We start from the raw sequence: 218,376 nt of genomic DNA, 5'->3' as shown, positions 1-218,376 counted from the left end.
GCCTGCTGGTCAACGCCGAAATCGCCACGACCGCACTGGAAACCGCCCAGCCCGCCGCGGAGCAGGCCTTCTACGAGGGCAAGATCGCCGTGGCCACGTTCTTCGCCCACGAGATCCTGCCGCGCCTGTCCGCCGACCGCGCCGTGCTCGCCGACCTCGACGCCGAAATCATGCACCTCGACGAAGCCGCCTTCTGACCGACCGTGCCCTGGATGTGTCCCTCGCATCCAGGGCACCCTGAGCAGCGAAACCACCCGTTTACTTACTGTGTCCGACGGGGGACACACTCGCTATCCACAACCGTCGTGCTCAACCGTGGCCGAAGGCCCAAGAACGCCGCAGTCCCCAGCACCGTCGGGCCAGGCTCAGCTGGTGCGCTGTTGTCCATGTCAGGCAACCATGAGCGTGCGCCGCCAGATCATGGCGAGCGTTTCGACCGCGGCGGTGAGTTCGAACTCGGTCGCCGCGGCGTCCAAGTTCAGCAAGACGTGAATATTCATGGTGATCAGAGCCATCGCGGTGCGGCCCGGATCGGGCAGATCCGGCGCTGTGCGTTCGACGATTCCGGTGGCGACCGCGATCACCGGATCGACGAGTCCGGCACGCAACCTCCTCAACTCGGGATCGGTGCTGCTCGAGTACAAGATCGCCCGCAGCACCTCCCCATGCCGATGATAAGTACGCGCAGCGGCGGCCAGGGCGACGAGCCCCGCGCCCACCGGATCTTCGGCGGCGGCCCACTGCTCCAGGGTGGCATCGGCCTCGGCGCGCAGGGGCCGGACCAGAGCTTCCAGCAACTCGACCCGATCGTTGAAGTACACGTAGAACGACTTGCGGGACAGCGTCGTGTGCGCCATCAGGGTGGCGACCGTGAGTTCCGCGATCGGGATCCTGGTGAGCAGATCGCTGGCAGCAGTGAGGATTTCCTGCCGTGCCGCCTCGGGGGTGCGGCGCCGTCGCCGGTGGGTGTCGGATGTTCCGGTAGCGGTTACTGCCATGGCGGCAGTATAGTCACTCCTGTTACTGCCACAGTGGCATCAACGGGCGAGGAGCACGGAATGTACGCGAAATGGTCTGCGGCACGCTGGTTTTGCGCGCTACTCGCGGCTGTACTGGGGGTGCGCGCGGTGTCGACCTTGCTCGACGGGGCGGATTTCGCGATTCCAGGGACCGGATGGCGCTCGGTCTGGCAACTGATCATGGTGGCCATCCTGATCACCGGGGTGCTGCGCCCGCGCTGGGCCGTGGCGGCCGCGCTGACGGTGGCGTCGGTGTACGCCATGGCCACAGTGTCAGAACTCTTCGACGGCAGCACCCTCCTGGCCGCCATACCGGTGGACTCGCGTGACCGGTACCTACATCCACTGTTTGCCGTGATCGGCCTGGCCTCGGCAATGCTGCGGCAGTGTCAGGCGTTTCCACGAGGTCGCGGCGAAGTGGTCCGGCCACCGAGCTGAGGCAATCGCCTCGGCATCGAGGGCTCAGCTGCTTCCCGGCGGGACCGCCGGAGCGAAGACACAGTACATACGCAATTCGGTCTCAGCGATGATCGTGTGATGTTCGTGCTGGTCGAGAAGATACATGGTGCCCGGACCCAGCGGGTGGGTCACCTCATGGTCGTGGTCCACCAAGTGTCCCCTGCCTTCTATGAGCCAGACAGCTTCGATATAGCCGGGGTAGTGCAGCGGGGTTTCGGTGCCCGCGGTGACTGTGGTCTCGTGCAGCGAAAAACCGACATTGTCGTCGGAGAGAATTATTCGTTTCGACGTCCAGGTGTCGCTGTCGACCTGCCGTTCGGTTCCGGTGATTTCAGCGGTCGTTCTGACGATCATGCCTTGCTCCGTTCTCTGGGCTCCGCAGAAATTCCACCAGTTGATCGGTGGCTCGTCGGGCTTCAGGGATGTTCTTCATGATCCAGTTGTGGAACATTCCGGGATATTCGTTCAGCACCACTGCTACACCGGCCTTCTCGCCGAGCTCTTCGACGCGCCGCGCATCGGGCAACAGAAGATCACGGTCACCGATGAACACAGAAATCGGGGCCAAGCCGGTGAGATCGCCGAACGCGGGGCTGATATGCGGGTCGTCGAGCGCTCGCCGACCCGCGTACCACCGACCTGCCTGCTGCAATCCGGGAACCCCGAGCTCGGGATCACGGGAATCGAGCTTTCGCGACAGCGGATCGTCGGTCGCCAGGTCGATCCACGGCGAGAACAGTGCGAGACAGCGTGGCTGCGGTAGGCCTTGCTTCCGGAGTTGCCTGGCCAGCGTCAACGCTGAGGTACCGCCTGCGGAGTCGCCGAAAACGATCCGGTTCTGCGGCGCGACGTGCTGCGTCGCCTGGGTGTAGGCCTTCTCGATCATGGGCACTATGGTCCGATGATCATGTTCCGGTGCCAACGGATACATCGGGAGGGTGTAGGTGCAGCCGAGTCGCGTCACCATACGGCCCGCGAAATTCCAGTGATGCCGTTCGGGCGACTCGACGAAGCCTCCCCCGTGCAGGTGAACGATGCGCCATGGCGAGGTCGCACCCTTTTTCGGAGCGATGGTATAGACGGCGTGGTCATCGATCAACTCGTCGGTGACGCGATAGTCACGCAAAAGCTTCGCGGGGGGACGAGCTCGCCGAGGCGCCTGATGCTGCGGCAATTTCTCGCACATGACTGATGGGTCGGCGTAGAAACGCTTGTTGCGTCGCATTCGCATTCGTGTGATCTCTGTCCACGCTTGCCACGACGTCATAGCCCGCTTCCGTGATCTCGGAGCCGCGCACTCGCGCAGCCCCCGTCTACGCCGTCAGCGCTGGTGCCGCTCTCATCCAGCGCACGAGACGCGGGCTCCGACGCTGCGAAGATCGCGCGCCGATCAGCGCCGTCGGCACGGGCGATTCGTTGGCGCCACTGAGAGATGAGGTCGCGCGAGTTCATGAATCACTCCTCTGGCAGATGCCGTGACCGGACGTGACCGCGTGGCGGTCGTGTTGTGGACGTACCTCGCAGACCACGATCCAAACGCCCTCGGATCGCCGCCGGAGTCGAGACTTTGCCGGGTTGTGACAGAGATCGCTATGAAGCCGGGCGCCGCAGCCACGGCGTGTCCCCAGTGCTGGGACTCCATTGGACCGACCGTCCGATTACGCAGGTCCAGCCCATAATGGGGAAAAAGCACGGGCGCGTCGTCGCCAACCGGCGCCCGCCAAAACCGCGCCTGTAGTCAGACACACTATGTCCGCAGCCGCTGCCAGCAACAGTGACGTGGCGCTGGCGAAGCCTCCTACCGCATCGGCCCTGTACATCAACACCCCAGCCAGCAGAGGCCCAGCCAGTGCGAGCCCCGCCGCTATCAGCAAGACGGCCCCGGTAGCCAGTTCCATCGCCGTCAACGGCCTCCGGACACGGCCACGGTCCGTGCTCCTGGCGAGCGACAGCCATCCGTGTGTACTCACGATCGAGGCCACAGCCCCTCCTTCCCTTCGGCTCCGGATCAACGGCAGTGAAGTCGACCCGGTTGAGAGTCGAGTAGCCGCGTCATGCTCCGCCAAACAGCGCGCCATCAGAAGTAGCGGCGGCTTCTTTGCGCCGGGTGGAGGCGCGGTCCACCCGATGTTTCGGACCGACATATTCGGTCAGTCCCCGAACATGACGGTGAATGTTTTCGTCCCGGCACTGACCGAGCCGCAGCGCGAGGAGATCGGCACGGTCGATCTTCCCGGCGGATTGCGGCTGCACGGGATGCTCGACTACGACACGCTGGTCGGTGCCGAGGAGTTCGATCTCGCGGACCTGCTCGACCGCGCCCGCGCCGAACTGCGGGACTTCGGCGGCTGAGTGGACGCGATCATCGCGCACTGGGACTTCCCCACCAGCGTGCTCGCGCCGATCCTCGCGCAGGAGTACGGACTGCCGTCGCCGAGTCTCGACAGCGTGCTGCGGTGCGAGCACAAGCTGTGGAGCCGGATACTGCAGCGCGAATCAATACCGGAGTGTGTACCTGCTTTCTGCCCGTTCGATCCGTTCGATCCGGATGCGCTCGACACCATCGATATCGAGTTCCCGTTCTGGGTCAAACCGGTGAAGTCGCATTCGTCCCAGTTGGGTTTCGAAGTCAACGACGCCGAAGAGTTCGCCACCGCGACGAAGGCGATCCGCGCGGAGATCGGCCGGATCGCCGACCCGTTCGATCAGGCACTGTCGCGGGTGACTGTTCCCGCGCAGCTGCGCGGCCACGGTGGACGCACCTGTCTGGCCGAGCAGATCATCACCGGAACCCAGGCCGCGCCGGAAGGATCGATGTATCGCGGAGAGTTCCAGGTGCACGGCGTATTCGACATGCGTAAGGACCGGACCGGGCACAGCTTCGCCCACCTCGACTATCCCGCCAGGACCGTGCCACCGGCGGTGCGCCAGCAGATGATCGAGGTGACCGAGCGCTATCTGCGTCACGTCGGGTTCGACAACGGCTGCTTCAACTCCGAGTTCATGTGGGACGAAGAGCACGACAAGCTGTGGCTCATCGAGGTCAACACCCGGATCTCGCAGTCGCACAGCGACCTGTTCGTCAAGGTGGACGGCGTCTCCAATCACGCCGCCGCCATCGATGTGGCGTTGGGTCGACGCCCCGAAATGCCCTACCGCTCCGGACGTTTCGCGGTAGCCGCCCAGTGCATGGTCCCCAACTACCGCGACGGGGTCGTGACCCGAGTGCCGGACGCACACGACATCGCGGCGGTGCAGCAGCGCTTCCCCGACACCGTGGTACGCGTCGAGGTCTCCCCCGGCGACCGCCTCTCCGCGCTGGCCAACCAGGACCCTTACCGCTACCGGCTGGCCACCCTCTACCTCGGCGCCGCAGATCACGACACCCTCGAACAGAGCTATCGAGATTGCCTGCGCGCGTTACCTTTCGAATTCGAGGAGGTCGTCTGAGTGCGGACCGTCGAATCCTTCCCCTATGAGGTCCGGGTAACCGAAAACGTCTTCATTCCGATGCGTGACGGTGTGCGGCTGGCTGCGCGGCTGTGGCGTCCGGTGAGCGACGAGCCCTTGCCAGCGGTTCTCGAATACATTCCCTACCGCAAGCGTGACCTGACCCGCGACCGCGACGCGGTCAATCACACCTATCTGGCCGGGCACGGCTATGTGACGATTCGCGTGGATCTGCGCGGCAGCGGCGACTCCGACGGCGTCCTGCGCGACGAGTACCTGCCCACCGAACACGAGGACGCCTGCGATGTCATCGCCTGGCTCGCGGCCCAACCCTGGTGCGACGGTTCGGTCGGCATGATGGGCATCTCGTGGGGTGGGTTCAACAGCTTGCAGGTCGCCGCGCACCGACCACCCGCGCTGAAAGCCATCGTGACCGCCTCGGCCACCGAGGATCTCTACGTCGACAACATGCACTACATGGGTGGGTGCCTGCTGTCGGACAACCTCTCCGAAGCGACGGTGATGTTCGCGTTCAACAGCCTTCCGCCCGACCCTGCGATCGTCGGGGACCGCTGGCGCGAGATGTGGCACGAACGCCTGGAAGGCAGCGGCCTGTGGATCGAACAGTGGCTCGAGCACCAACACCGCGACGACTACTGGAAACGTGCCTCGGTCAACGAGGACTACGCAGCCGTGCGATGCCCGGTGCTCGCCGTCGGCGGCTGGGCCGACGGATACACCAACGCGATCTTCCGGCTGCTCGAACACCTCGATGTCCCGCGGCGCGGTCTGATCGGCCGGTGGGGACACAAGTATCCGCACCTGGGTGTACCGGGCCCAGCCATCGGGTTCCTGCAGGAGATGGTCCGGTGGTGGGATCACTGGCTCAAGGGGCGAGATTCCGGGATCATGGACGAACCGATGCTGCGGGTATGGATGCAGGACAGCATTTCACCGCACCCGTCGTATGAGCAGCGGCCCGGCCGATGGGTGAGCGAACCGTCGTGGCCCTCCCTCACATCGACGATGTCGAGTTGCGGCTCGGCCGGTACTCGCTGTCGCGCAGCGACCAACCGGCACACACCGTACGGGTGCAGTCGCCGTTGAGCGTGGGCATGTTCGCGGGAAAATGGGCCTCCTACGCGGCGACCCCGGATCTGCCGTCCGACCAGCGTGACGAGGACGGCGGCTCGCTCGTGTTCGAGACCGAAGTACTCGACGAGACCTGCGAAGTACTCGGCCTGCCGACGCTGGATCTGGCTGTGGCGGCCGACCGGCCCGCCGCCATGGTCGCCGCGCGCCTATCCGATGTCGCGCCCAACGGGGAGGCTACCCGGGTCACCTACGGCCTGCTCAACCTGACCCATCGGGACGGCAGTGCCTTGCCGAGCCCACTGGAGCCGGGCACGTTCTATCGTGTCCGGTTGCCGCTCAACGGGATCGCGCACTCCTTTCCGCCCGGTCATCGCCTTCGACTGTCGATATCGTCGTCGTACTGGCCGCTGGCCTGGCCGTCACCACGCCAGGCGACACTGTCGATCCGGACCGGCGACAGCGTCCTGAACCTGCCGCAACGCCCCCTCCGCGACGACGCAGTGCGTCCGTTCGATCCGCCCGAAGCGGCTCCCGGGACACCGATCACCCAGCGGGAACCAGGCACCCACCACTGGAAGGCCGAACGCGATCTGGCCACCGGCGTTTCCACCCTCGAGATCGAAAACGACCAGGGCACCGTCGTACTCGACGACATCGGAACCGCCGTACGACGCGCCACCACCGAATGGTTCAGCTTCCAGGACAACGACGTCACCTCCGTACGAGGCGAGACACGAACGGTCCGTCGGCTCGAACGCGACCAGTGGCGGACCGAAGTCGACACCCGGACCGTCTTGCGCTGCACCGCCGAAGAGTTCGTCCTCGACGCCCAGCTCGACGCGTACGAACTCGAGGACACCGACGACCCGAGGGCACTGCGCCGCCGGGTGTACTCACAGAACTGGCACCGTCGCATCCCCCGTGACCTCGTCTGATCGGCCTGGTGACCGATACCAGGGCAAGCGCCATGTCCCGGGCCCCCGCAGGCACCGCCGCTCGCTGTTCGTTTCGATGAAGCAGGGAATGCGCTGCGGTACCAGCCCGCCCGCCTACAGCAGGTCGCAGTGCCCCCGATGCGTGGAGACTGCGCAGGAGAACAAACCATGCAGATTGTGCGCTCGCAACCTCTGACGCACCGTATCGGAAAAGACAGCGACGGCCGCTTGCCCTACGACTCGGCGGTCTACGACGACCATCTACTTTCGAAGTTGCGCGACACTCCACTGCGCGAATTGTGCACCCGCGCAGCCGGACTCTCCCCGCCCAGTCACTACTACGACTGGAAGCCATGGCCGAGACCCTGCGCCGAACCGAAGGTCTCGAACCAGCCGCATAGACCCGGCCCTGATGAGCAGAAGCACCGCCGTCGTATACACCGCCTGACGAGGACGCCGAGCCGGTGACCACTCCACCCCCGCGCGCACGACTTCGCGCTCTGACACTCGCGTTGTGCTCGGTGCAGTTCGTCGATCTCATGTGTGTGACGGTCGTCGTGACCGCGTTACCCGAGATGGTGGCCGACTTCGACGGTTCGCCATCTGACCGATTCTGATCGCCGCGGCCTACGCCACGTTCTTCGGAGGACTGCTCCTGTTCGATGCGCGGGTGAGCGAGAGCATATCGGCCATCGTCGCAACATCCTGGCCAGCATCGGTGTCTTCGCGGTCGGGGCGGTGGTTGCCGCGATGTCCGCGTCCGCGCTCGTGCTGGCGGCTGCGCGCGCAGTGCAGGGCGGCGCTGCCGCGGAGCGGGTGTCGAGACTCCCGACCATTCGGAAGGCTCCGCGAGTACGAAACGATCCCGCGAGAGCGAGCCCGTCCTCGTGGCTATCTAGCGATGGACTCAGTCGTCGGCGGCGACGAGGAGTGTTATCCGTCCAGCAGAGCGGTCGATCAGCACGAGTTCGTGAAAGTACCCGTGCACACGCCCCCAGTCGTGGATGGCCTCGTCCCCGAGCCCGCTCAGGTAATAGATGCGGTCGGCTGCGATCAAGCGGTTGAACACCTCGCGCTGCAGATCAGCCTCCAGCTCGGTAGGCGCCGTCCCGAGCAGGTCAGTCCAGCTGCGGAGGATCTCTGCGCTCGCCTCTCGGCTGATGACTTCGTAGGCGTCGGGACCGACCAGCCTCAGCCAAAACGGGCCATGCCTGGAGCCGTCTGGTAGCACTCCACCACCGGCATAATCGTCCCGGAACTGCTCGTGCCCGATAAGTGCCGCGAGCAGTTCCCTATCGCCATCGGACCCCGGACCAAGTCGTAGATGCTTGATGCTGACCCACCTGAAACCGTGCGCCCTGGGGTCATGAAACCTGTAGTCGCGAAAATTGATGAACGCGCCGGTCTCGTAGGTGAGCGTATTTCCCATGACATCTATATTCGACAGCGGAAGCACCGTTGACCAGGGAGCCTAGACGTTGGGACTCCCCCGTGTGCTCTCCAATCAGTCGTGGATCGTCGCCCACGCCACCATTTCCTCGAGCGATTCGCCGCTGGTGGCCCACTTGTCGACAAGCGGTCGGCGCGGCCGGAATCAAGAGATCCTCACCGTAAGGAGGCTTGATGTTCTCCCCCGAGACCGCCAACGAATAGGCCGTCCTGGACGAGCTGCTCGGGATCGAGACCGCCGATGACCTCGACGCGCGCACCGAGAACCTCGCCTTCTCCGGCCGTTGCTCTACCGAGGACAACCAAGACCCCGAAACCTCTCGCCGCTGGCGACTCGGCAATGCCGAGCAGTTCGTCAACGTCACCCACTCGATCATGATGAGCATGCTCGGCGGGCTCAGTGAGTCCGAACGCCAGCATGTCCAGCAACGCACCCGGGCCAGCATGGACGCCCAAGTCCTCAACGAAGGACGACACATGGGCGGACGACCGCCCTACGGGTATCTCGTCGTCGACGGTCCCCCACATCCCAACCCGAACCGGGCCGCCGACAACCTGAAACTACGGATCTTGTCCATCGACGCCGCAGCCGCCCCGATCGTGCAGCGGGTCTTCCGCGCCTACCTCGACGGCCGCGGCGACAGAGCTACCGCGACCGAACTCAACCGCGAACACATCTCCTGCCCATCCGCGCATCGCCCGGAACAGAACCGGCATCGTTCCGGCGACGGCTGGCAAGCCTCAACCGTCGCCGCAGGACACGTCATCCGGTTCAAGCGCTCACCCCGCCGACAGGATCATCCAGTCCCGACGACCCGCGCATCCGGCGATTGTCTCCGTGGAGACCTTCACCGAGGCGACGCTCCTGCGTCGCCGACGCGCCGGGACGAGCAACCGAGCGCGCAGCAAGCTCGAACGGACCCGCAGGACCCGCACAGCCACGCCCTACCTGTTCCGCAGCCGCATTCGCCGCGACCTGCGCAACCGCAAGATGCAAGGCGAATCAGTGCGTGGATCGCTCTACTACCGGTGCCGCGCCGCGACGCTCGCACCCGGCAGCCCGGCGCTGCAACACCATCCACGCACGGTGAACCTGCGTGAGGACGACCTCGTCGAACCCATCGACACCTGGCTGGCGACCCTGTTCGACCCCGAACACCTCGACACTCTCGCCGTGCAGATCGACGTGTCGCCGCAGCCATGGCGTCAGCATGATCACGTCTGGCGTCGCGGCGAGCTGGGCGGCGAGTACGCGCTCGGCCTCTATGGGGCCAACGCGATCGAGTAGCTTCGCCCATCGGATCGCGGCGGCGTGATCGGTGAAGGTCTGCGAGGTCGCCGGTTACTCTTCGCCGGGACGCGTGATGCGGTAGCGCACCTGGCTAACCGTGCTGCCGTCCTTGCGGACACGGATGCGGGGAGTTGTCTTGCGGGGTCGTGCCATTGGGCGTGGTCCTTCGACTCGGGCCAACCCCCTCAGATTCCCGATTTGTGGACCGCAATGTGGACGCAGGAGGGGCGCAACCTCACGGTTACGCCCCTGACCTGGTGTTTACTGTGTCCGGAGGGGGACTTGAACCCCCACGCCCTAATACGGGCACTAGCACCTCAAGCTAGCGCGTCTGCCATTCCGCCACCCGGACTTGCTGGTGTGCCAAAAGATTATCCGACGCGGTGCAGGAATCCAAATCGCCTAGGTGACCTGCTGTTTTGCCCACTGTGCCCACTCCTGGTTCATACGGTGGAAACGTTCGCCCCACTCGATGGCGAGGCGGCCGTTGACGGCCAGGGGGGCGTCTGTCCAGTCGGTGGCGGACTTCACGGTCTCGAGGGCTTCGAGGGCGGCGGTGGAGCGGGCTTCGACGGTGGTGAGGTAGGTGGCGGCTTCGGTGGGGGTGAGGGCGTCCAGGAAGAAGACACGCAGGAGGGTTTCGTTGCGGGCGGGGGTCGGTGGGGTGGGGTCGGTGAGCCAGGTGTGGAGGTCGGCGCGGCCCTGGGGGGTGATCGTGTACTCCTTGCGGCCGCGGGGGCCTTCGTCGGAGACGCTGATGCGGTCGGTGGCGGCCAGCTTGGTGAGTTCGGTGTAGATCTGGCTCTGGGTGGCGGGCCAGACGTTGGCGAGGGACTCTTTGAAGAGGCGGAGGAGGTCGTAGCCGCTGGCGGGGTGGTCGGCGAGGAGGCCGAGGAGGGCGTGACGCAAACTCATGCCCGCCACCTTACATTCCAGTATTGACATGTTGTAGACGGAGTATCTACATTCGACATGTCAATATAAGAATGTCACCGTTCGGAGTGAGACCCAATGTCCTACCTGCGTACTTTCGCGCCGTGGATCGTGTTCGCGGCGGTACCCGGCGCCTACTGGCAGTGGGCGGCACTGGCCGCCGCGGTGATGGCGTCGGCTGATGTGGTGGTGCGGCGGCGTCGAGGTGTCGGGTTCGACGCGCTCGTCATCGAGCTCGGGACGGTCGCGTTCTTCGTGGCGCTGACCGTCCTGGCGATCGTGGCGCCGGACACCGCGCTGCACGCGTACGCGCCCGCGCTGTCGAACGCGGCGCTGGCGGTCATCGCCGGTGGGTCGTTGGTCGCGCGGGTGCCGTTCACGCTGGGGATCGCGAAACAGACGACGCCGCAGGAGGTCTGGAAGCAGCCGCTGTTCGTGCGGACGGCGTATGTGCTCACGGGGGTGTGGACGGCGGCCTTCGCGATCGGCGCCGTCGTCCTCGCGGTGTTCGCGCACGCGGACTCGGTGGTGCGGGTGGTGGCGCAGGTGCTCGTCTTCGCGGTGCCGATGGTGTTCACGGTGCGATACGTCGCGTGTGTGCGAGCCAAAGCGTCGGCGCTCAGGGCGGGGTAAGTCGCAACGTGTGAATACCTCCGCCGGACCGACTACGTCACCGTTCGCGCACAACACTCCTGATCGCCGACTGCTGTGGAGAAGCCCTCGCACTCGAGAAGGACGAGTTGACCAGTTGTGCTCGTCGTCGGCCTGCGCTTAATATCGGTGTCGCGATCTCACATCGCCGTAAGCGTTCACGTCAATCAACGCTCCGGTCCGCCGCCCGGCGGAACCGTTGCCTGACAGACGTTTACGGAGTATCGATGTCTTCTTTCAAACTTCCCGCCCGCGCCGCCGGTGTGGTTCTGCCGCTGCTGCTGTCACTGCTGATGACCTGCCTGGTCTCCCTGATCAGCACACTCATGAGCGACGGCACGAACGTCGGGCTCTGGCTGCGCTCCTGGGCGGTGTCCTGGCCGATCGCGTTCCCCATCCTGCTGCTCGTCCTGCCGATCGTCCGCCGACTCACCACGCTTCTGGTCCACTCCGCGCATCCATGACAGCGTCCACAGCGCGTCGATCGCCGCACCACTGGGCTCGCGAGCATCGGGAACATGGGCGCCTCGTGCTGGTCGGACAACGATCGCCGAAGCGCTCCCCACCTACTGCGCGGCATCGACGTGCTATCCGACCGACGGAACGGCTTCGAGTTGCCCAACCGCAACACACATGCCGCCGGTACGGCGCAGCGACGTGCTGTGGGACCGTAGGCCCATGCCGCTGCCCCGGTTCGGTGCCGATGACCTGTTGATGTGGAGGTTCGCCCGCGCCGCCACCGAACGCGACATCGTCGACCGCCCCGGTGGAGGGATCGACCCGCCAGCGGCGTGGGTCGACGCGATCACCGCGGTGGCAACCGACCTCAGAGTGCTGCGCTACGGCCGCGATATCGACCCGGACCGGCTGGTGTGGGAGCTCGCGGTCACCGGCGCCGACACGGTGATGATCGGTTGGCGACCAGCAGCGCACGGTGTCGGCGGATTCCGTGTAGGCGAGGGCACACCGGTCGCAGCCGCGTTCGCGGTGGCTGCGGTCGCGGTCGCCGACATCGCTCAGACCGAGCTGGGCGGCTACGAATTCGTGCAATGGCCCTCCCGCGGTGGGCGCGTGCTGCGGGCCTGCGAAGTCGCTGGGACGCCGCTCTGGCTCGACCCGCGCACCCAACGTGTGATCGCACCGATCGGTGCGCTACGCGCCGATGCCATCTGGTAGTCAAGCCAGGTAGGTGCGAATCGGCTCAACTCCGACCAGGTTCAAGAGGTGTGCCTCCTCGATGGTCCACTCATTCGGAAGCGGGTCGCGGCATCACCGCTCGAGCCACCCCGGGTGCGAGCGGTTCGCCGCGCGGGGAGCAGAGATCACCACGTCAGGTCGCAGTCCGCCGAGGGCTCATCCGCCGCCGTTCGACAAAACCGTCGTCCGCGAGCCTGCGAGTGAGGGCAGACGGAATGGCAACGGACCGATGGGAACTCGATGGCGAGCGCCAACCGGCTCGCCGGTGCGCCGTCACGATCGAGGAACTCCAGAGTCGCATAGCCATCAGGCGCGCGACCGAGGACAAACGGTTGCGTCCGGGGTCGATCAGCGGATATTGTTCTGAACATGTTCAATGAACATGTTCAGTCACGGTCGGAGCAACAAGCGGCGACGCGACAGAAGGTCTTGGCGGCGGCCGATCGGCTCTTTCGCGCGCAAGGCTTCAAAGCCACGACGATTCGGCAGATCGCCGCCGAAGCGCACGTGAGCACCGGGACCGTCATGGCAGCCGGAGACAAGGACGCGCTGCTGGTCTCGCTCTTCGACAACTGGATCACCGCGGTGCACAACAGCAGGCGCACCGAGCCCGAACCCTCGACGACGACCGCGACCACCGAGGATGTGCTGAGGCTCTTCGCGCCCTTCGTCGGATACTTCGCGCTCGACTCCGAGCTCTCCCGCGAATACTTGGCGATCCTCGTCCGCGGAAACCATGAGTCGGTGATCTTTCGAGACCTCGCGCTGACCCTGCAGAGCGAGATCGAAGCCGTGCTCGGCCGCTCAGCGCTGCCCCGCGGCCAGGTCCGTCGCGGTACTCGAACCATCTATCTCGCCTATCTCGGCTTGCTGATGACCGCCTCCAGCGGCGCCATCGCGATGCCCGAGGCGGCCGACCAACTACGACAAACCATCGAATTCGTCATCACGCCTCGGGAGGGGAACCCATGATCCACGCACCGCAACTCTGGTAGCTACCAGCGCTACTCGCACTCTCCCTGTTCTCGGACGCGCTCATGTCCGTGCGTCCGCCGATGTTCATTCAGCGATGCCTCGACGGCGTCGGATTTCCCCGCGACTGGTGGTGGACACTGATCGCCATCAAGCTGACGGCCACCGCCGGTCTCCTCGCCGGATTGAAATATCCCGGCATCGGATTCGCCACAGCGGTCGGTGTGGTCGCCTATTTCGGGTGTGCCGCGTACGCCCACTACCGCGCCCGGTTTCTCGGATCCGAGTTCTGGATCAACTGCCTCGGCATGCTGACCTTGTCGCTGGCCGCGGCGCTCGTCTACGTGGTGTGAGTGACCGATCTACCCGCTATTCGGCTCGCACGCGTCTGGTGTCGTAGGCCCACATCGCGATCTCGACGCGGTTGCGGGCACCGAGCTTGGTCATCAACGAGGCGACGTGGGTTTTGACGGTGCTCAGGCCGACGAAGAGTTCGCGGGCGATCTCGGCGTTGGTCCGGCCGCGTGCCACCAGTGCGAGCACCTCTTCCTCGCGCCCGGTGAGCGGGTCGATGGGCTGGACCGGTACCACCGGCGCCTGGTCGGCGAAGGTCGCCAGCAGTCGGCGGGTGATGTTGGGGGCGATCAACGCGTCTCCGGCGGCCGCCGCGTGGATGGCCTGCACGAGGAGTTCCGGCCCGGCGTCTTTGAGCAGGAAGCCCCGGGCACCGGCGCGGAGGGCGCCGAGGACGTACTCGTCGAGGTCGAAGGTGGTGATCACGACGACCGCCGTCTGGCCCGTGGCGCCTGGCCCGGCGAGGCGCCGCGTCACCTCGATGCCGTCGAGGCCTGGCATGCGGATGTCGACAAGCAGGACATCGGGCCGCAGCCGGGTCGTCAGGTCGAGCGCCGCGTGCCCGTCCGCGGCCTCCCCCACGACCTCGAGGTCGGGTTGCGCGCCGACGATCATCGCCAGCCCGGTCCGGACCAAGTCCTGGTCGTCGGCGACGACCACACGGATGCTCACGTCAGCGCCTCCCCCGGCAGCACGGCCTCGACCACCCAGCCACCCTCGGGTCCGGGCCCCGCGGCGAGCGATCCACCGAGGAGCTGAGCGCGTTCGGCCATGCCCAGCAGGCCGAATCCGGGTTCCGGGACCGGTCCCGGCTCGATCTTTCCATCGTCGCTGACGCGCAGTCTGACGGCGTCACCGTCGCGGCGTACCTCGATGTCGACGCGGGTCGCGCTCCGGGCGTGCCGTACGGCGTTGGTCAGCGACTCCTGCGCGATCCGGTAGAGCGCGGCGTCCACGGGTCGTGGCAGCCGGGTCGACGAATCGTCCAGCGAGACTTCGACGGTGGGTGTCGCGGTGGTGCGCGCCAAAGCGGACAGGTCCGCGACACCCGGCTGCGGTGAGTAGGCGACAGCCCCCTCTTCACGCAGCACTCGCACCATGGATCTCATCTCCGCCAGGGTTCGCGACGCTTCGGATTCGATCGCGGCCAGGACCTCGGCGGCCTTCTCGGGCTGGATACCGGCGACCACCCGTCCGGCTTGCGCCTGCACCGCGATGGCGGAGACGTGGTGGGCCACGGTGTCGTGCAGCTCGCGCGCCAACGCCACCCGCTCCTGATTGCGGATCTCACGCCGTTGACGCTGCCAGAGGTCCGCGCGGTAGCGGAACACCGCCGCGAGGGCGACGACCAACAGCAGCAGGACGCTCCCACCGAAAACGTCGGCCCAGCCCGCGGCGGAGGCGTACATCCCCAGCGCCACGACGCCCGTCACGAACGCCGTCCCCACGACCATCTCCCGTCCCGAGCCCCACCGCACCAGGGAGTAGAGCAGGATCAGGACGACCAGCAGGGAGTAGAGGTCGAGGCCCTCGTCGTGGGTAGTCAGCTGGAGGACCGAGAGCAGCCCGGCGACACCCCACCCGACCAGGGCGGCGATCAGGGGGTGGCCGCGACGGCAGAGCAGGGCGGGTACCAGTGCCAGGACGAGCACGACCATCAATGGTCGCCAGGCCGAGGTGGGCCGAACGATGCCCTCGACCAGGGCGGCGGCCGCGAACAGACCCACCAGCAGCCAGTCGAGACGACCGATGGGTGGGGCGTCAGCGGGCCGCGGCTCGTGCCGGATGGAGCGTCGGACAGTGACCACCGCTCGAGTCTAGGGATCCGCGCGCTTGGGCGTGCCCGCCGAAAGTACGAGAGCGGGGTCGTGCCATCGGCCAGGCGAACTCCGGCCTCCGGGCCGATGATCCGACCGCCGTGCTCAGCGATCGTGGTCTTACCGATCCGCACCACAACGGAGCCCATGATGACAACACCTCGACCCACCACACTCGAAGACCAGCCGATCCCGGTGCGAGTCAGACTCGCCGCGGCGTGGACAAGTGTCATGTTCCTGTACGCCTACGTGGACATTCTCAACTTCTTCACGCCCGGCGTCATCCAGGAAATCCTCGACGGCAAGGTCTTCGAATTCGACCTCTCCCAGACCTTTTCGACCACCGCGCTGACCCTCATGGCCGTCCCGATCTTCATGGTCGTGCTGTCGATGACGCTGCCCGCCAGGGTGACCCGCGTCGCGAACCTCGTCGTGGCTTCGCTCTACGTCCCGGTGACGGTATTCAACGCGATGGGCGAGTCCTGGCTGTACTTCTACGGTCTCGGCATCGTCCTGGAAGTGATCCTCCTCGTCTTCATCCTGCGGTCCGCCTGGACGTGGCCGCGCACGGCGTCGTCCCCGAGCGCGGGCACATCGCCGAAGACCGACGTGCTCAGCTCGTGAGGGCCTCGATCAGCGCGGATTCCAACGCTCCGTGCCGACCGATGAATCCACTCCGCTCGGCCCGTCTGAACGCACAGGATCACCCGATGAGGAGACAACGATGAAGACCGACAAGATGCTCCCGCCACCTACTCACCATCACCGATCGGAGACCACGACATGACCGCACCGGCCAAGGGCCCTGCCAGCTACTTCCCCGCCATCGAGAAGAAATACGGTCGCCCGATCGCGGAGTGGATCGACCTCATCCGGATGTCGCCGCTGATCAAGCACATGGAACTCGTCACCTGGTTGAAGTCCGAGTATGGCTTGGGCCACGGCCACGCCAACGCCCTGGTCGCGCACACGCGGGCAGAAAGCCGGTAACAGTCCTGACCTGCACGGGAGCGTGAAACAATCTCGCCGCCAAGACAACTCGGGTAGTTTCACGCCCGACGCGAGCATGGTCCCCTCCGTTGCAGTCGAAAGGAACATCTCTCATGACATCGGCAGCAGGCGTCACCGTGCACGACCAGGTGGTCGAGCAGTTCAACGACTTCAAGCTCAAGCGGCCACCGTTCGACTTCCGGTACTTCATCTACAAGATCGACAACGACTCGCAGATCGTCATCGAGTCCACGGGCCCCCTCGATGAGCCCTACGACGCGTTCTACAACACCTTGTCCGTGATCAAGGACCAGTGCCGTTACGCACTCGTCGACCTCGAAGTCACGACCAGCGACGGGCGGCCGACCTCGAAGGTCGTCTTCATCAGCTGGTCACCCGACACCGCGACGATCAAGAGCAAGATGATGTACGCCAGCAGCAAGGAGGCCATCCGGCGCGTTCTGGTCGGCGTGGGCATCCACCTCAACGTCACCGATGTCTCCGAGCTCGAATACGACTACGTGCTCGACAGCGTCAAGAAGTACCTCTGACACTCCCTTGGGCCGGTTTTCGCTGGTAGAGCCCTCATCGACGGAATAGTCGATTCCGACCTCGGACACGTCCCTGTCCGAGGTCGGTCCGTCGACGCCCTGTTCGGATCCGGTGGCTGCGGGACAGCTCACTTCCGCCAGAACAAATGATGGACGATGCCACTCGCGCTCGGCACCCGCTCCAGATGGAACCGGTCGGTCAGCTCATCCGGGGTCTGCCAGAGACGCTCGCCCCGCTCGAGCACCACGTCCGGGACCATCGCGCAGTGCAGCGAGTCGATGAGGTCGGCCGCGAGGAACTCCCGCACCGTGGCCACGCCGCCGCCGATTCGCACATCCTTGCCGTCGGCAGCCACGAACGCTTCCTTCAGCGCGTCCTGCGGTGACGCGTCGAGGAAGTGAAAAGTAGTGTCGCCCAAGGTGAACGAGGGTCGCGGGTGATGGGTGAGGACGAACACCGGAGTGTGGAACGGCGGCTCGTCACCCCACCAACCCTGCCAGTCGAAGTTCTCCCACGGTCCACGCTGCGGCCCGAACTTGTTGCGGCCCATGATCTCCGCGCCGATATTGTTGTGGAAGTCGCGCGTGAAGTAGTCGTCGAGCCCTTCACTGCCACCCGGCTCCGAACGATTCGGCCAGTGCGCTGTCGCCCCCGCCCAGGACGCCAGCTTCGACGGATCGGCGTGCCCGAACGGCCGCTCCCGACTCTGCCCTTCGCCCGCCCCGAACCCATCGGCCGACAACATGAAATTCTGCACCCGCACTCGCTGAACCATTCCGAACCCTTCCGATCGCACCGGTCAAGTAGTTGCGAACCTACTCCCGTGGTGTGACATATCAGTGCCGGTATCTACCGTTCCGACGGCCGCACAGTTCGACGGTGGCTGTAGAGCGCCTCGGGTACGGCACGGGCCAGCTTGCGCTGTAGACGACGAAGGATCTTGATCGTCTCCTCATCGGTCAGCCCGGTGGTGATCGACCACTCGACTCCCGACCCGAAGACATCGCTGGCGAAGACGAACTCGGTCGCGACCAACGCACGTCGCCAGTTTCTGCCGCTCAGCGGTTCGCTCGCTTCCAGTGCCGAACGAATCCGCCGCTCCTGCTCAAGCAGATCGGCCACGCTCAGGAAATCCATCGCCACCGCCAGCTCCTCGGTGCACCCAGCCGGGCCGAACCATTCTCCCAATCCTCGCCGCAAGAGCAGTCGCTCGGCCATCGTCAGTTGGATCTCCACCAGGGAATCCGGATCCATTCACCCAGGATGGACCAACTCGCGCTGATGGCCCGAATCGGCATTCGGGCCTGTTTGCCCCCTGGGGGCACCGGGTAGTCGGCCTCCGATCAGAATGAGATGTGGGATGGCCGAGAGTGTTGTCGAGCGCGAGTCACCGCCGCGGAGCTGGTCGGAGGGCCCCTCGGCGCTGCGGGGGCGGTCGTGGTGGGGTGTACTGCGCCGCACCACGACCGAGTTCAGGGACGACAATGTGACCGATTGGGCGGCCGCGCTCACCTACTACAGTGTGATGTCGCTGTTTCCCGGGATCATCGTGCTCACCGCGATCCTCGGGCTGCTCCAGCCCTCGGCGACCGACTCGCTCATTCAGACCATCGAGCAGCTGGGCCCCGATCCGGGGACCGATCTGCTCGTCGACGCCATCAGGGAACTCCAGGGCTCGCGTTCTCTGGCGGGTCCGCTGGCGATCATCGGCGTGGTGACCGCGCTGTGGACAGCGTCGGGTTACATCGGCACTTTCATTCGAGCCGCAAACACCGTCTATGACACCGACGAGGGCCGTCCCCTCTGGAAGACGCTGCCCTTGCGTGTCGGGCTGACCGCGGTGATGGTGCTGCTGATCGCGCTGTGCGTGGTCGGTGTGCTGTTCACCGGCAGGTTCGCCGAAGCCGCAGGTGAACAGCTGGGGGTCGGTTCGGTCGGGGTGTTGATCTGGGACATCGTCAAGTGGCCGGTTCTCGCCGTTCTGGTCAGTCTTGCGATCGCCCTGCTGTACTGGGCCGCGCCCAACGCACAGCAGCCGGGGTTCCGGTGGTTGTCCCCGGCAGCGTGCTCGCGGTGCTGCTGTGGATCATCGCCTCGGCCGGTTTCACCGTCTACGTGGCCAATTTCGGTTCCTACAACAAGGTCTACGGCTCGCTGGCCGGTGCTGTCGCGTTCCTCGTGTGGTTGTGGATCGGCAATGTGGCGGTGCTGCTCGGTGCGGAATTCAACGCCGAACTGGCGCGTGGCAAACGCATCGAACAGGGCCAGCCACCCGAGCAGGAACCTGTCCTACCCCCGCGGGAAGAACCCGAATAGGACGCGGACTGTCTACCTCCGGGGGGCTCCACGCGACCGCAGGTATGAGCCACCAGCACCAGGGGCTATCGCGTCACATCACGTCGTGTACCCGGCGTGGAGGGGCGGTTGCGTCGCCAGATATCGGTGGACAGCACCGTCGCGAACAGGCACCACACCGCATACGGCACGAGCGCACCCCCTGCCCGCCGGTCCACCCGCAGAGTCCGTCGTGTCAGATCCGCCGAACTCGCGGCGAGCACGCCTGCGGTGAGCGCGGCGGCGCCGGTGCGGTGGGCTCGGAAAAAGATCCAGCTCCATGCGGAGTTGACCGCCAGGTTCGCGGCCAGAACACGCAGGTATGCGGTCCGATCTCGCTGCGTGGTGTGGTCGGCCGCGTACGCCGAGGACACTGCGATATCGGCGTAGAGCGCGGTCCACACGAGCGGAAACACCGGCGCGGGCGGCTGATATCCAGGCTTGCGCAGGGCGCGGTACCAGGCCGATCGCGCCCCCTGCCCGGCGAGCGAGCCGACTCCCGCGGCGGACGCGGCGAGGAGCGCCGTGACAGCCAGTGTGCGAGGCCGGGCGAAGTCGCCGCGTGCTGGAAATTCGCTCATATCCGCGGCCTTACCCCGGCGGACCACGGGGAAACAGCGAGTGCGTCGTCGCGTCGCGGAACGCCGCCCAGAACGCGCCGGGCGGACACGCGTGGGGATTCGGCGACGCGTCGTCGTCAGGTACTGGGCCGATACCGCTGGTTATCGACGCGCGTCAGTAGTAGACCGGTCCCGGGACGCCGCCGCCTGCCGCGACGGCGTCGCCGGTGATGGCGACGCTGCGGGGTGAGGCCAGGAATGTCACCACGTCGGCGACCTCGCTCGCGTCGATGATTCGGCGGATCGAGTTCTTGACCAGCTGTGCTTCCAGCTCGCTCACCTCGCCGCCGTCTTGTTCGGCCTGGTGGGTGAGGCGTTCGGTGAGTCGCTCGGTGCGGGTGAGTCCTGGATGGACGACTGTCACGTTGACGCCGTGGGGGCCCAATTCGTCGGCGAGGTTCTTGGTCAGCGCGGATACGCTCACGTTGCGGATGGTCTGGCCGATCGAATTGGCCTGGCGCGCACCGAGTCCGCTGATATTGATGATCCGGCCCCAGCCCTGCTCCACCAGCTGGGGTGCGACGGCGCGGGCCGTTCGCAGGTAGCCGAGCACCTTGATCTCGACTTCCCGACGGACCACGTCGTCGGTCGTGGCTTGCAGATCGCCGCCCGCGCCCGCGCTCCAGGGGGCGGCCGCGGAGTTCACCAGGATGTCCACGCCGCCCAGTTCGGCGACGGCGCGCGCCACCAGGTCCCGGACCTGGTCGTCGTCACCGGTGTCGGTCGGTACCGCGACCACCCGCCGCCCGGACTGCCGGGCGATGTCCTGTGCCGCGGCGATCAGCGGTTGCGCCGACCGTGCCGCCAGGACCAGATCCACTCCCTCGGCCGCGAGCCCCCGCGCGACAGCGAGCCCGATTCCCTTGCTCGCGCCGGTGACGATCGCCCGTTTTCCATCCAGTCCCAGATCCACGCTCCGACGTTAACAACCCGGCCCGCCTCGTCACCTGATCCCGCTCGAGCTGATCGATATCCAACCCATCGCGAACAATGCTCTAGCCTGGCTGCCGAACCGACGAACCAGCTAGCTATTTTCCGTCACCCCCCGTTCGGGATTACGACCCCTCCTGACGAGCACCTCGTCCGGCTCCATGCCCAGCCTCGCGGCGATCTCCACGGCCGACAGTTCGGTGCTCTTCACCGAGAAATACGAGTACTGGTTGACCTTCACGGTGTGGATCCCACCACGGCGACGGCGAATCCACGAGGGGTTTTCGGTGCCCTCCGGTCAGTCGAGGCAGAATTCGTTGCCCTCGATGTCTTGCATGACCAGGCACGACTCTTCGATGCCGTCGGCGAGCAGGAGGCGTACGCGGGTGGCGCCGAGTGCTTGCAGGCGGGTGCATTCGGCTTCGAGGGCGGCTACTCGCTCGTCGCCGACGAGGCCGGTGCCGACGCGGACGTCGATGTGCACGCGGTTCTTCACGACTTTGCCCTCGGGGACGCGCTGGAAGAACAGGCGTGGGCCCACTCCCGCAGGGTCGACGCACGCTGATCCTCGGTGCTCGTACCCCAGGACTTCGGACCAGAAGTGGGCTACGCGTTCGGGTTCGGCGCAGTCGAAGGTGACTTGGATCTGTTTGGTCGACACCATGGGGCGACGATATCGGCGGAGGCTTGCGCGAAGCGAGGGGATTTCGCGTCGTGGCGTGCCACGGCGGGGCCGGGCGAATTTGCTTCGGCTGCGCTGAATTCGCTGCGTGCGGAGACGCTGGGTCCGGCCGCGCCGGGCGCCGCTGACCGGCCGGGTGGTCAGTAGGGTATGCGCAAACTCGACCAGTTCAGGGAGGCGCATCATGGCGGTTCGCACTGCCGTATTCGACGTGAATGCGGCCGACGGTGCCGCCGATGTCTTTCTCGCCCATCCCGACGACGGCGCGCCGCACCCCGCGGTGCTGGTGTTCGCCGACGCGTTCGGGCCGCGGCCCTCGGTCCACCGTGACGCCGAACGCCTCGCCGCCCTCGGCTTCACGGTGCTCGTGCCGAATGTGCTGTACCGCCATGGTTCCGCGCCGGTGGTCGATCTCCCGGACTTCATCGGCGCCGATCAGCGCGGCGAGATCTTCGGCCAGCTGCGTCCGCTCTTGACCGCGTTGACACCCGACCTCGTCGTCGCCGACGCCGGGGCGTATCTGCGGTGGCTGGCGGACTCCCCGCTGACCACCGGCAACCCGGTCGGTCTCGCCGGGTACTGTATGGGCGTCCGCAACGCGCTGCACACCGCCGCCGCCCATCCCGACCGGGTAGCGGCGGTGGCCGGTTTCCACGGTGGTCGGCTGGCCACGGACGAGCCCACCAGCCCGCACACCGTCGTGGACAGGATCGCCGCCGAGGTCTACCTCGCCCACGCCGACGCAGATCCCGGACTACCAGCCGACCAGATCGAGCGTCTCGACGCGGCACTCACCGCAGCGGGTATCACCTTTCGCACCGAGGTCTACCCCGGCGCCTCCCACGGCTTCACCCAATCCGATACCGACATCTACAACGCCGAGGCCGATGCCCGGCATTGGGCCGAGCTGACCACGTTGTTCACGCGCGTGCTGCGCTGAGCCGACGTCACCTCCGCCCGGCTCTGCGGAGCGCCGGGTCGGCCAGCGCGTCGGGGATCTTGCCGGTGTCACGCTCGGCGAACACTGTTCCCGGCGGGACGATCTCGTCGATGCGGTCCAGGATGTCGTGGGTCAGGGTGATGTCGGCCGCGGCGAGGTAGGTGTCGAGGTGGGTGCCGGTGCGGGGGCCGATAATCGTGGCGGTGACGTCGGGGTGGGCCAGGACGAACCCGATCGCGAGCTGGATGAGGGTCAGGCCCGATTCCTCGGCGAGGGCGGCCAGGGCGTCGGCGGCGGCGAGCTTGTCGGCATTGGCGGGCGCCTCGATGTCGAATCTGCCGGGGATCAGGTCGGCCCGGTGTGAGGACGGTTGGCGCGCGCCGAGGCGGTAGCCACCCGACAGCCAACCGGCGGCGAGCGGGCCGTAGGTGAGCACGCCCAGGCCGTAGGCGCGGGCGATCGGCAAGGTCTCGCGTTCGATGCCGCGGATCAGCGGCGAGTACGGAACCTGTTCGGTGGCCGGGCGATTCGCCTTCGTCCGGTCGGCGATCCACTGGGCTTCGATCAGTTCCCCGGGGGAGAACACCGAGGTGCCGTAGTAGCGGATCTTGCCCGCCCGGACCAGGTCGTCGAGGGTGGCGACGGTCTCCTCGAGCGCGGTCACCGATTCGGGGCGATGCACCTGGTAGAGGTCGAGGTGGTCGGTGCCGAGGCGACGTAACGAGTCCTCCACGGCGCGGATGATCCAGCGCCGGGAGTTGCCGCGGTGGGTGGGGTCGTCGTCGACGGCATTGTGGAACTTGCTGGCCAGCACGACCTCGTCGCGGCGCTCGCGCAGCGCCTTGCCGACGATGATCTCCGACTCGCCCCGGGAGTAGGTGTCGGCGGTGTCGACCACGGTGACCCCGGCGTCGAGCGCGCGGTGGATGAGCGCGACGGACTCCTCGTGGGTGGTGCCGCCGCGGCTCCCGAAGTTCATGGTGCCCAGGACGAACGGGCTCACCCGGACGCCGGTGCGGCCGAGTACGCGCAGGTCGGACAGGCTCATCGGGTGGCTCCGATCGTGGGGCGGCGACGGGTGGCCGCGTCGGTGAGCGACGGCGGCAGATAGCCTTCGTCGGCGGGGCTGAGGGTGGTTCCCGGGGCGACGATCTCGTCGATCCGGTCGAGGATGTCCTCGCTCAGGCGCACGTCGACGGCGCCGAGCTGGGACTCCAATTGCGCGAGAGTCCGGGGACCGATGATGACCGTGCTCACCGCCGGGTGCTGCAGCACGAATGCCAGCGAGAGGTGCACGAGCGAGAGCCCGACGTCGTCGGCGAGCTTGCCCAGCTCCTCGGCGGCGGCCCGTTTGCGCTTGTTGGCGGCCAACTCGGGATCGTGCCGGTGGGGTTGGCGTGCCAGCCGACTCGACACCGGAGCCTGTTCGCCCGCCCGGTAGCGGCCCGAGAGCCAACCACCGGCCAGGGGGCTCCAGGTGAGCACGCCGAGGCCGTAGCGTTCGGCGATGGGCAGGGTGGCGCGTTCGGCGCCGCGGGCCAGGATCGAATACGGCGGCTGCTCGGTGCTCGGGCGCCGCAGGTTGCGGTCGCGCGCCACCCATTGGGCCTCGACCAGTTGGTGCGGCTCGAAGGTGGTGGTGCCGTAGTAGCGGATCTTGCCCGCGCGCACCAGATCGTCGAGGGCGCGCAGTGTCTCCTCGATCGGGACATCCGGGTCGGGGCGGTGCACCTGGTAGAGGTCGAGGTGGTCGGTGCCGAGGCGACGCAGCGAGTCCTCCACGGCGCGGATGATCCAGCGCCGGGAGTTGCCGCGATGGGTGGGGTCGGTGCCGATCCGGCCGTGGAACTTGCTCGCGAGCACCACGTCGTCGCGGCGACCGCGCAGGGCCTTGCCGACGATCTCCTCGTTCTCTCCCTGGGAGTAGACGTCGGCGGTGTCGACGACGGTGATGCCCGCGTCGAGCGCGCGATGGATGATCGTCGCCGCGTCGTCGTGGTTGGGGTTTGCCCAGGCGCCGAAGTTCATGGCGCCCAGGGTGAGTGGGCTCACCAGTACGCCGGTGTGGCCGAGGTAGCGAGAGGTCATGGGGTGGTTGTCACTTTCCGGTGGCGGAGACGGTGGCGAAGGAGTTCGCCGGAACGGGGACCTCGAGGTGGCCGCGCAGGGTGCTGTGCTCGTAGCCGTGGCGGAACAGGCCGCGTGCGCGGAGTTCGGGGACGACCTGGTCGACGAAATCGGTCAGGTAGTCGGGCAGGACCGCCGGGATGATGGTGAACCCGTCGACGCCGCCGTGGCGGAACCACCGCTCGATGTGGTCGGCGACCGTGCGCGGGGTGCCGATGACCACCCGGTGCCCGCCGAGGAACTCGGTGAGCAGTTGCCGCACGGTGTGACCGGTTTCGAGCGCGTAGCCGGTGATGGTGGCGAAGAAGCCCTGGGGACCGATCCGGCCTTCGGGCAGGGTGGTGAGTCGGTGTGGGAGCGGGGCGTCGAGGTCGAGGTCCTCGTCCGGATAGCCGAGCCAGCGGGCGAGCTGACGCACCGGCGCGCTGTCGGGATGCAGGCGGGCCTGCAACGCGTCGAAGCGCGCGCGGGCCTCGGCCTCGGTCGCGCCGAGAACCGGGACCAGACCGGGCAGGATCCGGATCGAGGCGCCGTCGCGGCCGGAAGCGGTGGCGGCCGAACGGATCTCGTCGGAGAACGTCCGCGAGGCCGACAGGCTCAGCTGCGTCGTGTAGATCGCCTCGGCGTGGGCCGCCGCGAACGCGCGACCCTGCGGGGACGCTCCGGCCTGGACCAGGACGGGACGGCCCTGCGGTGAGCGCAGCACAGTGAGCGGTCCGGCGACGGAGTAGAACTCGCCGCGATGGTCCACCGCGTGCACCCGATCGGGGTCGGCGAACACACCGGCGTCCTGGTCACCGATCACCGCGTCGGATTCCCAGCTGTCCCAGAGCTTCTGGGTGAGGCCGACGTATTCGCTCGCGCGGCGGTAGCGTTCGTCGCGCTCGGGCAAATCATGGATGCCGAAGTTGCGGGCCGCGTTCGGTTCGAAGGTGGTGACCACGTTCCAGCCAGCCCGGCCGCCGCTCACATGATCGAGCGACAGGATCCGCCGCGCGAGGTTGTACGGCAGGTTGAGCGAGGTGGTGGCGGTGGGGATCAGCCCGATCCGCTCGGTCGACACGGCCAGCGCCGAGGTGAGCAGGATCGGATCGAGGGTGGCCGCGGGCGCGCGGGCGATGCCCGGCTGCTGCACTGGGATGTCGGGGAACAGCAGACCGTCCAGGGCGCCGCGTTCGGCGTCGGCGGCCACCCGCTGGTAGTGCGACAGCTGGATGAACGCGTCGGCGGGCAGGCCGGGTTCTAGCCAGGCGGCCGGGTGATAGCCCGCGCTGCCGACATTGACGAGAAAATGCAGTCCGCGTGCCATCAGGCAGCTCCTTCCGCGATGGTGCCCCGGTAGGCCGGGACGGGCAGGCCGAGGTGACCGCGCAGGGTGGTCGCCTCGTAGTCGGTGCGGAACACGCCGCGTGCGCGCAGGATCGGCACGACACCGTCGACGAAGTCGTCGAAACCGCCGGGCAGCACATCGGGCATCAGGTTGAAGCCGTCGGCGATACCCTTGTCGACCCAGTCGACGATGGCGTCGGCGATCTGTTCCGGTGTGCCGGTGACGATCCGGTGTCCCGCGCCGCCGCCCAGTCTGCGCAGCAACTGGCGCACGGTGAGGTTCTCGCGGTGGGCCAGCCCGAGCGCGATCTTGTAGAAGGTCTGCGACCCGCCCGCCTCGTCGGGATCGGCGAGCAGATGCCACGGCAGCGGACCGTCGAGGACGAGATCGTCGCGCTCCACGCCGAGTTGGGTCGCCAGCCGGTCCAGCGCGTATTCCGGGGGCACCAGTTCGGCCAGCAATTCACGACGGCGGGTGGCCTCGGCCTCAGTGGACCCGATCACGGTCGAGAGCCCGGGCAGCACCAGGACGTCCTGGGCGCGGCGACCATAGCCCACCGCCCGGGCTTTGACGTCGCGGTAGTACTCCCCCGCCTCGTCCTCGGTCTGGGCGGCGGTGAAGATCACCTCGCCGAACCGGGCCGCCAGGGCGCGTCCGTCCTTCGACGCGCCCGCCTGCACCACCACCGGTTCGCCCTGCGGCGAGCGGGGCACGTTCAGCGCTCCGGCCACGTCGAAGTGCTGGCCGCGGTGCTCGGCGGCGTGGATGCGGGCGGGGTCGGCGAAACGGTGGGTGGCCTTGTCCCCGACCAGCGCGTCGGGCTCCCAGCTGTTCCAGAGAGTGCGCACCACCTCGACGAATTCGGCGGCGCGCTCGTAGCGGGCGGCGTGGGCCGGTTCAGCATCGAAACCGAAGTTGCGGGCGGCGTCGGCGCCCGCGGTGGTGACCACGTTCCAGCCGGTCCGGCCGCCGCTGAGCAGGTCGAGCGAGGCGAAGCGGCGGGCGACGTCGTAGGGGTCGTTGTAGCTCGACGAGAGGGTGGCGATCAGGCCGATCCGCTCGGTCGCCGCGGCGACGGCGGCCAGGATCACGGTCGGTTCGAGGCTGTTGAACGGCCGGTAGCGGATGTCGTCGCGGAGGGCGGGACCGTCGGCGAGGAAGATCGCGTCGAAGGCGGCCTCCTCGGCACGCCGGGCGATCCGCACGTAGTGGTCGAGGGTGAAACTCGCGGCCGGATCGGTGCCGGGGAAGCGCCACGATCCGCCGAACACGCCCGCGTTGAGGATGTTGACGTTGAGGTGCACGGAAGTCATGCGGGTGTCACTCTCCTGGTCAGGTCCGGACCCCCCGAAGGCGGTCGAACGCATATCTGTGCGGTCCACCGGAATTCGCCGGACAATGGCGTCCGGGGGTGCGGAACGAATAGTTGCGAGTCAGTATCGGAACGGTCCGTGCCGCCGAACAAGACAGCCGGTCTACAGGATTCGTTCAGTTTTTCTCGAAGGTCTACGACGCCATTTGTTCGGGGACATCGATACCGCGCAACGCGCGGATGGCCGCCCCGATGGCGGGCCGTTCCAGTGACGCCTGCCGATAGGTCACGCCGACCTGACGTGACCCGTCGGCGATGGTGCAGGCGATCAGCGACCGGTACTGCGGCGGCACCGACATCTGCGGCACCACCGCGACTCCCAGCCCGTGCGCGACGATCTCGGCCATCCCGGCGAAGCTGCCGCTGCGGTGCTCGATCCGCGGCGCGAAGCCCGCCTCGCGGCACGCGTACATCACCGACACGATCGAGGGCGCGCCGTCGCGGGCGGTGATCCAGTCCGCGTCGCGCACCGCCGCCAGGCCCGACTGGCGGGCTCGTTCCCGCAGGCCGGGTGGGGCGAGCAGCACCAGCGGGTCACCGAAGAGGAACTCCGAGGACAACCCGAGCGGCAGATCACGCGACCGGAAGGAGTACGAGTAGGTGATCGCGATGTCGACCTCCTGCTGACGCACCGCGGGTACCGAGTCCACCGGCATCATGTCCACCACCCGCACCCGCAACCCGGGGTGCTCGGTCATCAGCTTCGCGGCGGCGGGCAGCGCGAGCCGGGTCTGCGCGGTGCGGAAGGTGGCCAGGGTGAGCACCCCGGTGATCGCTTCCGCGGTCGCGGCCACCGCGCTCTCGGCCTCCTCGAGGGCGGCGATGACGCGCGAGGTGTAGTCGACGAGTACCCGGCCCGCGTGCGTCAGGCGCAGCACCCGACCTTCGCGGCGGGTGAGCACGGCACCCACCTCCTCCTCCAGGATGCGCAATTGCTGCGACACCGCGGAGGTGGTGATTCCGTGCAGTTCCGAGACCGCGGTCATGGTGGTTCGTTCCGCGAGATCACGCAACAGGACAAGGCGGCGGATGTCGTACATTGCGTTCCTCGCTTCGACCGGTTGTCATCCGGATGTCTCATGATCCGCATCGGTGACATTCCAGGAAATCCTTACGATCAGAGCGATTCTGTGCAGTCGCGCTACGCCGTTCGGGCGACCGACGCCGTCCGCGGCACACGTCGGATCGTGAAGGTGGACTACGAAATCGGTGCAGTCATTCTTGCCGATCCGAAATCGCGGAATGCGTGGTCGCCGGGCTTAATCTCCGGAGTGCACGCAGCACCATCCTCTCCGACGAAAGATCGACCACCGCAATGAGGAATATCCGATTTCGCAGACTCCTGGCCTCCGGCACCGCGGCCATCGCACTCGCGTCGGCGCTGGCCGCCTGCGGTGGCGGCTCGTCGGCGCCGGGCGAGGCCGCGGGCGACCCCGTGTTCGGCGGCACGCTCACCTTCTACGACCCGATCGAGTACACGGCCTGGTTGCCGACCAACTCGATCTGGTCCAACAGCCAGGTCGCCAACAATCTGGCCGAGCGCCTCACCTGGCAGGATCCCGCCTCCGGCGAGATCAAGCCCTGGCTGGCTGAGTCCTGGGAGATCAGTCCCGACAAGCTGACGTACACCTTCCGGCTGCGTCCCGGCGTCACCTTCAGCAACGGTGACCCGGTCGACGCCGCGATCGTGAAGGCCAACTACGACCAGCACGCCCTGGGCGACAAGGCCCTCGGCATCCCACCCGACCGGTTCTTCTCCGACTATCGGTCGGCCACGGTGATCGACCCGCTGACCGTCGAGGTCGCCTTCACCAAGCCCAACGCGGGCTTCCTGCAGGTCGCCTCGTTCTACCGCGCCGGTTCGATTCTGGCCAGGCCGTTCCTGGAAAAGGATCTCAACGGCCAAGGGCAGGCGAAGAACTGGATCGGTTCCGGCCCGTTCGTGGTCGCCTCGGTCGAGGGCAATTCCGGCATCACCCTCACCCGGCGCGAGGACTACAACTGGGCGCCCACGGGTTCGGGACACCAGGGCAAGGCCTATCTCGAGCGGGTCGTGTTCAAGACGGTGCCCGAGGCGGGGACCCGTGTCGGCGCGCTGCAGTCCGGTGAGGCGCACATCGCCCGCAACATCACCCCCTACGACGAGGAGACGGTGACCGCCAGCGGCGGCCGCATCCTCGCCTTCCCGGTGCAGGGACAGACGAACAAGCTGTCGGCGCAACTGGATTCGGACTCGCCGATCCGCGAACGCGAGGTCCGCCTGGCACTGCAGGCCGCCACCGACCGCGCCGAGATCAATCAGACGGTCCTGTCCCCCAGCTATCCGATTCCGACCTCCATCCTGGTCGCGGGCACACCCCATCGCGGGGACGCGAGTGGATACCTGAACTACGACCTGGCCAAGGCGAATTCGCTGCTGGAGAACGCGGGCTGGCGGAAGGGCGGCGACGGCATCCGGGCCAAGGACGGCAAGCGCCTGCAGTTCGAGGTGTGGGTGGCCCCGTTCTATCAGGTGTCGCAGCCGGTGCTCGAACTGCTGCAGTCGCAGTGGAAGAAGGCCGGTGTCGAGCTGGTGATCCGCAGCGTGTCGCAGACCGAGTACGAGTCGATCCGCAATTCCCGCCCGGACACCTGGTCGCTGGTGCAGGGCCAGACCTCGCGCGCCGAGGCCGACGTGCTGCGCACCGCGTTCGACAGCACCGCCCAGAACGAGTTCTTCGCACCGGTGCCCGATCAGGTCCTCGACGGACTGGTCCGCGCGCAGGCGTTCGAGTTCGATCCCGCCGCCCGCGCCAAGGCGGTGCAGGCCATCGAGGACCGGGTCTTCGGTGAGGCGTACGCGATCCCGCTCTACGACGAGACCCAGGTGTTCGGCCTCGCGCCGAACGTGCACGGATTCAGTACCGAGTCCACGGCGCGGACGTGGCTCTACGACACCTGGATCGGGTAGGAGGACGGATGCGCACCTACGTCGTGCGACGGCTGGTGCAGGCGGTGCTGGTGCTGTGGGCCGCCTACACCCTGTCGTTCCTGTTGCTCAGCGCGCTGCCGGGCGATGCGGTGTCCAATCGGATCCAGGACCCGGAAGCGCAGATCACCCCCGAGGCCGGGCGGCAGATGCTCGAGTTCTACGGACTCGACCGGCCGATCTGGGAGCAGTACCTGCGCGCGCTGTGGAGTCTGCTGCACGGTGACCTCGGTTTCTCGCTCAGCACCGGCAAGCCCGTGACCCAGGCCGTGGTCGAGGTGCTGCCGTCCACCGCGGCGCTGACCGGACTGGGCCTGGTCTTCGGACTGGGGTTCGCGGTCCTGGTCGCGGTGGCCGCCAACTACGCGCCGTGGGCCTGGCTGCGTGGTGTCTTCGACTCCGCGCCCGCGTTGTTCGCCTCGGTGCCGACCTTCGTGGTGGGCGTGCTGGCGCTGCAGTATCTGTCGTTCCGCTGGCACCTCATCCCGTCGGTCGACAACGGCACGCCGCTGGCCCTGCTCGCACCGGCGGCGACGCTGGGGCTGATCGTGGCGGCGCCGATGGCCCAGGTGTTCGCCACCTCGGTGCGCACGACCCGACGACAGCCGTTCGTGCACGTCGTGGCGGCCAGGGGCGCGGGCGAGGGCTATCTGTTCCGCCAGTCCGTGCTGCGCAATTCCTCGCTGCCGGTGCTCACGCTGCTCGGGCTCGCGTTCGGGGAACTCATCGCCGGTGCGGTGGTCACCGAGTCGGTGTACGCGCGCCAGGGCATCGGCCAGCTGACCGTGGGCGCGGTCGACACCCAGGACCTGCCCGTCGTCCAAGGGGTCGTGCTGTTGTCGACGCTGGCCTATGTCCTGGTGAATCTCGCGGTGGATCTGGCCTATCCGTTCCTGGATCCGCGGGTGCTGGTGGACGGGCGCACCCGTCGGGTCACCAGCGCCCGCGGCACCGAGCGCGGTGAGAACGCCGTGCCGGTCTCGGTCGGCGCGGCGGTGTCACCGCGTCTCCCAGCCGAGGTGGTGATGCCATGACCGCCGTCGAGAACTCCGAATCCGTCGCGGTGCGGCCCGATCCGCGAGGGCGCGCCCGGTCGGTGGCACGCTGGACCGGCGAGCACTGGACGGTCGTGCTGGCCGCGGTGGTCGTCGGCACGGTATTGCTGTGGGCGGTCGTCCCGCAGTTGTTCACGAGTATCGATCCGCTGGCGGTGAATCCGGCCCAGAAGCTGAAACCGCCGTCGGGCGAGCACTGGTTCGGCACCGATCAGCTCGGCCGCGATCTCTACGCCCGCATCGTCTACGGGGCGCGGGCCTCGCTGCTCGGCTCGGCCATCGCCGTGCTGGTCGGCGTGCTCGTGGGATCGTTGCTCGGCGCGGTGGCGGGCTGGTTCGCCGGGTTCCCGGACAGCTTCGTCATGCGCCTGATCGATGTGGTGCTGTCGATCCCCGGCTTCCTGCTGGCGATCACCATCGTCGTGCTGCTCGGATTCGGGGTGTGGCAGGCGGGCATCGCCGTCGGGTTGACCACGTCCGCGACCTTCGCCCGGCTCATCCGGTCCGAGGTGGTCAAGGCACGCACCAGTACCTATGTCGAGGCCGCCACCACCAGCGGCGCGTCGACGGCGGCGATCCTGGGGCGGCACGTGATCCCCAATTCGATCGGGCCGACGATCGCGCTGGTCACCGTGCAGTTCGGGATCGCGATCATCTGGATCGCCTCGCTGAGCTTCCTCGGTCTCGGCGCGCAGCCCCCGGACCCGGAGTGGGGCCGGTTGGTCTCCGACGGCCGCCACTACATCGCCACCCGTGGCTGGCTCACGCTGTGGCCCGGTCTCACCATCGTCGCGGTGGTGCTGGCGGCCAATCACCTGTCCCGTCATCTGACCAGGAGGACCTCCGCATGAGTGTCGAATCCGCTGCGACGCCGGTCCTGACCGTCGCCGATCTCGATGTCGGTTATCGGGTCCGGGACCGGCTCGTTCCGGCCGTGCACGGCGTCTCCTTCGAGGTGCCCGCCGGACAGGTGCTGGCGCTGGTCGGTGAGTCCGGGTCGGGCAAGACCACCACCGCGCACGCGGTGCTCGGCCTGCTGCCGGGCAACGGCGCGGTGACCGGCGGCAGCATCACCTTTCGCGGCCAGGTGCTCACCGAGCTCGGCGCGAAGGGCTGGCGGGCGATCCGGGGCCGGGCGATCAGCCTGATCCCCCAGGACCCGACGGTCTCGCTCGATCCCGTGCGCCGGGTCGGGCACCAGGTGGAAGACGTCCTGCGCCTGCACACCGACCTCGACGCCGCCGCCCGCCGCGCGCGGGTCCACGAGCTGTTCGACCTGGTGGGCTTCACCGACGTCGAGCGGCGCTACCGGCAGTATCCGCACGAGTTGTCGGGCGGGATGCGACAGCGTGTGCTCATCGCCGCCGCCGTCGCCGCGGAGCCCGACCTGATCATCGCCGACGAGCCGACCTCCGCACTGGACGCGACGGTGCAGAAACAGGTGCTCGACCTGCTCGACGCGGTACGCCGACGCACCGGCACCAGTGTGGTGCTGGTGACCCACGACCTGGGCGTGGCCGCCGATCGCGCCGACCTGATCGGGGTGATGAGCCAGGGCAGGTTGGTCGAATTCGGGCCCACCGCACAGTTGGTCGCCGATCCGCGGCACCCCTACACCCGGCGTCTGCTCGACAGCGTGCCGTCGCGGCGGCCGTGGACGCGGGCCCGTCCCGCTCCGGCGGACGACGCCGAGACCGTCGTCGAGGTGCGGGATCTGCGCAAGGACTACGCGGGAGTTCCTGCGGTGGACGGTGTCTCGTTCCGGGTCCGGCGGGGCGAGACGTTCTCGATCGTCGGCGAATCCGGCAGCGGCAAGTCGACCACCGCCCGGGTGCTCACCGGTCTCACCCGGGCCGACTCGGGTGTGGTGTCGCTGTTCGGCACCGATGTCACCGGGTTCGGCCGCCGCGAGTTCCGGCCGCTGCGCCGCGACGTGCAGATCGTCTACCAGAATCCGTTCTCCTCCTTCGATCCGCGGTTCGACGTCTACGACGTGGTCGCCGAACCGCTGCGCTCGTTCGCGCCGCGGCGCGGACCACGCCGGGGCAGACCCCACCGCGACCGGGTCGTCGCCGCGCTCGAAGCCGCCGCTCTGCCCGCCGATTTCGTCGACCGGCATCCCCGGGAGCTGTCGGGCGGGCAGCGGCAGCGGGTGGCCATCGCCCGCGCGCTGGTGCTCGAGCCGAAGGTGATCGTGCTGGACGAACCCATCTCGGCGCTGGACGTGTCGGTCGCCGCGCAGATCCTCGATCTGCTGCGCGGTCTGCAGCGGGACCGTGGGCTCACCTATCTGTTCATCTCCCACGATCTGGCCGTGGTGCGGGCGATCTCCGATCGCGTGGCGGTGATGCGGCAGGGCCGCATCGTCGAGCAGGGCACCGCCGACCAGGTCTTCACCTCCCCCACCGACGACTACACCGTTCGACTACTCGACGCCATCGCTGGCCGCGACCTCATCGGAGGACTGTCATGACCACTACTATCACCGCACCCGCGACGCTGGCCGAAGCACTTCCCCGCATCCGCGCGGTGCTGGCCGAGTTCGTGCCGGGCACCGGCGCGCGCGACCTGGCCTTCGAGCATCCCGACGAACTCATCCGGTCGCTGGCCGACGCGGGCTTCGGCCGCCTGCGGGTGCCGGTGGAGTTCGGCGGTTTCGACGTCGACCTGCCGACGCTGTTCGCGCTGCTCGCCGAGGCCGGGCAGGCCGATTCCAATATTCCGCAGATCTGGCGCGGGCACTTCACCACCACCGAGATCCTGCGCGCCGAAACCGATCCCGTGGTCCGCGAGCACTGGTTGCGCCGGGTCGGCGCGGGCGCGGTGTTCGGCAACGCGCAGTCCGAGCCCTCCGCGCTGGTCGCCGAGGCGGCGCTCGCCGAAGGCGAATCGACCGGCTGGGGTGTCACCACCACGAAGGCGCGCCTCGACGCCGACGGAGTGCGGGTGGTGTCGGGCACCAAGTTCTATTCCACCGGCGCGCGCTTCGCCGACTTCATCCGCGCGGCCGTCGTCGACGACGAGGGCACCCGGGGGTTCGTGGTGATCCCCGCGCGGCATCCCGGGGTCACCCACGCCGACGACTGGGACGGGATCGGTCAGCGTCAGACCGGCAGCGGCACCACCTATTTCGTGGATGTCCCGGTCGAGGAGCACGGTGACATCGGCCGCTACAAGGAGTCGCTGCGCGGCCTGGACTCCTTCGTCCAGATCGTGCACCTGGCCAATCTGACCGGCATCGCGCGCGGCATCGTCGCCGAGACCGCCGACATCGTGCGCGCCCGCACCCGCACGAGTCTGCACGCGCTCACCCAGCACGCCACCGAGGACCCCGACATCCTGTCCGTCGTGGGAACACTCGAGACGCGGCGGCTCACCGCGGAGACCCTGCTGCGCCATGCCGCCGAGCAGCTCGAGGCGGCACACGCGGCGGGCGACGAGGCCGCCTACGCCCGCGCCTACCTCGACACCTCCGCCGCGCAGATCGCCGTCATCGAGGCCGTCCTCGACGCCGCGACGCGGGCGTTCGACGCGGGCGGGTCGTCCACGGTCCGCAACAGCGTCCACCTGGACCGGCACTGGCGCAACGCCAGGACCCTGGCCTCGCACAATCCCGTGATCTACAAGCCGAGGGTGCTCGGGAACTTCGTGGTCAACGGGGTCGCGCCGGTGCCCGGCTACTACCGGCAGCGTCCGTCGGCGGCCGACCCGGTGGAGTCGGTGGACGACGCGGCGGCAGCCGACCTGGACGGTGCGCGGTGACCACCGCACCCGTCGATCCGTCCTCGGTGGTGCCCGAGGCCGCTGTCCCCCAGCCGGTTCCGGGGCTGTCCGTCACCGGGATCCGCGCCGCGGTGGCGCCGGTTCTGCGTCGCTTGGCCGCGACCGCGCGACAGCGTGAGGACGCCCGCGACTACGCCTTCGACGAGGTGCGCGCGCTCGCCGAGGCGGGGATCACGCTGACCGGGATCGCGGTGGCCGACGGTGGGGCGGGCGGGTCGCTGCGTGAGGTCACCGAGCTGGTGATCGAGATCGCCAGGGCCGATTCCAGTGTGGCGCAGGCGCTGCGGAGCAGTTTCCTGATCGCGTATCAGGTGGCGGCCCGGCCGGACCTGCCGCACCGGGCAGTGATCCTGGAGCGCCTGCGGCACCGGGACCTGTTCGCGGGCACCGTCAACGAACGCAGCGGGGGCGCCAGCGGGCGGGTCAACGCCACCGCGCGGCGCGACGGCGCGGACTGGGTGGTCGACGGCGAGAAGTACTACTCGACCGGCGGCCTCTACGCACAGTGGTTCGGCACCCAGGCCCGCACCGAGGACGACGAGATCCTGCGATTCACCGTGCCGGTGGATCGGGCCGGAGTGCGGCGTCTCGACGACTTCGACGCCGTCGGACAACGTCTCACCGCCAGCGGGACCACCCGGTTCACCGGGGTGCGGGTCCTCGCCGAGGAGGTCACCCCGGCGCCGGAGTCCGCACCGGACAACCCCTGGCAGGGTTCCTACGCGCAGCTGTATCTGGCGGCGGTCCAGGCGGGCATCGCGGCGCGCGCCCGCGACGACGCCGTCGCCTACGTGCGCGAACGGGCCCGTCCGATCAAGCACAGCAGCGCGACCGACAGCGTCGACGACCCGTATGTGCGCCAGACCGTCGGCGAGATCGCCGCCCGCGCGCTCGCCGCCAGAGCCGTGGTGCTGCTGGCCGCCGAGACCCTCGAGGGTGTGCGCGCCCACACCGGCGACGCGGCCAGGGCGGCGGGGGCGGCGGCCGCTGTCGAGGTGGCCCAGGCCGGGGTGATCGCGATCGAATCCGCCTTGGCCGCCGCCGAACTCGTCTTCGATGTGGGCGGCGGCTCGATCACCGATCGCGAGCTCGGTTTCGACCGGCACTGGCGCAATGCCCGCACCGCCGCCAATCACAATCCCCGTCAATGGAAGCAAGCCGTCGCTGGCGCGTTTCATCTGACGGGCGAAGATCCACCCACCACCGGACTGTTCTGAACCGACGAGAGAGAGAAACACCTGATGAGCTACGGCCCCTTCGAACAGACCTACGCCGCGGCCGAAGACCGCTACGAGAAAGCCGCCTTCCGTCGCACCGGAACCTCCGGCCTGGACCTGCCCGCCTTCTCCTTCGGCCTGTGGCAGAAGTTCGGCAGCGACTACGCCTTCGCCACCCAGCGCGAGATCATCCTGCACGCCTTCGATCTGGGCATCACCCACTTCGACAACGCCGACCGCTACGGTCCGCCGCACCGCGCGGCCCAGCAGAACTTCGGTCGGGTGCTGGGCAAGGACCTCGCGCCATATCGCGACGAGATCATCCTGTCCACCAAGGCGGGCAACCCGATCGGCCCCAGCCCCTACCTGCGCGGCGGTTCCCGCAAATCCCTGCTGGCCTCGCTCGACCACAGCCTGCGCGACCTCGGCACCGACTACGTCGACATCTTCTATCACCACAGCCCCGACCTGGAGACGCCGCTGGAGGAAACCGTCGGCGCGCTGGTGAGCGCGGTGCAGCAGGGCAAGGCGCTCTACGTCGGCATCTCCAACTACCAGCCCGACCGCACCCACGAGATCGCCGAGCAGTTGCGCGCGGCCGGGGTGCCGCTGCTGATCCACCAGGCCAGGTACTCGATCTACGACCGTCGTCCGGAACGTGACGGCCTGCTCGACACCGCCACGCGGGACGGCTTCGGCGTCATCGTCTACTCCCCCTTGGCGCAGGGTCTGCTCACCGACAAATATCTCGAGTCCATTCCCGAGGGCGCCCGCGCGCAGAACAGCACCTTCCTGTCCCCGGACGTGATCGACGAGACCTACCGGCAGCGCACCGCCGAGCTGAACAAGATCGCCGCGGCTCGCGGTCAGTCGCTGGCCCAGCTGGCGCTGCAGTGGGTGCTGCGCAGGCCGGAGGTGACCTCGGCGCTGATCGGCGCCAGCTCGGTCGCCCAGCTCGACCACAACACCGCGGCCCTGGACTTCCCCGACTTCACCGCCGAGGAACTGGCGCTGATCGAGGAGCACGGTGTGCACGGCACCGGGCTGAAGCTGTAGCGATGACCGGATTCCATCTCACGCTGTCGCTGATGACACCGGGCCATTTCCGACATGCCTGGCGGCTCGAGCACGCCGATCCGCTCGCCTATCTCGACATCGACCATTTCCAGCGGTTGGCGCGGATCGCCGAGGACGCCAAGATCGACGCGGTGTTCCTCGGGGACGGTCCCGCGCTGCGCGGGGAGATCGAGGAGGCGCCCGGCACCGGCATCGACCCGCTGGTGCTGCTCGGGAATCTGGCCGCGGTGACCGAGCACCTCGGCGTGGTGATCACCTCCTCGACGACCTACAACTCCCCCTACAACCTGGCCCGCCGGTTCCAGGCGCTCGACCACGTGACGAAGGGGCGGGCGGCGGTCAATATCGTCACCACCGGAACACCGGCCGCCGCGGCCAATTTCGGGCTCACCGACCATCCGGACAAGCAGACCCGCTACCAGCGGGCCTGGGAGTTCCTCGATGTCGTCACCCGCCTGTGGGACAGCTGGGAGGACGGCTGGCTCGTCGCGGACAAGACGACGGGCCGCTACGCCGACACCGACAAGATCCACCGGGTCGACCACGACGGCGAGTTCTTCTCCGTCGCCGGGCCGCTGCCGGTGGCGCCCGGACCGCAGGGCAGGCCGGTGGTGGTCCAGGCGGGCGGCTCGGAGGGCGGGTTGACGCTCGCCGGTGACTTCGCCGATGTGGTCTTCACCGTCGCGCAGACCCAGGCCAAGGCGATCGCGTTCCGCGACGACATCCGGCGGCGGGCCGCGGCGGCGGGCCGTCATCCCGACGACGTGAAGATCTCGCTCGGGGTGGTGGTGCTGGTCGCGGCCACCGAGGAGCAGGCGCGGCGACGCGAGCGCGAGCTCTACGCGCAGCTCCCGATCCAGCGGCTCACCACCGCGCTGCTGGGCAATCTCGGCCTGCCCGCCGACGCGTTCGGTCCCGACGATCCGATCGGCGTCGACGACCTGCCGGAGACCGTCCCGGCCGGTGCGTTCTCGACCGGCTTCAGTGTCTCCACGCGCGCGCTCATCGCGGAGGGGCCGCGGACCCCGCGCGAGCTGATCCAGCGGGGCGCGGGCGGTTCCGGTCATCGGCTGGTGGTCGGCTCGGCCGAACAGGTCGCCGACGACCTGGCCGACTGGTACGCGGCGGGCACCGCCGACGGTTTCACCGTCATGCCCGCCGAGACCGCCGTGGATCTGGAGAACTTCGCCACCCTGGTCGTGCCGATCCTGCAGGAGCGCGGGCTCTTCCAGCGCGACTACACGGCACCGACCTTGCGCGAACGCTTCGGATTGCCCTTCCCGAGTCGGCACCGGGCGGCCACGCGCCTGCCCGCGTAACTGGAGGAACACCACGGGCCGCCCTCTCTTCCGAGACGGCGGCCCGTGCCGTTCCGGCTAGACACAGTCCTGGACGACGACCGGATGTTCCTCGGATCCATTGCGTGACAAGGGGATCAGGGCCACGGCCGCGAGCAGCGCGGCCACCCCGACCGCGACCAGGAAGCGCCAGTCACCCAGCCAGGTGGCGGCCAGCGGCGCGCCCGCCCGGGACAGCGCGATCGGCACCGTCATCACGGCGAGGATGCCCGCGAACTGTGGCACGCCGAAGTTGTCGGCGACGATCGACGGCCGCGCGATCACGCTCGTGCCGTAGCCGGTGCTGAAGGCCACGATGCAGGCCAGGGTCAGCGGCAGCGAGGTCCCGGCCAGCGGCAGCGCCAGCAGCCCGAGGCCCTGCACGGCGAACGAGGCACCGGTCACAGCCGTCATCCCGAACCGGCGAGCCAGCGGTCCCAGCGCCAGCCGGGCACCGATCTGGGTCACGCCGACCGCGATCGGCAGGGCCGCCGCGGTGACCGGCGAATGTCCGATGTCGCGGAAGTAGGTGACCATCATCAGCAGGAAGGCCGAGGTCGCGCCGCTCTGTGCCACGAACGACAGCACCAGCAGCCAGAACTTGCGGTCGCGCAACGCGTCCCCGAGCGGCATACCCGCGCGCTGCTCGACCCGGCTGACGTGCGCGGCCCGCCCCGGCACGGCCCACAGATGCGCCGGGACCACGATCACCGCCGACCCCGCCGCGAGCACCAGCAGCGTTGCCCGCCAGCCGATCTCCGTCTCGAGCCATCCGGCGAAGAAGTAGTACAGGCTGGTCGCCAGTCCGACGATCGTGGTCACCGCGATGATGGCGGCATCGCGCTGTCGCGGTTCGGTGGCCACCACCAGCACCGCGAAGGCCGCCTCGTAGGTGGAGGTGGCCAGTGCCAGCCCGATCAGGATGAACGCCAGATACAGCTGCGCCAGGCTCTGCACCTGCGACCACAGCACGATCGCGCCGACCCCGACGGCGGAGCCGGTCGTCATCATGGCCCGCCCGCCGTACCGGTCGAGCAGATTGCCCACCGGAACGGCCGCGGCCGCCCCGACCAGCGTGGAAATCGTGGCCGCGGCGGCGATCTCGGTGCGCGAGACCGCCAGCGCCTGCGACATCGGCAGCAGCAGGACGGTGAACGCCTGGATCATCGCGCCGTAGCCGACCGTCTGCGTCACCGCGAACACCACGATCAGCCGCAGTCTGTGACCTGTGTCCGGCGCGGTGATCAGAACCGGGACAGCGCTGTCGGTGCTCACTCTCCGAGCAGGGGCAGCGGTCGGCCGCCCTGGCGTGCGGTAGGGGACAGGGCATCGAGGCCGGAGGCGGCCTGATTCGGGAGGTACCCAGGGGGTTCGAGACTCATGCGGGTGGTTCCGTTCGGTGATCAGCGGGCGAGATGGGTGAGTTGCGCGCGCCGCACATCGGCGGTCTGGCCCTGGATCAGGACGAACAGGGCCGAGCGCGCGTGCAGTTGCGCGGTGTCGTCACCGCTGAATCCGCGCCCCGACCTCGCGACCAGCAGCGCGCGGGTGATGGTCGAGAGCGCGTCACCGCTCGCGACTTTCGTGGCCAGCCGCTCGTCGAGCCGATGCGGTCCACCGCCCGCGGCCGTGGCCTCGTCCGCGAGGGCGTACGCGGTCGCGCGGATCTCGGCGACGCGGGGCCGCCAGCGCGCCGCGACCTCGACGGCGAGCGGGTCCGCGGTCTGCTCGAGCTCGGTGAGCACCGCCTCCGCCAGACCGAAGTGGTGTGCCCTGGCATCACTGGCGGTACCGATGTCGGCGTGACGCGCCGCCTCGAGACTCTGTGTGGCGAGGACGTTCTCGTCGGGCACGAAGACCGCGTCGAGCCGAACCCGCGCGGTCCGACTCCCCGCCACGGCGCCGAGCGCGAGCGGACCGGCGCTGTGCGTGCGATCGCTCACCGGCACCAGCGCGGTCACCACGGTCTCGCTCCCCGGTTCCACCGCCGCGACCGTGAGCGCCGCGTTCAGGCCCCACCCGCTGACCCACGACACCGTGCCGTCGAACACCCACCCGCCCGCGACCACACGCGCCTCGACATAGTGCTCGGGATACCGCCGCACATCGCTGACCCCCGCCCCGAGCAGCAACTCCCCGCGCAGAATCCGTTCGGCGAACGCCGATACCGGCGCCCCGGCCGCTCGGGCGGCGGCGATCCGCCCCGCCAGCGGCGCGTGCTGCGCCCACACGAGCCAGGTGTTGAAGCAGGCCCCCGCGATGATCTCGTGCACCCGCCGATCGGTGTCCCGGTCGATCGCCAGCCCCCCGTATTCCGGCGGTGCCAGGTGATTCAGCAACCCCAACTCTCGAAGCTCATCGATCCGCTCCGCCGCCACGCCGTCCCGATCCGCGACCAGCGCCGCGGGCCGCAACACCCGCTCGGCGTACTCCCCCACCCGGCCGAGGAACACGTCGACATCCGAGCTGTCAGGCGCCGCCATCACATCCCTTCCACCAGTCCACACCGAGACCGGAACCGCCGACCCCGCCGACCGATTCCAACCCGAGAATTGTCGACCCTGGTTGCGCGGGGAGACCGCCGCGCGCCTCGGTCACGCCCGCCCTTTCCTGGCGTTGACCTGCTGTTACGCGACATAAAATCCTCTCGATGAGGAATGCCGGAGCCCGACAGTTGCGTCGTCCAGATACGTGAGACAATATGTCCAAGGAACTACGCGCCTGGAGCGCTGACGAAGGGGAACAGGGTGGCCAGCTGGGACGCGGCGGTGCGCAATATCGGGGCATTGCTCGGTGAGGGAATCGAGCCGTACGAACCGACACCCTCCGAGGTCGTCTACGCGGGCCCGCACCGCACACTGCGCCGGTATCGACGCTCGAGCCCCGGCACCGGGAACCCGATCCTGCTGGTGCCGCCGCTGGCGGTGACGATCTCCTGCTATGACCTGCGACCGGGCCAGAGCCTCGTCGAATTCCTGCTCGATGCGGGCCGGGACGTCTATGTCATCGACTACGGCGAGATCACCTACGCCGACCGGCACCTGGGTTTCGAGGAATGGGTCGACGACATCGTGCCCACGGCGATCCTCGCGGTCGGTGCCGCCCACGACGACGCGGCCGTCGACGTGATCGGTTGGTCCTTCGGTGGCACGATCAGCCTGCTGACCGCGGCGGCCGACGCGGCGCTGCCGATCGCCTCGGTGACCGCGGTGGGCACACCGTTCGATCAGCGGCGCAATGGTCCGCTGGCGTGGGCCCACGCGGTCGCGCGTCGGACACCGAGCAGGTTGGTCACGGCGCCGATCCATCTCGTCGGCGGTGTGCCGAAACACGCGGTCCGGCTGGGCTTTCGCGCGCAGGCGCTGACTCGGGAACTGGGCAAACCGTGGTATATCGCCCGGCACGCCACCGACACCGAGGCGCTGTCGCGGATGCAGGCGGTCGACCGGTTCATGGACGAGATGCCCGGCTATCCGGGCCGGTTCTATCGCCAGGTCTATCTACAGCTGATCACGCGCAACGAGATGTGGACCGGGACCGTGCATCTGGGTCCGAACCGGGCGATCGAACTCGCGAAGGTCACCGTGCCGGTGCTGCTGATCGGCGGCCGCCACGACAGTTTCGCCTCGGCACCGTCCGTCGCGGCCGGAACCGAGGTCCTCACAGGGACTTCCGCGCGCTTCGTCGGTGTCGACGGCAGCCACCTCGGCATCATCGCCGGGCCGGGTGCCCGGACCGCCGGGTGGGCGGCCATCCAGGACTTCCTCGCCGAACAGCCCGCGACCTGCCCGTCCTCCTAGCTGTCGGTAGCTCCGGAGTCCGGTAGCCCCGTGTAGTCGGGCAGGTCGACCCCGTTGATCGCGCGCTCGACCAGCTCGCCGAACCACTCGCCGGTGAAATCGGGCAGCGGCTCGGCCTCGGGCCCGGGGACGTCGCGGGTGCGGGCGTTCAGTTGAGCGATCTCCTGATTCGCCTCGACGAACGAGCGCATGCGCGCCTCGTAGCGGGCGAAACCGATTTCCGGATTCCACTCGGCGGCGGCCAGCTCACCGGCCAGCACGTACGCGCCGACCAGAGCCAGCCCGGTGCCCTGGCCCGACATCGGGGACGAGCTGAACGCCGCGTCGCCGAGCAGCCCCACCCGTCCTCGCGACCAGCGATCCATGACGACCTGGGCGACCTGATCGAGATAGAAGTCCGGGGTGTCGTCCAGGTGCGCGAGGATGCGCGGGGTCAGCCAGCCCAGGCCGTCGATCCGTGCGCGCAGCAGTCGCTTCTGGGCGTCGACATCGCGGTAGTCGACATCGACACCGTCCGCCGGGAAGGAGAACATGGCCATCGCCCGGGTGGCGTCCCGGATCGGCCGCAGCCCGGCCGAGCGCCCGGACTCCTGGTACTCGATCAGCCATTCGTCGAGCCCGAACTCGTTGGGCACACTGAAGAAGGCCAGCACGTGCCCGAGGTGGCGGACGAACTGCTCGTGCGGCCCGAAAACCATCGAGCGCAACCCCGAATGCAGGCCGTCGGCTCCGATCACCAGCTCGAACCGGCGCCGTTCGCCGCTGTCGAAGACCACGTCGACCCCGTCCGCGTCCTGGGACAGCTCGGCGATCCGGTCGCCGAAGAGATACGCGGCATCGCCGCGGGTGTCGTCGTAGAGCACCTGGGACAGGTCACCGCGCAGGATCTCGATCTCCGCGATGAACCCGTCCCCGCCGTCGTCGTCCACGCGGAAGGTCTCGAGCACGTTCCCGTCGGCGTCCACGGTGTGCGCGCCGATGGTCTGCGTGCAGGCCGCGCGCACCGCCGTATCCAGCCCCATGCGCCGGATGACCTCCTTGGTGATCCCCCGCGCGTCCACGGCCTGACCACCGGGACGCAGTGCGGCAGCCCGCTCCACCACGGTCACCACGGCTCCCCGCCGACGCAACCAGTGGGCCAGCGCGGGCCCCGCGATGCTCGCTCCCGCCACCAGTACCCGTACTCCGCTCACTGCGCCTCCACTCACTCCCACCGGACCGCTGCCCAGCACCACTGTCGATGCATCCAGAGGTATCGACGGCGGCCACGCCGGGAATTCATCGGTGTGGCGACATCAGGCCGCCGCCTCGGTCAGACCCGCGGGATCTGCTGTTCGGAGTCGGTGAGCATGAGGCGGATGCGGTCGAGGACCGGGCCGGAGGGTTCACCGTGGGTGTAGGCCAGGTGGGGGGCGGACAGGATGTCGAGGGCGGTGCGGACTTCGTGCAGGCTCGGGGCCGAGGCCATCTCGGCCACCAGTCGCTGATACAGACCTTCCGGGGTGACCGCCGTCTCGGGGTCGATGTGGTCGATCACCGCGATCATGATCGCGGCCAGCTCGGGCCGGATCGGATCGGCCTCACCGTCGTCCATCAGCGCTCCTCCCACCACCCGTTGCTCGGGCGATGCTAATCGCCCACAGAATGATCCACATCGAACCGCGCTAAACATGCACGGCCACAGCCCGTTACGGCCGGGTTCCAGGGCGGCTCATCCACTTCGACGGCGAGTCGCCTCGGCCGGTGTCATCCCCTGGCAGCGTGAGCGAACGCCCGGCCGTAGATGTCGTCGATGATCTCGTTCTTGGCCAAGTTGTAATCGGCTGGCGTGTCGGCGGTTTTCGCGACGAGTTCGCGTTTTGCCGATGCGTAGAGGTCGCGGTCGTCGGGGTGGCGGCGCAGCCAGTCCCGAAAGACCAGATGCCGGATGTGTTCAGGCGCGTTCGGGCTGAACACGTGCAGGTTCACCGCCGGGTCGGCGTGAGTGAGCATGCGGTGCTGGTGCCAAGCGGGCTCCCGCAGAACGAGACGGAAACCCGCTCGTTCCAGGTGGGGAACGTAAGTGGCCTCGTCGGCGGAGTCAGCCACGATGAGGTCGATATCGATGATCGGTTTCGCGGCCAGGCCGGGGATCGCGGTGCTACCGACGTGCTCGACCGCGAGCGCTCGATCGGCCAGGGCACGTCGGATCCGCTCGGCTTGCTCATCGAAAACTCGTGGCCAGGACGGATCGTATGCGGCGAGAACGATGGATTCGATCTTCGGCGGACCTCCGTCGACCCACGCGGCGGCCATCTGTTCGGGGGTACTGCGCAATCGCTGGGTGATTTCGGGTGGAAACGGCATCGTGGATGGTCCTCCTGGCGCCGGAAAGCGAGTTCACGAACGTACCTCAGCTACTGCCACAGTGCGATTCGCCGCGTGAGCCGGGCCGATCAGCGCGGCGATCGGGTGCGGAGTCCGTCGCTGACGGTCGCGACGAAGGTCGCGACCAAGGTGTCCATGTCCGTGTCGTCGACGCGGAGGCTGTCGGTGCGCCAGGTCAGGGCGAGCAGGCCGTTGAGGCTCGCCCACAGGGCGGTCGCGACGCGGTCGGGGTCCAGGTCGGGGCGGCCGGTGCCGACAGCTATGCCGTCGCGCAGGATGTTCGCGAGTTTGCCGTTCTGTTCGCGGGTGAGGGCGACGATGCGTTCGAGGGCCTGTGGTTCGTCGGGTGGGTTGGCCAGGATGCGGAATTCGTGCGGCCGCTCCCGGGCGAACCGGACGTATTCGGCCGCGGCGCGCAGCAGACGTTCTTCGACGCTGCCCTCGGCCGAGTAGGCGGCGTCCATGTAGACGCGGTTCTCCTCCATCGCCCGTTCCGCCACCGCCGTGAGCAGGGCCGAGCGGCCGCCGACCCGGTTGTAGATGGTTTGGACCGCGACGTCCGCCCGTTCGGCGACAGCTTCCAGGGTCAGCGCCTCCAGCCCGTCGGCGGCGATGATCTCGCGCGCGGCGTCGATCACGATCCTGCGATTGGCCGCGGCGCGACGCTGGGTCCTGGTCTCGACGAAGGCGCCCGCGGGACTCGTGGAACCGGAAGTCGTCATGCCAGGAGTGTAACAAGAAACAATATTGGAAGCCCTTCTACTTTTAGAACTGATTACATATAGTGGCGATATGACTCGCACCGATGTGACCTTCCCGTCCGACGACGGCACCTGCGCCGCATGGCTGTATCGCCCGGCCGGTTCGGCCGAGGGGCCCGCGCGGCCGATCATCGTGCTGGCCCACGGCCTGGGTGGCGTGAAGGAGATGCGCCTGGACGCCTTCGCCGAGCGATTCGCCGCGGCGGGTTATCTCTGCCTGGTGTTCGACTACCGCCACTTCGGGGCCAGTAGCGGCGAACCGCGTCAGCTGCTCGACATCGATCGTCAGCTCGCGGATTGGCGGGCCGCCGTCGCCTACGCGCGCACCGTGGAGGGCGCGGATCCGGACCGTGTCGTCGTCTGGGGTACTTCGTTCGGCGGCGGGCACGTCATCATCACCGCGGCCCGGGATCAGCGGATCGCGGCCGCCATCGCGCAGTGCCCGTTCACCGACGGCCTCGCCTCGTCGACGACGATGCCGCCGACCACCTCGGCCAAGGTGACGGCACTCGCGCTCCGGGATCGAGTCGGCGCGCTGCTCGGACGAGCGCCGGTCATGGTTCCCACCTACGGTCCACCGGGATCGGCCGCGCTGATGACCTCGCCGGATTCCGAATCCGGCGTACTGGCACTGATCCCCGAGGGGACGGACGTGCGCGCCGATGTCGCCGCCCGCTTCGCCTTGCGGATCATCCGGCATTTCCCGGGCAGGTCGGCGCGAGAAGTGTCCTGCCCCATCCATTTCGCGATCTGCGAGACCGACGCCGTCGCTCCGGCCGGAGCGACCCAGAAGTACGCGGCCCAGGCGCCCCGTGGCGAGGTCGCGCTCTACGACGCGGGCCATTTCGACATCTACGTCGGGGCGGACTTCGAACGCAATGTCACCGACCAGCTCGCCTTCCTCACCCGGCATGTCCCGGCTGTCTGAGCGTCCCCGAGGAGAAACCATGACTCGATATCGACTTGCTGGCCGCACCGTCGTCCTGACGGGATCCACCGGCGGTCTCGGCTCCGCGGTCGCCCACGCGCTGCGCGACCGGGGCGCCAACCTCGCACTGCTCGACCTCGACGCGGATCGCGTCACCGCGCAAGCCGCGTCGCTCGGCGCCGAGACCGTCGCCAAAGGATGGGTGGCCGACGTGCGGGATCTGGACAGCCTGCGCACCGCCGTCGATGCCGCGGCCGAGCATTTCGGTCGGGTCGACATCGTCGTCGCCAATGCGGGAATCGCGGTGATGGCACCGCTGGCCACGCTCGATCCCGCGGAGTACGAACGCATCATCGACATCAACCTCAACGGTGTCTGGCGCACCTTCCGGGCCGCGCTGCCGCACGTCGAGAAGCAGCAGGGCTATCTGCTCGCCATCTCCTCGATGGCGGCGTTCGTACACTCCCCGCTGCAGGGGCCCTATACCGCCAGCAAGGCCGGGGTCTGGGCGCTGGCCGATTCGACCCGACTCGAGTTGCGGCACCTCGGGGTCGGCGTCGGCAGCGCCCATCCGACGTTCTTCGACACCCCGATGATGGAGCAGGCGACCGAAGACCCCGCGGGCAACACCCTCTGGGGCGGGAACACCAGCGGGCTGTGGAAGATGGTCCCACTCGACACGGTGGTCGCCGAGATCGTCGCGGGTATCGAACGCCGTGCCGACCTGATCGTCATACCGAAGACCAACTCGCTGTTCGCCCGGGTTCCCGGCCTCATCAGACCGATCGTCGACCGAATCGGATTCCGCGGCACCACGATTCCCGACGCCATCGCGACGGCGTCGCCGTCGGGCTGGAACTCATCCGCTCGCTGACGCGGCAACACACACGGAGCGGCCGTCCGTTCATCGCGGCGTGAACGGATCCCGGGTGGTCAGGTGGACGAGTTTGTGGGGGTTGCGGACGTAGTACAGGTCGGTGATCCGGCCGTTCTCGACCTCGAGCGCCAGCACGCCGTCGAGTTCGCCGTCGATCCGCAGGGTCAGCGCGGGGCCGCCGTTCACGATGGTGTGCTCGACCGCGACGGTGGCCGCGTGCCGGGCGAGTCCACCGAGCATGAAGCGCGCGACCTTCTCCGCGCCGACGATCGGACGTGGCGAGGCCTGCTTGATCCCGCCGCCATCGCTGATGGCGACCACATCGGGGGCCAGTACGTCGAGCAGCCCGCGCAGATCGGCGGACTCGAGCGCGCGGCGGAAGGCCGTGACGGCGGCCTCGGCCTCCCCGGCGGTGACCGTGCGACGCGGCCGCCGAGCCGCCACGTGACCGCGCGCGCGATGGGCGATCTGATGCACGGCCGCCGGGGTCCGGTCCACGGCGGCCGCGATCTCCCCGTACCCGAATCCGAAGGCCTCGTGCAGCACGAACACCGCCCGCTCGACCGGCGTGAGCGTCTCCAGCACGAGCAGCAGCGCCATCGACACGCTCTCGGCCAGTTCCGCGTCCGCGGCCACATCCGGGGTGGTGACCAGCGGTTCGGGCAGCCATGAACCCACATACGACTCGCGACGACGCCGGACCGACCGCAACCGGTTGAGCACCTGGCGGGTGGTGATCCGCACCAGGTAGGCGCGGGGTTCGGTGACCGCGGCGGTGTCGACCGCGCTCCAGCGCAACCAGGTCTCCTGCAGCACGTCGTCGGCGTCGGCCACCGAGCCGAGCATCTCGTAGGCCACGGCGAACAGCAGCTTGCGATGTGCCAGAAAGGTTTCCGTCGCCTCGACCGTCGCGGCGCCGTCTGTCGTGTCCATGCGTGCGACCTCCGTTCGCGTGATCCGGGTTCAGCCGACCGGCAGGTCCGATTCTTCCCTGCGAGCCGCCAACAGCGCGGGGCGGTGGGTTCCGTCGCCGAGCCAATGGTGCGTGCCGGGCTGGCGTGCCTCCTTCACCAGGTGCGCGACACTGGCCTCGCACGCGAATTCCTTGAGTTTGCGGCCCGCGAGGCCGGGGAAGTACAGCGGCAGCGCGGTGTCGTTCTTGCGGCCCAGTTGGAAGATCCCGTACCGGCGGCCGAAGCTGAGGCACATGGCCGGGAAGGCGAGATCGATCGGCGTCACCGCCTCACCGGCCACGCGGTGCAGCACGGTGTCGGCGGCGTGGGCGCCCAGGCAGGCGGCGGCGTAGGCGCTCATCCGGAACGGCAGGTCCGAGGGTGCCGAGGCGTCACCGGCGGCGACGACGCGGTCGTCGTCGAGCGAGGTGAGGGTCTCGTCGGTGAGCAGGCGTCCGGCGGCGTCGGTGCGCAGCCCGCTGCGGGCGGCCAGATCCGGCACGCCGAAGCCGATCGTCCACACGGTCACTGCGCTCGGCATGGTGCGTCCGTCGGCGAGCCGCACGTCCGCGCGGCTGACGGCGGTGACCCGGCTGGCGGGGCCGTCGAGCACGGTGACGCCCAGGCGTGTCAGGTAGCGGTGGGCGGTGCGTCGCGCCCGTCGGTGCAGATACGGTCCGAGCACGCCGCCGGTGACCAGGGTGACCGCGCGTCCGCCCTCGGCGAGTTCCGCGGCGGTCTCGATACCGGTGGGTCCGCCGCCGACCACGGTCACCGCCGCCGGGAGCGGGGTGTCGTCGAGCACCTCCCGCAACCGGCACGCGGCTTCGAAAGTGGCGACCGGGTAGGCGAATTCGGCGGCGCCGGGCACCGCCGCGCCCGCACTGCCACTGCCGACCGCGTAGACGAGGTAGTCGTAGCCGAGGGCGTCTCCCCCGGCCAGGACCACAGACTGCTCGGCCGTGTCGATCCGGACGACGCTGTCGGTGACCAGCCGCACCCCTTCGGCGAGGACCTCACCGAACGGCACGACGGCCTCGTGCGTGCCCCCGACCAACTGGTGCAGGCGCAGTCGCGGCACGAAGACAGTGCGCGGATTGACCACCGTCACCGCGATCCCCGCCCGCGCGGACAGCCGATTCGCGGCCATGACCCCGGCGTACCCGCCGCCGACGACGACCACCTCGATGGTGTTGTTCATGGTGTCTCCTCACTTCGGATGGTTCGAGGACAAGACACCGCGGGTCCCCGCGGACCTGACATGATGTGATGCAGATCACAAATGGCGGGTCGGAGGCGGTGACCGCCGATCGAGGACACGCGATCGTCATACGGTCACGGTTTGATCACCACGCCATCGGTCAACCCCCGGACCATGACCAACTCACGTAATCGCACAACGAGTACGCCGAGCATGGATCCGACCAGCACCACCCTCATGTTGGCCACCTGTGTGTTCTTCCTCTTCGGCTTGACCGCCCTGGCATCGTCACTGCCCCTGGCCATTTCGGCGACCGTCGGCCTGGCCCTGGCCATGCTGATCACGACGCGAGCGCTGCGACCCGCCTAGATCGGCGACCGATCTGCGCGACGGACCAGGACGGTCATGTCGCATTCCCGCCGGTATCCGGATTCGCGCATCCATACCGTCGGTCGAATGCACACTCACACCAGCGCCGAGGCTCCCGTCGCGGCTCCGCTGCGCGCGCCGATCATCCTGTTCATGGCGGTCGCGGCGGCCGTCGGGACGTCGACCATCTACCCGATGCAACCCGCGATCGCGGATGTCGCGGAATCCTTGGGCACGCAGATCACCGCCGTCGGAATCGCTCTCGCGTGTGGGCCCGTCGGTTACCTGATCGGACTCGGTCTGCTGGTACCGCTGGTCGACCGTTTCGCTCCCCAGCACGTGCTCGCCGCTCAGTTCGGGGTTCTCGCGGGTGCGCTGATGATCAGCGCCGCCGTCGGCTCCGTCGGCGTGCTGGGTCCGGTGATCGGTGTGGTCGGTGCGTGCTCGGCGGTCGGGGCCGGACTGAGTTCGGTGGCGGGCCGGTTGGCGCGACCGGAGCGGCGGGCCACGGTGTTGGGGACGGTGACGGCGGGGATTTCGGTCGGCATCCTGGCCGGTCGGATGGTGGGTGGATGGCTCGCGGATGCCCTCGGCTGGCGCGGGATGCTGCTCGTGTTCGCCGCTGTCTGCGGTGTTCTCGCGGTGTGCTCGCTGCTGCTGCTCCCCTCGACACCCGGCACCGTCGAACGCGGCTATGCCGCCACCTTGCGTTCGCTGCCCGGCCTGTTCGCCCGCCACGCGACCCTGCGCCTCGCCGCGCTCCGTGGGTTCCTGTGGTTCTTCGCGTTCTGCGCGGTCTGGGCCGGTATCGCCGTGGCGCTGTCCGAACCGCCGTTCTCCTATTCGGCCGACCGGATCGGCCTGTTCGCCCTGGCGGGTCTCTCGGGTGTGCTGGCGATGCGGATCGCCGGTGCCCGCACCGACCGCGACGGTGCGCACCGTGTCGTCCTCGTCGGCCTCGCACTGGCCGGGACCGCCGCGGTCGCTCTCGGTGTCGGTCTCGCGAACACCGTCGTGACGCTGGTGTGCCTGGCGGTCTTCGACGCGGGGCTGTTCGCCGCCCAGGTCGCCAACCAGAGCACCGTCCTGGCGATCGATCCCTCCGCACCGGCGCGCTTCAACAGCGCGTACATGCTGGTCTATTTCGTGGGCGGCAGCCTCGGAACCGCTTTCGGTGCCGCGTCGGTCGAGTGGTTCGGGTGGACGGCCACAGCGCTGATCACCGCGGTCGCCATCGTCGGCGCCGCGCTGATCACGACGTTCGCGCGCAGCACGCCCGGGGGCTCGGCACCGGCCTGATTCACGCCGTCGGGTGAGCGTGGTCGTCGAGGAACAGCGGTGGCATGAAGTGCAACATGAGGGTGGACCAGGTCAGATGGGCGATGAGGGAGGCCCGGATACCGCCGGTGGCGCGGCGTTGGAGGCCGAACAGTGTGCCCATGACCGCCGCGGCGAGCACCAACGCCGGATTGCGGGTCGCGGCGGTGGTGAGAATGTAGGCGCCCGTGGAGACGGCGACGGGCTTACACGGCGCGGCGCGATAGACGGCGCCCCGGAAGAAGACCTCCTCGGCTGCCCCGTTGGCCAACGCCGTCAGCAGAACCGCCGGTGTGCGGCCCTGGTCCGCGTAGCGCATGAGGTTGGTGATCGCCTTGCGCAACACCGGAATTCGTCGGGCGATCAACGCACAACCGTAGAACACCCCGAAGGCCGCGACACCGGTAGCCGCCGGGACGACCATCCGCTCATCGCGGGGCTCCACGGACGGCGGAGTGGTGGCCAGACCGCCGAGGGTCAGGGTGGCGGCCGTGGCGAAGGTGAGGCCGTAGAAGCGTCTGCCGCCCGGCGGCGCGGCCAGCGACGCGCCCAGCAACGCCGTACCGGTCAGGCCGACGGCGACCACCTGCCGACGACGCGCACCGTCCCGCCTCGGTGACGAGCGGGTTCTCATGCGTCGTACCGCAATCCGACGCGTTCGCCCAGCGCGCGCAGGACCGCCTCGTCGTAACCGATCGTCTCGAACGGCAGGATCTCGCGAATGCTGGTGTCGTGCACGACGACCTCGTTGACCATCGAATCGACCAGTGACCGGCCGGTCCGGACATCGACATCGGTGACCAGCGCGAGCCACCGGGAGGACAGCCGAGGCGACAGCAGAGGGACGGGCACGATCGGCGTCGGCCGCCCCTGGATACGCGCCACCCGCCGCATCATGTCGATGTAGGCCAGCACGTCCGGCCCGCCGATCTCGTAGGTGTGGCCCACCGTTCGGGCATCGTCGAGTACGCCCGCCAGGTAGCGGATCACGTCGTCGACCGCGATCGGTTGCGTGCGGGTGCGTACCCACCTCGGGGTGATCATCGCGGGCAGATGCTCGACCAGCTGACGGGTGATCTCCCAGGAGATCCCGCCATGCCCGACGATGATCCCGGCCCGCAGGGTGGTGACGGGGACGCCCGCCTCGCCCAGCAGCGTCTCGACCTGCCTGCGGCTGCGCAGATGCGCCGACAGGCGGTCGCCGTCGTCGCCGAGTCCGCCGAGATAGATGATGCGTTCCACTCCGACTCGCGCGGCGGCCCGACCGAAGTTGCGTGCGGCCTCGGCGTCGCGGCGCTCGAAGTCCTCCTCGGCCAGCGAGTGCACGAGGTAGTAGGCGCCGTCGGTTCCGCGCAGCGCCGCGTCCAGCGAATCGGGGTCGGCGACATCGGCGCCGACCGGCGTACCCGCTCCGCGATAGTCGTCCGGGTGCCTGGTCATCGCCCGCACGCTGTGCCCGGACTCCTCGAGGTAGGGGCACAGCCGCCGCCCGATGAACCCTGTCGACCCGGCTACGAGTACATCCACAACGCATCCTCTCCACGCAGGTGGAAACGGCCCGAGTCTGTCGGGGATGGAGCCAAGGCCAGGCTACCGCGCCGACCTGCGCCGGGACCGCTACCGCGCGAGCATCGCTCGGGCGACCAGGTCGGCGGAGGATTCGCGCAGGGCGGTACCCATGTCGTCGAGGACGAGCAGGCGCGCGCCGGGGATCTCGGCGGCGAGAGCCTCGCCGTTGCCCACCGGGAAGAACGGGTCCGCGCGACCGTGCACCACGAGAGTGGGCACCTCGAGTGCGTCGAGTCGCTCCCGCCAGCGGGGCGCGCAGTCGAGCCGGGAGAACACCATTCCGAGTTGGTTCGCCTGGTGGATCGCGGGATCGCTGGTGGGTGTCCGGTCCCAGATCCGCGCCGCCGTCATCCGCGTCTCCGCCGGGTCGTCGCCCAGCGACTCGGCGGCCTCGGCGGCGAACGACGCGACGGCGTCCCGGTCGGCCCAGTCCGGCTGCGGGCGGGCGAACAGGTCACCCAGGACCGTGAGCTCGTGGTCGGGCAGGTCGTCGTCGATCGGGCCCGGCGCCACCGGCCTGGTGCCGACCAAGGTCAGTGCCGTGAACAGGTCGGGGTGGTCCAGCGCGGCGACCTGGGCGACCATCCCGCCGACGCCGATGCCACCGAGATGCGCTGTCGCGGCTCCGAGCGCCGCGACCAGCGCGGCCGCGTCGGCGACGAGATCCCGCAGATCATAGGCGGGATTCTCCGGGTCGAGGGTTGTCGATGCGCCGGAGTCACGCAGGTCGTAGCGGACCACGCGGCGTCCACCGGACGCGAGCCGCGCGCAGAGCGCGTCCGGCCAGGACAGCATCGTCGTGCCACCGGCCAGCAGCACCAACGGGTCGTCCGGGCGGCCGAAGCTCTCGATGCCGAGAGCCACGCCGTTCGCCCGGATCGAGGTCACCTCGCGTCGCGGCGGTTTCGTCATGGCGGGACTCTCCTGTCTGTCGGTGCCTGGAGATACAGACGACGGAATCGCCGGAAAGTCATCGGTGCGGCCGAACGGTGAGGCAACCCATAAGGCTCACTGATGAGGTCGTAGGCAGCTGACCACTACTGCGCTGGCCCGGCACGGCGCAGGATCGGGGGTGAGCCCGGTTCGTGGGGTCGTTCGGCGGAGGAGGACAGTGTGACGTTCGTGATCGGTGCCGCGTGTGTGGATGTGCTGGATCGTGCCTGTGTCGACGAGTGCCCGGTCGATTGCATCTTCGAGGGCAATCGGATGGCCTACATCCAGCCCGACGAGTGCACCCAGTGTGGTGCGTGCGAACCGGCGTGCCCGGTGGAGGCGATCTACTACATCGACGACATGCCCGCTGGCCAGGAGGAGTTCATCGCCGAGAACGCGCGGTTCTTCGCCGAAACGCTGCCGGGTCGGGACGCGCCGCTCGGTCATCCGGGCGGCGCGTCGGCGGTGGGCCCGATCGGGGTCGACACCGTGTTCGTTCAGCAATTCCAGCCATGACGTAGGTGGCCGGGCTAGAGGCGTGTCGCCGTACGGACGAGGTCGGCGACGGCGTGGGATCTGCTGTGTGGTGGCCAGGCGATGACGGTCGTGACGGGCCGGGCGTCCGGCACCGGCACGAGGGCGTGATCGTCGCGGAGCTGGGCGCGCAGCGACTCGGGCATGAGTGCGCAGGCCCGTCCGAGCGTGATCAGCTGGGTCAGCTGGGTGAGATCGCGGACTTTCGGCCCGGGGCCGTCGGGATAGCTGCCGTCCCGGCGCGGCCACCGTGGCAGGGGAAGATCCGTCAGGGCGTCGATCTCGGTCATCGACACGTGAGTTCGGTCAGCGAGGTGGTGCCCGGCGGGCAGCACCACGATCTGCTGTTCGGTGTGCAGATCCTCGGTGTCGAATCCGGCCGTCCGGTCGTAGGGCCGCTGGAGCAGGGCGACGTCAGCACGCCCGGCGCGTAGCAGTCCTTCCGGTTCGCCGGGCCCGCAGAGCAGCACCTCGACGGCGACCGCGCCGGGTTCGGCGGCATAGGCGTCCAACAGCTTCGACAGCAGTTCTCTGGACGCTCCCGCCTTGACCGCCAGCACCACACCCGGCCGTTCGGGGGCGGCGCGACGGGTGCGGTGTTCGGCCGCCTCGACCGCTTCGAGGGCGAGCCGGGCCTCCCGCAACAGCACCGACCCGGCCTCGGTCAACGTGATCGCGCGCGAGGCGCGGTGCAGCAGCACGACTCCGAGGCGCCGTTCGAGCTGCTGGATGGCCCGCGAGAGCGGCGGTTGCGCGATCGAGAGCCGTTGTGCCGCGCGCCCGAAGTGCAGTTCCTCGGCCACGGCGACGAAATACCGCATCTCCCGCGTCTCCACCGGGTCATGGTATCCGGCGGTGACCACGACCGATACCCGTGCGGTATCGCCGCCCACCCGATGGGTCTTGGACGCCGCGTCCGCGCTTCCCGCAGGATCGGCACCGTGAGTGAACAGACGATCGCGCTGGTGACGGGCGCCAACAAGGGAATCGGATACGAGATCGCCGCTGGTTTGGGCGCGCTCGGATGGCGCATCGGGGTGGGTGCGCGTGATCGGCGACGTGGCGACACCGCGGTGGAGAAGTTGCGCGCGGCCGGGACCGACGCGTTCGGTGTGCCGCTCGACGTGACCGACGACGCGAGTGTGGCCGCGGCGGCCGACCTCCTCGCCGACCGCGCCGGAGGGCTCGACGTGCTGGTCAACAATGCCGCGATCACCGGCGAGCTGCCGCAGACACCGACCACGGTCGATCCGGCGACGGTGCGAATCATCGTGGAAACCAACGTGATCGGGGTCGTCCGGGTGACCAACGCGATGCTGCCGCTGCTGCGCGCCTCGGCCGCACCGCGCATCGTCAACATGTCCAGTACCGTCGGCTCGCTCGCCGTACACACGACGCCCGGCATCGAGATGGGGCCGGTTCCCGCCGCCTACGCGGCCTCGAAGACCTTCCTCAACGCCCTCACCGTCCAGTACGGCAAGGAACTGGGTGACACCAACATCCTGATCAACGCCGGTTGTCCCGGTTTCACCGCCACCGATCTCAACGGTTTTCGCGGCGTCCGCACACCGCGGCAGGGCGCGGCCATCGCGATTCGCCTCGCGACCCTGCCCGACGACGGTCCGACCGGCGGGTTCTTCGATGACGCAGGAACGGTTCCCTGGTGACGGGCACCCGCCTGCGACACGTTCTAGGATGGCGCGTGGGCGGGGAGCAGTCGGCGCCTGCCAGATCGATGAGGAGCCGGTCGTGTCGGACACGTTTGTCGTCGCCGCTCGAATTCCCATGGAGCGCTCGGCTTTCGAGCGATGGTTGACGACCCCGGTGCCGGGACCGGAGGCCATCGAGAACCGCGATGCCATGTATGAGCACTGGTATTGGCATGGGAAGGCACCGGATTGGCGGCTGGCCGAGCAGGGGGTGACACCGCGGGAGTACTTCGCCGACTGCTTCGGGCAGGACACCGGTGGACTCACCTATGTCCTGCGATATCGGGAAAGCGCGCTCGAGGCGTATCTGATGCACTTCGGGTTCTGCGAGTCGAACGTCTACACCGCACTCGCCCTGCTCGCGGCGGCCGGGCGCCGGAGTTCCGAGGCGGCGCCGAGCACGGTGTTGTTCTGGGCCGAGACCAGCGGGTCGATGTTCGCCGCCGATTCGGACAGCTGGTTGGCGACCCTGCGGGTAGGTGTCGACGGGGCGCGGTTCACCGGCGGCACCGACCTCACGACGACGATCGCGGGGTTGCGGGCGGCGGAATCGAGCTACTTCGATCTGCTCGTCCGACTGGCCCGGGTGGAGGAATCCGTCGATGCCGACGACGCGTCGGGTTTCGCGGCGATCGCCCGCGATCCCCGGTACGTCGACCCCGCCGTCCTGGCCGCGAGCTGAGGCGGTGACATGGTGATCGATGACGAGGACGCGTGCCGGTTCTGTGGGCGATTCGTGCTGGAGGTCGACGGGTGGGCGGAGTCGTTGCCGCCCTACCACCAGATGCGCGCCTCGTGGCAGGAGAACGCGAACTACTTCTGGGGCTCCTACCATCTCGGGTGCGTCCGGAAATTCCCGGAACGTGACACATTCCGCCGTGAGGCCGCCATCTGGATCTCGACGATCGAGGACGTGGTCCCGATCCGAGGCGGCGACGGCCAGGTGCGTGACCTACCTCGGCGCGGACTCGGCTACACGAACAGGGTGGCGAGCTTGCCCAGCGGGGAGGTCTACGAGAGTCCGCGGTTCGACGAATGGGCGTATGTCGAAGCCGCCGGGCCCTTCCATTTCCTCGACAGGGAGCGCGCCCGCGCACTCGCGCGCGGCGAACGGGTGCGTGGAAGCGACGGGGGACGATCGGTGGTCTCCAGCGGCGACCCCGGGGTCGACATCGCGCGCTGGGATCTGGTGGAACTGTTGGACTTCCTCGACGTGCGGGACCTCTACCAGGAGATGCTCGACACCCTCGAGCCGAGATACCACTATGTGGGCTCCGGTCGAAACCGCTTCGGCCTGGTGCTCGACTACGCGCTGTCGTGCGTTCAGGCGTATCCGAGCGACCTCGTCGACTTCTTCGGCCGATATCTCGTCGACTACGTACCCAAACGCCTCGAAGACGCCTGAGCCGCGGTCCGTCTCATCGCTCGAATGAACCGCTCGCGGAACCGGTTCCCAGGACGCACAGCGGATTCGCCACCATGGCCGCCTGTGCCGAACCCGACGACGAACCGGTGATGCCGGAGTCGACCGGCGGGGTGTTCGGCGCGGGTGCCGCCGGGTCGCCCGAGCCGCCCGTCAGCATCGACGCACCGTCGAGGTTCGCGGGCGCGGGGACATCGAGCAGGTCCAGCACGGTCGGTGTGATGTCGGCGAGGGTGTAGCCGTTGTGCTGCGTGCCCGCCGCGAAGCCGGGGCCGCGCGCGATCACGAAACTCGCTGTCTCGTAGGCGCTCTGGCCACCGTGACCGCCGTCCGGCTTGTGGCCGTGGTCGGTGGTGACCAGGATCGTCCACCGCTCGTTCGGGTGCGCGGCCGCCCGCGCGTCCACCGCGTCGGCGATCTCGCCGACCAGACCGTCCGCGCGTCCGATGGCGTCGCGATACGCCTGCGGCCAGATTCGGCGCAGCGTGTGGCCGACGATGTCCACCTGGTCGAGGTGCGTGAACAGCAGATCGGTGCCCTGCTCGGTGATGGCCGAGACGGCCGCCGCGGTGGCGTTCGCGTCGGCGGTGGTCTCGCAGACGCCCGCGCCGGTGGGGTCGATCTGCGTGACGGTCACCCGGTCGGCCCGCGGATCACCCGTGCGCGCGATCATGCCGATCTTGTCCCAGGTGCCGATGGAGGCCGTCGACAACGCCGGGCGCTCGCGCTCCACCTGCGTGAAGACGGTCGGATATTGCACGAAAGGCGCTGCGGCGCAGGTGGCTCCGTTGTCCTGGATCCCATGTTTGGTGTCCCACACCCCGGTCAGCGCCGTCGCCCACGAGACGCACGACATCGTGGTGTGCGGGGCGATGGAGGTGCGCGCCAGGGTGCCCTGCGCGGCGAGCCGGTCGAGATGGGGCGCGTCGGCCGCCGACACCTCACTCCACAGGGTGCCGTCGATACCGATGACCACGACCTTGTTCACGACCGGAGCCGCCGGGGCGGGCGCGGCGGCGGTGAGCGGGACAGCGGCCAGCGCGGCGGCCGCGAGGATGCGGTGAGTACGAGACATGCGCGGCACCGTAGCCGCCGCGCGGCCCGGCCACACAGCGAATTAGACAATTGACCGATTTGGTCCCGATCACCGGGAGCCGAGACCGTCTCCGGTGCCATGTCACGCCTTGTGTCGCAGATCACTCACTGCTATCTTTTTTGAGACGTGAGCGTCTCAACACGTTCACCGCTCGCGCAGAAGGGGATTCCGCCATGCTCACCCACCGTCACGCCGCACTCGCGACCGCCATGTTCGCCGCGCTCTCGATCGCGAGCCCGGTGGGCGTCGTCGGGCAGGCCGCCGCCGATCCGGCACCGGCCTCGGTGTGCGCGGAGCCGGAGGCCCGGGCGGCGTTCGAGCGGCGGGACGCGGGCGCGGTGGGGATGGACGCGGGCGCGGTGCGGGACGCGGTCGAGTTCGGGCGGGTGGCGGGTGGGGTGGCGGTGCAGGTGTATCGACACGGGTGCCTGGTCGGGGATCACACGCCGACCGGCAATTCGCCGATGCCGCTGGCCAGTGCCAGCAAGGGTGTCGCGTCGGTCGCGGTCGGGCGGGCGATCACGTTGGGGCTGTTCGGGCTCGACGATCCGTTGGGTACCTTCTTCCCGCAGGCCGACGCGCAGCACGCCCGGCTGACGGTGCGTCAGGTGCTGACCCAGACCACCGGCCTGCACTTCAGCTGGCCCGCCGACATCGCCGCGCTCACCACCGACGAGGTGCTCGCCACGCTGTCGACGCCGCTGGACCACGAGCCCGGCTCGACCTTCCAGTACGCGCAGGCCGTGCTGGCGCTGCTGCCGAGGATCATCGAGATCACCTCCGGGCTGGACTTCCAGGAATTCGCGCAGCGAGAACTGTTCGGCCCCTTGGGGATCGCCCGCGAGAACTGGGTCTGGCTGCGTGATCGCAGCGGTCACACCGCCGTCAACGGCGGGCTCGCCATGCGGCCGACGGATCTGGCCCGCATCGGCACACTGCTGCTGCGCGACGGATCGTGGCGCGGGACCCAGCTCGTCTCACCCGCCTATCTGCGCGAGGCCACCTCGCCCACCGAGGCCAACGGCGGCTACGGATTCCTCGTGTGGCTCAACGCCGGTGACACCTACCGCGGCGTGGATGTGCCGACGCCGACCCTCTACCAGCATCCGGTCTTCACCGGTTCGCCTCGCGACACCTACGCCTTCTCCGGCTCGCTGGGACAGTTCGTCGTGGTGGTCCCGAGTAGGGATCTCGTGATCGTGCGTCTGGGTGTTCCGGCGCGGATCGAGCCGAACAATCTCCAAGCGCTGCTGACCGGGACCAGCAATCCCGACAACAAGGAACTGTTCCGCCGGATCTCCGCCGCGGTGACCGACGTTCCCGCCGAACCCTTCGACGATCCGTACGCCTACCCGAACCCGTCCAAACCGCTGGCCAGGGACTCCGCCGAACTGGCGCGGGTGCTCGATCCGGCGACGGTCGCCCAGATCCTGCTCGGTGTCGGACCGTACGCCTCGACCGCGTGCAATGTGCTGTGGTGCGACGGAAGACCCGTGTCGGCCGATGTCTTCGCGCTGCTCCTCGACACCGGTGGCCAGATTCTCGCCGCGGCGAACGCGATCGACAACCCACCGCGCTGACCTCGCGCCATCACCGACCGACACAACGCAAGGAGACCTCGATGTCGAGGCACACGTTCCGCACCACCGTGGCGGCGGTCGCGGTGACCGTGATGGCCGTGCTGGCGGCTCCCGCCCGGGCCGAGGAACCTACCGAGCACGAACTGCCGAGTGATGTCACAGCGCAGAGCCTGTACGCCTCCCCCGGACCACACGAGGTGCGAACGGCGGTGCGCACCGGCTCGTGCCAGGGCTCGCTCTACGGCATGATCGCCCACATCACGGTGACGATCTTCGGCAACGCCGACGAATTGCGGTGCACCGCGGCGTTTCCCGGTGGATTGGACTCCCCGATCGGCGCCAACACCTACTTCCCCGCCGATATCGCCGAACTGCCCACCGCGCCCTTGGTCGTGTTCACCGGCGGCATCCTCTCACTGCCGGGCAATTACGACGGCTACGCGCGGCTGCTCGCCAGTCAAGGATTCGTGGTCGTCGTTCCGTTCGACTTCGTCAACTCCACCGTGGATGTGCCGAGTCTCGGTGCGGCCGTGGCGATCCTGAGCGATCGTGATCCGGCCTCGCCGTTGTTCGGCAAGGTCGACCTGGGTCGCACCTTCTTCGCCGGTCACTCCGCCGGTGGCGCGGCCTCACTACAGGCCGCGACCGTGTGGCCCGCGCTGGCCGCGCTGATCGATCCGTCCCTGCGCATCGCCGGTGTCCTCGCGATCGCGCCGGGACCGCTCGCGGCCGGAGCCCTGATCACGGTGCCCTCGCTCTACCTCACCGGATACAACGACTTCGTCGTCCCCGACTTCGCCTGGGTCCGCTGGTGGCAGTACAACGCCACCACCCAGGCCCCCTCCTGGATCGCCAACGCCCGCGGCGTCACCCACTTCTCGCCCGTCGACAGCCCCGCGAACTACCGCTCCGCGGGCACCGGCGTCGCCTGGCTCCGATACCTGGCCTTCGGCGACCCCACGGCGAAACAATTCTTCGTCGGCCCGAACTGGCGGACCCCCTTGGACACCACGTATTTCAGCGCCGAACGCAACGCCCAGGCCGCCGCTCTACGCTGACCCCGATCGATGGTCCAGAGGTCTGTGGACGGTGGTCAGGAAGCGCGGTGGACTTCGAAGGTCCACGTCTTCTGATCGATGGCGTCCGCGCAGGTGGCCACTCGTCCGGTTGTCGTGGTGGTGCCCGCTGTCGGGGTCGAGCAGATCCATTCCGCGGTGGCGATCGCGTTGGTGTTGCCCGCGGTGGCCGGAGGGTGGTCGCGGTAGGCGGTGTAGATCTGTTGTGCTCGGGCGCAGGTGATCTCGCCCGTCATCGCGCGGATTTCGGTCGGGTCACCCTCGGGCAGGGCTCGGCTCGGGCAGGCTTCGGACGCGGACGGTGTCCCCGAGGGCGCTTCGTCCCAGGACGGAATCGTCTTGTCCGACGCGCCGCGGGGGACGCGGCGTTCGCTGTGTGGGCAGTCGAAGGGGACGACGGTGCCGTAGGCGGAGTCGATGATGAGTTCGGGGACCCTGTCACCGGTGACGTCGGTCGCCGCGACCAGCCCTTCGTCCTGCTTCTCGGTGAAGCTGCCTTCCGGGCCGAGCCCGTCGCCGACGTGCCGAGAACGACCACGAGGTGGCCAGAGGGTTCCGTGGTCGGCGGGGTTGCTCGGGTGCGGCGGTAGGGTGGGTTGGTCAGCTCGTCCGGCGAGGGTTCGGAGACCTGTATGGCATCCATGCGACGGCGCGTGTTCGGGGTAGCGATGTTGATCACGGGTGCCGCGACCGTAGTCGTGGTGGGGGCGGGATCGGCTTCGGCGGAGCCCGAGGGGTGTGTGTTGGATCGGTGGTGGAGTGGGGCGTCCGCGCATTGCGGAGGTGAGGGCACCTACATTCTGGAGGTGGACTGCTTCGGGGTGAGTGTGTCCGGTGGGCAGCCGTTCGGGCCGTACTACAAGTCGGTGACCGGGTACACCGACCCGGGGTTGGACCCGATTTTCACCTCGCCGCGGCGGGACTGCGTGAATCCGTTGACGCTCGGGCAGGTCGGGATCGCGACCGGGGCGCGGATCACCCAGGTGCCCACGCGACCCGCGCCGTCCAACGCCTACGAGTAGCGACTGTCGTCTACTTGGGGACCAGGATGCCGCTCAGGTCGGCTTCGCGGATCGGGGTGTCGGGGTTCGCTTGGGCGCCGCACATGAGGTCGATCGCGGCGACCGCCAGGTCGACGGAGTTCTGATCGGGGGTCGCGTCGTCGTTGCGCTTCTCCTCGAGGAACTTGGTCACCGTGGTGTTCTTCTTGTCGGCGTCCTGGGCGGTGAATTCACTGCATTTGGTGTCGCCGCCCTTGTTGACGGCTTTCTCCACTTCGCTACAGCCGGTGGAGGCACCGAGCAGGGCCAGGATCGCGCCTGCTGTCACGACTGTCTTTCGCACATACATGGTGGTTCTCGTCCCTGTGTCTCGAATGTGTGCCGCAAGGGCCCGACATACGGGACATAACCGCTCTCGGCGATCGTAATCAGACCGACACGGCGGTGAGTGTCCGGATCGATACCGCGCACGGACTCCGGTGACCGACCACACACCGGCGGCCCTGCCGATTCGCCTCGCGCATACTCACCCCATCTGACTATAGTTTTCTAAAGTCAGATAGCGATCAGGAAGGTGGAACATGACCACGATCGAAGGCGCCCGCGCGCTGGTGACCGGCGGGCAACGCGGCCTCGGCAGGGCGTTCACCGAGGAATTCCTCCGTCGAGGGGCAGCCAAGGTCTACGTGACCTCCCGCCAGCCGCGGGCAAGTGACGACAGTCGGATCGTTGCGCTCCCCCTGGAGGTGACCGACCCGAAATCCATTGCGGCACTGCCGGACCAGGCACACGATGTGAACATCGTGGTGAACAACGCGGGCATCCTGCGCCCGGCGCCGCTGCTGCGCACCGAGATGGCCGATGTCGTGGAGACGTTCGAGGCCAATGTCTTCGGGCCGCTGCGGATCGCGCGAGCGTTCGCTCCTGTGCTCGCCGCGCAGGGCGGTGGTGCGCTCGTCGACATCCACTCGGTGCTGTCCTGGAGCGCCGGAGCCGCCGCCTACGGCGCGTCCAAGGCGGCGCTCTGGTCGATCACCAATTCGCTGCGGATCGAGCTGGCGGCGCAGGGCACGCAGGTCGTCGGCGTGCATCTCGGTTTCGCCGACACCGACATGGTCGCCGCCATCGAGGCACCGAAGCTCAGCCCGGCCGCGGTCGCGGTCGCGCTCGCGGACGGCCTGGAACGGGGCGACACCGAGGTGCTCGTCGACGAGTTCACCCGGAATGTCAAAGCCGCGCTGTCCGGCCCGGTCGAGAACCTCACCCTCGCATAAGGAGAACCCATGCCCCTCTGGCACATCTACCATCGTCCGGACACCTACACCGCGGCGGACAAGCGGAATTTCGCCACCGATATCACCGCGCTGTACACCCGATTCGGGCTGCCGCCCTTCTATGCCGTGGCCCTGTTCCACGAGATACCGGCCGACTCGTTCTATGTCGGCGGTGAGACCGTTCCGGCGGTGCGGATCACGGTCGACCATCTCGCCCGGCAGCTCGACGACCCCGATCGGCGCAGGATCATGACCGAGAAGCTGCACGAACTCATCGCCCCGTACACCCACGACCGTGGGCTCCACCTCGAATTCAATGTCACCGAGGTGCCCCGCGACACCTGGATGATCGGGGGCTCGTTCCCACCACCCGCGGGAAGTGAGGTCGAGCGGAAGTGGGCCGAGGCGAACCGGCCCCTTCCGTACTGACGGGACTCAGAGGACTCGAGGAAGTGCTCCGGTCAGGGCGATCGGAGTCACCTCGAGCCGGTCGAAACGCCAGCCGTGCGGGGTGCGGCGGGCGCGGTATCGGTGGATCGCGGCCGCGATGGACTCCGTCTCGTCGTCGAGGACATAGACGGCGAGGTCGTGCGCGCGGACCGTGGCGGTATCGCCCGCGAGCTCGATGACGAGGTTGCTCTTGCTGTGCAGGGTGCGGGCATAGGCCGCGTGTCCCTTGCGGGCGAGCGCTTCGAGCGCCGCGATGCCGTGCGCCTGCCCGCGCACGGACGTCACCACGATGTCCTCGGTGAACAGGCGGTCGGTGTCGGCGCAGCCCTCGTCGACCCACAGACTGTGGCGGGCGACCAGGTCGGTCAGTTCGGCGCGGTCGGCGAGGGCGTCGAGCAGGGCATCCGTGGTGGTCATGAGCTTCTCCCACATTCGATTAGTACTACTAACGTTAGGAACATAAATCAATGTAAGTCGTTAGTTCTACTAACGCAAGTGGGTTATTCTCGAGCCATGGAGACCGGTGCGGAACTGCGCTTCGACCACGGTGCGAACACTCCGGCGCGGCTGAAGAAGCAGCTCGCACGCCTCACCTCGATGACGGCCGCGCAGATGACGCGGGTGTCGCGGACGGCGCTGCGGGCGGCGGGTGCGCGCAAGGACCACTTCGTGGTGCTGGCCGCGCTCGCGGAGTTCGGTCCGGCGAGTCAGGCGGGGCTGTCGGACCGAACCGATGTCTACCGAAGCGATCTCGTGGCCGTGCTCAACGATCTCGAGGACGGCGGGTGGGTTCGCCGCGCTCCCGATCCCGCCGACAAGCGCCGCAATGTCATCACCATCACCGAGCTCGGTGAAGGTCGTCTGGCCGAACTCGATCGCATTCTCGACGGTGTCAACGAACAGGTCATGGCACCGCTCGATGACGACGAACGCGCGCAGTTGTTCGGACTGCTCGCCCGTGTGAACACCCACCTGGCCACGGAGGAGCCCGTCCGCCGAGGGGACTCGTAGCGCCCGTCGCCTCGCGCGGTCCCCTGTTCCCGAAGTCGTACACCCGACACCCGGGAGTCAGCCTTCGGGCAGACGCCGCCGTGTGTCCGGCGATCTAGGGTGAGTTCATGCTGGACGAGCGCCTGGCGCGGTGGTGGGCGGGGCATCCCGTGCGGGCCGACGCGGTGTCGGTCGGTGTGCTGGTGGCGCTGTGTGTGGGCGCGGGTGTGCTGGTCGGCGCGGGGGCCGACTACTTCGTGTTCTCGGTGGCGCTGCTGGGCCCGCTCGCGGTGCGGCGGCGGTGGCCCGAGGCGTCAGCGGTGGTCGTCGGGGTGGCGGCCTTCGCCCAGTGGGTGTTCGTGCGCGACACGACCGGGGCGGTGCCCGCCGATGTCGCGGTGCCGCTGGCGATCTACACGCTCGCCGCGCGGGGGACGCCGCGGGCCGGGCGCGTCGGCGTGGCGGCCGGGTTGGGTGGTGCGGTGCTCGGGGGGTGGAGTTGGCCGCAGCTGCCGATGCCCGCGCTCGCGCATGTGCTGGTGGGGGTGGCGCTGGCCGGGATCGTGGTCGCGGCGTGGCTCGCCGGATCCTGGCAGCGGGCCCGACGGCACGAGATGGCGGCGCTGACCCGCAACGCGGCACTGGTCGAGGACGAGCAGCGGCAGCGGACCCGGCTGGCGGTTCTCGAGGAACGCACCCGGATCGCCCGCGACCTGCACGACATCCTCGCGCATTCGCTGTCCGTGGTGATCGCGCAGGCCGACGGCGGCCGGTACGCGGCGCGCGCGGAACCCGGGCTGGCGCTCGACGCGCTCGCCGCCATCGGCGATCAGGGACGCGCGGCACTGGCGGATACGCGGCGGGCGATCGGTGTGCTGCGGGAGGATCCGCGTGCCGACCGCGACCCGGTGCCGGGCATCGCGGACCTGTCCACCCTCACCGGTGATCTGCGGGCGGCGGGTCTGCCGGTGACGCTGAGCGTCGAACTGTCCGGTCCACCGCTCGACTCGGGTGTCGGCTTGCTCGTCTATCGCATCGTGCAGGAAGGGCTGACCAATGTGGTCAAACACGCGGGAACCGGTGCGCGCGCGGAGGTCTCGGTGCGCACCGAGGGGACGCGGCTGCGCATCGAGGTCGTCGATGACGGTCAGGCGGGCGAGGGCGATTCCCCTCCCGGTTTCGGGTTGATCGGGATGCGGGAACGGGTCGCCGCCTACGGCGGAAGTGTGGAGTCGCGCGAGCGCGCGGGTGGCGGGCACCGGCTGGCCGCGGTCATCCCGCTGGCGGAGCCCCGATGATCACCGTACTGCTGGTCGAGGACCAGGTTCTGGTGCGGGCCGGGTTCCGCATGGTCGTGGACTCCCAGCCCGACCTGCGGGTGATCGGCGAGGCGGGCGATGGCGCGAGCGCGGTGGACGCGGCCGCGCGACTCGCCCCGGACGTGGTCGTGATGGATATCCGGATGCCCGGCGTCGACGGGATCGAGGCGACCCGCCGGATCCTGACGACACCGGATCCGCCGCGCGTCCTCGTGCTCACCACCTACGATCTCGACGACTACGCGCTGGCCGCCGTGCGGGCCGGGGCGAGCGGGTTCCTGCTCAAAGACGCCCCGGCCGAACACTTCCTGGCCGCCGTGCGGGCGGTGCACGCGGGCGACGCGGTCCTGGCGCCCTCGACGACCCGCCGGTTGCTGCACCTGCTCGCCCCGGCGCTCGACCCCGCGGCCCGGCGGCTGGTGTCGACGCTGACCGAGCGTGAGACGCAGGTCTTGCGGGTCATGGCCACGGGTGCGTCCAATGCCGAGATCGCGACGGCGCTCGGCGTGGGTGCGGGAACGGTGAAAACCCATGTGCGCCATATCCTCACGAAGTTGTCCGCGCGTGATCGGGTGCGGGCGGTCATCGTGGCGCACGAGGCCGGGCTCGCGGGCCCGCGCTAACCGTCGTCGCGCGCGCAGGTGCTGTCGGTCGCGGGCAGTGTGCCGTCGAGGAGGTAGGCGGTCACCGCCGCGTCCACGCAGGTCGAGCTGTCGAACAGGAAGACGCCGTGGCGGAATGCCGAGCGCAGCGTGATCGATCGGGCGGCGGGCATGGCCGCGGCGAGGGCGCGCTGTCCCGCCGCCGGGGCGACCGGATCGCCGTCGGCACCGACGAGCAGGGCTGGTGTGTCGTTGGCGATCAGGGTCGCGGGTTCGGCGGGGTCGACGGGCCAGACCACGCACGGGCCGGGGTGCCGGGCGAGCGCGCCGAACAGTGGTTCGGTGGCGCGGTGGTTCGCGATGTCGGTGGTGTGGTCGGCGATCGAACGGGCGGGTCGGTCCGCGCATTGGTTGGCGACCGTCGCGCTGAAGCCGAATTCGGGGGTCACGTCCGGGTCGCTGTAGAGGGCGAGTTTGGCGGCCAGGGTGGGTGGCGGGTCGACCGGTCGGCCGTGGGCGGCGGCTACGAGTGCTCGGACCTGGTCGGCGAAGGCGGTGTAGGACTCGGTGGAGTCGTCGACGGTGAGCAGCAGGCCAGGGAGGAGATCGGCGGTGAGGGTGACGTCGGCGAGGGTGATCGGCGTGGCCGTCACCCGCGCGATCAGGTCGTCGATGGTGGCCAGCACGTCCTCGGTGGTGGCGCCGAGGTCCAGGTCCGCGTGGTGGTCGGCGGCCCAGCGGGCCCAGTCCGCCAGGGCGGCGGCGTCGGCGGGCGCGGTGTCGCGGGTGAGGTCGGGTCCGGGGGCACGCGGGTCGAGGGGGCTGTCGAGGACCATCCGGTCGACGTGGTCACCGAACAGTTGGGCGTAGACGGCGCCGAGGTAGGTACCCCACGACCAGCCGAGATACGACAGGGAGGATTCGCCGAGCAGGGTGCGCAGCACATCGAGGTCGCGGGCGACGGCGCGGGTGGAGGCGTGCGGGAGGAGGTGCTGCCACGGGGCGCACCGGTCGGCGAGGGCGCGGGCGGTGGCGACGACGCGTTCGACGGCGGCGCTGTCGGCCGGTGCCGACTGTGCGAGATGGAGGTATTCGCCGGTGGGCCACCCGCATTCGAGGGGTGAGCTCGCGCCGAAGAAGCGTGGGTCCATACCGACCAGGTCGTAGCGTTCGGCCAGTTCCGGGGCGGGATGTCCGCCTTCGGGCCCGTCGAGCAGGAGCGAGACGCCGTCGCGCGACGGACCGGGGCCGCCGGTTTCCACGACGAGTGTGCCGAGGCGACGGCTGGGGTCGGTGGCCGGTCGGCGGGCCACCGCCACGGTGAGGGTCGCGCCCGTCGGGTCCGAATGGTCGACGGGCACCATGAACTCACCGCATCGGGCACCGACGGCGGCCAAGCGGGCACCCACCGGGTCGTCGTGCCCCGCGTCGCAGTCGTGCCAGGTGATGTGCTGATCACGGATGCTCACGGGGAGTCCGGCCGCATCCTGTTCCACCGGCGCGCACCCGAGGATCGCCGCTGCGCACAGCGCCCCCGCCAATGCCGCCGACCCGAATTCCTGTCTGGAGAAGATCACAGGTCGACGGTATTTTCGGGCGAGCGGCAGATCGTCTACCCCGGGAACGATATCGGCGTGGGCCGCCATCGTCCGCGAGAGAGAGGGCGGCACCCGATTGCCCGGTCAGGCATCGAAATCCCCAGTACGACAACGGTTGCCGGTACGGGGCACGATGCCCGCCGAGGACATCGACTGCCCCGCCGCCGGGTGAGGACTACGGAGCCGCGCCGGACTCCGGGAAGGTGCTGGGCGGCTATCGGGGTGGAAGGTCCGCGCTGAGGACCCAGAGGTGGCCGAACGGGTCGCGGACCCGGCCCTGGCGTTTGCCGTAGGGGCGGTCCTCGACGGGGATGACGAGTTCGGCGCCGTGACGCACCATGCGCGCGGCGGTGGCGTCGGGGTCGGGCACGGTGAGTGTGAGCAGGACCGGTGAGCCGCCGATCGAGCGCGGGTCGTGCCATCCCCAGTCCGGCACGGCCTGGGCCAGGGCGAAGGTGGCGGCATCGAGGTCTAGTTCGGCGTGGTGCACGACGCCGTCGTCGTCGGCGACCCTGAGCCGGACCCGGGCGCCGAGGGCGTCGAGGTAGTAGGCGATGGCCGCGTCGGGGTCGGCGACCAGGAGTTTGGGAGACAGGTGCTCGGTCATGTCCCCATCGTCACGGGGCGGGGTGCGGTTCGCCTTGGAGATTTCGGCCCTCTTCGGTGAGCCAGGTGGTGGGGCTCGTGCCCATCAGGTCGCGGAACTCGCGGATCAGGTGGCTCTGGTCGTGGTAGCCGTGTTCGGCGGCGAGCGCGGTCCACGACTGGGCACCGGCCGCGGTGAGCGTCGTGCCCAGCCGGACGATCCGGGAGGCGAACTTCGGGCCGATCCCCAGCGAGCGCCGCATCACGACACGCAACCGTCGCGGGCTCAGGTGCGCCGCGCGCGCCAGGTCTTCCACCGTGGCCGTGCCGTGGGTGGCACCGATCAGGTCCAGCACGCGCATCGCGTCGTCCGGGTCGTCGTCGTGGTCCGCGTGCCACAGTCGGTCGAGCAGGCGGGCACGCAGCACCGCTTCCCGGTGCTCGGCCGGGTGGTCGGCGAGTTCCTCGGCCAGGGAGTCGACCCACGGGAGAATCGCCTCGGCGCTGGCTCCCCCGGCATCGAGCTCACTCAACGGCACTCGGGTCAGGCGGTGCCACGTCCAGGGTGACAGCTCGACGTAGGCGATCGGCTGAGAGGGCCGCAACGTCGTGGCCGCGGCCGCGATGCCGGGGCGCGGGAATCCCACGACCAGCGCCGTCTCGCGGCGGAGAACCGTGTCGTAGTGGATGTCCATCGGGCCGTCCAGACTGACCACCAGGCGCGGCGAGAGCACCGGCAGCGCCCGGTGCGGACGTGGCGCCCCGACGTGTTCGCTGACCGCCAACACGCCGATACCCAGCTCGGCGCAGACACGCCGCAGAGCTGGCGCGTCACGGGCGGGCTCTCGGTCGGGCCGCGGGGTCATGGTTTCGAGGTGTGGCGGGGAGGTTTGGTCGGCAGGCGGGCGCGGGTGAAGAACACGGTGACCGGGTAGCCGCCGGATTCGGGGTCGAACGCGTCGCAGGCGATCTCGATGTGGTCGGTGCTGGCCACCAGGACCTGCCAGCCGATGTCGGACTGATCGATGGGATCGGGCACAAGGCACCGGCCCTCGACACGCACCCGCATTCCGGCGGTGTCGGCGGTGAACTCGCAGCGGATCTCGGTTTCGGGCACGGCGTGCACCATCAGGTTGGTGGCGATCTCGTCCAGGGCCACCCGCAGGTCGGTGACCTCGTCCATCACGAATCCGGCGACCATGGCGGCCGCCTCGGCGACCGTGCGCAACATCAGCAACTGGCTGATCTCGGCCCGCACCGTCAGCCCGAGCGCGGTGTTGCGGATCTGCCGTGCCGCCATGGATCTGTCGGACGGATTCGCCATCGTGGTTACCCCTCGTGTTCTCGACGCCAACGCTGCCCGAATACCCGACCGAAGGGTCTCCGAACCGTCCAGCCACGGTACCGGCTCCCCGAGACGCGCTGATTGCTCACCCGCGCCCCGGGAATACGTCCAGCAGACCCGTCGTCAGTGTCGATCGGAGGAATTCCATGACACGCCACCGCCGTTCCGTCTCCACCACCACCCGTCTCGCGGCACTCGCCGCCCTCGCGGCCGTCGCCACGCTGTCCTGCGCCACCAGCACCGAACCGCTGGGCCCCGGCCAGGACCCCGGCCCCACCGAGGAACCGATGATCGGCGCCGAGGCGGCGACCCAGCTGTGCGACATGCTGCGCGCCGACGTGGGCAACTGGGACCGGCAGAACACCACAGTGGCCAAGGCGACATTCAATGGGGTGGTGCATAACTGGGCGCTGCGCAACGGCGCGGTCAACATCTCCGTGGCCCGGCACCGCCAGGTCGTCGACGCGGCCGCCTCCGAACACTGCCCCGACGTGCGTGACCAGGTCACTCAGGCGCTGGGCATCCCCGATCTGGCCTCGGGACTGGCCGGGATCTGAGACCGCCGAACCGGCGTGCCCGTCGCCGGTGACATCCGATGAGCTCGAACACATTTCGTGCCCGATGTCGCCGCGGCGGGCACTCTTCTTCGACGCCCCGCGTTTGATCGGCGCGCAGGGGGGCAACTCTGCAGTCACCTGAGGAGACCGTCGAAGGCCAGGAGCTGATCAGATGAACCCCACCGTGACCTACGACCGCCCGGAACCGCTGTTCGAACAGTGGTCGCTCACCGACCCCGGCTCGGCCGAGCACGCCGCGCTGCGGGACCGGATCATCGAGACCTGCCTGCCGCTGGCCGAGAACATCGCCCGCCGCTTCACCGGCCGTGGCGAGAGCTTCGAGGATCTGCTGCAGACCGCGCGCGTGGGTCTGGTGGTGGCGATCGATCGCTACGACGTCACGCAGGGCTCGCCGTTCCTGGGCTACGCGGTGCCGACGGTGATGGGTGAGGTGCGCAGGCACTTCCGCGACCGCACGTGGGCGCTGCACGTCCCGCGTCGCGACAAGGAGCTGCACGCGCAGATCCGGCCCACCACCGAGAAGCTCACCCGCGAACTCGACCGCTCCCCCACCGCCTACGAGCTGGCCGACGAACTGGGCGTGGACGTCACCGACATCACGCGGGCGATGGCCGCCGCCGAGGCCCACCACACCCGCAGCCTCGACGTGCGCGTGCAGGACTCCGAGAGCGGTCAGGGCATGAGCATCGCCGACACCTTCGGCGCCGAGGACCCGTCCTACGAGCTGGCCGAACGCTCGATCAGCGTCGCCCCGCTGCTGAAATCGCTGTCCGAGGACGACCGCCAGCTGCTGGTGTGGCGCTACTACGACTCGCTGACCCAGTCCGACATCGCCGAGCGCCTCGGGGTCTCGCAGATGAGCGTCTCGCGCAAGCTCACCCGGCTGCTGCGCGGGCTGCAGGCCGGGGCCGTCGATCAGCGGGTGGCCTGAGTCCCCTCACGGGGGATCAGCATGTCCACGACGGTGCCGGTGGCCGAGGGCTGCACCGCGAACTCGCTGCTCAAGGCACGCATCATGGCCAACCCCCGGCCGCGCGAGGTATCGGCGGCCGGGTCGGGTGCCACCCAGCTGCCCCGGTCGGTCACCACGACACGGATGTGCGCGCCGGTCAGCACGGCCGACAGGCTCACGGTGTCGCCGTCGCCGTGGTGTCCGTGCTCGATCGCGTTGGTACAGGCCTCCCCCGCCGCGAGCACGACGTCGTAGGCCTGGACGGGGCTGATCGGCACCTCGGCCAGCCACTGCTGCAGGGCGTGCCGAACCTGCGCCAGTCGCGCGGCGTCGGCGGGGAAATCCACCTGGAACGATTCCGGGGTGCTCTCCGGTCGAGACGTGGCCGTCGGCATCGCAGCCTCCCTTCCATCGACCTGGCCCGGGCCGCAGCCCGAACCACTCTCACGTTCCGGCGATACCCGCGTCGCCGTCGTCCACGCAGGAGGCCGGTGCTCGGTAGGCCGCTGATCCCCCTCCGGAGGCCGAGGGTACCGTGGCCGCGCGCGACCGGGATTGCGGGCCAACCGGATAAGGTAGGTTTCCTAGGCGAGAATCGCTCGCAGAGTCCGCCGAACCGGCAAAGCTGATCAGGGAGACCTTCGGTGACCGTTGAAGACAGGTTCAGTGACCTCGACGTCCAGGTACGCGCACAGGACGGGTTCGAGATCCTCACCGTGCGCGGTGAAGTGGACATGGCCTCGGCGCCCCAGCTGCAGGCCGCCCTGGAGAAGGCCCGTGAGGGCGGCAAGACGCTCGTGGTCGACATGACCCAGGTCGGTTTCCTCGGCTCGGCCGGGCTCAGCGCCCTGCTGATCGTGTCCAAGGGCGCGCCCCAGCAGCTGCGCGTGGTGGCCTCACGCGAGGTGGCCCGGCCGATCGAACTGACCGGGTTGGACAAGCTGCTGGCTGTCTACGACACCCTCGACGACGCCATCGCCGCCGAGGCGCGCAGTTCCGCGAGCTAGTTCTGGGGTCGTGGCGCCCGCATTCGGGGCAGGCGCACGACCTGGACGAAGAACTCATCGATCTGGCGGATCGCGGCGATGAACTGGTCGAGATCCACCGGCTTGGTGACGTAGGCGTTCGCGTGCAGCTTGTAGCTGCGCAAGATGTCTTCCTCGGCCGCCGAGGTGGTGAGTACCACCACCGGAATGTGGCTGAGTTCCGGGTCGGCCTTGATCTTCTCGAGCACCTGCCTGCCGTCGTATTTCGGCAGGTTCAGGTCGAGCAGGATCAGGTCCGGCCGCGGCGCGGCGGCGTGGGCGCCGGTCCGATAGAGGAATTCCAGCGCCTCCTCCCCGTCGCGCACCACGTGCAGGGTGTTGCCGATCTTGTTGTCCTCGAAGGCTTCCCTGGTCATCAATTCGTCGCCGGGATCGTCTTCGACGAGCAGGATGTCGATCGGCTGGCCGGGATCGGTCATGCGATGGCCTCTTTCTGGGCGATACGGACGGGCAGGGCGGACGCGTCGGCCCGGAGGGTGAAACACAGGCGGGTGCCGTCGTGGTGGTCGGTGTCGATCCAGATGCGACCACCGTGGAATTCGACGATCTTCTTGCAGACGGCCAGGCCGATTCCGGTGCCGCCGTAGGCGTCCCGGGAATGCAGGCGCTGGAAGATCACGAAGACCTTCTCCGCGAACTCGGGGGCGACGCCGATGCCGTTGTCCGACACCGAGAACTCCCACTCGTCCTCGGCACCGGGGGTGCAGGTGACGCTGATCACGGGCGTCAGCTCGGGGGTGCGGAACTTGATCGCGTTGCCGATGAGGTTCTGCCACAGCATGGTCAGCAGAGTCGGTTCACCGATCAACCGGGGCAGCGACTCGGGCCGGTCGATCTTGGCCCCGGATTCCTCGATGCTCGCCGACAGGGCGGTGAGGGCGTCGTCGAGGGTCTGGTCCAGTTCGACCGGTTCGGTGCCGTCGGACATGCGGCCCACCCGGGAGAAGGTGAGCAGGTCGTTGATGAGGATCTGCATGCGCTTGGCGCCGTCGACCGCGAAATCGATGTACTGCTTGCCGCGCTCGTCGAGCTGGTCACCGTAGCGTTTGTCGAGCAGCTGACAGAACGAGGCCACCTTGCGCAGCGGTTCCTGCAGGTCGTGGGAGGCGACGTAGGCGAACTGTTCCAGTTCGGCGTTGGAGCGGCGCAGCTCCTCGGCTTGCTGCTGCAACGCGCTCTCCTGGACCCGGGTGGATTCGAGCTCGCCGACGATCTGATGGCGCATGTTCTCCACCGCCGCGCACACCTGCGCGATATCGGAGGGACCGACCGAGTCGATATGGGCGTCGAATCGGCCGCTGGCCACCCGCTGGGAGGAGTCGGTGAGGTACCGCAGCGGTCGGACCACCAGCCGCCGCACCAGCACGGTGAGCAGCACACCGGCCAGCAGGAAGGCGCCGACGGTGCCCGCCAGCACGATGTTGCGGGTGGTGCGCGCCGAATCCAACTGGGCGTCGGCCCGGTCGACCGCGGCGACGAGATCGGTGTTCTGCGCCGCGAGCCGGTCGCGCAGGGTGTCGAAGAGCGTCTTGCCGCGCACCGCGACGGCGGCGTCGGTGCGGATGGCGGCATCGGCGGGGGTCGAGGTGGCGACCGGTTCGGCGTATTCGCGCCGCCACTGCTGGGCGGCGAGTTCGACGGCGGTGAGGTCGGCGAGCAGCTCGGGATTGTCGGCGAGCAACTCGCGCAGGCGAGCGGCGGCCAGGGCCTGCTCCTGCCTGCCCGTGGTGTAGGGCTCGAGGAACTGTGGGTCGCCGGTGCTGGCGTAGCCGCGGATGCCGGTCTCCTGGTTCACCAGCGCGTTCTCGAGGCGGGCCGATTCGGTGGCGGCGGGCATGGTCTGGGTGAGCAGCAGATCGGTGACCCGGCTGGTGTGCGCGATGACCTGCGCGCCCGCCGCGGCGCCCACGATCACGGCGAAGATCATCAGCGCGAACACCAGCTGGAACCAGCCCTGCGCCGTCATCCGGCCGACCAGCCGGGTCGAACGGGTGTCTCGGGTGCGCGTCACTGCTTGTCCTCCTGGCGCCATCGCATGTAGAGCACGGCCACGTCGTCGTCCAGACCGCCCGCGGCCGCGGACAATTCCGCCACCCGACCGATCACCGCGTCGACGAAGCCCTCCGGGTGTTCGGCCCGCAGCGTCCGCGCCGCGTCGAGCAGGCCCGCTTCGCCGAGCCGTTCGCTGCCGTCGCCGACGCGGCCCTCGAACAGGCCGTCGGTGAACAGCATCAGTCCGGCGTCGGCGTCCAGGCGCAGCTGGTGTGCGGGCCAGCGCGCGTGGCCGGGGACGAAGCCGAGCGCGGGTCCGCCCTCGACCTCGATCCAGCCCACCTCGCGCGCGCTGTGGCGCAGCATGCCGGGGTGGCCCGCGCGACGGACCAGCACCTGTGCGGTGGCCGGATCGAGCACCAGGCTGGTGGCGGTGGCGAAGGTCTGCTCGTCGGCGCGTTCGGCGACGAGGAGCTCCTCCAGCAGATCCAGCTGTCTGGCGCCGGTGACACCGCTGAGTACCAGGGTGCGCCACGCCAGGCGCAGCGCCACCCCGGTGGCCGCGGCATCGGGGCCGTGGCCGGAGACGTCGCCGATGATCGCGTGGACCAGCCCGCTCGGGTCCTGCACCACGTCGTAGAAGTCGCCGCCGAGCAGCGAGTGGTCGCGGCCGGGCCGATACCGCGAGACGACCTCGACCGCGCGGTCCGCGCCGAGCAGCGGCGTGGGCAGCAGGCCGCGTTCGAGGCGGGCGTTCTCCTGGGCCCGCATCTGGCTGGCCTGCAGGGCGGCGCTGGTGCGTTCGGCCTGCTTGCGCTGGATCGCGTAGCGGACCGCGCGACCGAACAGCTCGGCTTCCACCCGGCCCTTGACCAGGTAGTCCTGCGCGCCGGAGGCCAGCGCGGCCAGGCCGGTGTGCTCCTCGTCGAGACCGGTCATCACCACGACGGCGACCTGGTCGTTGTCCGCGCGGATCCGGGCCAGGGCCTCTAGCCCGCTGGCATCGGGCAGATGCAGGTCCAGCAGCACGCAGTCGGGGACCTCGTCGCGCAGCCACGCACCGGCCTCGGCCAGGGTGCGTACCCAGTCCAGCCGCAGGCGCGGGGTGAGGTCGGCGACCATCTCCTCGACCAGGACGGCGTCGCCGGGGTCGTCTTCGACCAGCAGGAGGTGCGGGCGGCGACGCGTACCGGGGGCGGTCTCGTCGGGGAAGAGATCGGCTTTCACGGCGTCACCGCGCACCACGGACACCACCGGCACGGTTCGGCGACGACGGTGCGCCGCCGCGCCGAAAAAGCTTCCTCCCACCTGATTCGGACAGCACGAATCCCACGGGGTGCACGAAGGTCTCCGATCATTAGCGCCACAGCGCGACACTGACTCTGCCGGCCGGTTGCTGGACCGAGAGGGTGTGAGCATGTTATCCGATCACACGAGGCGTCACCGCCTCCGTCCCGTCGGCCCGGTGGGCAGGCGGCAGGCGTCGGATTCCGGCCGAATCACACTCCGGGAACACGCTATTGGCCGCGTCGGTGACGGCAGGACACACCGAAGTAGCGCTCAGCCAGCGCGGACGGGTTCCTCCAACGGTGTGGGTGTGTCGGTGGTACCGGCCGGGCGGCGGCGGCCCGTCACGAGGAACAGGACGACCAGGGCGACGGCGAGCCAGACGTAGGTGTCACCGACGAGGTGCTGCCACCAGTCCCAGGCGGTCTCGCGGTGTTCGCCGTCGGGCAGCAGGCTGTGCGGGCCGACGATGAAGACGACGGCGACCACGGCCGAGGTGGCGTACCAGCCGCGCGCGCTGGCGGCGGGCAGGGTGCGGGCCTGGCAGACCATGGCCAGCAGCGCGGGGGCGATCCAGACCCAGTGGTGCGACCAGGAGATCGGCGAGAGCAGCAGGGTGAAGACCGCATTGAGCGAGAGCGCGATCGCGGGGGCGTCGGCGGCCTTGCGCATGGCCAGCACGACCAGGGCCAGCAGCAGCGCGCCGAAGAACAGCCACAGCGCGTCGAAGGGCAGACCGGTGATCTGCAGGCGGGCCAGCACGGCCTGGATGGACTGGTTGGTGTGGAAGGCCGAGCCGCTGAGGCCGGAGACATTGCCGAGGCCGCCGAACCAGTAGCGGGTGGACTCGGTGGGCAGCAGCGCGAAGGAGGCGATGGTGGCCACGGCACCGGTGGCCGCGGCGGTGGCGGCGGCCTTGTAGTCCTTGCGGACGAGGAAGTAGAGGACGAACGCGGCCGGGGTCAGCTTGATGGCGGCGGCGAGCCCGACCAGCATGCCGCGCGGGTAGCGGGTCTTGGGCAGCAGGCAGTCGGTGGCGACCAGGACCATCAGCAGCAGGTTCACCTGGCCGAAGTCGATGGTCGAGCGCACCGGTTCCAGCACCATCGCGACCGGCAGGGCGCAGGCGGTGACGAACAGCGCGGCCTGCTTGCTGTCGGGCTGATAGCGGCGCGCGACCAGGTAGAGCGTCCAGGCGACGGCGGCGATCGAGGCCAGCACGTAGAGGATCTTGGCCGTGCCCCACGGCAGCAGCGCGAACGGGGCCAGGGCGATGGCCGCGAACGGCGGATAGATGAACGGGAGGCCGATGCCCGCGGTGGTCTTGGGCAGCTGGCCGTACATGTCGGCGCCGTCGCGCATCGCCTCGATGCCGAGCCGGTAGACCTGTAGGTCGATGAACCCGCCGGAGTAGCCCTTGAACGGCCAGCCGGGGAGCTCGCTGTAGATCACCGCCGCGATCGTGAGCAGCACCGGCACCAGCCACCATGCTCGGTTGATCGGGCGTGGGGTTCGCTGCTGCGCGGGGTGGGTGGTGTCACTACTCATCCGCGGCGACTATACCGACTCTTGTGCCTGGTCGCGGAACCGACCGGGCCCGACGGTGACGCGCGCGATAGCCACGGGGATGCCGAATCCCCTCGTACCACCGCATCGGCGCGCTGCCGATCAGTCGCCGTGGTTGTAGCGGACCAGATAGGACGCGAGCGCGGCGACATCGGTGTCGGTCCAGTCGGCGAAGCGGGCGGTGAAGGCCTCGCGACGACGACGTTCGGCGGCGCGGGCGACCGTGCGTCCCGCCTCGGTCGCGCGCAGGAGGTGGTTGCGCCGGTTGCCGGGGTCGACCTCGCGTTCGAGGTAGCCCTGCTGCTCCAGGGTGCTCACCTGTCTGCTGACGGTCGACTTGTCGAGCAGGAACTGTTCGGCCAGGTCGGTGGCCTGACAGCCGCCGCGCTCGAGCACGAGGTCGAGGATGCTGTAGGCGACCAGACTCAGCTCGGGGTGCAGTTCGGCGGCGCGGCCACGGGCCCGGCGGGCGAAGGCGGTGAGCTCGCGCTGGATGGTGTCCACATCGGCGGCCCTTGTGTCTCGCGCATTCATAGTTGTATCCTACAACAATACTTAGTTGCATTTACCAACTGTTTGGAGAATCTCGTCGATGACGCGCACCCAGTTCCGGCATCTGGCCGGGCACCTGCTGACACCCCTGCTGATGTGCCTCGGGATGGCCTTCGCCTATCTCGGCGCCTTCCATCAGCCGACGCCCAACCATCTGGAACTGGCCGTCGTCGGTGACTCGCCGCAGGCGATGGTGCTGGCGCAGACGATGAAGGACAAGGGCGGGGCCGGACTCGACGTCGTCACGGTGCCCGACCGGGCCGCGGCGATCGACAAGCTCCACGACCGCGAGCTCATCGGCGCCTACCTTCCCGACCCGACCCGGCCCGAGCTGCTGGTCGCCACGGCGGGCTCGGACACCACCGCGATGGCCGCCGAGTTGGCCTTCCGACAGGTCTCCGATCATCAGGGCGTGCCGCTGGTGGTCACCGACGTGACGGCGAAGGCCGACGGGGACCCGTCGGGGCAGGGGCTGTTCTTCCTCCTGGTCGCGTTGAGCGTGGGCGCCTACGGCAGTGTCGCGGTGATCGGCGCGGCGGGCGCGACGCTGCGGATGCGGGTGCGGGCCGCGGTGGGTGTGGTGACGGCGTTGGTGGTCAGCATCATCGGGGTCGTGGTGGCGGCCGGGGTCTTCGATGTGATCGACCACGGGTACGCGGCGGTGTTCGGCTTCGCCTGGCTCTACACCAGCGGGATCATCCTGATCGGCATCGGACTGCACACCTTCCTCAAGCGCTGGACCACGCTCGCGCTCATCACCCTGTTCGTGATGCTGAACTTCACCACCTCGGGCGGGGTGTACGGGCCGCAGTTGCAGAACGGCTTCTTCGGCGCGCTGCACTCCTTCTGGAACGGCGCCGGTTTCGTCGAGGGGCTGCGCAACCTGCTCTACTTCGACGGTGGCGCGGGCTACGGCGCGCGACTGCTCGGGCTGTTCGGCTGGCTGGCCGTCGGGGTGGTGCTGGTGCTGATCGCCGGACGGCACGAGGCGCGGGTGGCGCCGAAGCCGGTCGCGCCCGCCGCGGTCGAGGAGGAGATCGGCGAAGCGGTCGCCGTCTGACCCCGGTCCCATCGGTCCGGCTATATCCTGGCGAATCCCGCTGCCTCGCTCCGTCTCCGAGATCAGGAGCAGGTCAGCGGGTCGCCGGGTCTTGACGCGAATCCGCTCCGGGGCCGCGCCGAGCCGGGTACGGTGTAGCGCGCAACCGCGGACCGGGCCGGTGCCGCGAGGGGGTCGTCGCGCGGAAAGGGTGGGCTGCACCGATGAATGATCCCGGCGCGCGACCTCCGCTCGATCCGCTGCCGCTCGAGCGGCGGTACACCGGCGCCGAACCGATCGACTGGTGCGGCGCCGCGGTCTATCCGATGTACGCCGAGGCACTGCCCGTCGGGACGACGGCGGTGCGGTTGCGGGCGCTGTCGGTGATGCCGCCCGCCGAGGTGTCCGGGCTCGGACTGGGGCTGAGCGTGCAGGACGGGCACGTGCGCCACAACGGGAAAGTCCTCGCGGGTGTGGACATCTGGGCCGACGCGCTGACGACCGGGGTGGACATCGAGGTGACCGCCGACGCCCCCGACGCGCTGTTCACCCTGACCCCGGTGTGGGTGGCGGGCGGGGGCGGACAGCAGTCCTGGACCGGCAACTACGGCATGGTCGTCGACCTGCTGCCCGACGGCGGGTCCACGCTCTGGTGCAGTACCGGGCCCGGGACACCGGATTTCAACGAACTCGTCGTGGAGCTCACCACGATCTCTTCGGTCGATCCACCCACGCTCGAGCAGCCGCCGCCGATCTCCACCGCTCCCCCACCCCCGCCGGATCATCCGGGTTTCGGGCAGGCGCTGCACGATCTGGGCACCGCGATGCACGAACGCGGCGAACACGATTCGGCCCGGCTGCTCTGGACACAGGCAGCCAGAGCGGGCCACAGCGGCGCCGCCTACGATCTCGGCGTTCTGGCGCTGCGTGCGGGCGACCGCGCCAGCGCACAACGATGGTGGCAGGCCGCGGCCCCCGACGATCCGAGGGCCGCGGCCTGTCTGTCCGAGTTGTCCGAGCTACCTCGGATCCTCTAGCGCACCTGATCCGCCAGGCCCGACGCGTACTCCCGGACCGGCGTGAAATCCCTGGCCGCGATGTGCCGAGGACGCGGCCGCTGCGCCGCGAACGGCTCCTCGAGCGTGTTCTCGACACTGTTGAACACCAGGAAGATGTTCGAGCGCGGATAGGGCGTGATGTTGTTCGACGACCCGTGCATCACATTCGAGTCGAACAGCAGCGCCGACCCGGCCTTGCCGGTGAACTGCGTGATGCCGTAGCGGGCGGCCAGGAAGGTGATGTCGTCGGTGGTCGGCACGCCGATCCGCTGCTGCTTCAACGACTCCCGGTAGTGCCCGTCGGGCGTCTCACCCAGGCACGGCACGAAGGTGCGGTGCGAACCGGGCATCACCATCAGGCTGCCGTTGAACGGGTAGTTGTCGGTCAGCGCGATCGACAGACTCACCGCCCGCGGCGCGGGCATCCCGTCCTCGGCGTGCCAGGTCTCGAAATCGGAATGCCACCCGAAACCGTTGCCCCCGAAGCCGGGCATGTAGTTCACCCGGCTCTGGTGCAGGTACACCGCCGAACCCAGGATCTCCTCGGCCAAGCCGACGACCCGGGACTCGGCCAGCAGCCCGGCGATGGGCTTGCTGAGCTGATGCACCTGGAACACCGAACGCACCTGCCCGCTGCCGGGCTCGGTGATCACCCGCTCGTCGCCGTAGAGCAGCGGATCGGCCGCGAGGTGGCCGATCTCGGCGCCGAAGGCGGCGACCTCCTCGGGGCTGAGCAGCGCGGGGATCGTCGCGAAACCGTTCGCGTCGAATCCGGCCAGCTCCGGCGAGGTGACCCGCCCCCACACCGTCGGATCGGTGCGCTCGACATGGGGGACGGGTTCGGCCAACCGGGTGGGGTAACGGTCGAGCCGGTCAGACACGGGCATCCTCCTCGACGATCAGCGGATACACCCCGTTCTCATCGTGTACCTCGCGGCCGGTGACCGGCGGATTGAACACACACAGCATCCGCAGGCGGGTGCGGGCGGTGACCTGATGACGTTCGTTGCCGTCGAGCAGATACATCGAGCCGGGCCCCAGCTGGTAGACCTGCTGATTGTCGAGATCGAGCAGACTGCCCTCGCCCTCGACCAGCCAGACGGCCTCCACGTGGTTCTGGTAGTGGAACTCGTGAACGGTGCCTTCCTCGATGGTGGTCTCGTGGAAGGAGAAACCGACCCGGTCACCGGCCAGCACGATGCGCTTGCTGCGCCAGCCGGGACCTGCCACGTCGCGTTCGGTGCCGGTGATCTCGGCAGTGGTGCGCACGATCATGCGGCACCCCCACACACGGTGTCGATCGAGGAGGTCAGCACGGTGAGCCCCTTGTCGAGTTCGTCGCTGCTCAGCGTCAGCGGGGGCAGCAGTTTCACCACCTCGTCCATCGAGCCCGAGGTCTCCACCAGCAGGCCCTGCTCGAAGGCGGTGCGGCACACCTTGGCCGCCTGCGACGGATCGTCGAAGACGATGCCGTGCACCATGCCGCGACCACGGGTGGACACACCCTCGTGCCGGTCGGCGACCGCGGCCAGGGTGCGGGCCACGTAGTCGCCGTTGGCGGCGGTCTTCTGGGCCAGCTTGTCGTCGGACCAGTACTCACGCAGCGCGGCGGTGGCGGTGACGAAGGCCGGGTTGTTGCCGCGGAAGGTGCCGTTGTGCTCACCCGGGGCCCACTGGTCGTGCTCGGGCTTGAGCAGCACCAGCGCCATCGGCAGGCCGTAGCCACCGATCGACTTGGACAGCGTCACGATGTCGGGAGTGATGCCCGCGATCTCGAAGGAGAAGAACGGACCGGTGCGGCCGCAGCCCATCTGCACGTCGTCGACGATGAGCAGGATGTCGCGCGCGGCGCACAGCCCGGCCAGGTGACGCAGCCATTCGGCGCGGGCCAGGTTGACGCCACCCTCGCCCTGCACGGTCTCCACGATCACCGCGGCGGGGCGGTCGAAGCCCGAGGAGCTGTCGTCGAGCACGCGCTGCATCCAGCCGAAGTCCTCGATGGTGTTGTCGAAGTAGCCGTCGTAGGGCATGGGGGTGGCGTGCTCGAGCGGCACCCCGGCACCGGCGCGCTTGGCGGCGTTACCGGTGACCGACAGCGCGCCCAGGGTCATGCCGTGGAAGGCGTTGGTGAAGCTGAGCACGGTCTTGCGGCCGGTGACCTTGCGAGCCAGTTTGAGCGCGGCCTCGACCGCGTTGGCGCCGGTCGGGCCGGGGAACTGGACTTTGTAGTCCAGTCCGCGCGGGGAGAGCAGGGTGTCGCGGATGGTCTCGAGCAGCTCCCGTTTGGCCACGGTGGACATGTCCAGGCCGTGGGTGATGCCGTCGCTGGCGATGTAGTCGATCAACGCGCGCTTGAGAATCGGGTTGTTGTGCCCGTAGTTCAGCGCGCCCGCACCGGCGAAGAAATCGAGGTATTCACGCCCCTGCTCGTCGCGCAGCCAGGCGCCCTGGGCGGAGGTGAAGACGGACGGCCAGTCACGGCAGTATCCGCGCACATTCGATTCCATGGCCTCGAAGATGCTGGTGTCGGTGGTCGTGATCATCGTCGTTCCTCCTGGCGCTGAACAGGTGAGATGACATACAGCTGTTCGGCCTCGTGTGAATCGGGAAAATCGTTCTCTTCGAACAGGGAGTCGACGCGTAATTGCGCGCCGCGCTCCCGGGCCACCGCGGTGAACAATGCCTGTGAGGCGGTGTTACCGGGTGAGATCGTGGTTTCCAAGGTGGTGATTCCGGCGTCGGCCACCGAATCGAGCAGGGTGTGCAGGATCTTCGCGGCGAGACCGCGACCACGGAATTCGGCGTCGACCGCGATCTGCCAGACGAACAGGGTGTCCGGGGATTCGGGCCGCACGTAGCCGATGACGAATCCGGCTGCGTGACCGTCGATTTCGGCGATCCGGGAGCTGGCCGCGAAATCGCGACACCACAGGAGATAGGCGTAGCTGGAATTGACGTCGAGCACCTGTGAATCGCGAGCGATCCGCCACAACTGTGCTCCGTCGCCCAAACGCGGCGGGCGCAATCTCGTTTCCGAACCGGGCTCCGCCGGGGTGGCCGCGGGCTCGATGGACATGGTGGACGTTGGCATATATCTAACATGTCCAACTGACTTTGCGGTCTTTGTGTCGAGCTCTTTGCGGTTGTATGACGAATCGTTTACTGCGACTGCACGTCGAGGCGATAACCCAGGCCGCGCACGGTGACGACGATGCGCGGATCGGAGGGATCGCGTTCGATTTTGGTGCGCAGACGCCGCACGTGGACGTCGACGATGCGTTCGTCGCCGAAAAAGCCTTGATCCCAGACTCTTTCGAGCAGTACGGATCGGCTGAGCACACGCCCCGGGGTCTCGGCCAATTCGCACAGCAACCGGAATTCGGTGACCGTGAGGTGGATCTCCTCCTCGCCGCGCCGCACCGCGCCCGCGTCGGTGGCGAGCACCAGCGGGGACACCGGATCGGCGTCGAGGACGACCTCGGGCGTGGCGTCGCGATCGGCGGTGATCCTGGCCCGTCGGCGCAACGCGCGCATCCGGGCGGTGATCTCCTTGATCTCGAACGGCTTGCTGACGAAGTCGTCGGCACCGGCCTCGAGGGCCGCCACCACGTCGTGGGTGTCGTAGCGGGTGCTGATCACGATGATCGGCACGTCGTGATCGCGCCGGATCTCCCGGATGCAGTCGAAGCCGTCGGTCTCGCCGCGCATCAGGTCGACGATCATCAGATCCGGCGGCCCGTCGTTGCGGAGCCGGTCGAGGGCGTCGGCCGGGATGCCCGCCTCCGCGACGGCGTATCCCTCGTCCTCCATCGCGCGGCGTAGGCTCCCGCGCATCTGGACGTCGTCGTCCACGATCATCAGGTTCGCGCTCATGCCCGTACCTCGCTGCCGCTCGGCACGACCACGGGTCGCTCAGTTCGCTCGCTCATGTGCACATCCTTTGCTGACACGCCGGGGTGTGCGCCGGATCGGTAGGGAATTCGCGTCCCCGTTCCGACACGACATCCCGCCTTCGAGCTTGTTACCAATCTGTGATTTACCCAGACCTGGCCCGGCGTAAACCCCTCGTAACAATCACCCCGCTCATCAGGCGGTTCGACACGCCGCGACACGCGGGAGGGCGGTGGCATAGTCGAGGCGTGACACCCACCTATGACGACATCACCGCGGCGGCGGCCCGGATCGACGGACTGGTTCGTCCGATCACCGTCGCACCGGCCGGTCCCGGCCCGGATCCGCTGTGGTTCGCGCTGGAGTTCCTGCAGTTCACCGGCTCGTTCAAGGCGCGCGGAGCGCAGAATTTCGTGCGCGCGCACGCGGCGGCGGGCACCCTGCCCGAGGCCGGTGTGACGATCGCCTCCGGTGGCAACGCGGGGCTGGCGTGCGCCTGGGCGGCCCGCGCGGCGGGCGTGCCCGCGACGGTGTTCCTGCCCGAGTCCGCGCCGCCGGTGAAAATCGGTCGACTGCGTGACTACGGCGCCGAGGTACGACTGATCGGTCCGGAGTACAAGCAGGCGCTGGCGGCATGCCAGGAGTTCGCCGCGAGCACCGGCGCGCTGGCCGCGCACGCCTACGACCATCCGCTCATCGCCGCCGGGGCGGGCACCCTGCTCCGGGAGATCACCGCGACGATCCCCGATCTGGACACCGTGCTGGTCGCGGTCGGCGGCGGCGGCTTGTTCACCGGAACGGCGGTGGCGGCCCGGCACGCCGGGGTGCGCACGATCGCGGTGGAACCGGCCGGATGCTCATCGCTGCACGCCGCGCTCGCCGCGGGACGGCCGGTACAGGTCAGCGTGGACTCGATCGCCGCCGACTCGCTGGGCGCGCCGAACGTCTCGGCCATGGCCCTGGCCGCCGCCCAGCAGGGCGACGTGCGCTCGGTGCTCGTCGACGACGAGACGATCCGCGCCGCGCGCAGGCGGCTGTGGGCCGAGCACCGGATCGCGGTGGAGAACGGCGCGGCCACCGCGCTGGCGGCGCTGCTGGACACCGGCGCGGGCCCGGCCTATCGACCGGAACCGGGCGAACGGGTGTGCGTGGTGCTGTGCGGCGCCAATACCGACCCGGCCGAGCTGGCCGGGTGAGCGCGGGTCAGCGCACCAGGGCGTTCTTGGTGGCGTAGTTGGTCATGACGTTGTTGAGCCCGCGCATCGCCAGGGTGTAGCCGTAGGGGAAGTAGCGCTGGCCCCAGTGGGCCAGCTGGATGTCGCGCGAGGTGTAGACGAAGTAGCGGTTGCGTTCGACGCCCTTGACCACCGCGGTGGCGGCCTGGTCGGGGGTGACGGCGTGGCGCAGGAACAGTTTCATGGCCTTGTGCAGGGCCTCGGAGTCACGGTCGACCCCGGCGATGTCGAGGCTGTCGACCATGGGCGTGGCCATCGCGCCGGGGCACACCAGGCTCACGCCGATCTTGTGGCGGCGCAGATCGAAGCGCAGCACCTCCGAGACACCGCGTAGCCCGAACTTGGTCGCGCTGTAGGGCGCGTGCCAGGGCAGGCCGAACAGCCCGGCCGCCGAGGACACGTTCACGATGTGCCCGCCGCGCCCGGCCTCGATCATCGGCGGGACGAACTCCTCGATGACGTGGATGGGCCCCATCAGGTTGATGTCGACGGTACGGCGCCACTGCTGATGGCTGAGTTTGTCGACGGTGCCCCAGGTGGCGATGCCCGCCACGTTCATCACGATGTCGACCCGGCCGACGGCCTCGAAGGTGTGCGCGGCCAAGCCGACGACGGCGGAGTGGTCGCTGACATCGGCGGCGTGTGCCAGGTGCACGGTGGCGCCCTGGGCGCGCAGCTCGTCGGCGGTCGCGGCGAGGGTGTCCTCGGTGATGTCGGTGAGCACGAGGTCAGCGCCCTTGGCGGCGGCCGCGAACGCGGTGGCGCGGCCGAGGCCGCTGGCCGCGCCGGTGATCAGGCAGGTCTTCCCGTCGAACTTCGTCATGATCTCCAGACCCTACGGTTCGGTGAACAGATACGTCTATGGTTCGGCGGTGATCGCGATGGTCGTCCAGCCGCCGACGTGGATCCGGCTGCCGTCCCCGACCGCGATCGCCACCTGCGCGACGATGGGTGTCTCGGCGCCGTCGAGGCTGGTGCCGTTGGTCGAGCCCAGGTCGGTGACGGTGAGCGCGCCGGTCTCGTCCACCCGGATCATCGCATGCGCGCGCGAGACCCCGAGGTCGGCCGGGGCGATCCCGAGGTCGATCTCCGGGACGATGCCCTGCGAGGTCGAGCGCTTGCCGATCAGGATCTGCCCGCCGCGCAACTCGATCCGGCGTTCCGGATACGACTCGGGGAAGGCGACGCGTTCGGCGTCGGGGCCCTTACGGGCCTGCACGCGCGTGTAGAACTCGCGGTCGGCGAAGACGCGGGCGAACCAGCGGCGCCCGGCGGGCGGGCGGTCGACGGGCCCGGTGGCGTCACCGAGTCGGCCCGCGGCGGGGTCGGCGGGCAGGGCCGAGTCGTGCCCGCACACCTCGCAGAACCGGCCGCTGGTGGGCGTGGCGCACGAGGGGCACAGCCGCAGCGCGGCGGCGGGATCGGGGGTCGGGCCACCGGTGAGCGCCGAGCCGCAGACATCGCAGTAGTCGATGGCCCGCGACTGGTGCCCGTCCGCGCACACCGGCATGTCAGCCTCCCTCCGGGCGGACCCGTGCCGTCTTCGTCGAGCGGATGTCGAGCGCGAGTTCGTCGGCGGCGGCGACCTGTCCGCGTAGTTTCACCGTGCCGTCGCGGTCGTCGACCTCCACGACCCCGCGCAGCAGTTTGGCGGTGGCCTCGTGCCCGGAGGCCGCGGCCAGCTCGACGGCCCTGCGCAGTTTGGCGGTGGCGGTGGACAGGTCACCGCTGCGACGCGCGGCCAAGCCCTCCTGGACCGCTTGGGCCAGCTCGACCTGACCGGTGTAGTGCGCGACCCTGGTGCTGATCCGGGTCGAGAGCGTGGTGTCGGTGGTCCACACCGCGCGCACCAGGCCCTGACCGAGCACCTCGTCACCGGCCAGCACGCTCAGCCGCGCGGCCAGCTTCTCCCGGCCCGGCGCGGCCGGTTCCAGTTCGATCCGCACGTGGTATTCGCGTTCCTCGGCCGCCCACGACGACAGCGGGTACTCCCCCACCTGCGCGCCGATGTCGGCGCGCCGGGCGGTGAGGTCCTCGAGCACCGGGGCGACCTGCTTGATCATCCGCACCCGCGCGCCCGCCGGAGTCCACACCCGCAGGGTGAGTTCGGGGATCACGCGGGCCGTCGAGGAGCGCATCATGGCGGCGAAATCGCTGGCCAGATCCTTCGGGTCGGCGACCATGTCGGCGTCGCCGGACAGTTTCGAGGAGATGGTGTGCAGATCGGCCGCGGCCCAGTCGGCGCCGACACCGCGGCAGTCGCAGACGAAAAGCCCTTCGGCGCGGTCGAGTTCGGTGGCCAGCTGCTGGGGCGTCTCGTGCTCGTTCTTGCCGTCGGTGAGCAGGATCGCGTGCGCCTGGGCGCCGGGATGGGCGGCCGCGACCTCGCGGGCCAGCGCCAGCCAGGAGCCCATGGCGGTGCCGCCGTCGGGGCGCAGGGTGGCCAGCGCCGTGCGGGCCGCGCCGCGATGGGCGCGGTCGGCGGGCGCGGACAGACGGCCGTCGGCCGGATAGATCAGCCGGGCGACCTCGGTGCCCTCGATGATCGCGAACGCCGTCCCGTCCGGGATCTCGTCGATCGCGGTGCGGGTGGCCGCGCGGGCGTGCTCGAACTTCTGCTTGTTGCCCATCGACCCCGAGCAGTCGATGATCAGGATCTCCAGCCGCGGTGGCGGGGTGGCGACGGCGGCCAGTTCGGGACCGGTGGTCACGGTCAGCACCGCGTCGACCACGCTCGCGCCCTCGGCGAGGAACTCGTTCTGATCGACGGCGATCGAGATACCCGCGGACTCTGCCGAACTCATGACACTCCTGGATCCGGGGACGCGACGACCGCCACCGGCACCGGGGCCAGCGCGACGGTGATGTTGTCACTGCCGCCGCTGTTGATGGCGAAGTCGGCCAGCGCGCGGGCCGCGGCCTGCGGCGAGGTCTCGACGGTGAACCCGGCCAGCGCGACCGCGTCGGGCAGGTAGTTCCACAGGCCGTCGCTACACAGCAGCAGGGTGCCCGGTTCGGTGACGGTCATGTGTTGCAGGCAGTTGCCCGACCAGGGCGTCTCGCTGCCGTCGGCGCCGAGCCAGCGCAGCAGGGTGTGCGCGCGCGGATCGTGCATGGCCGCCTCCTCGTCCATGGCGCCCGCGTCGACGAGGGCCTGGGCCCACGAGTCGTCGACGCTGAGTCGGCGCGAGGCGGTCGGGTCGCCCGCGGCCAGCCAGAAGGCCCGGCTGTCACCGACATTGGCGACGGTGATCTCGGTGCCCGTCGCGGTGTCGCGCACGATCGCCGAGACGTAGGTGCACGAAGGCGCGTACTCGGCGGTGCGCGACATCCCGCGCACCGCCGCGGTCGCCGTGGCCAGCCCGGCCATCACGCTGTCGGCGTCGGAGCGGCCGTCGGCCAGCGCCGCGAGGGCGGCGTCGACCCCGGTGCGGGCCGCGGTGCCGGAGGCGGCCTGCGGGTCCTGCGAGGTGGAGACACCGTCGCTGACCACGATCACCCGGATGCCGTCGCCCTCGCGCACGGCGGCCGCGACGGCGTCCTCGTTGCGGGAGTGGCTGATCCCGCGATCGGTGAGGAGGTAGACCGCGCCCAGGTCGTCCTCGAATCGGTCGGGCATCGGTGTGGGGCTGCCGCACTGCACGCACAGCCCGCTCTCGTAGCGCCGTTCCCCGCAGGTCGAGCACTGCGGTACCGCGACCGGATCGTGCACGGGGATGGCGACTTTGCGCACCCCGAGTTCCCGGCCGCAGCCCTCACAGAAGCGGTGTCCCGCCCTGGCCGACCCCCCACAGTCCGGACATCCCGGCGCGTTCACAGCGTGGTCCTCGGGCGCACCGCGTTCGCCCGGTCCACCAGGACGAACCGGGTCCACATGTCCTCGGCGTCGCGCGCCAGTGTCCGCAAGCATCGTTCCAACCCCGTCCGCACTCCCTGCTCGGTGAATTCCACGTCCAACAGCTTGCCTGGTGCCTGTGGCCGCTGCCCCGACCGGAGCCAGGTCAGCGCCGCTTCCAGCACATACATCCGCACCCGCGCGGCGCGTTTGCGCGAGTCCAGCCGCAGGTCGGTGACCCGCTGCCCGGCCTCGCGCAGCAGCGCCTCGTCCAACTCCCCCGGATCGCGGTCGGCCAGCAGCGTTTCCACGGCCGCCACCCGCGCCTCGGTGAACATCGCGGAGGATCGCTCCACCTGGTCGAGCACCGTCACCGCGCCGGGGCGGTCGCCCAGTGCGCGGCGCAGTCGGGCCGCGCCGAACGCCGCCGCGAGGTAGGTGTGGTCGGTGCGCCAGACCAGATCGTAGAGCGACAGCGCGCGGCGCAGGCCCGCTTCGTCGATCGTGTCGGGCTCGCCCGCGCGCGCGTCGAGTTCGAGGGCGGCGGCCAGCGCCAGTTTGGGGGCCGCCTCGCCGGGCAGGGCCGCGTACACGGACTCGAAATCCGCCACGGCGGCGGCGTGATCGCCGGTCAGCAGGGCGGCCTCGGCCCGGTACCAGACCGGGCGCCAGTCGAATTCCAGGTCGGGGCCCAGCGCGTCGAGGCGGGCCAGGGCGGCGGTCGCGTCGCCTGCCTCGAGTTCGGCGCGGACCAGGCGCAGCGGGATCTCGGTCGACTCGTCCGCGCCGGTGACCGCCGCGCGCGGACCGGCTGTGAGCGCCTGTTCGAGTTCGGCGGGGGTGGCGGCGTCGGTGGTGGCCAGCAGCGCGGCGCCGCTGTCGGCCGGGTCGACCAGCGGCGCGGGCAGTCCGGTGACCAGGGCGGCGGGATCGGGGGTGGCGCTGTCGATGCCGAAGACCGCGCGGGCCGGGCCGAACGAGCCGGACACCCCCGGGCGCGGGACACCGTCGCCGGTGGCGAGGACCTCGCGCAGCACACCGGTGAGCTGGTCGGCCATCTCGCTCATGGAGGCGAAACGGTGCAGCGGGTCGGGGTCGGTGGCGCGCAGCAGGAACCGGTACAGCGAATCGTGGTCGGCCAGCAGCGGTTCGGCCTCGGGGGTCGGTAGCGGGCCGAGGCGGCCGTCGACGGAGGGCACCCGCAGCATGAGCACGGCCAGCGTGCGGCCCGCGGTGTAGACCTCGGTCGCCACGGTGGGACCGGTCTCGGCGATCTCGGGGGCCTGGTAGCCGAGAGTGCCGTAGATGGGGCTGGTGGTGTCGTCCATGGCGATGACGGCACCGAGGTCGATGAGCTCGAGACGTTCCTCGGTCTGCATGACGTTGTCGGGCTTGAAATCGCAGTAGGCCCAGCCGCGCGCGTGCAGATAGCCCAGCGCGGGCAGCATCTCGAGCACGTAGGCGATGGCCTGGGCGGGCGGGAGATACCGCTGGGTGGCCGCGCGGTGGGCACGCAGGATCTGCTTGAGCGAGGTGCCGCCGACGTAGGCCATGACGATGTAGCCCACCGGGTCGCCCGCGGTGTCGATGTGCTCGGTGAAGTTGTGGATCTTGACGATATTGGGGTGGTCGACCTCGGCGAGGAACCGTCGTTCGGCCAGCGCCGCGGCCAGCGCATCCGGATCACCGGTGTCGATGAGGCCCTTGAGCACCACCCAGCGCCGGTTGACCCGGTGATCGGTGGCCAGGTAGATCCAGCCGAGCCCGCCGTGGGCGAGGGCACCGGCCACCTCGTACTGGCCGCCGACCAGATCGCCCGCCCGCAGCCGGGGCACGAACGAGTAGCGGGTGCCGCAGTGCGGGCAGAACCCGGCGGTGCGCCCGGCGACGCCGTCGTGGCCGCGCCCGACCGGCTTGTCGCACTTGCCGCAGTAGCGATCCGATTCGGGCACTTGGGGATCGGTGAGCACGGCCGAGGCGGGGTCGACGCGCGGCACCGGCGGGACCTCGACGAGTCCGGCGCCGAGCCTGCCGCGGGCGGCCGAGCGGGCCGAGCCGCTGCGGGTGCGGACCGAGCGGCTGGAGGTGCGGCCGCGTTCGCTGATGGTGGGTGCGGAGGGACTGTAGACAGCACCGGTCGGGGCGGTGCCGGTCGCGGTCGGGGCGGTGCCGCAGACCTCGCAGTAGCCGTCGGCGATCGTTCCGCCGCAGTCGGGTTCGGCGCAGGTGCCGGGCGCGCGAGGCGGCGGCGCGGGGGCACCGGCACGGGGCTGGGCGGTGGTGCGCGAGCGGACGGGAGTCGCGGCGGCCGGTGCCGCGCTCACGACGGGCGCGGTGCCGCAGACGGCGCAGTACCCGTCCTCGACGGTGCCGTCACACCCGGGTTCAGTACATGTCATGCTCTCCGCCCCGCTTTCTCCCCGATGATCGAACGATAGTCGGCGACCGCGCGGGTGACCGCGGCGAGATCGCACGGACGCCGTCCGAGCAGCCCGGCCGCGATCCGGTCGGCGGCGAGCACATCGCGATCCTCGCTCAGACCCAGCCGGTCCGCCTTGGCGCGATAGGCGGTGAGCCTACCGCGCAGTTCGGCGCGTCGGTCGAGCAGTCCGTCAGCCAATTCGGCTCGCCGCGTGGCGGTTTCGCGCGCGTCGTGGACGCGGGCGCGCAGCGCGAGCAGGTGTTCGACGGTCGGGCGGGTGGGCGCGGTGCCGAGGGTGTCGAGTTCGGCGGACAGGCGGGTCACCGGTTCGCCGCCAGCCGGGAGTTCGGCGGTGGCGATCTTGTGCTCGGCCTGCCGCGCGGCCTCGGAGGCGCGGTGCTGCAGCGCGTCGAGGGCGGACAGTTCGGCGCGCAGGGCGGCGACCGCGGCGGGGAGGTCGGCCGCGACGGCGAGATGGTCGGCGTGGCGGGCGGTTTCGGTGTCGACGAGGGCGGTGAGCGCGGCCAAGGCGGCATCGATCTCGCCCGGCGCGAAGCCGAGCGGGTCGGTGCCCGCGCGGCGCAGCAGTGCCGCGAGCGGTTCGGCGGCGGCATCGAGGGCACTGTGGGCCTGCTCGACCCGCTGTTGCAGTGGGGCCACCGCGCCGAGCACCCGCCGGTCGACCGATTCGACCTCCTCGGCGAACGGGACGACGAAGGCGAAGGCGGCGCGCATGCGGTCCAGACAGTCCGCGATCCCGACGGTGACCACGGTTTCGCTCGGGCCGGTGAGACCGCGCTGGCCCAGCGGGATCGGGACACGGTCGATCTCGTGGGGGCGCCCGCGCAGCAGCATCGTCAGCCGGGCCCTGGCACGGTCGTCGAGGCGGGCCCGGCCCGCGCGGACGGTCTCGGCTTCGGTGAGGATGGCCCGCACCCGGCCCAGGTCCTCCCACAGCGCGCCCAGCGCCTGTTCCACCGGCGCCCAGCGGCGCGCGGTCTCCCCGACGGGCGGGTAGCGGCGCACCAGCACCAGCCCGGGATGACGGTCCAGTTCCAGCAGGGTGCTGGTCACCGTCGCCAGTTCGGCGGCGCGGGCGGACAGTTCACGATCGATCTCGGCGGTGCCGAGAATCGGCGAGGTCATCCGACGTACCGCGGCGCCGGTGGCCCGGGCGACGGGCCGAGGGAGGCCAGATGCTGCTGGTAGATGCGCTGCCAGGTGCCGTCGGCGCGGGCGCGGTCGAGCACCCCGTTGACGAAGCGCACCAGATCGTCGTCGCCCTTGGGCACGCCGACCGCGTAGGCGCCGGTACCGATCGACTCCCCCACGATGGCCAGATTGTGGTCCTGGGCCACCAGTCCGGCCACGATCGGCTCGTCGCCGCTGATCGCGTCGACGGTGCCCTGCTGCAACGCGACCAGGCAGTCGGTCCAGTTGGTCACCCCGAGCACCGACGGCGGCTTCGCCAGCGCGAACAGCGGGGCGGCCGCGGTGGTGCCCTTGGCCACGCACACCCGCTTGTTCGCCAGCGCCGCCGCCGAGCCGATGCCGGAGCCGCGCGGGGCCACGATCCGCTGCGCGGCCACGTAATAGGCGCTGGAGAAGCCGACCTCGCGGCGACGCTCGCAGGTGGCCGAGAAGGTGCGCACGATCATGTCGAGCTTCTGCTCCTGCAGCAGCGGGATGCGCTCGGCGGCGGTCACGGAACGGAATTCGATCTTGTCGGGGTCGCCGAACAGGTCGCGCGCGATCTCCCTGGCCAGGTCGATGTCGAAGCCCTCGAGCCGCCCGGTGGACGGATTGCGGAAGCCGAACATGTAGGTGTTCTGGTCGACGCCGACCCGCAACCGCCCGTTGGCCACGATGGCGGCCATGGTCGAGCCCGCGGGCATCGCGCCGGGGCGGGGTTGCGCGCCCGGCGCGAGAGTGCCTTCGGCGTCGCAGATTCCGCCGCCCTGTTCCACCGGCGCGCTGGTGATCTCCTCGGCGCCGGGCAGCGGGGGCGCGACCGCGGTGGCGGCGATGGTGGACGGGGCGGGCGCGTCACCGCAGCCCGTGGCGAACACGGCGACGACGGCGAGACCCGCCGCCAGCAGGGGACGTCGGATCCTCACAGGAACTCCTTGATCCGGGGCCACAGGCCGGTGATCACCGCGCCCGCCGCCGCCAGCAGCAGGGCCAGGGTGCCGAAGGGGCTCAGCGTCAACAGGGTTCCCGCGTCGTCGACACCATCACGCAGATCGGCGCGGGCCCGGGCGAGCGCGCCGCGCAGTTCCTCGTCGAGGTGGGCGAAGCTGGTGGCCGAGCTGTCGGGGGCGGTGCCGATCGCCTGGGCGACCGCGCCCGCGTAGTCGGCCTTCTCGTAGGCGGTGCGCTGGGCGTTGTGGCCCGCGGTCCAATTCGTCAGGGCGCGCACCGCGGCCGAGTCGCCCGCGCCCGCGTCGGTGAGGCGCTGGGACAGCTCGGCGGTGTGGGTCTGGAACGACTTCTCCGGTGCGGTGATGTCGCCGCGGGTGATGAGGGCGAGGGTCTCGTCGGTGCGGGCCTGCTGGGCGAGGATGCGCGCACCGGCCAGGTGTTCCAGCCGCGCGCCCGCGCCGTCGTCACCGGTGTCGAGCACCTGCGCGGCCGCGACGGTCGCGCCCGCGGTCCACAGCAGGGCCAGCAGGGTGGCCGCCGCGGCCAGCGCGATTCCGGCGTTGACGAGGCGATTGGTGCGGCGCAGCAACAGCATCGAGCCCACCGCGCAGGCCACCAGGACCAGCAGCAACAGCAGCACGCCGGTCAAGGGCAGCGCGCCGACGCGGTCCTGGTCGGCGCGGACCGCGGCGAAGCGGGCCTCGTTGAGCTGTTCGGCCTGCGGCAACAGGGAGGTCTGCATGAGATCGGAGGCCTGACGCAGATAGGCCGAGCCGACCGGGAAGCCCTGGCGGTTGTTGGCGCGGGCGGTCTCCACCAGACCGGTGTAGGTGGGCAGGTCGGCGGCGATGCGGGCGACGATGGCCCGGCTGCGGGCGTCGGTGGCCCCGGCGGTCGCCTCGGCCAGCGCGGCGGCGGCGTCGGCCAGTGCCTGCTCGTAGGTGTCGCGGACCTGCGGGGATTCGATGCCGCCGGACAGGAACGCGGTGGCCGCGCCCGCGTCGGCGGCCGAGAGGGAGACATAGAGGCTCTGCGCGGCGAAGGCCAGCGGTTCGGTGCGGTCCAGCACCTGCTCGGTGCGCTCGATCTTGGCGTCGAGCTGGCCGCCGACGGTCGATCCGGCGAGCAGACAGGTGATCGTGGTGACCACGAGCACCCCGCCGATGACACCCGGTGTCGTCGCGGCGAAGCGCCGTATCCACTCCCAGACTCCCACACCGTCCTCCTTCATCTCCCCGGGCGGTGTCCCTCGCCCGCGATACTACGGGAGACGCTGAAAGTTCGCCCACGGGAACGCAACCCACCCCGACACCGACGACGGGGCCCGGCACACGGTGGTGTGCCGGGCCCCGTCGGGGGTGGTCCGGGTCAGGCGCGAGCGACCTTCTCGCCGGGTTCGACGGCGGTGCCGACCTTGCTGAACCGCAGGACACCGTCGTCGACGGGGGCCTTGTGCATCAGCGTGCGGTCCCGGTAGTAGTTGTTGACCAGCTTCCACGCGCCCCGCGCGCCCTGGCGCGGCATCGCGGCGTTGCCGCGCTGGATGTAGCCGGAGGTCAGCGCGCCACCCATGAGCGACTCGTCGGCGATGTCCTCGGGGTTGGCGTGCACCTCGAAGGTGGTGTAGCCGCGGTCGCGCATGATGTTGAGCACCCGGCACAGGTACGCGGCGGCGAGGTCGGCCTTGAGCGTCCAGGAGGCGTTGGTGTAGCCGATGATCATCAGGAAGTTCGGGATGTCGGAGTACAGCACGCTCTTGTAGGCGACCGTCTCGTTGAACTTCACCGGCTGCTCGTCGATGCTCATGGTGATGCCGCCGAGCATCTGCACGTTCAGGCCGGTCGCGGTGACGATGATGTCGGCCTCGAGCTCCTGACCGGACTTGGTCCGGATGCCCTTCTCGGTGAAGGTCTCGATGTGGTCGGTGACGATGTCGGCCTTGCCGCTCTTGAGCACCTTGAACAGGTCACCGTTGGGCACCACGCACAGGCGCTGGTCCCACGGGTTGTAGCTGGGGGTGAAGTGGCGCAGGTCCACGTTCTTGCCGACCTGCAGGCGCACCTGGGCCAGCATGAGCTTCTTGGCCAGCTCGGGGTTGGTGCGCGAGAGCTGGAAGCTGGCGCGCTGCAGCGCGATGTTGCGGGCGCGACCGATCTTGTAGGCGATGTGGTCGGGCACGCGCGACTTCTTCAGACCGATGGCGACCGGGTCGTCCGAGGGCAGCGCCTGGATCCAGGTGGGCGAGCGCTGCAGCATGGTGACGTGGGCGGCCTTGTCGGCCATCGACGGGATCAGCGTGATGGCGGTGGCGCCGGAGCCGATGACCACGACCTTCTTGCCGGTGTAGTCCAGGTCCTCGGGCCAGTGCTGCGGGTGCACGATCTGGCCCTGGAAGTCGTCCTGACCGGGGAAGGTGGGCTGGTAGCCCTCGTCGTAGTTGTAGTAGCCGCTGGCGCCGACGAGCACATTGGCGGTCCAGGTCTCGGTCTCGCCGGTCTCCTCGATGACGGCGGTGACGGTCCACTGGGCCGCGGCGCGGTCGAAGTCGGCGGTGACGACCTTGCGACCGAAGCTGATGTGGTCGGTGACGCCGTATTCCTCGGCAGTGTCCTCCACGTACTGGCGGATGCTGGCGCCGTCGGCGAGCACCTTGGTGCCGATCCACGGACGGAAACCGAAGCCGAAGGTCAGCATGTCCGAGTCGGAGCGGATGCCGGGGTACTTGAACAGGTCCCAGGTACCACCGATGTTCGCGCGGCGCTCCAGGATCGCGTAGCTGCGTCCGGTCTGCTCGCGGGTGAGGTGACAAGCCGTGCCGATTCCGGACAGGCCAGCGCCGATGATCAGTACGTCGACATGCCGCGTCATTGAGGAAACTCGTTTCATAGGGTCGTCGCCGCCCGGGCACCGTCGCCCGAGCCTGCTTCGAGGTTACGTGTTTCGCATAGTTACGTCTAGTTCCGTGGCCTGTTCGGGCGCTGACCGGTATTTCCGCGCAGGGTGAGCACAATCGGTGACGGGACCGATTCGGGCGGTCAGCATCGACGGCATGACCCAACAGCGACTGTCGTTCCACTGGTTCCTGCCCACCTACGGCGACTCGCGCGGGCTGATGGCGGGCGGACACGGCAGTTTCATGTCCGGTGACCGGCCCGCGACGCTGCGCTATCTCAATCAGCTCACCGGTGCCGCCGAGGACAACGGCTTCGAGGGCGTGCTCACCCCCACCGGCGCCTGGTGTGAGGACGCCTGGCTGACCACCGCGATGCTGGTCCAGACCAGCGAGACGCTGAAGTTCCTGGTCGCCTTACGCCCCGGCCTGACCAGCCCCACCCTGGCCGCCCAGATGGCCGCGACCTTCCAGCGCCACTCCGCCGGGCGACTGCTGCTCAATGTGGTCACCGGCGGTGAACAGCGCGAACAGGAGGCCTACGGCGACTTCCTGGACAAGACCCAGCGGTACGCGCGGACCGGCGAGTTCCTGCACATCGTGCGCTCGCTGTGGGAGTCCACCGAGCCGTTCAGCTTCAGCGGCGAGTACCTGCAGGTGAAGGACGCCGTGCTGGGCGCGCGTCCGGACCCGATTCCGCCGGTGTTCTTCGGTGGGTCGTCGGGCCCGGCGGGGCCGATCGCCGCGAAGTACGCCGATACGTATCTGACCTGGGGTGAGCCGGTCGACGCGGTGGCGAAGAAGCTGGACTGGATCCGCGGGCTGGCGGCGCTGGAGAGCCGCACCATCGATTTCGGGCTGCGCATCCACGTGATCAGCCGCGATACCGCCGCCGAGGCGTGGGCCGAGGCCGACAAGTTGCTGTCCGGGATCGCGCCCGGCGAGATCGAGCGGGTGCAGGCCAACCTCGCCAAGAGCGATTCGGAGGGCCAGCGCCGGATGGCGCGCCTGCACAACGGCCGCACCGACAGCCTCGAGATCTCCCCGAACCTGTGGGCCGGGGTCGGCCTGGTGCGCGGCGGCGCGGGCACGGCGCTGGTCGGCTCGCACGCCGAGGTGGCCGAGCGGCTGCTCGAGTACGCCGCCATCGGCATCGACCAGTTCGTGCTGTCGGGCTATCCGCACCTGGAGGAGGCGTACTGGTTCGGCGAGGGCGTGCTGCCGATCCTGGAGCGCAAGGGGGTGTGGCGGCATCCGTCGCGGCCGGTCGCGGTGCCGTCGGTGGCACCGTTCACGGCGGCCGCCAGTAGCTGATCGTGACCGGAACAGGGCGTCGATCTCGCGGAGATGGCGTCCTGTTCCGGTGTGCGCCGGGTGAATCGGCAGACGGTGCGGAGGTGCACTGCGCGCAAACAAGCGGACCATTCTTGCGCGCAACGGTTTTCGGCACCCACGGAAATCGCCCTGACCTGGCACGATGCGAAGTCGGCAGGCGATGCCACGCGCTTCGCCTCTCCCCCATCGGTTTTCGGCAGCGGGTGCAGCGGGGGTTCCACGTGAATCAGTGACGCGCGGGAATCGTACTCCCGCCCTGACATCATGCGGGTGTCCCGCACCGGATTCCGGCGCGTGGTCGGTCCGGCCGGAGGCGCGTGCGCCGGGGTCCGGCGCCAGGCGCGTCCCACGCGTCCGCTCCACCGTGCGCCGCGTCGGCCGCCGTCGCTAGGCTCACCGGGTGACTCTCACCGTCGGCTTCGATCTGGACATGACGCTCATCGACTCGCGTCCCGGGGTGGCCGTGGCGATCGACACCCTGGCCCGCGAGTTCGACCTGCCGATGGTCGGCGCGCACTTCGCCGAGCACCTCGGTCCGCCGCTGGCGACCCTGCTCGGCGACGCCGGAGCCCCCGACGACCTGATCCCGCACCTGGTCACCCGCTACCGTGAGCTCTACCCCGCCGTGATCGACCGCATCCCCGCCCTGCCCGGCGCGGCCGAGGCGCTCGACGCCGTGCGCGCGGGTGGCGGCCGAACGCTGGTGGTCACCGGCAAGTTCGAGCCGCACGCGCGCCTGCACGTCGAGCATCTGGGCTGGGCGGTCGACCATCTCGCCGGTGACCTGTGGTCCACCGGTAAGGCCGACGTACTCACCGCGCAGTCCGCCCACGTCTTCGTCGGTGACCACGCGGGCGACATGCGGGGCGCCAAGGCCGCCGGGGTGCTGGCCGTGGGCGTGACGACCGGCCCCTACGACGCCGACGGATTGCGCACTGCGGGCGCCGATGTCGTCCTCGACGACCTCACCGGCTTCCCCGAGTGGCTGTCCGGGCACGCGGCGAGCATCGGCTGAACCGGCCGCACACAACAGCTTTCCGAGCCGGACCGGAACCCCGTGGGCGCGTTGCCCGTTGACCGGTCATGCCGACGGACCCCTACTGGAACCACAACACCCACTACCATCCCTGGATCCTCGATCAGGTACCCGGCCACGCCCGCACGGCACTCGACATCGGCTGCGGTGACGGCCTGCTCGCGCGCAAGCTCGCCACCCGCTGCGACGCGGTCCTCGGCGTCGACCTCGACGGTCAGGCGCTCGCCGCCGCTCCGTCCGCGCCGAACGTGCACTATGAGAAGGCCGACTTCCGCGATGTGGACGACACCTTCGACGTGGTCACCGCGGTGGCGACCCTGCACCACGTCCCCCTGTCCGAGGGCATGGCCGCCCTGCGCGCGCTGGTGGCGCCCGGCGGCGTGCTCGCCGTCGTCGGACTGTGGAAGATGCGTCCCCTCACCGATATCGGCTATCTCCCCCTGCTGCCCGCGATCTGGGCCACCGATCGCCGCCACCGCGCCGAGGCGGGCGGCCCCGAGGTGACCATCCGCGACGGCGAGGACACCCTCGCCGATATCCGCGAGGCCGCCGCCACCCACCTCCCCGACGCCCAACTGCGCCGCCGCCTGCTGTGGCGCTACACCCTGCTCTGGCGAAACCCGGCGCAGTGACCCGCCGGGTGGTCGACTACGGGGTCACTGCGCGTAGGCGCTCACCAGACCGCCATCGATGACGATGTCCTGGCCAGTGATGTAGGAAGCTTCCGCGGAACCGAGAAAGGCGACGAGGTCGGCGATCTCGTCGGGACGGCCGAAACGCCCCGCGACGACCCGGCCCGCCGCCGCGGTGGCGAAGTCCGGAGTCATGGCGGCGGTGGACATGGGGGTGTCGATGTAGCCGGGGCTGATGGAGTTCACCCGGATGCCGCGCGGGCCGAGTTCGGCGGCGAGGGTGCGGGCGAGGTTGTGGACGGCGGCCTTGGTAGCGGCGTAGAGGGTGAGGGCGCCGTCGGCGCGGTGCAGGGTCCAGGAGGCGTTGAGGACGATCGCGGCACCGTCGGTGAGCAGCGGGAGGGTCGACTGGACGGTGAAGAAGACGCCCTTGAAATTGACCGCGACGGTCCGGTCGAAATCGGCCTCGGTGATCTCCGGGAACGGCGCGAAGGTCCCGATCCCGGCATTGGCGAAGACCAAGTCGAGCCTGCCGAAACGATCGGCGATCGTGGCGGTCATGGAGTCGAGGGCGGTGCGGTCGGCGGTGTCGGCGACCAGTCCGAGGGCGCGGGGGCCGAGGTCGGTGGCGGCGGCGGTGACACGGTCCTGATCGCGTCCGGTGACGACGACCGTCGCGCCCTCGGACAGCAGACGGCGGGCGGTGGCGAGTCCCATGCCGCTGGTGCCGCCGGTGACGAGGGCGATCTTGTCGGTGTAGCGGGTCATGCGTGTTCTCCGGTGAGGTGGTCGGCCAGGGCGGGGAGCCAGGCGGGGTGGTTGTTGCCGATGAGGTGGTCGCCGCCGGGTACGCGCAGGTAGCGGCCCTGGGCGGCGTGCCGGGCGAGGGGTTCGCCGTCGGTGACGCCGGGAATCCGGTCCTCGTCCCCGTCGACCACGAGCAGCGGACACGGCACCCGGGCCGTGCCGAGGTCGACGGTGCCCGCGAAAGTCCGCGCGGCCGTGGGTGATCCGGCGCGGCGGGCCAGCAGGGCACGCACCGGGTCGGGCAGGGCCGCCCAGTCCAGGTGGGTCGGACCGCTGACGGTGGCGGCCACGGTGATCCGGGGATCGCGCAGGGCGGCGGCCGCGACGTAGTAGCCGCCCAGGCTCAGCCCGACGATGCCCACCCGGTCGACGCCGAGTGCGTCGATGGCCGCGCCGATGACCGACGGATAGTCCATCGACAGCGTCGAATTCGCGATCCGCGCGCCCTGTCCTGGCCCGTCCAGGGCGAAGACCGCGGCGCCGCGGCGGACGAGCGCGTCGGCGAGCGGGTGGAACTCGTCCTTGCTCGAATCCAGCCCGGGCACCACGAGCACGGTCGTGGTGCCGCCGGGATTGCGCAGCAGGCCGGTGAACTCACGCCCGGTGATCCGCCGGGAATCCGGTTCCAGTAGCGCGAAGCCTTTCTCGGCCGCGGCATCGGCGGCCGCGGCGTGGGCATGCTGGTGGTCGTCGGGGAGCAGGGCGGCCAGGTGCGACCAGCGCGCGGCCGTCAGCAGGTTTTCACCGCGTGTCACCGTCGAGCCCGCGGGCGCCTCGCGGTACCGCGTGGCGACCGCCCCGCACAGCGGTGCCCAGTCCGCCTCCGTCCGCAGGTCGGCGAAGGCCCGTCGGTACTCGTGCGGGTCGATCCCGGCACCGAGGGCCCGGCTCGCCATGGCCTCGATCAGCGCGGCGCTCATCGGACCGCGCCCGTCGTCAGCACGGCCTTGCCGCGGACCCGCCGCTCGCGCAGGTCGACGAGCACCTGCGCCGTCTCCGTCCAGTCGGCGACCCGGCCGATCTCCGGGTGCAGCCTGCCGTCGGTGACGAGCCGGACCAGCGTGGCCAGGTCACGGTCGTAGGGTGCGCCCGCGTAGTGGAAGTGGCGGATCGTCGCGTTCTCCGGGCCGTCGAAGAAGCCGAAGAAGTCCAGCGTCGACGGTGTGCGACCGGCCTGCCCGAACCAGACGAGGGTGCCGCCGGGGCGCAGGTGCGCCAGGCAGGCCGCCAGGGCGGGACCGCCGGTGGACTCGAGCACCGTGTCGAACGGGCCGGTGGCCTGGGCGAGGTCGTGGATCACCGTCGCGCCCAGGGCCGCGAGCCGCTCCCCGCGCTCGGGCGTCGCGGTGACGACGGTGAGGTCGACACCCGCGGCCACGGCCAGTTCGGTCAGGTAGTGCCCGACCCCACCGGACGCCCCGGTCAGCAGCAGCCGCTCCCCCGGCGCGGGCCGCGCCGTCCGCAGCAGCCGCAGCGCGGTGATCCCGGCCAGTGGCAGCGCGGCCGCGCGCACCGCGTCGAGCTCGTCGGGCAGGGTCGCCAGCGAATGTGTCGGCACCGCCGCGTATTCCGCCCAGCCGCCCAGCGGCGGATGTCCCACCACGCGGGTGCCGATCGGCGGGCCCGACCCGTCGGCGGCCGCCTGGACGACCAGCCCGGCGATGTCCTTGCCCGGCAACAGGTCGGGGCGGGGGTGTTCCAGCAGGAAGGTCTCCCCGCGATTCGGGGCGAAGGCCTGCACCCGGATCAGCGCCTCGTCCGGGCGGGGATCGGGTTGGGCGGTCTCGGCGAAGGTGACCGGGCGGGCCGGATCGCCGGTCGGGATCAATCGGTGCATGCTCCGAGCACACCGCGCGGGTGCCGTGCCCGGCCAACAACCACCCGGCCGCAATGACAACCGTCGGTTGTCATCGGTGCTCAGCTAGGGTGATCGGGTGGATCTCGACCTGCCCACCGTCCGGGCCTTCGTGCTCGCGGCCGAGCAACGGCACTTCGGGCGGGCGGCCGAGGCGCTGGGCATCACCCAGCAGGCCGTGTCGAAACGGGTGGCGCGCCTCGAGGCCGACCTCGGTGTCCGGCTACTCGCCCGGGATCACCACGGCGCGCGGCTCACCGAGGACGGCGCCCGCTTCCTGCCCGCGGCGCGCGAGGCCCTCGCCGCCGCCGACCGGGCCGTGTCGATCCTGCGCGCCGAACGGCGGCCGCTGCGCCTGGACGTGTGGGGTCACCTGTACGCGCCGCTGCGCACCCTCGCCCCGCTCGCGGACGACCCGGACGCGCCCGCCCTGCGTCCCGGGCACGGCCGCGACCTGCCCGAGGTCGCCGCCGCGCTGGCCCGTGGCGACATCGACGCCGGGTTCGGCCGCGTCCACCCGCCGCTCCCCGCCGGACTGACCCACCGGCTGATCCGCCTGGAACCCGTCGACGTCCTGCTGGGCCCCGACCACCCGCTCGCCACCGCGACCGCGCTGCGGCCCGACCAGCTGCGCGACAGCGTCCTGCACACCCCCGCCACCCTCGACCGCCTGGACTTCCTGGCCCGTTTCGCCGAGCGGTTCGGCATCACCGAACACCGCACCGCGCCCAATCTCGGTGCGGCGCCGCTGCTGTCGGGTCTGGTATCCGACCCGCGCGGGGTCCTCGTGCACCCCGCCGACGCCGGATTCCCCGAGGTGCCCGGTGTGCGCGCGGTGCCGCTGATCGAGCCGACGCCGCTCTACGCGTGGTCGCTGCTGTGGCGGTCCGGGTCCGAACCACCCGCGCTGGCCGGGTTGCTCGCCGCCTTGGTCCGGCTCGCGGGCGCCCGCCGCTGGCTCGAATACGACCCCGCCCGCGACTGGCTGCCGTCCGAACACCTGCCCTGACATCCGGTATGTCCGGTTCCCCGGGACCGGGTGATAGAGTCCCGGCGGGATTTCGACGGGGAGGGTTTCTCATCAGTACAACGCCGACTGCCGTGCGGCACAGCGGGATCGGGGTGGCGCGGTGAACCGGACGCGCTGGATCGTGGCGGGGATTCTGGCGACGGTCGCGGTGATCGTCACGGCCTCGGTGGTGGTGCTGGTCACCGGGTCCGAGGACCCGCGCGAGTTCGTGGCCGAGAAGTACCAGCGGGCGCGCACACTCGACCAGGCCAACGACGGCATCGCCTTCACCACCACCGGGACACCGGCGGCCGTGGCCGCCGCCATCGCGAAGGCCACCGACCCGCGCGACCGGCGCAACACCGGTGACCACCACTATCTGCGCTTCGCGCACGACCTGATCGCGGTGACCCCGCACGCCGGTGGCTCGCTGATTCTGGTCGACAGCCTCGCCAACGGCATCCGCAGGCACCACACCCACGTCAACAGCTACAGCTGGACCAGCGGTTCGGCCGCGGGCGACTACCGCGGTGGCGGTAGCGATTCCGGCGGCAAGTAGAAGGAGAACACTCATGCTCGCCGACCTGGCGGCGGACGCGGGCGCCGCGCTCGCCTATTCCGCGGTGGGAATCGTGTTGATGGCCGTGGGTTTCGGTCTGGTCGACCTGCTCACCCCCGGTGACCTGCGCGCCCAGATCTGGCTCGAACGCAATCGCAACGCCGCGATCCTGCTGGCCTCCAACCTGTTCGGCGTCGGCATCATCGTCGCCGCCGCCATCTGGACCTCCGAGGGCCGGATCGCGCAGGCGCTGCTGGCCAGCGCCCTCTACGGCGTGATCGGCCTGGCCGCGATGGCGGTGGCGTTCGTCCTGCTCGACGCGCTCACCCCGGGTGACTTCCGGGCCGTGGTCGCCGATCCGGAACCGCATCCGGCGGTGTGGGTGACGGCCTCGGCGCACGTCGCGGTCGCGCTGGTGGTGGCCGCGGGCCTGACCTGATGCCCCGGCATCGCCTGGCCAGGGCGGCACTGCTGGCGACGGTGTTCGTCTGCGCCGCCTGCGGTCTGGTGTACGAGCTGTCGCTGGTGACGCTGGGCAGCTACCTGATCGGCGACACCGCCGCGCAGGCCTCGATCACGCTGAGCGTGATGGTGTGCGCGATGGGTGTCGGCGCGCTGGCGGCGAAACCGTTGCGCCGCTGCGCCGCCGCCGCGTTCGTCGCGGTGGAGTTGGCGTTGGCGGTGATCGGCGGGCTCTCGGTCGCCGCGCTCTACGCCAGTTTCGCCTGGCTCAATGTCTACACCGCCACCCTGATCCTGGCGGCGGCGGTGATCGGCATGCTGGTCGGCGCCGAGATCCCGCTGCTCATGGAGCTGTTGCAGCAGATCCGCAAGCAGGAGGCCAGCAGTGCCGTGGCGGATCTGTTCGCCGCGGACTACGTCGGCGCGCTGCTGGGCGGGCTGGCCTTCCCGTTCCTGCTGCTGCCGGTGTTCGGCCAGATCCGCGGCAGCCTGGTGGTCGGTGTGGTGAACGCGATCGCGGGCCTGGCGTTGGCGTTCGTGTTCTTCCGCGACCGGATGAGCCGCCCCGCGCGGCACGGTCTGGTCGCCGCCACCCTGGTGGTCGCGAGCGGCCTCACCGGCGCCTACCTCTACGCCGACCGGTTCGAGGCGACCGCGCAGCAGGCGCTGTTCGCGCATCCGATCGTCTGGCAGGCCCGCACGCCGTATCAGCAGATCGTGCTCACCGAGTCGTTCTCTCCCTTCGGCACCACCGACACCCGGCTGTTCCTCAACGGCGGCCTGCAGTTCTCCTCGGTGGACGAGTACCGCTATCACGAGGCCCTGGTGCATCCTGTGCTCGCGGGGAACCGCCGTTCGGTGCTGGTGCTCGGTGGCGGGGACGGGCTCGCCCTGCGCGAGATCCTGCGCTACCCCGAGATCGAAGCGGTGACGCTGGTCGAGCTCGACCCGGCGATGATCGACCTCGCCCGCACCGACACCCGGCTGACCTCGCTCAACGAGCGCTCCTTCGACGATCCCCGGGTACGGGTGGTCACCGCCGACGCGTTCTCCTGGTTGCGCGGCACGCCAGGGCTTTTCGACGCCGTGATCGTCGACCTGCCCGACCCGGACCAGACCTCCGTCGCCAAGCTGTACTCCCAGGAGTTCTACGCGATGGCCGCGCACGTGCTCGCGCCCGGCGGGCGGATGGTGGTGCAGTCCGGCTCACCCTTCTTCGCGCCACGCTCGTTCTGGACCATCGACGCCACCGTGCGCGCGGCGGGATTGCGCACCACCCCCTATCACATCGACGTGCCCAGCTTCGGCGACTGGGGATTCGTGCTCGCCGCCACCGACACCCCGGTACCCGACCTGCGCACCCCCGGCCCGCTGCGTTCCCTCGACGACAGCACCCTGGCCGCGGCCACCGTTTTCGCCCCCGACCGGCGCGCCGTCGACCCCGAGGTCTCGACCCTCGTGCGCCCGGTGATCCTGGATCTGCAACGCCAGGAATGGCGCTGACGCCGGTCAGCGGGCCGCCGCGGCCGTCTTTCCGGCGGCGCGTGCACCGGGAGCCGTGACGATCCCGAACGCGATCAGGCTGTCGGCGGTGTCGCGGACGGTCTGCTCGATCGGGCGCATCGTCCAGCCCAGTTCGCGGCGGGCCTTGTCGGCGCTGACGCATTCGGTGCGGCCCAGGGTGGGCAGCGTCAGCCGGACGCTCTTGTCGAACAGCGCGACCACGCGGATCAGCACATCGGGCAGCACCCTGGTCGGCACCCGGAAACCCTGCTCGGCGTAGTCGCGGGCCAGCAACTTCGCGAGGTCTCCCATCCACAGCGGCTCACCCGCGCAGATGTAGCGATTGCCCTCGGCGGCGGGCACTTCCATCGCCAGGCGCTGCGCCACCGCCAGATCGCGGACGTCGACGGGGCTCCAGCCGGTACGTACCGATCCCGGCACCGCCCGCGCCAACAACCGCTGCACCGGCACGTGCGAGGTGCTGGTCCTGGCCTCGAGCAACGGGCCCAGGATCATGCCCGGGTTGAGCACCACCAGTTGCGGTGCCCCACGGTGTGATTCGACGAAGTCCCAGGCCGCGCGTTCGGCCAGGGTCTTGCTCTTCTGATACGCGGCCGCCCGGTCCAGGACCGTCCAGTCCCGCTCGGTGCGGACGGCGTCGACCTCGTGACCGTAGGCGACGGCGGCCACCGACGAGGTGAGCACCACCCGGCGCACCCCCGCCTGGGCCGCGGCGCGCAGCACCCGCACGGTGCCCTCGACCGCCGGTTCGATCAGGTCGCGTTCGTGGGCGGGCGGTGCGGACGGGAACGGCGAGGCGACGTGGAAGACGGTGTCGCAGCCGATCACCGCCTCGACCCAGCCCGCGTCGTCGTCGAGCGAGGCGGCGGCGAAATCCAGCTCGCCGCCGGTACGCCGGGCGAGCTCGGTGAGGTGGGCGCGGCTGGCGTGCGCGGCGAGATCGCGCACGGTCCCCCGCACGGCGTAGCCGTGCTCGAGCAGTTCGGCGATGACGTGCCCGGCGACGAAACCCGTCGCGCCGGTGACGAGTACCCGTGTGGTCATGGTGTTCACCCTTCGTGGAAACCGTCGATCTGAGCGGTGCTCAAATAATCTAAGCACCGCATAGATTTCCTGTCCAGTGCCGGTTCCGTCCGGGCTCTCGCCTACGCTCGCAGCGTGAAGCGCACCAAGTACCACCACGGCGACCTGCGGGCCACGCTGATGGACGCCTGCCTGCGCCTGATCGAGACCGAGGGGCTGGCGGCGGTGAGTCTGCGCCGGGTGGCCAGGGAGGCCGGGGTCAGCAGCGGCGCGCCCTATCACCACTTCGCCGACCGTGCCGCGCTGCTCTCGGCGCTGTCGGTCGACGGTTTCCAGCAGCTGGCCGCCGACCTCGCCGCGGCCAAGGCGCGGTCCACCTCACCGCTCGACGCGCTGACGGCACTGGCCGACGGGTACGTCCGTTTCTCCCGCGAACACCCCGCCCAGTTCCGGCTGATGTTCCGGCCCGAACTCTCCCAGCCGGAGAAACACCCCGACGCGCACGCCGCCGGGGACGCGGCCTTCGAGATCCTGGCCGACACCGTCACCGAGGGCGTGGCCGCGGGCGTGCTGCCCGCCGACCGCGCCGAAACCCTCGCCATCACCTGGTGGGGGCTCGCGCACGGCTTGGCCTCGCTGTGGCTCGACGGCCACCTGGACAACCGCAGCGCCCAGCTCGGCGCCCGCACCCCCGACCTGGTCGAGGCGATCATGCGGGGGTTCACCGCCCTGGTCGCGGCACCGCCCACCCAGTCCTGACGCGCCGCCGTCATTCCCGTCATCCGGCCTGGTCGCTCCCCTAGAGTGGGTAGCACTGCTCCGCCGATGCGTTTTCGACTCGACCAGGAGGCCGGAATGACTGGCACCGCGAAACTCGACCCGGTGGTCGAGGCGTTCGTCGACGCGCTCAACACGCAGGACACCGACCGGTTCTACGGTGTGCTGACCGAGGACGCGACCATGTCCGACGACGGGGTCGAACGCAATCTGGCACAGTGGACCGAAGCCGAGATCTTCAGCGCCAACGGGCATCTCGTCGTCGAATCGGTCGACGACGACGGCCTGGCGCTGACCGCCGACTACACCAACAGCCGGTGGGGATCGATGCGTACCACCTGGCGGTTCGTCCTACGGGACGGGCTGATCAGCCGATTCGAAACCGGGCAGGCGTGACCGACGAACACCTTCTGATTCCGCGTTACGGCGAGGGCTCCCTCGCCGATCTCCTCCCCTCGGTGCTGGCCTGCCTCGGCGCGCCCGGCGAGACCGACCGGGTCGGGCTCGACCTCGATGTCGACCGGGTGTGCGTACTGCTCGTCGACGGCCTGGGCGCGAGGGCACTGGCCGCCGAAGCCGCCGCCGCGCCGTTCCTGTCGAGCCTGCCCGAAGCCACCCTGACCACCGGCTTCCCGAGCACCACCGCCACCAGCCTGACCACACTCGGCGCCGGTGTCCCACCCGGCGAGCACGGCGTGGTCGGCTACCAGGTGCGGCTGCCCGGCGAGGAACGACTGTTCAACATGCTGCGCTGGCAGCTCGTGGGCGATGGGCCGAAGGTCGACGCGATGACCGCGTTCCCGCCGGAACGAATCCAGCCGTGTCCCACCGTCTTCGAGCGCGCGAGCGCGGCGGGCATCGCCGCGGTCCAGGTGGCGCCCGGGTACCAGGAAGGCTCGGGGCTGACCAAGGCGGGCTGGCGCGGTGGCGGTTTCCGGGCCGCGTTCTCGGTGGGCGATCTGGTCGACGGGGTCGCCCAGGCCCTCACCTCCGCGCCCAAGACGCTGGTCTACACCTATCACGCGGATCTGGACAGCACCGGCCACGCCCGCGGTCCGGCCTCGCGGGCCTGGCGCTTCGAGCTGGCCAATGTCGACCGCATCGCCGCCGAGCTCGCGGCCGTGCTCCCGCCGCGCTCGGCGCTGATCGTCACCGCCGACCACGGGATGGTCGAACTCGTCGACCGCATCGACTTCGCCACCCACCCGCACCTGTCCGACGACGTCGTCGCCCTGGGCGGTGAACCCCGCGCCCGGCACGTCTACACCGAACCGGGCGCGCTGGACCGGGTGCTCGACACCTGGCGCGGCGTGCTCGGCGACCGGTTCGTCGTGCGCACCCGCGCCGAGGCGATCGACGCGGGCTGGTTCGGGCCGATCGTCAGCGCGGACGCGGCCGCCCGGATCGGCGACCTGGTCGTCCTGTCCACCGGCGACGCGGGCGTCATCCGTTCGGCCACCGAGCCGATCCAGACGCTCATGATCGGTCACCACGGCTCGCTGACCCCCGAGGAAGTACTGGTTCCGCTGCGAATCCACCGCACCTGAGACCCGCCACTTAGGCTGTAGCCGACTCGGTGCGCACGAGCGCACGGCGGACCCCTCAGGAGGAACCATGCACGCCAACACCCGAACCGGGGCCGTCGCGGTGGGCGTGGCGGTGCTGGCCGCCCTGACCGGCGGGTGCGCCGAGGTGGAGCGCGTGCTCAACCAGGGCGGCGAGACCAGTTGCCGCGACTACGTCAACCAGGACGCCGACACCAAGCGGATCACCATCACCAAGGCCATCAAGGAACGCAACGGCACCGACAACGAACCGGCGGGCACGATCGTCGACTCGATGATCGTGCAGGTCGACCTGCTGTGCGCGGGTCAGCGCAATGTCGACACCCCGATCAAGAACGCCGACATCGCCGGGCTGTTCCTCAACAAGTAGGCCGCTGTCGAGGCGCCGCGACACCGCCGCCAGCGGGTACCGGACGACCTCCCGCAAACGGCGTGCGTGGCAGTGACGCACCTGATAAACAGGAAGCGCCACACCGGTTCTCGCCGCGGGACCGGTGCGTCACCGACGAGCAGGGAGTGAACGTGGGCGCACACGACGACCCGATCGCGGGACCGTCCCGGCCCGACCGGCTCTCGGATTACCGTGGCGCCCTGGAGAAGCAGTGGAACCGGCTCGCGGCGCCCTCGCGGCCGATGCGGCTGCCCCGCGACACCGGCCCGGTGCGCACCGAGGTCGCCCAGTCCTGGCAGCGCTCCCTGCACACCGTCGACCCCGGCCAGACCGTCGCTCCCGGCTTCAACGACATCAGCGACCGCTGGTCGGAGTCGCCGCTGCGCAGGCCGGTCACCGAGCTGGCGGGCCAATTGCGCGGCATGGCCGAGGAATCCGGCTATCTCGCGGTGGTCAGCGACGAATCGGGCACCATCCTGTGGACCGCGGGTGACCGCATGCTGCGCCGCCAGGGCGAGAAGGTGAACTTCGCGCCGGGCGGGGTGTGGGACGAGAGCCACATGGGCACCAACGGCCTGTCGCTGGCGCTGCACGACGACAAGGCCGTCACCGTGTTCTCCGCCGAACACCTCGTCGCCGCCCTGCACGGCTGGGTCTGCTATTCCGCGCCCATCCACGGACCCGACGGTCGGCAGGTGGGCGTGCTGGATCTGTCGTCTACCTGGGAGCGCTCGCATCCGATGGTGATGACCTCGGTGCGCGCCCTGGTCACCGCCGTGGAGACCATGCTGCGCGCCGAGGCGCCCGCGCCCGCGCCGGGCGTGCGACTCGAATGTCTCGGTGCCGCACGGCTGTTGCGCGACGGGCGTCCGGTTCCGTTGCCGCCACGTCAGCTCGAGATCCTGGCGCTGCTGGCCCTCGAGCCCGAGGGTTACACGCCCGAACAGCTACACGCGGCGGTGTACGGCGACCGCGGGGTGTCGCTCAACACCCTCAAAGCCGATGTCTCGCATCTGCGCCGGGCCACGCGCGGCGAGATCGCCAACCGGCGCTACATGCTCACCGGCGCGATCTCTTGCGACGCGGTCGATCTGCTCGCCGCCATCGAGGGCGGCGACCTCACCTCGGCGCTGTGGCTCTATCGCGGGCCGCTGCTGCCCGGCTCGGACCTGCCCGGCGTGGAGCAGTGGCGCGCACATCTCGACGTCGGCATCCGCAACGCGGTACTCACCAGCGATCGGCCCGAGCACGCGGTGGCCTTCGGTCAGCGCTGCCCCGGCGACATCGCCATCCACGAACACGCCCTGCGCCTGCTGCCGCGCGACGACGTGCGCCGGGCCGTCGTCACCGCCCGGCTCTACACCGCGCGCCAGTCCTGACCTGCGCGGATACCGTCACCAACCTCGTACCAACCTTCGCCGACCATAGTGTGAGCCACCACGCACAGGTCGCGAGGAGCGAGGCGCATGATCTACGGCAAGCCCGGATCGGACACCGGCATAGTCAGCTATGCCGCCCGATACGACAACTTCATCGGGGGCGAGTGGCTGTCCCCCGTCGAAGGCCGGTACTTCGACAACACCTCCCCGGTGGACGGGGAGATCTTCTGCGCCGTCGCCCGCTCCTCCGCCGCCGACATCGACCGTGCGGTCCAGGCCGCGCACCGGGCCAGCACGCAGTGGGCCGCCACCTCGGTCGCCGAACGGTCCGACATCCTGCTCACGATCGCCGACCGGCTCGAGAACAGCATCGAACCGCTGGCCGTGGCCGAGACCTGGGACAACGGCAAACCCGTCCGCGAGACACTCACCGTGGACCTGCCGTTGGCCGTCGACCAGTTCCGCGCCTACGCCGGGCTGCTGCGCGCCCAGGAGGGCGGGATCTCGCCGATCGACGCCGACACCGTCGCCTATCACTTCCCCGAACCGCTCGGCGTCGTCGGGCTGATTCTGCCGTGGACCTCGCCGCTGCTGCTGGCCGCCGGGAAACTGGCGCCCGCGCTGGCGGCGGGCAACTGCGTGGTCGTCAAACCGGCCGAGCAGACCCCCGCCTCGCTGCTGCTGATCGTGGAACTCGTCGCCGATCTGCTGCCGCCGGGCGTACTCAACGTGGTCAACGGCTTCGGCGCCGAGGCGGGCACCCCGCTGGCGCGTCATCCCGGGGTGGCCAAGATCGCCTTCACCGGTGACACGGCCACCGCGCGGTCGATCCTGCGTGAGGCCGGGGCGAACCTGGTCCCGGTGTCGCTCGAGCTCGAGGGCAAGAGCCCCAACATCTTCCTGCCCGACGTCATGGCCGCCGACGACGACTATCTCGACAAGGCCGTCGAAGGTTTCGTGATGTTCGCCCTGAACCAGGGCGAGGTGTGCACGTGCCCGTCACGCGCGCTGATCCACTCCTCGATCTACGACGAGTTCCTCGCCCGCTGCATCGCCCGCACCGAGGCCGTCGTGTCCGGTCATCCGCTCGACACCGAGACGATGATCGGCGCGCAGGCAGGCAATGATCAGTACGAGAAGATCCTGTCCTATCTGGACATCGGCAGAGCCGAAGGCGCCCGCGTGCTGACTGGAGGGGAAGCACGCAAGGTCGACGGACTGCCCGGTGGGTACTACATCGAACCCACCGTCTTCGAGGGTGAGAACACGATGCGGATCTTCCAGGAGGAGATCCTCGGACCGGTCGTCGCGGTGACCCGCTTCGACACGGCCGAGCAGGCGGTCCGCCTCGCCAACGACACCCACCACGGCCTCGGTGCGGGGGTATGGACCCGCGACATCACCACCGCCCACCGACTCGCCCAGGGCCTGGACGCGACCCAGATCTGGACGAACTGTTCGCACGCCCACCCGGCGCACGCCGCCGGACAGCACCACGCTCGCACCCTCGGCCACTACCAGCAGACCAAGAACCTGCTGGTGAGTTATTCGACGACGAAACTCGGGATGTTCTGATGCAGAACCGGATACACCGTGTGGAGATCACCGAACGCGCCCAGACCCTGCTCCGACGGCTCATCGAGGACAACGGTCCCGTGCTGTTCCGTCAGGCGGGTGAATGCCGCGACGACAATCTCACCCCGGTGTGCCTATCGGCCAAACAGTTCCGGATCGAGAAGGACGACGTGCTGCTCGGCCGCCTGAGCTGGCACACCGAATTCTGGATCAGCCCCGAGCAATACGAATGCTGGAAGGGCACCCACCTCACCGTGGACGCGGTGCGTGGCCAGGCGGGCGCCGAATCCCTCGAAGCCGGAGCGGGTATGCGATTCGTGCTGCGCGCCCGCAGACTCACCGACGCGGAGAACGCGGCGCTGGCCGCCGGACCGCCCCCACGCACGGGCGCCGACCGCACGCTGTAGCGGCGCCCCATCGACCTGACCTGGCGGGATCTTCCCGGTACCGCCAGGCCACGGCGAGCCCCCGCCGACTGGGCCATCGAGGCTCAGCCGGCGGGGCGCGCTCGCCGCTTCCCCGCATAGCAAAATCGTTCCGCCGCAATCCAAATCACATCCCGCTCAGCGAGACACGCACGACAAATCTGCAACGATTCCGTTACGTTATGGCGATGTTCTTAGCGAAACTCGGTGTTCGCACCCGGATTCTGGCGATCGCTCTTGTACCCAGTCTCACCCTGGTGGTGGTCGGCGTCGGTACGGCGGGCTATCTCGTCGAAGAGAGCAACAAGGCCAAGACCTGGGCCTCGGAGATGGAAGCCGCGGGACCCTTCACCCGCGAGCTGATCGAATCGGTGCAGTCCGAACGCCAGCTCACCCTGGCACATCTCGCCGGTGACGAGACCGCGGCCACCGCGCTCCCGCCCGCCCGTGCCCGTCTCGACGCCGCCTTCAAGGCGCTCATCGACATCTCCGAGGGCATCCGCGAGGTCGACGATTCCGAGATCGGTGACGACAAGGGCGGTTTCGCCACCCTCGGCACGCATCTGAGCGGGGTCCGCGGCGGCGCCGACGCCCGCATGCTGCCCCCGGCTGACGCCTACACCTTCTACAACCGACTGCTCGACGTGTTCACCCAGGGCACCAAGGTCGCCGAGCGCGCGGCGCCCGACGCCGTGGTCGCCTCCGGTGTGGCCGAGGGTCTGCGCGTGCTCAACGCCACGGAGTCGATGTCGCGCAGCAACGCGCTGGCCCTGTCGCTGGTGTCCACCGAGGGCGCGGCGGGCATCCCGCTCGAGGAGTTCACCCGACAGAGCGGCTTCTACCACAACGAAGTCGCCAACATCACCGCCGAACTCACCGAGGCCCAGCGCACCGCGCTGGCCGCGCTGACCTCCTCGTCGGCCTGGCAGCAGCTCGGCGAGATGGAGAACGCGGTCGCCCAGCGCTACGCCGCGCTCGCCGCCGCCACCGCCGCCGGTGCCAAGCAGCCCACCCTCGCCCCGCTGCCCTTCACCACCGCCGAATGGCAGACCGCGGCGGCCGAAGTCAACCGCGGGCTGCTCGACGCCTACTCCGGCCACAACCGCGAAGTGCAGCGGCTGGCCCAGGACACCGCGCGCCGCGCCGAGGTCAACGCCGCGCTCGCCGGTGGCGGCGTGCTCGCGCTGACCGTGCTGGTGTTCCTGATCGCGGTGATCCTGGCCAACCGGATCATCCGTCGCCTGCGCAGGCTGCGCACCGAAACCCTGGCGCTGGCCGACGAACAGCTGCCCGCCACCATGCGCACCCTGCGCGAGGGCGGCGACATCGACGCCGCCGAGACCACCCCCACGCTGGACTTCGGCCACGACGAGATCGGTCAGGTGGCCAAAGCCTTCGAGCACGCCGCCTCGGCCGCGCTCGGTGCCGCCGTCGACGAGGCCCGCACCCGTGAGGGCGTGCGCGCGGTGTTCCTCAACATCGCCCACCGCAGCCAGATCGTGGTGCACCGCCAGCTCGAGATCCTCGACGAGGCCGAACGGCGCCAGGAGGACCCGGCGCTGCTCGAGACCCTGTTCCGGCTCGACCACCTGGCCACCCGCGAACGCCGCAACGCCGAGAACCTGATCATCCTGGGCGGTGGCCGTCCGGGTCGCCAGTGGCGCAACCCGATTCCGGTGATGGACGTGGTGCGCTCGGCCATCGGCGAGACCCTCGACTACGCGCGCGTGCGGGTCACCAAGCTGCCGGAGGTGAACGTCGTCGGCACCGTCGTCGCCGACCTGGTGCACCTGCTGGCCGAGCTGGTCGACAACGCCACCGCGTTCTCCCCGCCGCAGTCGCGGGTGGAGGCAGGCGGCAATATCGTCGGCAAGGGCGTGGTCATCGAGATCACCGACCAGGGCATGGGCATGAGCGCCGAGGACCTGGCCCGCTACAACGACATGCTGGCCGATCCGCCGGACTTCGGCGTCGGCACACTGTCCTCGGACTCGCGTCTGGGCCTGTTCGTGGTCGCGCGGCTGTCCACCGCGCACGGGGTCTCGGTGCGGCTCAGCGAATCCGACTACGGCGGCATCCGCGCCATCGTGCTCATCCCGCAGCAGCTGCTGGCCGGGGAGGCCGACCCGTCGACCCTGCCGCCCGCGATGACCGGCCCGCTGCGCCGTGGTCTGCCGCCCGCCCCGGAGCAGGCACCCGCGCCGGTGGTGGCGGCCATCGAGCAGGCGCCCGCCCCGGTGGCGACGCTGGTCGCCGATCCGCCCGCGCCGCCGCGCCCGGTGGCGCCCGCCCCGGAAGTGCCCGCCGCGCAGCAGCATCCCGGTGACGAGCGGCCCGCGCTGCCGCGTCGGCACCGGCAGGCCAATATCGCCCCCGAACTCACCGAGCCCGCCGCCGAGGCGCCCCGGGCGCCGGAGCGGCCGCGATCGGCCGAACAGGCGCGCGACATCATGTCGGCGATCGAGAACGGCACCCGTCAGGGCCGTAAACCCCTGACGGAATCGAATCAGGACGAACAGGAAGGCTGAGGTGAACTCTTCCCACCCAGGTGATCTCAACTGGTTGCTCGACGATCTCGTCGACCGGCTGGCGGGGGTCCGCTACGCGGTCGTGCTGTCCACCGACGGGCTGCTGCTCGGTCGTTCCTCGCAGATGAAGCGCGAGGACGCCGAACACTTCGCCGCCATGTCGTCGACCCTCTACGGGTTGGCGCGCAGCGCGGGCAGCCGGTTCGACGGTGGCGGTGTGCGGCAAGCGGTGATCGAACTCGATCGCGCCGTCCTGTTCGTCACCTCCGCCGGTGACAACGCCTGCCTGGCCCTGCAGGCCACCGAGTCGGCGAATCTCGGCATGGTCGCCTACGAAATGAACCTCACCGTGCAGCGGGTCGGCAACTACCTGTCGACCGAACCGCGGCACGGTCTGGCCGAGCTCTAGGACGCGGCACCATGACTCGACTCGGCGATCCGTGGTTCGACGACGCGGCCGGACCTCTCGTCCGGCCGTACGCGGTGACCCGCGGCCGGACCATGGGCGCGGCGCACGACCTGGACATGCTCACGGTGGTGGTGGCGGTGCATCCCGCCCCCACCCTGCGACGCCCGGAACCCGAGTACGCGACGATCGCACAGCTGTGCAAGCGTCCGCAGTCGGTGGCCGAGGTCTCGGCCGTGCTGAAACTCCCTCTGGCGGTGACCAAGATCCTCGTCGGTGATCTCATCGGCGAGGGCCACCTCATCTTCCGGGCTCCGGTACAGGCCGAGGCCGGTGCCGGTGACCTCAACGTATTGCGAGCGGTTCTGGATGGCATCCGAAAACTTTGACCCCACACCATCGGGCGGGCAGCACCTGGCCGCCTCGGTGAAGATCCTCATCGCCGGTGGCTTCGGCGTCGGCAAGACCACCATGGTCTCCTCGATCAGCGAGATCGCGCCGCTGCGCACCGAGGAGCTGATCACCGAGGTCAGCTCCGGTGTCGACGACCTGTCGGGGGTGGAGCAGAAGCACACGACCACCGTCGCGCTGGACTTCGGCCGCATCACCATCGACCGGGATCTGGTGCTGTACCTGTTCGGCACCCCAGGCCAGGACCGCTTCTGGTTCCTGTGGGACGAGCTGTGCCGCGGCGCGCTCGGCGCGATCGTGCTGGCCGACACCCGTCGCCTGAGCAATTCCTTCGCGGCGGTGGACTTCTTCGAACGGCGGGGGCTGCCGTTCCTGATCGCGGTGAACTGCTTCGACGGCGCGCCGCGCTACACCGTCGACGAAGTGCGCGACGCGCTCGACCTGGATCCCAACACCCCGGTGATCCTGTGCGACGCGCGCGACCGGCCTTCGGCCAAGGCGGTACTCACCCACCTCGTGGAGTACCTCATCGACCGCGCCACCCGGACTCCGGTCACCACCTAGTACCCGGCGGGTCGTACCCGAAAACCCTCCTGCTCCGCGACGATGCGGGACAGGAGGGTAGACGTGTTCGCGGGGTCAGGCCGGATCGGGCGCGGCCACGGCGCGTTCGGCGGCGCGGCTGGTCTGCTCCCAGGCCGACCAGTCGGCCATCTTGGCGCGGGCGAGGTCGAAGGCCAGGTCGTAGACCATGTCGCCGAGCAGCAGACGCAGCGGCGGGGTGTCGCTGTCGACCAGTCGCAGCAGGGCTTCGGCGGCCAGACTCGGGTCGCTGTCGATCGAGCCCTCCGCCCACTGGGCCTCGAGCTGGGCGCGCAGCGGTGCGTAGTCCGCGATCGGGGTGGTGTTGCGCATGGCCGAGTACAGCTCGGTCCAGTAGCCGCCGGGCTGCAGGATGCTCACGCGCACACCGAAATCGGCGGCTTCGCGGGCCAGCGCCTCGCTCATGCCCTCTAGCGCGAACTTGCTGGCCGCGTACAGGCCCGAGAGCGGAAATCCGGCCAGGCCGCCGATGCTCGAGACCTGCACGATGTGCCCGGAGCCCTGCCGCCGCAGGTGCGGGAGCACGGCCTGGCTGACCCACAGCACGCCGAAGAAGTTCACCTCCATCTGTTCGCGGGCCTCGGCTTCGGTGAACTCCTCGATCATGCCCATCGACAGGGTGCCCGCGTTGTTGACGACGATGTCGAGGGTGCCGAAGTGGGTGACCGCGGCATCGACGGCGGTGACCACCGCGGCGCGGTCGGTGACGTCGAGGACCAGCGGCAGCACCCGGCCGGGGTGCGCGGCGGCGAGCTCGTCGAGGGCCGAGCCGGTGCGCGCCGCGGCGGCGACCCGGTCGCCCGCGGCCAGTGCGGCTTCGGCGAAGGCGCGACCGAGGCCGCGGCTGGCGCCGGTGATGAACCAGGTACGGGGGGCGGTGGCGGCGGTGCGCATGGCGACTCCTTGTCTAGACGAGACGTTCCGTCTCGTTCATGACTCATAGCTTGCCCCGGTTCGCGCGACTTGTCAAGACGCAACGTCTCGTTTTATTTTGGACCGGTCAGCGGCCCGCGCCGCAAGCGCTCAGCCTGCGCCGATCAGCGCAGCAGACCCGCCGCGACGAGATCGTCGAACAGCAATTGATCCACCGGCGGCACCAGATCACGCTCGGCCGCCCCGAACCACGCCAGCGCCTCGATCTCACTGCTCGCCGTCAGCACACCCCGATACTCCGCCGTATAGCAGGCCATCCGCACCACGGTCCCCGCGTGCCCCGGCACGGCCGCCTCATAGGTCCCCACGTGCACCGCGCTCTCCGGCGCCAACTCCACCGCCAACTCCTCGGACACCTCCCGCACCAATGTCTGCAGGTCGGTCTCCGCCCCCTCCCGCTTCCCACCCGGAATGAAGAACACGTCCTTCCCCCGGGGCCGCCCACACAGAATCCGCCCGTCCTCGACCAGCACCCAGGCCACCGTATCGATCAACACCGCGGGAGAAGAAGCCACGCCCGCAGCCTAGCCCGCCCGCAACCCGTTCCCACCGGTGTCCCCCGCACCTCCGGCGCGACAAAGGCCCTCCGGCCTCACGGCAGAGCTGGTTCCCGATCGCCGGTCGCGTTCGATGGGGATCGAAGGAGATTCAGTGGCCCGGGAGGACGCAGGCGGTGTCGAGGCCGAGGACTCGGTTGAGGCGGCCGAAGGCGAGCCAGGAGCCGATGCTCATGCTGAGTTCCACTACTTCGGGTTGGGTGTAGTGGGTGAGCATTCTGGTCCAGAAGTCGTCGTCGAGGCCGTGGTGGTCGGTGGCGTAGCGTTCGGCGTATTCGGCGGCCAGGCGGGTGCGGTCGTCGAAGCGGTCGGTGTCGCGCCAGTGGGTGACGGCGTCGGCGAATTCCTCTTCGACCTTGGCGCCGTCGCGTTCGGTGCGCCAGTCCTGACAGAACAGGCAGCCGTTGATCTGCGCGATCCGCAGCCGGGCGGCCTCGAATTCGCGCAGGCCGAGGGTGGAGTGTTCGTAGACCGACAGCGAGAACGCGGCGGCGGCGACCCCGATGCCGGGCACCATCTCGCCCCAGACGTAACCGATCGGGTCCTTGCCCTGGGGGACGTCGATGATCATGGTGTCTTCCTTCCGAGTTTGCCGGACGCGGCGCGCAGCGGCACATCGAGTGCGTCGTAGAGGCCGGGCTCGGCCTCGACCAGCCAGTCGATCGCGTTCACCAATCGGCCCACCGCCGTGGCGTTTCCGCCCGCCGCCCGGTTGCCGTTCTCGTCGGACGCCTCGATGCTGACCTCGATGCGCGGGCGGCCCTCGATGATCACGCGATGCGCGCCGTCGCCGTCGGGCGGCATCGGCCAGTCGGGCGCGCAACTGGCGTGGATGCGGGTGACATGCTCGATCACGATGCGCGGCTCACCCGCGACGATGCCCTGCACCTCGAACCGCACCGCGCCCTGCGTGCCCGCCTCGAACTCCCCCATCTGCACCGTCTGCACAGTGGCGTCGAGTGCACGCCGGTCGAGCGTCTCGCGGATCTCGTCGAGTTCGACGCCCAGCGCCCTGGCCATCAGCCGGATCTGCCCGCCCCACACCATGGTCGGCACCGAGGGCAGCAGCATCGGCGGCTGATAGTCCATCGGCTGCCCCATGCCGACCAGATAGCGCACCGAGTCGGGCTGGTCGTAGGTGCAGTAGTCGAAGATCTCCTGGCAGCGCACCACGTCGACGCTGCCCGCGACGCCGCTGATCAACAGCGGCAGCACGTCGTTGCCCCACCCGGGATCGACGCCGGAGACGAACAGCGAACCTCCACCCTCGCCGATCGCGGCCAGCACCGGATCGCGGATCTCGGCCGGAGCGTCGCGCGGGTCGTAGAGGGCGTAGAGCGCGGGGGTGACGACGACGGCGCCCGCGCGAATCGCCCGGACGATGTCGGCGAGCGCGTCGTCGGGCCGGATGTCGCCGGAGGCCGCGTAGACGACCGCGCCCGGCGCGGTGGCCAGCAGCGTGTCGATATCGGCGGTGGCCGCCACCCCCAACTCCTCGTCGAGCCCGGCCAGCGTGCCCGCGTCGCGGCCGACCTTGTCCGGGTTGTGCACCAGCACGCCGGTCAGTTCCAGGGCCGGATGGGCAGCCACGGCTCTGATGGCCGCACGGCCCACATTGCCGGTGCCCCAGACGATCGTGGGGATCATCGCGCGAGCGTAGCAAGCGCTTGGTCAGGTGTCCGGAATATCCGGAATTCGATCCTCCGGATCAGGAATGCGTAACTGTGCGTCACGCACAAACCGGCCGGATTCAGAATGTCCGGGTCAGGACACGAGGGTGCCAGCGGCACACACCGAGGGCGAAGCGGATGTCGAAGGTGTCGGTGTCGAGGGCGATGCCGTAGCGGCCGGTGACCTGCTGGATGCGGTACTGGACGGTATTGCGGTGGACGCCGAGCACCCGCGCGGTGCGTGAATAGCTGCTGGATTCGGCCAGGAACACGTCCAGGGTGTGGCGCAGCAGGGCCATCTTCGTGGTGTCACGGGCGAGCGCGCCCAGGACGCGGTCGACGACGCCGGTGAGCTCTCCGGTGTCGTCGGTGAGCAGGGCGAAGGGTGCGACGGCGTCGAAGTCGACGACCGGCGGCGCACCCGATCCGGCCGACACCGCCAGCGCCTTGGCCCTGGCCGCGCCCCGCGCCGACTGCCGGAAGCCGGGCACGCCGTCCCCGGGCGCACCCAGGGCCACCCGCACCGGCAGCTCGCTGTCGACGAGCGCGGCGGCGAGCCGCTCGACATCGACCGACCCGGCCACCGGCAGCCACAGCCGCAAATCACGCGCCCCGGTGGCCGAGGCCAGTTCCGCACCACCCGCGCCCAGCCGCGTGGAGAGCAGCTCGCGCGCCTGCTCGAGCGCGCGCACGGCGTCGGGTCCCGAGGTGGTCGGTGCCGCCCACACCTCGGCGGCCACGTGCCGCTGGTCGAGGCGGTAGCCCAGGGCCGTCTCGGCGGTGGCGAGGTCGACGTCACCGTCGCTGTCGAGCAGCCGGGCGATCCACTGCTGCCGGGCGGCCTGGCGGCTGCTGAGCCAGCGGTCACGTTCGATCTCGTAGATCCGGCCCATCGAGGAGTTGAGCCGGTCCAGGTAGGTCCCGGCGAAGGCGAGCAACTCGGCGACCCTGGCCGCCTGATCGCGGCCGGGAGCGGCCAGGATCACCCCGATGGCGGCGTCCAACAGCCGGTATTGACCGAGCCCGTAGCCGCGCAGCAGGGCGGTCAGTGGCACTCCGCGCCGGGCCAGCCGCTGGGCGTAGGCGGCTGCGGCGGCGGGTGGAGCAACGGTGGCCGGGTCGATGTTGTTGGCGAGCACGTACTGCACGAGGCTCACGTTCTCGGCGATGCTCGCGGCGCGCAGCTCGGCGAGGTCGAAGGCCAGGTCGCGGACCGAGATCAGCTCCTCGGTGCGACGGACGAGGTCCTCGGTGAGACCTGCGGTCAGCGGTCCGAGGGCCTGGCCGACCCCCACCAGCGATCCGTACGGCGTCATCGCGCGCACTCCCGTCCGTTGAACAAAAACCGTCCCCGTTATCGTGCCATCCGCACAAATTTCGGGCCCAGTTGGCACTCGGTGCCGCAGAACAGACCGGTCGTGTGGTCGTGACACCCGGACCTGTGGTGTCATGGTCGCCGAATCCGGCCCGGGTTCGCCGTGTGCGGCGCTGCCGCGGGCCCGCTGTGCAGAAGGATGTAGTACCCCGGATGAGTGAAGTTCGCCGTGCGCCGCGAGGTCGTGGAAACCGCAAGACGAGCGCACCGCTCTTCGCACAGCTGCTGACCGCGGCGGTCGACACCGCGGGCGAGGCCGTCGCCCTGTGCTACTCCCCCGCCCACGGCGAGCGGCGCACACTCACCTACACCGAACTCGACGAGTACTCCTCGCGGCTGGCCAGGGAGCTGATCGCGCACGGGATCGGCCCCGGTGACGTCGTCGCGCTGGGCTTCACCCGCTCGATCGAATCGGTGGCCGCGGTCTGGGCCGTCGCCAAGACCGGCGCGGCCTATGTCCCCGTGGATCCCGGCCTGCCGACCGAACGGATCGCCTACCTGCTGGCCGACTCCGGCGCGCGGTTCGGACTCACCCGCGCGGCGCACCGGACCATGCTGGGCGAGTCCGTGACCTGGCTGACGATCGACACCGCGCCGGATCGCGACCGCGTCGCCGCCCACCCCGCGCATCCGGTGTCGTATCTGGATCGGGTGCGGACGCTGACCGATCAGCATCCGGCCTATGTCATCTACACCTCCGGTTCGACCGGCAGGCCCAAGGGCGTGGTCGTGACCCACACCGGCCTCGGCGCGCTGGTCACCGCCGCGCGGGAGCGCTACGGCGTGGATTCCGGCGACCGGGTGCTGCACGTGTGCTCGCCGAACTTCGATGTCTCGGTGCTCGAACTGCTGGTGACCTTCCAGGCGGGCGCGACGCTGGTGGTGTCGCCGCCGTCGGTGTTCGGCGGACCCGAACTCGCCGCGCTGGTGCGTCGCGAGCGGGTGACGCACATGCTCATCACGCCCGCGGCGCTGGAATCGGTGGAGCCACGGGACCTGGATTCGCTGCGGACCGTGGTGGTCGCCGGTGACGCCTTCGGGCCGACGCTGGTCGAGCGCTGGGCGGTCGGCGAGCGCTCCTTCTTCAACGGGTACGGCCCGACCGAGGCGACCGTGCTGGCCACCGGGAGCGCGGCGCTGCGGCCGGGCGACCCCATCACCATCGGCGCCGCCTTCCCCGGGATGGGCGCGGTGGTGCTGGATGCCCGGTTGCGGCCGGTGCCGCCCGGGGTCACCGGTGAGCTGTATCTGTCGGGTCCCGCGCTGGCGCAGAGCTATCTGGGCAGGCCGGGGCTGACAGCCGAGCGTTTCGTCGCCGCGCCACTGGCCGGGGTGGCCGGGGCGCGCATGTACCGGACCGGTGACCTGGTGCGTCGCACCCCGGACGGCGAGCTCGAGTATCTGGGCCGCTCCGATTTCCAGGTGAAGATCCGTGGCTTCCGGGTCGAGCTCGGCGAGATCGATGCCGCGCTCACCACCCATCCGGACCTCGACTACGCCGTCACGCTCGGGGTGACCGCCGATTCCGGTGCGACGGTGCTGGTGTCGTATGTGCTGTCCCGCGACGGTGTCCCGGTCGATACCGCCGAGGTGATCCGCTTCGCCGCCGCGGCCCTCCCCGGGCACATGGTGCCCACGCTGGTCATCGCGCTCGACGAACTCCCGTTGACGCCGAACGGCAAACTCGATCGCGGCGCGCTCCCCGCGCCGGTCTTCGGCACGGCCGGATCGCGCGCCCCGCACGGACCGGTGGAGACACGGATCGCCGAGCTGTTCACGCAGGTGCTGGGCGTGCGCGAGATCGGTGCCGAGGACTCCTTCTTCACCGCGGGTGGCGACAGCATCCTGTCCATCCAACTGGTGACCCGCGCGCGGGCGGCCGGGATCTCCTTCACCCCACAGCAGGTCTTCGAGCATCGCACCGTCGCCGGACTCGCGCGGGTGGCCGAACTCGGCACCGATGCGACGCCGACGCTGGCCGAACTCCCCGGCGGTGGCGTCGGCGAGATCCCGCTGACGCCGGTGCTGGCCGGTGCGGTCGCCCACGATCGGCTGCCCGGACGGTTCAGTCAGCAGCTGGTGCTCGCCCTGCCGGACGGCATCGACCGCGCCGGGCTGGTGACCGTGCTCTCCGCGCTCCTCGATCACCACGACCTGCTGCGCGCGAGTCTGCGCCGGGTCGACGGGCAGTGGCGACTCGAGGTCCCGCCCCCTGGCGCGGTGGAGATCGACGAGCTGCTCGTCGAGCACGATGTCCCGCCCGGCACGGATGACCTGGAAACATTCGCCGCCACGGCCATGGATCAGGCGCTCGCGCGACTGGATCCGCGGTCGTCGCGGATGATCGCCTTCGGGTGGCTCTCGCGGACCGACGGGCCGGGCGCGCTGGTGGTCGCCGCTCATCACGCGGTCATCGACGGGGTGTCCTGGCGCATCCTGCTGCCGGACCTGGTGGCCGCCTGGGCGCGGTACAGCGCCGGGCAGCCGATCGCGCTGCCGCCGGTGGGTACCTCGTTCCGCCGGTGGGCGCACGGACTGACCGACGCGGCCGCCGATCGCCGTCCCGAACTCGACCACTGGCGCCACACCCTGGCGGTCCCCGACCCGCTGCTCGGTGACCGCCCGCTGGACCCCGCCGTCGACACCGCCGCGACCGTGCGCACCTTCCACGTCGAGCTGCCCGCCGAGCTCACCCACGCACTGCTCACCGACTTGCCCGCCCGCTACCGGGCAGGCGTCGAAGACGGCCTACTGGCCGCCCTCGCCTTGGCCACTCGCACGTGGCGGGCCCGACGCGGCATCGACGCCCCCGCCACCCGGGTGCGGCTGGAGGGTCACGGGCGCGAGGAATCCGCCGTCGCCGGTGCCGATCTCACCCGCACGATCGGCTGGTTCACCAGCATGTATCCGGTGGCGCTCGACCTGTCCGGGATCGACACCGACACCGCCTGGCACGGCGGTGCGGGTACGGCGGCCGTGCTCAAGGCGGTCAAGGAACAGCTGCTCACGGTGCCGCACAAGGGCATCGGCTTCGGCGTTCTGCGGCACCTCGACGCCGGGTGCGCCGGAGAACTCGACGGCCCGCTCGGCCAGATCGGCTTCAACTATCTCGGCCGTGTCTCGACCGGTGACGTGCCCGAGGCGCTCACCGACCACAGCTGGCTGCCCACGACCGCCTGGGGTGAGCCCGCCGCCGACCAAGACCCCACCCTGCCCGCCGCGGCAGTGATCGACATCAACGCGCTGGCCACCGGCACCGCGACCGATCTGCGGCTGCGCGCGTCCTTCTCCTATGCCGCCGGGATTCTCGACGAGGCGTCGGTGCGGGAGCTGGCCGAGTGCTGGACGGCGGCGCTGACGATGTTCGCCGAGCATCTCGGTGATCCCGCGGCGGGTGGGCTGACGCCCGCCGACGTGCCGCTGGTGCGCGTCGGCCAGGCCGAACTCGACGCCTGGCACGCGTCCCGGCCGGGCCTGGTCGATGTGCTGCCGCTCGCGCCGTTGCAGCTGGGCCTGCTGTTCCTGGCCCAGATGTCCACGGCGGACCCGTATCTCGTGCAGCTGGCGGTGGAACTGACCGGCACGGTGGACACCGAACGCCTGCGCCGCGCCGCGCAGACGGTCCTGGACCGGCACGCCATCCTGCGCACCGCCTTCGGCACCGACGCGACGGGCACCCCGGTCGGTTTCGTGGTCGAGGGGGTGCGGGTGCCGTGGCGGGTCACCGAGACCACGGCGTCCGAGGCCGTCGATCTGCTGGCCGCCGAGGCGCGGATCGGGTTCGATCTGTCGACCCCGCCGCTGCTGCGCTTCACCGTCCACCGCGCTCCCGGTGGTGCCACGCATCTGCTGGTGACCGCGCACCACCTGCTCGTCGACGGCTGGTCGATGCCGTTGCTGATGCGCGAACTGCTCGTCTGCTACGCCGCCGACGGCACGGCCGCGATGCTGCCGCCGGTCCGGCCGTACCGCGACTACCTCGGGTGGCTGGCCCGCCAGGACCGTGCCGCCGCGCTGCGGGCCTGGTCGGACGCGCTGGCCGGGCACACGCCGACCCTGCTAGCCCCCGTGCTCGCCGCGCCCGCGCGTCCGTCCACCGGGTACGGCACCAGCGCCATCGATTTCTCGCGGGCCGAGGCCGGGGTGCTCGCGGAGTGCGCCGCCGCCCACGAGGTCACGGTCAACACCCTGTTCCAGGCGGCCTGGGGGCTGGTGCTGGCGAGTGCGGTCGGCCGCGCGGACGTGGTGTTCGGCGCGGTGGTCTCGGGCCGTCCACCGCAGCTCGACGGCGTCGACGCCATGGTGGGTCTGTTCGCCAATACCGTTCCGGTGCGGGTCACCGTGGCCGAGAGCCTGCGCGCGCTGCTGACCCGGGTGCAGGCCGCGCAGGTCGCGGTGCTCGACGGACATCACCTGGGGCTCACCGAGATCCAACGCGCGGCGGGCGCGGGTGACCTGTTCGACACGCTGCTGGCCTACGAGTCCTATCCCGTCGACACCGAGGGGCTGCGCGAGGCGCACGGCGCGCTCGACGGTCTCGAGATCGCCGGTGTGACCGCGGCCAATGCCACCCACTACCCGGTGGCCGTCGGGGTGGAAGTGGGTGCTGGCATCCACGTCGGGCTCCAGTACCGCCTCGACACCATCGACCCCGAGCTCGCCGACGCCCTGACCCAGCGCCTGCGCGTCGTCCTCGACGCCTTCGTCGACACCCCCGACCGCGCCGCCGCCACCCTGCTCGACACGCTGTCCGACGGCGACGATCCGCTCGCCCGGATCACCCACTGGCGCAAGGTCCTCGCAGAGCTTCCCACGGACCTCGCGCTGCCCGCCGACCGCCCCCGCCCGCGGACTCCGGTCCGCACCGACGAGCATGTCCCCGTCGAGATCCCCGCCGAGCTCCAGGGCCGTATCCGGCATCTCGCCGAGTCCACCGGGACCACCGTGTCCACGGTCACCCATGTCGCTTTCGCCGCGCTGCTGGCCCGGCTCTCGGGCGCCGAGGACATCGCGATCGCCGCGCTCGCTCCAGAGACCGCACAGCCCCTGATCCTGCGATTGCGTGTCCCCGGTGCCCGCCGCGTCGCGGATCTGCTCGCCGAGGCCGCGCGCGTCGCTGATCGGGCCCGCACCCACCAGCACCTCTCGCCCACGGAATCGGCGGCCCTGCGTGTGCCCGGTTCGCCGACACCTGTCGTCCGTGCTCTGCTGCGGACCGACACCGACCCGCGACAGCCCAGCGTCGCCGGGACTCCCGAAAACGGCTCTACCACCGAATTCGGCACCGCCCCTACCGATTCCGCCCTCGCCGCGAATTCGACTCCGCTCGTGGACTCGACGCACTGCGACCTGGCCCTGACCCTCCGGACGACCGCGACCGGCGACATGGCCGCCGAGCTGTCCTATGCCGGTGCCCTGTTCGACCAGCCCACCGCCACGACCTTCGCCCGGCGTCTCGTACGCCTGCTCACGGCCATGTCCGAACACCCGCACACGGCCGTCGGCGATCTCTCGATCCTCGACCGAGCCGAAGCGGCGGCACTCACCGCCCGCACCCCCGACTCCGGCAGCACCCTGGCACTGCTACCCGAGCTGCTGACCCGGGGCGCGGCCCTCGGCGCGGACCGGATCGCCCTCCGCTACCGGAACACCTCGATCACCTACGGCGAACTCGACACGCGCAGTGCGCGACTGGCCCGCGCGCTGATCGCCCACGGCGTCGGCCCGGAGGTACCGGTCGCCGTCGCCCTACCCCGCTCCGCCGACCTGGTGATCGCCGCGTTGGCGATCGCCAAGGCCGGTGGCGTCTACGTGCCGGTCGACCCGAACTATCCACCGCGGCGGCTCCAGCACCTGATCACCGATTCCGGTGCGGCCCTGGGCATCACCACCACCGCACACCGTCCCGCGGGCGATATCGCCTGGCTGGTGCTCGACGACCCCGCCGTCGTCCGGGCGTACGCCACCCACCCGGACACCCCCGTCACCGATGCCGACCGGCACGCGCCGCTGAACGCGCGGCACCCGGCCTATGTCATCTACACGTCGGGTTCCACCGGCCTGCCCAAGGGCGTCACCGTCACCCACGCGGGGCTGAGCGGCCTGCTCACCGAGGCGATCCGACGCTATGACCTCACCGCCGAGCACCGTTTCCTGCACATCTGCTCGCCTAGCTTCGACCCGTCGGTCCTCGAATGGCTGTGCGCGCTCGGTACCGGCGCGACGCTGGTCGTCGTGCCCGCCGAGATCGCCGGTGGCCTCGAGCTGACCGAGCTGATGGCCGCCGAAGCGGTCACCCACGCCATCATCACGCCCGCCGTCCTCGGCACCCTCGACCCGGCGGGCCTGGACGCTCTGGCCGTGCTCTCGGTCGGTGGTGACGTGACCACGCCCGACCTGCTCGCGGCCTGGCAACCCGGCCGCCGCTATCTCAACGGCTACGGCCCCACCGAGACGACGATCATCTCCACCTACGCGGAACTCACCGCCGGACAACCCGTTTCGATCGGCACACCGGTGCGTGACACCCACGCGCTGATCCTCGACGGGCGTCTGCACCCGGTGCCGCCGGGCGTCACGGGCGAGCTGTACCTGGCCGGTCCCGCCCTGGCGCGCGGCTACCACGGTCAGCCGGGCACGACCTCGGCGCGTTTCGTCGCCGATCCCTTCGGTCCGCCCGGCACCCGCCTGTACCGCACCGGCGATCTCGTGCGCCTGCGCCCGGACGGCCAGCTCGACTACCTCGGCCGGGCCGACACCCAGCTCAAGGTCCGCGGGTTCCGGATCGAACCGGGCGAGGTCGACGCCGTCCTCAGCGCGCACCCCGAGGTCGCGACGGCGGTCACCGTCGGCCGTTCGACCGCCACCGGCGCGACCACGCTGGTGACGTATGTCGTTGCCACACCCGGTGATTCACCCGATCCGGCCGTGCTCACCGACTACGCGGCCCAGCATCTGCCCACACATCTGGTGCCCTCGGCGGTCGTTCTGCTCGACGCGCTCCCGCTGACCACGAACGGCAAGCTCGACCGGGCCGCCCTCCCGGAGCCGAGCGTCGCGACCGCACCCACCCGCGCCCCGCGTAACGAGCGGGAGACGCTCCTGGCGGCTCTTGTCGCCCAGGTGCTCGGTATCGACTCGGTCGGCGTGGACGATTCGTTCTTCGCGCTCGGCGGCGACAGCATCCTGTCGATCCAGCTCGTCTCGCTGGCCCGCGCGGCGGGCCTGGTGTTCACCACCCGCGCGGTGTTCGAGCATCGCACAGTGGCGAAGCTGGCCGAGATCGCCACCGTCGACGGCCCGTCGGTCACCGCCCTGGCCGAACTGCCCGGCGGCGGCGTCGGCGACATCACCCCGACCCCGATCCTGGCCGAATTCCTCGCCGACGGCACCAGCGACCGGTTCGCGCAAACGATGACCCTGGCCCTGCCCGACGGCATCGACCGGCCCGGCCTGCTCACCACCCTCGACGCGGTCCTGCGCCAGCACGACATGCTGCGCTCCCGGCTCGACCACGACGGCCGCGACTGGCGACTCACCACCCTCGGACCCGATGCCGTCACGGCGGACAGCCTGGTCACCGAACTCGACGCGGGCACGGCCACCGATGCCGAGCTGACCCGGATCGGCAGTGCCGCACTGGATTCCGCCCTGGCCGCCCTCGATCCGGCCGCAGGCCGCATGTTCGCCTGCACGTGGATTCGCCGCGACTCCGCCCGAGACGCGCTCGCCGTCGCCGCGCACCACTACGCGATCGACGGCGTGTCCTGGCGGATCCTGCTGCCCGATCTCGTGCTCGCCTGGGCGCAGCACAGCGCCGGGCAGCCGATCGCCATCCCTCCGGTGGGCACGTCGTTCCGGCGCTGGGCCCACGGCCTGGCCGCCGCCGACCGCCGCGCCGAACTCGACTACTGGCGCGAGGTCCTCGCCGCCCCCGACCCGCTGCTCGGCGCTCGGGCCCTGGACCGGACGCTCGACACCGAAGCGACCATGGGCTCGGTGACGGTGCGCGTCCCGGTCGAGGTCACCGAGGCGGTACTCACCACCCTGCCCGCGCGCTATCGCGCCGGGGCCGACCACGCCCTGCTCGCCGCCCTCGCCATGGCGGTGCGCGAGTGGCGATCCCGGCGCGGCGTCGACGCCGACACCGTGCGCCTGCGGGTCGAGAGCCACGGCCGCGAGGAAGACCTCGTCCCCGGCGCCGACCTGACCCGCACTGTCGGCTGGTTCACCAGCGTCCATCCCCTGCTGCTCGACCTGACCGCGCTGACCACCGGCACCGCCGAGGAACTGGCGAGCACCCTGCGCGTGGTCAAGGAACAATTGCGGGCGGTCCCGGCCAACGGCATCGGCTTCGGCCTGCTGCGCCACCGCACCCCGGACGCCGCCGACCTGCGCACGGGCGACCTCGGCCAGATCGGCTTCAACTATCTCGGCCGCGCCACCACCGTGAGCCCCACCGGTGACGAATCCTGGCTGCCGACCGCCGATCTCGGCGACCTCACCGTCGACTACGACCCGACCCTGCCCGCCCACGCGGTCGTCGACATCACCGCGATCACCGTCACCACCGACAGCGGACCGCGCCTCCAGGCCGAGTTCCGCTACGCTACCGGCATTCTCGACGAGTCAGCCGTGCGCGACCTGGCCGACGCGTGGACCGCCGCGCTCGCCACCCTCGCCGACCACACCCACCACCCCGCCGCCGGTGGTCTCACCCCGTCGGATGTCGCGCTGGTGCGGGTGACCCAGCACGACCTCGACACCTGGCGGGCCCGCACCCCGGATCTCGCCGACGTACTGCCGCTCTCACCGCTCCAGCGGTCGCTGCTGGCCCTGGGCGACCTGCTCGACGAATCGGTGCACGCCTACGTCATCCAGCTGGTCGCCGATCTGACCGGCCCGCTCGACCCGGCCCGGCTGCGCCGTGCGGCCGACACCGTCCTGGCGCGGCACGCGAATCTGCGCTCGGCCTTCGTCACCGCCGCCGACGGGACGCCCGTCCAACTGGTGGACGCGCACGTCGCCGCGCCGCTGCGCGTGCTCGACGGGATCGCCGAGTCCGACCTGCCCGCCCTGCTCGCCGCCGACCAGCGCACCGGATTCGATCCGGAACAGGCGCCGCTGCTGCGGTTCACGGTGCACAGCACCGGTTCCGGCCGCCACCACCTGGTGCTGACCGGCCATCACATCCTGCTCGACGGCTGGTCCATGCCGCTGCTCATGAAAGAACTGCTGGTCCTCTACGCGACCGACGGCGACCCGGCGGCACTGCCCGCCGTGCGGCCCTATCGCGACTATCTGGCCTGGCTCACCCGGCAGGACCGAGCGCTGGCCGAGCGGGCCTGGGCCGAGGCGCTGACCGGGGTACGCCCGACCGTGCTCGCGCCCGAACTCACCTGGCCTCCGGCGAGCGGCACCGGTTTCGGCCTGTGCGAGTTCGTCCTCGACGCCGAGCGCACCGCCGCGCTCACCGCCCTCGCCACCGCGGCCGAGGTCACCGCGAACACCGTCTTCCAGACCGCCTGGGGCCTGGTGGTGGCGGCGACCACCGGCGACAGCGAGATCGTCTTCGGCGCGACGGTGTCCGGTCGTCCGCCGCAGCTCGACGGGGTCGGCGAGATGATCGGCCTGTTCGTGGACGCCGTCCCGGTGCGGGTGCGCGTCGACGGCACCGCCCACGCGCTGCTGCGCGAGGTCCAGGCCGAGCAGGCCGCGCTGCTGGACCATCACCATCTCGGCCTCGGCGCGATCCAACGGATGGCCGGGCTGGGCGAACTCTTCGACACCATGCTGGCGTTCGAGTCCTTCCCCGTGGATGTCGAGGGACTCCAGCGGGCCGGGGGCGCGCTCGGTGACCTGCGCATCGACGACCTGCGCGGCGCCGACCACACCCACTATCCGATCACCGTGCTGGTGTTCCTCGGCGCCCGCACCCAGGTGCAGATCAAATACCGCCGCGATCTGCTCACCGAGGCCGCCGCCCAGGCCGTGACCGACCGCCTCCACACCGCCCTCGAAGCGCTGGTCACCGGCCCGGACCGGCCCGCGTCCGCGATCACCGATCACCTCGCGTCGAACCCGGCGGACCCCCTGACCCGCGCCCGGTTCTGGCGACAGACCCTCGCCGACCCGCCCGCCCGTCTCGCCCTGCCCGTCGCCGCTCCCGGCGGAACCGCGCGCGGGCGGACCCGGGTCACGCTTCCTCCGGCCGTGCGCCGTGATCTGCGCCAGCTGACCGAGTCCACCGACACCACCTGGTCGGCGCTGACCCGCTCGGCGCTGGCCGTGGTGCTGGCCCGCCTGACCGGCACCGACGACGTGCTCGTCACCACCTCGACACCCGCGCCGATGGTGGTACGCACCGCAATCGACCTCGCCGAGCCCTTCACCGACCTGCTGACCCGCGCCCACCGCGCGGAATCCGCGGCCCTCGCGCACGCCGGAATCCCGCTCACCGAGCTGGCCACGCTGGCCGGTCCGGGCGCCGTCCTGAACCAGGTGAGCCTGGACATCGAGGAGCCCGCTGTCCCGGCCGAGCTCGCCCTCGTGGCCCCCGACGCCAGCCCCTTCCTCGAACTGTCCTGCGCGCCGGAGCTTTTCGACGACACCGCCACCGCCGAGTTCGGCAGGCGCCTGCTCACCCTGCTGACCGGGATCGCCCGCGATCCGCACACTCCCGTCGGCGACCTGCCGCTGACCTCCCGCGCCGAACACGCGACGCTGCTCGCCCTCGGCGATGTCCCCGCGCCCCGGATGACCGGCACCCTGCCCGAACTCCTCGTCCGTGGCACCGGCTACGGCCAGGGCCGGATCGCGGTGCGCGACAACGGCCGGACCCACACCTACGGTGCTCTCGACGCGGACTCCGCCCGACTCGCGCGGGTCCTCGTCGCCGAGGGTGTCGGCCCGGAAACCGTGGTCGCCGTGGCCGTCCCGCGCTCCTACGCGTCGCTGCTGGCGTTCTGGGCAGTGGCGAAGGCCGGTGGCGTCTACGTGCCGGTGGATCCGAACTATCCCGCCGACCGGGTCCGGCACATGCTCGACGACTCCGGCGCCACGCTGGTGCTCACCGTCGCCGCGCGGGCCGGGGCCCTGCCCGGTGGCGCGCGCACCCTCGTCCTCGACGATCCCGCCGTCCGCGCGCGGATCGCGGCCGAATCGGCGACGCGGGTGCGCGATCGGGACCGGCGGGCACCGCTGCGGCCCGACCACGCCGCCTATGTCATCTACACCTCCGGCTCCACCGGGAAGCCCAAGGGCGTCACCGTCACCCACGCCGGGATCAGCGCGCTGATCACCCACTCGGCCGCGCTGATGGATCTGCGGCACGAGCATCGGATGCTGCACGTCTGCTCGCCGAGCTTCGACCAGTCGATCGAGGAGATCACCACCGCGTTCCATCGCGGCGCCACGCTGGTCGTCGCACCGGCCGACACCGTCGGCGGCGCGGAGCTCGAGGAACTGCTGCGCGCCGAACTGGTGACGCACACGATCATCACGCCCGCCCTGCTGAGCACCTTGAATCCCGCGCATCTGCCGGAGCTGAGCTGTGTGTCGGCGGGTGGTGAGGCGATCACCGGCGAGCTGCTGGCCGCCTGGCAACCGGGTCGCCGCTTCCTCAACGGCTACGGACCGACCGAGGCGACGATCGGCGCCAGCTACGCACGCCTGGCCGCCGACGCGCGCGTCACGATCGGCGGGCCGGTGCCCGGTGTGCGCGCGGTCGTGCTGGACGGGCGACTGCGCCCGGTGCCGGTGGGCGTCACCGGCGAGCTGTATCTGGCGGGGCGCGCCCTGGCCCGCGGCTATCGGGGGCGGCGCGCCGCGACCGCCGAACGCTTCGTCGCCGATCCCTGGGGGTCCGGGGAGCGGATGTATCGCACCGGCGACCTGGTCCGCTGGGTGCCCACCGGCGACGGACACGAGCTGGAATACCTGGGGCGCACCGATTTCCAGATCAAGATCCGGGGTTTCCGGATCGAACCGGGCGAGGTCGACGCGGTGCTGCTGCGGCACCCGCGCATCGGTTTCGCGCTCACCGTCGGCGCCGCGAATCCGGCCGGACAGACGGTGCTCGTCTCGTATGTGACCGGTCGCGAGCTCGATCCCGCGGCGGTGGTCCGGTGGTCGGCGGCGCTGTTGCCCGCGCATCTGGTTCCGGCGGCGGTGGTCGTGCTGGATCGGGTGCCGCTGTCGGCGGCGGGCAAGGTCGACCGGACCGCGCTGCCCGCACCGGAATTCACCGCCCGTGCCTACCGTGAACCCGCCCCTGGCACCGAACGGCTGGTGGCCGAGGTCTTCGCCGAACTGCTCGGCGTGGACCGGGTCGGCGCCGATGACGACTTCTTCGAACGCGGCGGCAACTCCCTGCTCGCCACCCGCGTGACCGCCCGGCTCGGCACCGCCGTGGACCTGCGGATCCCGGTGCGGGTGCTCTTCGCCGCGCCCACGGTCGCCGCCTGCGCCCGCGAGATCGCCCGGCTCACCCGGGAAGATCGACGCCCCGCCCTGCGCGCCCAGCAGCGCCCGGATCGGCTACCGCTCTCCCCCGCGCAGCAGCGCATGTGGTTCCTCAACCGGTTCGACACCGGCACCGCCGCCTACAACATCCCGGTGGTCCTGCGCCTGTCCGGTGCGCTCGACGTGGCGGCCATGCAACTGGCGTTCGCCGATGTGGTGGCTCGGCACGAGATCCTGCGCACGGTGTATCCGACCGTCGAACACACCCCGACCCAGGTCGTGCTGCCCGTCGGCCATCCCGACGTGCCCGGCCTCACCGTCGACGACACCACCGTCGACGTGGATCACGCTGTCGCCCACCTCCTCTCGACCACTTTCGACGTCACCGCCGAGGTACCGCTGCGCGCCACCCTCTTCGCCGCGAGACCCACCGAGTTCGTGCTCGCCCTGACCGTGCACCACATCGCCGCCGACGGTTTCTCCGGCGGACCGCTCACCCGCGACCTGGTGGCCGCCTACTCCGCCCGCGTCCAGGGCATCACGCCCACCTGGACACCGCTGGCCCTGCAGTACGCCGACTACGCCGTCTGGCAGCAGGCGCTGCTCGGCGCCGACACCGACCCGGACTCGCTGGCCGCGACCCAGATCGCGTACTGGCGCGACGCGCTGGCCGGGCTGCCCGACCAGCTCGAACTCCCCCGCGACCGCCCGCGCCCGGCGGTCCAGTCCTACGCGGGCGGTCGGGAACCGCTGAGCTTCGACACCGCCACCCACGCCGCGCTGGTCGAGCTGTCGCGCGCGCACGGCGCGACGCTGTTCATGACGGTGCACACCGCGCTCGCGGTGGTGCTGGCCGGACTGTCCGGCACCGGCGATATCGCCATCGGCACGCCCGTCGCGGGCCGTGGTGACGCGGTCCTCGACGATCTCATCGGCATGTTCGTCAACACCGTGGTCTTCCGCACCCGCGTCGACGGCACCGCGAGCTTCGCCCAGCAGCTCGTCCGCCAGCGTGATGAGGACCTGCGGGCCTTCGCCCACGCCGATGTGCCCTTCGAACGGCTGGTGGAGGTGCTCGACCCGGCGCGCTCCACGGCCCGGCATCCGCTGTTCCAGGTGGGGTTGTCGTTCCAGAATCTCGCCGAGGTGAGGATGGAACTGCCCGGTGTCACCGTCGCATCGGTGGAACCGGACCGGGCGCTGTCGCAGTTCGATCTGCACCTGATCCTCGCCGACCGGTACACCGCCGACGGCGCACCGGCCGGGATCACCGGCTACTGCACCTACGCGACCGACCTGTTCGACGCGGCGACGGTGCGCGGGTTCCTGGACCGCCTGCGCCGATTCGTCACCGCCATCGTCACCGATCCCGGCGCACCCCTGCACACCATCGACCTGCTCGCCGCGGCCGAACGAGCGGAGATCCTGGACAGCTGGAATCGCACCGCGCGCCAGCGGGATTCGGCCGCCACCCTGCCGTCGCTGCTGGCGACGACCGTGGCGGCGAACCCCGACGCGACGGCGCTGGTCACCGACGATCTGAGTTGGAGCTACGCCGAGCTTGGCGCGCGGGTCAACCGGCTGGCGCGGTATCTGGTGGCGGCGGGTGTGGGTCCGCGGTCGCGGGTGGCGCTGGCGATGCGGCGTTCGCCCGCACTGGTGGTGGCCATGTACGCGGTCGCGGCCGCCGGTGCGGCGTATGTGCCGATCGACCCCGATCAGCCGGTCGCGCGTACGCGCTACATCCTGGACACCGCCGCCCCCGTGCTCGTCCTCACCGACGCGGCCACCGATTTCGTGGCGCCGACAGTGGAGATCAGGGTCGTCGACCGCATCGATCTCTCGGCCTACAGCACCGCCCCGCTCACCGATCACGACCGGCGCGCGCCGCTGCGTCCGGGCGACACCGCCTACGTCATCTTCACCTCCGGGTCGACCGGCCGCCCCAAGGGGGTGGTCGTGTCGCATGCGGCGATCGTCAACCAATTGCGGTGGAAGACCGCCGAATTCGGGCTCACCGGCGGCGACGCGGTCCTGCTGAAGACGGCGGCGACCTTCGACCTGTCGGTCTGGGAGTTCTGGTCGGCGGCCGTCTGTGGCGGACGCCTGGTCCTGGCCGCGCCCGGCGGGCACCGCGACCCCGCCTATCTCGCCGACCTCGCCGAACGCACCGGCGTCACAACCCTGCACGCGGTGCCCTCCATGCTCGACGCCCTGCTCACCGCGCGGATGCCGAGCACCCTGCGGCGGATTCTCGCCATCGGCGAGGCCCTCTCGCCCGCCCTCGCGCGGCGCCTGATCACCGCCGCGCCGCAGGTCGCGCTGTTCAACGTCTACGGGCCGACCGAAGCCGCGGTGTCGATCACCAGCCATCGCGTCACCGCGGCCGACACCATGAGTGTGCCGATCGGTAGGCCGGTCTGGAACAGCCGCGTCTACGTCCTGGACGCCTGGCTGCGACCGGTCCCGGCAGGCGTTCCCGGCGAGCTGTATCTGACCGGAACCCAGCTCGCCACCGGTTATCTGGGTCGTCCCGAGCTCACCGCCGAGCGGTTCGTCGCCAACCCCTTCGATCCGGGCACCCGCCTGTACCGCACCGGTGACCTCGCGGCCTGGACCGCCACGGGCGAACTGGAATATCGCGGCCGCACCGACTTCCAGCTCAAGATCCGGGGCTTCCGCATCGAGACCGGCGAGATCGACACGGTGCTGACCGAACGGCCCGAGATCGCCGCCGCCGTGACCGTCGGACGGGACAACCACGCGGGCGAGACCGTTCTGGTGTCGTATGTCGTTGCCGCCCAGGGCCACTCGGCGGTGGCCGAGGACATCCTCGCCGCGGCGGGACGGGCCCTGCCCGGTCACATGGTGCCCAGCACCGTCGTGGTTCTCGACCGCCTGCCGCTGACTCCGCACGGCAAGCTCGACCGCGCCGCCCTCCCTGCCCCCGACCTCGCGGTCCGGACCTACCGGGCACCCGAATCGGCCGTCGAACGGACCGTGTGCGAGGTCTTCGCCGAGGTGCTGCGGGTCGAGCGGGTCGGGATGGACGATCACTTCTTCGAGCTGGGTGGCACCTCGCTGAGCGCGACCCGATTGGCCGTCCAGCTCGGGACGGAGATGGCGGCCACCATCCCGGTCACCTGGATTTTCACCAGCCCGACCCCCGCCGGTCTGCTCGCCGCCCTGCGCGCGGCGGGCGCCGACAGCGCGGGCACGGACGCGGCCTTCGAGGTGCTGCTGCCGCTGCGCACGACCGGCGGCCGGGAGCCGCTGTTCTGTGTGCATCCGATCAGCGGTGTCGCCTGGTCCTTCAGCGGCCTGGCCGCCCACCTCGAGCCCGACCGTCCGCTCTACGGACTACAGTCCCCGGCGCTGAGTTCAGCCGAGCCGCTGCCGGATTCGATCGAGGAGTGGGCGCGGCTCTACGTCAAGCACCTGCGCGCGGTGCAGGCCGAGGGCCCGTACCACCTGCTCGGATGGTCCCTGGGTGGGGTGCTCGCGCACGCCATGGCGGTGCAGTTGCAGGCCGAGGGCGAGCAGGTGGCGCTGCTGGCCATGCTCGACAGCACGCTGACCTGCGCGGCCCCCGCGCGCACCGGTGCGGTCAGCACGGCCGATCTGCTCGGCGGTTTCACCGGTGCGGTCGGCGAACTCGACACCGCCGTCGACCTTCCCGAGCTGGCGCGTGTCCTGTCCGACAGCGCCACCCCGCTCGCGACACTGGGCGCCGACCGCGTCGAACGCATCCTCACCGCCGCGCTCGACGCGATCCCCCTCGACGCCGCCTACCGCCCCCGCCCCTTCGACGGCGACCTCACCTTCTTCACCGCCACCGAGGACGATCCCACCGGCACCACCGCCGCCGGGTCCTGGCGTGCCGCCGTCACCGGCACCGTCCACAACCACGCCGTCCCCACCACACACTGGCGGATGACCGAGGCCGCCGCCCTGGCGCGGATCGCCGCCGTCCTGCGGGAGCGCTGATCAGCCCCAGTGGGCCTGGTCGGGGACGCTGGAATCGAAGACGACGTAGAAGAAGTGTCCCGGCGTGAGCTCGTTCATGTCGTGCCAGCGGCCCCACGGGTCGCGCTGGTAGTAGTTCTCCATGCCGGTGCCGTCGTCGTAGCAGACGATGCCGCCGGTGCCGAACGGACTCCAGTAGACGTCGGTGCCGGGGCGCGGGGCCTCCAGCGGAGTCCGGAACAGGTGACCGCACGGGGTGATGACGGGGTCGTAATAGCTCGGTTGCGCGGAGGCGACGGCGGCCGAGCCGGTGAGGGCGAGGGCGGCGATCGCGGCGACGGTGAGTCCACCGCGGACGAGGGAACGCGACATTTCTGCTCCTGACTTGGGCGGAAAAGGGTTCGCTGGTGTGTCGGGACCGGGCCGGAGATCGTTACCCGCGCTCACCGTACCGCCGGGGCGCCGGGAAAGATCCGACCGTGGGCGGATCTGCGGCGTGCCGCACCGGACTAGCGTGAGACGAGCGGTTCCGGCGACGAGGGGGAAATACGGTGGACAGCACGACGATCGCGCGGCAGTGCAGCCTGTGCGAGGCGCACTGCGGGATTCTGGTCACGGTCGAGGACACGCGGGTCACCCGCATCGAGGGCAATCCGGACGACGTACTGTCGCGCGGCTACCTGTGCCCCAAGGCCACCGCCCTCGGCGCCCTGCACCACGACCCCGACCGGCTGCGCACCCCGATGCGGCGGGTCGGCGAGCGCTTCGAGCCGATCGGCTGGGACGAGGCGTTCCGCGAGATCGGACAGCGGTTGCGGGCCGTGCGGGCCGCGCACGGACCCAGCGCCATCGGCATGTACATGGGCAATCCGGCCGCGCACAGTTCTTCGGTGCTCTACGGGGCGGCGCTGCGGGTCGCGCTGCTGACCAGGAACTTCTTCTCGGCGTCCTCGATCGACCAGTTCCCGCAGGAGTTCGTGGCGTGGCGGATGTTCGGCGCCAATGTGCTCATGCCGGTGACCGACATCGACCGCACCCACCGTCTGGTGGTGCTCGGCGCCAATCCGGCGGTGTCCAACGGCTCGATCACCACCATGCCGGGCGCCAAACAGCGCATCAAGGACGTCCGTCGCCGCGGCGGCACGGTGGTCGTGATCGACCCGCGCCGCACCGAGACCGCCCGCCTGGCCGACGAGCACGTGGCCGTGCGCCCCGGCGGCGACCTGTATCTGCTGCTGGGGATGCTGCACGTGCTCGTCACCGAGGAACTCTGCGACGAGCGGGCCGTCCGGGCGCAGTGCGCGGGCTGGGACGACATCACCGCTCTGGTCGCCGACACCACCCCGGAGCGGATGGCGCCGCACGCGGGCGTCGACGCCGAGACCATCCGTCGCCTGGCCCGCGACCACGCCGCGGCCCCCTCGGCGGTGCTCTACGCCCGGCTCGGGGTGTGTCTGCAGGTCACCGGGACGCTCACGCACTGGCTGGTGAACACGATCAACGCCGTCACCGGCAATCTCGACCGCCCCGGCGGCCAGATGTTCGCCACCCCACTCGTCGACGCCCTCCGCTTCGGTAAATACCTGCCCATGGGCTACGGCGCCTGGACCGACCGGTCCGGCACGCACAAGTCCTTCCGCACCGAACTGCCCGCGACGGTCCTGGCCGACGAGATCCGCACCGAGGGCCCCGGCCAGATCAAGGCGATGATCACCTATGCGGGCAACCCGGTGCTCTCGACCCCGCAGGGCGGACGGCTCGACGCGGCGCTGGCTTCACTGGATTTCTATGTCGCCGTCGACATGTACGTCACCGAGACCACCCGGCACGCCGACATCATCCTGCCGCCGGTCTCGCCGCTCGAACGCGAGGAACTCGATGTGGTGTTCCCGGTGTTCAGCGTCCGCAACAACGCCCGCTTCGACGCCAGGGTCTTCGAACCACCGGCCGACGGGCTCGAGGACTGGCAGATCCTGGCCCGCCTGATCACCGAACTGGTGCCCCTGCCCGCGCGCCGGTTCACCGGCCGCGCGCTCACCGGCCTGTTCGACCAGCTCAGCCCGCTGCGGCTCACCGCGGCGGCGGTGGCGGCCGGTCCGTACGGCATCCTGCGGCGCGGCCGCCAGGGCCTGACCATCGACCGGATCCGCCGCGCCTCCGGCGGCATCGATCTCGGCCCGCTGCGCCCCCGGCTGCGCGCACTGATCGGCACCCGCGACCGCAAGGTCCAGTTGGCACCGGCGGATTTCCTCACCGCCACCCGCCAGGCCCTGGCCACCGTGGACGCCCCCGCCGACGGCTACGACCTCCAGCTCATCGGCCGACGTCACCTGCGCAGCAACAACTCCTGGTTGCACAACATCGAGTCCATGGTCAAGGGCCGCGACCGCTGCACGGTGCTCGTGCACCCCGACGACGCCGCCGCGCGCGGACTCACCGACGGCGCGGCCGCCACCGTGGAATCCGACGCGGGCGCGATCGTGGTGCCGGTGGAGATCAGCGCCGACATCCGGCCCGGCGTGGTGGCGATCCCGCACGGCTGGGGGCATCGCGAACCGGGCGTCGGGTGGACCGTCGCGGCCGCGCACGGCGGCGCGAACGTCAACCTGCTGCACGACCCGGCCCGCACCGATGTGCTCAGCGGCGCGGCCGCGGTCAACAGCACCCGGGTGCGGGTCTCTCCGGCGACGCCCGAATCCGGCGTGGCGGCAACGGTTTCCGCCGTCGCCGCGCCGTGAATCCGGGCGTCGGGCCGCTCAGCGGAAACGGATGTCGGCGGTGGCCAGACCGAAGATCTTGCGCCCGCCGGACTTGGCCACGATCAGGATGACCGCGCTGCGGTTCTCGGGATCGAGGGACTTCACCTTGCCGGTGAACTCGACCTCGCCGCCCTGCTCGCGATCGACGACGGTGTAGTTCGACAGCCGCACGCCGTAGCGGGTGACCGCGCCGGGATCGCCCGACCAGGACGAGAGGAACCCGGCGCCCAGGCCCATGGTGAGCATGCCGTGGGCGATGATGTCGGGCAGCCCGGCCAGCCCGGCGACGCGCTCGTCCCAGTGGATGGGGTTGTTGTCGCCGGAGACACCGGCGTAGTTGACCAGGTCGCCGCGGGTGAGCTTGGCATCGCGCAGCGTCACCTCGGCGCCGACGGTGAGGTCGTCGAACGACAGCGTGGTGCCGGGGGTGCGGGTCGACCCGGCGGTGGACAGCCGCAGCTCGCCCTCGGGACGCAGCGGCACCTGTCCGCCGTCGTCGACGGGCTCGGCGGCGCGGCCGAACATGCTCACCCCGTGCACCATGATGTTCTCCACCGCGGTGGTGATGGCCGGGTCCACTTCCTCCCCGGTGACGCCGACGACCGTGGTGTGCATGACGTGCACGGTCTCGCCGAGTTCGTCGGTGAAGGTGTTGGTGACCGTGATCAGGTCCTTGCCCGCGATCCGGCGCACCGAGGACAGCTCCACATCGGTGATCAGCCGGTCCCCGGCGACGATCGGCTTGTGCTGCTCGAAGACCTGCTCGGTCTGCACGAAGGTGTCGTAGCCGACCACGACGGTCTCGAACAGCTTCCGGTTGGCCGCCATCGCGGGGATGGAGACGAAGGTCAGCGGGGCGACCAGGCCCCGGTAGCCGAGCGCGAGGGCGGCGTCCTCGTCCCAGTGCGCCGGATGGTAGTCCTGGACCGCCCTGGCGTACTCGCGGACCTTCTCCCGGCCCACTTCGTACGTGCCGTCCATCCGGTAGTAGTGCCCTACCTTCGACGTGATATCGGGTGCATCGACCACCGCATTCACCGTGAAACCAACCTTTGTTCGAGGAACGGACTCCGGCAGGATAGCGGCCCCGCGCGGCCGGGGCGCGGAGAGCGGACACAACTCGTCGGCCGAAAACCTTCCCAACTTCTCTGGAATCAGTCATAATCTGGAATGTGTCCAGTAAGTCGGAATTCGAGCAGATGCTCCGCGCGGCCTCGCTGCGCGTCACCGCGCCGCGCCTGGCGGTCCTCACCGCGGTGCATCACCAGCCCCATGCCGAAACCGACGCCATCATCAGCCGGGTCAGGGATTCCCTCGGCACGGTGAGCCAGCAGGCCGTCTACGACGTGCTGCGGGTTCTCACCGACGCGGGCCTGCTCCGGCGGATCCAGCCCATGGGCACTGTCGCCCGATACGAGACCCGTGTCGGTGACAACCATCATCACCTGGTGTGCCGATCCTGTGGCGTGATCGTCGATATCGACTGTGCCGTCGGCGACGCGCCCTGTCTGACCGCGCCCGATGACCGAGGTTTCGTCATCGACGAGGCCGAGGTCATCTATTGGGGCCTGTGCCCCGACTGCTCGTCATCACGATCACTGCCCTGAAAGGAATCACCGTGCCCGAGGAACACCCACCCATCGCGGAAGCCAACACGGAACCGGGTGAAAGTGGTTGCCCCGTAGCGTCGCATCGCCCCTTCGCCGCCGCCGACGCGCGCGGCAGCAATGCCGACTGGTGGCCCCATCAGCTCAATCTCTCGATCCTGCAGAAGAACCCGCCGGTGGCCAACCCGTTCGGCGCCGACTTCGACTACGCCGCCGAATTCGCCACCCTCGACCTGGCCGAGGTCAAGGCCGACATCGAACAGATCATGACCACCTCGCAGCCCTGGTGGCCCGCCGACTTCGGCCACTACGGCCCGCTGTTCATCCGGATGGCCTGGCACTCGGCGGGCACCTACCGCGTGGGCGACGGCCGCGGCGGCGCGGGCGCCGGTCTGCAGCGCTTCGCCCCGCTCAACAGCTGGCCCGACAACGCCAGCCTGGACAAGGCGCGCAGGCTGCTGTGGCCGGTGAAGAAGAAGTACGGACGCAAACTGTCCTGGGCCGACCTCATCGTCTACACGGGCAATGTGGCGCTGGAGTCGATGGGTTTCCAGACCTTCGGCTTCGGCGGCGGTCGCGTGGACGCCTGGGAGCCGGAGGAGGACGTCTACTGGGGCCCGGAGCGCACCTGGCTCGGCGACGAGCGCTACACCGGTGAGCGCAGTCTGGAACGTCCGCTCGCGGCCGTGCAGATGGGTCTGATCTACGTCAATCCCGAAGGGCCCAACGGCAATCCGGACCCGATCGCCGCCGCGATCGACATCCGCGAGACCTTCGCCCGGATGGCGATGAACGACGAGGAGACCGCCGCGCTCATCGCCGGTGGCCACACCTTCGGCAAGACCCACGGCGCCGGTCCGGCCGATCACGTCGGCCCCGAACCCGAGGGCGCCCCGCTCGAGGAGCAGGGCCTGGGCTGGAAGAGCGGCTTCGGTAGCGGTGTCGGCGCGGACGCGATCACCTCGGGCCTGGAGGGCATCTGGACGCCCACCCCGACCGCCTGGGACAACAGCTTCCTCGAGACCCTCTACGGCTACGAGTGGGAACTGAGCAAGAGCCCGGCGGGCGCGCACCAGTGGATCCCCAAGGGCGGCGCCGGGGCGGGCACCGTGCCCGACCCCTTCGATCCGGACAAGAAGCAGACCCCGGTCATGCTCACCACCGACCTGTCGCTGCGGGTCGACCCGATCTACGGACCGATCACCCGGCGCTGGCTGGAGAACCCGGCCGAATTCGCCGACGCCTTCGCCCGCGCCTGGTACAAGCTCACCCACCGTGACATGGGCCCGGTCGCCCGCTACCTCGGTCCGCTGGTGCCCGCCGAGGAACTGCTCTGGCAGGACCCGATCCCGGCGCGCACCGGTGAGCTCATCGGCGACAGCGACATCGCCGGGCTCAAGAGCCTGATCCAGGCTTCGGGGCTCAGTGTCGCCCAGCTGGTCACCACCGCCTGGGCCGCGGCCGCCTCGTTCCGGGGCAGCGACAAGCGCGGTGGCGCCAACGGTGGCCGCCTGCGCCTGCAGCCGCAGGCGGGCTGGGAGGTCAACCAGCCCGACGAGCTCGCGCAGGTGATCCGGGTGCTCGAGGGCATCCAGGACACATTCAACGGGGCCGGGGGCGCGCAGGTGTCCTTCGCCGACCTGGTCGTGCTGGGCGGCGTCGTCGGTGTCGAACAGGCCGCGCAGGCCGCCGGGTTCCCGGTGACCGTGCCGTTCACGCCGGGCCGTACCGACGCCACCCAGGAGCAGACCGACGTCGAGTCGTTCGCGGCGCTGGAGACCCCGGCCGACGGTTTCCGCAACTACCTCGCCAAGGACGCCCAGATCCCGGCGGAGTACCTGCTCGTCGACAAGGCGAACCTGCTCACCCTGAGCGCGCCGGAGATGACCGTGCTCGTCGGCGGTCTGCGGGTGCTCGGCGCGAACCACCAGCAGTCGTCGCTGGGCGTGTTCACCGACCGGCCGGGCACCCTGACCAACGACTTCTTCGTCAACCTCCTGGACATGGGCACCGAATGGGTGCCCTCGGCCGGAGACGAGAACGTCTACGAGGGTCGCGACCGCACCACCGGTGCGGTCACCTGGACCGGCAGCCGGGTCGACCTGGTGTTCGGCTCGAACTCGCAGCTGCGGGCCGTGGCCGAGGCGTACGCCACCGACGACGCGAAGGAGAAGTTCGTCCACGACTTCGTCGCCGCGTGGACCAAGGTGAGCGAACTGGACCGGTTCGATCTGGTCCGCTAGCCCGCTGACGACGAAACACCCGGTGACTCCTGAGGGGCCACCGGGTGTTTCGCGTCGAGGAACCGTCAGGCGGTGCCGGACTCGGCCAGCTCGGCCAGACGGTCCACCGACGCCCGCAGCTTGTCGGCGGTGGTGGCCTTGGCCCGCACCTGGCGCAGCTCGTCGTGCAGCTCGGTCCAGTCGTAGGTGTGGGTCACCCGGGTGTGGGTGTCGTCGATCGGCTCGAGCTCCCAGCGCCACAGGTGTCCGGGCGGGGTCTTGTCGCGCTCGGACGGGTTCCACGCGATGCGACGGCCCTCGACGAACTCGACGATGTGGTTGTCGCGGTCGGCGCCGTTGGTGAGGGTGGTGGTGAACACGTCACCGGCGGCGCGCACACGCTGGCCCGCGACCGCCTCGGCGAGGTTGTCGTTGCCGTCCCAGCGCGGCTGCTGGGCGGGGTCGGCGATCAGTTCGAAGATCGTGGCGGCACTGGCCGCGACCTCGCGGGACGCGTGGACGATGCGGGGGACGTCGATGGTTTCGGTCACCCGGGCGATGCAACCAGCGCCCCGGCCACCCCGCAACCTTTCGGCTCGAGCGCGCGCCTAACTCGTGCGATACACCGCGAAGACCGGAATCACCCGGTCGGTCTTCTCGCGGTACTCGGCGAAACCGGGCAGCAGCTCGACCATCCGGTCGAACAGTGCCGTGCGCTCGGGATCGTCGACGAGTTCGGCCTTGCCGGTGTAGGTCTCGCCGGGCACCTCCACGGTGAGCACCGGATCGGCGAGCAGGTTGTGGTACCAGGCCGGATGCTTGTCGGCGCCGCCGTTGGAGGCGATCAACACGATCCGGTCGCCGTCGGGCAGGAAGACCAGCGGGTTGGTGATCGCGCGACCCGACTTCGCGCCGGTGGTGGTGATGACCACCATGTTGTCGCGGCCCTCGAACGGGCCGCCCACCCGGCCTCCGGTAGCCCGGAACTCGGCGATCACCTGGTCGTTGAATGTGCTCATACCGGTCGCCAACGCGGCGCCCGCGTCGCGCATTCCCCGCCGTCCTCGGCATATGCGCCGAGGTAGTGAGGTCCTCTAACGTTCAGGGGTGCTTGGACATTCACACGCGACGAGTGGCGCGCTGGCCTGGGCGGGGACCGCCGCGGCCCTGCCTCTCACCGTCGCCGCTTTCCCCCTGTTCGACAGCGAGACCACACGATTCGGGATCGCCGAGCTGATCATGGGCACCCTGCTCACCGCGGGCGCGGCCCTGCTGCCCGACGCCGATCATCCGAGCGGGACGATCTCGCACGTGCTGGGCCCGGTGACACATCACCTGTGCCGCTTCATCTCCTGGATCTCCGGCGGCCACCGACACGGCACCCATTCCCTGCTGTTCGTGGTCGCCGCCGTCGGAGCCACCTGGGCGGGCGAGCACTGGCTCGGTCGGCCTTTCACCCTGAGCCTGGTGTTCTTCCTACTGGCGCTGGCCGTGCGTTCGCTGCACCTGTGTCCGCCCGGCAAGAGCCTGCGCACCTACGGCACCGTCATCGTGCTGGCCTCGGCGGGCACCTTCGCCGTGGACCACTGGATCGTCGACCGGCCCGCCTGGCTGCCGATCTGCGTCGGCCTCGGCTGTCTGGCCCATCTGCTCGGCGACTGTCTCACCGATCGCGGCTGCCGCCTGCTGTGGCCCTTCCCCTTCCGCACCCGCATCCCGCTCATCGAACGCACCGGCAATCGCGTCGAGACCTGGGTCATCTCCCCGCTGTTCGTGGCCGGGGCGTGCGGCGCGCTCTGGTACGCGATCGTCCACCACGTGTGATCCCTTGCGCGGCAAGGACGGCGGGCTCCCCCGTCCTTGCCGTTCTTTTTCCTGGGGGCTCGAGATGCGCATACATGTTCTAATGCGCATATCCGAGTATCAGCATGTTGTTTGTGATCGGTCCCGCCGGATCTCGCGCCGGTCGCTCATCGCTCCCAAATCCCCACCGAACTCCCCGCTTTTCAGTGCACAGTTGTACTCTCAAACTCGTGACGGAGCAGCTCCCCCAATCCCAGGCCGAGGTACAGGCACTCACGCGGCTGGCCGGTGACGAGTTCGTCGGCGCGGTCGATGGGATCGCGGCCATCCACCGGGCCATCTCCGACCGCGTCTTCGCGGCGGTGCGGACCGGGGTGGGCGTGGCCGCCGATCCGGTGAAGGTCGTGCACGACGCGATCACCGACAGCGTGTACGCGGTGGTCGGCGGGACCGGATTCGTGGTGGGCGAGGTGGCCAGCGCGGTGCAGGTCCCGGGTGTGCCCGCGCCGTCGCGCACGGTGTGGGGCGCGGGCGTCCTCGCCGCGTTGCAGGGCCTCATCGGCGACGCGCTCGAGGAGCAGGCCCCGATCCTGGCCTCCCCCATGACCATTCGCGTCGACGGCGCGCCCGTGCCGCCCGAACAACTGCCCACGCACCTCACCGTGCCGACCTCCCGGCTGGTCGTGTTGGTCCACGGGCTGGTGGAGACCGAACACGCCTGGGGACTCGGCGGCAGGCCCGCCTACGGGGAACTGCTCGAGGAGGACCTCGGCTACACGCCCGTCTACGTGCGGTACAACACCGGCCTGCACATCTCCGAGAACGCCGCCCAACTCGCCGACCTGCTCGACCGGCTGGTCGCGCACTGGCCGCTGCCGGTGCACGAGATCTGCCTGATCGGGCATTCGATGGGCGGGCTGGTCGCCCGGGGCGCGTGCCATCTGGCCGAGCGACAGCAGGCGCAGTGGGTGCGCGCGGTCCGGCAGGTGGTCTGCCTGGGTTCGCCGCATCTGGGTGCCCCGCTGGAGCAGATCGCGCACTACGCCGCCGCCGCGTTCGACCTGCTCCCCGAGACCCGGCCGCTGGGTTCCCTGCTGCGCAGGCGCAGCGCGGGGATCCGTGACCTGCGCCAGGGCTCGCTGGTCGACGAGGACTGGCGTGATCTCGACGCCGACGCCCTGCGCGCCCGCGCCGTGCAGGAGGTGCCGCTGCTCGCGCACGCCGACCACTACTTCGTCACCGCGACGATCACCCGCAGCCCCCGCCATCCCGTCGGCCGCGTCATCGGTGACGGCCTGGTCCTCGGTGGCAGCGGCTCCGGCCGGGGCCGCACCCGCCGGATCGCCCTGGACGGGGTGAACGGTCTGCACGTCCCCTCGGCCCATCATTTCAGCCTGCTCAACCACGAGGCGGTCTATCGCGCGCTGCGCGAGTGGCTGTCGAGCGCCCCCCGCAGAGCGGCCCGGGTGGATACGCTGTGGCCATGACTCTCGACCACGGCGACCCCGGCGACGCACCCGCCATCCCGCTGCCGACCACTCCCCTGGCCAACGAGGCGCAGCCCTCGGCCGCCGAGGAGGCCAGAACCATCGCGGCGGCGACCAATATCGGCACGCTGGCCAGCCTCACCGCCGACGGGGCGCCGTGGGCCTCGTTCATCACCTACGGCCTGCTCGACGGCGCTCCGGTGCTGAGCGTCTCGCGGCTGGCCGAGCACGGCCGCAATCTGGCCGCCGATCCGCGCGCCAGCATCGCCGTCGTCACCCCGGACATTCCGGCGGACCCGCTGGCGGGCACCAGGATCACCCTGGCCGGAGTGGTGGAACGGCCCATGGGCGCCGAGGCCGAGGCGGCGCGCGCCGCGCATCTGGCGGCGATCCCCGCGGCCCGCTACTACATCGACTACAGCGACTTCACCCTGTGGGTGCTGCGGGTCCAGCGGGTGCGCTGGGTCGGTGGCTACGGTCGGATGGATTCGGCCTCGGCGGCGGAATACCTGGCGGCGGAGGCCGATCCGATCGTCCCGAAGGCGGCGCCGGGCATCGCCCACCTCAACGCCGATCACGCCGACGCGCTGCTGGCGATGGCCCGGCACCTGGGCGGTTTCCCCGACGCCACCGCCGCGAGTTGCGAGCGCGCCGACCGCTACGGACTCCAGCTACGCGTCGAGACACCGCGCGGCGTGGCGCGGACCCGGGTCGGCTACGCCCAGCCGCTCACCGAGATCGGTGAACTCCGTGCGGCGACGGTCGAATTGGCCAAGCTGGCCCGCGCCGCGAGCTGACGCGACGCCGGGCGCTCAGACCCAGAGCGCGGCGACGAGCACATTGAGGATGGCCAGCCCGCCCGCGGCGTCGGTCATCCAGTCGGCTCGCTCGCCGCGCTTGGCGTCGGCCCGCGCGATCTCGGCGAACGCGCAGACCACCACGGCGATCGCGAGCTTCACCGCCAACTTGGTGGTGTTCGGATCCTTGCCCAGCGAATCCACCCCGGAGGCCAGCCCCGCCAGCACGATGCCGGTGATCAGCTGAGCGCGCGCACCCCAGACCATCAACTCCGAGACGGCGGGACGCCCGGCGACATAGCCACCCACCACGGCGGCCATCCCGAGCAGATGCGTGACAACCACCAGGTTGTAAACGAAATCCATGAACGCCGAGCGTAGTAGAGACGAAAGCGGCCGGTACCCGAAGGCACCGGCCGCTTTCCGACGAACTTCCGTGGGGGTGAACTACACCTGCGCGTCCAGCAGATGCGAGTCCTTGCGGACGCCGAAGGCGGTGATGATCTCCATGATGCCGATGATGATCAGGAAGATGCCGACCACCAGCACCAGGGTCGCGACGGAGCTGATCGGCCACACGATCAGCACCACACCGGCGATGGCACTGAGCAGACCGTAGAAGATCTGCCAGCCGCGCCCGGGCACGCCCTTCTCGGCGATGGCGGCGAACAGCATCGCCACGCCACGGAACAGCCAGCTGATGCCGATGAACAACCCCAGCAGCACGATCGAGGTGAGGTCGTCGCGGAAGCAGAACACACCGATGATCAGCGACAGCACACCACTGATGAAGGAGAGCACCCGGAAGCTGGTGCTGGGCAGGTGGGTGAAGGCGGCGATCAACTGGAAGATGCCACTGACCACCATGTAGATGCCGAACAGCACGCCCGCCACGAGCAGCGACGGACCGGGCCAGACCAGGACGATGATGCCGAGCACCACCGCGAGGAGGCCGGTGACCAGAATCGTTTGCCAGGTCTTCTTGGCAAGAGCCGCGATTGGACTCTCCAACACGGTATTTGTCGTCATGACGAGATGTTATGCCCGGTCGCTCTGGTTTTCCCGATATTAGCTGCAGCCGTGATCGTGTCGCGACCGCCGCGACGGCGACGACGGCCACACCTGCACGAACGTTTGGTGCGCACAGCCGCCGGGTAGCACCAAGAAGTGTCGGTTGTACTCGTGCTGCAAGCTCGGGGCCTCGGCGATCTCCTCGCCGCGGTCCCGGCTCTGCGTGCCCTGCGCCGGGCCGAACCACGCAGCCGGATCATCCTGGCTGCCCCGCATCGGCTCGAGCGCATCGTCGACCTGATCTCCTCGGTCGACGAACTGGTCCCCACCGCCGATCCGGCCGCCCTCATCTGGGACGGCCCCGCCCCCGAACTGGCGGTGAACCTGCACGGCCCCGACGGCGGGAGCGCGCGGGCCCTGGCCGACACGGGCGCCGCGCGCATCATCGGCCACCGCACCCCCGAGTTGCCGAAGCTGGCGGGCCCCCGCTGGGATCCGGACGTGCACGTGGTGGACCGCTGGTGCAAGCTGCTCGAATTCGAGGGCATCGCCGCCGATCGCCGCAACCTCGGTCTGGTTCCCCCGGTGGCCTCGATCAGCCGCCGCGACTGCGTGGTCGTGCACATCGGCGCGGGCGCGCCCGCCCGGCGCTGGCCACCGGAACGCTTCGCCGCGGTGGTCCGGCACCTCCTGGTACTCGGCCGCGGTGTCGTGCTCACCGGCGACCCGTTCGAACGCGAGATCGCCAGGGAAGTGGCCGCCCAGGCGGGCCTGCCCGACGATCGCGTGCTGGCGGGCAGGCAGAACCTCACCGATCTGGCCGCGACCGTCGCCGAGGCCGCGCTGGTGATCAGCGGCGACACCGGCGTCGCGCACCTGGCCACGGCGTTCGGCACCAGGACCGTGCTGCTGTTCGGCCCCACCCCGCCGCGCCGCGGCGGACCACCCGCGCATCTGCTGGGCAGGCACGCGGTGCTGTGGGCCGGGCAGGTCGGCGACCCCGACGCCCGCACCCCCGACAGCGGCCTGCTGCGCATCGGCGTGCCCGAGGTGCTCGCGGCGGTCGACGCGCAGCTCGACAAACAGGACTGGGCCGAATCGACCAAGTCCTCCCGTTATCGCCGGGTGGGCTGAGCGGGGAAACCGCCGGTGGCGTCGCGCAACGCGGCGGCGTGGGCGGCCAGGGCACTGGGCCAGAACTGCTCTAGATAGTCGCGGGCGTCGCTGAGCCCACGGGGGTCCAGGGAGTAGAGGTGGCGGTTGCCGTCGCGACGCATGGCCACCAGATGCGCCGCACGCAGCACTTTCAGGTGCTGGGAGGCGGCCGAACTGGTGATCCCGGTGGCGGCGGCGAGCTCGGCCACCGACCGCGCGCCCGAGGGCAGTGCCTCGAAGATCGCGCGTCGAGTGGGGTCCGACAGCGCGGTGATGGCCCGAACTCCGTTAGCGTCCACTGAATCAGTGTGCGCCGTTTCCGCAGGTCCGGCAATGATCTTGGACTTCGCGCATTTCCCCCGGTCGTCATCGGAATGACGACAGTTCGTTATATGCTCGTTATAGATCAACTGGGGTTATAGCGGTTCGTGATCGCAGCCACAGGATTCGCCGCCGAGGTCACGGCTTCGATACGTTCGAGACATGTTCGTGACCAACCCGTTATCTGCTCGCGTCTCCGACGCCTTCGCCGGTCGCTGGGGAGGCGTTGTCGCGGGTGCGGTGGCCCTGTCCGCGCTCGTCGGCACCTCCGTCGCCACCTTCGGCGACCACGAGACCCCGGCTCCCACCACCATCGCGGCCAGCAGCACCGAGGCCGTCGCCCAGGGCCAGTCGCCCTACCGTTTCACTTCGTACACGCCCGCCGAGGCCCAGGGCCCGCAGGGCCAGGCCCCCGCGTCGGCTCCGATCGCCTGGGAAGAGCACCGCGAAGCGGTCGCGCTGCCCCTGCCGGAGATTCCGTTCATCGCGCCGCGGCCGCACACCGTGCGCCCCGTGAACGGTCGACTGACCTCGTACTTCGGTGCCCGCTGGGGTGCCGCGCACAACGGCATCGACTTCGGCGATCCGATCGGCGCGCCGATCTTCGCCGTCACCGACGGTACCGTCATCGAGACCGGTCCCGCCACCGGCTTCGGCCTGTGGGTCCGCGTCCAGCAGGACGACGGCACCATCGGCGTGTTCGGTCACGTCAACGAGATCCTCGTCCAGACCGGCCAGCAGGTGAAGGCGGGCGACGTCATCGCCACCGTCGGCAACCGTGGCAACTCCACCGGCCCCCACCTGCACTACGAGGTGCACGTGCCGGACGGCTCGCTCTACGGCGCCCCGATCGACCCCCACCCGTGGCTCGCCGCCCGTGGCGTCGACGCCGGTGTGGCCCAGGACTGACGCTCGATCAGGAACTCCCGTAACCGCGCGACCGCGAGTGTCGGCCGATGGTCTCCCGAGACCAGGCCGATCTCGCGGTCGCGTTCGCCATCGATGGGCACGACCGCCAGGTCCGGTTGCGGCACCTCCGCCACGGGCAACAGCGCCACCCCCAGGCCGAGGGCGACCAGCGCCCGCACGGTCTCGAACTCGGTGATCTCGAACTGCACCCGCGGGGTGAAGCCCGCCTCGGCGCACCAGCTGTCGAGCAGCGCGCGCAGGTGGTAGCTCGGCGGGTTGGCGATGAACGCCGCGTCGGCGAGTTCGGCCAGCGCGATCCGGGTGCGCGTGGCCAGCGGATGCGTGCGCGCCACGTGCAGTGCGATGCGCTGACGGCCCAGGTCGACGGAGGGCAGGTCGGTCGGCGGCGGGATCATCACCGCCAGGTCGAGTCGGCCGTCGCGGACCTGCTCGGCCAGTTCCTCGCCGTGGGCTTGCACCAGGTGCAGGCGGACACGGGGTGCGCGGGTGTGGAACTGAGCCAGCAGCGACGGGATGCTCACCGGGCCCAGGGTGAGCGGGAAACCGAAGCGGACCAGCCCGCTGTCGGGGTCGGCGTCGGCGCGCACCCGGCGCACCGCGTCGTCGAGGGCACGGACCACGCCGCGCGTGTGTTCGTGCAGGTCGCGGCCCTGTGGTGTCAGCGTGACGCCGCGTCCGACCGGCTGGAACAGCGCCACCCCGAGTGCCTGCTCGAGCGCGCGGATCCGGCGGCTCAGTGACGACTGCGGCATCCCGAGCCGCTGCGCCGCCCGGGTGAAGTGGCCGTCGGTGGCCGCGGCGTCGAAGGCGGCCAGCAGCGGTGCCAGCGCCTGCGCGCCCGGGTCCCCCGAATCATCCATATCCGGATCATATCCCCGTGGATTACGTGTTGGACGGATCGCTCCGGTCGGCGTGACGATGGTCGGACATCGCACACGGGAGGTTTTCGATCATGACCGCTACGACACCCACCGCGCGTGAGTCCGCCGAGGTTCTCGACGCCGTCCTCATCGGCGGCGGCATCATGTCGGCCACGCTCGGCGCGCTGTTGAGCACGCTGGCGCCGGACTGGTCGATCGCGCTGTTCGAGCGGCTCGGCGAGCCGGGCGCGGAGAGCAGTCATCCGTGGCACAACGCGGGCACCGGGCATTCCGGGCTGTGCGAGCTGAACTACATGCCCGACCCGACCGACGGCACCCGCGCGGCGGCGATCGCGGCGCAGTTCGCGCTCTCGCGCCGGTTCTGGTCGGCGCTGGCGCATCGCGACGTCCTCGATCCCGAGCACTTCCTCACCGCGACACCGCACGTCACCGTGGTGTTCGGCGAGCGCGATATCGCCTACCTGCGGCAGCGTCACGCCACACTGCGCGTGCTGCCGGAGTTCGCCGGGCTCGACTACACCGAGGACCGCGCGGTGATCGCCGAGTGGGCGCCGCTGCTGGTGCGCGGCCGCGCGGAGGACGAACCGATGGCGGCCACCCGGCACACCGCGGGCACCGATGTCGACTTCGGCGCGCTGACCCGCGCCTTGCTGTCGAGCGTGACCGACGCGGGCAATGCCGTGCGCCTGCGTCGCGAGATCACCGGGCTGCGGCGCGAGGCGGACGGCCTGTGGACGGTGCGCGGGCGCGATCTCGACAGCGGGCGCCGGTTCACCGTGCGCACCCGCTTCGTGTTCGTCGGCGCGGGTGGGTACGCGCTGCGGTTGCTGCAACGAGCGAAACTGCCGGAGGTGCGTGGGTACGGGGTGTTCCCGCTGGGCGCGCAGTTCCTGCGGACCGACAATCCGGCGGTGGTGGCCGAGCACCGGGCCAAGGTCTACAGCCAGGCCGACCTCGGGGCACCGCCGATGTCGGTGCCGCATCTGGACCGGCGCGAGGTCGACGGCTCGGGTGCGCTGCTGTTCGGTCCGTACGCCACCTTCAGCACCCGATTGCTGCGCTACGGCAAGCTCACCGATCTGTTCACCACCCTGCGGCCGCACAACATCGTGCCACTCGCCGCCGCCGGACTGCGGAATCTGAGCCTGGTGCGCTACCTGGTCGGTCAGCTCCTCGCCTCGCCACGACGCAAGTTCGCGCAGCTCCAGCGCTTCTACCCGACCGCCGACCCCGCCGACTGGGAACTGGTCCAGGCGGGGCAGCGCGCCCAACTGGTCAAGCCCGACCCGCGCCACGGTGGCGTGCTCGAGTTCGGCACCGAACTGGTCACCGGTGCCGACGGCACCATCGCGGGATTGCTCGGGGCCTCGCCCGGCGCCTCGATCGCGCCCGCGATCATGCGCGAGCTGCTCGACCGATGCTTCCCGCGGCGGCGCCACGAGTGGGCACCGCTGCTCGCGCACCTGCTCCCCGAGGACACCGTCGGCCGGTGACCGACGGTCAGCGGGCCGCCCGCAGCGCGCCGAGCAGGCGATGGCTGCGGGCGGCCATCTCGGCGGCGGTCTGTTCGGGATGACGCAGCCACCACAGCACCAGGGAGGTCACCGCGCCCATCCACACATCGGTCAGCGCGGACAGATCGGTCGGGTCGGTGATGTCCACAGCGGCGATGGCGTCGGCGACCCCGCGCGCGGCCTGCGCGGCGATGCGTCTGCGCGCGGCGCGGGAAGCGTCGGCGACCGGGCCGTCGTCGGGGTGGGAGCGATCGAACAGAACCGTCCAGTCGTGCGGGCGCGGCTGCAACGCCGCGAAGATCGCGTCGAGGGTCCGCTCGGCCTTGGACAGGCCGCCGGGGCCGGTGATCGCGACCTCGATCGCGTCGTAGAGCACCGTGGCCGCGCGCTCGACGCAGGCGATGTAGAGCCCGTCCTTGGACTGGAAATAGGTGTAGACCAGCGGTTTGGACACCCCGGCCCGCGCCGCGACCTCGGCCAGCGACAGACCCGCGTAGCCCACGCGACCGATCTCGGCCACGGCCACATCGAGGATCTGCTGTTCGCGTTCGGGACGCGGGACACCCTTGGTTCCGGCTGTGCTCACCGGTCCATCCAACCATCGGTGGCCCCCGCCGTTGACTCGCACCTGACGCCTTTGTAATTTACTTATTAGTCAATTAACCGCGTCGCCATCCGACAGGAGTCCCCCGTGTTCGCCGAACTCGCCCAATCGGTGTTGCTCAACCCGCCCGCGCTCCCCCGCGCGCTGGCCCGGCTCGTGCTCGGCGAGCGGCACGAGATCGCGGGCAAGACCGTGGTGCTCACCGGCGCGTCCTCCGGTGTCGGCAAAGCCGCCGCGCACGCGCTCGCGCGTGAAGGCGCCCGGGTGATCCTGGTGGCCCGCACCCCCGAGCCGCTGACCGCGGTCCGCGACGCCGTCCGCGCCGAGGGCGGCGAGGTCGAGCTGATCACCTGCGATCTCGCCGACGCCGAACAGACCGACGAACTGGTCAAGACCCTGCTCGAGCGGTACGACCGGATCGACGTGCTGGTCAACAACGCGGGCCGGTCCATCCGGCGCGGCGCGGCGCAGGCCACCGACCGCTTCCACGACTACGAGCGCACCATGGCGCTGAACTACTTCGGCGCCGCGCGGCTCACCATGGGTCTGCTGCCGTCCATGCTCGAGGCGGGTGACGGGCACGTCGTCAATGTGGCGACCTGGGGAGTGGCGGCCGGGTCGATGCCGCTGTTCACCGCCTACCACGCGTCCAAGGCAGCCCTCGGCGCGTTCGGGCGCAGCCTCGGGGCAGAGACCAGGGCGCGCGGCGTGCACGTCACCACGCTGGGGTTCCCGCTGGTGCGCACCGAGATGATCGCGCCCACCGGCAAATACGCCGACGCGGCGGCGCTGTCGGCCGAGGACGCCGCCGCCTGGATCCTCACCGCCCTGCGCACCCGCCCGATCGAGCTCTATCCGCGCTACACCCGGGTGTTGCAGACGCTGGCCACGATCTCGCCGCGCGCGGTCGACGCCGCCATCTGGCGCATGGGGATCTGACCCCTAGAACCCGGGTAAGGCCGACCCCCTACCCGGGTACGGGCGGGTATCCCGCACCGCAGCGGGAGGTGTTGGGGCACACCGGATTCCTACCGTCTAACCATGGCGACGATGGACTTCCCCCGCTCTGTTCCCCGCTTCCGATTCGCGACCGCGCGCTCGCGCGACGGGATCCCCTGGCACCTGCCGCTGCTGGCGAACGTCGCGGTGATGACCGCGCTCGTGCTGGTGTCGACGATCGGCATGCTCGTCGACGATCGGGAACTGCTCGGCGAGTCCGTGTGGCTCAAACCGGCCAAGTTCGGTCTCGCGTTCGCCGTCTACGGGCTGACCCTGGCCTGGATCCTGCGGTTGCCGCATCGCGGCCGCCGTGTCACCTCGTGGCTGGGCACGATCATCGCGGTCACCGGGATCGCCGATGTGGGGTTCATCGCGCTCCAGGCCGCGCGCGGCACGTTCAGTCATTTCAACACCGCCACCGATCCGGTGAATCGGATCGGTCAGCAGGTGTTCGCCTCCGGGGTGCCCGGCCTGTTCTTCGCGACTCTCGTGCTGGCGCTGATCATCTCGTGGCAGAAGCTCGCCGACCGGCCGACCCGGATCGCGCTCAAGGCCGGGCTCTGGCTGGCGGTGACCGGCATGGTGCTGGGCTATCTGATGGGTTTCACCGGGCCGCAGCTGGTCCGGCAGGCCGACGGCACCGTGGTCGGTCTGATGGCGGGCCACACCGTTCGCCCCGACGCCGCGCCCGATGCCGCGCGCGACGGGATCGGCGCGATGCCGATCACCCACTGGAGTACCACCGGTGGTGATCTGCGCATTCCGCATTTCGTCGGCCTGCACGGTATCCAGGTGCTGCTCGTGCTCGCGGTCGTCCTGGCGGCGCTGGCTCCGCGTCATCGCTGGTTGCGCGCCGAGACGACCCGCGCCGCGCTGCTCGGCGTCGCGGTGATCGGCTACTTCGGGCTGCTCACCCTGACACTCTGGCAGGCCCTGCGCGGGCAGCCGCTCACCGCGCCGGACCCGGCGACGCTGGGCGCGGTGGCGGCGATCGTGCTGTTCCTCGGCGGTGGGGCCACGGCGGTGTACCTGCGCGCACGGTCCGACGACGATCGGGTCGCGGCCTGACCCGCGCCGGGGCGCCGACTCGGCATGACGGTCAGCGCAGCCGCTCGGCCTCGCGCGCGAGCTGGACCAGGGTGGCGCTGAGCTGGGCGAGTTCGCCCGCGTCGGCGCCCTCCCCGACCGCGGTCGCCACGTCCTCGGCGGCGCACCGCGCGGCGAACCACCGATCCGCCAGATCCGCGACCTCCTGTGCCGAGAGCACCACCGCGTCCTCGGGAATCCCCGTTCCCTTCAGACTGCTCCGGTGCTCATAGGCCCGCTGCCTGCACGACTGGCGGCAATACCGGCGACGACGACCCGATTCCGAATCCACGATCTCCCGCCCACACCACTGGCAGGACAGCAGGCGACTGCGCGACATGCTGCGAAACCCTAGCCGCCCGCCCCCCGATCCGCCGCGCAGGTCTCGCTCAGCGGGCAACGACTACAATGGAACAGTTCGGACTTCGCACACGTTGGACGTAGTACACAGCCACGTTCTCGGCCCGCCTCGATTCTGGACTGACCGAAGGGTGCGACGAAGGAGTGCCCGTAGGGAGGGAAGAATCGAGGCCCCCGGGGGCCGAGAACACGCGGCGCCAGCCGCCAAACAATACAGGAGCACACATGGCAGATCGCGTACTCCGAGGCAGTCGGCTCGGAGCGGTGAGCTACGAGACCGATCGCGACCATGACCTGGCCCCGCGCCGGATCGCCCGTTACCGCACCGACAACGGTGAGGAGTTCGACGTCCCGTTCGCCGACGACGCGGAGATCCCCCCGACCTGGCTGTGCCGTAACGGCCAGGAGGGTCAGCTCATGGAGGGCACCTCGGTGGAGACCAAGAAGGTCAAGCCGCCGCGGACGCACTGGGACATGCTGCTGGAGCGTCGCAGCAAGGAAGAGCTCGAGGAGCTGCTCAAGGAGCGCCTCGACCTGCTCAAGACCCGCCGTCGCGGGTAGCGGAGAGAATAGATACGCCGAAGGCCGCCTCCCGATCGGGAGGCGGCCTTCGGCGTTGTCGGGCTAGTGGCTGGCGACCTTGCGGTATTGCAGGAGCGCGGCGGGCATGGCGACGGCGAGGATGACCAGCGAGCAGATCACCGCGTAGAGCACGCAGTGGTCGGCGGGCCAGCCGGTGGGGGTGCCGAAGCTGGGTGGTGAGTCGTTCTCGAACAGCTTGCGGCCCGCCGCCGAGACGGCGGTGATCGGATTCCATTCGGCGATGGTGCGCAGCGGGCCGGGCAGGGTCTGGGCGGAGATGAACGCCGAGGAGATGAACGACAGCGGGAACATCCAGATCAGGCCCGCGCTCTGGGCCACCTCGACCGTCGGTGAGATGAGGCCGGTGAGCGCGCCGACCCAGGACATGGCGAAGGCGAACAGCAGGATGATGCCGAAGGCCAGTGCCGCGTCGGCGACGCTGCCATTGATCCGCCAGCCCACGATGTAGCCGCAGATCACCATCACCCCGAGGCTGAGGATGTTGACCACCAGGTCCGAGAGGGTGCGGCCCATCAGCACCGCCAGCCGCGACATCGGCAGCGTGCGCATCCGGTCGATGATGCCCTTCTGCAGGTCACCGGCCAGGCCGACGGTGGTGAAGGCGGCGTTGAAGGCGACGGTCTGGGTGAAGATGCCCGCCAGCAGGAATTCGCGGTACTGGTCGCCGCCGAGGGAGGCGCCGAAGATGTAGGCGAACAGGAACACGAACATCAGCGGCTGCACGGTGGCCGTCACCAGCAGGGTCGGCACGCGCAGGATGGTCAGCAGGTTGCGGTAGGCCACGATCCCGCTGTCGCGCAGGAAGCGGGCACGCGGCTGCGCGTCGACGGGCACCGAGGGGCGCGGGGTCGACGGCTGGATCGGCAGGTCGCGTGTTTCGTAGTCGTCGACCGCGAGGTCCGGGGCACTCACGAGAGGATCTCCTCTTGCACATCGTCGGTTTCGGGTTCCGGGAGCGGCGCGGCCGGGGTTCCGGTGAGGGACAGGAACACGTCATCGAGGGTGGGCCGCACGACATTGGCGTCGAGGACGCACACGCCCGCGTCGTCGAGGCGGCGCAGCGCCTCGACCATGGTGCGCGAGCCGTTGCCGACGACCACCGAGACCTCGTCGGTGCCCGGTTCGTGGATCGGCTCACCCACGCCGACCTGCTGCAGCACCGACACCGCGGGCCAGGGGCTCTGTCCGGCGGCGAGGGTGACGGTGAGCCGGTCGCCGCCGATGGAGGTCTTGAGTTCGTCGGCCGAGCCGCGCGCGATCACCCCGCCCTTGTCGATCACGGTGATCCGGTCGGCGAGCAGGTCGGCTTCCTCGAGGTACTGGGTGGTGAGCAGCACGGTGGTGCCGTCGTCGACGAGGTCGCCGATCACCTTCCACATGTCGAGCCGACCGCGCGGGTCCAGGCCGGTGGTCGGCTCGTCGAGCACCACCACCGGCGGCCGGGCCACCAGCGCGCCCGCCAGGTCCAGGCGCCGGGCCATGCCGCCGGAGTAGGTGCCCGCGCGTCGGCCCGCCGCGTAGTCCAGGCCGAACGCGGTGAGCAGTTCCTCGACCCTGGCCACGGCCTGCTTCTGCGACATGCCGTACAGGCGTGCCACCATGCGCAGGTTCTCGTAGCCGGTGAGGTTCGCGTCGACCGCCGCGTACTGGCCCGAGAGCCCGATGCGGGTGCGCGCGGTGGCCGGGTCGGCCAGCACGTCGACCCCGGCGACGCGGATCGTCCCGGCGTCGGGCCGTAGCAGGGTGGTGACGATCCGCACGGTCGTCGTCTTGCCCGCGCCATTGGGTCCGAGCAGGCCGAGGACGGTCCCCGCCGGGATCTCCAGGTCGATCTCCTTCAGTACGCGCACCTTGCCGTAACTCTTGGCCAGGCCACGCACTTCTACCGCCAAACTCACGGACGCATCTCCTTCTGGCCGCCGCCGCACACGGTGATCTCCGGGACCGCGTCGAGGTGGCGATGCAGCACGGGGCCGATCGCCGCCAGCGATTCCGGAGTGGTCATCGCCGCGTGCCTGCAGGGCAGGTCGTGGTTGTGGATGTTGCCGGTGACGAACGGCTGCCACGCCTCGGCGCGGCGGCCGGGGTCGGCGGCGTTGATCTCGTCCGCCGCCGCGGTGAAGAACAGCAGGTCACCGTCGTAGAGGCGGGGACGGAACTTGTTGGCCATCACCGTGCCGTCGGCGTAGCCGGTGTAGAGCCGCTGCAGGTTCTCCACCGACAGCGCGGCGAACGGGCCCGGCTGGGACCGCAGCAGATCCGCCGCTTCGCGCAGGTCCAGATCGGCGGGCAGGGGTGCCCCGTCGAGCAGGTCGGCACCGAACTCGCCGAGGATGTCGGCCACGCTGGGCAGCGCGGTGTCGAGCCAGCGGTCGCCGAGCTGGTAGCTGTCGAGCATGGCCAGCAGCGCGACGTCCTCGCCCATCTCCTGCAGTTGGACCGCCACCTCCTGCGCGATCAGGCCGCCGAGCGACCAGCCGAGCAGATGGTAGGGACCGTGCGGCTGGATCGACTTGATGTGGGCGACATAGTGTCCCGCGGCCTCGGGGATCGAGGTGAAGCTGTCGTCTCCGGAGACGTGCGGGGCCTGCAGGCCGTAGAGCGGGCGCTGCGGGGCCAGGTGCGCGAGCAGGCCCGCGTAGCACCAGGACAGGCCGATCGCCGGGTGCACGCAGAACAGCGGGGTGTCGTGCGGGCCGGTCGACGGGCGCAGCGGCAGCACCGGTCCGGTGGCCGCGGCCATCACCGCGGCCGCGTCGCCGGAGTCGAGCCGCGCGGCGATGCCCGCCGGGCTGGCGTCGCCGAACATCAACTGCACCGGCATGTCGTAGCCGCGATCACGCAGGGCGGCGACGACCTTCGTGGCCAGCAGCGAGTTGCCGCCGAGTTCGAAGAAGCCGTCGTCGGCGCCGACCCGCTCGAGCCCGAGCACCTCGGCGAACACCGCGCACAGCGCCACCTCGGCCGGGGTGACCGGCGCACGGTACCCCTCGGCGGCGCTGAACACCGGCTCGGGCAGCCGGGCCCGGTCGAGCTTGCCGACCGGGTTGAGCGGCACCTCGTCGATCGGCATGATCACCTGCGGGACCATGTAGTTGGGCACGTGCGCGCCCACGTGCTCGGTCAGCTCGGCCACCGTCGGCGCCGCCCCCGCCCGCGCCTTGACATAGGACACCAGCGCGGTGACCCCGGCCGAGGTGGTGTGCCCGATGGTGAGGGCGAATTCGACCTCGGGGTGCCTGCCGAACGCGACGTCGATCTCGCCGAGTTCGATCCGGAACCCGCGCACCTTCACCTGGTGGTCGGTGCGTCCGACGTACTCCACGTCCAGCGCCGAGCTCGCGCCCGCCCGCCACCGCACCAGGTCACCGGTGCGGTACATGCGCTCGCCCGGAGCACCGTACGGGTCGGCGACGAACCGCTGCGCGGTCAGCCCCGGCCGGTTGTGGTAGCCACGGGCCAGCGCCGAACCGGCCAGTTGCAGTTCGCCCGTCACCCCGATCGGGGTGGGGTGCAGGCGCCGGTCGAGGACGGTGGCGGCGACGCCACGGATCGGGCCGCCGATGGTGATCGGACCCTGCGGGCTCATCGGCTGCGGCATCAACGTGACGATGGTCGTCTCGGTGGGGCCGTAGACGTTGTAGAAGTTGCGGCCCGGCGCCCAGCGGGCGAGCAGGTCCGGCGGTAGCGCCTCGCCGCCGACGAGGACGTGCGCGAGCGAGTGCACGCCCGCCGGGTCGACGGTGCCCAGCGCGGCGGTGGTGATGAACGCGTGGGTGATCCGCTCCCGGATGAACAGCTGGCGCAGGTCCTCGCCGCCGACCACCCCGGCCGGGGCGATCACCAGAGTCGCGGCGCCACCGAGGGCGAAGAGGATGTCGAGCTGGGCGCCGTCGAAGCTCGGAGTGGCGAAGTGCAGGATCCGGCTGCCCGGGCGCACGTCGTAGCGGTCGGCGGTCTCGGCGGCGAAGTTCGACAGGCCGCCGTGGGTGACGACCACGCCCTTGGGTGTGCCGGTCGAGCCGGAGGTGTAGACGACGTAGGCCGGGTTGGCCAGGCGCAGCGGCCGGATCCGGTCGGCGTCGGTGACCGGCGAATCGTCGGTGCCCAGCACGGTGGCCCTGGTGTGTGGGTCGTCGAGGACCAGCCAGCGGGTGTCGCCGGGCAGCCGGTCGCGGTGCGCGAGCAGGGTGAGCCCGAGCGCCGCGCCGGAGTCGGTGAGCATGTGGCTGATCCGCTGCGGCGGGTAGTTCGGGTCGACCGGCACGAACGCCGCACCGGCCTTGGCGACCGCGAGCATGGTCGCCACCGATTCCACCGAGCGCGGAATGCCCAGGGCCACCAGGCTTTCCGGGCCGATGCCGTGACCGATGAGGACGCGGGCCAACCGGTTGGTCCAGCGGTCGAGGGCGTCGTAGGTGACCACGGTGTCGCCCGCGCTCAGCGCCACCCCGTCGCGCGACCGGGCCACGGCGGCACCGAACACCACGGGCAGGGTGACCGGACGATCACCCCGGGCGCCGTGCACCGGTGCCAGCGCGGTCCATTCGACGGCGTCGAGCAGGGCCAGGTCGCCGACGGCGGTGTTCGGGTCGGCGGCCACCGCGGTGAGCAGTCGGACCAGCCGGTCGCCGAGCCTGCGCGCGGTGACCTCGTCGAACAGGTCGGCCGCGTAGTTCACCGACAGGGCGATGCCGTCACCGACGCGGTCGGCGGTCTGGATCTCCTGGAAGGTGAACTGCAGGTCGAACTTGGCGATACCGGCGTCGGTGTCGACCGCCTCGATCCGCAGACCCGGCAGCTCCAGCATCCGGACCGGGGTGTTGCGGACCGAGAGCATCACCTGGAACAGCGGGTGATGCGCCTGCGACCGGGCCGGGTTGATCACCTCGACGAGCCGTTCGAAGGGCAGATCGGCGTGGGCGAAGGCATCGAGATCGCCGTCGCGGACGGTGCGCAGCAGGTCGACGAAGGCCTGGTCGTCGGCGACCGCGGTGCGCAGCACCAACGTGTTGACGAACATGCCGATCATCGCGTCGAGCGCGGGATGGCCGCGGCCCGCGCTCGCGGTGCCGACCGCGATGTCGTCGGTGCCGGTGACGCGGTGCAGCAGGACCGCCAGCGCGGCGTGCAGCACCATGAACATGCTGACGTTGTTGGTGGTGGCGATGCTGCGCAGCGCCCGGTGGGTGGCGGCGTCGACCGCGCAGTCCACGGTGCCGCCCCGGTAGGAGGGCACCGGCGGGCGTGAGCGGTCGGCGGGTACCGACAGCAGTTCGGGCAGACCGTCGAGCACTTCGCGCCAGTGCGTGAGCTGCTTGCTGATCAGCGCGTCGGGGTCGTCCTCGGTGCCGAGCAGCTCGCGCTGCCACAGCGTGTAGTCGGCGTACTGGATCTCCGGGATCTCGGCGCCGAACGGCTCGCCCGCCCGGATGCCCCGGTACGCGGCGGCCACCTCGGCGGCCAGCGGTTCGAGCGACCAGCCGTCCATCGCGATGTGGTGCACGACCAGCACCAGCACATGCTCCTTGGACCCGGCCACGGCCAGTTTGGCCTGGGCGGGCACCGGCAGCCCGGTGTGATCGACGGTGATCAGCGCGGCCCGCATCGGGACCGTGGCCGCCAGGTCGAAACCGGGGGTGGCGAACCGGGTGACGGCGCTGTCCACCTCGTGCGGCGCGGCGGTGGCGTGGAACAGGGTCACGGCCGCGACCTCCGGCTCGAGCACCAGCTGCTCGGGCTCCCCCGCGTTCTCCGGGAAGACCGTGCGCAGCGTCTCGTGCCGTCGTTGCACCGTGTGCAAAGCGGCGATGAGCGCATCGAGGTCGACGGTGCCATGCAGGCGCAGCACGACCGGGATGTTGTAGGCGCCCGCCGACTGACCCTCGCCCGCGGCCCCGGCGTTGAACCGGTTGAGGAACCACAGCCGGTGCTGGGCCGCCGACAGCGGAATCCGCTCCGGCCGCGGCCGCCGCACCAGCTCGGGACGGCCGTCGTCCCCGGACGGACCGGATTCGATCAGCGCGGCCAGTTCCGCGACGGTCGGCGCGGCGAACACCGTGCGCACCTCGAGGCGCACATTGCTGGCCGCGGCCAGCCGAGCCACCAGCTGGGTGGCCAGCAGCGAGTTGCCGCCGACGTCGAAGAAGCTGTCGGTGGCCGAGACCTCGGTGACGCCGACCAGTTCCCCGATCACCCGGGCCACCAGCCGCTCGGATTCGGTTCGCGGCGCGCGGCCGGCGGCGGTGGTGAACTCCGGCTCGGGCAACGCGGTCCGGTCCAGCTTGCCGACCGGTGTCAGCGGCACCCGATCCAGCAGGGTGAGCGCGGCGGGCACCATGTGCCCGGCCAGCCGCGCCGCCGCGTGATTGCGCACGTCGGCCAGTTCGGTCGGGTCGGTGCCGTCGGCGAGCTGGACCCAGGCCACGATCCGGTCGTCGCCCGCGATGCGGCGCACCTCGGTGTGGGCGAAGCGGACCTCCGGGTGGCTGCCGAGCACGGCGCTGATCTCGCCGAGCTCGATCCGGAAGCCGCGCACCTTCACCTGGTGGTCGCTGCGGCCGAGGTAGTCCAGCTCGCCCTCGGGCGTCCAGCGCACGACGTCACCGGTGCGGTACATGCGGCTGCCCGCCGGACCGAACGGATCGGCGACGAAACGTCCGGCGGTGAGGCCGAGGCGCTGGTGGTAGCCCTGGGCGATGCCCGCGCCACCGATGTAGAGCTCACCGGGCACCCCGACGACGACCGGACGCAGCCGCTCGTCGAGGACGAGGGCGCGCGAGCCGCGCACCGGCGTACCGATGGTCACCGGAACACCCACGCGCAGTTCGGACATGGCCGCGATGACGGTGAACTCGGTGGGCCCGTACGCGTTGACGAACCGCCGCCCCGGCGCCCAGTTCTCCACCAGGTCCGGCGGCACCGCCTCGCCACCGGCCATCAGTCCGCGCAGGTGCGGCAGCGGCCACCGCCTGGCATCGATGGAGGCCAGCACGGCCGGGGTGAGGAAGGTGTGGGTCACGTTCTCGCGATCGAGCAGCGCGCCGAGTTCGTCGCCGCCGTAGATGTCGATCGGGCCGATCACCATCTCGGCGCCGGAGTAGACCGCGAGCAGCATGTCCAGCACCGAGACGTCGAAACTCGGGGTGGAGAAGAAGAACGTCTTCGAGAAACGGTCCAGCCCCATGCGCTCGCGCAGGTCCAGCGCCAGGCTCACCAGACCGCTGTGGGTGACGGTGACGCCCTTGGGCAGGCCGGTCGAACCGGAGGTGTAGATCTGGTACGCCAGATCGGCCGGACGCACCGGGCGTACCCGCTCGGCGTCGGTGATCGGCGCCCCGGGGTATCCGGCCAGTTCGGCGTGCAGGGCGTCGTCGTCCATGAGCAGCCACTGCGTGTCGAGCGGACCGGCGGCCTCGCGCAGCGCGTCGGCGTCGGCGCTGCTGGTGAGAACCGCGCGGGCACCGGAGTCGGTGAGCATGTGCCGCACCCGGTCGGCCGGGTAGCGCGGGTCGACGGGCACGAACGCCGCACCGCTGGAGGCCACACCGAAGATCGCCAGCGCGCAGTCCAGCGAGCGGGTGAGCCCGACCGCGACGCGGTCGCCGGTGCCGATGCCGCGCGCGATGAGCGCCCGGCCCAGCCGGTGCGCCCGGTGGGCGACGTCGGCGTAGTCGAGTTCGCCGATCTCCCCCGCGACACTGCCGCCCGCGAACCAGCGCAGCGCGGGCCGGTCCGGGAACAGCGTGGCGGCGCGTTCGACGATGTCGGACAACACCATCGGGGTCACCATGGCCGGACCCTGCGCGGGCACCAGGGTGCGGTGTTCGGTGACCGTCAGCGGATCGAGATCGCGCACCAACTGCCGCGGATCGGCGGTCACCTGGGTGAGGATGCCCACGAACCGCTCGGCCAGCGTCGCGATCGTGGCCTCGTCGAAAAGCTCGGCGGCGTAGACGAATTCGTAGCGCCGCCCGTCCTCGTCGCCGGGCGCGACCCGCAGCTCCAGGTCGAACTTGGCGCGCGCGATGTCGAGTTCCTCGGCGCTCAGCCGCAGGCCGGGCAGTTCCAGCTCCGGGGTCCGGTCGTCCTGCATGCTCAACGCGACCTGGAACAGCGGATGCCGGTTGCTGGCCCTGCTGTCGCGGCCGAGCGCGTCGACGACCCGCTCGAACGGCAGGTCGGCGTGGGCCAGCGCGGCCAGCTCGGTGTCGCGATCGGCGTGCAGCAGATCGACGAAGCCGCGGTCGGGATCGACGTCGGAGCGCAGCACCAGGGTGTTGACGAACATGCCGACCAGCTCGTCGAGCTGCACGTCGGTACGCCCGGCCACCGGGGTGCCGATGGGGATGTCGCGGCCGCCGGTGACCCCGCGCAGCAGCACCGCCAGCGCCGAACGCACCACCATGAACAGGCTGACGCCGGTGCGGGAGGCGAGTTCCTCCATGGCCTCCTGCAGCGGTGCGGTGACCGCGCAGCGCACCGTGCCCGCCTCGCCGACCGGCTCGGCGGGGCGGGGCCGGTCGAACGGCAACGGCAGCTCGTCGGGCAGCTCGGCCAGGGCCTCGCGCCAGTACGCGGCCTGGGTGGCGGCGATGCTCTCCGGGTCGTCCTCGGCGCCGAGCACGGCTCGCTGCCACAGGCTGAAGTCGGCGTACTGCACCGGCAGTGGCTCACGCAGCGGGGCCGACCCGGCGGCCCTGGCGACATAGGCCACCGCGAGGTCACGGGTGAGCGGGCCGAGCGACCAGCCGTCGGCGGCGATGTGGTGCACGACGACACCGAGCAGGTGTTCGTCGGCGGCGGTGCGCTGCAACGAGATCCGCAGCGGGGTCTGGCGGGTGAGGTCGAACCCGGTGCGCGCCAAGGTGGTCAGCGCGTCGCGGGCGCCCTCGGCGTCGGTGTCGACGGCCTCGACGACGGGCATCGCCTGTGCCAGCGGCAGTACCACCTGTTGGGCGCCGGACAGGTCCTCCGGGAAGACCGTGCGCAGCACTTCGTGCCGGGCCACCAGGTCGGTGAGCGCGGCGCGCAGGGCGCTGACGTCCAGATCTCCGCCGATTCGCAAGACGAACGCGATGTTGTAGGCACTGGATTCGGGGGACAATCGGTTGAGGAACCACAGCCGCTGCTGCGGCAGCGACAGTGGTATGCGTCCCGGGCGCGGGGTGTGTACCGCCAGCGCCACCCGCTGCGTCCGGGGCGCTTCCGCGATCAGGGCGGCGATGCCCGCCACGGTGGGCGCGTCGAAGATCTGCCGCACCGGCAGGTCCACCTCGAAGTCCGCGTGCAGGGCCGCGGCCAACCGGGTGGCCAGCAGCGAGTTGCCGCCGATGTCGAAGAAGCTGTCCTCGGCGCCGGGGACAGGACGGCCGAGGACCTCGGTGAAGACGGCCGCGACCCGCATCTCCAGGTGCGTGCGCGGGGCGCGCGAGCCACCGGTGGCGGCGAATTCCGGTGCGGGCAGGGCCTTGCGGTCCAGTTTGCCCGCGGGCGTCACCGGCATCCGGTCGAGCACCGTCAGGGCTGCGGGCACCATGTAGCCGGGTAGCCTGCCGCGCGCGGTGTCGAGCACGGCGGCCGGGTCGACCGGGCCGTCGACGGTGACGTACGAGGCCAGCCGCTGCTGACCCTGCTCGTCGACGTGCACCAGCGTCAGCGCCGAGCGCACGCCCGGGTGCTCCCGCAGGACGTGGTCGATCTCGCGCAGTTCCACACGGAAGCCGCGGATCTTGATCTGGTCGTCGGCGCGGCCGAGGAAGCGCAAGCGGCCGGTGCCGTCGGCGACCACCAGGTCACCGGTGCGGTACATCCGCTCGCCCACCCGGCCGTGCGGGTTGGCGACGAACCGCTGCGCGGTGAGCGCGAGCTTGCCCAGGTAGCCGCGGGCCAGACCGGGCCCCGAGACGTACAGTTCGCCCGGCGTGCCCGGCGGCACCGGATGCAATCGCGCGTCGAGCACGAACAGCCGTATGCCGCGCACCGGCCCGCCCAGCGGCACCGGCTCCCCCGGCACCATGGCCGCGCTGGCGGTGACCGCGACGGTCGCCTCCGACGGGCCGTACATGTTGTGCATCCGGTACCGGCCCGCCCAGGTGGTGACCAGTTCGTCCGAGCAGGCATCGCCACCGACGATCACCGTGCCCAGCTCCGGGAAGTCCCCCGCGGGCACGGTGGCCAGCGCGGCCGGGGTGATGAAGGCGTGGGTGATGCGTTCCGAGCGCAGGAACGCGGCCAGTTCCGCGCCGCCGTAGAGGTCGGCCGGGGCCACCACGATGGTGGCGCCCGCCGCGAAGCCGAGCAGCAGTTCCAGCACCGAGGCGTCGAAGCTCGGCGAGGAGAAGTGCATGGTGCGCGAGGCGTCGCTCACCTTGAACAGCTGGGTCTGCTCGCTGGCCAGCGAGGCGATACCGGCGTGGGTCACCACGACGGCCTTGGGCGTGCCGGTCGAGCCCGAGGTGTAGATGAGGTAGGCGGGCTGCCCCGGCCGCATCGGATGCCTGCGGTCGGCGTCGGTCACCGGGCCCGCCGAGCGGCTGGCGCAGTCGGATTCGAAGTCGGCGGTACCGAAGACCAGCCATTCCGGCGCGCGACGGTGCTTGCCGGTGGTGGTGGGCAGGGCGGCGAGGTGCTCGGGCAGGGTGAGCCCGAGCACCGCACCGGAATCGCCGATCATGTGCGCGATGCGCTCGGCCGGGTAGGCCGGGTCGACGGGCACGTAGGCGGCGCCGGTCTTGGCGACCGCCCAGATGGCGACGATCGATTCGAGGCCGCGCGGCAGGGCCACCGCGATCACGGCCTCGGGGCCCGCACCGTGCGCGATCAGGCTGCGCGCCAAGCGGTTCGAGCGTTCGTCGAGTTCTCGGTAGGTGGTGTCGAAGCCGAGGTAGCGCACGGCGACGGCGTCGGCCAGGCGCTGGGCGGTGTCGCCGAACAGCCGCGCCAGGGTGCCCGCCGGTTCCGCGGGCGCACCCGCGATGGGCACCAGCCGGGCGATCTCCCTGCGGTCGAGCAGGTCCAGATCACCGACCGGGGTGGCCGGGTCGGCGATCACCGCGGTCAGCAGGGCGGTGAAACGGCGTGCGATCGACTCGACCGTGGCGCGATCGAAAACGTCGGTGGCGAAACCGAATTCGGCCTCCAGTGGCCCGTCGTCGTGGTTGTCGCGCACCTCGAGCTGCAGGTCGAACTTGGCGACCCCGGTGTCGAGCGGCACGAGTTCGGCGGCCACACCGGGCAGTTCGATGCGCAGTTCCGGGGTGCGGTCGTAGGACAGCATCACCTGGAACAGCGGGTGCCGCGCGGTGGAGCGCTCCGGGTTGACCAGTTCGACCAGTCGCTCGAACGGCACGTCGGGGTTGGCGAAGGCGTCCAGATCGGTGTCGCGGACCTGGGCCAGCATGCGGTCGAAGCCCGCCGCCGGGTCGACCTCGGTGCGCAGCACCAGGGTGTTGACGAACATACCGACCAGCTCGTCGAGCGCCGGATCGGAGCGCCCGGCGATCGGCGTGCCCACGGTGACATCGGTGCTCGCGCACAGCCGCGACAGCAGCGTGGCCAGCGCGGCGTGCAGCACCATGAACATGCTGACCCCGTGCGCGGTGGCGAGATCGCCCGCCGCGCGCCGGATCTCGGCGTCGATGGTGAAGGCGACGGTGTCACCGCCGGTGGTGCGCTGGAGCGGACGCGGGCGGTCCAGCGGCAGGTCGAGCTGGTCGGGCAGTCCGGCCAGCGCCTGACGCCAGTGGCCGAGCTGTTTGCCCAGCGGCGCCTCGGGATCGGTTTCGGCACCGAGCAGTTCGCGCTGCCACAGCGCGAAGTCGGCGTACTGCACGGGCAGCGGGGTCCACTGCGGCGCGGCGCCCCCGGCGCGGGCGCTCACCGCCACCATCAGGTCGCGGGCGAGCGGGGCGACCGACCAGCCATCACCACTGATGTGGTGCAGCACCACCAGCAGCAGGTGATCGTCTACGCCGAGCCGATACAGCGCCACCCGCAGCGGGGTCTCGGTGCGCAGGTCGAAACCGCGACCGGCGACCTCGGCGGCGAGCGCGGGGACATCGGCGGCGATGGCGTCGATCGGCGCGAGGTCGATGCTCACGGCGGGCTGGATCTGCTGGTAGGGGCCCTCGGGCCCCTCGGGGAAGCTGGTGCGCAGGCTCTCGTGCCGGTCGAGCACGTCACGGAGTCCGGCGCGCAGCGCACCGAGATCCAGCGGCCCGGTCAGGCGCAGGGCCAGCGGCATATTGTAGGCGGCGGCGTGTTCGGCGAACCGGTTCAGGATCCACAGTCGCTGCTGAGCCAGCGAGAGCGGGACGCGTTCGGGCCGGTGTACCGGCACCAGTTTCGGCGTCGAGGTTTCGGGCCGGTGGGTGCTGATGTAGGCGGCCAGTGTGGCGATGGTGGACGCCTCGAACAGGTTGCGGATGGTGACGTCGGCGTCGAGGGTGGTGTTGATCCGAGCCACCGCGCGCGCGGCGATCAGCGAGTTGCCGCCGAGGTCGAAGAAACTGTCCTCCACCCCGATCTCGGTGCCGTCCAGGGCGAGGACCTCGGTGAAGATCTCGGCCAGCGCGCATTCCAGCTCGGTCTGCGGTGCGGCGGCGCCGGTGGTGAGCCGCACCCCGGCGGCCGGAGCGGGCAGGGCCTTGCGGTCGACCTTGCCGTTGGCGCTCAGCGGCAGTTCGTCGAGCACGACCAGCGCCGAGGGCACCATGTAGGACGGCAGTCCCCGCCGCAGCCCGGACAGCAGCGCGGCGACATCGGGCGCCGGGGCGTCCGCGGCCGCGACGACATAGGCCACCAGTTCGTCCTCGCCGGTGCGGCTCGTCCTGGCGACGCAGACCGCGCGGGCGATGCCGTCCTGGGCGAGCAGCGCGGATTCGATCTCGCCGAGTTCGATGCGCAGGCCGCGGATCTTGACCTGGAAGTCGGTGCGCCCCAGGTATTCCAGCACGCCGGTCTCGACCTGCCATCGAGCCAGGTCACCGGTGCGGTACATCCGGGTGCCGGGGGTGAACGGGTTGGCCACGAACCGGTCGGCGGTGAGATCGGGGCGATCGAGATAACCGCGCGCCAGCTGCACGCCCGCCAGGTACAGCTCACCGACGACGCCGGGCGGCACCGGGCGCAGCTGCGCGTCCAGAACATAGGTCTGGGTGTTCCAGACCGGCGAACCGATCGGCACCGTGGTCGCCTCGGCCGGGCACGGCCAGTAGGTGACGTCGACGGCGGCCTCGGTGGGCCCGTAGAGGTTGTGCAGTTCCGGTCCCCCGGCGGGCCCGTGCAGGGCGGCGTGGAAATCGGCGACGGTGGCGCCGGGCAGCGCCTCACCACTGCAGAACACCCGCCGCAGTCCCGCCCCGCCACGCACCCGCGGATCGGTGACGAACAGCGACAGCATTGACGGCACGAAATGCGCGGTGGTGACGGACTTCTCGGTGATGATGCGGGCCAGGTAGGCCGGGTCGCGGTGCCCGTCGGGCGCGGCGACGACGAGCCGGGCGCCCACCTGCAACGGCCAGAAGAACTCCCACACCGACACGTCGAAGGTGGCCGGGGTCTTCTGCAGCACCGCGTCGGTGTGGTCGAGGGTGTATTCGGCCTGCATCCAGCGCAGCCGGTTGGCGATCGCGGCGTGGGTGACGCCGACGCCCTTGGGCCTGCCGGTGGACCCGGAGGTGAAGATGACGTAGGCGAGCTGGTCGGCCCGCAGCGGGGCGAGCCGGTCGGTGTCGGTGATCGCGGCGATGCTGTGGCCGGTGACGTCGAGGGTGTCCAGATCCAGGCGCGTGGCGCCCGCGGGCAGCCGCACCCCGTCGCGGGCGGCGGTCAGCACGAACACCGGTCGGGCCTGGGTGAGTACGGCCTCGACGCGGTCGACCGGGTGCTCGGGGTCCAGCGGCAGGTAGGCGGCGCCGGTCGCCAGCACCGCGTACATGCCGATGACCATCTCGATGCTGCGGTGCAGGCACAGGCCGACGGTGGTCTCCGGACCGGCGCCGCGCGCGATGAGTTCGCGCGCGAGCTGGTTCACCCGGTCGCCGAATTCGGTGTAACCGATGGCGCGGTCACCGAATTCGAGCGCGACGGCGTGCGGACTGCGCCGCACCTGGTCCTCGAACAGCGAGACCAGGGTGGCCGGGGGCACCGGCATCTCGGTGGCGTTCCAGGTGCGCAGCACCCTGGTCCGCTCGGCGGCGGTGATCGCGGACAGCTCCCGGGCGGGGGTGTCCGGATCGGCGGCCAGGAAACGGGCCAGGAAGTCCAGGTAGCGGTCGTGGTGGGCGGCGACCTCGGACTCGCCGTAGAGCTTGGGGTTGGCCTCGAAGTCGAGTTGGATGCGCCCGCCGTCGCCGTTGTAGATGTTGATCGAGAGGTCCTCGACCGGGCCGGTGGCCAGCACGTGCAGCTGCCCGGCCATGTCGTCGAACTTCAGCTCGTCGTGGAAGAGCATGATGTTGACCATCGGGCCGAAGAAGCCACGCGCGTCGCGCGAGTAGCCGCAGTCGCGGCGGATGTCGTCGGAGCGGTAGCGCTGGTGGCGCAGGGCGCCGGTGATCTGCAGTTCGGTCTGGCGCACCACGTCGGCGACGGTGGTGTGCGCGTCGAAACGCACCCGCAGCGGCACCACGTTGGACACCACACCGGCGGAGCGCCGCAGCGCGACGGTAGTGCGCGCCGAGACCGGAAGGCTCAGCACCACATCGGGATCGCCGGTGACCGAGCGGACGTAGGCGGCCAGCGCGGCGACGATGAGCGCGGAGTTGGCCGAGCTGTGCGTGGCGATCGCGTCGGTGAGCAGGGTGTCGACCTCGGGCGCCAGCACCGCGGTCGCGCGGTGCCTGCCCGGATCGTGGGTGTCGCCCGCGGCCGTCACCGAGGACAGCGTCATCGGCTCGCCGACTCCGGCGAGCTGCTGCATCCAGTATTCCCGATCGGCGCGGAAGCGGCTCGACTCGCGGTAGCGGGACTCGTCGGCGTAGAGGTCGACCAGCGCGGCGGCGCGGGAGACCGACGGTTCGCACTGCTCGCCGACGGCGGTGTAGATCTCGGCGGTGCGGGTGAGCGCGTTCATCGCGCCGTAACCGTCGATCACGATGTGGTGACCGCGTTCGTACCAGAACCAGTCCGTGTCACCGATCCGCAACACGACGTTGATGGTGAGCGGTTCGCGTTCCATATCGATCGGGGTGCTGGCGTGTTCGTTCATCCAGCGCAGTGCGGCGGCCCGGGGGTCGGGTTCGCCGCGAAGGTCGATCCGAGCCCAGCCGGGCCGCCAGGTGGGGTCCACCCGCTGGTGGGGTACCCCGTCGACCTCGAGTAGGCGGACGTGTCCCACCTGGGATTCGGCGCCGTAGCGCTCCACGGCGTAGAGCAGCCTGCCGACGTCGAGATCGCCGTGCAGCTCGACGTAGTGGGCGATGGTGAGCGGGATGTCGGGCCTGATCCGTTGCGCGTACCAGAGCGCTGTCTGGCCGGGTGAGAGGGCGAACGGTTGGCCGACATCCCCGTCGGTGACGCATGAGCTGACGCGGTCGGTGGCCACTGAACTCATCAAGCACTCCGTTCTGCCTTGTGTCACGACTCCCCGAGCAGCGCCCGGGCACGAGAAGGCCCAGGGCGTGGCTTTTCCACGCCCATGATTCGGAGTACTCCGGCAGCCGGATGGCTACCGAGGTGGATTTATTTCGAGCTCAATGGATTACACCCCTGCAGCGGCGACTTTCGCCCGCTTCCCCCGGGTTGAAACAAACCGCTTATTCAGAATTGTCCGAACTCCGAGCATCCCGCGTCGGATTCGCTCGGCGGCGACGGAAAAACACCAGCCCGACGCCGATCGCGCACAGGATAGCGGAAGCCAGTTCCGGAGCTGGGCCGATTCGCGAAGCGATTGTCGACGTGTCGCGCAACGGTAGGCTCGCCACCAGAGCGGCCGGGACCACCTGGGCGCTCTGCTGGGCGAGCGCGCCGTCGGCGGTGATGATCCCGCTGACGCCGGTGGTCGCCGCGACCACCAGGGCCCGGCCGTGCTCGACCGCGCGCACCCGCGACATGGCCAATTGCTGGTAGGTCATTTCGCTCTCGCCGAAGGTGGCGTTGTTGGTCGGCACGGTCAGCAGTTGCGCACCCGATGCCAGAGATTCCCGAAATGCCCGATCGAAGGCGACTTCGTAGCAGGTCGCCACGCCGATCGGAATCCCGGCCGCCGTGACCGTTCCGTCACCTGTTCCCGGAATGAAATATCCGGCGCGATCGGCATAGGAAGAGAACAAACGGAAGAAACCTCGCATCGGCAGGTATTCGCCGAAGGGCTGGATGATCTTCTTGTCGTGCCGCTCCCCCGGGCCCTCGGCCCCGTTCCAGACGATCACCGAGTTGGTGGTGGTGCGGTCGCCGTTCACCAGGACCGCGCCGACCAGGATGGGCGCGCCGATGCGGGTCGAGGCCCGGGTGATCAGGGCGGCGGCGTCGGCGTTGCGCAGCGGGTCGATGTCGGAGGAGTTCTCCGGCCAGATGACGACGTCGGGGCGCGGGGCGCGGCCACGGGCGACGTCGTCGGCGAGTTCCTCGGTGCGGCGGACGTGATTGTCGAGCACGGCGCGGCGCTGGGCGTTGAAGTCCAGGCCCAAGCGAGGCACGCTGCCCTGGATGGCCGCCACCGTGATCGAGCGGTGGCCCGCGTCCGGGGCGGGCAGCGTCGGCCGCAGGAGCACTCCGGCCAGCGGCATGACGGCCACGGCGATCAGCGCTGTGGCGAATCCGCGCGAGACCGCTCGGTCGGCGGTGCGGGGCGACGGGGTGCGCAGCCAGGCCCGCACACGCAGTGCCAGCGCGGCCAGTCCGGTGCCGGTCAAGGCGACGGCGAAGCCGATCAGCGGCGCGCCACCGTAGGCGGCCAGCGGCAGGTACCAGCCGTCGGCCTGGCCGAAAGCGATACGCCCCCAGGGGAATCCACCGAACGGGAAGGTGGACCTGGCCCACTCGGCGGCGGTCCAGGCCACCGCGAGCCAGACCGGCCATCCGGGCAGGGCGCTCAGCCACCGCGCCAGCACGCCCCACAGCCCGAAGAACACCGCGCACGCCGTCGACAGCGCCAGCCACGGCACCGGCCCCACGTAGATGCCGGTCCACGGCAGCAGCGGGAGGAAGAACGCCAGGCCGCCGAGGAATCCGAACCCGAATCCACCGCGGGGCCTGCCCGGCCCGCGCACCGCGAGGGTCAGCAGGGCGATGGCCACGGGCGCGAGGAACCACCAGGGACGCGGCGGGAAGCTGCCGTAGAGCAGCAGTCCGCCCACGACCGCGGCGAGAATCCGCGGCAGCAGCGCCCGATTCCACCGACCACCCGGGCCCGATCGCTGGTTCCCGGCCGCCGAATCGTCGGGGTACTCGGTGCGCCCCGCTTCCGAGCGCGTCGGCTCCGTCGCCGCGCTCACCGAGGAGTCACTCCCCCGAGGCTCCGTCGGGATCGGGCCGATGGACTCTGCGCCGGTGGCGGGGTCGATCATGGTGTGCGGCTCCGTGATTCGCGAGGTCGGCCGGTCAGGCGGAGTAGATCGTGGTGCCGTCGCGCACCGTGCGCAGGCAGGTGGGCAGGGGTGCGCCGGGCTCGAGCGAGGGCAGGCCGGGGACGCGGGAGCGCGGGTCGGTGGACCAGCGCTGCACGGTATCGGCGGCCGCGGCGACGACGAGGTCACCGGCGTCCCACACCGCGTAGGAGGCGGGCGCACCGGGCGTGAGCGTGCCCGCCACGCCGTCGCGGACCCCTCCTGCCCGCCAGGCGCCCCGGGTGGCGGCGGCGAACGCGGCGCGCGGCGAGAGCCCGTGACCGGGGGTGCGGTGGTGGGCGGCGGCACGGATCTGCTCCCAGGGATTCATCACTGTGACGGGAGCGTCCGACCCGATGGCCAGGGAGATGCCCGCGGCGGCCATGGCCGCGAACGGGTTGAGGCCCGCGGCGCGCTCGGCACCGAGGCGGGTGGCGTACATGCCGTCGAGTCCACCCCAGGTGGCGTCGAAGACCGGTTGCACCGAGCCGATCGCGCCGACGGCGGCGAGCTGGGCGATGGCGGCGGCGTCGATCATCTCGGCGTGCTCGACGCGGTGCCCGCGCGCGGCGACGGCCGGTCCGCCGAGTTCGGCGGCGACCCGGGCGAATCCGGCGGCGACGGTGTCCACGGCGGCATCGCCGATCGCGTGGAAGCCCGCCTGGATACCCGCCTCGGTGCAGGCGCGCAGGTGCGCGGTGACGGCGTCGACATCGAGGAAGCTCTTGCCGCAGCCCGCCGCGTCGGCGTAGTTCTCGCGCAGCAGCGCGGTGTGTGAGCCGAGCGAGCCGTCGACGAACAGGTCACCGCCCAGGGCGTGCACGCCGAGTTCGGCGACGAGCGCGCGGGCTTGCTCGGCGGTGCGCACGGCCTCGCCCCAGTAGGCGCGCACCCGCACGCCGTGCTCGAAGGCGAGCAGTTCGCGCACGTCGTCGCGGCCGGAGATGTCGGGTCCGGCGCACTCGTGCACGGCGACGATGCCCGCCGCCGCGGCGGCGTCGAGCGCGGCGGCGCGGGCCGAATCACGCTGGGCGCGACCGAGTTCGGCGAGGGCGACGGTACGCACGCGGTGGTGGGCGTCGGCGCGGACCGGTTCCCCACGGGTGAAGCCCTCGCCGAGCGGTCCGGCGGCGTCCAGCAGCGCCGAGGAGGCGACCGCCGAGTGCGCGTCGACCCGCGCGAGGTAGACCAGCCTGCCGGGGCCCGCCGCGTCGTCGAGCTCGGCGACGGTGGGCGGCCTGCCCTCGGGCCAGGTGGTGTCGTCCCAGCCCTCGCCGATGATCACCCCGTCGGGCTGGCGTTCGGCGTGCGCGCGGACGGCGGCGAGCAGGTCGGCCAGCGAGGCCGTCCCGCTGACATCGAGGCCGGTCAGTTGCAGGCCGAGCGCGGTCAGGTGCACGTGCGGGTCGACGAACGCGGGCGCCACGAAGGCACCGTCGAGGTCGACGATCTCCGCGTCGGGGTGCAGGGCGCGGCCGGGCGCCTCGGCGCCGAGCCACACCACGGTGCCGTCGGTGACCGCCATGGCGGTCGCGTCCGGGGAGCTGGAACTGTAGAAGCGACCGCCGATCAGCAACTGGGTACTCACGGTGACCCAGTCTGCCGTATCGGCGAATCGTCAGGTCGGCAGGGACAGCAGGGCGTGGACGTCACCGTCGCGCAGACCGGCGGGGGTGTGCCCGCCCGCCGCGGCGGCGATCAGTTCGAGTCGCCAGGCGGCGACGGTGAAATCCGACAGGGACTGTCCGGCGGCGGTGCTGGCTCGGCGCACCGCGTCGGCCAGTTGCTCGCTCACCGTGATGGTGATCTGCTCGGTGGCCATCCGGACACTGTAGACCCTCGTGCCGCGCGCGGCGGCATCGCCGGGATTCAGGCGGAGCCGAGTGCCCTTGGGCCGCTGGTGTGTCCGTCGTCGTACCACTGCCCGACGACCACGCCGTCGACGACGTCACCGCTGTCGGCGTCGACGACCATCCCCCGATACCGCGAGGGCGCGAACGAGGGCAGCGGACCGAAGCGGCGGGTGCCGAGCTTCTCGAGCACCGGGCGCAGCAGCGCGCGGGTGGGCGGGAACAGTGCGAGCAGACCGACGAGTCCGGTGACCAGGCCGGGCACGAACAGCAGCACCGATCCGGTGGCGACGAGCAGTCCGTCGGCGACCGCGCTCTCCGCGCTGACCTCCCCGCGCGCGGCCCGGCGGAACCGGTCGAACACCCGCCTGCCCTGCGCGCCCAGCAGCAGCAATCCCACGCCGGACACCGCGACCAGGACCAGCAGTGCCCAGCCGACACCGATCAACTGGGCGAGACCGATCAGGGCGGCGATCTCGACGACGAGGTAGAGCACGAACAGCACGGCGGTCATGGCGATCCTTTCCGACGATCTCCCCCTCCAACGCACGGGAGGCCGATTTTTCTCCCGGACCGCTCAGCCGCCCGGTCGGACCAGGCCCGTCTCGTAGGCCAGCACCACCGCCTGCACCCGGTCACGCAGCCCGAGTTTGGTCAGCACCCGGCCCACATGGGTCTTGACCGTGGCCTCGGACAGGAACAGCGCGGCGGCGATCTCGGCGTTGGACTGCCCGGCCGCGATCTGCTCGAGCACCTCGCGTTCGCGGGCGGTGAGCACGTCGAGTACGCCCGGGTCGCGCAGCCCGGCGGGATCGTCGGCAACCAGGCGGTCGAGCAGGCGTTTGGTGACCTTGGGTGAGACGACCGCGTCCCCGGCGGCGACGCTGCGGATCGCCGAGATGAGGTCTTCGGGCGGGGTGTCCTTGAGCAGGAAGCCGCTGGCGCCCGCGCGCAGCGCGCCCAGGGCGTGTTCGTCGAGGTCGAAGGTGGTCATGACGAGCACGCGGACGCCGTCACCGGAGGCGACGATGCGGCCGGTGGCGGTGACGCCGTCGACGACCGGCATGCGCACGTCCATGAGCACCACGTCGGGCCGCAACTCCCCCGCCCGGCGCACCGCTTCGTCGCCGTTGCCCGCCTCGCCGACCACCTCGATGTCGGGGTGGGCCCCCAGCACCATCTTCAGGCCCATCCGCATGAGTTCCTGATCGTCCACCACGAGCACGCTGATCGGCATTTCCCTACCCTAACGGCCGGTTCAGTCCTGGTCGGTCCGTAGTGGCAGTCCGGCGTGGACCCGCCAGCGCCCGTCGTCGAGCCTGCCCGCCGACAGGGTGCCGCCCAGCACCGCGACCCGCTCGCGCATCCCGACCAGGCCCATGCCACCGCCGGGCGCCGCGCTGGGCTGCACCGGCACACCCCCGCTGTCGGTGACCTCGACCACCACCTCGTCGTCGTGGCGGTGCACCCGCACCACGGCCTTGGGGCTGGCCCCGGCGTGGCGCAGGGTGTTGGTCAGTGATTCCTGCACGATCCGGTGCACGCCCAGGCTCACCTCGGGGGCGATGTCGTCGAGTTCGCCCGCCAGTTCCAGATCGACGGCCAGCCCCGTCTCGCGCATCATCTCGACCAGCTTGGCGATGCCCGCGCTGCCGTGCTGCGGGAGCAGTTCCGGGGCGTGTTCGGTGCGCAGCAGGGCGACGGTGCGGCGCAGCTCGCGCAGGGCGTCGCGGCCGGTGCCCGCGATGGTGGCCAGCGCGCGTTCGGCGCTGTCGGGGTCCTGGCGCAGGGCGTACTTCGCGCCGTCGGCCTGCACGATGATCACGCTCACCGCGTGGGCGACCACGTCGTGCAGTTCGCGGGCGATGCGGGTGCGCTCGGCGGCCACGGCGTCGTGGGCGCGGCGTTCCTTGTCGTAGTCGGCCACCGCCAGCCGGGCCGCGACCTCGGCGTCGTAGGCGTGGCGGGCACCGTTGAACTCCGCGAGCGTCCAGCACAGCGCGTAGATCGCGCCGACCAGCACGATGTCACCGCCCTCGGGTTCGCGCAGCAACAGCAGCGAGAGCCCGAGATCGACCCCGAGGCAGCCCAGGAAGACCAACCCCTCGCGACGGCCGACGTAGGCGACCAGCGTGTAGAGCATCACCCCGAGCCCGAGCAGCCCGATGTGGCCGTTCGTGGTGGTGCCGCCCAGCACGGCGGTGACCAGCGTGCACAGCAACGACAGCACGAACATCGCGGCCGCCATGGCCCGCGGGTAGACCCGTCGCAGGATCAGCGGCAGTGGCAGCACCACCGAGAACGCCAGGTAGACGACCGGATGTGCCTCGCCGCCCACCCCGAAGGCGTCGAGCACCATGAGAACGATCGCGAAGTGCAGATCGGCGACGACGGGTCGGTCGCGGAGCCACAGGCTGAAGCGGCGCACCGGCCCAGCCTAGGCGCCGGACTGGCTTTCCCCGCGTGATCTTGATTGCCTGGTGGGGTGCAACTCGGAGACTGGACGGTCCTGCTGGTGGCGGCGGCCGCGGCGGGTTGGGTGGACGCGGTGGTCGGTGGCGGCGGGCTGATCATCCTGCCGACGCTGTTCCTGGTCGTGCCCGGGATCGCCCCGCAGACCGCGCTGGGCACCAACAAGCTGGCCGCGCTCTCCGGCACGGCGACCGCGGTGGTGACCTTCGCCCGCCGGGTCCCGATGGAGTGGAAGATCCTGGTGCCGGGCGCGGTGATCGCGGCCGTCACCGCGGGCTGTGGTGCCGCGGCGGTCTCGCTGATCGACCGCGACCTGTTCATTCCGCTGGTGATGGTGGTGCTGATCGGGGTGGCGGTGTTCGTCACGCTGCGCCCCTCGGTCGGCATGACGATGGCCACCCATCCGCCGACGCGACGCAAGGTGATCCTGGTGGTCGCGCTGGCGGCGGGCCTGATCGGCCTCTACGACGGCCTGCTCGGACCGGGCACCGGCACCTTCCTGATCATCACCTTCGCGACGCTGCTGGGCACCGAGTTCGTGCGGGCGGCGGCGATGGCCAAGGTGATCAACTGCGGTTCGAATGTGGGCGCGCTGCTGTTCCTCGGCGCGACCGGGCACATCCTGTGGGGCCTCGGGGCGGGCATGGCGGTGGCGAATGTGGCCGGTGCGCTGGTGGGTTCGCGGATGGCGCTGGCCAAGGGCGCGGGTTTCGTGCGGATCGTGCTGCTGGTCGTGGTGGTGGTGATGGTGATCCGGCTGGGTTGGCAGCAGTTCGGTTAGCGGACCGGTTCGACCGGCGCCGCGGCGGTGAGCCACGGTTGCAGCACCCGCGAGGTGGTCTCGTGGATCTTGCGGTGTAGGTGCTCGCCGTCCTCGATGCTGTGCTGGGGCTGCTGGAACAGCACCGTCAGCGCGCCCGACACCGCGCCCACCACCGCGCCGACCAGAGCCGCGGCCCCGATCTCGTCGAGTTCGTGCGGGAAGGCGGCGTGCAGCTGACGGGCGATCTCGCGCTGCGCGATCAGCTGGGCGTGCGCGGCGCGCCCGCTCACCGCGGGCACCGTGCGCGAGACCCGCGCGCGCAGGGCCGCGATACGGGACGTCAGGTCGCCCGCGCGGTGTTCGCCGGGGTTGTCGCCCGCCGCGCGCAGGGCCCGCAGCAGCACCTCGACCGGTCGTTCACCGGGACGCCGGGTCGCGATGGCGGCCACGGCCGCGCGGACCCGGTCGTCGGGTTCGGGGAAGAGCAGTTCTTCCTTGCTGGCGAAGTAGTTGAAGAAGGTGCGGGTGCCGACCTCGGCCTCGGCCGCGATGTCGGCCACCGTCGTCTCCTCATAGCCTCCGGCCTCGAACAAGTCGACCGCGGCCAGCAGAATCGCACGGCGGGTTCGTTCCCTTTTTCGATCACGCAGGGCGGAAGGCGGCACGGCGGGCACCCTACGGCATCCGGGCTGTCCCCGGCGGGAGGACGGCGGTCCCGCGCGTCCGCGTCGGCGCTTGCCCGGACCGGTTTTTCGCGCACGCCGGTGCGAAATCCGCACTGGCACCGGACACGTTCGCGCGCACGTCTCCCGTGTGTCGGTGGTACCGGCTAGCGTGGGTCCGGTGAGCGATACCACGACTTCCAGGGAAGTGGACGAAGAGTTCCGCGCGCTGGGCCTGGGCGCCCTCGCCGAGGCGGCGCTCTCGGCCGCCCGCGCGGCCGGTGCCGAGCACGCCGATCTGCGGGTGCAACGCCTGGTGACGCAATCGATCCGGTTACGCGACGGCCGGGTCGAGGCGGTCACCGACGCGACCGAGGTGGGCCTGGCGGTGCGCGTGATCGTCGACGGCACCTGGGGTTTCGCCTCCCACGCCGCGCTCACCCCCGAGACCGCCGCCGAGGTGGCGCGTCGCGCGGTCACCGTCGCGCGCACGCTGCGCGCGCTCAATCGGGAACGCGTCGAGCTCGCGGACGAGCCGCGCTACGCGGAGGTCTCCTGGGTCTCGGCCTACGACCTGGACCCGTTCGCGGTGCCGACCACCGAGAAAGTGGCGTTGCTGCAGGACTATTCGGAGCGCCTGTCGAGCGCCGACGGGGTCGACCACGTGACGGCCTCGGTGTTGCAGGTCAAGGAGCAGAGCTTCTACGCCGACACCGCGGGGTCCTCGATCACCCAGCAGCGGGTGCGTCTGCATCCCCAACTCGAGGCGGTCACCGTCGATTCCGCGGCCGGGGTCTTCGAGACCATGCGCACGCTGGCCGCGCCCGCCGGTCGCGGCTGGGAGTACGTCACCGGCGCCGACGGAACCTGGGACTGGACCGACGAACTCGCGCGGATCCCGGCATGGCTGGCCGAGAAGGTGAAGGCGCCCAGCGTCGTCGCCGGGCCCACCGACCTGGTGATCGATCCGACCAATCTGTGGCTCACCATCCACGAATCCATCGGCCACGCCACCGAATACGATCGCGCCATCGGCTACGAATCCGCCTACGCGGGCACCTCGTTCGCCACCCCCGACCAGTTGGGCACGCTGCGCTACGGCACGCCGATCATGCACGTCACCGGCGACCGCACGCAGGTCAACGGGCTGGCCACGGTCGGTTACGACGACGAAGGCGTGGCGGGACAGCGCTGGGATCTGGTGCGTGACGGCGTCTTGGTCGGCTATCAGCTCGACCGGGTCTTCGCGCCGCGTCTGGGTCTGGAGCGGTCCAACGGCTGCTCCTACGCCGACTCCCCGCACCACGTGCCGATCCAGCGGATGGCCAATGTGTCGCTGCAACCGGATCCGGTGCGCGACACCAGCACCGCCGACCTGATCTCCCGGGTCGAGGACGGGATCTACATCGTCGGCGACAAGTCGTGGTCGATCGATATGCAGCGCTACAACTTCCAGTTCACCGGACAGCGGTTCTTCCGAATCCGTAATGGGGAGCTGGCCGGTCAGCTGCGCGATGTCGCCTATCAGGCCACCACCACGGATTTCTGGGGGTCGATGGAGGCGGTCGGCGGGCCCAGCACCTGGCAGCTCGGTGGCGCGTTCAACTGCGGTAAGGCCCAGCCGGGTCAGGTGGCGGCGGTCAGTCACGGCTGCCCGTCGGTGCTGGTGCGCGGGGTCAACATTCTCAACACCCGGACGGAGGGCGGACAGTGACCGGAGCGGGTGTGTTCCCGGCGGGCGCGGTGGTGGAGCGCGCACTGGCGGCGTCGAAGGCCGACGAGGCGATCGTCATCGTCACCGACGCGCACGAGGCGTCGCTGCGCTGGGCGGGCAATTCGATGACCACCAACGGGTCCTCGGTCTCGCGGGACTGGGCGGTGATCTCGATCCTGCGCGACGGCCCGAACTCGGCGCGGGTCGGCAGCATCAGTTCCACGAGTGTCGATCCGGAGGAGATCGAGGCGGTGGTGCGCGCGAGCGAGGAGGCGGCCCGCGCGGCGACCCCGGCCCGGGACGCCGTGCCGCTGCTGGAACCGACCGACAACGACACCGCCACCTGGGACGACGCGCCGGGCACCACCGAGATCGACGTGTTCACCGGCCTGGCCCGCGACCTGTCGACCGGATTCGACGGCAGCGACCGTCTCTACGGTTTCGCCCACCACCAGGTGCACACCACCTGGTTGGGCACCTCGACCGGTGTCCGCCGCCGGTTCCGTCAGCCGACCGGCTCGGTCGAGATCAACGGGAAGCGGGGTGAGGGCGCCGATCTGGCGAGTGCGTGGGTCGGGGTCGGCACCGCCGATTTCACCGATGTCGACACCCCCGGTCTGCTCGCCGAGCTCTCGCGACGACTGGATTGGGCGCGGCGCCGGGTGGAGTTGCCCGCGGGCCGCTACGAGACCCTGCTGCCACCCTCGGCGGTGGCCGATCTGATGATCTATCTGTCCTGGTCGATGGAGGGCCGGGGCGCGCACGAAGGCCACACCGCCTTCGCCCGTGCCGGGGGCACCCGGATCGGTGAACGGCTGACCGAGCTGCCGCTCACCCTGTACTCCGATCCGAGCGCGAGCGGGCTGGAGTACCGGCCGTTCGTGGCGACCCCGTCCTCGTCGGAGGCGCTGTCGGTGTTCGACAACGGACTGTCCGCGCGGCGGGTGGACTGGATCGGCTCCGGGGTGATCGAGTCATTGGTCTATCCCCGTGCCACCGCCGCCGAATTCGACGCTCCCGCCACGGTTCCCGGCGAGAACCTGCTGCTCACCGGCGGCGGTGACGCGTCGCTGGACGACATGATCGCCCGCACCGAGCGCGGTCTGCTGCTCACCTGCCTGTGGTACATCCGCGAGGTCGATCCGGCCACCCTGCTGCTCACCGGGTTGACCCGCGACGGCGTGTACCTGGTCGAGAACGGGGAGGTGACCGGGGCGGTGAACAACTTCCGCTTCAACGAGAGCCCCCTGGATCTGCTGCGCCGGGTGTCGGAGGCGGGTGCCACCCAGCTCACCCTGCCGCGCGAGTGGAAGGACTGGTTCAGTCGCGCCGCCATGCCGCCGCTGCGGGTCCCCGACTTCCACATGTCCTCGGTGAGCCAGGCCACCTGAGTCGGCGGCTCGAGCGCGGCTCCAGCGGGGCGTGACAGCATGGTCGGGTGACTCGCATCCGGCTGTTCGCCACCGACCTCGACGGGACCCTGCTGCGCTCGGACCGCAGCATCTCGCCGCGCACGGCCGCCGCCATGGCCGCCGCGCAGCGGGCCGGGATCGAGGTCGTGTGGGCGACCGCGCGGGCCCGGCACTCGGTGCACGAGTTCGCGCGGACGTGTGGTTTCCGGGGGAAGGTCGTGTGCGCCAACGGCGCCGTGCTGCTGGACCTGGCCACCGGGGAGCCCGAGATCGTCGACACGGTCTCGATCGACGCCGACTCGGCGGTGGCCGCGATGACACGCATCCGCACGTTGATTCCCGGTGTCGTGTTCGCGACGGTGGGCGCGACCCAGTTCGTCGCCGAGCCCGCCTACGCCGCGCTGTGTACCTTCGCCGACCATCATCGCGACCCCCAGCAGATGACGATGTCAGAGGTCCTGCCCGCGCGTAGCGAACCGATGGTGAAGATCGTGGCCCGCCATCCGGAGGTGACCGGTGCGGAGTTGTACCGCGCCACCGCCGCCGCGGGTGTCGCCGGGGTGGAGGTCACCCATTCCGGCGCGCCGTATATGGAGATGGCGGCGGCGGGCGTGTCGAAAGCCACCGCGCTGGCCCGGTTGTGCGCCATCGACGGTATCGACCTGGCCGAGGTGGCGGCCGCCGGGGACGCCGCCAACGACATCGCCATGTTGACCTGGGCGGGCACCGCGCTGGCTCCCGCCAATGCCCGTCCCGACGTGCTCGCCCTGGCCGACCGGGTGCTGGCGAGCAACGACGAGGACGGGGTGGCGCAGTACCTCGAGGAACTGGCGGTGTCCTGAACGTCGCCGGTTCACCACGCACTGCGCCGATCATCCCGAAAAGTGGTCCCCGACGCCGAATCACGCGGCGGCGGTACGGCGACGGCGCGCCCCGAGGCTCCAGCCAGGGTTACCCGAGTACTGAACGGCGCGCGCGGTCTATGTATCGCTCGTAGCCGTCGTCGGGCGTCGGCCGACCCGCGCGCAGGTGCAGGATGGCGTCGGCTCCGGCGATAGTGTCCGAGTCGAGTGGGAAGTAGCCCTGGTCGGGAGTGGTGTCGGTGCGGGTGTCGGCCCGGCCGAGGGTCGAGGCCGCGGTGAATCCCCAGGTCTCGATGCCGTCCTGGAGCGCTGCCTCGTAGGTGCCCGGCGCGGGTTCGGCGAGGCCGAGGGCATCACTGCGGCCGAGGCTGCCGAGCACTACCGTGTATCGCTCACCCAGCAGCGCGCCGAGGATCTCGCCCGCACCGGCCCAGGTGACGTCCATCGGTCCCATACGCATGGTGCTCGCGGTGCGCCGCAGATGCAGGTTGTGCGCGTAGACGAGGGTGGGTCCGCGATGGGCTTCGTCGGTCCGGATGTCGAGGAGGTTCTGGGCCATCAGGGCGTCGCGGGTGGCCGACAGGTGGGACCAGCGCGCCGCCTGGTCCAGTGGCCGCGCGGCCGCGCGGTGGTAGCGCAGCAGTCCCAGCGCGGCGGTGAGATGTGTTGCCGCCCTGCGCCATTCGGTGTGCGACGTGGTCGCGATTCGTTCGGGAGCCCGGGTGTACAGCGTGACCAGCAGATCGTCGGCCAGCACACGCAGCCGGTCGGCCTCGACGGTGGCGCCGGGCGAGCGGGCCGGGTCCAGGACCGCCTCGGCGCTGCTCCATCGTTCGTCCACGCCGACGAGTTCGGTGATGTCGAGAGCGAGTTCCAGGTAGTCGCGGGCGAATTCGAGGTAGCGCCGTGGGCTGGGGGCGCTCAGGGTTTCCATGGGCGCGTCGATACCGTGCAGGGTGACGTGTTCGGCGGCGGGCCGGTCCGCGTTGTGCGCGCGCAGCCACGCGACCAGGTCGCGGTTGGCCGCCATCTCGCCGAAGCCGTGCGACAGACCCGAGCCCAGTACCTCGTCGAGGGTGCCGGGCCCGCCGCGCACGTAGTCGTTCACGGCGAGGGCGGCGACCCGATCGGATTCGAGAGCGATCGACCGGAAGCCGTGCTCGACCAGCTGGGGCAGGAGTTCGTTGCGGAGCAGCGCGAATCCGGGTTCACGGTGGGCGGGTTCACCCAGGGCGAGCACGGCACACGAGGACGGGACGAGACTGGTGATTTCCTGGCTCATGTGTCTCGATCGTATCGTTGAAAGAACGGTGGAGACTTTCCCCGAATGAGTCCAGATATATCCAGGTAAAGTCTCCAAACAGTGAGAAACCTACGACCCGCCGACCTCGCGCGCGAACACGGCCTCTCGACCCAGGCGGTCCGCAACTACGAGGAGGCGGGCTTCCTGCCCGCGGCCGACCGCACCCCCACCGGCTACCGGATCTACACCGCGACGCACGCGGCCGCCCTGCGCGCCTACCTCGCGCTCATCGCGGCCTTCGGGCACGCGACGGCCGGGGCGATCATGCGCGCCCTGCACGACGACGACCTCGACAAGGCCCTCACGATGATCGATCGCGGCCACGCCCAACTGCTCCGTGACCGCGAGACACTCGCCGCCGTCCGCCGGGCCACCGACCACCTCACCACCGCATCCGTGGGCGACTCCCCGCTCACCTCCGGCACCCTTCAGCCGCTCGGTCACCCACGGCCGACCAGGCAGGCGTCCGACGCCCACTCCCCGCTCCCGTCCGACACCCTTCAGCCGCCAGGTCACCCACGGCCGACCAGGCGGGCGTCCGGCGCCGAATTCCCGCTCCCGCCCGGCACCCGCACCATCGGCGAACTCGCCCACCGCCTCCAGGTGACCCCAGCGACCCTGCGCGCCTGGGAGGACGCCGGAATCCTCACCCCCGACCGCGATCCCACCACCGGCTATCGCCGCTACGACCCCACCGACCTGCGCGACGCCGAACTCACCCACCTGCTGCGCCGGGGCGGCTACCTGCTCGGCCAGATCGCCGAGGTCGTCCGGCAGATCCGCACGGCGGGCAGCACCGAAGCACTCGCCGCCGCCCTGGACCGCTGGCAACACAAACTCACGAATCAGGGCGTCGACATGCTGGACGCGGCCGCCGAACTCAGCCGCTACCGCGCCCTCATCGCCCGATAGCGCGGTGGCGAGTCCCACCGGCGACCCGCCACCGCGCCCGAGGGGCTCCGCGCTCAGACCCGCTCGAGCACCGCCGACGCGCCGATCCCCCCGGCCGCGCAGATCCCCAGCAGCGCCGTCTCCTTCCCGCTCCGCGCCAGTTCGTTGGCCATGGTCGTGACCATGCGCGCACCGGTGGCGCCGAAGGGGTGACCCAGCGAGATGGAGCCGCCGTGCACATTGAGCTTGTCGATGTCGACCGAGCCGACCGGCTCGTCACGATCGAGGCGTTCCTTGGCCCAGCGCGCGCTCTCGAGCATGCTCAGCACCGACAGGGTCTGGGCGGCGAAGGCCTCGTGGATGTCGACCAGATCGATGTCGGCCAGCGACAACCCGGCCTTGTCCAGGGCGCGCGGCATCGAGATGGCCGGGCCGAGCAGCACCTGGTCGGCGGGGTCGACGCTGACGAAGCTCCAGGACCGGAACGCGGCCAGCGGCGTGAAGCCCAGGGCGCGCGCCTTCTCCTCGCTCATCAGCAGCACCGCCGAGGCGCCGTCGGTGAGCGGGCTGGCATTGCCCGCGGTGACGGTGCCGTCGGTGGCGAACACCGGGCGCAGGGTGGCCAGCTTCTCGATGCTGGTGGCGGCGCGGACCAGGCCGTCGGTGGCCACGCGGGTGCCCGTGGGGGTGGTCAGCGGCACCACTTCGTCGTCGAAGCGGCCCGAGGCGATCGCGGCGGCGGCGCGGTGGTGCGAGCGCGCGGCGAAGGCGTCCTGGTCGGCGCGGCTGATGCCGTTGATCCTGGCCATCTTCTCCGCGGATTCGCCCATCACCTCACCGGTGGTGCGCTCGGCGATCTTCGGCTGACGCGGCAGCACATCGGTGAACGGCGCGAGCTGACGGACCACGTCGAGATAGTCCTTGGCCTTGGGCTTGCCGAGCGCGACGGGCGCGACCGCGTGCACCACCTTCTGCGGCAGCTTGATCTCGGCATTACTGGTGGAATCGCTGCCACCGGCGATCATGATGTCGTACTCGCCGCGCTCGATGGCGGCCGCGGCCGAGGTGACGGCCTGCAGGCCCGACGCGCACGCGCGGGTCACCGTGTAGCCCTCGCAGCCGAAGTCCAGATTCAGGTCGAGGGCCACCTCGCGCGCGATATTGGGCGCGTGGCTGGGCAGCACCACGCCACCCCAGACGATCGACTGGATCTCGCCCGGGGCGATGCCGCTGCGGTCGAGCAGACCCCGCACGGCCGCTCCAGCGAGGGCGATGCTGTCCAGACGGGTGAAGTCGGTGAACGCGCGCACGAACGGGGTGCGCGCGCCAGCGACGATGACAGCGCGGTTGCGTTTCTCGGCCATGCGGCCACAGTATCCGATACTCCCGGTACCGGATACAGGTTCGGGCAAATCAGGCGGGCGTGATCTCGATGCCGATGGTGCCGTCCTTGCCCCGGCGCAGGTTGCTGGCCAGGAGCACCAGCGGCCCGGTCAGCCAGTACTTGCGGCGCAGCCACGAGCGCACCTGGTCGGTCTCGCCGCCGTCGAGCAGCCGGGCGGTGCCGCTGACGACCGCGCCGTGCGGGGCGCCACCGCGCGCATTGCACGCCTGCACGGTGACCTCGCCGTTGCGGCGGATGCGCTTGACCTTCCAGCTGTCGGTGACGGTCCAGACGTAGAGCTTGTCCGCGTGCTCCACCGCCCACACCGGTGTGGCCACGGGCGTGCCGTCCTTGCGGAAGGTCGTGAGCAGTACATAATTCGCGGTCGCGGCCTCACCCAGGCGATTCGTCATGGTCTCAGCGTAGCGGCGCGGTGTCGGGTGAGCCCGTCGAAATCGGTACGGGCGCCGCGGCGGAACTGTTCGTAGGGTCGACTCGGTGACCACTGATACCGCGGTGCCCATGCTCTGGAGCGACGATCTGTCCGGCACCCTCGTCTTCTATCGCGCCCTCGGCTACACCGTCACCTACGAGCAGTCCCGCCCCTACGTCTACGGTGCCGTCGAAAAGTACGACTGCGCACTGCATTTCAGCTCCCCGCCGCCGGGGGTGACACTGCCCGTCGAGCAGGTCGGCGCCCTGCTGATGGTCGACGACGTGGCCGCCCGGCACGCCGAGTTCGCGGCGGCCCTGCGCGCGCACTACGGCAGGGTGCCCGCCAAGGGGTACCCGCGGATCACCCGGTTCCGGCCCGGGCAGTCGCGGTTCAGCCTGGTCGACCCGGTCGGCAACACGATCATCGTCATCCAGCGCGACGAGCCGAGGGAACTGGAATACGGCGGCTCGAAGGCACTCACCGGGCTGACCAAGGTGCTCGACAACGCCCGGATCCTGCGGGATTTCAAGAACGACGACCGCGCCGCCACCCGCGCGCTGGAGACCGGGCTGCGCCGCTTCACCGCCACCGCCTCCGCCGCCGACCGGGCCAGGGCCTACGCGGCGCTGGCCGAACTCGCGGTCGCCGCCGAGGACAGCGACCGGCGCGAGCACTGGCACGGCGAGTTCGCCGCGCTCGATCTCGCACCCGGCGAGCGGGCCGCCCTGGCCGAGGACGCGTCCGAACTGCTCGCCGCCTGGCTCGGCGGCGACCCGGCGACCCCGGACGGCAGCCAGTAGGCTGCGGGGATGCGTGGATCTCGGGGAATCCCCTGTGCGGCATCGGCACTCGTCCTGACCGCACTGCTCGGGCTCGGTCCCGCCGCCCCGGCGCAGGCGGGTCCGCCCACCTGCGCCACGGGCTGGCAGGTCGACACTCTCGCCGCCGACCTGGGTGGCCTGGAGAACCTCGAGTCCGACGGCCGGGGCGGGTTCTATCTCAGCGGGATCGTGCGCGGCGAACTGCTGCACGTCGACGCGCACGGCAGCGTCACCACGCTGCTCACCGGCCTGGACCATCCCGCCGGACTGCGCCTGGTCGGCGACACCCTGTACTTCCTCACCGGAGACGGCAGCACGCCCTCCGGCGGCGGCACGCTGAGCGCGCTGGATCTGGTGACGGGCACGGTCACAGTCCTGCTCCCCGATCTGGTCCAACCCAACGGCCTGCTCCTGCTGCCCGACGGCGATCTGCTGATCTCCCAGCTCTCGGTCCCGTGGCCGCCGGTCGGCATCAGCCGCTACCGGCCCGCCACCGGCGAGTTCACCCTCGGCTGGTCGCCGGTGCCCCGTCCCAACGGTCTCGCCCTCACCCCCGATCACCAGGCGGTGCTCACCGAGGACGTCGCCACCTCCCAGATCGTGCGCGTCCCCCTCGACGCGCCCGACAAATTCACCGCGATCGCCACCCTCGCCGACGGCTTGCTGCCCGGCCTCGACGATCTCGACCTCACCGCCACCGGCCTGGCCTTCGTCACCGGCGACTACTCGGGCAGCGTCTACCAGCTCGACACCGCCACCGGCAGCTGGTGCACCCTGGCCACGGGCTGGACCACCCCGCGCGATCTCATCCCCGACCCGCCACCCATCGGCCCGACCTCGGCACGCCTGGCCCGCGACGGTGACGGTTGGTCGCTCTACGTCACCAGCATCGACGGCACCCTGCGCCGCCTGCGTCCCCCGGCGACCCTGGACCTCACCCCCTCGTACGTGCGCTGACCACGCTGGCAGGACGGCGAGCGGCTCGACACGGTCGACCTGCGGCAGCCCTCGGGGTGTGCTTCTCCCGCCCGCCGAGCACCACGGGTCACGGCGCGACCAGGGAGCACCGCTACGCCGTCGCGCCGGACTCCCCGATCCGTTCGGCTCGAGGGCAATGCTCGCGCGCGCCGGAACTCCGTGATGGACTGGGGGTTTCGTCCGGAGAACGGGAGGGTTTCGTGTCACCACAGTGGGCGCGGCAGCAGGGGTTCGGTGTGCGGGTCGAGTGGGGGCGCGCGGGGGCCGCGGCGATCGGTGACGGCGCGGCGTGTGTGGTGGTGATCGACGTGCTGTCGTTCACCACCTCGGTCTCGCTCGCGACGGCGGCCGGGACCGCCGTGTACCCGTACCGGTGGCGCGACGAGTCCGCCCGCGCGTTCGCCGACGAGCACCGCGCGGCGCTGGCGGTCGGCCGTCGCGAGGCGGGGCCGCGGGCGCCGTGGTCGTTGTCGCCCGCCGCGATCCGCCGGGCACCGTTCACCGAGCGGCTGGTTCTGCCCTCCCCCAACGGTTCCGCGATCGCCACGACCGTGCGCGAGGCCCGGGTGGTGGCCGCGAGCCTGCGCAATGTCGGCGCGGTGGCGGCCTGGCTGGCGGATCAGGACGACTGGGGACATCCGGATCGGCCGATCGCGGTCGTGGCGGCGGGCGAACAGTGGCCGGGCACCGACATCGTGCGGCCCGCCATAGAGGACTGGCTCGGTGCGGGCGCGCTGGTGGCGGCCCTGCGCGATGCCGGACTCACCACGCTGTCGCCCGAGGCCGAGGCCGCCGCGAGCACCTTCCGTGGCACCCCGGCGGTCGGCGCGCTGATCACCGACAGCGCGTCCGGACGCGAACTCACCGCGATCGGTTTCGCCGACGATGTCGCCCTGGCCGTCGAGCTCGACGCCGACCGCACCGTCCCGCTGCTCACCGACGGCGCCTTCGTCGATGCGGCTCGGCTCCCGCGGAACCCGCCGCGGGTTTCCCACGCACCGACCCCGCCATGACCTGCCGGAAGTTGCGGTATTTAAATACCACCCCTACCCTCGGACCCATGGTGCGTCTCCCCCTCAGCCCCGCCCAGGTCGAAGCGGGCCGTCGTCTCGGCCGTTGCCTGCGGTCCGCGCGCGGCGACCGCGACCTCGCCGAGGTGGCGCGGGCGGCGGGCATCTCCCCCGAGACGCTGCGCAAGATCGAGTCCGGGCGCCTGCCCTCCCCCGCCTTCGGCACCGTCGTCGGACTGGCCGAGGCGCTGGACATCCCACTCACCGAGCTGGCCGGGATCTACCGCGCCGAGCCGGTCGCCGAATCCGCCTGACCGCACTCAGTCCACCGAGGTGAGAATCCTCGGGCCGTCGTCGGTGATCGCGATCGTGTGTTCATTGTGCGCGCAGCGCGAGCCGTCGGCGGAACGGATGGTCCAGCCGTCGGGATCGGTGACCACCCGCGCGGTGCCCGCGGCGAACCACGGTTCGATGGCGATCGTGAGCCCGGGGCGCAGCGGGAATCCGCGTCCCGCCCGGCCGCTGTTGGCGACGTGTGGGTCCTCGTGCATGGTCCGGCCCAGGCCGTGGCCGCCGAATTCGGTGTTCACCGGGAAGCCGTAGTCGCGGGCGACGGCGGCGATGGCCGCGGAGATGTCGCCGAGGCGTCCGCCGGGCCGGGCGGCGGCGATTCCGGCCGCGAGGGCGTCCTCGGTGGCGCGGACGAGGCGCTGGTCGGCGGGCGCGGCGGTGCCGACGATGGTGGTCACCGCGGCGTCGGCGACCCAGCCGTCGATGGAGACCGCGAGGTCGGCGGTGAGGACATCGCCGTCGCGCAGGACGTAGTCGTGCGGAAGGCCGTGCAGCACCGCGTCGTTCACCGACAGGCACACGGTATTACGAAACGGACCGCGCCCGAACGAGGGTGCGTAGTCCCAGTAGCACGACACCGCGCCGCGTTCGCGAATCCGTTCCCGCACATACGCTTCCAGGTCCAGCAGGTTCACCCCGACCGTCGCCGCGCCCTTCACTCCGGCCAGCACGTCGGCGACGAACCGGCCGGTCACCCGCATCCGTTCGATCTCCGCGGGCGACTTCAACTCCACCATCACGCCTCCAGTTGGTATTTTTATACCACCCTAGAGCGAGCGGTATAAAAATACCAATCCGGTGCGGCTAACGGTTCAGGTTGCCCATGTCGACGGGGATCTGCGCGCCGGTGACCTGGGCGGCCTCGTCCGAGCACAGCCACGCCACGGCCGCGGCGATATCGGAGGGGTCGGTGATGTAGGTGGGCAGGGCGTTCATGAAGATGGGCGCCAGCGTGTGCGCGTACTTCTCCAGCAGCGGACCCATATCGAGGAGTTGCATGCCCGTCGCCACTCCGGCCGGGTGCACGGTGTTGACCCGGATGCGGTGCTCGCCGAGCTCGTTGGCCATGGTCTTGGCCAGGCCGGTGATGGCGTGCTTGGTGGCGACGTAATGGCCCGTGAACGGCGTGCCCTTGAGGCCCGAGACCGAGCTGATGAACACCATCGCACCACCCTCGCCCTGGGCGATCAGGTGCGGCACCGCGGCTTTGGCGGTATGGAAGACGCCGGTCAGGTTGACATCGACCGTCTCCTGCCACTGCTCGGCGGTGATCTCCCAGGACAGCGCGGCCGAACAGATCCCGGCATTGGCGACCACCACGTCGAGACGGCCCAACTGCTCGATGCCCTCGGCCAGCGCCGCCGAAAGCGCGTCGAAGTCACGGACATCGGCCTTCGTCGCGACGATCTTGCCCCCGGCGGCCTCGACCAGACGCGCGGTCTCGGCCAGGTCGTCCTCGGTGGCGCCCGGATAGGGAGTGCTCGCGAACTCCGCGCACGCGTCGATCGCGATGATGTTCGCGCCCTCCTGCGCGAAGCGGACCGCCTCGGCGCGGCCCTGGCCGCGGGCCGCGCCGGTGATGAAGGCGACTTTGCCTTCGTAGCGTCGCGTCATGTCGAACTACCTCCGAACCTCGATGTGCATTATGAACACTCCACCATTCCGGACGCCTGTCCGGAGGGGATTCAGCCGTTTTTCACGCGATCCTCCGGACCGAGCGGTCGGGTGATCGACCACAGTTGGGTGAAGGTGCTGCGTGCGATCTTCCACTCGCCGTCGACCCGCCGGTACTCGTCGGCGTATTCGCCGGTGGCCACCGATTCGGTCCCGGTGAGCAGGTTGACCTGCCGGAACTTCAGCGTCCAGCGGCCGCTGGCGGTGGTGTCGTCGTGGACGGTGATGTCGGGGTGGACGCCGTGGTGCATGTCGAGCACCGCGGGTCCGCCGTCGACCTGACGCAGCGCGATCGAGGCGAACAGCGCGGCCATGCCCTCGGCGTCGTGCTGGCCGAGCGGGCCGTAGTCCAGGGGCGCGCCCGCCACGAAGCAGGCGAGGAAGCCGGTCGGGTCCTTGGCGTCACAGGCACGGAAGTAGCGGTGCTTGACCGTGGTGATCGCGGCGACGGCCTCCAGCCGGGCGATCCGGGTGGCGAGGTCGGTGTCGGGCATGGTTCTCCTGCTCAGGGTCGGTCGTGGGCGAAGCTCGCCCACGCGCGGACGACGACGATGCCCGCCGCGTCGGCCCCGGACAGGGTGACGTCGACGCGAGGTTCGCCGTCCTGCCGGTAACTCTGCGTGATGTGCCCGGTGCAGGTCAGCACTTCGCCCGAGGCCAGTGCCCTGCTCGCCCTGGTGCGGAAGCGGCGGATGTTCTCGGCGCCGAGCCAGTCGGTGGCGTAGGTGGCCAGCTGGGCTCCGGCCCGGGCGGTCGCGGGGTCGCCCGCGAGGGCTTCGGCGGCCGCCCAGGATTCGGCGACGAGTCCGCCGGTGCGGTCGAAGTAGCGGGTCAGCGATTCGGTGGCCGCGTCCGCCCGGATGGCGGTGAGCCGATCGCCCGCGCGCGGGGGCGGGCCGAAGAACCGGTGGTCGGTCTCGGCGCGGTCGACGGTCGCGGCGTCGGCGGGCAGGAAGGTCGGCGGGACCACCGGCCGGTCGGCGAGCCGGTAGGCCGGATTGTCCGAGCGCGCCGCCGCGGCGAACACCCGGATCGCCTCGGTCTCGAGCACCATCGCGACGTCACCCATGAGCAGTCCTCTCCTAGACAGGTGCCGTCACGCTAGGACCGCGCGCGAGCTGTGACCGGTTCCTCTCCCGCTCATCGGGACGCCACGCGGTCGCGTCGAAAACATGTCCGCTGACCGGGAACCCGGCCGCCCGGACACCCCGCGACGGCGCGACCATCGGCGCAGCTCATCCCGCTCCGTCAGACCATGGAGGTTTCGATGCCGGAGAACCCGCCGAACGGCCGATCCCTGGACGCCACCGCCGACTATCGCCAGATCGAGGCCGCCGCGGCGCCCACCCGCTTCGCCCGCGGCTGGCACTGCCTGGGCCTGCTCTCCTCGTTCCGCGACGGAAAGCCGCATGAGGTCAAGGCTTTCGGCACCACGCTGGTGGTGTTCCGGTCCGAGACCGACGGCGCGCTGCACGTGCTCGACGGTTTCTGCCGTCACATGGGCGGCAATCTGGCCCACGGCACCGTCAAGGGCGACTCGATCGCCTGCCCGTTCCACGACTGGCGCTGGGGCGGCAACGGCAAGTGCACCGCGATCCCCTACGCGCGCCGGGTGCCCCCGCTGGCCAAGACCCGTTCGTGGCCGACCCTCGAGCGCAACGGTCAGCTCTACATCTGGCACGACCCGCAGGGCAGCAAGCCCACCGACGCGGTGACCATCCCCGAGATCGAGGGCTACGGCACCCCGGAATGGACCGACTGGACCTGGAACTCGATGCTCATCGAGGGCTCGCACTGTCGCGAGATCGTCGACAACGTCGTGGACATGGCGCACTTCTTCTACGTGCACTACGCCTTCCCGCGCTACTTCAAGAACGTCTTCGAGGGCCCGGTCGCCACCCAGTACATGCGCTCGACCCCGCGCCACGACATCGAGGTGGGCACCAGCTACGACGATCCGAACTCGACCTTGCGGTCGGACGCGTCGTATTTCGGCCCGTCCTACATGATCGACTGGCTCTGGAGCGAGGCCAACGGCATGACCATCGAGACGGTGCTGATCAACTGCCACTACCCGGTCAGCGAGAACTCCTTCGTGCTCCAGTACGGCGCGATGGTCAAGAAGCCACAGGGCATGTCCGACGCGGACGCGAACGCCATGGCCGCCCAGTTCGCCCAGGGCGTCGAGTACGGCTTCGAGCAGGACGTGGCGATCTGGAAGAACAAGGCGCCCATCGACAATCCGCTGCTGTCGGAGGAGGACGGGCCGGTCTACCAGCTGCGCCGCTGGTACAAGCAGTTCTACGTCGACGTCGAGGACGTCACCGACGACATGACCAAGCGCTTCGAGTTCGAGATCGACACCGAGCGCGCGGTGACCAGCTGGGAGGCCGAGGTCGCCGACAACATCGCCCGCGGCGCCGTCATCAACACCCTGTCCTGACCCGCCATCCCACCGACAGAAAGCACCACCTCCGATGACCAAGGTTCTCGACAATATCGCCGCGATCGCCGATCAGCTGCGCGCCCAGGCTCCCGAGGCCGAGCGGCTCAAGCAGCTACCCGACGCCACCGCCCAGCTGCTCAAGCAGGCGGGCCCGATCCGGCTGCTGCAGCCGAAGAAGTACAGCGGATTCGAGGCGCACCCGCGCGAGTTCGCCGAGACGGTGATGGCCACCGCCGCACTGGACCCGGCCAGCGGCTGGATCACCGGCATCGTCGGCGTGCATCCGTGGCAGCTGGCCTTCGCCGACCCGAAGGTGCAGGACGAGGTGTGGTCCGACGACCACGACACCTGGATGGCCTCGCCCTACGCGCCCACCGGCATCGCCCGCCCGGTCGACGGCGGCTACATCTTCAACGGCCGCTGGCAGTTCAGCTCCGGCACCGACCACTGCGACTGGATCTTCCTGGGCGCCATGCTCGGCAACCCCGACGGGTCGATGGCGCTGCCGCCGACCATGCTGCACATGATCCTGCCGCGCGAGGACTACACCATCGTGGAGGACTCCTGGAATGTGGTGGGGCTCAGCGGCACCGGGTCCAAGGACATCATCGTCGAGGACGCGTTCGTGCCCGACTACCGGGTGATGAACGGCGATCACGTCATCGACGGCACCGCGCAGAAGGAGTACGGCGTCACCGAGACGCTCTACAAGATGCCGTGGTCGACGATGTTCCCGCTGGGCATCAGCTCGGCGGTGGTCGGTATCGCCGAGGGCGCGCTGGCCGCGCACCTGGACTACCAGCGCGACCGGGTCGGCGCCCAGGGCACCGCCGTCAAGGACGACCCGTACGTGCTGTTCGCCATCGGTGAGGCGGCGGCCGACATCAACGCCGCCCGCCAGGAACTGCTGGCCAACGCCGACCGGATCTACGACCTGGTCGACGCGGGCCAGGAGATCGGCTTCGCCGAACGCGCGGCGGTGCGGCGCACCCAGGTGCGCGCGGCCTGGCGCGCGGTGACGGCCGTGGACCAGATCTTCGCCCGTTCCGGCGGCAATGCCATGCGCACCGACAAGCCCCTGCAGCGCTATTGGCGTGACGCCCATGTCGGCCTGGCGCACGCCATCCACGTGCCCAGCACCGTCTACCACGCCTCGGCGCTGAGCTCCCTGGGCATCGAGCCCGCCGAGCACCTGCGCTCGATGATCTGACCGAACCACCCACGAAGGACACACCGACATGACAGACATCAAGGGCCTGGGCTACGTCAAGATCCAGACCGCCGACATGGACCGCTGGCGTGCCTTCGCCTTCGACGTCCTGGGTTTCGCCGAGGGCAGCGGGCCGGACGAGAACGCGCTCTACCTGCGGATGGACGAACGTTCGGCGCGCCTGACCGTGGTGCCGGGCGACACCGACGCCGTGGTGACCATCGGCTGGGAGGTGCGCGACCACGCGGCGCTGGTGCGGGTGCAGGACGCGGTCACGGCGGCCGGGATCGCGGTGAAGCCGCTCTCGGTCGAGGAGGCCGACGCGCGCCGCGTCGAGGAGGTCATCACCTTCGAGGACCCGACCGGCGCCACCCTCGAGGTGTTCCACGGCGCGGTGCTCGACCACAGCCCGGTGGTGACGCCGTTCGGCGCGAAGTTCGTCACCGGGGCGCAGGGACTGGGGCACGTGGTGCTGCCGACCGTGGACCCCAACGGCGCCTTCGACTTCTACACCGAAGTGCTCGGCTTCCTGCCGCGCGGCGCGTTCCGGATCCCGGCGCCGCCGGAGTTCGGGCCGATGCGGGTGCGGTTCCTCGGCGTCAACGAGCGGCACCACAGCCTGGCACTGTGCCCGGCGCCGCACGGTGGGGCGCCCGGGCTGGTGCACATCATGGTCGAGGTCGACAGCCTCGACGCCGTCGGGCAGGCCCTGGACCGGGTGACCAAGGACGGCTTCTCGGTGTCCTCGACGCTGGGCCGTCACACCAACGACAAGATGGTGTCGTTCTACGTGCGCGCGCCCGGCGGCTGGGACATCGAGTTCGGCACCGAGGGCATGCGCGTCGACGAGCGGTATTACACCGCCGAGGAGATCACCGCCGACAGCTACTGGGGCCACGACTGGTCCGGCAGCGAACCGCTGGCGGCCATGTAGACCCCAGCAGGCCCCGAAGGCCCCCGATCCGAGCTTTACGCCCGGATCGGGGGCCTTCGTCGTCGATACACCTTGCCGATTCGTGTGACAACGGGCACAACGGATGGTATCAATAGGTATATGCCTAATCGAAATATACGACTCGGCATCCGCTCGTAGATCCGAATGGAGCGCTCCATGGTCATCCAGGCCGAGGCCACCACCCCCAGTGCGATCCTCGATCGCGCGTCCCTGCTGCTCGACGCCTTCGACGGGCCCGGCAGGCTCACCCTCGCCCAGATCGTGCGCCGGACCGGCCTGCCCCGGTCCTCGGCGCATCGCATGCTGGAACGGCTCGTGCAACTGCGCTGGCTGCGCCGCGAGGGCCGCGACTACGAACTCGGCCTGCGCCTGATGGAGCTGGGCTCGCTGGCCGTGCACCAGGACCGGCTGCACCGCGCGGCGATGCCGTTCCTGCACGAACTGCACCGGGTCACCGGATTCGTGGTGCATCTGGCCGTCCTCGACGGGCCCGATGTGGTGTACCTGGACAAGATCGGCGGCGACCTGGCCGCGGCCGTCCCCACCCGCGTGGGTGGTCGGCGGCCCGCCGCCGGGACCGCGGTCGGCCGGGCGATCCTGGCCCACTCCGACGAGCGGCGGGTGGCCGAAGCGCTGGCCGGGCAGTCCGGCGCCCGGACGCGCGGGCCACTGACCACCAAGGCCCACCTCGACGCCGAGCTGACCAAGGTGCGCGCCCACGGCGTCGCGATCGAGCGCGAGGAATCCCTGCCCGGCTTCGGCTGTCTGGCGGCCCCCATCGGCGAACTCGGCGAACCCGCCGTCGCGGCCGTCTCGGTGTGCGGCCCCGTCGACCGCCTCCTGTTCGACCACCGCCTCACCGCCCCGGTACGCACCACCGCCCTCAACATCTGGCGCCACGTCGACGACGGTCGCGTACGCGTACGCCCGACCCTGCAGCAGCATCCACGCCCGCTCACCGGCGGCCCCGTGGCCCGGCCACACGCCTACCCGCAGGTGACGCGCACGGCGTGAACACGCGCACAGCGTGGATCATCGGGACCGCCGACGGCCTGCCACACATCGCCACCGGGCCGCCACAAAGGCACCGTCGCACCGGACCACGGCGGATCCGGCGCTCGCGAGCTGAGCCGATGCGGGCTGGGTACAGCCAAGCCGGGACTCAGCTGGGCCGGGCTGGGCCGGGCTGAGGCGGGCCGGACGAGCTCAGGGCGGGCTGACGCAAGGCCCCACGATGCTCGACGGTGGGTGCCGGGCGGTCCGATGCCGGGTCCTTCGGAGCCGGGGCGGCTGGTTCAGGGGTGTGGGAGTGAGGCGTTCGGGCAGAAGCTGTGGCAGATGCGGTCGCGGACGATCGATTCCGGGTGTTCCGGGTCGAACCAGCGGTCGACGTGGGCCCAGTGGATGGGGTGCAGGAGGTAGGGGCCGGTCAGGCCGTCGAGGTCGGTGAACTCCTGTTCCCAGACGTGGGTCCACGGTGCCGATCCGAGGGCGTGGTGGACGGTGCTGAGCTGCCAGGACCGGATGGTCGGGATGTGGGCGGGCATGCGGAGCAGGTCGGCCTCGAATGCGCGGACGGTCGCGGGTGGGGTGTCGGGGGCGACGCGGAGCAGCAGGACGCGGTGGACCGTGGCGGGTGTGCGCGGGTTCGCGAACCCCGCAGTGCCGCCGGTGTATTCGGCGCCGTCGACGTGGGTCACCGCGCTGTCGCCCAGGACGGTGGCGAGTCGCGCGGCGGTGGCCGACCAGTGCGCGCGGTCGGCGAAGCGCAGGTGGACCAGGATGTCACCGCCGTTGCGCACGCCCGGCAGGGTCGGCTGGATCAGCGCCCACCGGGCGGTGCCGACGCTCGCGCGTAGATCGGCGATCAGCGCGTTTTCGTCCGCTCCGGGTGCCAGGTGCACGAGCCGGATCACCTCATACATCGTTGAGCCCGTCCACCTCGTCGTAGGACGCCGCAGTGGCCCGGGAGCGTTCGGTGATCCACTCCTGTGCCCGCGTCCACCATCGGCGCACGGATTCGTCGGGGCGGCCGCGCCAGGTCATCTCCCACCAGCCCGCCGCGCCGTCGAGGGCCCAGGTCGCGACGACGGTGTTCGACGCGTCGGTGAACCACACCGGCGGACTCACCACGATCCGTTCCAGACGCATCCCGCGATCGCGGGCGCCGGGGACGTAGTCGCGCAGATAGGCGTCGACGAATTCCCTGGCCCGGCCCGGTTTCGTCACCACGGTGTCGATCACATAGACGGTGCTCATCGGCCGACCGTAGGCAGGACGCCGCACCACCGCGGCGAGGGTTTCCGCCCAGTGGGAGAACACGGTTCGCGCCGGTCGTCACCGACCCTACGGTGGCCGGGACGCCGGTGGACCAGCGCCGATTCCGCCGCCGAAACCCCAGGAGGACCCCCGTGACCGTGCGTGATTTCCCGACCACTGGACCGGGCGCGGTCCCCGACCCCGAGGTGGCCGCGATGCTGGCCGCGCTCGACGCCGGATTCCCCGATGTCGCCGCCATGGAGGCCGCCGAGGTCCGGGCCGCGATCCGCGCCAGACGCGGCCCACTGCAACGCATCCCGGCGATGCGCACCGTCCACGACATCACCATCGACGGCGCCGGTGGCCCCCTCCCGCTCCGGGTCTACCGACCACACCCCACCCCGGATTCACTGCCCACCGACAGCGCTGCGCCGCCGACCTCCCCTCGCCCTACGGCGATGGCCGGTGCGCCGTTGTCGACCGAAGGCGCCGCACCCGGCGCGGCTGCGGCACAACCGACGGACGGTTCGGCGCTGCTTGTCGGTGACGCACCGCACGTCGACGACCACGCTCTGATCAGCGCGGCACTGCCGGTGATCGTCTTCGCGCACGGCGGCGGATTCGTGTTCTGCGATCTCGACAGTCACGACGAGTTCTGCCGCGCGATGGCCGTCGGTGTCGGTGCCGTGGTGGTCTCGGTCGACTATCGCCTGGCCCCCGAACATCCCGCCCCGGCCGCCCACGACGACTTCCTCGCGGCCCTGCGGTGGACGGCCGCGCACGCGAGCGAATACGGTGGCGACCCGGCGCGGATCGCGGTGGCCGGGGACAGCGCGGGCGGCAATCTCGCCGCCACGGTCGCCCTCGCCGTGCGCGATCACGACGGTCCCCCGCTGGCCGCGCAGATCCTGCTCTATCCCGTCATCGACGACGATGTCGACACCGAGTCCTATCGCCGTTTCGGCACCGGCCACTACAACACCACCCGCGCCATGCGCTGGTACTGGCGGCAATACGCGCCCCACGGCACCGACGACGTCCGTCTGGTCCCGACGCGGGCGACCACCCTCGCGGGACTCCCGCCCGCGGTCGTGGTCACCGCCGAACTCGACCCGCCCTGCTCGGCGGGCGACGCCTACGCCCAGCGTCTGGCCCGCGACGGCGTCCCGGTCCGCCACCGCCGCTACGACGGCCTGTTCCACGGCTTCCTGACCATCCCGTCGCTGTCGGCCACCGTCGCCGCCCGCGCCGAGGTCTGGGCGATGGTGCGCGATGTCCTCGGCTAGTCGGTGTCCTCGTGTTCCTCGCGGACGCGCTGATGGTGCGCGAGGTCCTCGGCTAGTCGGCGTCCTCGTGCTCCTCGCGGACGCGCTGTTCGATCTCGCGCCAGCGGCCGGGGGTGGGGTGGGGGTAGTCGGTGCGGTCGTCGTGTTCGGCGCCCGCCAGGACGGTGGCGGCGGCGTCGATGTCGGCGATGAGTTGTTCGGCGAGTTCGCGTTCGGCGGCGTAGTGGCGTTGGGCCCATTGCAGCACGATCTGCGAATAGGCCCAGCCGGGTTCGGATTTGGCGGCCTCGGCGTCGATGGCGGCGCGCTGTTCGAGCTGGTCGACATCGGCGATGTGGTCGCGCAGGATCTGTTTGAGGCGCTCGGGGGAACCGAGGTGGCCGAACATGACCCGCAGCAGCACATGGTGTTTGAGGACCGAGGGGTCGACGGGGGCCTTGTTCCACCAGGTGGTGACGGCGTCGCGGCCGGAGTCGGTGATGCGGTAGAGGCGACGGCCGCGCATGGCGTTGTCGTGGTCGAGGCGGGAGCTGGCGAAGCCGTGCTGTTCGAGCTTCTTCAGTTCGGCGTAGATCTGACTGTAGGAGGGGGTCCAGTAGACGTAGCGCAGGCTCCAGTCGGCCCATTTCTTGAGGTCGTAGCCGGAGATCTCCTCCTCGTAGGAGAGCATGGCGAGCACCGCCCAGCTGGTCGGCGGCAGAGTGGGAACGCCGGGATCGGGGTCGGGAGTCGCCATCGGTGCATGGTAGCAACCACGCTTGACACGGACGGTCCGTCGACAACCGCTGACCGGGAGAACGTCTTGAGCCGCGCACCCCGTGGCATCGAGGGTGGGGGTATGAATGCAGACAACGTCATCGTCGAGGCCGGGATCCCGGCCGCCGAGCTGCGCCGGGTGCTCGGTCACTTCGCCACCGGCGTCGCGGTGATCGCGGCCCACGACGGGACGCGACCGCTCGGCTTCACCTGTCAGTCGGTGGTCTCGGTGTCGCTGGACCCGCCGTATGTGTCGTTCTGCCCGGCCAAGACCTCCACCAGCTGGCCGCTGCTGCGGGCGACCGGCGCGCTGTGTGTGAACATCCTGGCCGAGGAGCAGAGCGCGCTGTGCCGCCAGTTCGCGGTGAGCGGCGCGGACAAGTTCGCCGGGATCGCGTGGGAACGCGCGGGCAACGGCGCGCCCGCGTTGGCCGGGGCGCTGGCCCACATCGAGGTGACGGTGGAACTCGAACACGACGCGGGCGATCACACGGTCGTGTTGGCCCGGATCGGTGCCCTGCGGGCCGCCGAGGACGGCAAGCCGCTGCTGTTCTATCGCGGCGGTTTCGGCGGCTTCGCGGTCTGAGCGCACGACGACGGGGTGCCCGAAAAGCACCCCGTCGTCGTGTCTCACCCCTCGAGCACGTCGAATCCCTGGTATCCGGCGGCGGCGACCTCGGCGATGATCTCGCCGTAGACCCCGAACCCGCCGACGAACGGCATGAACACCCGGGGCCGCCCAGGGATGTTGGCGCCGAGATACCACGAATTCGCCTGGGTCATCAGCGTTCCCGCCGCCCGCTGCGCGCACTCGCGCACCCAGTCGGCCACCGCGTCGGGCCTGGCCTCGAGCGCGACCGCTCCCCTGCTGTCGAGATGGGCGATGGCCTCGGCCACCCAGTCGACGTGCAGTTCCGAGTGCAGCACCATATTGGCCAGCACCGAGGGACTGCCGGGCCCGGTGAGGACGAACAGATTGGGAAAACCCGTCATGCCCAGTCCCAGATAGGTTTTCGGTCCCTCGCGCCACGCCTCGTTGAGCGTTTCCCCGCCACGGCCGACGATGTTCATCCGGGCGACCGAGCCGGTCATGGCGTCGAATCCGGTAGCGAGCACCAGCGTGTCGAGGGGGTGGTGCGCGTCGGTGGTGTGCACGCCGGTGGCGTCGATCCGGGTGATCGGGGTGGTCTTCAGGTCGACGAGGGTGACATTGTCGCGGTTGTAGGTCTGGTAGTAGTTCGTGTCGGTGCAGATGCGTTTGGTGCCGATCGGGTGATCGCGCGGGATGAGCAGTTCGGCCACGCGCGGGTCGTCGATGACGGCGCGGACCTTGTCCTCCCAGAACCGGCGCGCGGTGTCGTTGGCGGCGAGGTTCACCAGTTGGTCGGGGAAGGTCTTGCTGAACAGCACACCGCCGAGTGCCCAGCGCTTCTCGTAGGCGTCGCGCAGTTCCTCCGCGCTCACCGCCAGCGCGGATTCCGGGTGTGCCTGATGCGGTGACCCGCCGCCGCTGGCCATCGACCGGCGTCGACGTTCGGCGTAGTCCGCCTTCTGGGCCGCGCGGTCGGCGGCGCTCAACGGCGTATTGCCCGCGGGCACACTGTAGTTCGCGGTCCGCTGGAAGACGTGCAGCTGCCGTGCTTGCTCGGCCAGGCACGGAATGGTCTGGATGCCGGAGGATCCGGTGCCGATGACGCCGACGCGCTGCCCGGTCAGATCCACCCCCTCGTGCGGCCAGTGCGAGGTGTGCAGAACCCGGCCAGCGAAGGTATCGAGGCCGTCGATGGCGGGGGTGTTGGCATTGGACAGCGGGCCGGTCGCCAGCACCACGAAGCGGGCCACGACCGCGAGCCCGGTGTCGGTGGTGACGTGCCAGCGCAGGGTGCGCTCGTCGAGCGCGATATCGGTGACGCGGGTGCCGAAGGTGATGTCGCGGCGCAGGTCGTAGCGGTCGGCGACGTGCTCGAGGTAGGCCAGGATCTCGGGCTGGGTGGCGTATTTCTCGCTCCACTCCCAGTCCTGTTGCAGCGCGTCGTCGAAGGAGTACGAGTAGTCGACGCTCTCCACGTCGCAGCGCGCGCCCGGGTAGCGATTCCAGTACCAGACGCCGCCCACGCCCTCGCCCGCCTCGAACACCCGCACCGACAGCCCGCTGCCGCGGAATCGGTGCAGGGCGTACAGACCGGCGATGCCCGCGCCGACGACGACCACGTCGACGTCGGCCGGGCCGGGAGCGGAGGCCGATGGGGTCTCGGGGTTCACAGTGCCTACCTTTCGATGGAGACCGGTTCTCCGCGGCGACGCTAGGTCCGCGCGGGCGCCCCGAGCAGGTGTGCTTCCCGCTGACCGGCACACCTCGCCACATCGATCACCTCCCGGTCATCGGGACGATCCGCTCCGCCCACCCCGGCACCGGCCCTACCGTCGTCGGCAATTCGAGGTGGTATCAGGAGGAAACAGTGGTGGACTGGAACGACGAGGTGGATGTGCTGGTCGCGGGCTCGGGCGGTGGCCTGGCCGGTGCCTACACCGCCGCCCGCGAGGGACTCAGCGTCGCGGTGGTCGAGGCGACCGACAAGTTCGGTGGCACGACGGCCTATTCGGGTGGCGGCGGGGTGTGGTTCCCGTGCAATCCGGTGCTCGAGCGGGCGGGCACCGACGACACCCTCGACGACGCGCTCACCTATTACCGCGCCGTCGTCGGCGACCGCACCCCCGACGACCTCCAGCGCACCTATGTCCACCGGGGCCGCGACCTCATCGAATACCTCGAAGCCGACGACCATTTCGCCTTCCAGATGCTCCCGTGGCCCGATTACTTCGGTAAGGCGCCCAAGGCCCGTCTGGACGGGCAGCGCCACATCATGCCCACGCCCCTGCCCGCCGCCGAGCTGGGCCCGCTGCGGGAATCGCTGCGCGGCCCGCTCGACACCGACCGGCTCGGCGCCCCGCTGCCGGAGCTGCTGATCGGCGGGCAGGCGCTGATCGGGCGGTTCCTGCGCGCGCTGTCGACCTACCCGCACGCCCAGCTGCACCTGGAGTCGCCGCTGGTGGAACTCGTCGTCGAGGACGGCGAGGTCACCGGGGCGATCGTCGAACGCGCGGGCGCCCGCCACGCCATCCGTGCTCGGCGCGGGGTGGTGCTCGCCGCGGGCGGCTTCGAGCAGAACGCGGAGCTGCGCGCCCACTACGGGGTACCGGGCGAGGCGCGGGACACCATGGGGCCCTGGGGAAATCAGGGCCTGGCGCACCGGGCGGGCATCGCGGCGGGCGCCGACACCGATCTGATGGATCAGGCGTGGTGGTCGCCGGGGCTGACCCATCCGGATGGGCGTTCGGCCTTCGCGCTGTGGTTCACCGGCGGCATCTTCGTCGACCAGGACGGGCACCGGTTCGTCAACGAGTCCGCGCCCTACGACCGGCTCGGGCGGGAGGTGATCCGTCAGATGGCCGAGCGCGGCCTGCGCCTGCCGTTCTGGATGATCTACGACGACAAGGAGGGTGAGGTCCCGCCGATCAAGGCCACCAATGTGTCCATGGTCGAGACCGAGAAGTACGTCGAGGCCGGGCTGTGGCACACCGCCGACACGCTCGCCGAGCTCGCCGCGAAGATCGGCGTCCCGGCGGCGAATCTCGAGGCCACCGTCGCGAGGTTCAACGACATGGTCGCGACCGGTGTCGATCCCGATTTCGGGCGCGGCGACGAAGCCTACGACCGGGCCTTCTCCAACGGCGAACCCCCGCTGGTGACCATCGACAAGGGCCCGTATCACGCGGCCGCGTTCGGCATCTCGGATCTGGGCACCAAGGGCGGTCTGCGCACCGACAGCGCGGCCCGGGTGCTCGACCGCACCGGCACGCCGATTCCGGGGCTCTACGCCGCGGGCAACACCATGGCCGCGGTCAGCGGGGAGGTCTATCCCGGCGGCGGTAATCCGATCGGCGCGTCCATGCTGTTCAGCCACCTCGCCGTGCGCCACATCCTCGGCGACTGACCCGGCAGGTGGTCCTTCCCGCTGGCCGGGACGGACCACCGCCGACGGGCCACCGCGTGTGGTTCCGTGCACACACCAACCTCTGTTTCTCTAGTTCCAGGAGCGAGAAAATGGCTTCAGCCGACGACATCCGCGCGACCGTGCGCGCCTACGTGGAGGCCGTCGGCAGCGGTTCCGCTGCCGAGATCGTCGCCCTCTACCGCGCGGACGCGACGGTGGAGGACCCGGTCGGCAGCGCACCGCATGTCGGTCACGCGGCGATCCTCGCCTTCTACGAATCCTTCGAGCAGCTGGAACGCTCCAGCGAACTGTTCTCCGTGCGGGTCGCCGGGAACAGCGCGGCGTTCAGTTTCCGGGTGGTCACCCGCTTCGGTGACCAGAGCTTCACCCTGGAACCGATCGATGTGATGACCTTCGACGAGGACGCGCGGATCGCGAGCATGCGGGCGTTCTGGTCGCAGGACGACATGATCGCGGGCTGAGGCGACCATGACCGAACAGCAGTGGGATCACGAAGTCGGTTTCCTCGTCGTCGGCAGCGGGGCGGGCGGGCTCACCGGCGCGCTCGCCGCCGCCGATCGCGGCCTGGACACCCTCGTCATCGAGAAGGCCGGGGTGTACGGCGGCAGCACCGCGCTCTCGGGGGGCGGCATCTGGGTGCCCGACAATCCGGTGCTGCGGCGCGAGGGCCTCGGTGACACCCGCGCCGACGTGCGCGCCTACCTCGACGCCGTCGTCGGCGACCGGGTGCCCTCGGCCAATCTCGACGCCTTCATCGACGAGGGCCCGCGCATGCTGGAGTTCCTGGAAACCAGCCCGCACCTGCGGTTCCAGTGGTGCACGGGCTATTCCGACTACCACCCCGAGGCGCCCGGCGGACGTCCGGCGGGCCGCTCGATCGAGCCCCTGCCGGTCGACCTCAAACAGCTCGGCGCCGACGAGGACCTGTTGCGCCCGGCCGCCCTGGCCACCCCGCCGGGCCTGTTCATCACGTCCAAGGACTTCGTCCAGCTGAACATGGTGACCCGCACCTGGAAGGCCCGCTGGACCGCGCTGCTCACCGGGCTGCGCGCGATCAAGGCGATCGTGCTGCGCCGACACATGGACACCCTCGGCCGCGCCCTGATCGCCCGGCTGCGGCTGGCCCTGCGCGACGCCGGGGTGCCGCTGTGGCTGAACACCCCGCTGCGTTCGCTGATCACCGACGAGTCCGGCGCGGTCGTGGGCGTGCTCGCCGAACGCGACGGGCGCGAGATCCGGATCCGGGCGCGCGACGGCGTGCTGCTGGCCACCGGCGGTTTCGAGCACGATCAGGCGCTGCGCAAGCGCTGGCTGCCCGAAGGCGGACGCGACAATTTCAGCGCGGCCTCCACCGACAACACCGGCGACGGCATCGTGGCCGGAGAACAGGTCGGCGCGGCGGTGGACCTGATGGACGACGCCTGGTGGATGCCCTCGTTCCAGCGACCGGAGGGCATCAATCAGGTGCTGGTGTCGGAGCGGTCGATCCCGCGCTCGATGATCGTCGACAGCACCGGCGCGCGCTTCACCAACGAGGCCGCCCCGTATGTCACCTTCGTGCACGCGCAGCTGGCCGGTCGCCACGATCCGGCCTGGCTGATCTTCGACGCGAAGGCCAAGAGCCGCTACCCGATCGGCGGGATCGTGCCCGGCCAGAAGTTCCCCGCCGCCTGGACCTCGTCCGGGCTGATCCACAGCGCGCCCGACCTGGCCGGGCTCGCCGCGGCCATCGGTGTCCCGGCGGACGCGCTGGGCGACACGGTCCGGCGCTTCAACGGCTTCGCCCGCGACGGGCACGACGCCGACTTCGGTCGCGGCGTGAGCGCCTACGACAACTACTACGGCGACCCCACCCTGCCGGTTCCGGCCCTCGACGTCCTGGACAAGGGCCCGTACTACGCGCTGCGGGTGCGCATCGGTGACCTGGGCACCAAGGGCGGCCTGGTCTACGACGCCGACGCCAGGGTGCTGCGCGCCGACGGCACACCCATCCCGGGTCTCTACGCCACGGGCAACACCTCGGCCGCGGTGATGGGCAACGACTACGCCGGTGCGGGCGCCACCATCGGCCCGGCGATGGTGTTCGGCTACATCGCCGCGCGTCGCGCCGCCGGACACCGCTGAGGGGGCGATCATGCAACCCGTGCAGTGCGCCACCTGCGGCAACAAGGTGCTGGCCGAGAAGTTCAGTCCCAGCCACACCAGCGTCCAATGGCTCGACGACGCCGAGTCCGCGTGCCCGGAGTTCGCCCGCCGGGCCGCCCTCGGTGAACCGAGCGGCTCCATCCCCACCTGCCCCGCCCTGCGCGACTCGATCGAGAACGCCGTGCGCGCGGGCACTCTGGCCACCGACGGGCTCCGGCACGAACCGGTGCCCGGTCGGCTCGGCTGACCCCACGACCCGAAAGGACCTCGCATGAACAGACTCGACGACCACCGCACCCTCGTCACCGGTGCCGCCTCCGGCATCGGTCAGGCCACCGTGCTCCGACTGCTCGACGAAGGCGCCCGCGTGGTCGGCGCCGACGTCTCCGCCGAGGGCCTGGCCGCCACGCGGGCCCAGGCCACCGAACGCGGCACCGCCGACCGGCTCACCACCCTGACCATCGATATCGGCGACGAACAGTCGGTGATCGACGGGGTGCGCGGCGCGGTCGACACCCTCGGTGGCCTGGACTCCCTGGTCAACGCGGCGGGCATCCTGCGCGCCTCGCACACCGAACAGACCTCTCTCGAGCTGTGGGACCTGATCCTGCGGGTCAATCTCACCGGCACCTTCCTGGTGGTCCGCGAGGCACTGCCCGCCCTGCTGGCGAATCCCCGTGCCACCGTGGTGAATTTCAGCTCCACCTCGGCCGCGTTCGCGCATCCGTACATGGCGGCCTACGCGGCGAGCAAGGGCGGCATCCAGTCCTTCACCCACGCCCTGGCCCTGGAGTTCGGCGGCAAGGGTCTGCGCGCGGTGTGTGTCGCGCCGGGCAGCATCAAGTCCGGCATCACCGACGCCACCCCGGGATACGTTCCCGCCGACGCGGACTGGGCGCTGTTCGCCAAGCTGTCGCCGGTCCTGCCGACCGACCGGGAATCCGGTGGCGCGGGCATGGGCGACCCGAGCGCGGTGGCCGGGGTGATCGCCATGCTGGTCTCCGAAGACGGCGCGTTCATCACCGGCACCGAGATCCGCATCGACGGCGGCACCCACGCGTGAGCCCGCACCCGACCCACCTTCCGGAGGACCCGCGATGACGGAACCCAGCTACACCGACACCCTGAAGGAGATCCGTACCGACGCGGGTGTCCTGCGCTATCACGAGATCGGGGACGGTCCCCCGCTGCTGCTCCTGCACGGTTCCGGGCCGGGAGTCACCGGCTGGCGCAATTTCCGGGGCAATCTCGCCGCCTTCGCCGACCGGTTCCGCTGCCTGATCCTGGAATTCCCCGGCTTCGGCGTGAGCGACGACTTCGGCGGGCACCCGATGGTCACCGCGCTGGACGCGGTGGTCCGCTTCGTCGACGCGCTGGGTCTGGACCGTGTCGACATCATCGGCAATTCGATGGGCGGCGGTGTGGCACTGAACTACGCCATCGCCCACCCGGACAGGGTCGGCAAGCTGGTGACCATCGGCGGGATCGGCCGCAACCTGTTCAGCCCGGGGCCCGGTGAGGGCATCAAGCTGCTGCAGGAGTTCACCGAGGAACCCACCCGGGAGCGGCTGATCCAATGGCTGCACTCGATGGTCCACGACCCGGCCATGGTCACCGACGAGCTCATCGAGGAACGCTGGACCCAGGCCACCGACCCGGCCACCCTCGACAGTGCCCGCCGCATGTACAGCAAGGCCGCCTTCGCCATGATGGTGCGCGCCATGGAATCCTCCGACGCCCCGCCGCCGTGGGCGATGCTGCACAAGGTCCAGGCCCCGACGCTGATCACCTGGGGCCGCGACGACCGGGTGAGCCCCCTGGACATGGCGCTCATCCCGATGCGGACCATCCCGCGCGCCGAACTGCACGTGTTCCCGAACTGCGGGCACTGGGCCATGATCGAGCGCAAGAACGAATTCGAGTCGGCGGTGCTGGCCTTCCTCACCCGGAAGGAGACCGACCGCGCCGCGTGAGCGCGCACGCGAGAGCGGGGGCCTGGTGACCAGGCCCCCGCTCTCGCGTTCCGTCCTCAGCGCTGGGTGCTGCCCGCGTCGACCGGCAGGGTCACCGCGGTGATGTAGCGGGCCTCCTCGGAGGCCAGGAACAGGGTGGCGTTGGCGATGTCGACCGGGTCGACCCACGGGATCGGCAGCATGTTCATGGTCACCGCCGCCGCGGCGAACTCCTCGCGCGTGGGCGCGGTGAGATCGGGCCGGAACGCGCGGCGCACCGAGTCGTTCTGGATCATGAGCGTGTCGACATTGGTCGGATGCACCGAATTCACCCGGACATGGTGCGGGGCCAGCTCTTTGGCCAGCGACCGCATCAGCCCGACCACCCCGTGTTTGGCCGCGGTGTAGTGGGCGACCCCGACCAGACCGCGCAGTCCGGCGATCGAACTGGTCAGGATCATCGCGCCCCCGTCGCGGGCGATCAGGTGCGGGGTGGCGGCCTTGCAGGTCTGCCACACCCCGGTCAGGTTGACGTCGATCATGGTCTGCCACTGCTGTTCGGTCAGCTCGAGCGCGCCGCCGCTGGAACTGATTCCGGCGGTGGCGCAGACGATGTCGAGGCCGCCCAATTCCGTCACGGCCGCGTCCACCGCGGCGCGCAGGGCGGTGCCGTCGCGCACGTCGACGGTGGCGGTGACGATCCGCGCGCCCGTCGCGGTCACGGCCGCGGCGGTCTCGGCGAGGTCGGCGGCGCTCGCCGGTGGGGTCAGTACGCCATCGACCGGGCCGCAGAGGTCCACGGCGACGATGTCGGCGCCCTCCTCGGCCAGGCGGCGGGCCTGGGCGCGGCCGATGCCGCGCGCGGCGCCGGTGACCAGCGCGATCTTGCCCTGAACTCGTCCCATGTCACACCTTCTGAGTCAGTCCGGCGTCCACCACGAGTTGGGTTCCCGTCACGTAACGGGACTCGGCGGAGGCGAGGAAGAGCACGGCATTGCTGACGTCGACCGGGTCGACCCAGGGCACCGGCAGCAGCGTGCGGCGCGCCAGCACCGCGGCCGCGTCGTCGCGGGTGGGATGCGGCAGGTCGGGGCAGAGCTTGGCGTAGACCGTGTCGTTGAGGATCATCGGCGTGGCCACCGAGCCGGGATGCACGGTGTTGACCCGGATATTTCGCGGGCCGAGCTCGTTGGCCAAGGTGCGGGCCAGGCCGACCACGGCGTGCTTGCTGGCCGCGTAGTGCGCGGCCCCGGCCGCCCCGACCAGGCCGTTGGTCGAGCTGACCACGACGATCGAGCCACCGTCGGTGAGCGCGGGCATCGCGGCCCGCACGGTGTGCCAGACGCCGGTGAGATTGATGTCGATCGTGCGCTGCCACGCCTGGTCGGTCAGGTCCCAGGACGGGGCCAGATCGGCGTAGATCCCGGCATTGGCCACGATCACGTCGAGCCTGCCCAGCGCGGCCACGCCGTCGGCGACGGCCACATCCAGGGCGGCCTGGTCGCGCACGTCGGCGGTCGCGGTCACGCAGACGCGGCCGAGCGCGGCCACGTCGGTGGCCGTGCGCGCCAATTCCGCCGCGGCGGCAGCGATGTCGACGGCGATGATGTCGGCGCCCTCTTCGGCGAGCCGACGGCAATGGGCCCGGCCCATTCCCCCCGCCGCGCCGGTCACCAGCGCGACGGTGTGCTCCATGCGGTTCATCGGGCGCCCCCGGAAGATCGAGTGTCCACGGCGCCGACGCTAGGGTCGCCGACCGCGGTGTCCGCCCTGGTCTTCCCGGTCAGCGGGCACTCACGCGGCGATCTCCCGGCCACCGGGAACCGCCCGTGCGCGGACGGGCCGCCCGCTGCGACGGTAGGTCCGCACACCGGTTCTGTGATCGAGGAGGACACCAGTGACGACGGTTCCACGGGTGGTGACGCTGCGGGTGGCCGCGGTGATCGAGGAGACCGCCGACGCGCGCTCGCTCGTCTTCGACGTGCCCGCCGAGGCCGCCGACCGTTTCGCCTACCGCCCCGGCCAGTTCCTCACCCTGCGCATCCCCAGCGAGCGGCCCGAACCGGTGGCGCGCTGCTATTCGCTGGCCAGTTCCCCGTTCACCGGTGACCCGCCCCGGGTGACGGTCAAGCGCACCGCCGACGGCTACGGCTCGAACTGGTTGTGCGACAACGTCACCGTGGGCGACACCCTCGACGTCCTCCCACCCCAGGGCAGCTTCACTCCGGCCTCGCTCGACACCGATCTGCTGCTGTGGGCGGCGGGCAGCGGGATCACCCCGGTGCTGTCGATCCTGCGCTCGGCGCTGGTCCGGGGCACCGGCCGGGTGGTGCTGTTCTACGCCAATCGCGGACCCGAGTCGGTGATCTTCGCCGAGACCCTGCGGGAGCTGGCGGACCGCTATCCGGACCGCCTCGCGGTGACGCACTGGCTGGAATCGCTGCAAGGTCTGCCGAGCACCGCCCAGCTGGCGCGTTTCGCGCAACCGTATCCGGCCCACGAGGCGTTCGTGTGCGGGCCGGGCCCGTTCATGGCGGCGGTCACCGAGGCGCTGTCCGGGGCGGGGTGGCCGCGTGAGCGGATCACCACCGAGGTGTTCGTCTCCCTCTCGGGTGATCCGTTCGCCGAGCCCGAACCGCTCGATCCCGCCGAGGACGCCGACGCCGCGCACGTCGAGGTGGAACTCGACGGCGCCGTGCACGCGCTGCGTTGGCCGCGCTCACGCACCCTGGTCGACGTCATGCTCGCCGACGGGCTGGACGTGCCCTATTCCTGCCGCGAAGGCGAATGCGGGTCCTGCGCGTGCACGGTCGTCGACGGCGCGGTGCGTATGCCGCCGTCACCGATCCTGGACCAGGCCGACATCGACGCCGGGTACACCCTCGCGTGTCAGGCCCGACCCACCACCGATCAGGTCCGCATCCGCTTCTGAGCCGAGAGGTGCCCGTTGGCAACCGATACCGTGCGCGCCGAGGTCGGTTTCGGCTCGGACCGTGGCCCCGTGCTCGGCGCGCTCATGCTCGCGACCGGCCTGGTCGCGCTGGACTCGACCATCCTGGCGGCCGCGGTGCTGGCCATCACCGACGATCTCGGCGATTTCGCGCTGTTCCCGTGGCTGTTCACCAGTTACCTGCTCGCGCAGGCGATCACCGTGCCGATCTACGGCGCGCTGGCCGACGCGTTCGGTCGCAAACCGGTGATGCTGTGCGGTGTCGTGGTCTTCGCGCTGGGCTCGCTGCTGTGCGGGCTGGCGGGCAGCATGGTCGCGCTCATCGTGTTCCGCGCGGTGCAGGGCATCGGCGCGGGCGCGATCCAGCCGACCACCATGGTCATCGCCAGCGATCTCTACACCCTCGCCGAACGCGCCACGGTGCAGGGCTATCTGGCCGGGGTGTGGGCGGTGGCCTCGGTGACCGGCCCGCTGCTCGGCGGGATCTGCGCGGACTACCTGGGCTGGCGCTGGATCTTCCTGGTGAACCTGCCCCTGGCCGGGCTCGCCGGGTGGATGCTGGCGCGACACTTCCGCGAATCGGTGCCCCGCCGAGCGCGCCGCATCGACTACCTCGGGGCCGTCCTGCTGACCCTGGGCGCGGGTGGGCTGGTGCTCGGCCTGCTCGAGGGCGGCCATGCCTGGCCCTGGCGGACCTCGCTGCTGGTCTTCGGGGGCGCCGCGCTGGCCCTGGCACTGTTCCTCGTCGTGGAATCACGGGCGGCGCAACCGATTCTGCCGCTGTGGGTGTTCACCCGGCGGGTGGTGGTCGCGGGTGGGGTGGCGGCGGTGCTGGGCAGTGCGCTGCTGTTCGGGTTCACCACGTATGTGCCGCTGTTCAATCAGGGCGTGCTCGGGTCGAGTGCGCTGGTGGCGGGTCTGGTCACCGGTGCGCTCACCCTGGGCTGGCCGCTGTCGGCCGCGCAGGCGGGAAAGGTGTATCTGCGCTTCGGTTTCCGGGCCTGCGCGGTGCTGGGCAGTGCCGTCGCGGCGCTCGGCGCGGCGACGACGCTGCTGCTCGACGAGCGTTCGCCGCTGTGGCAGGTGGCCGCCTCGTGTTTCGTGGTCGGCGCGGGCATGGGGTTGGTCGCCACGCCCACGCTCATCGCGGCGCAGACGAGCGCGCGCTGGTCCGAGCGCGGGGTGGTCACCTCGGCCACCATGTTCGCGCGGTCGCTGGGCAGCGCGGTGGGGGTGGCGGTGTTCGGCGCGATCGTCAACGCGCGGCTCGGTGACGCGGGAGCGGCCACGCCGCAGGCTCTTTCGGCGGCGATCCACCTGGTGTTCGTCACCATCGCGGCCATGACCGTCGTGCTGGTGGCGGCGTGCGCGCTGGTGCCGGGTGCGATCACCGCCCATCCAGCGGGAACGTCCGACCCGGACGGGCCCGCCCGCCCCGAGGATGGGAGCGCATCACCGGAACAGAAGAGGGAGCCAGGATGCTGACAACGCGCGTGCGCACCGAGCTCGCGGCCGAACTGGCGCGAGCCGAACGGGACCGGGTGGCGGTGGCGCCACTGGCCGCCCGCTACCCGGACATCGACGTGGTCGACGCCTACGAGATCCAGCTGCTCAATATCCGCCGCAAGCTCGATGGCGGCGGCCGGATCGTCGGCCACAAGGTGGGGCTGTCGTCGGCGGCCATGCAGCAGATGATGGGCGTCGACGAACCCGACTACGGGCACCTGCTCGCCGACATGGAGCTGTTCGAGGACGTCCCCGTCGACACCGCGAAGTTCCTGCTGCCGCGGGTCGAGGTCGAGGTGGGCTTCGTGCTCGGCGCCGATCTGCCCGGGGCCGACTGCACCGAGGACGATGTCCGCGCGGCCACCGTCGCCTACGCACCCGCCATCGAACTGATCGATTCGCGCATCACCGACTGGCGGATCGGCCTGTGCGACACCATCTCCGACAACGCCTCCTCGGCCGGGTTCGTCCTCGGCCGGGAACGCGTGGCGCCCGGTGACATCGACGTCACCGCCGTCGACGCCGTCCTCACCCGCAACGGTGCGGTGGTGGCCGAGGGCTGTTCCGACGCCGTGCTCGGCGATCCGCTCCTCGCGGTGGCGTGGCTGGCCCGCAAGGTCGCGACCTTCGGGGTGCGGTTGCGGGCGGGCGATGTCGTGCTGCCCGGTTCCTGCACCCGCGCCATCGATGTCCGGCCCGGCGACACCGTCCGGGCGCAGTTCACCGGGCTCGGCGCCGTCGGCCTGCGTTTCGTCTGAACCGTCCCGAGCGCCGCCGCGCGCTCCCCTACCCCTCAGGAGGCGACCGTGTCCCACGGGACCGTCGACGCCGCGATCGTGGGATCCGGCAACATCAGCACCGACCTGCTCTACAAACTGCTCCGGTCGGAGTCCATCACGCCGCGCTGGATGATCGGGATCGATCCCGACAGCGAAGGGCTCAAACGCGCCCGCGGGCTGGGGCTGGAGACCTCGGCCGAGGGCGTGGACTGGCTGCTCGCCCAGGACCACAAGCCGGACATGGTGTTCGACGCCACCTCGGCCTACGTCCACCGTGCGGCCGCGCCGCGCTACGCCGACCTCGGTATCCGCGCGGTCGATCTTACCCCGGCCGCTGTCGGGCCCGCGGTGGTGCCGCCGGTGAATCTGGCGTCGCTGCTGGACGCGCCGAATGTCAATATGATCACCTGCGGTGGCCAGGCCACCATTCCGATCGTGGCCGCGGTGTCGCGGGTCGTGCCGGTGGCGTACGCCGAGATCGTCGCGTCGGTGTCGTCGGTGTCGGCCGGTCCGGGCACGCGCGCGAACATCGACGAGTTCACCAAGACGACGTCCAAGGGTGTGGAGACCATCGGTGGCGCCCAGCGGGGCAAGGCCATCATCATCCTGAACCCGGCCGAGCCGCCGATGATCATGCGCGACACCATCTTCTGCGCGGTGCCCGAGGATGCCGACCGGGACGCGATCAGCGCCTCGATCCATCGCATGGTGGCCGATATCCAGACCTATGTGCCCGGCTACCGCCTGCTCAACGAACCCCAGTTCGACGAACCCTCCGTGGTCTCCGGTGGCCTGGCGAAGGTCTCGGTGTTCGTGGAGGTCGAGGGCGCGGGTGACTTCCTGCCGCCCTACGCGGGCAATCTCGACATCATGACCGCCGCCGCGACCCGCGTCGGCGAAGTCGTCGCCGGTCAGATCCTCTCGGCCCGGGTGTAAGGAGCCAATCATGGTCTATTCCGCCGATCTCGACATCCGCGTCACCGACACCTCGCTGCGCGACGGCTCCCACCACAAGCGTCACCAGTTCACCGTGGACGAAGTCCGCGATATCGTCACCGCCCTCGACGGGGCCGGTGTCCCGGTCATCGAGGTGACCCACGGCGACGGCCTGGGCGGGTCCTCGTTCAACTACGGGTTCTCGAAAACCCCGGAGCAGGAACTCATCCGGACCGCCGCCGAGGCGGCGAGGAACGCGCGCATCGCCTTCCTCATGCTGCCCGGCGTCGGCGTCAAGGAGGACATCGCGATCGCCAGGGACAACGGGGCCACGATCTGTCGTGTCGCCACCCACTGCACCGAAGCCGATGTCTCCGTTCAGCACTTCGGGTACGCCCGTGACCTCGGCCTGGAAACCGTGGGCTTCCTGATGATGTCGCATTCCCAGCCCCCGGAGAAGCTGGCCAAGCAGGCCCGCATCATGGCCGACGCGGGCTGCCAATGCGTCTACGTGGTCGACTCCGCCGGAGCCCTCGTCCTCGAACAGGTCTCCGACCGCGTCTCA

201 protein-coding genes, 1 tRNA gene and 5 pseudogenes are annotated in these 218,376 nt (G+C 70.3%); 106 read left to right on the top strand and 101 right to left on the bottom strand.

Annotated elements, in window-relative coordinates; translation table 11 throughout:
• A partial coding sequence (locus QC180_RS27895; protein WP_278265820.1) for an acyl-CoA dehydrogenase C-terminal domain-containing protein occupies positions 1-197 on the top strand: 197 nt, incomplete at its 5' end.
• 192 nt (positions 198-389) lie between these two features.
• Here the strand turns inward: QC180_RS27895 and QC180_RS27890 are convergent.
• On the bottom strand, positions 390-998 hold the full coding sequence (locus QC180_RS27890; protein ID WP_278265819.1) for a TetR/AcrR family transcriptional regulator: 609 nt from the start codon (positions 996-998) through the stop codon (positions 390-392).
• A gap of 60 nt (positions 999-1,058) precedes the next feature.
• On the opposite strand from QC180_RS27890, the gene QC180_RS27885 reads away from it, so the two are divergent.
• Positions 1,059-1,457 (top strand): DUF4383 domain-containing protein, encoded by a 399-nt coding sequence (locus QC180_RS27885; RefSeq protein WP_278265818.1) that lies wholly within the window; start codon positions 1,059-1,061, stop codon positions 1,455-1,457.
• 24 nt (positions 1,458-1,481) lie between these two features.
• Here QC180_RS27885 and QC180_RS27880 read toward each other — a convergent pair whose 3' ends face one another.
• Both QC180_RS27880 and QC180_RS27875 read right to left on the bottom strand, forming a co-directional pair.
• Positions 1,482-1,832, bottom strand: coding sequence for an ectoine synthase (locus QC180_RS27880; RefSeq protein WP_278265817.1), 351 nt, complete (start codon positions 1,830-1,832; stop codon positions 1,482-1,484).
• Positions 1,810-2,703: an alpha/beta hydrolase fold domain-containing protein gene (locus QC180_RS27875; RefSeq protein ID WP_278265816.1), complete on the bottom strand. Its 894-nt coding sequence runs from the start codon at positions 2,701-2,703 to the stop codon at positions 1,810-1,812. The genes QC180_RS27880 and QC180_RS27875 overlap by 23 nt, the downstream gene beginning before the upstream one ends.
• Positions 2,704-3,641: 938 nt before the next feature.
• Here QC180_RS27875 and QC180_RS27870 point away from each other — a divergent pair.
• The 3 genes and pseudogenes from QC180_RS27870 (at position 3,642) to QC180_RS30440 (ending at position 6,958) form a co-directional block, all read left to right on the top strand.
• Positions 3,642-3,830: a hypothetical protein gene (locus QC180_RS27870; RefSeq protein ID WP_278265815.1), complete on the top strand. Its 189-nt coding sequence runs from the start codon at positions 3,642-3,644 to the stop codon at positions 3,828-3,830.
• Positions 3,831-4,928, top strand: a complete 1,098-nt coding sequence (locus tag QC180_RS27865) for an ATP-grasp domain-containing protein (RefSeq protein WP_278265814.1) — start codon at positions 3,831-3,833, stop codon at positions 4,926-4,928.
• Positions 4,929-6,958, top strand: a pseudogene (locus QC180_RS30440) (CocE/NonD family hydrolase).
• Positions 6,959-7,865: 907 nt separating this feature from the next.
• On the opposite strand, the gene QC180_RS27850 reads toward QC180_RS30440, so the two are convergent.
• The gene (locus QC180_RS27850) at positions 7,866-8,387 is read right to left on the bottom strand and encodes a hypothetical protein (RefSeq protein WP_278265811.1); all 522 of its coding nucleotides are present in this window, start codon (positions 8,385-8,387) and stop codon (positions 7,866-7,868) included.
• 395 nt (positions 8,388-8,782) lie between these two features.
• Here QC180_RS27850 and QC180_RS30435 point away from each other — a divergent pair.
• Together QC180_RS30435 and QC180_RS27845 are read left to right on the top strand one after the other, a co-directional pair.
• Positions 8,783-9,100, top strand: a pseudogene (locus tag QC180_RS30435) (recombinase family protein); the annotation flags it as partial.
• Positions 9,101-9,245: 145 nt separating this feature from the next.
• Positions 9,246-9,695 (top strand): hypothetical protein, encoded by a 450-nt coding sequence (locus tag QC180_RS27845; RefSeq protein WP_278265810.1) that lies wholly within the window; start codon positions 9,246-9,248, stop codon positions 9,693-9,695.
• A gap of 270 nt (positions 9,696-9,965) precedes the next feature.
• Here the strand turns inward: QC180_RS27845 and QC180_RS27840 are convergent.
• Together QC180_RS27840 and QC180_RS27835 are read right to left on the bottom strand one after the other, a co-directional pair.
• A tRNA-Leu gene (locus QC180_RS27840) sits at positions 9,966-10,050 on the bottom strand.
• Positions 10,051-10,100: 50 nt separating this feature from the next.
• Positions 10,101-10,613, bottom strand: coding sequence for a PadR family transcriptional regulator (locus QC180_RS27835; protein WP_278265809.1), 513 nt, complete (start codon positions 10,611-10,613; stop codon positions 10,101-10,103).
• Between the two features lie 96 nt (positions 10,614-10,709).
• Between QC180_RS27835 and QC180_RS27830 the strand changes: the two genes are divergently transcribed.
• From QC180_RS27830 to QC180_RS27810, 5 genes and pseudogenes are all read left to right on the top strand, one after another.
• Positions 10,710-11,264, top strand: a complete 555-nt coding sequence (locus QC180_RS27830; RefSeq protein WP_278265808.1) for a hypothetical protein — start codon at positions 10,710-10,712, stop codon at positions 11,262-11,264.
• 245 nt (positions 11,265-11,509) lie between these two features.
• A complete protein-coding gene (locus QC180_RS27825; RefSeq protein ID WP_278265807.1) occupies positions 11,510-11,746 on the top strand; it encodes a DUF2798 domain-containing protein in 237 nt (78 codons plus the stop codon).
• A 214-nt stretch (positions 11,747-11,960) separates the two neighbouring features.
• Complete coding sequence (locus tag QC180_RS27820) at positions 11,961-12,458, top strand: hypothetical protein (protein WP_278265806.1); 498 nt, start codon at positions 11,961-11,963, stop codon at positions 12,456-12,458.
• A 390-nt stretch (positions 12,459-12,848) separates the two neighbouring features.
• Positions 12,849-13,451, top strand: a complete 603-nt coding sequence (locus QC180_RS27815; protein ID WP_278265805.1) for a TetR/AcrR family transcriptional regulator — start codon at positions 12,849-12,851, stop codon at positions 13,449-13,451.
• A 32-nt stretch (positions 13,452-13,483) separates the two neighbouring features.
• Positions 13,484-13,804, top strand: a pseudogene (locus QC180_RS27810) (DoxX family protein); the annotation flags it as partial.
• Positions 13,805-13,820: 16 nt separating this feature from the next.
• Here the strand turns inward: QC180_RS27810 and QC180_RS27805 are convergent.
• Entirely contained in the window at positions 13,821-14,477 is a 657-nt protein-coding gene (locus tag QC180_RS27805; RefSeq protein WP_278265804.1) for a response regulator, read from the bottom strand.
• Positions 14,474-15,613, bottom strand: coding sequence for a sensor histidine kinase (locus QC180_RS27800; protein ID WP_278265803.1), 1,140 nt, complete (start codon positions 15,611-15,613; stop codon positions 14,474-14,476). The genes QC180_RS27805 and QC180_RS27800 overlap by 4 nt, the downstream gene beginning before the upstream one ends.
• 156 nt (positions 15,614-15,769) lie before the next feature.
• On the opposite strand from QC180_RS27800, the gene QC180_RS27795 reads away from it, so the two are divergent.
• The 3 genes from QC180_RS27795 (at position 15,770) to QC180_RS27785 (ending at position 17,163) form a co-directional block, all read left to right on the top strand.
• Positions 15,770-16,246, top strand: coding sequence for a DUF6326 family protein (locus QC180_RS27795; protein WP_347567361.1), 477 nt, complete (start codon positions 15,770-15,772; stop codon positions 16,244-16,246).
• Positions 16,247-16,405: 159 nt separating this feature from the next.
• On the top strand, positions 16,406-16,612 hold the full coding sequence (locus QC180_RS27790) for a DUF4287 domain-containing protein (RefSeq protein ID WP_278265801.1): 207 nt from the start codon (positions 16,406-16,408) through the stop codon (positions 16,610-16,612).
• 113 nt (positions 16,613-16,725) lie between these two features.
• Entirely contained in the window at positions 16,726-17,163 is a 438-nt protein-coding gene (locus tag QC180_RS27785) for an actin-binding ADF family protein (protein ID WP_278265800.1), read from the top strand.
• A gap of 128 nt (positions 17,164-17,291) precedes the next feature.
• On the opposite strand, the gene QC180_RS27780 is transcribed toward QC180_RS27785, so the two are convergent.
• Both QC180_RS27780 and QC180_RS27775 read right to left on the bottom strand, forming a co-directional pair.
• Complete coding sequence (locus QC180_RS27780) at positions 17,292-17,939, bottom strand: dihydrofolate reductase family protein (RefSeq protein ID WP_278265799.1); 648 nt, start codon at positions 17,937-17,939, stop codon at positions 17,292-17,294.
• 74 nt (positions 17,940-18,013) lie between these two features.
• Positions 18,014-18,418, bottom strand: coding sequence for a hypothetical protein (locus QC180_RS27775; protein ID WP_278265798.1), 405 nt, complete (start codon positions 18,416-18,418; stop codon positions 18,014-18,016).
• Positions 18,419-18,512: 94 nt separating this feature from the next.
• Here QC180_RS27775 and QC180_RS27770 point away from each other — a divergent pair.
• Positions 18,513-19,480, top strand: a pseudogene (locus QC180_RS27770) (YihY/virulence factor BrkB family protein).
• A 65-nt stretch (positions 19,481-19,545) separates the two neighbouring features.
• On the opposite strand, the gene QC180_RS27760 reads toward QC180_RS27770, so the two are convergent.
• The 4 genes from QC180_RS27760 to QC180_RS27745 form a co-directional block, all read right to left on the bottom strand.
• Positions 19,546-20,079, bottom strand: a complete 534-nt coding sequence (locus QC180_RS27760; RefSeq protein WP_278265796.1) for a TspO/MBR family protein — start codon at positions 20,077-20,079, stop codon at positions 19,546-19,548.
• 154 nt (positions 20,080-20,233) lie between these two features.
• Positions 20,234-21,031: an SDR family NAD(P)-dependent oxidoreductase gene (locus QC180_RS27755; protein WP_278265795.1), complete on the bottom strand. Its 798-nt coding sequence runs from the start codon at positions 21,029-21,031 to the stop codon at positions 20,234-20,236.
• 111 nt (positions 21,032-21,142) lie between these two features.
• A complete protein-coding gene (locus QC180_RS27750) occupies positions 21,143-21,289 on the bottom strand; it encodes a hypothetical protein (protein WP_278265794.1) in 147 nt (48 codons plus the stop codon).
• Positions 21,290-21,346: 57 nt separating this feature from the next.
• Positions 21,347-21,712, bottom strand: coding sequence for a VOC family protein (locus QC180_RS27745; protein ID WP_278265793.1), 366 nt, complete (start codon positions 21,710-21,712; stop codon positions 21,347-21,349).
• 202 nt (positions 21,713-21,914) lie between these two features.
• On the opposite strand from QC180_RS27745, the gene QC180_RS27740 reads away from it, so the two are divergent.
• On the top strand, positions 21,915-22,670 hold the full coding sequence (locus QC180_RS27740) for a dienelactone hydrolase family protein (protein ID WP_278265792.1): 756 nt from the start codon (positions 21,915-21,917) through the stop codon (positions 22,668-22,670).
• 7 nt (positions 22,671-22,677) lie between these two features.
• Here the strand turns inward: QC180_RS27740 and QC180_RS27735 are convergent, their stop codons facing one another.
• From QC180_RS27735 to QC180_RS27715, 5 genes are all read right to left on the bottom strand, one after another.
• Positions 22,678-23,718, bottom strand: coding sequence for an aldo/keto reductase (locus tag QC180_RS27735; protein ID WP_278265791.1), 1,041 nt, complete (start codon positions 23,716-23,718; stop codon positions 22,678-22,680).
• The gene (locus QC180_RS27730; protein WP_278265790.1) at positions 23,715-24,758 is read right to left on the bottom strand and encodes an aldo/keto reductase; all 1,044 of its coding nucleotides are present in this window, start codon (positions 24,756-24,758) and stop codon (positions 23,715-23,717) included. The genes QC180_RS27735 and QC180_RS27730 overlap by 4 nt, the downstream gene beginning before the upstream one ends.
• Before the next feature lie 10 nt (positions 24,759-24,768).
• Positions 24,769-26,106, bottom strand: a complete 1,338-nt coding sequence (locus QC180_RS27725; protein WP_278265789.1) for an NtaA/DmoA family FMN-dependent monooxygenase — start codon at positions 26,104-26,106, stop codon at positions 24,769-24,771.
• Positions 26,106-27,440, bottom strand: coding sequence for an LLM class flavin-dependent oxidoreductase (locus QC180_RS27720; protein WP_278265788.1), 1,335 nt, complete (start codon positions 27,438-27,440; stop codon positions 26,106-26,108). The genes QC180_RS27725 and QC180_RS27720 overlap by 1 nt, the downstream gene beginning before the upstream one ends.
• Before the next feature lie 193 nt (positions 27,441-27,633).
• Entirely contained in the window at positions 27,634-28,485 is an 852-nt protein-coding gene (locus QC180_RS27715; protein WP_278265787.1) for a LysR substrate-binding domain-containing protein, read from the bottom strand.
• Here QC180_RS27715 and QC180_RS27710 point away from each other — a divergent pair.
• The 9 genes from QC180_RS27710 to QC180_RS27670 are packed head-to-tail and all read left to right on the top strand — an operon-like array spanning position 28,462 to position 38,918.
• On the top strand, positions 28,462-28,818 hold the full coding sequence (locus QC180_RS27710; RefSeq protein WP_278265786.1) for a hypothetical protein: 357 nt from the start codon (positions 28,462-28,464) through the stop codon (positions 28,816-28,818). The two genes, QC180_RS27715 and QC180_RS27710, sit on opposite strands and share 24 nt — an antisense overlap.
• Positions 28,815-30,449, top strand: a complete 1,635-nt coding sequence (locus QC180_RS27705) for an ABC transporter substrate-binding protein (protein ID WP_278265785.1) — start codon at positions 28,815-28,817, stop codon at positions 30,447-30,449. The genes QC180_RS27710 and QC180_RS27705 overlap by 4 nt, the downstream gene beginning before the upstream one ends.
• Positions 30,450-30,457: 8 nt before the next feature.
• Positions 30,458-31,501, top strand: coding sequence for an ABC transporter permease (locus tag QC180_RS27700; RefSeq protein WP_278265784.1), 1,044 nt, complete (start codon positions 30,458-30,460; stop codon positions 31,499-31,501).
• Positions 31,498-32,373, top strand: coding sequence for an ABC transporter permease (locus tag QC180_RS27695; RefSeq protein WP_278265783.1), 876 nt, complete (start codon positions 31,498-31,500; stop codon positions 32,371-32,373). Before QC180_RS27700 ends, QC180_RS27695 begins: the two co-directional genes overlap by 4 nt.
• Positions 32,370-33,995, top strand: coding sequence for a dipeptide ABC transporter ATP-binding protein (locus tag QC180_RS27690; RefSeq protein WP_278265782.1), 1,626 nt, complete (start codon positions 32,370-32,372; stop codon positions 33,993-33,995). The genes QC180_RS27695 and QC180_RS27690 overlap by 4 nt, the downstream gene beginning before the upstream one ends.
• Positions 33,992-35,284 (top strand): acyl-CoA dehydrogenase family protein, encoded by a 1,293-nt coding sequence (locus tag QC180_RS27685; RefSeq protein ID WP_278265781.1) that lies wholly within the window; start codon positions 33,992-33,994, stop codon positions 35,282-35,284. The genes QC180_RS27690 and QC180_RS27685 overlap by 4 nt, the downstream gene beginning before the upstream one ends.
• A complete protein-coding gene (locus tag QC180_RS27680) occupies positions 35,281-36,522 on the top strand; it encodes an acyl-CoA dehydrogenase family protein (protein WP_278265780.1) in 1,242 nt (413 codons plus the stop codon). Before QC180_RS27685 ends, QC180_RS27680 begins: the two co-directional genes overlap by 4 nt.
• A 24-nt stretch (positions 36,523-36,546) precedes the next feature.
• Positions 36,547-37,578 (top strand): aldo/keto reductase, encoded by a 1,032-nt coding sequence (locus QC180_RS27675; protein WP_278265779.1) that lies wholly within the window; start codon positions 36,547-36,549, stop codon positions 37,576-37,578.
• A gap of 2 nt (positions 37,579-37,580) precedes the next feature.
• Positions 37,581-38,918 carry an NtaA/DmoA family FMN-dependent monooxygenase gene (locus tag QC180_RS27670; RefSeq protein WP_278265778.1) on the top strand — a complete coding sequence of 446 codons (1,338 nt, stop codon included), beginning with the start codon at positions 37,581-37,583 and terminating at the stop codon, positions 38,916-38,918.
• 57 nt (positions 38,919-38,975) lie between these two features.
• Here QC180_RS27670 and QC180_RS27665 read toward each other — a convergent pair whose 3' ends face one another.
• Both QC180_RS27665 and QC180_RS27660 read right to left on the bottom strand, forming a co-directional pair.
• A complete protein-coding gene (locus tag QC180_RS27665) occupies positions 38,976-40,211 on the bottom strand; it encodes an MFS transporter (RefSeq protein WP_278265777.1) in 1,236 nt (411 codons plus the stop codon).
• Positions 40,212-40,339: 128 nt separating this feature from the next.
• Positions 40,340-41,419: an acyl-CoA dehydrogenase family protein gene (locus QC180_RS27660; RefSeq protein WP_278265776.1), complete on the bottom strand. Its 1,080-nt coding sequence runs from the start codon at positions 41,417-41,419 to the stop codon at positions 40,340-40,342.
• 264 nt (positions 41,420-41,683) lie between these two features.
• On the opposite strand from QC180_RS27660, the gene QC180_RS27655 reads away from it, so the two are divergent.
• A complete protein-coding gene (locus QC180_RS27655) occupies positions 41,684-42,736 on the top strand; it encodes an alpha/beta fold hydrolase (protein WP_278265775.1) in 1,053 nt (350 codons plus the stop codon).
• Here the strand turns inward: QC180_RS27655 and QC180_RS27650 are convergent.
• From QC180_RS27650 to QC180_RS27635, 4 genes are all read right to left on the bottom strand, one after another.
• A complete protein-coding gene (locus tag QC180_RS27650; RefSeq protein ID WP_278265774.1) occupies positions 42,733-43,929 on the bottom strand; it encodes an FAD-dependent monooxygenase in 1,197 nt (398 codons plus the stop codon). The genes QC180_RS27655 and QC180_RS27650 overlap by 4 nt on opposite strands.
• Before the next feature lie 119 nt (positions 43,930-44,048).
• On the bottom strand, positions 44,049-44,330 hold the full coding sequence (locus QC180_RS27645; RefSeq protein WP_278265773.1) for a hypothetical protein: 282 nt from the start codon (positions 44,328-44,330) through the stop codon (positions 44,049-44,051).
• A gap of 152 nt (positions 44,331-44,482) precedes the next feature.
• Entirely contained in the window at positions 44,483-45,082 is a 600-nt protein-coding gene (locus QC180_RS27640) for a GrpB family protein (RefSeq protein ID WP_278265772.1), read from the bottom strand.
• Between the two features lie 89 nt (positions 45,083-45,171).
• Positions 45,172-45,825: a TetR/AcrR family transcriptional regulator gene (locus QC180_RS27635; RefSeq protein ID WP_278265771.1), complete on the bottom strand. Its 654-nt coding sequence runs from the start codon at positions 45,823-45,825 to the stop codon at positions 45,172-45,174.
• Positions 45,826-45,895: 70 nt separating this feature from the next.
• Here QC180_RS27635 and QC180_RS27630 point away from each other — a divergent pair, with 70 nt between their 5' ends.
• Positions 45,896-46,792, top strand: a complete 897-nt coding sequence (locus QC180_RS27630; RefSeq protein ID WP_278265770.1) for an alpha/beta hydrolase — start codon at positions 45,896-45,898, stop codon at positions 46,790-46,792.
• A 19-nt stretch (positions 46,793-46,811) separates the two neighbouring features.
• Positions 46,812-47,666: an SDR family NAD(P)-dependent oxidoreductase gene (locus tag QC180_RS27625; RefSeq protein ID WP_278265769.1), complete on the top strand. Its 855-nt coding sequence runs from the start codon at positions 46,812-46,814 to the stop codon at positions 47,664-47,666.
• A gap of 30 nt (positions 47,667-47,696) precedes the next feature.
• Here QC180_RS27625 and QC180_RS27620 read toward each other — a convergent pair whose 3' ends face one another.
• Both QC180_RS27620 and QC180_RS27615 read right to left on the bottom strand, forming a co-directional pair.
• Positions 47,697-48,602 (bottom strand): RNA polymerase sigma-70 factor, encoded by a 906-nt coding sequence (locus tag QC180_RS27620; protein WP_278265768.1) that lies wholly within the window; start codon positions 48,600-48,602, stop codon positions 47,697-47,699.
• Positions 48,603-48,632: 30 nt separating this feature from the next.
• Positions 48,633-49,823 carry an NAD(P)/FAD-dependent oxidoreductase gene (locus QC180_RS27615; RefSeq protein ID WP_278265767.1) on the bottom strand — a complete coding sequence of 397 codons (1,191 nt, stop codon included), beginning with the start codon at positions 49,821-49,823 and terminating at the stop codon, positions 48,633-48,635.
• A gap of 213 nt (positions 49,824-50,036) precedes the next feature.
• Here QC180_RS27615 and QC180_RS27610 point away from each other — a divergent pair, with 213 nt between their 5' ends.
• Positions 50,037-50,192: a hypothetical protein gene (locus tag QC180_RS27610; RefSeq protein ID WP_278265766.1), complete on the top strand. Its 156-nt coding sequence runs from the start codon at positions 50,037-50,039 to the stop codon at positions 50,190-50,192.
• A gap of 87 nt (positions 50,193-50,279) precedes the next feature.
• On the top strand, positions 50,280-51,491 hold the full coding sequence (locus QC180_RS27605) for an MFS transporter (protein WP_278265765.1): 1,212 nt from the start codon (positions 50,280-50,282) through the stop codon (positions 51,489-51,491).
• 1 nt (position 51,492) lies between these two features.
• Here the strand turns inward: QC180_RS27605 and QC180_RS27600 are convergent, their stop codons facing one another.
• The 3 genes from QC180_RS27600 to QC180_RS27590 all read right to left on the bottom strand — a co-directional run bounded on the left by QC180_RS27600 (position 51,493) and on the right by QC180_RS27590 (position 53,990).
• Positions 51,493-52,143, bottom strand: a complete 651-nt coding sequence (locus QC180_RS27600; RefSeq protein WP_278265764.1) for a CPBP family intramembrane glutamic endopeptidase — start codon at positions 52,141-52,143, stop codon at positions 51,493-51,495.
• The gene (locus QC180_RS27595; protein WP_278265763.1) at positions 52,140-53,036 is read right to left on the bottom strand and encodes an NAD(P)H-binding protein; all 897 of its coding nucleotides are present in this window, start codon (positions 53,034-53,036) and stop codon (positions 52,140-52,142) included. The genes QC180_RS27600 and QC180_RS27595 overlap by 4 nt, the downstream gene beginning before the upstream one ends.
• A 90-nt stretch (positions 53,037-53,126) precedes the next feature.
• Positions 53,127-53,990, bottom strand: a complete 864-nt coding sequence (locus QC180_RS27590) for an alpha/beta fold hydrolase (RefSeq protein WP_278265762.1) — start codon at positions 53,988-53,990, stop codon at positions 53,127-53,129.
• Between the two features lie 201 nt (positions 53,991-54,191).
• Between QC180_RS27590 and fdxA the strand changes: the two genes are divergently transcribed.
• Positions 54,192-54,527 carry a ferredoxin gene (gene fdxA, locus QC180_RS27585; RefSeq protein ID WP_278265761.1) on the top strand — a complete coding sequence of 112 codons (336 nt, stop codon included), beginning with the start codon at positions 54,192-54,194 and terminating at the stop codon, positions 54,525-54,527.
• A gap of 14 nt (positions 54,528-54,541) precedes the next feature.
• Here fdxA and QC180_RS27580 read toward each other — a convergent pair whose 3' ends face one another.
• Positions 54,542-55,381, bottom strand: a complete 840-nt coding sequence (locus QC180_RS27580) for a LysR family transcriptional regulator (RefSeq protein WP_278265760.1) — start codon at positions 55,379-55,381, stop codon at positions 54,542-54,544.
• Between the two features lie 105 nt (positions 55,382-55,486).
• Between QC180_RS27580 and QC180_RS27575 the strand changes: the two genes are divergently transcribed.
• From QC180_RS27575 to QC180_RS27565, 3 genes are all read left to right on the top strand, one after another.
• Entirely contained in the window at positions 55,487-56,212 is a 726-nt protein-coding gene (locus QC180_RS27575) for an SDR family NAD(P)-dependent oxidoreductase (protein ID WP_278265759.1), read from the top strand.
• Positions 56,213-56,294: 82 nt separating this feature from the next.
• Positions 56,295-56,936: a hypothetical protein gene (locus tag QC180_RS27570; protein WP_278265758.1), complete on the top strand. Its 642-nt coding sequence runs from the start codon at positions 56,295-56,297 to the stop codon at positions 56,934-56,936.
• 9 nt (positions 56,937-56,945) lie between these two features.
• Complete coding sequence (locus QC180_RS27565) at positions 56,946-57,659, top strand: hypothetical protein (protein ID WP_278265757.1); 714 nt, start codon at positions 56,946-56,948, stop codon at positions 57,657-57,659.
• Between the two features lie 13 nt (positions 57,660-57,672).
• On the opposite strand, the gene QC180_RS27560 is transcribed toward QC180_RS27565, so the two are convergent.
• Positions 57,673-58,752 carry an alkaline phosphatase family protein gene (locus QC180_RS27560; protein ID WP_278265756.1) on the bottom strand — a complete coding sequence of 360 codons (1,080 nt, stop codon included), beginning with the start codon at positions 58,750-58,752 and terminating at the stop codon, positions 57,673-57,675.
• Positions 58,753-58,946: 194 nt separating this feature from the next.
• On the opposite strand from QC180_RS27560, the gene QC180_RS27555 reads away from it, so the two are divergent.
• Both QC180_RS27555 and QC180_RS27550 read left to right on the top strand, forming a co-directional pair.
• Positions 58,947-60,353: a serine hydrolase domain-containing protein gene (locus QC180_RS27555; RefSeq protein WP_278265755.1), complete on the top strand. Its 1,407-nt coding sequence runs from the start codon at positions 58,947-58,949 to the stop codon at positions 60,351-60,353.
• Between the two features lie 41 nt (positions 60,354-60,394).
• Complete coding sequence (locus tag QC180_RS27550; protein WP_278265754.1) at positions 60,395-61,411, top strand: poly(ethylene terephthalate) hydrolase family protein; 1,017 nt, start codon at positions 60,395-60,397, stop codon at positions 61,409-61,411.
• A 35-nt stretch (positions 61,412-61,446) separates the two neighbouring features.
• Here QC180_RS27550 and QC180_RS27545 read toward each other — a convergent pair whose 3' ends face one another.
• On the bottom strand, positions 61,447-61,665 hold the full coding sequence (locus tag QC180_RS27545) for a hypothetical protein (protein WP_278265753.1): 219 nt from the start codon (positions 61,663-61,665) through the stop codon (positions 61,447-61,449).
• A gap of 585 nt (positions 61,666-62,250) precedes the next feature.
• On the opposite strand from QC180_RS27545, the gene QC180_RS27540 reads away from it, so the two are divergent.
• Positions 62,251-62,451: a hypothetical protein gene (locus tag QC180_RS27540; RefSeq protein ID WP_278265752.1), complete on the top strand. Its 201-nt coding sequence runs from the start codon at positions 62,251-62,253 to the stop codon at positions 62,449-62,451.
• A 10-nt stretch (positions 62,452-62,461) separates the two neighbouring features.
• Here the strand turns inward: QC180_RS27540 and QC180_RS27535 are convergent, their stop codons facing one another.
• Positions 62,462-62,758, bottom strand: a complete 297-nt coding sequence (locus QC180_RS27535) for a hypothetical protein (protein WP_278265751.1) — start codon at positions 62,756-62,758, stop codon at positions 62,462-62,464.
• Positions 62,759-63,011: 253 nt separating this feature from the next.
• Here QC180_RS27535 and QC180_RS27530 point away from each other — a divergent pair, with 253 nt between their 5' ends.
• A complete protein-coding gene (locus tag QC180_RS27530) occupies positions 63,012-63,704 on the top strand; it encodes an SDR family oxidoreductase (protein WP_278265750.1) in 693 nt (230 codons plus the stop codon).
• 9 nt (positions 63,705-63,713) lie between these two features.
• Complete coding sequence (locus QC180_RS27525) at positions 63,714-64,133, top strand: tautomerase family protein (protein WP_278265749.1); 420 nt, start codon at positions 63,714-63,716, stop codon at positions 64,131-64,133.
• Positions 64,134-64,139: 6 nt separating this feature from the next.
• Here the strand turns inward: QC180_RS27525 and QC180_RS27520 are convergent, their stop codons facing one another.
• Positions 64,140-64,571: a nuclear transport factor 2 family protein gene (locus QC180_RS27520; RefSeq protein WP_278265748.1), complete on the bottom strand. Its 432-nt coding sequence runs from the start codon at positions 64,569-64,571 to the stop codon at positions 64,140-64,142.
• A gap of 96 nt (positions 64,572-64,667) precedes the next feature.
• On the opposite strand from QC180_RS27520, the gene QC180_RS27515 reads away from it, so the two are divergent.
• From QC180_RS27515 to QC180_RS27505, 3 genes are all read left to right on the top strand, one after another.
• Entirely contained in the window at positions 64,668-65,165 is a 498-nt protein-coding gene (locus tag QC180_RS27515) for a MarR family winged helix-turn-helix transcriptional regulator (protein ID WP_278265747.1), read from the top strand.
• A gap of 107 nt (positions 65,166-65,272) precedes the next feature.
• Entirely contained in the window at positions 65,273-66,442 is a 1,170-nt protein-coding gene (locus QC180_RS27510; RefSeq protein ID WP_278265746.1) for a sensor histidine kinase, read from the top strand.
• The gene (locus tag QC180_RS27505; protein ID WP_278265745.1) at positions 66,439-67,086 is read left to right on the top strand and encodes a response regulator; all 648 of its coding nucleotides are present in this window, start codon (positions 66,439-66,441) and stop codon (positions 67,084-67,086) included. The genes QC180_RS27510 and QC180_RS27505 overlap by 4 nt, the downstream gene beginning before the upstream one ends.
• Here QC180_RS27505 and QC180_RS27500 read toward each other — a convergent pair.
• From QC180_RS27500 to QC180_RS27485, 4 genes are all read right to left on the bottom strand, one after another.
• Positions 67,083-68,642, bottom strand: a complete 1,560-nt coding sequence (locus QC180_RS27500) for an alpha/beta fold hydrolase (RefSeq protein WP_278265744.1) — start codon at positions 68,640-68,642, stop codon at positions 67,083-67,085. The genes QC180_RS27505 and QC180_RS27500 overlap by 4 nt on opposite strands.
• 235 nt (positions 68,643-68,877) lie before the next feature.
• Complete coding sequence (locus QC180_RS27495) at positions 68,878-69,270, bottom strand: VOC family protein (protein WP_278265743.1); 393 nt, start codon at positions 69,268-69,270, stop codon at positions 68,878-68,880.
• Between the two features lie 10 nt (positions 69,271-69,280).
• Positions 69,281-70,114, bottom strand: coding sequence for a helix-turn-helix domain-containing protein (locus QC180_RS27490; protein ID WP_278265742.1), 834 nt, complete (start codon positions 70,112-70,114; stop codon positions 69,281-69,283).
• The gene (locus QC180_RS27485; protein WP_278265741.1) at positions 70,111-70,572 is read right to left on the bottom strand and encodes an ATP-binding protein; all 462 of its coding nucleotides are present in this window, start codon (positions 70,570-70,572) and stop codon (positions 70,111-70,113) included. Before QC180_RS27485 ends, QC180_RS27490 begins: the two co-directional genes overlap by 4 nt.
• A gap of 167 nt (positions 70,573-70,739) precedes the next feature.
• Here QC180_RS27485 and QC180_RS27480 point away from each other — a divergent pair, with 167 nt between their 5' ends.
• Positions 70,740-71,150 (top strand): hypothetical protein, encoded by a 411-nt coding sequence (locus tag QC180_RS27480; protein ID WP_278265740.1) that lies wholly within the window; start codon positions 70,740-70,742, stop codon positions 71,148-71,150.
• Between the two features lie 172 nt (positions 71,151-71,322).
• Positions 71,323-72,102, top strand: a complete 780-nt coding sequence (locus QC180_RS27475; RefSeq protein WP_278265739.1) for a SigB/SigF/SigG family RNA polymerase sigma factor — start codon at positions 71,323-71,325, stop codon at positions 72,100-72,102.
• Here the strand turns inward: QC180_RS27475 and QC180_RS27470 are convergent.
• Positions 72,087-72,518, bottom strand: coding sequence for an ATP-binding protein (locus QC180_RS27470; RefSeq protein WP_278265738.1), 432 nt, complete (start codon positions 72,516-72,518; stop codon positions 72,087-72,089). The genes QC180_RS27475 and QC180_RS27470 overlap by 16 nt on opposite strands.
• A gap of 249 nt (positions 72,519-72,767) precedes the next feature.
• On the opposite strand from QC180_RS27470, the gene QC180_RS27465 reads away from it, so the two are divergent.
• Positions 72,768-73,130, top strand: a complete 363-nt coding sequence (locus tag QC180_RS27465) for an STAS domain-containing protein (protein WP_278265737.1) — start codon at positions 72,768-72,770, stop codon at positions 73,128-73,130.
• On the opposite strand, the gene QC180_RS27460 is transcribed toward QC180_RS27465, so the two are convergent.
• The 5 genes from QC180_RS27460 to QC180_RS27440 form a co-directional block, all read right to left on the bottom strand.
• Entirely contained in the window at positions 73,127-73,588 is a 462-nt protein-coding gene (locus tag QC180_RS27460; protein WP_278265736.1) for a response regulator, read from the bottom strand. The genes QC180_RS27465 and QC180_RS27460 overlap by 4 nt on opposite strands.
• A complete protein-coding gene (locus tag QC180_RS27455) occupies positions 73,585-75,135 on the bottom strand; it encodes a sensor histidine kinase (RefSeq protein WP_474646553.1) in 1,551 nt (516 codons plus the stop codon). The genes QC180_RS27460 and QC180_RS27455 overlap by 4 nt, the downstream gene beginning before the upstream one ends.
• A gap of 41 nt (positions 75,136-75,176) precedes the next feature.
• Positions 75,177-76,406 (bottom strand): PP2C family protein-serine/threonine phosphatase, encoded by a 1,230-nt coding sequence (locus QC180_RS27450; RefSeq protein ID WP_474646552.1) that lies wholly within the window; start codon positions 76,404-76,406, stop codon positions 75,177-75,179.
• Between the two features lie 315 nt (positions 76,407-76,721).
• On the bottom strand, positions 76,722-77,996 hold the full coding sequence (locus QC180_RS27445; RefSeq protein ID WP_278265734.1) for a glycosyltransferase 87 family protein: 1,275 nt from the start codon (positions 77,994-77,996) through the stop codon (positions 76,722-76,724).
• A 120-nt stretch (positions 77,997-78,116) separates the two neighbouring features.
• The gene (locus QC180_RS27440; RefSeq protein WP_278265733.1) at positions 78,117-78,548 is read right to left on the bottom strand and encodes a MarR family winged helix-turn-helix transcriptional regulator; all 432 of its coding nucleotides are present in this window, start codon (positions 78,546-78,548) and stop codon (positions 78,117-78,119) included.
• Between the two features lie 58 nt (positions 78,549-78,606).
• Here QC180_RS27440 and QC180_RS27435 point away from each other — a divergent pair, with 58 nt between their 5' ends.
• On the top strand, positions 78,607-79,626 hold the full coding sequence (locus tag QC180_RS27435; protein WP_278265732.1) for an ABC-2 transporter permease: 1,020 nt from the start codon (positions 78,607-78,609) through the stop codon (positions 79,624-79,626).
• Positions 79,627-79,829: 203 nt separating this feature from the next.
• Positions 79,830-80,642 carry a tetratricopeptide repeat protein gene (locus QC180_RS27430; RefSeq protein ID WP_278265731.1) on the top strand — a complete coding sequence of 271 codons (813 nt, stop codon included), beginning with the start codon at positions 79,830-79,832 and terminating at the stop codon, positions 80,640-80,642.
• Here QC180_RS27430 and thpD read toward each other — a convergent pair.
• From thpD to QC180_RS27405, 5 genes are all read right to left on the bottom strand, one after another.
• Positions 80,639-81,550 carry an ectoine hydroxylase gene (thpD, locus tag QC180_RS27425; RefSeq protein ID WP_278265730.1) on the bottom strand — a complete coding sequence of 304 codons (912 nt, stop codon included), beginning with the start codon at positions 81,548-81,550 and terminating at the stop codon, positions 80,639-80,641. The genes QC180_RS27430 and thpD overlap by 4 nt on opposite strands.
• On the bottom strand, positions 81,537-81,938 hold the full coding sequence (locus QC180_RS27420; RefSeq protein ID WP_278265729.1) for an ectoine synthase: 402 nt from the start codon (positions 81,936-81,938) through the stop codon (positions 81,537-81,539). The genes thpD and QC180_RS27420 overlap by 14 nt, the downstream gene beginning before the upstream one ends.
• Positions 81,935-83,206 (bottom strand): diaminobutyrate--2-oxoglutarate transaminase, encoded by a 1,272-nt coding sequence (gene ectB / locus QC180_RS27415; protein WP_278265728.1) that lies wholly within the window; start codon positions 83,204-83,206, stop codon positions 81,935-81,937. Before ectB ends, QC180_RS27420 begins: the two co-directional genes overlap by 4 nt.
• On the bottom strand, positions 83,203-83,754 hold the full coding sequence (ectA, locus tag QC180_RS27410) for a diaminobutyrate acetyltransferase (protein ID WP_474646550.1): 552 nt from the start codon (positions 83,752-83,754) through the stop codon (positions 83,203-83,205). The genes ectB and ectA overlap by 4 nt, the downstream gene beginning before the upstream one ends.
• A gap of 68 nt (positions 83,755-83,822) precedes the next feature.
• Positions 83,823-84,536 (bottom strand): response regulator transcription factor, encoded by a 714-nt coding sequence (locus QC180_RS27405; RefSeq protein ID WP_278265727.1) that lies wholly within the window; start codon positions 84,534-84,536, stop codon positions 83,823-83,825.
• 266 nt (positions 84,537-84,802) lie between these two features.
• Here QC180_RS27405 and QC180_RS27400 point away from each other — a divergent pair, with 266 nt between their 5' ends.
• Entirely contained in the window at positions 84,803-85,750 is a 948-nt protein-coding gene (locus QC180_RS27400; RefSeq protein WP_278265726.1) for a threonine/serine dehydratase, read from the top strand.
• Positions 85,751-85,757: 7 nt separating this feature from the next.
• Here QC180_RS27400 and QC180_RS27395 read toward each other — a convergent pair whose 3' ends face one another.
• The 9 genes from QC180_RS27395 to QC180_RS27355 form a co-directional block, all read right to left on the bottom strand.
• Positions 85,758-86,612 carry an SDR family oxidoreductase gene (locus QC180_RS27395; RefSeq protein WP_278265725.1) on the bottom strand — a complete coding sequence of 285 codons (855 nt, stop codon included), beginning with the start codon at positions 86,610-86,612 and terminating at the stop codon, positions 85,758-85,760.
• Between the two features lie 36 nt (positions 86,613-86,648).
• Complete coding sequence (locus tag QC180_RS27390) at positions 86,649-87,299, bottom strand: FHA domain-containing protein (protein ID WP_278265724.1); 651 nt, start codon at positions 87,297-87,299, stop codon at positions 86,649-86,651.
• A 1-nt stretch (position 87,300) separates the two neighbouring features.
• Entirely contained in the window at positions 87,301-88,593 is a 1,293-nt protein-coding gene (locus QC180_RS27385; RefSeq protein ID WP_278265723.1) for a vWA domain-containing protein, read from the bottom strand.
• On the bottom strand, positions 88,590-89,522 hold the full coding sequence (locus tag QC180_RS27380; protein WP_278265722.1) for a PP2C family protein-serine/threonine phosphatase: 933 nt from the start codon (positions 89,520-89,522) through the stop codon (positions 88,590-88,592). The genes QC180_RS27385 and QC180_RS27380 overlap by 4 nt, the downstream gene beginning before the upstream one ends.
• Positions 89,523-89,602: 80 nt before the next feature.
• Positions 89,603-92,023 carry a serine/threonine-protein kinase gene (locus QC180_RS27375; protein WP_278265721.1) on the bottom strand — a complete coding sequence of 807 codons (2,421 nt, stop codon included), beginning with the start codon at positions 92,021-92,023 and terminating at the stop codon, positions 89,603-89,605.
• Positions 92,020-93,192: a hypothetical protein gene (locus QC180_RS27370; RefSeq protein ID WP_278265720.1), complete on the bottom strand. Its 1,173-nt coding sequence runs from the start codon at positions 93,190-93,192 to the stop codon at positions 92,020-92,022. The genes QC180_RS27375 and QC180_RS27370 overlap by 4 nt, the downstream gene beginning before the upstream one ends.
• A complete protein-coding gene (locus QC180_RS27365) occupies positions 93,189-94,163 on the bottom strand; it encodes a glutamate ABC transporter substrate-binding protein (protein WP_278265719.1) in 975 nt (324 codons plus the stop codon). Before QC180_RS27365 ends, QC180_RS27370 begins: the two co-directional genes overlap by 4 nt.
• Positions 94,160-95,404, bottom strand: coding sequence for a hypothetical protein (locus QC180_RS27360; RefSeq protein WP_278265718.1), 1,245 nt, complete (start codon positions 95,402-95,404; stop codon positions 94,160-94,162). Before QC180_RS27360 ends, QC180_RS27365 begins: the two co-directional genes overlap by 4 nt.
• Before the next feature lie 152 nt (positions 95,405-95,556).
• On the bottom strand, positions 95,557-97,056 hold the full coding sequence (locus QC180_RS27355) for a flavin-containing monooxygenase (RefSeq protein ID WP_278265717.1): 1,500 nt from the start codon (positions 97,054-97,056) through the stop codon (positions 95,557-95,559).
• 181 nt (positions 97,057-97,237) lie between these two features.
• Here QC180_RS27355 and QC180_RS27350 point away from each other — a divergent pair, with 181 nt between their 5' ends.
• The 3 genes from QC180_RS27350 (at position 97,238) to QC180_RS27340 (ending at position 100,081) form a co-directional block, all read left to right on the top strand.
• Entirely contained in the window at positions 97,238-98,392 is a 1,155-nt protein-coding gene (locus QC180_RS27350; RefSeq protein WP_278265716.1) for an LLM class flavin-dependent oxidoreductase, read from the top strand.
• A gap of 421 nt (positions 98,393-98,813) precedes the next feature.
• Entirely contained in the window at positions 98,814-99,428 is a 615-nt protein-coding gene (locus QC180_RS27345) for an HAD family hydrolase (RefSeq protein ID WP_278265715.1), read from the top strand.
• 68 nt (positions 99,429-99,496) lie between these two features.
• Entirely contained in the window at positions 99,497-100,081 is a 585-nt protein-coding gene (locus QC180_RS27340; protein ID WP_278265714.1) for a class I SAM-dependent methyltransferase, read from the top strand.
• Positions 100,082-100,105: 24 nt separating this feature from the next.
• Here QC180_RS27340 and QC180_RS27335 read toward each other — a convergent pair whose 3' ends face one another.
• The 3 genes from QC180_RS27335 to QC180_RS27325 are packed head-to-tail and all read right to left on the bottom strand — an operon-like array spanning position 100,106 to position 102,725.
• Complete coding sequence (locus QC180_RS27335) at positions 100,106-100,849, bottom strand: SDR family NAD(P)-dependent oxidoreductase (RefSeq protein WP_278265713.1); 744 nt, start codon at positions 100,847-100,849, stop codon at positions 100,106-100,108.
• Positions 100,846-101,808 carry an alpha/beta hydrolase family protein gene (locus QC180_RS27330; protein WP_278265712.1) on the bottom strand — a complete coding sequence of 321 codons (963 nt, stop codon included), beginning with the start codon at positions 101,806-101,808 and terminating at the stop codon, positions 100,846-100,848. The genes QC180_RS27335 and QC180_RS27330 overlap by 4 nt, the downstream gene beginning before the upstream one ends.
• The gene (locus QC180_RS27325) at positions 101,805-102,725 is read right to left on the bottom strand and encodes a zinc-binding dehydrogenase (protein WP_278265711.1); all 921 of its coding nucleotides are present in this window, start codon (positions 102,723-102,725) and stop codon (positions 101,805-101,807) included. The genes QC180_RS27330 and QC180_RS27325 overlap by 4 nt, the downstream gene beginning before the upstream one ends.
• 97 nt (positions 102,726-102,822) lie before the next feature.
• On the opposite strand from QC180_RS27325, the gene QC180_RS27320 reads away from it, so the two are divergent.
• From QC180_RS27320 to QC180_RS27305, 4 genes are all read left to right on the top strand, one after another.
• Positions 102,823-103,752, top strand: a complete 930-nt coding sequence (locus tag QC180_RS27320) for a LysR family transcriptional regulator (RefSeq protein ID WP_278265710.1) — start codon at positions 102,823-102,825, stop codon at positions 103,750-103,752.
• Positions 103,753-103,873: 121 nt separating this feature from the next.
• On the top strand, positions 103,874-104,311 hold the full coding sequence (locus tag QC180_RS27315; protein WP_278265709.1) for a DUF4247 domain-containing protein: 438 nt from the start codon (positions 103,874-103,876) through the stop codon (positions 104,309-104,311).
• Between the two features lie 13 nt (positions 104,312-104,324).
• Positions 104,325-104,750 carry a DUF350 domain-containing protein gene (locus tag QC180_RS27310; RefSeq protein ID WP_278265708.1) on the top strand — a complete coding sequence of 142 codons (426 nt, stop codon included), beginning with the start codon at positions 104,325-104,327 and terminating at the stop codon, positions 104,748-104,750.
• Complete coding sequence (locus tag QC180_RS27305) at positions 104,750-106,276, top strand: polyamine aminopropyltransferase (RefSeq protein WP_278265707.1); 1,527 nt, start codon at positions 104,750-104,752, stop codon at positions 106,274-106,276. The genes QC180_RS27310 and QC180_RS27305 overlap by 1 nt, the downstream gene beginning before the upstream one ends.
• Positions 106,277-106,282: 6 nt before the next feature.
• Here the strand turns inward: QC180_RS27305 and QC180_RS27300 are convergent, their stop codons facing one another.
• Positions 106,283-107,341 (bottom strand): NAD-dependent epimerase/dehydratase family protein, encoded by a 1,059-nt coding sequence (locus QC180_RS27300; protein WP_278265706.1) that lies wholly within the window; start codon positions 107,339-107,341, stop codon positions 106,283-106,285.
• A gap of 114 nt (positions 107,342-107,455) precedes the next feature.
• On the opposite strand from QC180_RS27300, the gene QC180_RS27295 reads away from it, so the two are divergent.
• From QC180_RS27295 to QC180_RS27245, 11 genes are all read left to right on the top strand, one after another.
• Positions 107,456-108,079 carry a TetR/AcrR family transcriptional regulator gene (locus QC180_RS27295; RefSeq protein ID WP_278265705.1) on the top strand — a complete coding sequence of 208 codons (624 nt, stop codon included), beginning with the start codon at positions 107,456-107,458 and terminating at the stop codon, positions 108,077-108,079.
• Between the two features lie 96 nt (positions 108,080-108,175).
• On the top strand, positions 108,176-108,493 hold the full coding sequence (locus QC180_RS27290) for a nuclear transport factor 2 family protein (protein WP_278265704.1): 318 nt from the start codon (positions 108,176-108,178) through the stop codon (positions 108,491-108,493).
• Positions 108,490-109,644 carry an alkaline phosphatase family protein gene (locus QC180_RS27285; RefSeq protein ID WP_278265703.1) on the top strand — a complete coding sequence of 385 codons (1,155 nt, stop codon included), beginning with the start codon at positions 108,490-108,492 and terminating at the stop codon, positions 109,642-109,644. Before QC180_RS27290 ends, QC180_RS27285 begins: the two co-directional genes overlap by 4 nt.
• A 67-nt stretch (positions 109,645-109,711) precedes the next feature.
• Positions 109,712-110,032, top strand: a complete 321-nt coding sequence (locus tag QC180_RS27280; RefSeq protein WP_278265702.1) for a hypothetical protein — start codon at positions 109,712-109,714, stop codon at positions 110,030-110,032.
• Between the two features lie 152 nt (positions 110,033-110,184).
• Entirely contained in the window at positions 110,185-111,432 is a 1,248-nt protein-coding gene (locus QC180_RS27275) for a transcriptional regulator (protein ID WP_347567360.1), read from the top strand.
• Positions 111,433-111,519: 87 nt separating this feature from the next.
• On the top strand, positions 111,520-113,007 hold the full coding sequence (locus QC180_RS27270) for an aldehyde dehydrogenase family protein (RefSeq protein WP_278265700.1): 1,488 nt from the start codon (positions 111,520-111,522) through the stop codon (positions 113,005-113,007).
• Positions 113,007-113,414, top strand: a complete 408-nt coding sequence (locus tag QC180_RS27265; RefSeq protein ID WP_278265699.1) for a DUF779 domain-containing protein — start codon at positions 113,007-113,009, stop codon at positions 113,412-113,414. Before QC180_RS27270 ends, QC180_RS27265 begins: the two co-directional genes overlap by 1 nt.
• Before the next feature lie 200 nt (positions 113,415-113,614).
• Positions 113,615-115,960: an ATP-binding protein gene (locus QC180_RS27260; RefSeq protein WP_278265698.1), complete on the top strand. Its 2,346-nt coding sequence runs from the start codon at positions 113,615-113,617 to the stop codon at positions 115,958-115,960.
• A 1-nt stretch (position 115,961) separates the two neighbouring features.
• Positions 115,962-116,369, top strand: a complete 408-nt coding sequence (locus tag QC180_RS27255; RefSeq protein ID WP_278265697.1) for a roadblock/LC7 domain-containing protein — start codon at positions 115,962-115,964, stop codon at positions 116,367-116,369.
• A gap of 11 nt (positions 116,370-116,380) precedes the next feature.
• Positions 116,381-116,755, top strand: a complete 375-nt coding sequence (locus QC180_RS27250; protein ID WP_278265696.1) for a DUF742 domain-containing protein — start codon at positions 116,381-116,383, stop codon at positions 116,753-116,755.
• Positions 116,736-117,341, top strand: a complete 606-nt coding sequence (locus QC180_RS27245) for a GTP-binding protein (protein WP_278265695.1) — start codon at positions 116,736-116,738, stop codon at positions 117,339-117,341. The genes QC180_RS27250 and QC180_RS27245 overlap by 20 nt, the downstream gene beginning before the upstream one ends.
• Before the next feature lie 75 nt (positions 117,342-117,416).
• Here the strand turns inward: QC180_RS27245 and QC180_RS27240 are convergent, their stop codons facing one another.
• From QC180_RS27240 to QC180_RS27220, 5 genes are all read right to left on the bottom strand, one after another.
• Complete coding sequence (locus QC180_RS27240) at positions 117,417-118,274, bottom strand: SDR family NAD(P)-dependent oxidoreductase (protein ID WP_278265694.1); 858 nt, start codon at positions 118,272-118,274, stop codon at positions 117,417-117,419.
• A gap of 143 nt (positions 118,275-118,417) precedes the next feature.
• A complete protein-coding gene (locus QC180_RS27235; RefSeq protein ID WP_278265693.1) occupies positions 118,418-118,828 on the bottom strand; it encodes an NUDIX hydrolase in 411 nt (136 codons plus the stop codon).
• 133 nt (positions 118,829-118,961) lie between these two features.
• Positions 118,962-119,441, bottom strand: a complete 480-nt coding sequence (locus QC180_RS27230; RefSeq protein WP_278265692.1) for a carboxymuconolactone decarboxylase family protein — start codon at positions 119,439-119,441, stop codon at positions 118,962-118,964.
• Positions 119,438-120,517, bottom strand: a complete 1,080-nt coding sequence (locus tag QC180_RS27225) for an NAD(P)H-dependent amine dehydrogenase family protein (RefSeq protein WP_278265691.1) — start codon at positions 120,515-120,517, stop codon at positions 119,438-119,440. Before QC180_RS27225 ends, QC180_RS27230 begins: the two co-directional genes overlap by 4 nt.
• 103 nt (positions 120,518-120,620) lie before the next feature.
• Positions 120,621-121,856, bottom strand: a complete 1,236-nt coding sequence (locus QC180_RS27220; protein WP_278265690.1) for a PucR family transcriptional regulator — start codon at positions 121,854-121,856, stop codon at positions 120,621-120,623.
• 212 nt (positions 121,857-122,068) lie between these two features.
• Here QC180_RS27220 and QC180_RS27215 point away from each other — a divergent pair, with 212 nt between their 5' ends.
• Positions 122,069-138,364 (top strand): non-ribosomal peptide synthetase, encoded by a 16,296-nt coding sequence (locus QC180_RS27215; RefSeq protein ID WP_278265689.1) that lies wholly within the window; start codon positions 122,069-122,071, stop codon positions 138,362-138,364.
• Here QC180_RS27215 and QC180_RS27210 read toward each other — a convergent pair whose 3' ends face one another.
• The gene (locus tag QC180_RS27210; protein WP_278265688.1) at positions 138,365-138,715 is read right to left on the bottom strand and encodes a hypothetical protein; all 351 of its coding nucleotides are present in this window, start codon (positions 138,713-138,715) and stop codon (positions 138,365-138,367) included.
• Between the two features lie 179 nt (positions 138,716-138,894).
• Here QC180_RS27210 and QC180_RS27205 point away from each other — a divergent pair, with 179 nt between their 5' ends.
• Entirely contained in the window at positions 138,895-141,081 is a 2,187-nt protein-coding gene (locus tag QC180_RS27205) for a molybdopterin-dependent oxidoreductase (protein ID WP_278265687.1), read from the top strand.
• An 18-nt stretch (positions 141,082-141,099) separates the two neighbouring features.
• On the opposite strand, the gene QC180_RS27200 is transcribed toward QC180_RS27205, so the two are convergent.
• Positions 141,100-142,140 carry a fused (3R)-hydroxyacyl-ACP dehydratase subunits HadA/HadB gene (locus QC180_RS27200; RefSeq protein ID WP_278265686.1) on the bottom strand — a complete coding sequence of 347 codons (1,041 nt, stop codon included), beginning with the start codon at positions 142,138-142,140 and terminating at the stop codon, positions 141,100-141,102.
• Positions 142,141-142,274: 134 nt separating this feature from the next.
• On the opposite strand from QC180_RS27200, the gene QC180_RS27195 reads away from it, so the two are divergent.
• Together QC180_RS27195 and katG are read left to right on the top strand one after the other, a co-directional pair.
• A complete protein-coding gene (locus tag QC180_RS27195; RefSeq protein WP_278265685.1) occupies positions 142,275-142,709 on the top strand; it encodes a Fur family transcriptional regulator in 435 nt (144 codons plus the stop codon).
• An 11-nt stretch (positions 142,710-142,720) separates the two neighbouring features.
• Positions 142,721-144,952 (top strand): catalase/peroxidase HPI, encoded by a 2,232-nt coding sequence (katG, locus tag QC180_RS27190; RefSeq protein WP_278265684.1) that lies wholly within the window; start codon positions 142,721-142,723, stop codon positions 144,950-144,952.
• Positions 144,953-145,017: 65 nt separating this feature from the next.
• On the opposite strand, the gene QC180_RS27185 is transcribed toward katG, so the two are convergent.
• On the bottom strand, positions 145,018-145,482 hold the full coding sequence (locus tag QC180_RS27185) for an SRPBCC family protein (RefSeq protein ID WP_278265683.1): 465 nt from the start codon (positions 145,480-145,482) through the stop codon (positions 145,018-145,020).
• A gap of 57 nt (positions 145,483-145,539) precedes the next feature.
• The gene (locus QC180_RS27180; RefSeq protein ID WP_278265682.1) at positions 145,540-145,950 is read right to left on the bottom strand and encodes a nitroreductase family deazaflavin-dependent oxidoreductase; all 411 of its coding nucleotides are present in this window, start codon (positions 145,948-145,950) and stop codon (positions 145,540-145,542) included.
• An 88-nt stretch (positions 145,951-146,038) separates the two neighbouring features.
• On the opposite strand from QC180_RS27180, the gene QC180_RS27175 reads away from it, so the two are divergent.
• The 3 genes from QC180_RS27175 to QC180_RS27165 all read left to right on the top strand — a co-directional run bounded on the left by QC180_RS27175 (position 146,039) and on the right by QC180_RS27165 (position 149,018).
• On the top strand, positions 146,039-146,755 hold the full coding sequence (locus QC180_RS27175; RefSeq protein WP_278265681.1) for a metal-dependent hydrolase: 717 nt from the start codon (positions 146,039-146,041) through the stop codon (positions 146,753-146,755).
• A 209-nt stretch (positions 146,756-146,964) separates the two neighbouring features.
• Positions 146,965-148,221, top strand: a complete 1,257-nt coding sequence (locus QC180_RS27170) for a lipase family alpha/beta hydrolase (RefSeq protein WP_278265680.1) — start codon at positions 146,965-146,967, stop codon at positions 148,219-148,221.
• Positions 148,218-149,018, top strand: coding sequence for a HugZ family pyridoxamine 5'-phosphate oxidase (locus QC180_RS27165; RefSeq protein ID WP_278265679.1), 801 nt, complete (start codon positions 148,218-148,220; stop codon positions 149,016-149,018). The genes QC180_RS27170 and QC180_RS27165 overlap by 4 nt, the downstream gene beginning before the upstream one ends.
• Positions 149,019-149,033: 15 nt before the next feature.
• Here the strand turns inward: QC180_RS27165 and QC180_RS27160 are convergent, their stop codons facing one another.
• Positions 149,034-149,384, bottom strand: coding sequence for a hypothetical protein (locus tag QC180_RS27160; RefSeq protein ID WP_278265678.1), 351 nt, complete (start codon positions 149,382-149,384; stop codon positions 149,034-149,036).
• Positions 149,385-149,465: 81 nt separating this feature from the next.
• Complete coding sequence (locus QC180_RS27155) at positions 149,466-150,047, bottom strand: HdeD family acid-resistance protein (protein ID WP_278265677.1); 582 nt, start codon at positions 150,045-150,047, stop codon at positions 149,466-149,468.
• 138 nt (positions 150,048-150,185) lie between these two features.
• Between QC180_RS27155 and QC180_RS27150 the strand changes: the two genes are divergently transcribed.
• A complete protein-coding gene (locus QC180_RS27150; protein ID WP_278265676.1) occupies positions 150,186-151,163 on the top strand; it encodes a glycosyltransferase family 9 protein in 978 nt (325 codons plus the stop codon).
• Here QC180_RS27150 and QC180_RS27145 read toward each other — a convergent pair.
• A complete protein-coding gene (locus QC180_RS27145; protein WP_278265675.1) occupies positions 151,145-151,483 on the bottom strand; it encodes an ArsR/SmtB family transcription factor in 339 nt (112 codons plus the stop codon). The two genes, QC180_RS27150 and QC180_RS27145, sit on opposite strands and share 19 nt — an antisense overlap.
• Before the next feature lie 184 nt (positions 151,484-151,667).
• Between QC180_RS27145 and QC180_RS27140 the strand changes: the two genes are divergently transcribed.
• On the top strand, positions 151,668-152,414 hold the full coding sequence (locus QC180_RS27140; protein ID WP_278265674.1) for a M23 family metallopeptidase: 747 nt from the start codon (positions 151,668-151,670) through the stop codon (positions 152,412-152,414).
• On the opposite strand, the gene QC180_RS27135 is transcribed toward QC180_RS27140, so the two are convergent.
• Positions 152,342-153,295, bottom strand: coding sequence for a LysR family transcriptional regulator (locus tag QC180_RS27135; protein ID WP_278265673.1), 954 nt, complete (start codon positions 153,293-153,295; stop codon positions 152,342-152,344). The two genes, QC180_RS27140 and QC180_RS27135, sit on opposite strands and share 73 nt — an antisense overlap.
• A gap of 92 nt (positions 153,296-153,387) precedes the next feature.
• Here QC180_RS27135 and mqo point away from each other — a divergent pair, with 92 nt between their 5' ends.
• Positions 153,388-154,809, top strand: coding sequence for a malate dehydrogenase (quinone) (mqo, locus tag QC180_RS27130; RefSeq protein ID WP_278265672.1), 1,422 nt, complete (start codon positions 153,388-153,390; stop codon positions 154,807-154,809).
• A 7-nt stretch (positions 154,810-154,816) separates the two neighbouring features.
• Here mqo and QC180_RS27125 read toward each other — a convergent pair whose 3' ends face one another.
• On the bottom strand, positions 154,817-155,416 hold the full coding sequence (locus QC180_RS27125) for a TetR/AcrR family transcriptional regulator (RefSeq protein ID WP_278265671.1): 600 nt from the start codon (positions 155,414-155,416) through the stop codon (positions 154,817-154,819).
• A gap of 105 nt (positions 155,417-155,521) precedes the next feature.
• Between QC180_RS27125 and QC180_RS27120 the strand changes: the two genes are divergently transcribed.
• On the top strand, positions 155,522-156,373 hold the full coding sequence (locus QC180_RS27120; RefSeq protein WP_278265670.1) for an SDR family oxidoreductase: 852 nt from the start codon (positions 155,522-155,524) through the stop codon (positions 156,371-156,373).
• Positions 156,374-156,475: 102 nt separating this feature from the next.
• The gene (locus tag QC180_RS27115) at positions 156,476-157,501 is read left to right on the top strand and encodes a hypothetical protein (RefSeq protein WP_278265669.1); all 1,026 of its coding nucleotides are present in this window, start codon (positions 156,476-156,478) and stop codon (positions 157,499-157,501) included.
• Between the two features lie 31 nt (positions 157,502-157,532).
• On the opposite strand, the gene QC180_RS27110 is transcribed toward QC180_RS27115, so the two are convergent.
• Positions 157,533-157,859 (bottom strand): hypothetical protein, encoded by a 327-nt coding sequence (locus tag QC180_RS27110; protein ID WP_278265668.1) that lies wholly within the window; start codon positions 157,857-157,859, stop codon positions 157,533-157,535.
• 245 nt (positions 157,860-158,104) lie between these two features.
• Here QC180_RS27110 and QC180_RS27105 point away from each other — a divergent pair, with 245 nt between their 5' ends.
• Positions 158,105-158,440 (top strand): RNA polymerase-binding protein RbpA, encoded by a 336-nt coding sequence (locus tag QC180_RS27105; protein WP_067453486.1) that lies wholly within the window; start codon positions 158,105-158,107, stop codon positions 158,438-158,440.
• A 63-nt stretch (positions 158,441-158,503) separates the two neighbouring features.
• Here QC180_RS27105 and QC180_RS27100 read toward each other — a convergent pair whose 3' ends face one another.
• From QC180_RS27100 to QC180_RS27060, 9 genes are all read right to left on the bottom strand, one after another.
• Complete coding sequence (locus QC180_RS27100) at positions 158,504-159,283, bottom strand: ABC transporter permease (RefSeq protein ID WP_474646551.1); 780 nt, start codon at positions 159,281-159,283, stop codon at positions 158,504-158,506.
• 107 nt (positions 159,284-159,390) lie between these two features.
• The gene (locus QC180_RS27095) at positions 159,391-160,380 is read right to left on the bottom strand and encodes an ATP-binding cassette domain-containing protein (protein WP_278265667.1); all 990 of its coding nucleotides are present in this window, start codon (positions 160,378-160,380) and stop codon (positions 159,391-159,393) included.
• Positions 160,377-174,038, bottom strand: a complete 13,662-nt coding sequence (locus QC180_RS27090) for an amino acid adenylation domain-containing protein (protein ID WP_278265666.1) — start codon at positions 174,036-174,038, stop codon at positions 160,377-160,379. The genes QC180_RS27095 and QC180_RS27090 overlap by 4 nt, the downstream gene beginning before the upstream one ends.
• Positions 174,039-174,240: 202 nt before the next feature.
• Positions 174,241-175,809 carry an apolipoprotein N-acyltransferase gene (lnt, locus tag QC180_RS27085; protein ID WP_278265823.1) on the bottom strand — a complete coding sequence of 523 codons (1,569 nt, stop codon included), beginning with the start codon at positions 175,807-175,809 and terminating at the stop codon, positions 174,241-174,243.
• 217 nt (positions 175,810-176,026) lie between these two features.
• Positions 176,027-177,619 (bottom strand): amidohydrolase, encoded by a 1,593-nt coding sequence (locus QC180_RS27080; RefSeq protein WP_278265665.1) that lies wholly within the window; start codon positions 177,617-177,619, stop codon positions 176,027-176,029.
• A gap of 30 nt (positions 177,620-177,649) precedes the next feature.
• On the bottom strand, positions 177,650-177,853 hold the full coding sequence (locus QC180_RS27075; protein WP_278265664.1) for a hypothetical protein: 204 nt from the start codon (positions 177,851-177,853) through the stop codon (positions 177,650-177,652).
• A gap of 47 nt (positions 177,854-177,900) precedes the next feature.
• A complete protein-coding gene (locus tag QC180_RS27070; protein WP_278265663.1) occupies positions 177,901-178,395 on the bottom strand; it encodes an FxsA family protein in 495 nt (164 codons plus the stop codon).
• A gap of 63 nt (positions 178,396-178,458) precedes the next feature.
• Positions 178,459-179,118 (bottom strand): response regulator, encoded by a 660-nt coding sequence (locus tag QC180_RS27065; protein WP_278265662.1) that lies wholly within the window; start codon positions 179,116-179,118, stop codon positions 178,459-178,461.
• Between the two features lie 21 nt (positions 179,119-179,139).
• The gene (locus QC180_RS27060; protein WP_278265661.1) at positions 179,140-180,309 is read right to left on the bottom strand and encodes a sensor histidine kinase; all 1,170 of its coding nucleotides are present in this window, start codon (positions 180,307-180,309) and stop codon (positions 179,140-179,142) included.
• A 57-nt stretch (positions 180,310-180,366) separates the two neighbouring features.
• Between QC180_RS27060 and QC180_RS27055 the strand changes: the two genes are divergently transcribed.
• Entirely contained in the window at positions 180,367-181,134 is a 768-nt protein-coding gene (locus QC180_RS27055) for a TSUP family transporter (RefSeq protein ID WP_278265660.1), read from the top strand.
• On the opposite strand, the gene QC180_RS27050 is transcribed toward QC180_RS27055, so the two are convergent.
• A complete protein-coding gene (locus QC180_RS27050; RefSeq protein WP_347567358.1) occupies positions 181,131-181,781 on the bottom strand; it encodes a TetR/AcrR family transcriptional regulator in 651 nt (216 codons plus the stop codon). The two genes, QC180_RS27055 and QC180_RS27050, sit on opposite strands and share 4 nt — an antisense overlap.
• Positions 181,782-181,959: 178 nt before the next feature.
• Between QC180_RS27050 and QC180_RS27045 the strand changes: the two genes are divergently transcribed.
• From QC180_RS27045 to QC180_RS27035, 3 genes are read left to right on the top strand one after another with little or no spacing between them, the layout of a single operon-like run.
• Positions 181,960-183,492 carry a TldD/PmbA family protein gene (locus tag QC180_RS27045; RefSeq protein ID WP_278265659.1) on the top strand — a complete coding sequence of 511 codons (1,533 nt, stop codon included), beginning with the start codon at positions 181,960-181,962 and terminating at the stop codon, positions 183,490-183,492.
• An 11-nt stretch (positions 183,493-183,503) separates the two neighbouring features.
• Positions 183,504-184,883, top strand: coding sequence for a TldD/PmbA family protein (locus QC180_RS27040; RefSeq protein WP_278265821.1), 1,380 nt, complete (start codon positions 183,504-183,506; stop codon positions 184,881-184,883).
• A 47-nt stretch (positions 184,884-184,930) separates the two neighbouring features.
• The gene (locus QC180_RS27035; protein ID WP_278265658.1) at positions 184,931-185,746 is read left to right on the top strand and encodes an HAD family hydrolase; all 816 of its coding nucleotides are present in this window, start codon (positions 184,931-184,933) and stop codon (positions 185,744-185,746) included.
• A 109-nt stretch (positions 185,747-185,855) separates the two neighbouring features.
• Here QC180_RS27035 and QC180_RS27030 read toward each other — a convergent pair whose 3' ends face one another.
• Positions 185,856-187,049, bottom strand: a complete 1,194-nt coding sequence (locus QC180_RS27030; RefSeq protein WP_278265657.1) for an erythromycin esterase family protein — start codon at positions 187,047-187,049, stop codon at positions 185,856-185,858.
• A gap of 81 nt (positions 187,050-187,130) precedes the next feature.
• Between QC180_RS27030 and QC180_RS27025 the strand changes: the two genes are divergently transcribed.
• On the top strand, positions 187,131-187,982 hold the full coding sequence (locus tag QC180_RS27025) for a TioE family transcriptional regulator (protein ID WP_278265656.1): 852 nt from the start codon (positions 187,131-187,133) through the stop codon (positions 187,980-187,982).
• Between the two features lie 53 nt (positions 187,983-188,035).
• Here QC180_RS27025 and QC180_RS27020 read toward each other — a convergent pair whose 3' ends face one another.
• Both QC180_RS27020 and QC180_RS27015 read right to left on the bottom strand, forming a co-directional pair.
• Entirely contained in the window at positions 188,036-189,325 is a 1,290-nt protein-coding gene (locus QC180_RS27020) for an acetyl-CoA C-acyltransferase (protein WP_278265655.1), read from the bottom strand.
• Between the two features lie 49 nt (positions 189,326-189,374).
• Positions 189,375-189,758 (bottom strand): PPOX class F420-dependent oxidoreductase, encoded by a 384-nt coding sequence (locus tag QC180_RS27015; protein WP_278265654.1) that lies wholly within the window; start codon positions 189,756-189,758, stop codon positions 189,375-189,377.
• A gap of 85 nt (positions 189,759-189,843) precedes the next feature.
• On the opposite strand from QC180_RS27015, the gene QC180_RS27010 reads away from it, so the two are divergent.
• The 4 genes from QC180_RS27010 to QC180_RS26995 all read left to right on the top strand — a co-directional run bounded on the left by QC180_RS27010 (position 189,844) and on the right by QC180_RS26995 (position 192,904).
• Positions 189,844-190,581 carry a VOC family protein gene (locus QC180_RS27010; protein ID WP_278265653.1) on the top strand — a complete coding sequence of 246 codons (738 nt, stop codon included), beginning with the start codon at positions 189,844-189,846 and terminating at the stop codon, positions 190,579-190,581.
• A gap of 9 nt (positions 190,582-190,590) precedes the next feature.
• On the top strand, positions 190,591-191,559 hold the full coding sequence (locus QC180_RS27005; RefSeq protein WP_278265652.1) for an SMP-30/gluconolactonase/LRE family protein: 969 nt from the start codon (positions 190,591-190,593) through the stop codon (positions 191,557-191,559).
• Positions 191,560-191,780: 221 nt separating this feature from the next.
• Complete coding sequence (locus QC180_RS27000) at positions 191,781-192,593, top strand: 2-phosphosulfolactate phosphatase (RefSeq protein WP_278265651.1); 813 nt, start codon at positions 191,781-191,783, stop codon at positions 192,591-192,593.
• 47 nt (positions 192,594-192,640) lie between these two features.
• Positions 192,641-192,904: a helix-turn-helix domain-containing protein gene (locus QC180_RS26995; RefSeq protein WP_278265650.1), complete on the top strand. Its 264-nt coding sequence runs from the start codon at positions 192,641-192,643 to the stop codon at positions 192,902-192,904.
• 6 nt (positions 192,905-192,910) lie between these two features.
• Here the strand turns inward: QC180_RS26995 and map are convergent, their stop codons facing one another.
• The 4 genes from map to QC180_RS26975 all read right to left on the bottom strand — a co-directional run bounded on the left by map (position 192,911) and on the right by QC180_RS26975 (position 195,684).
• Positions 192,911-193,678, bottom strand: a complete 768-nt coding sequence (map, locus tag QC180_RS26990) for a type I methionyl aminopeptidase (protein WP_278265649.1) — start codon at positions 193,676-193,678, stop codon at positions 192,911-192,913.
• Between the two features lie 67 nt (positions 193,679-193,745).
• Positions 193,746-194,555 carry a mycofactocin-coupled SDR family oxidoreductase gene (locus QC180_RS26985; protein ID WP_278265648.1) on the bottom strand — a complete coding sequence of 270 codons (810 nt, stop codon included), beginning with the start codon at positions 194,553-194,555 and terminating at the stop codon, positions 193,746-193,748.
• 71 nt (positions 194,556-194,626) lie between these two features.
• The gene (locus tag QC180_RS26980) at positions 194,627-195,109 is read right to left on the bottom strand and encodes a nuclear transport factor 2 family protein (RefSeq protein ID WP_278265647.1); all 483 of its coding nucleotides are present in this window, start codon (positions 195,107-195,109) and stop codon (positions 194,627-194,629) included.
• An 11-nt stretch (positions 195,110-195,120) separates the two neighbouring features.
• Positions 195,121-195,684: a hypothetical protein gene (locus QC180_RS26975; protein ID WP_278265646.1), complete on the bottom strand. Its 564-nt coding sequence runs from the start codon at positions 195,682-195,684 to the stop codon at positions 195,121-195,123.
• Between the two features lie 198 nt (positions 195,685-195,882).
• On the opposite strand from QC180_RS26975, the gene QC180_RS26970 reads away from it, so the two are divergent.
• The 4 genes from QC180_RS26970 (at position 195,883) to QC180_RS26955 (ending at position 200,240) form a co-directional block, all read left to right on the top strand.
• A complete protein-coding gene (locus tag QC180_RS26970; protein ID WP_474646549.1) occupies positions 195,883-197,058 on the top strand; it encodes a 3-ketosteroid-9-alpha-monooxygenase, oxygenase component in 1,176 nt (391 codons plus the stop codon).
• 34 nt (positions 197,059-197,092) lie between these two features.
• Positions 197,093-198,271 carry an acyl-CoA dehydrogenase family protein gene (locus QC180_RS26965; RefSeq protein ID WP_278265644.1) on the top strand — a complete coding sequence of 393 codons (1,179 nt, stop codon included), beginning with the start codon at positions 197,093-197,095 and terminating at the stop codon, positions 198,269-198,271.
• Positions 198,272-198,299: 28 nt separating this feature from the next.
• Positions 198,300-199,205, top strand: coding sequence for a biphenyl-2,3-diol 1,2-dioxygenase (gene bphC, locus QC180_RS26960; RefSeq protein WP_278265643.1), 906 nt, complete (start codon positions 198,300-198,302; stop codon positions 199,203-199,205).
• Positions 199,206-199,382: 177 nt separating this feature from the next.
• Entirely contained in the window at positions 199,383-200,240 is an 858-nt protein-coding gene (locus QC180_RS26955) for an IclR family transcriptional regulator (protein WP_278265642.1), read from the top strand.
• 281 nt (positions 200,241-200,521) lie between these two features.
• Here QC180_RS26955 and QC180_RS26950 read toward each other — a convergent pair whose 3' ends face one another.
• Complete coding sequence (locus QC180_RS26950; RefSeq protein WP_278265641.1) at positions 200,522-201,151, bottom strand: Dabb family protein; 630 nt, start codon at positions 201,149-201,151, stop codon at positions 200,522-200,524.
• On the bottom strand, positions 201,144-201,485 hold the full coding sequence (locus tag QC180_RS26945; RefSeq protein WP_278265640.1) for a hypothetical protein: 342 nt from the start codon (positions 201,483-201,485) through the stop codon (positions 201,144-201,146). Before QC180_RS26945 ends, QC180_RS26950 begins: the two co-directional genes overlap by 8 nt.
• A 152-nt stretch (positions 201,486-201,637) precedes the next feature.
• On the opposite strand from QC180_RS26945, the gene QC180_RS26940 reads away from it, so the two are divergent.
• Positions 201,638-202,771 carry an alpha/beta hydrolase gene (locus QC180_RS26940; RefSeq protein WP_278265639.1) on the top strand — a complete coding sequence of 378 codons (1,134 nt, stop codon included), beginning with the start codon at positions 201,638-201,640 and terminating at the stop codon, positions 202,769-202,771.
• 52 nt (positions 202,772-202,823) lie between these two features.
• On the opposite strand, the gene QC180_RS26935 is transcribed toward QC180_RS26940, so the two are convergent.
• Positions 202,824-203,507, bottom strand: a complete 684-nt coding sequence (locus QC180_RS26935; RefSeq protein WP_278265638.1) for a PadR family transcriptional regulator — start codon at positions 203,505-203,507, stop codon at positions 202,824-202,826.
• A gap of 102 nt (positions 203,508-203,609) precedes the next feature.
• Here QC180_RS26935 and QC180_RS26930 point away from each other — a divergent pair, with 102 nt between their 5' ends.
• Entirely contained in the window at positions 203,610-204,113 is a 504-nt protein-coding gene (locus QC180_RS26930; protein WP_278265637.1) for a flavin reductase family protein, read from the top strand.
• Positions 204,114-204,157: 44 nt separating this feature from the next.
• On the opposite strand, the gene QC180_RS26925 is transcribed toward QC180_RS26930, so the two are convergent.
• Positions 204,158-205,789 carry a flavin-containing monooxygenase gene (locus QC180_RS26925; protein WP_278265636.1) on the bottom strand — a complete coding sequence of 544 codons (1,632 nt, stop codon included), beginning with the start codon at positions 205,787-205,789 and terminating at the stop codon, positions 204,158-204,160.
• A gap of 197 nt (positions 205,790-205,986) precedes the next feature.
• Here QC180_RS26925 and QC180_RS26920 point away from each other — a divergent pair, with 197 nt between their 5' ends.
• From QC180_RS26920 to QC180_RS26895, 6 genes are all read left to right on the top strand, one after another.
• Positions 205,987-207,522, top strand: coding sequence for an FAD-binding protein (locus tag QC180_RS26920; protein ID WP_278265635.1), 1,536 nt, complete (start codon positions 205,987-205,989; stop codon positions 207,520-207,522).
• Positions 207,523-207,632: 110 nt separating this feature from the next.
• Entirely contained in the window at positions 207,633-208,004 is a 372-nt protein-coding gene (locus QC180_RS26915) for a nuclear transport factor 2 family protein (RefSeq protein WP_278265634.1), read from the top strand.
• Positions 208,005-208,011: 7 nt separating this feature from the next.
• Positions 208,012-209,667 (top strand): FAD-binding protein, encoded by a 1,656-nt coding sequence (locus QC180_RS26910; RefSeq protein WP_278265633.1) that lies wholly within the window; start codon positions 208,012-208,014, stop codon positions 209,665-209,667.
• A 10-nt stretch (positions 209,668-209,677) separates the two neighbouring features.
• Positions 209,678-209,935 (top strand): hypothetical protein, encoded by a 258-nt coding sequence (locus tag QC180_RS26905; protein ID WP_278265632.1) that lies wholly within the window; start codon positions 209,678-209,680, stop codon positions 209,933-209,935.
• A 24-nt stretch (positions 209,936-209,959) separates the two neighbouring features.
• Positions 209,960-210,751, top strand: coding sequence for an SDR family NAD(P)-dependent oxidoreductase (locus tag QC180_RS26900; protein WP_278265631.1), 792 nt, complete (start codon positions 209,960-209,962; stop codon positions 210,749-210,751).
• 34 nt (positions 210,752-210,785) lie between these two features.
• Positions 210,786-211,661, top strand: coding sequence for an alpha/beta fold hydrolase (locus QC180_RS26895; RefSeq protein ID WP_278265630.1), 876 nt, complete (start codon positions 210,786-210,788; stop codon positions 211,659-211,661).
• Positions 211,662-211,717: 56 nt separating this feature from the next.
• Here QC180_RS26895 and QC180_RS26890 read toward each other — a convergent pair whose 3' ends face one another.
• Positions 211,718-212,545 (bottom strand): mycofactocin-coupled SDR family oxidoreductase, encoded by an 828-nt coding sequence (locus tag QC180_RS26890; RefSeq protein ID WP_278265629.1) that lies wholly within the window; start codon positions 212,543-212,545, stop codon positions 211,718-211,720.
• 1 nt (position 212,546) lies between these two features.
• Positions 212,547-213,344, bottom strand: a complete 798-nt coding sequence (locus QC180_RS26885) for a mycofactocin-coupled SDR family oxidoreductase (protein WP_278265628.1) — start codon at positions 213,342-213,344, stop codon at positions 212,547-212,549.
• A gap of 193 nt (positions 213,345-213,537) precedes the next feature.
• Between QC180_RS26885 and QC180_RS26880 the strand changes: the two genes are divergently transcribed.
• The 5 genes and pseudogenes from QC180_RS26880 to QC180_RS26860 form a co-directional block, all read left to right on the top strand.
• Positions 213,538-214,572: a ferredoxin--NADP reductase gene (locus QC180_RS26880; RefSeq protein ID WP_278265627.1), complete on the top strand. Its 1,035-nt coding sequence runs from the start codon at positions 213,538-213,540 to the stop codon at positions 214,570-214,572.
• A gap of 15 nt (positions 214,573-214,587) precedes the next feature.
• Entirely contained in the window at positions 214,588-216,075 is a 1,488-nt protein-coding gene (locus tag QC180_RS26875) for an MDR family MFS transporter (RefSeq protein WP_278265626.1), read from the top strand.
• The gene (locus tag QC180_RS26870) at positions 216,069-216,854 is read left to right on the top strand and encodes a 2-keto-4-pentenoate hydratase (protein ID WP_278265625.1); all 786 of its coding nucleotides are present in this window, start codon (positions 216,069-216,071) and stop codon (positions 216,852-216,854) included. The genes QC180_RS26875 and QC180_RS26870 overlap by 7 nt, the downstream gene beginning before the upstream one ends.
• Positions 216,855-216,902: 48 nt before the next feature.
• The gene (locus QC180_RS26865) at positions 216,903-217,811 is read left to right on the top strand and encodes an acetaldehyde dehydrogenase (acetylating) (RefSeq protein ID WP_278265624.1); all 909 of its coding nucleotides are present in this window, start codon (positions 216,903-216,905) and stop codon (positions 217,809-217,811) included.
• Between the two features lie 10 nt (positions 217,812-217,821).
• Positions 217,822-218,376: pseudogene (locus QC180_RS26860) on the top strand (4-hydroxy-2-oxovalerate aldolase); the annotation flags it as partial.

This window comes from Nocardia anocheti, assembly GCF_029675105.1.
GTDB lineage: Bacteria > Actinomycetota > Actinomycetes > Mycobacteriales > Mycobacteriaceae > Nocardia.
This window is presented reverse-complemented; position numbering and strand designations above follow the sequence as displayed.

What these genes read in the sequence shown, in the direction of transcription:
- QC180_RS27890 (WP_278265819.1), bottom strand. Translation starts at nt 998, where the DNA reads ATGGCAGTAACCGCTACCGGAACATCCGACACCCACCGGCGACGGCGC.
- QC180_RS27885 (WP_278265818.1), top strand. Translation starts at nt 1,059, where the DNA reads ATGTACGCGAAATGGTCTGCGGCACGCTGGTTTTGCGCGCTACTCGCG.
- QC180_RS27880 (WP_278265817.1), bottom strand. Translation starts at nt 1,832, where the DNA reads ATGATCGTCAGAACGACCGCTGAAATCACCGGAACCGAACGGCAGGTC.
- QC180_RS27875 (WP_278265816.1), bottom strand. Translation starts at nt 2,703, where the DNA reads ATGCGACGCAACAAGCGTTTCTACGCCGACCCATCAGTCATGTGCGAG.
- QC180_RS27870 (WP_278265815.1), top strand. Translation starts at nt 3,642, where the DNA reads ATGACGGTGAATGTTTTCGTCCCGGCACTGACCGAGCCGCAGCGCGAG.
- QC180_RS27850 (WP_278265811.1), bottom strand. Translation starts at nt 8,387, where the DNA reads ATGGGAAATACGCTCACCTACGAGACCGGCGCGTTCATCAATTTTCGC.
- QC180_RS27835 (WP_278265809.1), bottom strand. Translation starts at nt 10,613, where the DNA reads ATGAGTTTGCGTCACGCCCTCCTCGGCCTCCTCGCCGACCACCCCGCC.
- QC180_RS27830 (WP_278265808.1), top strand. Translation starts at nt 10,710, where the DNA reads ATGTCCTACCTGCGTACTTTCGCGCCGTGGATCGTGTTCGCGGCGGTA.
- QC180_RS27825 (WP_278265807.1), top strand. Translation starts at nt 11,510, where the DNA reads ATGTCTTCTTTCAAACTTCCCGCCCGCGCCGCCGGTGTGGTTCTGCCG.
- QC180_RS27820 (WP_278265806.1), top strand. Translation starts at nt 11,961, where the DNA reads ATGCCGCTGCCCCGGTTCGGTGCCGATGACCTGTTGATGTGGAGGTTC.
- QC180_RS27815 (WP_278265805.1), top strand. Translation starts at nt 12,849, where the DNA reads ATGTTCAATGAACATGTTCAGTCACGGTCGGAGCAACAAGCGGCGACG.
- QC180_RS27795 (WP_347567361.1), top strand. Translation starts at nt 15,770, where the DNA reads ATGATGACAACACCTCGACCCACCACACTCGAAGACCAGCCGATCCCG.
- QC180_RS27790 (WP_278265801.1), top strand. Translation starts at nt 16,406, where the DNA reads ATGACCGCACCGGCCAAGGGCCCTGCCAGCTACTTCCCCGCCATCGAG.
- QC180_RS27785 (WP_278265800.1), top strand. Translation starts at nt 16,726, where the DNA reads ATGACATCGGCAGCAGGCGTCACCGTGCACGACCAGGTGGTCGAGCAG.
- QC180_RS27780 (WP_278265799.1), bottom strand. Translation starts at nt 17,939, where the DNA reads ATGGTTCAGCGAGTGCGGGTGCAGAATTTCATGTTGTCGGCCGATGGG.
- QC180_RS27775 (WP_278265798.1), bottom strand. Translation starts at nt 18,418, where the DNA reads ATGGATCCGGATTCCCTGGTGGAGATCCAACTGACGATGGCCGAGCGA.
- QC180_RS27760 (WP_278265796.1), bottom strand. Translation starts at nt 20,079, where the DNA reads ATGAGCGAATTTCCAGCACGCGGCGACTTCGCCCGGCCTCGCACACTG.
- QC180_RS27745 (WP_278265793.1), bottom strand. Translation starts at nt 21,712, where the DNA reads ATGGTGTCGACCAAACAGATCCAAGTCACCTTCGACTGCGCCGAACCC.
- QC180_RS27740 (WP_278265792.1), top strand. Translation starts at nt 21,915, where the DNA reads ATGGCGGTTCGCACTGCCGTATTCGACGTGAATGCGGCCGACGGTGCC.
- QC180_RS27735 (WP_278265791.1), bottom strand. Translation starts at nt 23,718, where the DNA reads ATGAGCCTGTCCGACCTGCGCGTACTCGGCCGCACCGGCGTCCGGGTG.
- QC180_RS27730 (WP_278265790.1), bottom strand. Translation starts at nt 24,758, where the DNA reads ATGACCTCTCGCTACCTCGGCCACACCGGCGTACTGGTGAGCCCACTC.
- QC180_RS27725 (WP_278265789.1), bottom strand. Translation starts at nt 26,106, where the DNA reads ATGGCACGCGGACTGCATTTTCTCGTCAATGTCGGCAGCGCGGGCTAT.
- QC180_RS27720 (WP_278265788.1), bottom strand. Translation starts at nt 27,440, where the DNA reads ATGACTTCCGTGCACCTCAACGTCAACATCCTCAACGCGGGCGTGTTC.
- QC180_RS27715 (WP_278265787.1), bottom strand. Translation starts at nt 28,485, where the DNA reads ATGACCGCGGTCTCGGAACTGCACGGAATCACCACCTCCGCGGTGTCG.
- QC180_RS27705 (WP_278265785.1), top strand. Translation starts at nt 28,815, where the DNA reads ATGAGGAATATCCGATTTCGCAGACTCCTGGCCTCCGGCACCGCGGCC.
- QC180_RS27700 (WP_278265784.1), top strand. Translation starts at nt 30,458, where the DNA reads ATGCGCACCTACGTCGTGCGACGGCTGGTGCAGGCGGTGCTGGTGCTG.
- QC180_RS27695 (WP_278265783.1), top strand. Translation starts at nt 31,498, where the DNA reads ATGACCGCCGTCGAGAACTCCGAATCCGTCGCGGTGCGGCCCGATCCG.
- QC180_RS27690 (WP_278265782.1), top strand. Translation starts at nt 32,370, where the DNA reads ATGAGTGTCGAATCCGCTGCGACGCCGGTCCTGACCGTCGCCGATCTC.
- QC180_RS27685 (WP_278265781.1), top strand. Translation starts at nt 33,992, where the DNA reads ATGACCACTACTATCACCGCACCCGCGACGCTGGCCGAAGCACTTCCC.
- QC180_RS27675 (WP_278265779.1), top strand. Translation starts at nt 36,547, where the DNA reads ATGAGCTACGGCCCCTTCGAACAGACCTACGCCGCGGCCGAAGACCGC.
- QC180_RS27670 (WP_278265778.1), top strand. Translation starts at nt 37,581, where the DNA reads ATGACCGGATTCCATCTCACGCTGTCGCTGATGACACCGGGCCATTTC.
- QC180_RS27660 (WP_278265776.1), bottom strand. Translation starts at nt 41,419, where the DNA reads ATGGCGGCGCCTGACAGCTCGGATGTCGACGTGTTCCTCGGCCGGGTG.
- QC180_RS27645 (WP_278265773.1), bottom strand. Translation starts at nt 44,330, where the DNA reads ATGGACGACGGTGAGGCCGATCCGATCCGGCCCGAGCTGGCCGCGATC.
- QC180_RS27640 (WP_278265772.1), bottom strand. Translation starts at nt 45,082, where the DNA reads ATGCCGTTTCCACCCGAAATCACCCAGCGATTGCGCAGTACCCCCGAA.
- QC180_RS27635 (WP_278265771.1), bottom strand. Translation starts at nt 45,825, where the DNA reads ATGACGACTTCCGGTTCCACGAGTCCCGCGGGCGCCTTCGTCGAGACC.
- QC180_RS27630 (WP_278265770.1), top strand. Translation starts at nt 45,896, where the DNA reads ATGACTCGCACCGATGTGACCTTCCCGTCCGACGACGGCACCTGCGCC.
- QC180_RS27625 (WP_278265769.1), top strand. Translation starts at nt 46,812, where the DNA reads ATGACTCGATATCGACTTGCTGGCCGCACCGTCGTCCTGACGGGATCC.
- QC180_RS27620 (WP_278265768.1), bottom strand. Translation starts at nt 48,602, where the DNA reads ATGGACACGACAGACGGCGCCGCGACGGTCGAGGCGACGGAAACCTTT.
- QC180_RS27615 (WP_278265767.1), bottom strand. Translation starts at nt 49,823, where the DNA reads ATGAACAACACCATCGAGGTGGTCGTCGTCGGCGGCGGGTACGCCGGG.
- QC180_RS27610 (WP_278265766.1), top strand. Translation starts at nt 50,037, where the DNA reads ATGGATCCGACCAGCACCACCCTCATGTTGGCCACCTGTGTGTTCTTC.
- QC180_RS27605 (WP_278265765.1), top strand. Translation starts at nt 50,280, where the DNA reads ATGCACACTCACACCAGCGCCGAGGCTCCCGTCGCGGCTCCGCTGCGC.
- QC180_RS27600 (WP_278265764.1), bottom strand. Translation starts at nt 52,143, where the DNA reads ATGAGAACCCGCTCGTCACCGAGGCGGGACGGTGCGCGTCGTCGGCAG.
- QC180_RS27590 (WP_278265762.1), bottom strand. Translation starts at nt 53,990, where the DNA reads ATGACGAAACCGCCGCGACGCGAGGTGACCTCGATCCGGGCGAACGGC.
- QC180_RS27565 (WP_278265757.1), top strand. Translation starts at nt 56,946, where the DNA reads ATGGTGATCGATGACGAGGACGCGTGCCGGTTCTGTGGGCGATTCGTG.
- QC180_RS27560 (WP_278265756.1), bottom strand. Translation starts at nt 58,752, where the DNA reads ATGTCTCGTACTCACCGCATCCTCGCGGCCGCCGCGCTGGCCGCTGTC.
- QC180_RS27555 (WP_278265755.1), top strand. Translation starts at nt 58,947, where the DNA reads ATGCTCACCCACCGTCACGCCGCACTCGCGACCGCCATGTTCGCCGCG.
- QC180_RS27550 (WP_278265754.1), top strand. Translation starts at nt 60,395, where the DNA reads ATGTCGAGGCACACGTTCCGCACCACCGTGGCGGCGGTCGCGGTGACC.
- QC180_RS27545 (WP_278265753.1), bottom strand. Translation starts at nt 61,665, where the DNA reads ATGACGGGCGAGATCACCTGCGCCCGAGCACAACAGATCTACACCGCC.
- QC180_RS27530 (WP_278265750.1), top strand. Translation starts at nt 63,012, where the DNA reads ATGACCACGATCGAAGGCGCCCGCGCGCTGGTGACCGGCGGGCAACGC.
- QC180_RS27525 (WP_278265749.1), top strand. Translation starts at nt 63,714, where the DNA reads ATGCCCCTCTGGCACATCTACCATCGTCCGGACACCTACACCGCGGCG.
- QC180_RS27520 (WP_278265748.1), bottom strand. Translation starts at nt 64,571, where the DNA reads ATGACCACCACGGATGCCCTGCTCGACGCCCTCGCCGACCGCGCCGAA.
- QC180_RS27515 (WP_278265747.1), top strand. Translation starts at nt 64,668, where the DNA reads ATGGAGACCGGTGCGGAACTGCGCTTCGACCACGGTGCGAACACTCCG.
- QC180_RS27510 (WP_278265746.1), top strand. Translation starts at nt 65,273, where the DNA reads ATGCTGGACGAGCGCCTGGCGCGGTGGTGGGCGGGGCATCCCGTGCGG.
- QC180_RS27505 (WP_278265745.1), top strand. Translation starts at nt 66,439, where the DNA reads ATGATCACCGTACTGCTGGTCGAGGACCAGGTTCTGGTGCGGGCCGGG.
- QC180_RS27495 (WP_278265743.1), bottom strand. Translation starts at nt 69,270, where the DNA reads ATGACCGAGCACCTGTCTCCCAAACTCCTGGTCGCCGACCCCGACGCG.
- QC180_RS27490 (WP_278265742.1), bottom strand. Translation starts at nt 70,114, where the DNA reads ATGACCCCGCGGCCCGACCGAGAGCCCGCCCGTGACGCGCCAGCTCTG.
- QC180_RS27485 (WP_278265741.1), bottom strand. Translation starts at nt 70,572, where the DNA reads ATGGCGAATCCGTCCGACAGATCCATGGCGGCACGGCAGATCCGCAAC.
- QC180_RS27480 (WP_278265740.1), top strand. Translation starts at nt 70,740, where the DNA reads ATGACACGCCACCGCCGTTCCGTCTCCACCACCACCCGTCTCGCGGCA.
- QC180_RS27475 (WP_278265739.1), top strand. Translation starts at nt 71,323, where the DNA reads ATGAACCCCACCGTGACCTACGACCGCCCGGAACCGCTGTTCGAACAG.
- QC180_RS27470 (WP_278265738.1), bottom strand. Translation starts at nt 72,518, where the DNA reads ATGCCGACGGCCACGTCTCGACCGGAGAGCACCCCGGAATCGTTCCAG.
- QC180_RS27460 (WP_278265736.1), bottom strand. Translation starts at nt 73,588, where the DNA reads ATGACCGATCCCGGCCAGCCGATCGACATCCTGCTCGTCGAAGACGAT.
- QC180_RS27455 (WP_474646553.1), bottom strand. Translation starts at nt 75,135, where the DNA reads ATGACGGCGCAGGGCTGGTTCCAGCTGGTGTTCGCGCTGATGATCTTC.
- QC180_RS27445 (WP_278265734.1), bottom strand. Translation starts at nt 77,996, where the DNA reads ATGAGTAGTGACACCACCCACCCCGCGCAGCAGCGAACCCCACGCCCG.
- QC180_RS27440 (WP_278265733.1), bottom strand. Translation starts at nt 78,548, where the DNA reads ATGAATGCGCGAGACACAAGGGCCGCCGATGTGGACACCATCCAGCGC.
- QC180_RS27435 (WP_278265732.1), top strand. Translation starts at nt 78,607, where the DNA reads ATGACGCGCACCCAGTTCCGGCATCTGGCCGGGCACCTGCTGACACCC.
- QC180_RS27430 (WP_278265731.1), top strand. Translation starts at nt 79,830, where the DNA reads ATGAATGATCCCGGCGCGCGACCTCCGCTCGATCCGCTGCCGCTCGAG.
- thpD (WP_278265730.1), bottom strand. Translation starts at nt 81,550, where the DNA reads ATGCCCGTGTCTGACCGGCTCGACCGTTACCCCACCCGGTTGGCCGAA.
- QC180_RS27420 (WP_278265729.1), bottom strand. Translation starts at nt 81,938, where the DNA reads ATGATCGTGCGCACCACTGCCGAGATCACCGGCACCGAACGCGACGTG.
- ectB (WP_278265728.1), bottom strand. Translation starts at nt 83,206, where the DNA reads ATGATCACGACCACCGACACCAGCATCTTCGAGGCCATGGAATCGAAT.
- ectA (WP_474646550.1), bottom strand. Translation starts at nt 83,754, where the DNA reads ATGCCAACGTCCACCATGTCCATCGAGCCCGCGGCCACCCCGGCGGAG.
- QC180_RS27405 (WP_278265727.1), bottom strand. Translation starts at nt 84,536, where the DNA reads ATGAGCGCGAACCTGATGATCGTGGACGACGACGTCCAGATGCGCGGG.
- QC180_RS27395 (WP_278265725.1), bottom strand. Translation starts at nt 86,612, where the DNA reads ATGACGAAGTTCGACGGGAAGACCTGCCTGATCACCGGCGCGGCCAGC.
- QC180_RS27390 (WP_278265724.1), bottom strand. Translation starts at nt 87,299, where the DNA reads ATGCCGGTGTGCGCGGACGGGCACCAGTCGCGGGCCATCGACTACTGC.
- QC180_RS27385 (WP_278265723.1), bottom strand. Translation starts at nt 88,593, where the DNA reads ATGAGTTCGGCAGAGTCCGCGGGTATCTCGATCGCCGTCGATCAGAAC.
- QC180_RS27375 (WP_278265721.1), bottom strand. Translation starts at nt 92,023, where the DNA reads ATGACATGTACTGAACCCGGGTGTGACGGCACCGTCGAGGACGGGTAC.
- QC180_RS27370 (WP_278265720.1), bottom strand. Translation starts at nt 93,192, where the DNA reads ATGACCTCGCCGATTCTCGGCACCGCCGAGATCGATCGTGAACTGTCC.
- QC180_RS27355 (WP_278265717.1), bottom strand. Translation starts at nt 97,056, where the DNA reads ATGACGCGGCATGTCGACGTACTGATCATCGGCGCTGGCCTGTCCGGA.
- QC180_RS27350 (WP_278265716.1), top strand. Translation starts at nt 97,238, where the DNA reads ATGACCCAACAGCGACTGTCGTTCCACTGGTTCCTGCCCACCTACGGC.
- QC180_RS27340 (WP_278265714.1), top strand. Translation starts at nt 99,497, where the DNA reads ATGCCGACGGACCCCTACTGGAACCACAACACCCACTACCATCCCTGG.
- QC180_RS27335 (WP_278265713.1), bottom strand. Translation starts at nt 100,849, where the DNA reads ATGACCCGCTACACCGACAAGATCGCCCTCGTCACCGGCGGCACCAGC.
- QC180_RS27330 (WP_278265712.1), bottom strand. Translation starts at nt 101,808, where the DNA reads ATGAGCGCCGCGCTGATCGAGGCCATGGCGAGCCGGGCCCTCGGTGCC.
- QC180_RS27325 (WP_278265711.1), bottom strand. Translation starts at nt 102,725, where the DNA reads ATGCACCGATTGATCCCGACCGGCGATCCGGCCCGCCCGGTCACCTTC.
- QC180_RS27310 (WP_278265708.1), top strand. Translation starts at nt 104,325, where the DNA reads ATGCTCGCCGACCTGGCGGCGGACGCGGGCGCCGCGCTCGCCTATTCC.
- QC180_RS27305 (WP_278265707.1), top strand. Translation starts at nt 104,750, where the DNA reads ATGCCCCGGCATCGCCTGGCCAGGGCGGCACTGCTGGCGACGGTGTTC.
- QC180_RS27300 (WP_278265706.1), bottom strand. Translation starts at nt 107,341, where the DNA reads ATGACCACACGGGTACTCGTCACCGGCGCGACGGGTTTCGTCGCCGGG.
- QC180_RS27290 (WP_278265704.1), top strand. Translation starts at nt 108,176, where the DNA reads ATGACTGGCACCGCGAAACTCGACCCGGTGGTCGAGGCGTTCGTCGAC.
- QC180_RS27280 (WP_278265702.1), top strand. Translation starts at nt 109,712, where the DNA reads ATGCACGCCAACACCCGAACCGGGGCCGTCGCGGTGGGCGTGGCGGTG.
- QC180_RS27270 (WP_278265700.1), top strand. Translation starts at nt 111,520, where the DNA reads ATGATCTACGGCAAGCCCGGATCGGACACCGGCATAGTCAGCTATGCC.
- QC180_RS27265 (WP_278265699.1), top strand. Translation starts at nt 113,007, where the DNA reads ATGCAGAACCGGATACACCGTGTGGAGATCACCGAACGCGCCCAGACC.
- QC180_RS27260 (WP_278265698.1), top strand. Translation starts at nt 113,615, where the DNA reads ATGGCGATGTTCTTAGCGAAACTCGGTGTTCGCACCCGGATTCTGGCG.
- QC180_RS27250 (WP_278265696.1), top strand. Translation starts at nt 116,381, where the DNA reads ATGACTCGACTCGGCGATCCGTGGTTCGACGACGCGGCCGGACCTCTC.
- QC180_RS27245 (WP_278265695.1), top strand. Translation starts at nt 116,736, where the DNA reads ATGGCATCCGAAAACTTTGACCCCACACCATCGGGCGGGCAGCACCTG.
- QC180_RS27240 (WP_278265694.1), bottom strand. Translation starts at nt 118,274, where the DNA reads ATGCGCACCGCCGCCACCGCCCCCCGTACCTGGTTCATCACCGGCGCC.
- QC180_RS27230 (WP_278265692.1), bottom strand. Translation starts at nt 119,441, where the DNA reads ATGATCATCGACGTCCCCCAGGGCAAGGACCCGATCGGTTACGTCTGG.
- QC180_RS27225 (WP_278265691.1), bottom strand. Translation starts at nt 120,517, where the DNA reads ATGATCCCCACGATCGTCTGGGGCACCGGCAATGTGGGCCGTGCGGCC.
- QC180_RS27220 (WP_278265690.1), bottom strand. Translation starts at nt 121,856, where the DNA reads ATGACGCCGTACGGATCGCTGGTGGGGGTCGGCCAGGCCCTCGGACCG.
- QC180_RS27215 (WP_278265689.1), top strand. Translation starts at nt 122,069, where the DNA reads ATGAGTGAAGTTCGCCGTGCGCCGCGAGGTCGTGGAAACCGCAAGACG.
- QC180_RS27210 (WP_278265688.1), bottom strand. Translation starts at nt 138,715, where the DNA reads ATGTCGCGTTCCCTCGTCCGCGGTGGACTCACCGTCGCCGCGATCGCC.
- QC180_RS27180 (WP_278265682.1), bottom strand. Translation starts at nt 145,950, where the DNA reads ATGAGCACATTCAACGACCAGGTGATCGCCGAGTTCCGGGCTACCGGA.
- QC180_RS27165 (WP_278265679.1), top strand. Translation starts at nt 148,218, where the DNA reads ATGACTCTCGACCACGGCGACCCCGGCGACGCACCCGCCATCCCGCTG.
- QC180_RS27160 (WP_278265678.1), bottom strand. Translation starts at nt 149,384, where the DNA reads ATGGATTTCGTTTACAACCTGGTGGTTGTCACGCATCTGCTCGGGATG.
- QC180_RS27155 (WP_278265677.1), bottom strand. Translation starts at nt 150,047, where the DNA reads ATGACGACAAATACCGTGTTGGAGAGTCCAATCGCGGCTCTTGCCAAG.
- QC180_RS27140 (WP_278265674.1), top strand. Translation starts at nt 151,668, where the DNA reads ATGTTCGTGACCAACCCGTTATCTGCTCGCGTCTCCGACGCCTTCGCC.
- QC180_RS27135 (WP_278265673.1), bottom strand. Translation starts at nt 153,295, where the DNA reads ATGGATGATTCGGGGGACCCGGGCGCGCAGGCGCTGGCACCGCTGCTG.
- mqo (WP_278265672.1), top strand. Translation starts at nt 153,388, where the DNA reads ATGACCGCTACGACACCCACCGCGCGTGAGTCCGCCGAGGTTCTCGAC.
- QC180_RS27115 (WP_278265669.1), top strand. Translation starts at nt 156,476, where the DNA reads ATGGCGACGATGGACTTCCCCCGCTCTGTTCCCCGCTTCCGATTCGCG.
- QC180_RS27110 (WP_278265668.1), bottom strand. Translation starts at nt 157,859, where the DNA reads ATGTCGCGCAGTCGCCTGCTGTCCTGCCAGTGGTGTGGGCGGGAGATC.
- QC180_RS27105 (WP_067453486.1), top strand. Translation starts at nt 158,105, where the DNA reads ATGGCAGATCGCGTACTCCGAGGCAGTCGGCTCGGAGCGGTGAGCTAC.
- QC180_RS27090 (WP_278265666.1), bottom strand. Translation starts at nt 174,038, where the DNA reads ATGAGTTCAGTGGCCACCGACCGCGTCAGCTCATGCGTCACCGACGGG.
- QC180_RS27075 (WP_278265664.1), bottom strand. Translation starts at nt 177,853, where the DNA reads ATGGCCACCGAGCAGATCACCATCACGGTGAGCGAGCAACTGGCCGAC.
- QC180_RS27070 (WP_278265663.1), bottom strand. Translation starts at nt 178,395, where the DNA reads ATGACCGCCGTGCTGTTCGTGCTCTACCTCGTCGTCGAGATCGCCGCC.
- QC180_RS27065 (WP_278265662.1), bottom strand. Translation starts at nt 179,118, where the DNA reads ATGCCGATCAGCGTGCTCGTGGTGGACGATCAGGAACTCATGCGGATG.
- QC180_RS27030 (WP_278265657.1), bottom strand. Translation starts at nt 187,049, where the DNA reads ATGAGCCAGGAAATCACCAGTCTCGTCCCGTCCTCGTGTGCCGTGCTC.
- QC180_RS27020 (WP_278265655.1), bottom strand. Translation starts at nt 189,325, where the DNA reads ATGGCCGAGAAACGCAACCGCGCTGTCATCGTCGCTGGCGCGCGCACC.
- QC180_RS27015 (WP_278265654.1), bottom strand. Translation starts at nt 189,758, where the DNA reads ATGACGAATCGCCTGGGTGAGGCCGCGACCGCGAATTATGTACTGCTC.
- QC180_RS27005 (WP_278265652.1), top strand. Translation starts at nt 190,591, where the DNA reads ATGCGTGGATCTCGGGGAATCCCCTGTGCGGCATCGGCACTCGTCCTG.
- QC180_RS26995 (WP_278265650.1), top strand. Translation starts at nt 192,641, where the DNA reads ATGGTGCGTCTCCCCCTCAGCCCCGCCCAGGTCGAAGCGGGCCGTCGT.
- map (WP_278265649.1), bottom strand. Translation starts at nt 193,678, where the DNA reads ATGGTGGAGTTGAAGTCGCCCGCGGAGATCGAACGGATGCGGGTGACC.
- QC180_RS26985 (WP_278265648.1), bottom strand. Translation starts at nt 194,555, where the DNA reads ATGACGCGACGCTACGAAGGCAAAGTCGCCTTCATCACCGGCGCGGCC.
- QC180_RS26980 (WP_278265647.1), bottom strand. Translation starts at nt 195,109, where the DNA reads ATGCCCGACACCGACCTCGCCACCCGGATCGCCCGGCTGGAGGCCGTC.
- QC180_RS26975 (WP_278265646.1), bottom strand. Translation starts at nt 195,684, where the DNA reads ATGGGTGACGTCGCGATGGTGCTCGAGACCGAGGCGATCCGGGTGTTC.
- QC180_RS26970 (WP_474646549.1), top strand. Translation starts at nt 195,883, where the DNA reads ATGCCGGAGAACCCGCCGAACGGCCGATCCCTGGACGCCACCGCCGAC.
- QC180_RS26965 (WP_278265644.1), top strand. Translation starts at nt 197,093, where the DNA reads ATGACCAAGGTTCTCGACAATATCGCCGCGATCGCCGATCAGCTGCGC.
- bphC (WP_278265643.1), top strand. Translation starts at nt 198,300, where the DNA reads ATGACAGACATCAAGGGCCTGGGCTACGTCAAGATCCAGACCGCCGAC.
- QC180_RS26955 (WP_278265642.1), top strand. Translation starts at nt 199,383, where the DNA reads ATGGTCATCCAGGCCGAGGCCACCACCCCCAGTGCGATCCTCGATCGC.
- QC180_RS26950 (WP_278265641.1), bottom strand. Translation starts at nt 201,151, where the DNA reads ATGTATGAGGTGATCCGGCTCGTGCACCTGGCACCCGGAGCGGACGAA.
- QC180_RS26945 (WP_278265640.1), bottom strand. Translation starts at nt 201,485, where the DNA reads ATGAGCACCGTCTATGTGATCGACACCGTGGTGACGAAACCGGGCCGG.
- QC180_RS26935 (WP_278265638.1), bottom strand. Translation starts at nt 203,507, where the DNA reads ATGGCGACTCCCGACCCCGATCCCGGCGTTCCCACTCTGCCGCCGACC.
- QC180_RS26930 (WP_278265637.1), top strand. Translation starts at nt 203,610, where the DNA reads ATGAATGCAGACAACGTCATCGTCGAGGCCGGGATCCCGGCCGCCGAG.
- QC180_RS26915 (WP_278265634.1), top strand. Translation starts at nt 207,633, where the DNA reads ATGGCTTCAGCCGACGACATCCGCGCGACCGTGCGCGCCTACGTGGAG.
- QC180_RS26910 (WP_278265633.1), top strand. Translation starts at nt 208,012, where the DNA reads ATGACCGAACAGCAGTGGGATCACGAAGTCGGTTTCCTCGTCGTCGGC.
- QC180_RS26905 (WP_278265632.1), top strand. Translation starts at nt 209,678, where the DNA reads ATGCAACCCGTGCAGTGCGCCACCTGCGGCAACAAGGTGCTGGCCGAG.
- QC180_RS26900 (WP_278265631.1), top strand. Translation starts at nt 209,960, where the DNA reads ATGAACAGACTCGACGACCACCGCACCCTCGTCACCGGTGCCGCCTCC.
- QC180_RS26895 (WP_278265630.1), top strand. Translation starts at nt 210,786, where the DNA reads ATGACGGAACCCAGCTACACCGACACCCTGAAGGAGATCCGTACCGAC.
- QC180_RS26890 (WP_278265629.1), bottom strand. Translation starts at nt 212,545, where the DNA reads ATGGGACGAGTTCAGGGCAAGATCGCGCTGGTCACCGGCGCCGCGCGC.
- QC180_RS26885 (WP_278265628.1), bottom strand. Translation starts at nt 213,344, where the DNA reads ATGAACCGCATGGAGCACACCGTCGCGCTGGTGACCGGCGCGGCGGGG.
- QC180_RS26870 (WP_278265625.1), top strand. Translation starts at nt 216,069, where the DNA reads ATGCTGACAACGCGCGTGCGCACCGAGCTCGCGGCCGAACTGGCGCGA.